This window comes from Streptomyces sp. NPDC086080 (genome assembly GCF_044540255.1).
In the GTDB taxonomy this organism is placed as follows: Bacteria; Actinomycetota; Actinomycetes; order Streptomycetales; family Streptomycetaceae; genus Streptomyces.
Map to the genome: position 1 here is coordinate 130085 of NZ_JBITRU010000007.1, position 170877 is coordinate 300961.

The 170877-nt window shown below is 70.1% G+C and carries 146 protein-coding genes, 6 tRNA genes, 1 pseudogene and 1 riboswitch; of the genes and pseudogenes, 67 read left to right on the forward strand and 86 right to left on the reverse strand.

The annotated features are described in order from the left end of the window. Positions 1 to 173: 173 nt before the first annotated feature. Positions 174 to 246 (reverse strand) — tRNA-Ala (locus ACIF9R_RS11445). A gap of 181 nt (positions 247 to 427) precedes the next feature. On the opposite strand from ACIF9R_RS11445, the gene ACIF9R_RS11450 reads away from it, so the two are divergent. Further along, on the forward strand, positions 428 to 976 hold the full coding sequence (locus ACIF9R_RS11450) for a helix-turn-helix domain-containing protein (protein ID WP_399977580.1): 549 nt from the start codon (positions 428 to 430) through the stop codon (positions 974 to 976). Between the two features lie 173 nt (positions 977 to 1149). Further along, on the forward strand, positions 1150 to 2832 hold the full coding sequence (locus ACIF9R_RS11455) for a protein kinase (protein ID WP_399977582.1): 1683 nt from the start codon (positions 1150 to 1152) through the stop codon (positions 2830 to 2832). Positions 2833 to 2929: 97 nt separating this feature from the next. Here the strand turns inward: ACIF9R_RS11455 and ACIF9R_RS11460 are convergent, their stop codons facing one another. Further along, on the reverse strand, positions 2930 to 4387 hold the full coding sequence (locus ACIF9R_RS11460; protein WP_399977584.1) for a hypothetical protein: 1458 nt from the start codon (positions 4385 to 4387) through the stop codon (positions 2930 to 2932). Positions 4388 to 4483: 96 nt separating this feature from the next. Continuing rightward, complete coding sequence (locus ACIF9R_RS11465; protein ID WP_003999697.1) at positions 4484 to 4612, reverse strand: DLW-39 family protein; 129 nt, start codon at positions 4610 to 4612, stop codon at positions 4484 to 4486. A gap of 338 nt (positions 4613 to 4950) precedes the next feature. On the opposite strand from ACIF9R_RS11465, the gene ACIF9R_RS11470 reads away from it, so the two are divergent. Further along, positions 4951 to 5313 carry a DUF6344 domain-containing protein gene (locus tag ACIF9R_RS11470; protein WP_399977587.1) on the forward strand — a complete coding sequence of 121 codons (363 nt, stop codon included), beginning with the start codon at positions 4951 to 4953 and terminating at the stop codon, positions 5311 to 5313. A gap of 377 nt (positions 5314 to 5690) precedes the next feature. Here ACIF9R_RS11470 and ACIF9R_RS11475 read toward each other — a convergent pair. The 9 genes from ACIF9R_RS11475 to dnaA form a co-directional block, all read right to left on the reverse strand. Then, a tRNA-Ile gene (locus ACIF9R_RS11475) sits at positions 5691 to 5767 on the reverse strand. Between the two features lie 121 nt (positions 5768 to 5888). Further along, positions 5889 to 6635, reverse strand: coding sequence for a DUF3566 domain-containing protein (locus ACIF9R_RS11480; RefSeq protein WP_399977589.1), 747 nt, complete (start codon positions 6633 to 6635; stop codon positions 5889 to 5891). Between the two features lie 18 nt (positions 6636 to 6653). After that, a complete protein-coding gene (gyrA, locus tag ACIF9R_RS11485) occupies positions 6654 to 9251 on the reverse strand; it encodes a DNA gyrase subunit A (protein ID WP_399977592.1) in 2598 nt (865 codons plus the stop codon). Positions 9252 to 9293: 42 nt separating this feature from the next. Then, complete coding sequence (gene gyrB / locus ACIF9R_RS11490) at positions 9294 to 11354, reverse strand: DNA topoisomerase (ATP-hydrolyzing) subunit B (protein WP_399977594.1); 2061 nt, start codon at positions 11352 to 11354, stop codon at positions 9294 to 9296. Positions 11355 to 11788: 434 nt separating this feature from the next. Beyond that, entirely contained in the window at positions 11789 to 12331 is a 543-nt protein-coding gene (locus ACIF9R_RS11495) for a DUF721 domain-containing protein (RefSeq protein ID WP_399977597.1), read from the reverse strand. Further along, a complete protein-coding gene (gene recF, locus ACIF9R_RS11500; protein ID WP_399977600.1) occupies positions 12328 to 13449 on the reverse strand; it encodes a DNA replication/repair protein RecF in 1122 nt (373 codons plus the stop codon). Before recF ends, ACIF9R_RS11495 begins: the two co-directional genes overlap by 4 nt. Before the next feature lie 69 nt (positions 13450 to 13518). Beyond that, complete coding sequence (gene gnd / locus ACIF9R_RS11505) at positions 13519 to 14394, reverse strand: phosphogluconate dehydrogenase (NAD(+)-dependent, decarboxylating) (RefSeq protein ID WP_399977603.1); 876 nt, start codon at positions 14392 to 14394, stop codon at positions 13519 to 13521. A 142-nt stretch (positions 14395 to 14536) separates the two neighbouring features. Continuing rightward, positions 14537 to 15667 carry a DNA polymerase III subunit beta gene (gene dnaN / locus ACIF9R_RS11510; protein WP_399977912.1) on the reverse strand — a complete coding sequence of 377 codons (1131 nt, stop codon included), beginning with the start codon at positions 15665 to 15667 and terminating at the stop codon, positions 14537 to 14539. A gap of 866 nt (positions 15668 to 16533) precedes the next feature. Then, on the reverse strand, positions 16534 to 18483 hold the full coding sequence (dnaA, locus tag ACIF9R_RS11515) for a chromosomal replication initiator protein DnaA (RefSeq protein WP_399977606.1): 1950 nt from the start codon (positions 18481 to 18483) through the stop codon (positions 16534 to 16536). Positions 18484 to 18858: 375 nt separating this feature from the next. Between dnaA and rpmH the strand changes: the two genes are divergently transcribed. The 9 genes from rpmH to ACIF9R_RS11560 all read left to right on the forward strand — a co-directional run bounded on the left by rpmH (position 18859) and on the right by ACIF9R_RS11560 (position 25861). Then, positions 18859 to 18996 carry a 50S ribosomal protein L34 gene (rpmH, locus tag ACIF9R_RS11520; RefSeq protein ID WP_003975051.1) on the forward strand — a complete coding sequence of 46 codons (138 nt, stop codon included), beginning with the start codon at positions 18859 to 18861 and terminating at the stop codon, positions 18994 to 18996. A 21-nt stretch (positions 18997 to 19017) separates the two neighbouring features. Then, entirely contained in the window at positions 19018 to 19389 is a 372-nt protein-coding gene (gene rnpA / locus ACIF9R_RS11525; protein WP_399977608.1) for a ribonuclease P protein component, read from the forward strand. Then, positions 19386 to 19760, forward strand: a complete 375-nt coding sequence (yidD, locus tag ACIF9R_RS11530; RefSeq protein ID WP_399977611.1) for a membrane protein insertion efficiency factor YidD — start codon at positions 19386 to 19388, stop codon at positions 19758 to 19760. Before rnpA ends, yidD begins: the two co-directional genes overlap by 4 nt. A 3-nt stretch (positions 19761 to 19763) precedes the next feature. Further along, the gene (gene yidC / locus ACIF9R_RS11535; protein WP_399977614.1) at positions 19764 to 21032 is read left to right on the forward strand and encodes a membrane protein insertase YidC; all 1269 of its coding nucleotides are present in this window, start codon (positions 19764 to 19766) and stop codon (positions 21030 to 21032) included. Positions 21033 to 21047: 15 nt separating this feature from the next. Beyond that, positions 21048 to 21560: a protein jag gene (locus ACIF9R_RS11540; RefSeq protein ID WP_399977617.1), complete on the forward strand. Its 513-nt coding sequence runs from the start codon at positions 21048 to 21050 to the stop codon at positions 21558 to 21560. Between the two features lie 121 nt (positions 21561 to 21681). Next, entirely contained in the window at positions 21682 to 22401 is a 720-nt protein-coding gene (gene rsmG, locus ACIF9R_RS11545) for a 16S rRNA (guanine(527)-N(7))-methyltransferase RsmG (protein WP_399977619.1), read from the forward strand. 347 nt (positions 22402 to 22748) lie between these two features. Continuing rightward, positions 22749 to 23825 carry a ParA family protein gene (locus tag ACIF9R_RS11550; RefSeq protein ID WP_399977914.1) on the forward strand — a complete coding sequence of 359 codons (1077 nt, stop codon included), beginning with the start codon at positions 22749 to 22751 and terminating at the stop codon, positions 23823 to 23825. Further along, complete coding sequence (locus ACIF9R_RS11555; RefSeq protein WP_399977622.1) at positions 23822 to 24919, forward strand: ParB/RepB/Spo0J family partition protein; 1098 nt, start codon at positions 23822 to 23824, stop codon at positions 24917 to 24919. Before ACIF9R_RS11550 ends, ACIF9R_RS11555 begins: the two co-directional genes overlap by 4 nt. A gap of 324 nt (positions 24920 to 25243) precedes the next feature. Further along, positions 25244 to 25861, forward strand: coding sequence for a GNAT family N-acetyltransferase (locus tag ACIF9R_RS11560; protein WP_399977625.1), 618 nt, complete (start codon positions 25244 to 25246; stop codon positions 25859 to 25861). A gap of 110 nt (positions 25862 to 25971) precedes the next feature. Here the strand turns inward: ACIF9R_RS11560 and trxA are convergent, their stop codons facing one another. From trxA to ACIF9R_RS11595, 7 genes are all read right to left on the reverse strand, one after another. Next, on the reverse strand, positions 25972 to 26304 hold the full coding sequence (gene trxA, locus ACIF9R_RS11565; RefSeq protein WP_399977627.1) for a thioredoxin: 333 nt from the start codon (positions 26302 to 26304) through the stop codon (positions 25972 to 25974). A 41-nt stretch (positions 26305 to 26345) separates the two neighbouring features. Beyond that, positions 26346 to 27314 carry a thioredoxin-disulfide reductase gene (gene trxB / locus ACIF9R_RS11570; RefSeq protein WP_399977629.1) on the reverse strand — a complete coding sequence of 323 codons (969 nt, stop codon included), beginning with the start codon at positions 27312 to 27314 and terminating at the stop codon, positions 26346 to 26348. 189 nt (positions 27315 to 27503) lie between these two features. Then, a complete protein-coding gene (locus ACIF9R_RS11575; protein ID WP_399977631.1) occupies positions 27504 to 28421 on the reverse strand; it encodes an anti-sigma factor family protein in 918 nt (305 codons plus the stop codon). After that, positions 28418 to 29137: an RNA polymerase sigma factor SigM gene (sigM, locus tag ACIF9R_RS11580; RefSeq protein ID WP_399977633.1), complete on the reverse strand. Its 720-nt coding sequence runs from the start codon at positions 29135 to 29137 to the stop codon at positions 28418 to 28420. Before sigM ends, ACIF9R_RS11575 begins: the two co-directional genes overlap by 4 nt. Positions 29138 to 29165: 28 nt before the next feature. After that, positions 29166 to 30854, reverse strand: coding sequence for a serine/threonine protein kinase (locus ACIF9R_RS11585; protein ID WP_399977635.1), 1689 nt, complete (start codon positions 30852 to 30854; stop codon positions 29166 to 29168). A gap of 142 nt (positions 30855 to 30996) precedes the next feature. Continuing rightward, complete coding sequence (gene murJ, locus ACIF9R_RS11590; RefSeq protein ID WP_399977638.1) at positions 30997 to 33318, reverse strand: murein biosynthesis integral membrane protein MurJ; 2322 nt, start codon at positions 33316 to 33318, stop codon at positions 30997 to 30999. A gap of 44 nt (positions 33319 to 33362) precedes the next feature. After that, complete coding sequence (locus tag ACIF9R_RS11595; RefSeq protein ID WP_399977640.1) at positions 33363 to 35747, reverse strand: DUF6049 family protein; 2385 nt, start codon at positions 35745 to 35747, stop codon at positions 33363 to 33365. Positions 35748 to 35947: 200 nt separating this feature from the next. Between ACIF9R_RS11595 and ACIF9R_RS11600 the strand changes: the two genes are divergently transcribed. Beyond that, positions 35948 to 37414 (forward strand): CCA tRNA nucleotidyltransferase, encoded by a 1467-nt coding sequence (locus ACIF9R_RS11600; RefSeq protein ID WP_399977643.1) that lies wholly within the window; start codon positions 35948 to 35950, stop codon positions 37412 to 37414. 94 nt (positions 37415 to 37508) lie between these two features. Here ACIF9R_RS11600 and ACIF9R_RS11605 read toward each other — a convergent pair whose 3' ends face one another. From ACIF9R_RS11605 to ACIF9R_RS11620, 4 genes are all read right to left on the reverse strand, one after another. Further along, positions 37509 to 38006, reverse strand: a complete 498-nt coding sequence (locus tag ACIF9R_RS11605) for a hypothetical protein (protein ID WP_399977645.1) — start codon at positions 38004 to 38006, stop codon at positions 37509 to 37511. Positions 38007 to 38128: 122 nt separating this feature from the next. Then, complete coding sequence (locus tag ACIF9R_RS11610; protein ID WP_399977647.1) at positions 38129 to 39391, reverse strand: MFS transporter; 1263 nt, start codon at positions 39389 to 39391, stop codon at positions 38129 to 38131. 77 nt (positions 39392 to 39468) lie between these two features. Continuing rightward, positions 39469 to 40551, reverse strand: coding sequence for an inositol-3-phosphate synthase (locus ACIF9R_RS11615; RefSeq protein WP_399977649.1), 1083 nt, complete (start codon positions 40549 to 40551; stop codon positions 39469 to 39471). Between the two features lie 43 nt (positions 40552 to 40594). Then, complete coding sequence (locus ACIF9R_RS11620; protein WP_399977652.1) at positions 40595 to 41278, reverse strand: helix-turn-helix transcriptional regulator; 684 nt, start codon at positions 41276 to 41278, stop codon at positions 40595 to 40597. 396 nt (positions 41279 to 41674) lie between these two features. Here ACIF9R_RS11620 and ACIF9R_RS11625 point away from each other — a divergent pair, with 396 nt between their 5' ends. Then, positions 41675 to 44293 carry a transglycosylase domain-containing protein gene (locus ACIF9R_RS11625; RefSeq protein ID WP_399977654.1) on the forward strand — a complete coding sequence of 873 codons (2619 nt, stop codon included), beginning with the start codon at positions 41675 to 41677 and terminating at the stop codon, positions 44291 to 44293. 99 nt (positions 44294 to 44392) lie between these two features. Further along, on the forward strand, positions 44393 to 45901 hold the full coding sequence (locus ACIF9R_RS11630; RefSeq protein WP_399977917.1) for a glycosyltransferase family 87 protein: 1509 nt from the start codon (positions 44393 to 44395) through the stop codon (positions 45899 to 45901). Between the two features lie 81 nt (positions 45902 to 45982). Here the strand turns inward: ACIF9R_RS11630 and ACIF9R_RS11635 are convergent, their stop codons facing one another. From ACIF9R_RS11635 to ACIF9R_RS11645, 3 genes are all read right to left on the reverse strand, one after another. Continuing rightward, on the reverse strand, positions 45983 to 47014 hold the full coding sequence (locus ACIF9R_RS11635) for an alanine racemase (RefSeq protein ID WP_399977656.1): 1032 nt from the start codon (positions 47012 to 47014) through the stop codon (positions 45983 to 45985). A 101-nt stretch (positions 47015 to 47115) separates the two neighbouring features. Then, positions 47116 to 48237, reverse strand: a complete 1122-nt coding sequence (gene femX / locus ACIF9R_RS11640; protein ID WP_399977659.1) for a peptidoglycan bridge formation glycyltransferase FemX — start codon at positions 48235 to 48237, stop codon at positions 47116 to 47118. A gap of 165 nt (positions 48238 to 48402) precedes the next feature. Beyond that, on the reverse strand, positions 48403 to 48717 hold the full coding sequence (locus ACIF9R_RS11645) for a hypothetical protein (RefSeq protein WP_399977662.1): 315 nt from the start codon (positions 48715 to 48717) through the stop codon (positions 48403 to 48405). Positions 48718 to 49033: 316 nt separating this feature from the next. On the opposite strand from ACIF9R_RS11645, the gene rpsF reads away from it, so the two are divergent. The 4 genes from rpsF (at position 49034) to rplI (ending at position 50743) form a co-directional block, all read left to right on the forward strand. Beyond that, positions 49034 to 49324 (forward strand): 30S ribosomal protein S6, encoded by a 291-nt coding sequence (gene rpsF / locus ACIF9R_RS11650; RefSeq protein ID WP_004985983.1) that lies wholly within the window; start codon positions 49034 to 49036, stop codon positions 49322 to 49324. 77 nt (positions 49325 to 49401) lie between these two features. Beyond that, positions 49402 to 49998, forward strand: coding sequence for a single-stranded DNA-binding protein (locus ACIF9R_RS11655; protein ID WP_399977664.1), 597 nt, complete (start codon positions 49402 to 49404; stop codon positions 49996 to 49998). A 43-nt stretch (positions 49999 to 50041) separates the two neighbouring features. Next, positions 50042 to 50278 carry a 30S ribosomal protein S18 gene (gene rpsR, locus ACIF9R_RS11660; protein WP_003949403.1) on the forward strand — a complete coding sequence of 79 codons (237 nt, stop codon included), beginning with the start codon at positions 50042 to 50044 and terminating at the stop codon, positions 50276 to 50278. Between the two features lie 18 nt (positions 50279 to 50296). After that, positions 50297 to 50743, forward strand: a complete 447-nt coding sequence (rplI, locus tag ACIF9R_RS11665; protein WP_399977667.1) for a 50S ribosomal protein L9 — start codon at positions 50297 to 50299, stop codon at positions 50741 to 50743. Positions 50744 to 50827: 84 nt separating this feature from the next. Here rplI and ACIF9R_RS11670 read toward each other — a convergent pair whose 3' ends face one another. Continuing rightward, a complete protein-coding gene (locus tag ACIF9R_RS11670) occupies positions 50828 to 52165 on the reverse strand; it encodes an MATE family efflux transporter (protein ID WP_399977669.1) in 1338 nt (445 codons plus the stop codon). A 459-nt stretch (positions 52166 to 52624) separates the two neighbouring features. Between ACIF9R_RS11670 and dnaB the strand changes: the two genes are divergently transcribed. Continuing rightward, positions 52625 to 54103 (forward strand): replicative DNA helicase, encoded by a 1479-nt coding sequence (gene dnaB / locus ACIF9R_RS11675; protein WP_399977672.1) that lies wholly within the window; start codon positions 52625 to 52627, stop codon positions 54101 to 54103. A 49-nt stretch (positions 54104 to 54152) separates the two neighbouring features. Then, a complete protein-coding gene (locus tag ACIF9R_RS11680) occupies positions 54153 to 55538 on the forward strand; it encodes a serine hydrolase domain-containing protein (protein ID WP_399977675.1) in 1386 nt (461 codons plus the stop codon). Positions 55539 to 55619: 81 nt separating this feature from the next. Here ACIF9R_RS11680 and ACIF9R_RS11685 read toward each other — a convergent pair whose 3' ends face one another. The 8 genes from ACIF9R_RS11685 to ACIF9R_RS11720 all read right to left on the reverse strand — a co-directional run bounded on the left by ACIF9R_RS11685 (position 55620) and on the right by ACIF9R_RS11720 (position 61397). Beyond that, entirely contained in the window at positions 55620 to 56072 is a 453-nt protein-coding gene (locus ACIF9R_RS11685) for a GNAT family N-acetyltransferase (protein WP_399977677.1), read from the reverse strand. 9 nt (positions 56073 to 56081) lie between these two features. Then, on the reverse strand, positions 56082 to 56549 hold the full coding sequence (locus tag ACIF9R_RS11690; RefSeq protein ID WP_399977680.1) for a MarR family winged helix-turn-helix transcriptional regulator: 468 nt from the start codon (positions 56547 to 56549) through the stop codon (positions 56082 to 56084). A 149-nt stretch (positions 56550 to 56698) separates the two neighbouring features. Next, complete coding sequence (locus tag ACIF9R_RS11695; RefSeq protein ID WP_399977683.1) at positions 56699 to 57565, reverse strand: GNAT family N-acetyltransferase; 867 nt, start codon at positions 57563 to 57565, stop codon at positions 56699 to 56701. A gap of 87 nt (positions 57566 to 57652) precedes the next feature. Then, a complete protein-coding gene (locus ACIF9R_RS11700) occupies positions 57653 to 58135 on the reverse strand; it encodes an NUDIX domain-containing protein (protein WP_399977685.1) in 483 nt (160 codons plus the stop codon). 86 nt (positions 58136 to 58221) lie between these two features. After that, the gene (locus ACIF9R_RS11705) at positions 58222 to 59127 is read right to left on the reverse strand and encodes a LysR family transcriptional regulator (RefSeq protein ID WP_399977688.1); all 906 of its coding nucleotides are present in this window, start codon (positions 59125 to 59127) and stop codon (positions 58222 to 58224) included. Between the two features lie 229 nt (positions 59128 to 59356). Next, positions 59357 to 60526 carry a cystathionine gamma-lyase gene (locus ACIF9R_RS11710; RefSeq protein WP_399977690.1) on the reverse strand — a complete coding sequence of 390 codons (1170 nt, stop codon included), beginning with the start codon at positions 60524 to 60526 and terminating at the stop codon, positions 59357 to 59359. After that, positions 60523 to 61014, reverse strand: coding sequence for a low molecular weight protein-tyrosine-phosphatase (locus ACIF9R_RS11715; protein ID WP_399977692.1), 492 nt, complete (start codon positions 61012 to 61014; stop codon positions 60523 to 60525). Before ACIF9R_RS11715 ends, ACIF9R_RS11710 begins: the two co-directional genes overlap by 4 nt. 5 nt (positions 61015 to 61019) lie before the next feature. After that, positions 61020 to 61397, reverse strand: a complete 378-nt coding sequence (locus ACIF9R_RS11720) for a phage holin family protein (RefSeq protein ID WP_399977694.1) — start codon at positions 61395 to 61397, stop codon at positions 61020 to 61022. A gap of 57 nt (positions 61398 to 61454) precedes the next feature. Here ACIF9R_RS11720 and ACIF9R_RS11725 point away from each other — a divergent pair, with 57 nt between their 5' ends. The 4 genes from ACIF9R_RS11725 to ACIF9R_RS11740 all read left to right on the forward strand — a co-directional run bounded on the left by ACIF9R_RS11725 (position 61455) and on the right by ACIF9R_RS11740 (position 63686). Further along, a complete protein-coding gene (locus ACIF9R_RS11725; RefSeq protein WP_399977696.1) occupies positions 61455 to 61772 on the forward strand; it encodes a cupin domain-containing protein in 318 nt (105 codons plus the stop codon). A gap of 149 nt (positions 61773 to 61921) precedes the next feature. After that, positions 61922 to 62134 carry a DUF5326 family protein gene (locus ACIF9R_RS11730; protein WP_030957557.1) on the forward strand — a complete coding sequence of 71 codons (213 nt, stop codon included), beginning with the start codon at positions 61922 to 61924 and terminating at the stop codon, positions 62132 to 62134. Positions 62135 to 62328: 194 nt separating this feature from the next. Next, entirely contained in the window at positions 62329 to 63153 is an 825-nt protein-coding gene (locus tag ACIF9R_RS11735; RefSeq protein ID WP_399977699.1) for an IclR family transcriptional regulator, read from the forward strand. Between the two features lie 98 nt (positions 63154 to 63251). Then, a complete protein-coding gene (locus ACIF9R_RS11740) occupies positions 63252 to 63686 on the forward strand; it encodes an SsgA family sporulation/cell division regulator (RefSeq protein ID WP_189557243.1) in 435 nt (144 codons plus the stop codon). A 74-nt stretch (positions 63687 to 63760) separates the two neighbouring features. Here the strand turns inward: ACIF9R_RS11740 and ACIF9R_RS11745 are convergent, their stop codons facing one another. Further along, positions 63761 to 65200, reverse strand: a complete 1440-nt coding sequence (locus tag ACIF9R_RS11745) for a YibE/F family protein (RefSeq protein ID WP_399977701.1) — start codon at positions 65198 to 65200, stop codon at positions 63761 to 63763. A 72-nt stretch (positions 65201 to 65272) separates the two neighbouring features. Continuing rightward, a riboswitch (TPP riboswitch) is annotated at positions 65273 to 65460 on the forward strand. On the opposite strand from ACIF9R_RS11745, the gene thiC reads away from it, so the two are divergent. Then, positions 65453 to 67264, forward strand: a complete 1812-nt coding sequence (thiC, locus tag ACIF9R_RS11750) for a phosphomethylpyrimidine synthase ThiC (RefSeq protein WP_399977703.1) — start codon at positions 65453 to 65455, stop codon at positions 67262 to 67264. It overlaps the preceding riboswitch by 8 nt. Before the next feature lie 91 nt (positions 67265 to 67355). Here the strand turns inward: thiC and ACIF9R_RS11755 are convergent, their stop codons facing one another. After that, positions 67356 to 67658, reverse strand: a complete 303-nt coding sequence (locus ACIF9R_RS11755) for a DUF1540 domain-containing protein (RefSeq protein WP_399977705.1) — start codon at positions 67656 to 67658, stop codon at positions 67356 to 67358. Positions 67659 to 67865: 207 nt separating this feature from the next. On the opposite strand from ACIF9R_RS11755, the gene ACIF9R_RS11760 reads away from it, so the two are divergent. After that, positions 67866 to 69251, forward strand: coding sequence for a VWA domain-containing protein (locus tag ACIF9R_RS11760; RefSeq protein ID WP_399977707.1), 1386 nt, complete (start codon positions 67866 to 67868; stop codon positions 69249 to 69251). Between the two features lie 81 nt (positions 69252 to 69332). Here the strand turns inward: ACIF9R_RS11760 and ACIF9R_RS11765 are convergent, their stop codons facing one another. The 3 genes from ACIF9R_RS11765 to ACIF9R_RS11775 form a co-directional block, all read right to left on the reverse strand. Next, positions 69333 to 70193, reverse strand: coding sequence for a hypothetical protein (locus ACIF9R_RS11765; protein WP_399977709.1), 861 nt, complete (start codon positions 70191 to 70193; stop codon positions 69333 to 69335). Positions 70194 to 70376: 183 nt separating this feature from the next. Next, positions 70377 to 71465, reverse strand: a complete 1089-nt coding sequence (locus ACIF9R_RS11770) for a metallophosphoesterase (RefSeq protein WP_399977711.1) — start codon at positions 71463 to 71465, stop codon at positions 70377 to 70379. A 319-nt stretch (positions 71466 to 71784) separates the two neighbouring features. Further along, positions 71785 to 72900, reverse strand: a complete 1116-nt coding sequence (locus ACIF9R_RS11775) for a LacI family DNA-binding transcriptional regulator (protein WP_399977713.1) — start codon at positions 72898 to 72900, stop codon at positions 71785 to 71787. Positions 72901 to 73353: 453 nt separating this feature from the next. Between ACIF9R_RS11775 and hisC the strand changes: the two genes are divergently transcribed. The 5 genes from hisC (at position 73354) to ACIF9R_RS11800 (ending at position 81926) form a co-directional block, all read left to right on the forward strand. Further along, positions 73354 to 74433 carry a histidinol-phosphate transaminase gene (gene hisC / locus ACIF9R_RS11780; RefSeq protein WP_399977715.1) on the forward strand — a complete coding sequence of 360 codons (1080 nt, stop codon included), beginning with the start codon at positions 73354 to 73356 and terminating at the stop codon, positions 74431 to 74433. Positions 74434 to 74677: 244 nt separating this feature from the next. Next, positions 74678 to 76183: a cytochrome ubiquinol oxidase subunit I gene (locus ACIF9R_RS11785; RefSeq protein ID WP_399977717.1), complete on the forward strand. Its 1506-nt coding sequence runs from the start codon at positions 74678 to 74680 to the stop codon at positions 76181 to 76183. A gap of 20 nt (positions 76184 to 76203) precedes the next feature. Next, positions 76204 to 77208, forward strand: coding sequence for a cytochrome d ubiquinol oxidase subunit II (gene cydB / locus ACIF9R_RS11790; protein ID WP_399977719.1), 1005 nt, complete (start codon positions 76204 to 76206; stop codon positions 77206 to 77208). Between the two features lie 12 nt (positions 77209 to 77220). Beyond that, the gene (cydD, locus tag ACIF9R_RS11795) at positions 77221 to 80718 is read left to right on the forward strand and encodes a thiol reductant ABC exporter subunit CydD (protein WP_399977721.1); all 3498 of its coding nucleotides are present in this window, start codon (positions 77221 to 77223) and stop codon (positions 80716 to 80718) included. Between the two features lie 155 nt (positions 80719 to 80873). Continuing rightward, positions 80874 to 81926, forward strand: coding sequence for a peptidoglycan DD-metalloendopeptidase family protein (locus ACIF9R_RS11800; RefSeq protein WP_399977724.1), 1053 nt, complete (start codon positions 80874 to 80876; stop codon positions 81924 to 81926). A gap of 4 nt (positions 81927 to 81930) precedes the next feature. On the opposite strand, the gene ACIF9R_RS11805 is transcribed toward ACIF9R_RS11800, so the two are convergent. The 4 genes from ACIF9R_RS11805 to ACIF9R_RS11820 form a co-directional block, all read right to left on the reverse strand. Next, entirely contained in the window at positions 81931 to 82818 is an 888-nt protein-coding gene (locus ACIF9R_RS11805; protein WP_399977726.1) for an HAD family hydrolase, read from the reverse strand. Positions 82819 to 82906: 88 nt separating this feature from the next. Then, the gene (locus ACIF9R_RS11810) at positions 82907 to 83809 is read right to left on the reverse strand and encodes an LLM class flavin-dependent oxidoreductase (RefSeq protein ID WP_399977728.1); all 903 of its coding nucleotides are present in this window, start codon (positions 83807 to 83809) and stop codon (positions 82907 to 82909) included. A 179-nt stretch (positions 83810 to 83988) separates the two neighbouring features. Then, positions 83989 to 84537 carry an RNA 2'-phosphotransferase gene (locus ACIF9R_RS11815; RefSeq protein WP_399977730.1) on the reverse strand — a complete coding sequence of 183 codons (549 nt, stop codon included), beginning with the start codon at positions 84535 to 84537 and terminating at the stop codon, positions 83989 to 83991. Positions 84538 to 84699: 162 nt separating this feature from the next. Further along, a complete protein-coding gene (locus tag ACIF9R_RS11820; RefSeq protein WP_399977732.1) occupies positions 84700 to 86457 on the reverse strand; it encodes an SDR family oxidoreductase in 1758 nt (585 codons plus the stop codon). 159 nt (positions 86458 to 86616) lie between these two features. On the opposite strand from ACIF9R_RS11820, the gene ACIF9R_RS11825 reads away from it, so the two are divergent. From ACIF9R_RS11825 to ACIF9R_RS11840, 4 genes are read left to right on the forward strand one after another with little or no spacing between them, the layout of a single operon-like run. Beyond that, the gene (locus ACIF9R_RS11825; protein WP_399977734.1) at positions 86617 to 87663 is read left to right on the forward strand and encodes an ABC transporter ATP-binding protein; all 1047 of its coding nucleotides are present in this window, start codon (positions 86617 to 86619) and stop codon (positions 87661 to 87663) included. Next, the gene (locus tag ACIF9R_RS11830; RefSeq protein ID WP_399977737.1) at positions 87653 to 88567 is read left to right on the forward strand and encodes an ABC transporter permease; all 915 of its coding nucleotides are present in this window, start codon (positions 87653 to 87655) and stop codon (positions 88565 to 88567) included. Before ACIF9R_RS11825 ends, ACIF9R_RS11830 begins: the two co-directional genes overlap by 11 nt. Next, positions 88564 to 89475 carry an ABC transporter ATP-binding protein gene (locus ACIF9R_RS11835; protein ID WP_399977739.1) on the forward strand — a complete coding sequence of 304 codons (912 nt, stop codon included), beginning with the start codon at positions 88564 to 88566 and terminating at the stop codon, positions 89473 to 89475. The genes ACIF9R_RS11830 and ACIF9R_RS11835 overlap by 4 nt, the downstream gene beginning before the upstream one ends. A gap of 10 nt (positions 89476 to 89485) precedes the next feature. After that, a complete protein-coding gene (locus tag ACIF9R_RS11840) occupies positions 89486 to 90205 on the forward strand; it encodes an ABC transporter permease subunit (protein ID WP_399977741.1) in 720 nt (239 codons plus the stop codon). A 622-nt stretch (positions 90206 to 90827) separates the two neighbouring features. Here ACIF9R_RS11840 and ACIF9R_RS11845 read toward each other — a convergent pair. From ACIF9R_RS11845 to ACIF9R_RS11885, 9 genes are all read right to left on the reverse strand, one after another. Then, positions 90828 to 91631, reverse strand: coding sequence for an HAD family hydrolase (locus ACIF9R_RS11845; RefSeq protein ID WP_399977743.1), 804 nt, complete (start codon positions 91629 to 91631; stop codon positions 90828 to 90830). Then, positions 91628 to 92905: a serine--tRNA ligase gene (gene serS, locus ACIF9R_RS11850; RefSeq protein WP_399977746.1), complete on the reverse strand. Its 1278-nt coding sequence runs from the start codon at positions 92903 to 92905 to the stop codon at positions 91628 to 91630. The genes ACIF9R_RS11845 and serS overlap by 4 nt, the downstream gene beginning before the upstream one ends. Positions 92906 to 93455: 550 nt before the next feature. Continuing rightward, a complete protein-coding gene (gene pheA, locus ACIF9R_RS11855) occupies positions 93456 to 94388 on the reverse strand; it encodes a prephenate dehydratase (RefSeq protein WP_399977749.1) in 933 nt (310 codons plus the stop codon). A 70-nt stretch (positions 94389 to 94458) separates the two neighbouring features. Then, positions 94459 to 95745 (reverse strand): iron uptake transporter deferrochelatase/peroxidase subunit, encoded by a 1287-nt coding sequence (gene efeB, locus ACIF9R_RS11860; protein WP_399977753.1) that lies wholly within the window; start codon positions 95743 to 95745, stop codon positions 94459 to 94461. A gap of 6 nt (positions 95746 to 95751) precedes the next feature. After that, positions 95752 to 97800 (reverse strand): copper resistance CopC/CopD family protein, encoded by a 2049-nt coding sequence (locus tag ACIF9R_RS11865; RefSeq protein ID WP_399977756.1) that lies wholly within the window; start codon positions 97798 to 97800, stop codon positions 95752 to 95754. 13 nt (positions 97801 to 97813) lie between these two features. Beyond that, on the reverse strand, positions 97814 to 98281 hold the full coding sequence (locus ACIF9R_RS11870) for a copper chaperone PCu(A)C (protein ID WP_399977757.1): 468 nt from the start codon (positions 98279 to 98281) through the stop codon (positions 97814 to 97816). Next, positions 98278 to 98925 (reverse strand): SCO family protein, encoded by a 648-nt coding sequence (locus ACIF9R_RS11875; RefSeq protein ID WP_399977759.1) that lies wholly within the window; start codon positions 98923 to 98925, stop codon positions 98278 to 98280. The genes ACIF9R_RS11870 and ACIF9R_RS11875 overlap by 4 nt, the downstream gene beginning before the upstream one ends. Positions 98926 to 99020: 95 nt before the next feature. Further along, entirely contained in the window at positions 99021 to 99770 is a 750-nt protein-coding gene (locus tag ACIF9R_RS11880) for a YcnI family protein (RefSeq protein WP_399977761.1), read from the reverse strand. A gap of 213 nt (positions 99771 to 99983) precedes the next feature. Beyond that, a complete protein-coding gene (locus ACIF9R_RS11885; RefSeq protein WP_399977764.1) occupies positions 99984 to 100796 on the reverse strand; it encodes a hypothetical protein in 813 nt (270 codons plus the stop codon). 220 nt (positions 100797 to 101016) lie between these two features. Between ACIF9R_RS11885 and ACIF9R_RS11890 the strand changes: the two genes are divergently transcribed. Next, positions 101017 to 101484 carry an ATP-binding protein gene (locus tag ACIF9R_RS11890; RefSeq protein ID WP_399977766.1) on the forward strand — a complete coding sequence of 156 codons (468 nt, stop codon included), beginning with the start codon at positions 101017 to 101019 and terminating at the stop codon, positions 101482 to 101484. A 54-nt stretch (positions 101485 to 101538) separates the two neighbouring features. Here the strand turns inward: ACIF9R_RS11890 and ACIF9R_RS11895 are convergent, their stop codons facing one another. Both ACIF9R_RS11895 and ACIF9R_RS11900 read right to left on the reverse strand, forming a co-directional pair. Beyond that, on the reverse strand, positions 101539 to 103002 hold the full coding sequence (locus tag ACIF9R_RS11895) for an aminopeptidase P family protein (protein WP_399977769.1): 1464 nt from the start codon (positions 103000 to 103002) through the stop codon (positions 101539 to 101541). A 179-nt stretch (positions 103003 to 103181) separates the two neighbouring features. Beyond that, complete coding sequence (locus ACIF9R_RS11900; protein WP_399977772.1) at positions 103182 to 104693, reverse strand: PP2C family protein-serine/threonine phosphatase; 1512 nt, start codon at positions 104691 to 104693, stop codon at positions 103182 to 103184. 505 nt (positions 104694 to 105198) lie between these two features. On the opposite strand from ACIF9R_RS11900, the gene ACIF9R_RS11905 reads away from it, so the two are divergent. Together ACIF9R_RS11905 and ACIF9R_RS11910 are read left to right on the forward strand one after the other, a co-directional pair. Beyond that, positions 105199 to 105864, forward strand: coding sequence for a bifunctional DNA primase/polymerase (locus ACIF9R_RS11905; RefSeq protein ID WP_399977774.1), 666 nt, complete (start codon positions 105199 to 105201; stop codon positions 105862 to 105864). Between the two features lie 481 nt (positions 105865 to 106345). Beyond that, positions 106346 to 106504, forward strand: coding sequence for a hypothetical protein (locus ACIF9R_RS11910; RefSeq protein ID WP_399977777.1), 159 nt, complete (start codon positions 106346 to 106348; stop codon positions 106502 to 106504). Between the two features lie 453 nt (positions 106505 to 106957). On the opposite strand, the gene ACIF9R_RS11915 is transcribed toward ACIF9R_RS11910, so the two are convergent. From ACIF9R_RS11915 to ACIF9R_RS11925, 3 genes are all read right to left on the reverse strand, one after another. Then, on the reverse strand, positions 106958 to 107923 hold the full coding sequence (locus tag ACIF9R_RS11915) for a DUF5926 family protein (protein WP_399977779.1): 966 nt from the start codon (positions 107921 to 107923) through the stop codon (positions 106958 to 106960). 255 nt (positions 107924 to 108178) lie between these two features. Then, positions 108179 to 108823: an ATP-binding protein gene (locus ACIF9R_RS11920; RefSeq protein WP_399977781.1), complete on the reverse strand. Its 645-nt coding sequence runs from the start codon at positions 108821 to 108823 to the stop codon at positions 108179 to 108181. Between the two features lie 176 nt (positions 108824 to 108999). Continuing rightward, the gene (locus tag ACIF9R_RS11925; RefSeq protein WP_399977784.1) at positions 109000 to 109830 is read right to left on the reverse strand and encodes a glycerophosphodiester phosphodiesterase; all 831 of its coding nucleotides are present in this window, start codon (positions 109828 to 109830) and stop codon (positions 109000 to 109002) included. A gap of 288 nt (positions 109831 to 110118) precedes the next feature. Here ACIF9R_RS11925 and ACIF9R_RS11930 point away from each other — a divergent pair, with 288 nt between their 5' ends. From ACIF9R_RS11930 to ACIF9R_RS11950, 5 genes are all read left to right on the forward strand, one after another. Further along, a complete protein-coding gene (locus ACIF9R_RS11930) occupies positions 110119 to 111630 on the forward strand; it encodes a S1C family serine protease (RefSeq protein WP_399977787.1) in 1512 nt (503 codons plus the stop codon). A gap of 64 nt (positions 111631 to 111694) precedes the next feature. After that, a tRNA-Ser gene (locus ACIF9R_RS11935) sits at positions 111695 to 111781 on the forward strand. Positions 111782 to 112029: 248 nt separating this feature from the next. Beyond that, positions 112030 to 112407, forward strand: coding sequence for a nuclear transport factor 2 family protein (locus tag ACIF9R_RS11940; RefSeq protein WP_399977789.1), 378 nt, complete (start codon positions 112030 to 112032; stop codon positions 112405 to 112407). Positions 112408 to 112935: 528 nt separating this feature from the next. Beyond that, positions 112936 to 114030 (forward strand): FUSC family protein, encoded by a 1095-nt coding sequence (locus tag ACIF9R_RS11945; protein WP_399977792.1) that lies wholly within the window; start codon positions 112936 to 112938, stop codon positions 114028 to 114030. Positions 114031 to 114097: 67 nt separating this feature from the next. After that, a complete protein-coding gene (locus ACIF9R_RS11950; RefSeq protein ID WP_399977795.1) occupies positions 114098 to 114958 on the forward strand; it encodes a GNAT family N-acetyltransferase in 861 nt (286 codons plus the stop codon). Between the two features lie 96 nt (positions 114959 to 115054). On the opposite strand, the gene ACIF9R_RS11955 is transcribed toward ACIF9R_RS11950, so the two are convergent. Continuing rightward, complete coding sequence (locus ACIF9R_RS11955) at positions 115055 to 115921, reverse strand: bifunctional DNA primase/polymerase (protein ID WP_399977797.1); 867 nt, start codon at positions 115919 to 115921, stop codon at positions 115055 to 115057. Positions 115922 to 116280: 359 nt separating this feature from the next. Between ACIF9R_RS11955 and ACIF9R_RS11960 the strand changes: the two genes are divergently transcribed. The 3 genes from ACIF9R_RS11960 to ACIF9R_RS11970 all read left to right on the forward strand — a co-directional run bounded on the left by ACIF9R_RS11960 (position 116281) and on the right by ACIF9R_RS11970 (position 119239). Then, positions 116281 to 116607: a hypothetical protein gene (locus ACIF9R_RS11960; protein ID WP_399977800.1), complete on the forward strand. Its 327-nt coding sequence runs from the start codon at positions 116281 to 116283 to the stop codon at positions 116605 to 116607. 291 nt (positions 116608 to 116898) lie between these two features. Beyond that, entirely contained in the window at positions 116899 to 117459 is a 561-nt protein-coding gene (locus tag ACIF9R_RS11965) for a SigE family RNA polymerase sigma factor (RefSeq protein ID WP_399977802.1), read from the forward strand. Positions 117460 to 117595: 136 nt separating this feature from the next. Next, positions 117596 to 119239 (forward strand): long-chain fatty acid--CoA ligase, encoded by a 1644-nt coding sequence (locus ACIF9R_RS11970; protein ID WP_399977920.1) that lies wholly within the window; start codon positions 117596 to 117598, stop codon positions 119237 to 119239. Positions 119240 to 119386: 147 nt separating this feature from the next. Here ACIF9R_RS11970 and ACIF9R_RS11975 read toward each other — a convergent pair whose 3' ends face one another. Together ACIF9R_RS11975 and ACIF9R_RS11980 are read right to left on the reverse strand one after the other, a co-directional pair. Further along, the gene (locus tag ACIF9R_RS11975) at positions 119387 to 123727 is read right to left on the reverse strand and encodes a PAS domain-containing protein (RefSeq protein WP_399977805.1); all 4341 of its coding nucleotides are present in this window, start codon (positions 123725 to 123727) and stop codon (positions 119387 to 119389) included. A gap of 218 nt (positions 123728 to 123945) precedes the next feature. Further along, complete coding sequence (locus ACIF9R_RS11980) at positions 123946 to 124449, reverse strand: SSI family serine proteinase inhibitor (protein WP_399977806.1); 504 nt, start codon at positions 124447 to 124449, stop codon at positions 123946 to 123948. A gap of 193 nt (positions 124450 to 124642) precedes the next feature. Between ACIF9R_RS11980 and ACIF9R_RS11985 the strand changes: the two genes are divergently transcribed. Both ACIF9R_RS11985 and ACIF9R_RS11990 read left to right on the forward strand, forming a co-directional pair. Further along, positions 124643 to 124733, forward strand: a tRNA-Ser gene (locus ACIF9R_RS11985). Positions 124734 to 124921: 188 nt separating this feature from the next. Further along, a tRNA-Arg gene (locus ACIF9R_RS11990) sits at positions 124922 to 124994 on the forward strand. An 80-nt stretch (positions 124995 to 125074) separates the two neighbouring features. On the opposite strand, the gene ACIF9R_RS11995 is transcribed toward ACIF9R_RS11990, so the two are convergent. The 3 genes from ACIF9R_RS11995 to ACIF9R_RS12005 all read right to left on the reverse strand — a co-directional run bounded on the left by ACIF9R_RS11995 (position 125075) and on the right by ACIF9R_RS12005 (position 127581). After that, the gene (locus ACIF9R_RS11995) at positions 125075 to 126463 is read right to left on the reverse strand and encodes an FAD-binding oxidoreductase (protein ID WP_399977808.1); all 1389 of its coding nucleotides are present in this window, start codon (positions 126461 to 126463) and stop codon (positions 125075 to 125077) included. A 159-nt stretch (positions 126464 to 126622) separates the two neighbouring features. Further along, positions 126623 to 127084 (reverse strand): potassium channel family protein, encoded by a 462-nt coding sequence (locus ACIF9R_RS12000; RefSeq protein ID WP_399977923.1) that lies wholly within the window; start codon positions 127082 to 127084, stop codon positions 126623 to 126625. A gap of 65 nt (positions 127085 to 127149) precedes the next feature. Continuing rightward, positions 127150 to 127581, reverse strand: coding sequence for a hypothetical protein (locus ACIF9R_RS12005; RefSeq protein ID WP_399977810.1), 432 nt, complete (start codon positions 127579 to 127581; stop codon positions 127150 to 127152). A 162-nt stretch (positions 127582 to 127743) separates the two neighbouring features. On the opposite strand from ACIF9R_RS12005, the gene ACIF9R_RS12010 reads away from it, so the two are divergent. From ACIF9R_RS12010 to ACIF9R_RS12035, 6 genes are all read left to right on the forward strand, one after another. After that, positions 127744 to 128619, forward strand: coding sequence for a DUF2797 domain-containing protein (locus tag ACIF9R_RS12010; RefSeq protein ID WP_399977812.1), 876 nt, complete (start codon positions 127744 to 127746; stop codon positions 128617 to 128619). Positions 128620 to 128684: 65 nt separating this feature from the next. Continuing rightward, positions 128685 to 129590, forward strand: coding sequence for an amidohydrolase family protein (locus ACIF9R_RS12015; protein WP_399977815.1), 906 nt, complete (start codon positions 128685 to 128687; stop codon positions 129588 to 129590). Positions 129591 to 130081: 491 nt separating this feature from the next. After that, the gene (locus ACIF9R_RS12020; protein ID WP_399977818.1) at positions 130082 to 130822 is read left to right on the forward strand and encodes a response regulator transcription factor; all 741 of its coding nucleotides are present in this window, start codon (positions 130082 to 130084) and stop codon (positions 130820 to 130822) included. Then, entirely contained in the window at positions 130819 to 132375 is a 1557-nt protein-coding gene (locus tag ACIF9R_RS12025; RefSeq protein WP_399977820.1) for a sensor histidine kinase, read from the forward strand. Before ACIF9R_RS12020 ends, ACIF9R_RS12025 begins: the two co-directional genes overlap by 4 nt. Positions 132376 to 132390: 15 nt before the next feature. Beyond that, complete coding sequence (locus ACIF9R_RS12030; protein ID WP_399977823.1) at positions 132391 to 133779, forward strand: glycosyltransferase; 1389 nt, start codon at positions 132391 to 132393, stop codon at positions 133777 to 133779. Beyond that, positions 133776 to 136058 carry an ArnT family glycosyltransferase gene (locus ACIF9R_RS12035; RefSeq protein ID WP_399977825.1) on the forward strand — a complete coding sequence of 761 codons (2283 nt, stop codon included), beginning with the start codon at positions 133776 to 133778 and terminating at the stop codon, positions 136056 to 136058. Before ACIF9R_RS12030 ends, ACIF9R_RS12035 begins: the two co-directional genes overlap by 4 nt. A 541-nt stretch (positions 136059 to 136599) precedes the next feature. Here ACIF9R_RS12035 and ACIF9R_RS12040 read toward each other — a convergent pair. Continuing rightward, entirely contained in the window at positions 136600 to 137070 is a 471-nt protein-coding gene (locus ACIF9R_RS12040; RefSeq protein ID WP_399977827.1) for a PPOX class F420-dependent oxidoreductase, read from the reverse strand. 15 nt (positions 137071 to 137085) lie between these two features. Beyond that, the gene (locus ACIF9R_RS12045) at positions 137086 to 137442 is read right to left on the reverse strand and encodes an STAS domain-containing protein (RefSeq protein WP_399977830.1); all 357 of its coding nucleotides are present in this window, start codon (positions 137440 to 137442) and stop codon (positions 137086 to 137088) included. Between the two features lie 214 nt (positions 137443 to 137656). Between ACIF9R_RS12045 and ACIF9R_RS12050 the strand changes: the two genes are divergently transcribed. Continuing rightward, positions 137657 to 138337 carry an ANTAR domain-containing protein gene (locus ACIF9R_RS12050; RefSeq protein WP_399977833.1) on the forward strand — a complete coding sequence of 227 codons (681 nt, stop codon included), beginning with the start codon at positions 137657 to 137659 and terminating at the stop codon, positions 138335 to 138337. A 484-nt stretch (positions 138338 to 138821) separates the two neighbouring features. Here ACIF9R_RS12050 and ACIF9R_RS12055 read toward each other — a convergent pair whose 3' ends face one another. Together ACIF9R_RS12055 and ACIF9R_RS12060 are read right to left on the reverse strand one after the other, a co-directional pair. Continuing rightward, positions 138822 to 140480: an MDR family MFS transporter gene (locus ACIF9R_RS12055; protein WP_399977836.1), complete on the reverse strand. Its 1659-nt coding sequence runs from the start codon at positions 140478 to 140480 to the stop codon at positions 138822 to 138824. A 13-nt stretch (positions 140481 to 140493) separates the two neighbouring features. Then, positions 140494 to 140985, reverse strand: coding sequence for a MarR family winged helix-turn-helix transcriptional regulator (locus ACIF9R_RS12060; protein ID WP_399977839.1), 492 nt, complete (start codon positions 140983 to 140985; stop codon positions 140494 to 140496). A 233-nt stretch (positions 140986 to 141218) separates the two neighbouring features. Between ACIF9R_RS12060 and ACIF9R_RS12065 the strand changes: the two genes are divergently transcribed. Next, positions 141219 to 141413 carry a hypothetical protein gene (locus tag ACIF9R_RS12065; protein ID WP_399977841.1) on the forward strand — a complete coding sequence of 65 codons (195 nt, stop codon included), beginning with the start codon at positions 141219 to 141221 and terminating at the stop codon, positions 141411 to 141413. Positions 141414 to 141537: 124 nt separating this feature from the next. On the opposite strand, the gene ACIF9R_RS12070 is transcribed toward ACIF9R_RS12065, so the two are convergent. From ACIF9R_RS12070 to ACIF9R_RS12105, 8 genes are all read right to left on the reverse strand, one after another. Further along, the gene (locus ACIF9R_RS12070) at positions 141538 to 142521 is read right to left on the reverse strand and encodes an RNA polymerase sigma factor SigF (protein WP_399977844.1); all 984 of its coding nucleotides are present in this window, start codon (positions 142519 to 142521) and stop codon (positions 141538 to 141540) included. A gap of 247 nt (positions 142522 to 142768) precedes the next feature. Then, entirely contained in the window at positions 142769 to 143638 is an 870-nt protein-coding gene (locus tag ACIF9R_RS12075; RefSeq protein ID WP_399977847.1) for an RNA polymerase sigma factor SigF, read from the reverse strand. Positions 143639 to 143833: 195 nt separating this feature from the next. Next, positions 143834 to 144127 carry a Dabb family protein gene (locus ACIF9R_RS12080; RefSeq protein WP_399977849.1) on the reverse strand — a complete coding sequence of 98 codons (294 nt, stop codon included), beginning with the start codon at positions 144125 to 144127 and terminating at the stop codon, positions 143834 to 143836. Continuing rightward, positions 144127 to 144303: a hypothetical protein gene (locus ACIF9R_RS12085; protein ID WP_399977851.1), complete on the reverse strand. Its 177-nt coding sequence runs from the start codon at positions 144301 to 144303 to the stop codon at positions 144127 to 144129. Before ACIF9R_RS12085 ends, ACIF9R_RS12080 begins: the two co-directional genes overlap by 1 nt. A gap of 100 nt (positions 144304 to 144403) precedes the next feature. Further along, positions 144404 to 144488 (reverse strand) — tRNA-Ser (locus tag ACIF9R_RS12090). Between the two features lie 45 nt (positions 144489 to 144533). Further along, on the reverse strand, positions 144534 to 144965 hold the full coding sequence (tadA, locus tag ACIF9R_RS12095; protein ID WP_399977925.1) for a tRNA adenosine(34) deaminase TadA: 432 nt from the start codon (positions 144963 to 144965) through the stop codon (positions 144534 to 144536). A 65-nt stretch (positions 144966 to 145030) separates the two neighbouring features. Next, positions 145031 to 145576, reverse strand: a complete 546-nt coding sequence (locus tag ACIF9R_RS12100) for a hypothetical protein (RefSeq protein WP_399977854.1) — start codon at positions 145574 to 145576, stop codon at positions 145031 to 145033. A 306-nt stretch (positions 145577 to 145882) separates the two neighbouring features. Next, positions 145883 to 146110 carry a hypothetical protein gene (locus tag ACIF9R_RS12105; RefSeq protein ID WP_399977857.1) on the reverse strand — a complete coding sequence of 76 codons (228 nt, stop codon included), beginning with the start codon at positions 146108 to 146110 and terminating at the stop codon, positions 145883 to 145885. 137 nt (positions 146111 to 146247) lie between these two features. Here ACIF9R_RS12105 and upp point away from each other — a divergent pair, with 137 nt between their 5' ends. Further along, a complete protein-coding gene (upp, locus tag ACIF9R_RS12110) occupies positions 146248 to 146883 on the forward strand; it encodes a uracil phosphoribosyltransferase (protein ID WP_399977859.1) in 636 nt (211 codons plus the stop codon). A gap of 339 nt (positions 146884 to 147222) precedes the next feature. Here the strand turns inward: upp and ACIF9R_RS12115 are convergent, their stop codons facing one another. The 3 genes from ACIF9R_RS12115 to ACIF9R_RS12125 form a co-directional block, all read right to left on the reverse strand. Then, a complete protein-coding gene (locus tag ACIF9R_RS12115) occupies positions 147223 to 147834 on the reverse strand; it encodes a LytR C-terminal domain-containing protein (protein ID WP_399977927.1) in 612 nt (203 codons plus the stop codon). Positions 147835 to 147982: 148 nt separating this feature from the next. Then, on the reverse strand, positions 147983 to 148279 hold the full coding sequence (locus tag ACIF9R_RS12120) for a type II toxin-antitoxin system VapB family antitoxin (RefSeq protein ID WP_004943146.1): 297 nt from the start codon (positions 148277 to 148279) through the stop codon (positions 147983 to 147985). Positions 148280 to 148529: 250 nt separating this feature from the next. Further along, positions 148530 to 149132 carry an HhH-GPD-type base excision DNA repair protein gene (locus tag ACIF9R_RS12125; protein WP_399977861.1) on the reverse strand — a complete coding sequence of 201 codons (603 nt, stop codon included), beginning with the start codon at positions 149130 to 149132 and terminating at the stop codon, positions 148530 to 148532. Positions 149133 to 149238: 106 nt separating this feature from the next. Here ACIF9R_RS12125 and ACIF9R_RS12130 point away from each other — a divergent pair, with 106 nt between their 5' ends. The 5 genes from ACIF9R_RS12130 to ACIF9R_RS12150 all read left to right on the forward strand — a co-directional run bounded on the left by ACIF9R_RS12130 (position 149239) and on the right by ACIF9R_RS12150 (position 155879). Beyond that, entirely contained in the window at positions 149239 to 151785 is a 2547-nt protein-coding gene (locus tag ACIF9R_RS12130; protein WP_399977863.1) for a penicillin acylase family protein, read from the forward strand. Then, entirely contained in the window at positions 151778 to 152386 is a 609-nt protein-coding gene (locus ACIF9R_RS12135) for a GNAT family N-acetyltransferase (protein WP_399977865.1), read from the forward strand. The genes ACIF9R_RS12130 and ACIF9R_RS12135 overlap by 8 nt, the downstream gene beginning before the upstream one ends. Continuing rightward, positions 152383 to 152862, forward strand: a complete 480-nt coding sequence (locus tag ACIF9R_RS12140; protein ID WP_399977868.1) for a cupin domain-containing protein — start codon at positions 152383 to 152385, stop codon at positions 152860 to 152862. Before ACIF9R_RS12135 ends, ACIF9R_RS12140 begins: the two co-directional genes overlap by 4 nt. Positions 152863 to 153288: 426 nt before the next feature. Next, positions 153289 to 155172 (forward strand): copper resistance protein CopC, encoded by a 1884-nt coding sequence (locus ACIF9R_RS12145; protein WP_399977930.1) that lies wholly within the window; start codon positions 153289 to 153291, stop codon positions 155170 to 155172. Between the two features lie 122 nt (positions 155173 to 155294). Beyond that, complete coding sequence (locus ACIF9R_RS12150; RefSeq protein WP_399977871.1) at positions 155295 to 155879, forward strand: DM13 domain-containing protein; 585 nt, start codon at positions 155295 to 155297, stop codon at positions 155877 to 155879. 28 nt (positions 155880 to 155907) lie between these two features. Here the strand turns inward: ACIF9R_RS12150 and ACIF9R_RS12155 are convergent, their stop codons facing one another. From ACIF9R_RS12155 to ACIF9R_RS12165, 3 genes are all read right to left on the reverse strand, one after another. After that, on the reverse strand, positions 155908 to 156573 hold the full coding sequence (locus ACIF9R_RS12155) for a maleylpyruvate isomerase family mycothiol-dependent enzyme (RefSeq protein ID WP_399977874.1): 666 nt from the start codon (positions 156571 to 156573) through the stop codon (positions 155908 to 155910). A 249-nt stretch (positions 156574 to 156822) separates the two neighbouring features. Next, positions 156823 to 159228: a helicase C-terminal domain-containing protein gene (locus ACIF9R_RS12160; RefSeq protein ID WP_399977877.1), complete on the reverse strand. Its 2406-nt coding sequence runs from the start codon at positions 159226 to 159228 to the stop codon at positions 156823 to 156825. A 263-nt stretch (positions 159229 to 159491) separates the two neighbouring features. Then, positions 159492 to 160727, reverse strand: coding sequence for an alkaline phosphatase PhoX (locus ACIF9R_RS12165; RefSeq protein WP_399977879.1), 1236 nt, complete (start codon positions 160725 to 160727; stop codon positions 159492 to 159494). A 219-nt stretch (positions 160728 to 160946) separates the two neighbouring features. On the opposite strand from ACIF9R_RS12165, the pseudogene ACIF9R_RS12170 reads away from it, so the two are divergent. After that, positions 160947 to 161129: pseudogene (locus ACIF9R_RS12170) on the forward strand (site-specific integrase); the annotation flags it as partial. A 257-nt stretch (positions 161130 to 161386) separates the two neighbouring features. Here ACIF9R_RS12170 and ACIF9R_RS12175 read toward each other — a convergent pair. The 4 genes from ACIF9R_RS12175 to ACIF9R_RS12190 form a co-directional block, all read right to left on the reverse strand. Next, complete coding sequence (locus tag ACIF9R_RS12175) at positions 161387 to 162304, reverse strand: exonuclease domain-containing protein (RefSeq protein ID WP_399977882.1); 918 nt, start codon at positions 162302 to 162304, stop codon at positions 161387 to 161389. Positions 162305 to 162728: 424 nt separating this feature from the next. Continuing rightward, the gene (locus ACIF9R_RS12180; RefSeq protein WP_399977885.1) at positions 162729 to 164150 is read right to left on the reverse strand and encodes an ATP-binding protein; all 1422 of its coding nucleotides are present in this window, start codon (positions 164148 to 164150) and stop codon (positions 162729 to 162731) included. A 255-nt stretch (positions 164151 to 164405) separates the two neighbouring features. Further along, positions 164406 to 165722 (reverse strand): helicase-associated domain-containing protein, encoded by a 1317-nt coding sequence (locus ACIF9R_RS12185; protein ID WP_399977887.1) that lies wholly within the window; start codon positions 165720 to 165722, stop codon positions 164406 to 164408. Beyond that, on the reverse strand, positions 165719 to 166447 hold the full coding sequence (locus ACIF9R_RS12190) for a hypothetical protein (RefSeq protein ID WP_399977890.1): 729 nt from the start codon (positions 166445 to 166447) through the stop codon (positions 165719 to 165721). Before ACIF9R_RS12190 ends, ACIF9R_RS12185 begins: the two co-directional genes overlap by 4 nt. A 233-nt stretch (positions 166448 to 166680) precedes the next feature. Between ACIF9R_RS12190 and ACIF9R_RS12195 the strand changes: the two genes are divergently transcribed. The 3 genes from ACIF9R_RS12195 to ACIF9R_RS12205 all read left to right on the forward strand — a co-directional run bounded on the left by ACIF9R_RS12195 (position 166681) and on the right by ACIF9R_RS12205 (position 170705). Beyond that, positions 166681 to 169020, forward strand: coding sequence for a 2OG-Fe(II) oxygenase (locus tag ACIF9R_RS12195; protein WP_399977892.1), 2340 nt, complete (start codon positions 166681 to 166683; stop codon positions 169018 to 169020). A gap of 53 nt (positions 169021 to 169073) precedes the next feature. Beyond that, a complete protein-coding gene (locus ACIF9R_RS12200; RefSeq protein ID WP_399977894.1) occupies positions 169074 to 169283 on the forward strand; it encodes a hypothetical protein in 210 nt (69 codons plus the stop codon). 723 nt (positions 169284 to 170006) lie between these two features. After that, on the forward strand, positions 170007 to 170705 hold the full coding sequence (locus tag ACIF9R_RS12205) for a 2-phosphosulfolactate phosphatase (RefSeq protein ID WP_399977896.1): 699 nt from the start codon (positions 170007 to 170009) through the stop codon (positions 170703 to 170705). Positions 170706 to 170877 lie beyond the last annotated feature (172 nt).

Here is a 170877-nt window from a genome sequence, read left to right on the forward strand (position 1 = left end):
GGCGGGCGAGCAGGGGTCTGCCGCTCTTGCCCCTGCGGGGGGCGCCGTTCCCTGCGGTCTAGTGCAGCCACGGCGGGGGGTGGCGCCACTGGGGTGTGGCCCCCCCCACCGCGCCGTTTCACGTGAAACAGATCCCCTCCCACCACGTTTCCGCAGGTGAGAGGGGATCCTTGTGGAGCCTAGGGGAGTCGAACCCCTGACATCTGCCATGCAAAGACAGCGCTCTACCAACTGAGCTAAGGCCCCGAAGGGAAACGTCCACCGGGAAGAACACTTCTCGGCGGGCGCCCGGGACCAGAGTACCGGGTCTCCCGGGGGGTTCCGCAAAAAGGATTGGGGGTCCCCGTGACCGACCACTCTCCGTAAGATGCTCGGCGTGGTTCGCTACAGCGAACCGCGGTTCATGGGGAAGCGATGGGGAGACGCAATGGACGCCGCACAGCAGGAAGCCACCGCCAGAGCGCGGGAACTGCAGCGGAATTGGTATGGGGAGCCGCTGGGGGCGCTCTTCCGTAGGCTCATAGACGACCTGGGCCTCAACCAGGCTCGTCTGGCGGGGGTTTTGGGACTGTCCGCGCCGATGCTGTCGCAGTTGATGAGCGGCCAGCGGGCAAAGATCGGAAATCCGGCGGTGGTCCAGCGGGTGCAGCTGCTGCAGGACCTGGCGGGGCAGGTCGCCGACGGCAGCGTCAGCGCGGCCGAGGCGACCGAACGCATGGAGGAGATCAAGAAGTCGCAGGGAGGTTCGGTGCTCAGCAACACCACCCAGACGACGAGCAGTTCGGGGGCTCCCACGGTCAAGCGGGTGGTCCGCGAGATCCAGTCCCTGCTGCGCTCGGTGGCGGCCGCGGGAGACATCATCGAGGCCGCGGACACCCTCGCTCCCACCCACCCCGAACTGGCGGAGTTCCTCCGGGTCTACGGCGCGGGCCGCACCTCCGACGCGGTCACGCACTACCAGGCCCACCAGAACTGACCTCTCTGTCCGGCGGCCGCAGGGGGATTGGCCGCCGGCAACGAGCGGAAGGTCCGGGACACGGGGGAGGCCCGGGCACCGTGGGGGAGAGACAGGGGGCACCGGGGGAGTCGTGCCGCCCGTCAACGGGCAGGGACGGGGGGACCCCACAGGGGGAGGAGCGCCGTACAGCCATGGGTGAGGTCTTCGCCGGCCGGTACGAACTGGTCGATCCGATCGGACGCGGGGGTGTCGGCGCCGTCTGGCGCGCCTGGGACCACCGCCGCCGCCGTTATGTGGCCGCCAAGGTCCTGCTGCAGAGCGATGCCCATTCCCTGCTCCGCTTCGTCCGCGAGCAGGCTCTGCGGATCGATCACCCTCATGTCCTCGCTCCCACCAGCTGGGCCGCCGACGACGACAAGGTCCTGTTCACCATGGACCTGGTCACAGGTGGCTCCCTGGTGCATCTGGTCGGCGACTACGGCCCTCTGCCACCGGCGTTCGTCTGCACCCTGCTCGACCAGTTACTGGCAGGTCTGGCCGCGGTGCACGCGGAAGACGTGGTGCACCGCGACATCAAACCCGCCAATGTCCTCCTGGAGGCCACCGGTACCGGCAGACCGCGGCTGCGGTTGTCCGACTTCGGCATCGCGATGCGGCTGGGTGAGCCACGGCTGACGGAGACCAATCTGGTGGTGGGCACGCCGGGTTATCTCGCGCCGGAACAGCTGATGGGCGCCGAACCGGACTTCCCCTCCGACCTGTTCGCCGTGGGCCTGGTCGCGCTGTATCTGCTGGAGGGCGCCAAGCCGGACGCCAAGGCCCTCATCCAGTACTTCGCCGACCATGGCACACCCGGCGCGCCCCGGGGCATCCCGGAGCCGCTGTGGCAGATCGTGGCCACACTGCTCCAGCCGGATCCGCAGGCGCGGTTCCGCACCGCCACAGGGGCACGCAAGGCGCTCTCCGCAGCCGCGGAGCTGCTTCCGGAATCCGGCCCCGACGACGAACTGATCGAGATCTTCGACCAACTGGGCCCGCTGCCCCCGGGCTTCGCCGCGGGCGGCCCGCTGACCAGGGCCTCGGGTCTGCGGCCGGGCGGCGGTACGTCCCGGCTCCAGGGCCCCGGGGCAGGCGTCCTGCCCGGTGCCGGCGACGGCGAGCCCTCGCGAGGAGGCGAGCCCTCGCGAGGAGCGGCCCCCGCCCCCGGCGTGGACGACGACGAGTTCGTCTCCGGCCGGGACACGGGCCCCGCGAATGCCGAGGGCCCGGCCGGCCCGGTGCCCGCCCGAACGGCCCCGGCAGCCGGCGCCGGAACCGGCCCGGCAACCAGCCACGGGGCTTCCGGTCCGGGCAGTGAAACGGGCCCGGGCGACAGCGCCGTGCCCAGCGATCCACGCCACAACACCGTCTCTCCCACCACGCCGTCCGGATCCTGGCCGCCGCGGCCCCCGGGTATGTCCGAGACGGGCAGCTACCCTCTCCCGTCGCCCCGGGCCGCGGCCACCTCCTCCCCCACGCCCGCTCCGCCGCCCCCCGCCCACGCTCCTCAGAGCCCGGAGCAGGCCCAGTACGGCGCACCGCACCAGGCGCCCGATGCGGCCCCCTACGTCTCCCCCCACGACGCCACTCATCCGCTGCGCACCCCCCTTCCACGGCCGACCGCACATCCCGACGCCTCTACTGCTGAATACACCGCACAGCCCTCACGGGTTCCGCCTCCGGTCGGGGCGATCTCACAGCACGGTGCCACCGCCCCTCGGTCCCATCGCCGGCGCGGCCGCCGGCCCGGCCCTCCGCCGAAGGTGGCCGTCCCCGTCCTGCTGCTCGCCCTGGCCTGCTACGCCGTGGGCTTCTGGGCCCTCACCCGGATCTGAACCGTCGCCACCCGCCGGACGCCCGAACCCCGGTACGGGGTACGGGCAGCGCCACGCGCCGACCGCGGAAGGAGCGCCCTCTCCGGGACGGCACGGCCTACGGAACGGCCCTCCGCCGGGCCACCAGAGTCCACACGCCGAGCCCCACCAGCAACGCGCTTCCCGTGCCGATGCCGCCCACCGCGAGCGCCCGGTACGCGGTGCCGTCGCCCGCTGTCCCGCCGTCGGCCGCCGCCTCCCGGTCCTTCCCCGTGACCGTGAAGACGTCCGCCGGCACGGTCCGGCCCGCATACCCGGGACCCTCCTGTGCCGCGCCGCTCAGCCGTACCCTCAGGGTCAGCGGAACGGGCCCGTCGCCGAATACGTCCGCGACCGCCTCCGTGAGGTGCGCGACGAGGTAGTACGAGCCGGCGAACCGCATCGCCGCGACCTGACGGCCGGAGGCGTGCCGGTTGGCGTACGCGACCTGCGGCAGGGGCGCAAGGCTCTTCGACTTGTGGCCGCCGTCGTACCCCATGCCCAGGTCCTCGACGCGGCCGCGTGCGGGGTTGTAGAGGTCCAGGTCCAGCGCGGCGGCGACGAAGCCTGTGCCGTCCGAGTCCGTACTGCCCAGTTCGGCCGTGGCGGAGAGCTGCTGTCCCCAGTCGACGGGAACTTTGTAGAAGAGAGTCTGGCCGGGCCGTATGTCGTCCCGCCACACTCCGTCCCCGACGGACGTGGCCCGGCCGAAACCGGCACCGCCCGCACGCCGCTCCGGCTTCCCCGTGGCGGGCGGGGGCGGGGCGGAGTTCCATTCCTCGGGCGCGGACGGACCGGTCTTCTCCAGCGCCGGCTCCGACACCGTGGTGAGCTCCATGGCCCAGGGGCCGGGCAAGGATCCCGTTCCGTCCGGGGCGGCGCGTTCGACGGTCAGGTAGTACGTCCCCGCGTCCTTGCACACGGACCTCCTGGGGGAGATCTCCCGCATGGCCCATGCGGCGACCGGGTGCGGGCTGCCACCGGCGCCGAAGCTCGCCGTGCCCGCGTCGCAGGAGCGGCCGTCGCTGTTCTGCACGGACACCCTGACGCCGTCGATGACGGAGGCGTCACCGCCGGGCGGGGGGACCACGGTGGCGGAGGCGTAGACGTTCGTGGTGTCGTCGAGTTCCAGGCGGTAGTAGACCGTGCCGGTCGCCGGAAGGGTGCTGCGGTAGGACCGGCCGGGCGCCAGTTCCACGGCGTCCGTGGTGCTCACGGCGCCGTCGACACGTCGCGCTTCCTCGGCGAAGGCATAGTCTCCGGGGTCGTCCGAGCTTCGCGCCGGGCCGGACCAACGTGTTCCGGTGGCGCTGACGGACCCGGTGACATCAGTGGTGGCCACGCCGCCGGTGCTCCCGGCGGCGGAGGCGTCCTGCCCGGGAAGAACGCCCCCCAGCCCCAGGAGGACCGCCACGCCGGTGCTTCCGGCGATCAGGCGCGGGCCACGACCGGACCCCGCCCGCCCTCGCGCCGTACTCTGCCGTCCCCTCACGCGCCACCCCTCGTCGCTGCCCGGACGTCGCACCGTGTCGCCCATCCTGCCCCGTGGACGCGGCCGGACGACAAGGCCCCGCACACACAAAACCCCGACCGCGAGGGCGGCCGGGGTCTGTTCAGCGTCGGATAGCGGTACTCACGAACCCGTGGGCACGGAGTCAGTCGCCTCCGTCCACAGATCCTGCTCGGCGCGATCCGCCTGGATCTGGCGGTACACGAGGAGCCCGCCGATGGCGGCCAGTGCGACCAGGAGAAGCTTCTTCACCGCGCGACCTCGTCCTTCGTTGACGTAGGGGACCTCTGTCGCCCGACTATACACACCGGCCGATACCGATCGGTGACCTGCGTCGGTGCCTCGAATCGCCCCTGATCGCGGCGTGGCAGAAGCGGAGTACGGCCATCCGACCGGAGGGTGATGCCGCCTCCACGGAGGGTCACTCGGCCTCCTTCCTGCCACTTCTCCATCTTTTCATCCGCTATGCGCCCATACGAGTGGTGTTCATCTGAACATCCACGCGCCACGGGCGTCGGTCCACCACTTCCCGCCCCTCATACACATCATGAGGAAAGTACGCAAATCGCCCAACCCGAAAGTGAGGGGCCATGGCCCGGAACAAGGTCATGAAGCTGTGGAACGCCATCGTCACCGCCTTCCTCGCGCTGTGCACGGCGCTCGGACTCATCACCACGACCGCCTCCGCGGCCGTACCGCAGACCGAGAAGCCGCGCAACAGCGACAGCGCGCCCAGGACGACGGAACCGTCGACGCCCCACTGGTCCTGGTCACTGAACAGGGCCCTGCCCCCCACGATGAAACAGCGCATCCACGCCGAGGCCCACGGCAAGTCCCCCGGCTGCCGTCACCGTCCCCTCTCGGACACGGAGTCCGACTCCGCGGACTGCTCGGACGACACGACATCCGCCCGGCCGGAACCCGTCACCGGCCGCATCCCGCTCCAACGCTGAGCACGGCCGGCCCCTTCCGAGCCCTCCTCGTGCCGTCGCTGCTTCCCGAAGTCCTGGCGAACTCGCGTACAGCACCACGGCACGACGACGACTCCCGGCCGCTATCGGCCACGGCTCCAGAAGACCCCTGGCCGATACCGGCCGGGGGTTCTTCTCGGTGGCGCCCCGGCGTTGCAGCATCTACGGTTCCTCCCCCTGCTGCTCCGATCCCTTCCGGTACGGCCGGTGAGCCTGTCGCGCGGTCGGCGACGGCCCCGGACCCACCGCCCCCCACCCCGGCTCCCCGCGCACGCCCCTACGGACCCGCGCGCTCGTCGGCCGATGTCGGCCATGGACGGCAAAGACCCCCAGCCGGTATCGACTGGGGGTCTTCTCGCTGGTGGGGCTAACAGGATTTGAACCTGTGGCCTCATCCTTATCAGGGATGCGCTCTAACCAACTGAGCTATAGCCCCGCCGCGCTCTGCGGTGTACGTCCCGCGCGCTGACTCCTGAAGATTAGCGCACGACCGGGGCAGTCCCAAAATCGGTTCTCGAGGGGCTTTCAGGGAAGCCCGGGAAAGCCCTGTGAGCAGCTCACTCGTCCTCGGCCAGCGTCAGCTCGACGCCACCCACGAAACCGGCGGAGAGGTTGTAGATGAACGCGCCGAGCGTCGCGAGAGCCGTCGCCAGGACGACGTCGATGACCGCGATGACCGCCGTGAACATCAGCACGTTGGGCAGCGACAGGAACGACTGGAGGTCGAAGCCGTTCGACTCGTTGGAGCCGGTCGCCTCCGCGATCGTGCCGCCGACCGTGGAGAACACGCCCATGGCGTCCATGACCATCCACAGCACCGCGGACGCGACGATCGTGCAGATGCCGAGGGCGATGGAGAGCAGGAAGCTGACCTTCATCACCGACCAGGGGTCGGCCTTGGCCACCCGCAGGCGTGCCTTGCGCACGCGCGGGGTGGTACGCGCCCCCGTGCGCGGGCGTCGTACCGCGCCGGTCTGGCCGGCCGCCGTACCGGCCTGCGCCACGTAGGCCTGTGGCGGGTGGTACGGGCCCGCCTGCTGCTGTGGCTGCCGTTCCCCCGGCAGCGGTGAGGCCGTGTGAGCGGCGGCGCCCTGGTCCGGCGCGGCCTGCTGCGGGCCTCGGGTGTCCGTCACGGTTCCCCCCTGGGATCCCTGTCTGTCGGACGCGGAAGCGTCCTTGATGGGCGACTTGATCGCTTTGAGATTGGTCGTGTGCGGATCTGTCGCCCGCGCGGCGGAGCCACGGCCACCGCCGTCCGTTCCCGTACTGGTTCCGGTCGGTCCGGCGCCCGTGGCTCCGCTCACGCTGACTCACTCCTCGTGCTACTCGGCCGAGGGCGCCTCACCCTCGTCCGTCCCGGTGGCCGCGTCCCCGTCGGTGGTCTCGTCGACGGCCACGTCGCCGTCGACTTCCTCCGCCTCGCGTCCCGCCTCGGCGTTACGGGCGATGCCGACCACGGCATCGCGCTTGCCCAGATTGATCAGTTGGACGCCCATGGTGTCACGGCCGGTTTCCCTGATCTCATTGACTCGCGTACGAATCACACCGCCCGACAGCGTGATGGCGAGGATCTCGTCCGTCTCCTCGACCACCAGCGCGCCGACGAGGGTTCCGCGGTCCTCGACGATCTTGGCGGCCTTGATACCGAGGCCGCCGCGCCCCTGAACGCGGTACTCGTCGACAGCGGTCCGCTTCGCGTACCCGCCGTCTGTGGCAGTGAACACGAACGTACCGGGTCGAACAACATTCATCGAGAGCAGTTCGTCTCCCGCCCGGAAACTCATGCCCTTGACACCCGAGGTCGCACGGCCCATGGGACGCAGTGTGTCGTCCGTCGCCGTGAATCTGATCGACTGCGCCTTCTTGCTGATCAGCAGCAGATCGTCGTCGGACGAGACGAGCTCGGCACCGATCAGTTCGTCGTCGGAACCGTCCTCCTGCTCACGCAGGTTGATGGCGATCACACCGCCCGAACGCGGCGAGTCGTAGTCCTTCAGCGGCGTCTTCTTCACCAGGCCGGCCTTGGTGGCCAGAACCAGGTAGGGCATCGCCTCGTAGTCGCGGATCGCGCGGATCTGGGCGATCGTCTCGTCCGGCTGGAAGGCCAGCAGGTTCGCCACGTGCTGCCCGCGCGCGTCCCGGCCCGCGTCGGGCAGCTCGTAGGCCTTCACCCGGTAGACCCGGCCCTTGTTCGTGAAGAACAGCAGCCAGTGGTGGGTGGTGGACACGAAGAAGTGGTTGACGATGTCGTCTTCCTTGAGCTTCGTGCCGCGAACGCCCTTGCCGCCGCGCTTCTGGGCCCGGTAGTCGTCGGTCTTGGTGCGCTTGATGTAGCCCCCGCGCGTGACCGTGACGACGATGTCCTCCTCGGCGATCAGGTCCTCGATGGACATGTCGCCCTCGTACGGGATCAGCTTCGTCTTGCGGTCGTCGCCGAACTTGTCGACGATCGCCGCCAGCTCCTGGCTGACGATCGCACGCTGACGGCCCGGGGAGGCGAGGATCTCGTTGTACTCGTTGATCTTCGCCTGGAGTTCGTCGTGCTCCTGGACGATCTTCTGGCGCTCCAGCGCGGCGAGCCGGCGCAACTGCATCTCGAGGATGGCGTTGGCCTGGATCTCGTCGATGTCCAGCAGGTCCCGCAGCCCCCCGCGCGCGATCTCGACGGTGTCACTGCGCCGGATCAGCGCGATGACCTCGTCGATGGCGTCCAGGGCCTTCAGCAGACCACGCAGGATGTGCGCCCGCTCCTCGGCCTTGCGCAGCCGGAAGCGCGTACGGCGGACGATGACCTCGATCTGGTGCGTCACCCAGTGCCGGATGAACGCGTCCAGCGACAGCGTGCGCGGCACACCGTCGACCAGGGCCAGCATGTTGGCGCCGAAGTTGTTCTGCAGGTCGGTGTGCTTGTACAGGTTGTTCAGGACGACCTTGGCGACCGCGTCCCGCTTCAGCACGATCACCAGACGCTGCCCCGTACGCGAGGAGGTCTCGTCGCGCACGTCGGCGATGCCGCCGATCTTGCCGTCCTTCACCAGGTCGGCGATCTTCTGCGCCAGGTTGTCGGGGTTGGTCTGGTAGGGCAGCTCCGTGACCACCAGGCACTGGCGGTTCTGGATCTCCTCGACCTCGACCACCGCGCGCATGGTGATCGAGCCGCGGCCCGTGCGGTACGCCTCCTCGATGCCCTTGCGGCCGACCACGAGCGCGCCGGTCGGGAAGTCGGGGCCCTTGATGCGCTCGATCAGCGCGTCCAGGAGCTCCTCGTGGGAGGCTTCCGGGTTGTCCAGGTACCACTGGGCGCCGGACGCGACCTCGCGCAGGTTGTGCGGCGGGATGTTGGTCGCCATACCGACCGCGATCCCGGCGGAACCGTTGATCAGCAGGTTCGGGAAGCGGGCCGGCAGGACGGTCGGCTCCTGGGAACGGCCGTCGTAGTTGTCCGTGAAGTCGACGGTCTCCTCGTCGATGTCACGGACCATCTCCATCGACAGCGGAGCCATCTTGCACTCGGTGTAGCGCATCGCCGCCGCCGGGTCGTTGCCCGGGGAGCCGAAGTTGCCGTTGGAGTCCACCAGCGGCATCCGCATCGACCACGGCTGCGCCAGGCGGACCAGCGCGTCGTAGATCGAGGAGTCGCCGTGCGGGTGGTAGTTGCCCATGACGTCGCCGACCACGCGGGCGCACTTGTAGAAGCCGCGCTCCGGACGGTAGCCGCCGTCGTACATGGCGTACAGCACGCGGCGGTGGACGGGCTTGAGGCCGTCCCGGACGTCGGGCAGCGCGCGCGAGACGATGACGGACATCGCGTAGTCGAGGTACGAGCGCTGCATCTCCGTCTCGAGCCCGACGGGCTCGACGCGCATGGCGGCCGCGTCCACGTCCTCAAGAGGTGTGACGGGAGTGTTCTCGTCGGTCATTGCTGGTGAAAGTCCTTCCTGGTGCGGTCAGCTGAGACCGACTCAGATGTCGAGGAAGCGGACGTCCTTGGCGTTGCGCTGGATGAACGCGCGGCGTGCCTCGACGTCCTCGCCCATCAGGACCGAGAAGAGGTCGTCGGCCTGGGCCGCGTCGTCCAGGGTGACCTGGCCGAGGACGCGGTGCTCCTGGTCCATCGTGGTGATGCGCAGTTCCTCGGCGTTCATCTCACCGAGGCCCTTGAAGCGCTGCACGGAGTCTTCCCGGATGCGCTTGCCGGCGTTGCGGCCCATCTCGATCAGCGCGTCGCGTTCACGGTCGGAGTACGCGTACTCGAAGTCGTCCTTGCCCCACTTGATCTTGTAGAGCGGGGGACGGGAGAGGAACACGTGCCCGGCCTCGACCAGCGGCCGCATGAAGCGGAACAGGAACGTCAGCAGCAGCGTGTTGATGTGCTGCCCGTCGACGTCGGCGTCCGCCATGAGGATGATCTTGTGATACCGGAGCTTCTCGATGTCGAAGTCCTCGTGCACACCGGTACCGAACGCGGAGATCATCGCCTGGATCTCCTGGTTCTGCAGGATCCGGTCGATGCGCGCCTTCTCGACGTTGAGGATCTTGCCGCGGATCGGGAGGATCGCCTGGTACTGCGGGTTCCGGCCGGACTTGGCCGAGCCGCCGGCGGAGTCACCCTCGACGATGAAGATCTCGCACTTGATGGGATCGTTGGACTGGCAGTCCGACAGCTTGCCCGGCAGTGACGCCGACTCCAGCAGACCCTTGCGCCGGGTGAGGTCGCGTGCCTTGCGTGCCGCCACCCGCGCGGTGGCCGCCGCGATGCCCTTGCGGATGATGTCCGCGGCCTCGTTGGGGTTGCGGTCCAGCCAGTCGTTGAGGTGCTCGTAGACGACCTTCTGAACGAAGGTCTTCACCTCGGTGTTGCCCAGCTTGGTCTTGGTCTGGCCCTCGAACTGCGGCTCGCTCAGCTTGACCGAGATGATCGCGGTCAGACCCTCGCGGATGTCGTCACCCGTGAGGTTGTCGTCCTTGTCGCGCAGCAGCCTCTTGTCCCGCGCGTACTTGTTGATGAGCGAGGTGAGCGCCGCGCGGAAGCCCTCTTCGTGCGTACCGCCCTCATGGGTGTGGATGATGTTGGCGAAGGAGTACACGCCCTCGGTGTAGCCACCGTTCCACTGCATCGCGACCTCGAGGGACAGGTGCCTGTCCTTGTCCTCGGCCTCGAGGTCGATCACGGTGGGGTGCACCACCTCTCCCTTGCGGGAGTTGAGGTACTTCACGAAGTCGACGATGCCGCCCTCGTAGCGGTACGAGACGGCCTTGACCTCGTGCTTCTCGTCCTCGCCCGCCTCGTCCGCACCAGCTGTGGCCTTCGCCGACTCGCGCTCGTCGGTCAGGTTGATCCGCAGGCCCTTGTTGAGGAACGCCATCTCCTGGAAGCGCCGGGAGAGCGTCTCGAAGGAGTACTCGGTGGTCTCGAAGACGTCCGGGTCGGCCCAGAAGGTGACCGTCGTACCGGAGTCCTCGACCGCCTCGTGCCTGACCAGCGGGGCGGTCGGCACGCCCAGCTTGTAGTCCTGCGTCCAGCGGTAGCCGTCCCGCTTGATGTCGACGGACACCCTGCTCGACAGCGCGTTCACGACGGAGACACCGACGCCGTGCAGACCACCGGAGACCGCGTAGCCGCCGCCGCCGAACTTGCCGCCCGCGTGCAGCACCGTCAGCACGACCTCGACGGCGGGCTTCTTCTCGACGGGGTGCATGTCCACCGGGATGCCACGGCCGTTGTCGACGACCCGGACGCCGCCGTCGGCGAGGATCGTGACGTCGATCGTGTCCGCGTGACCGGCCAGCGCCTCGTCGACGGAGTTGTCGACGACCTCCTGCACCAGGTGGTGCAGCCCTCGCTCACCGGTCGAACCGATGTACATACCGGGTCGCTTGCGGACCGCGTCCAGACCCTCGAGGACGGTGATGGCACTGGCGTCGTACGAGGAGGAGACCTCGCTGCCCGAGGTGGTCGCCTCGCTGTTCACGCCGGTGTCGGTGGACGGGATGTTCTCGTTGGGGTTGCCGGAATCGGCCACGAAGCGCCCTTTCTGGCACAGCACGAGCCGGGCTCGTCGGCAGGTTGCCGGAGCGGCTGCGGCATGTTGCGTTGGTAAGCCTTGATCAGCGTTGCTCAGCTTTTCCCGGGCGGTCCCCACAGTCGGGGCGGGATTGGCTCCCAGTCTACCGGTAGCGCCGACATCAATGGGGGTTTGCGGGGACCTGAGTCCGCATGTGCCGCCCTCAATCGGTCTCGTCCGACTCCCGATATGCGGAAGGGGGCTCCAGGAGCCCCACGAGGGCACTCAGCGCTTCCGGCCGTCAACCCTTTGCTACTTAGGAGTCAGGTAGGGGTGAGCGGCCGCGCACGGCTCTACGGCGAGACCGCCGCCCACGGCCCCGGACGTCCCACCGGAGAGCCCTGATGTGATGTCAGTCACGTGTGGCCGAGGGGGCGGAAATGACCGTCCGATCACCCGTACGTGTCACCGGGACCGGTGCTCCCCGGGGCCCGCAGCGGCCCGAAGCGACGGGCGGGGCCGGTGGGACCCACGACCTTGATCAGCCGCACCGCGCCATGGCCCAGGTCCTCGTTCAGACGCGCCACCAGGGTCGGCGCGAGCAGCCGTAGATTCGTCGCCCAGGCCGTGGAGTCGCAACGCACCACCAGCACCCGCTCGTCCTCGTCGTACCGCTCCGGCTCGCAGTGCTTGGCCACGTCCTCACCGACGATCTCCGGCCAGCGACCCATCACCCCTCCCACCGCGGCAGGGGCCTCCCAGCCGCGCTCGGTGAGCAGCCGGTTGATCGCCGCACCGAGCGCCATCGGGTCGCGCCGGTCGGCGCGGGCGCCCGAGCGCAGGCCGCCGCGCCGCGCCTGCCGCTTCTGCTGCGCCGCGTCCCCACGCGCGCGCGCCGCCTCCTTGGCCGCACGCAGCGCCACCCGCGCGAGATCGACACCGGAGGGTTCGGGAGCGCTTCCGGCACCGCTGCCGCGGGGGTCCTGCTCGCTCATGCGCGCTCCACCGTCCCCTCGGCCACGATGAACCGCGTACCCGCCAGCACATCAGGCACGTCGTCGTCCACGGCCGCGGTCACCAGCACCTGCTCACCGGGCGCGACCAGCTCGGCCAGCCGCTCACGGCGGCGCGTGTCCAGCTCGGCGAAGACGTCGTCGAGCACCAGCACCGGCTCATTGCCCTCGGCGCGCAGCAGATCGTACGAGGCCAGCCGCAGCGCCAGCGCGTAGGACCAGGACTCGCCGTGCGAGGCGTACCCCTTGGCCGGCAGCCGACCCAGCTTGAGCAGCAGGTCGTCCCGGTGCGGGCCGACCAGCGTGACACCCCGCTCGATCTCCTGCTTACGGGCCTGGGCGAGCGCGGCCGTCATCTGCTCGAACAGGTCCTCCCGCGTGTGTGCCTCACCGGGCGCGGACGGCTTGTACTCCAGGGCGACCGGTCCGCCGCCGGGCGCGAGCTGTTCGTACGCCTTGTCCGCCAGCGGCTGGAGCACCCCGATCAGGTCCAGGCGCTGCGCCAGGAGCTCGGCGCCCGCACGCGCCAGGTGCTGGTCCCAGACGTCGAGCGTGGACAGGTCCAGCGTGCGCCCGCCGTGCCGGCGGGCCAGCGCGGCCGACTTCAGCAGGGTGTTGCGCTGCTTGAGCACCCGGTCGTAATCGGAGCGGACCGCGGCCATGCGCGGGGAGCGCGCGGTGATGAGTTCGTCGAGGAAACGGCGCCGCTCCCCGGGATCCCCCTTGACCAGGGACAGGTCCTCCGGCGCGAACAGCACGGTGCGTACGATCCCCAGCACGTCCCGGGGCCTGACCTGCGAGGACCTGTTGATGCGGGCACGGTTGGCACGGCCCGGGTTCAGCTCCAGTTCGACCAGCTGCTGCCGCTCGCCCTGACGTACCTGTGCACGGATGATCGCGCGCTCGGCGCCCATGCGGACCAGCGGGGCGTCGGAGGAGACACGGTGGCTGCCCAGGGTGGCGAGATAGCCGACCGCCTCGACCAGATTCGTCTTGCCCTGCCCGTTGGGGCCGACAAAGGCCGTCACCCCCGGGTCGAGCGGGACCTCGACCCGGGGATAGGAACGAAAGTCGGCCAGCGACAGATGCGTGACATGCATGGTCGTACCGCCGACCTCCCCGGCGTTGTGGACCGCCGAACGGTCCTGTGGACAATGGAGCGGCCTGGGCTACTTCTTCTCGACCGCGTGGCCGCCGAACTGGTTCCGCAGCGCCGCGATCATCTTCATCTGCGGCGAGTCCTCCTGACGCGAGGTGAACCGCGCGAAGAGCGAGGCCGTGATCGCCGGCAGCGGGACCGCGTGGTCGATCGCCGCCTCCACGGTCCAGCGTCCCTCACCGGAGTCCTGTGCATAACCCCGGAGCCCGTCCAGGTGCTCGTCCTCGTCGAGAGCGTCGACCGCGAGGTCCAGCAGCCAGGAGCGGATGACGGTGCCCTCCTGCCAGGAGCGGAACACCTCCCGGACATCGGTCACCGAGTCGGCCTTCTCCAGCAGTTCCCAGCCCTCGGCGTAGGCCTGCATCATGGCGTACTCGATGCCGTTGTGGACCATCTTCGCGAAGTGCCCCGCGCCCACCCTGCCGGCGTGCACCGAACCGAAGTCGCCCTCCGGCTTGAGGGCGTCGAATATGGGCTGCACCTTGGCGACGTTCTCCTTGTCGCCGCCGTACATCAGCGCGTAACCGTTCTCCAGCCCCCAGACGCCGCCGGAGACGCCGCAGTCGACGAAGCCGATGCCCTTGGCCGCCAGCTCCTCGGCGTGCTTCTCGTCATCCGTCCAGCGGGAGTTGCCGCCGTCCACGACGACGTCACCCGGCTCGAGCAGCCCGGCGAGCTCGTCGATGGTGGACTGGGTCGGCGCCCCGGCCGGGACCATGACCCACACCACTCGCGGTCCGCTGAGCTTGCCCACAAGCTCCTGCAGGCTGTGGACATCGGCGACGTCCGGGTTGCGGTCGTATCCATGGACGGTGTGGCCCGCGCGGCGGATCCGCTCGCGCATGTTGCCGCCCATCTTGCCGAGGCCGACGAGACCGAGCTCCATCAGTTGTGTTCCTTAGGTATGCGACGTGGCATGACGGCACCTGTGTGCCGACGTCCGAGCCTAAACCCGGACGCCCACGCACATCTGTGGGCATACGCGCTCACACGCACGCCCTCACCTGCGGCTTTCCGCGCGCAGATGATCAGCCGCTGAGCCGAACCGGCATGATCAGGTACTTGTAGGCCTCATCCGCCTCCGCGTCCACCGCCGCACGGCCGCTGAGCAGCGCGGGCTTGGTGGACGTGGTGAACGACAGCTGTGCCACCGGGGAGTCGATGGCACTCAGGCCGTCCAGCAGGAACGTCGGGTTGAAGGCGATCGAGATGTCATCGCCCTCGAGCTGGGCGTCGACCCTTTCCACAGCCTGTGCGTCGTCGCTGGAACCGGCTTCCAGGATGAGCACGCCCTGCTCGAAGCTCAGCCGCACCGGGGTGTTCCGCTCGGCGACCAGGGCCACACGCTTGACGGCCTCCACGAAGGGGGCGGTCTCGATCACGGCGACGCTGTTGAACTCGGTCGGGAACAGCGTGCGGTACTTCGGGAGGTCGCCCTCCAGCAGCCGCGTGGTGGTGCGGCGGCCGGCGCCCTCGAATCCGATCAGGCCCTCGCCCGCCCCTGAGCCGGACAGCGCAAGGATGACCTGGTCACCGCTGGTCAGGGCCTTGGCGGTGTCCTGGAGCGTCTTGGCGGGCACCAGGGCGACCGCGGAGACGTCCGGGTTCTCCGGCTTCCACAGGAACTCGCGGACCGCGAAGCGGTAGCGGTCGGTGGAGGCGAGCGTGACGGTGTCGCCCTCGATCTCGATGCGCACACCCGTGAGGACGGGCAGCGTGTCGTCACGGCCGGCTGCGATGGCCACCTGCTGCACGGCGGACGCGAAGACCTCGCCGGGGACCGTGCCCGTCGCGTTCGGCATCTGCGGCAGTGCCGGGTACTCCTCCACGGGCAGCGTGTGGAGGGTGAACCGTGAGGAACCGCACACCACCGTCGCCCGTACACCGTCTGTGGAAATCTCCACGGGCCGGTTGGGCAGGGCCCGGGAGATGTCGGCCAGCAGCCGGCCGGAGACCAGGACCGTGCCTTCCTCCTCGACCTCCGCCTCCACCGACACCCGAGCGGAGACCTCGTAGTCGAAGCTGGACAGGCTCAGCTGGCCTTCCTCGGCCTTCAGGAGCAGGCCGGCGAGGACAGGGGCCGGCGGACGGGCCGGGAGGCTGCGCGCCGCCCAGGCCACTGCCTCCGCGAGTACGTCGCGTTCCACCCGGATCTTCACTGTTGCCGCCTCCTGCTGTTGCCGGCGCTTCTCGCCCTGCCTGGCTTCGTCGTCTGACTCGGTGTCGTCGGCCCCTGGGCCGGGAAGAACACCGGGACCAGTCTGACGCACCGCACTGACAGTAGGTGCCCGTCGGGGTCAAGTCGTGACGAGGGGCAGCCGGGGCCGCAACAGCGAGTTGTGCACAGGGCCCTCTTCGAAACGGATTCCTCGCTCTCTCTAGTTGGGAGTAGTAGTAGGGCCTGTGGATACCGTGGATAACCTCGTTTGCCCAGCTCAGCCCGGCTTTTTTGTCCACGGGCCCTGTGGGCGGAGCCGGTGGACAACCAGGGGTTTCTGTGGAGAACCGAAAGTTCTGCACACACCGTGCACAGGGAGGGCCGAGTTCTCCCCAGCCCCGTCCCCAGGTTTTCGGCGCTTTCCCACAGGCCCCTGCGGCAGCCTGGTGTGACGCCTTTCACTCGCCCCGGTGAGAGAGCGCGTCGCGTTGCCGAACAGTGGACAGGCATGTGGAGAAGCCGGCGATCGCTGGGGACAACCGGCCGCTGCCTGTGGGTTGTCCGTGGAAAACCTTGTGCACAGGTTGTGGATCATCGCTCCGTCCACAGTCTGTGGAGATCGTTCGTCCACGAATCCACAGGCAGTTGACCTGGATCGATCCTCCCTCGACCGGCCGAGCTGTGGACACGATCGGGACAACTTCCCGGTCCCCAGCATGTGGACGGGAGAAAGTCACCGAATCTGTGGAGGACGGCCGTAACCCGGTCCTGAAATCGAACAGCGCGGGGCGGCAGACGCGCGAGCAGACGCACGAAGAAGGGCGCCTCCGGATCCTTCCGGAGGCGCCCTGGTCGGATCAGGGACCCTCAGCCGGCCTTGATGCGGTTGGTGAGCTCGGTGACCTGGTTGTAGATCGAGCGCCGCTCGGCCATCAGATTGCGGATCTTCCGGTCCGCGTGCATCACCGTCGTGTGGTCACGGCCACCGAACAGTGCGCCGATCTTCGGCAGCGACAGGTCCGTCAGTTCCCTGCACAGGTACATGGCGATCTGCCGGGCGGTCACCAGCGCGCGTCCGCGTGAGGTGCCGCACAGGTCCTCCACCGTGAGGCCGAAGTAGTCGGCGGTGGCGCCCATGATGGCCGTCGAGGTGATCTCCGGCGCCGAGTCGTCGCCCCCGGGCATCAGATCCTTCAGGACGATCTCCGTCAGCCCCAGATCCACCGGCTGCCGGTTGAGTGAGGCGAACGCCGTCACCCGGATCAGCGCCCCCTCCAGCTCACGGATGTTCCGCGAGATTCGGGAGGCGATGAACTCCAGTACCTCCGGCGGGGCGTTGAGCTGCTCCTGCACCGCCTTCTTGCGCAGGATCGCGATGCGGGTCTCCAGCTCGGGTGGCTGGACGTCGGTGATCAGTCCCCACTCGAAACGGTTCCGCAGCCGGTCCTCCAGTGTGACCAGCTGTTTGGGCGGCCGGTCGCTGGAGAGCACGATCTGTTTGTTGGCGTTGTGCAGCGTGTTGAAGGTGTGGAAGAACTCCTCCTGCGTCGACTCCTTGTCCGCCAGGAACTGGATGTCGTCGACGAGGAGGATGTCCATCTCGCGGTAGCGCTTGCGGAAGCTGTCGCCCTTGCCGTCGCGGATGGAGTTGATGAACTCGTTGGTGAACTCCTCCGAGCTCACGTACCGCACCCGCGTGCCCGGGTAGAGGCTCCGCGCGTAGTGACCGATCGCGTGCAGCAGATGTGTCTTGCCGAGTCCCGACTCCCCATAGATGAACAAGGGGTTGTACGCCTTGGCCGGTGCCTCGGCGACCGCGACCGCCGCCGCGTGCGCGAAGCGGTTGGACGCGCCGATGACGAACGTGTCGAAGAGGTACTTCGGGTTCAGCCGCGCGGTGGGCTCACCGGGGCCGGTCGCAGGTGCCGGCTGCGCCGCCAGTGGGCCCGGTGCCCCAGTGGTGGGCAGGTTCGGGCCCATGGGGCCGCCGCGGTGGACGTGCCCCGAGCCGGAGGACGGTTCGGGCCGTTCACGGTGCCGGGCGTCGCGCTGGTCGTACTCGCCGCGCGAGGAGTCGTAGTCGGAGCGCTGCTGTTCGTAGGACGACGGCCGCTCCACCGACTGCGGGCGGTAGTCGTGCGAGGGTGAGCCGCCGTAGCCGTCCTGCGGGCCGTAGCCGTCCTGGGGGCGGTACGAGTCCTGCGAGCCGTAGGTGTCCTGGGACGGCGAGGCGTACGGGTCCCGTTCGGGGAAGCCGAGGCGCTGCTGCTGCCAGCCGTACTCCTCCTGCGGCGGCCGAGGCCAGGAACCCGGCTCGGGCCGCTGGTACTCCGAAGGGTAGGTGGGGCGGGCCGTGGGGAGCTGGTCCCCGGACGGGCCCGGCTGCTGATCGTTGCGGCGGCGGCCGTAGCCCTCGTATCCCTCGTACGACTCGCGCTCCGGCCGGTCCGGCCGCTCGCGGTGGTCGGGGCGGACGGTGGGGAGCTCCGGCTCCTCGTAGCGCGGCTGCGGCCGGGGCGCCGGCGGGGTCGGTGGTTCGCCGACGGTGTCGTCGACCGTGATCGCGATCCGGATCGGGCGGCCGCACTCGCGGCTCAGGCTCTCGCTGACGACGGGTGCGAGGCGTCCCTCGAGCACACCCTTGGCGAACTCGTTCGGTACGGCGAGCAGTGCGGTGTCGGCGACCAGGGCCAGTGGCTGACAGCGCCGGATCCAGTGCTCGTCCTTGCCCTCGACCCCTTGCCCGCGACCCTCACCGAGCAGATGTTCCAGAACGCGTGGCCACACTGCGGCAAGATCGGCAGGTACGTCAGCCACAGGGCACGCTCTCTCACAGGTCCCTCGATCGTGTGATGCGGAGGACGGGTCGGGATGTAAATCGGGTGGTGGAGGGTCAAGGGAACGAATCGGAGTCCAGTCACGGTAGTCAGCGCGGCCGGTATGGTTCAAGTTGTTGTCCCCAGGCTGTGGACAAGTGTCTCCCGGCGACCGCTGGTTTGACCGAATGGCGCAGCCGCGCGTACCGTAAACAGGTCGAGTTGTCGATGGCTGCTGCCGCCTGCCTCCGATGGGCACAGATCGCGCACAATGATCGGTCAGCGGTGCACTCGGGCGTAACGCGAGCTACTCGTGGGCGCACGGTGACAGCCAGGACGGCACCCCGCAAACATCGATTTCTTCTGGAGCCCCCGAGTGAGCAAGCGCACCTTCCAGCCGAACAACCGCCGTCGCGCCAAGACCCACGGCTTCCGGTTGCGTATGCGCACCCGTGCCGGCCGCGCGATTCTCGCGACTCGCCGCAGCAAGGGTCGCGCCCGTCTGTCCGCCTGATCCCGGTCAGGTCATGACGTCGTGCTGCCCACCGACAACCGGCTGAGGCGGCGCGAGGACTTCGCGACCGCGGTACGACGAGGGCGCCGGGCCGGGCGCCAGCACCTCGTCGTCCACCTTCGTAGCGGTGCAACGGACCCGCATGCGCCTGGGGAGAGCGCTCCCCCGGTGCGTGCGGGTTTCGTCGTGAGCAAGGCGGTGGGTGGCGCGGTGGTGCGCAACAAGGTGAAGCGCAGGCTTCGCCACCTGATGCGCGAGCGAGTCGACCAGCTGCCCCCCGGTAGCCTGGTAGTCGTACGAGCGCTGCCCGGTGCGGGCGACGCCGACCATGCACAACTGGCCCGAGACCTGGACGCCGCCCTGCGGCGGTTGCTGGGAGGGGGCGCGCGATGAAGTATCCGCTGCTGGCTCTGATCAAGATCTACCAGTGGACGATCAGTCCACTGCTGGGACCGGTGTGCAAGTACTACCCGTCGTGTTCCCACTACGGCTACACGGCCATTGACCGGCACGGTGCCCTCAAGGGCACTGCACTCACGGCCTGGCGCATCCTGCGGTGCAATCCGTGGTCGCTGGGCGGTGTGGACCATGTCCCGCCGCGCAAGCGTCCGCGGTGGCACGAAATGCTGCGTAACGCCTGGCGTGCACGCAAGGGCGGGACCTCCGCCGCCGAACCGGCCACCGAAGGACAGACTTCTCCCACGAGTCGGACGAGTCCTTCGAGCCCGGCCGCAGAGACCTCGTCCCATGCCCAAGGAGCATGATTAGTGGACACGATTGCCAGCCTCTTCAGCTTCATCACAACCCCTGTCTCCTGGGTCATCGTCCAGTTCCACAGCGTGTACGGCGCCATCTTCGGCCCTGACACCGGGTGGGCCTGGGGCCTGTCCATCGTGTCCCTGGTGATTCTGATCCGTATCTGCCTGATTCCGCTCTTCGTGAAGCAGATCAAGGCGACGCGCGCGATGCAGACGCTCCAGCCGGAGATGAAGAAGATCCAGGAGCGGTACAAGAACGACCGCCAGCGCCAGTCCGAAGAGATGATGAAGCTCTACAAGGAGACGGGTACCAACCCGCTCTCCTCGTGTCTTCCCATCCTGGCTCAGTCGCCGTTCTTCTTCGCCCTCTACCACGTGCTCAACAGCATCGCCTCGAACGACACCGTCGGCGTGATCAACGAGCGTCTGCTTGAGAGCGCGCAGAAGGCCCACATCTTCGGTGCCCCGCTTGCGGCGAAGTTCACGGACAGCTCGGACAAGCTCGAGGCTCTGAACTCCTCGCTGACCGATGTCCGTGTCGTCACCGCGATCATGATCGTCCTGATGTCGGCGTCGCAGTTCTACACGCAGCGTCAGCTGATGACGAAGAACGTCGACACCTCGGTGAAGACGCCGTTCATGCAGCAGCAGAAGATGCTGATGTACGTCTTCCCCATCATGTTCGCCGTCTTCGGTATCAACTTCCCGGTCGGTGTCCTCGTCTACTGGCTGACCACCAACGTGTGGACCATGGGCCAGCAGATGTACGTGATCCACAACAACCCCACGCCGGGTTCCAAGGCCCAGGCCGCATACCTGGAGCGCCTTTCCAAGCACGTCACCCGGCACAGCAGGACCCGCAATCGCCGTGAACGTGCCATCGTCAAGGCCATCGTCGCCAAGGGCCGAGACCGCAACGAGTACGAGCGTAAGTTCATCAACGGTCTGAACAAGGCAGGTCTCGCGGCTCAGCCCGACGGCATGGTGATCAAGAGCGAAAGCACCGCCGTGGCCCAGGCGGAAGACGGTACGGCCACGGGAGCCGCCCCCAAGCGGCAGCAGCCCAAGCGGCAGAGCAAGTCCCAGCGCCAGTCCGGTCCGGCCAAGGCGGCGGAGGAGTCCACCACCTCGCTGACCAAGTCCGGCGGGCCCGAGGACACCAAGCCCGCCTCCGCTGCCAAGAAGGGCAATGCCAAGCCTGCCGGCAGTACCCGCAGCAAGGCCCAGTCCGGACAGCGCAAGGGCCCGCAGCGGCCCAAGTCCCCGTCCAAGAAGTAAGAAGGAGTCCATCCCGTGACGGAAGGCACCACCTCCGCCGCTGCCGAGGGCGCAGACACCCTGACCCGCCTGGAGCAGGAGGGCGAGATCGCGGCGGACTACCTGGAGGGTCTGCTCGACATCGCCGACCTTGACGGCGACATCGACATGGACGTCGAGGCCGACCGCGCCTCTGTCTCGATCATCAGCGACTCGGGCGGCCGTGATCTGCAGAAGCTGGTGGGCCGCGACGGGGAGGTGCTGGAGGCGCTCCAGGAGCTCACGCGTCTGGCCGTGCACCGGGAGACCGGGGATCGCAGCCGCCTCATGCTCGACATCGACGGCTTCCGGGCCAGGAAGCGCGCCGAGCTGTCCGAGATCGGTGCGAAGGCGGCCGCCGAGGCCAGGAGCAGCGGCAGCCCCGTGAGGCTCGACCCGATGACGCCGTTCGAGCGCAAGGTCGTGCATGACGCGGTCAAGGCGGCCGGCCTGCGCAGCGAGTCCGAGGGCGAGGAGCCGCAGCGCTTCGTCGTCGTGCTTCCCGCCTGATCGGCTTCACGTTCCACCGGCCCCGTCTGTTGCGCAGACGGGGCCGAATTTTGTCAGCCTGTTAGTGCTGGTTCTGGTGCCGGCGTACCGTGTCGGCACCGTACGGAAGGACGGTTCCCCAGTGACGGAGGCAGCGGAGCTTCCCCCTGCGCCTGAGCAGGCACGTGAGGTGTTCGGTGATCGCTTCGCGGATGTGGTCCGGTACGCCGAGTTGCTCGCCGAGGCGGGCGTGCAGCGAGGCCTGATCGGTCCGCGGGAGGTGCCCCGCCTGTGGGAGAGGCATCTGCTGAACTGCGCGGTACTCGCGGAAGTCGTTCCCGAGGGGGTGACCGTGTGCGATGTCGGCTCGGGAGCCGGCCTGCCGGGCATTCCCCTGGCTCTGGTCCGGGAAGACCTCAAGATCACTTTGTTGGAGCCGTTGCTTCGGCGTACCAACTTCCTCACTGAGGTCGTGGAGCTGCTGGGTCTTGACCATGTCACGGTCGTGCGCGGCCGGGCGGAAGAGGTCATGGGGAAGCTGCCGCCGGTGCACGTGGTGACTGCCCGCGCCGTGGCCCCGCTCGACCGTCTTGCCGCATGGGGTATCCCACTGCTGCGGCCGTACGGGGAGATGCTCGCACTCAAGGGCGACACCGCCGAGGAGGAGCTGAAGAGTGCCGCCACGGCATTGAGCAAGCTGGGAGCCGTGGCGACGTCGATCGTGCATGTGGGTGAGGGTGTCGTGGATCCGATGTCCACCGTGGTGAAGGTCGAGGTCGGGGAGAGCCCTGGAGGGGTTCGGTTCGCGGCCAAGCGGGCGAAGGCGGCCCGCACGGGCCGGGTTCGTCGCCGACGCGGATAGCGAACGCTGACGCCCTCCCGCGGTGGAGGGTTCGAGGGGCGCATGGCCCGTTCTGAGGATGGGGCGTACTCCACACAAGCTCCCAAACCCATGCATGCCGGAGTGTCGCGGCATCGCGGGCCCGGCTGCTGTGCATCGTGTTTCACGTGAAACGTCGCTCACTGCTGCACGGCATCATCAGTCGGGGCCGCGCCGCGGCCGAACCCCGTGAACGGAAGCCCCTCGGTTCGCTCGGACAGGGGCCTGTTTCCGACGAAACGCCACCCCCTTCGCGGGGTGTGGAGTTGTCCACAGAGGTGGATTTCTCCACAGAACGTCAAGCCTCACTGGTTCACGACCCCGAAGGCATGGGAGGCTCTGTTCATTGCGAGCCTGAAGTCGAGGAGAGTGAATCCTTGCGGTCCGACGCCAACATCGCGGGACCGATGACCGATCCGGTCCCCGGTCCCCGTACCGAATCGATGGGGGCGGATGTTTCACGTGAAACACCGCCTCCGATGGACGACACTCCCATCGGTCGTGCTGCCCAACTGGCAGTGGAGGCTCTGGGGCGTGCCGGTGAGGGCCTGCCACGGCCTGAGCAGACACGCGTCATCGTGGTCGCCAACCAGAAGGGGGGCGTCGGCAAGACGACGACCACGGTCAACCTTGCGGCGTCGCTGGCTCTGCACGGTGCGCGTGTGCTGGTGATCGATCTCGACCCTCAGGGCAATGCGTCCACGGCCCTGGGTATCGACCACCACGCCGAAGTGCCCTCCATCTACGACGTGCTGGTGGAGAGCAAACCGCTTGCGGAGGTTGTCCAACCGGTCCCCGATGTCGAAGGGCTGTTCTGCGCTCCGGCCACCATCGATCTCGCCGGTGCGGAGATCGAGCTGGTGTCCTTGGTGGCGCGTGAGAGTCGGCTGCAGCGGGCCATCCAGGCCTACGAGCAGCCGCTGGACTACATCCTCATCGACTGTCCGCCCTCCCTCGGCCTGCTCACGGTCAACGCCCTGGTGGCCGGCCAGGAGGTTTTGATCCCGATCCAGTGCGAGTACTACGCACTGGAAGGGCTGGGCCAGTTGCTCCGCAATGTCGACCTGGTACGGGGACACCTTAATCCCGCCCTGCATGTATCGACGATCCTGCTCACCATGTATGACGGCCGTACGCGACTCGCGTCGCAGGTCGCGGACGAGGTGCGCACCCACTTCGGAGACGAGGTCCTGCGGACGAGTATCCCTCGCTCCGTCCGGATCTCGGAGGCGCCGAGCTATGGCCAGACGGTACTGACCTACGATCCTGGATCGAGTGGTGCCCTCTCCTACTTCGAGGCGGCACGGGAGATTGCGCTGAGAGGTGTCGGGGTCAGCTACGACGCATCGCAGGCGCACATCGGCGCACAGCAGAATGATCCGAGCATGGTGGAGGGCGTTCAGTGAGTGATCGACGGAGGGGGCTGGGCCGGGGTCTCGGTGCATTGATCCCTGGCCCCGCAGAGAAGACGGTTCCGCCGGCCGCGGTGGGAGGTGCCGCCTCCACGTCGCCCGGATCGGTTCCGGTGCTGTCGAACGAGCGTGGGGTCGCGGCGGCGAAGGTGGCCACGCTGCCGCCTGTTCCACGTGAAACGGAGGAGCACTCGGAGGCGGGCTCTGCGGTCGTGCCCGCGCCGCCCATGGGCGCCTACTTCGCTGAGATCCCTCTCGACGCCATCACGCCGAACCCTCGGCAGCCGCGTGAGGTCTTCGACGAAGACGCACTGTCCGAGCTGATCACCTCCATCAAGGAGGTCGGCCTCCTCCAGCCGGTCGTGGTACGCCAGGTCGAGCCTGGGCGGTATGAGCTCATCATGGGCGAACGCCGGTGGCGGGCGTGCCACGAGGCGGGTCTCGAGGCCATCCCGGCGATCGTGCGGGCCACGGACGACGAGAAGCTTCTCCTGGACGCGCTGTTGGAGAACCTGCACCGTGCTCAGCTGAATCCGCTGGAAGAGGCTGCCGCCTATGACCAGTTGCTGAAGGACTTCAACTGCACGCACGACCAGCTGGCGGACCGCATCGGCCGGTCCCGCCCCCAGGTGTCCAACACACTGCGTCTGCTGAAGCTCTCGCCCACGGTTCAGCGCCGGGTTGCCGCCGGTGTGCTGTCCGCCGGACACGCACGCGCACTGCTGTCCGTCGAGGACTCCGAGGAGCAGGACCGGCTGGCCCACCGGATCGTGGCCGAGGGCCTCTCGGTGCGGGCCGTCGAGGAGATCGTGACCCTGATGGGGTCGCGGCCGCAGAAGGCCCAGCGTTCCAGAGGGCCGCGTGCCGGGGCTCTCGTGTCGCCGGCCCTGACGGGCTTGGCGACGCGCCTCTCGGATCGGTTCGAGACCCGGGTGAAGGTCGACCTGGGGCAGAAGAAGGGCAAGATCACCGTCGAGTTCGCCTCCATGGAAGACCTGGAGCGCATCCTCGGCACCCTTGCCCCGGGGGAAGGTCCCGTACTGCAGAGGAGTCTGGTGGAGGACGACTCCGCGGAGACCGAGTCCTGAGCCGTCGGCTGTGCCGGCCGAGCCGATCAGTCGCGCAGGGTGGACCGTGTCCGGTGTGCTACCGGGGACACGGTCCACCCTTTGCTTTTCGCCGGTATCGATGGAATCTCTTCATGGATACGATGCGTGGGGACAGGGCGCATCCACCCGGCAGTACCTCTCAGAGCAAGGCAGGAGCCATGCGAATGATGAGCCGTACCGGCTGGTGAGCGCGGGGCTGGGGGTGGGCGCCGTCAGCGGCTTCATCGGGAGCCTGCTCAGGGAACGGAGTGCTCTGACAGCCGCCTGTGAGGCAGCGCGCGAAGGAAGCGAGGAACAGCCTTTATGGGCCGTCGGCTCGTACCGCTCACGCTGGACAACCTTCAGGATCTCCCCCAGCGTTGCCGTTCGTGCGTCTTCTGGGAGCGGGATCCCGTCAGCGGCGAGGCGGCGGTAAAGGCCGGAACGTCCGTGCTCGAGAAGGAGTCGTGGCTCTCTGCGGTCCTCCTGGACTGGGGATCCTGTGGCCGAGTCGTCTACGTTGACGATGCCCCTGTGGGTTTCGTCCTCTACGCTCCGCCCGCCTATGTGGCTCGGTCCACGGCTTTTCCCACAAGCCCGGTGGCGCCTGACGCCGTGCAGCTGATCACCGCGTTCATCCTGCCCAGCCATCAGGGGCAGGGACTGGGCCGGGTGATGGTGCAGACGGTGGCCAAGGACCTGCTCCGCCGAGGCTTCAAGGCGATCGAGGCCTTCGGTGACGCCCGCTGGAAGGAACCTGCCTGCGTCCTGCCCGCAGACCATCTGCTGGCTGTGGGCTTCAAGACCGTCCGGCCACACCCCACGTACCCCCGGCTGAGGCTGGAGTTGAGGACGGCGCTCTCCTGGAAGGAAGACGTGGAAATGGCGTTGGACCGACTGCTCGGAGCCGTGCAGAAGGAGCCGGCCCTACGGCCGCTCTGACGGGCGACCTGTGCTGTCCCTTCATGGACTTCATGCGAATGGGCCGGCCCTGAGGGCCGGCCCATTCGTGTTTCACGTGAAACACGCACCGCCGGAGAGGCGGTCTGCCCTTAGTCGGCGATGAAGTCCTCGAGGTCGCGAACGATCGCGGCCTTCGGCTTCGCACCGACGATGGTCCTGGCGACCTCGCCGCCCTGGTAGACGTTCAGGGTCGGAATGGACATGACGCCGTACTTGGCGGCCGTACCCGGGTTCTCGTCGATGTTCAGCTTGACGACCTCGATCTTGTCCCCGTACTCGGAGGCGATCGCCTCGAGGGACGGAGCGATCTGACGGCAGGGGCCGCACCAGGCGGCCCAGAAGTCCACCAGAACAGGCTTGTCGCTCTTGAGGACATCCTGCTCGAAGGAATCGTCGGTCACGTTCTTCAGGGTGCCTGCCACTGCGGGCTCCTTAACTGGTTGATGCACGGGGCGGGTGAGAGTCAGACAGCGGTCTTCTCGGGCTCGGGCTTCTCCCCGTCCGCGAGTGCCGCGAGGAAGCGCTCGGAGTCAAGGGCCGCGGAGCAGCCCGTACCGGCCGCGGTGATCGCCTGACGGTAGGTGTGGTCGACCACGTCACCGGCCGCGAAGACACCGGTGATGTTGGTGCGGGTCGAGGGTGCGTCGACCTTCAGGTAGCCCTCCTCGTCCAGCTCCAGCTGGCCCTTGAAGAGCTCGGTGCGCGGGTCGTGACCGATCGCGATGAACAGCCCGGTCACCGCCAGGTCGGAGAGCTCGCCCGTCTTCACGTTGCGCAGCTTCAGACCCGAGAGCTTCTGGTCACCCTGGACCTCGGCGACCTCGCTGTCCCAGATGAACGAGATCTTCGGGTCGGCGAAGGCACGCTCCTGCATCGCCTTGGAGGCACGGAGCGTGTCACGACGGTGGACGATCGTCACGGACTTGGCGAAGCGGGAGAGGAAGGTGGCCTCCTCCATCGCGGTGTCGCCACCACCGATCACGGCGATGTCCTGGTCCTTGAAGAAGAAGCCGTCACAGGTGGCGCACCACGAGACTCCCCGGCCGGAGAGGGCGTCCTCGTTCGGCAGGCCCAGCTTGCGGTGCTGCGAGCCGGTGGTGACGATGACGGCCTTCGCCTGGTGGACGGTGCCGGCCGTGTCCGTCACCTTCTTGATCTCCCCTGTCAGATCGACGGAGACCACGTCGTCCGGGACGAGCTCGGCACCGAAGCGCTCCGCCTGGGCGCGCATGTTGTCCATCAGCTCGGGGCCCATGATGCCGTCCCGGAAACCGGGGAAGTTCTCGACATCGGTGGTGTTCATCAGCGCACCGCCGGCGGTGACGGCGCCCTCGAACACCAAGGGCTTCAGCGACGCACGGGCGGTGTAGAGCGCCGCCGTGTAGCCGGCGGGCCCTGAGCCGATGATGATCACGTTACGGACGTCGCTCACGGCTGGATTCCTCGTCTCTGGTCTGCTTCGTTCGACCGGGGAAGCTTCTCTCGGGACTCTCATCCCACCCAACGGATCCTAAGGGGCGCGCATTCCCGCTGTGTCCACGCACACGCGCTGAGCCCGTGATGGCAGAGAAGGCATGCACTGGAGGGGGATCCCACGCGGGCGGATACCAAGCGCGGATCGTCAGCGTGTGTAGGAATGCTTCAGCAGTATCTCTGCCGCTGTGGCCGAGGGCTGACTCCCTACACACGTCGTTTCGACGACGTAAGCGGTGACACGGGTCTCGTCCGATGTATCGGGAAGCACGACGAGCAGTGCTTGCTTCCCTTTGTATATGCCCTGCTCGGTGGCGAGAGCGGGGTCGTTGCGCCCGATGCCTTCGCGGATGCACTCCGGGACCATGGGCTGTTTGAGAACCTTCAGTTTCGCGGCGCCGCCGGACTCCGATTCCAGTCCGAAGGTCTGCGGAGATCCGGAGCCCTTCCGATGGCCCTGCCCTTGGCTCCGCGCCAGGAGATCGGTGACCTGCTTCTCCAGTTCGTCTTCGGAGAAGGTGTCCGCCGCGGTCGCCCGGTCCCCCGTTTCGGACCCTGTGTCGTTGTTCAGGGACGACAGCACTGCAGAACCGAGACCCAGGGCGGCTACGGCGAAGACGGTCCCCAGGACGGCGACCCGTCGGCGCCCAGCCCGCAAGCGCCCCTTACGCCCCGGCCCTGTCGTGGAGGGATGGGAGTGCCCGGCCGGTCGGTCAGCAGGCACCGATGTTTCACGTGAAACATGCGGTTGGTCGTCGCCTGGCGATGAAGACGCGGTGACGAGATTTTCCTCGGCAGCCCCGGGTGCCGTGGCGTGCAGCAGGGCTTCCGCGGCGAGCGCCGCGTCGATACGTCCCGCGACCTCGGCGGGCATAGGGGCAGGACCCGGTACCGTGCCCAGGAGATCCCGGATCTGCTCGAGTGAGGCCTGGACGTCCGCGCAGAGGGCGCACGCATCCAGATGCCGGCGTACGTCAGCGCTTCGGGCCGAAGGGAGGAGCCCTTCGGTGAGGTCGGAGATCTCCGCGACGTCCGGGTGTTCCGCCATGTCCTTCGCCGACGTCACGCTCGCCCACCTCCGCCCTTCGATGCAGCCGGGTCAATCGTTCCAGTGTCCGACGGGTCCGGCTGTCGGTGACCCGCTGCGGGTGGGACGGACGTCACCTGGGTCCGGTTCCGTGCCGCGCCCCTCGCGTCCTCACCGCTGCCGTCCGGCCGCAGGTGCGTGAGCAGGGGCAGGAGTCTGGCTCTGCCACGAGCACACCGGCTCTTCACCGTGCCGGTGGGCACATCGAGGATCCGGGCGGCTTCGGCGACCGGATAGCCCTGCATGTCCACGAGGACCAGTGCGGCCCGCTGATCGGGCGGAAGCGTACCCATCGCGTCGATGACCTGGCGATGCAGATCATTCCGCTCCGCGGGCGCCGAGGCGGACTCGTGTGGCTCCAGCAACTGCTCCAGGCGCTCCGTGTCGTCGACCGGTGCGGTCTTCCGGGAGGCCGCCTTGCGGGCACGGTCCAGGCAGGCGTTCACCGTGATCCGGTGCAGCCACGTCGTGACGGCGGACTGGCCGCGGAAGGTGTGGGCGGCCCGGTAGGCGGAGACCAGGGCGTCCTGGACGGCGTCAGCGGCTTCCTCACGATCGCCCAGTGTCCGCAGAGCCACGGCCCAGAGCCGGTTCCGGTGCCGCCGTACGAGCTCACCGAAGGCGTCCGCGTCGCCGTCCACGTGACGAGTGAGGAGTTCCCGGTCACTCGTCCCTTCATCGGCGCCGTCCGCCATTGGCCCTCCTCCCCTTGTCGCAGAAGGCTTAGCTGCTCACCTTGACGTCCACGACACGGCCACGGAAGTTGCCGTCACTGGTCTGCGGCAGTTCTGTCAGCCATACCAGAAGGTACCGGGACTCGACCGACTTCTGAGGCTTGAGTGTCACCGTGGAACCGGACCCCTCGGCGAGCTTGGAGAAACCGTCGAAGGAGGTGGGCTGCGTGTCGCCGGAAGCGGCGCGCAACTCGACCGACGTGTCTCCGACGAAGGTGACGGTGACCTTCCCCACCTGCTGGACCTTGCCGAGGTCGAGGATCACTCCGACGCCCGACTTCAGCCGGCCGAAGTCCGAGCTCAGGTAGTAGTCCGTCTGCCAGTACGTGTCGGGCGCGTTGTCGTACACCTTGCCCACGTCACCCGGCTTCTCGGAGCCGTCGCTGCCGAACGGGTCGAAGTCCTGTGCGTCCTGAATCCCTATCGGCTTGCTGACCGGCCTCTTGGGACTCTTGTCGTCGCCGTCCGTCGTCTGGGTCTTATTGGTCTCGTCCGCCTTGCCGCCCTGTTCCATGAGGGCATCCGCCAACTGCCAACTGCCCAGGCCCAGTGCCGCGATCAGCAGCGCCGAGACGGCCCACTTCAGGGCCTTGCCCGTGCGGCTCTGGAGCGGGGGAGGCGGGACCGGTGCCTGCTGGGTGACACCGGGGTGCGGCGCGGGACGGCCGTAGGTGCCCTGCTGGTACGTGGTGCGCTGGTAGTCGGGCGGGGTGGTGAACGCGGGCTCCGGCGGACGGATCCGGGGCATCTCGCCGATCGCCTTCACCAACTCCTCCGGGGTGGTGCATGGCGACTCGTGGCGCGAGGCGGTCGCGCCGTCGTTGGCGAGCGCGCGCATCGCCAGCTCGGACAGGCCACGGTGGACACCGGCCCGTACCTGGTCGGGCGGGATCAGCCCGATGTCCTTCGGCAGGCCGGACATGCCGTAGGCGTCGCTCTCGTAGGGCCAGCGCTGGGTGAGCGCCGCGTAGAGCAGGGCACCGATGGACTCGGTGTCGGTCCGCTGCGGGGTGTCGGAGCTGGCACCGCGCAGCGCCGCGTTGACGGCGAGACCGCGGATGCGCCACTGGCCGGTCGAGGTGCGCAGGACGGCATTGGGGTTCAGACGCAGATGGGCGAGGCCCTCGCGGTGTGCCGCGGCCATGGCGGCCGAGACCTGACTGACCATCTGGTAGGCGTCGTACACCTCCAGCGGTCCCGCCGCCAGGAGCGCGGTCAGCTCGGTGGCATCGGGAAGCCACTCGTGCACGACGTAGACGACGTCGTTCTCCTCGACGGCATCCAGTACCTGAACGAAACGGGGGTCGCCCAGCAGGGCGGAGGACCGGGCCGCGGCCAGCACGGACCGGGCACGTGAGTGATCGGCGGGCAGGATGTGCACGCCCACGGCGCGGCGGAGCTTCTCGTCCACGGCACGCCAACTGCTGAATCCGTCCAGTCGGGTGACGCACTCCTCGAGGCGGTAGCGTCTGGCGAGTTTGTGGCCGCTGTGCAGTTCGGGCGGCGAGATCTTCCCGGAACCGTCGGCCCCGGCGTTCTCCTGTGCCTCGTCGCTGTCCGTGTCCCGCTCCCGGTTCTTGGCCACCCCGTCGGCCGTGGACTGGTCCGCCTGTGCGGTCAGCGGCTGCTCGCCGCTGTTGTCTGCCACGTCGACGGCAGCTGTGCTCCGTTCCGCCACCGTCGTTCCCTGCCTCCCCATCCATAGCGCCATAGGCCGACGTCCGTCGCGCGCCGGCCGGCGCCGAGACCAATTGTGCCCACAGTCCGCCGCTATGCACGACACACGGGGGCGGGTGATGGTTGTGCGCCTACCCCCTGCCTCAGCGTCCCAGGCGTCCGCGCACCATACCGACCAGCGAGTTGACTTCTTCGATCCGCATCCGCCGGGCCGCCACGTAGAAGGTCCCGAGCAGAACCGCCCCACCGCCCAGCAGCGCGGCGAACGAGCCCACGACCCCCTGGCCCAGCGCCTGGCTGATGCCGTAGCAGGCCGCTCCGCTGACCAGTGCGGCGGGAACGGAGGCGATGCACAGCCGGGCGTAGGTCCGCAGCACCCGGGCGCCGTCCAGGTCCCCGCCCAGCCGGTCGCGCAGCCGGCGCCAGGCGACGCCGACACCGATTACGTACGCCAGACCGTAGGAGGCGGCCATGCCGACCACGGCCCAGCGGGCAGGGAGTACGAGGAAGCAGACCGCCGACGCGATCGCGTTGCCCGCGGCCACGATGACCGTGTTGTAGAAGGGGGTTCGGGTGTCCTCGTACGCGTAGAAGGCCCGCAGGACGACGTACTGCACGGAGTAGGGGATCAGGCCGAGGCCGAAGGCCATCAGCATGTAGCCCATGTTGGTGGCCGCGCCGGTACCTGAGGAGCCGAACATCAGCGTGCACATCGGGATGCCGAGTGCCACGAAGCCGAAGGCGATCGGCACGATCGCGACGGCCGTCGTGCGTAGGCCCTGGGAGATGTCGTCGCGGACGGCACCAGCGTCGTCGTCGGCCGCCGAGCGCGAGATACGGGGCAGGAGCGCGGCCATCAGGGAGACGGTGATGATGGCCTGGGGCAGGCCCCAGATCAGCTGGGCGTTGGCGTAGGAAGTGATACCCGTGCCGGCGATCTTCGTCTCGACAAAGGATGCCGTGGCCAGCTGGGTGACGACCAGCGCGCCCGCCTGGTTGGCGAGGACGAACAGGATGGTCCACTTGGCGAGCATCGCCGCCTTGCCGAGACCATGTCCCTTCCAGTCGAACCGCGGGCGGATCCGGAAGCCGGTCTCGCGCAGGTACGGGATCATCGCCAGTGCCTGGACGACGAGTCCGAGCAGCACGCCGACGCCGAGCAGCCGCACACCTTCCGGCGGGATGTTGGTGACCTTCATCTGGGAGTCCCCGGCGGTGCCGTAGACCCAGATGAAGGTGCCCAGGGTGACGATGATGACGATGTTGTTGAGAACGGGGGTCCACATCATCGCGCCGAACCGGCCGCGCGCGTTGAGGATCTGACCCATCACCACGTGGACGCCCATGAAGAAGATCGAGGGCAGGAAGAAGCGGGTGAAGGTGACGGCCACCTCGTTGGCCGCGGGGTCGCTCGCGACGGGGTTCGACAGCGCGCGCACCAGCAGAGGGGCGGCCAGCCAGGCCAGGGCGGTGAGCGCGGCCAGGGCCACCATCACCAGCGTCAGCAGGCGGTTGGCATACGCCTCGCCGCCGTCCTCGTCGTCCTTCATCGCCCGGACCAGCTGCGGTACGAAGACGGAGTTGAGGCCACCGCCGACGGTCAGGATGTAGATCATGGTCGGCAGCTGGTACGCGATCTGGAAGGAGTCACCCAGGAGAGCGAGACCGAGCGCCGAGACGATCATCGCGGACCGGATGAAGCCCGTGAGGCGTGACACCATCGTGCCCGCCGCCATCACGGCGCTCGACTTCAGCAGTCCCCCGGCCCGGCCGCCTTTCTTCGGTGCGGGGGCGGAAACGGGTTCCGGGACCGGTGCCTCGGCGGCGGGAGGCGGAGTGGCACCGGCGTAGTGGCCGGGTGCCGGGGTCGAGGGGCCCGGCACAGGCGCGGACGCGTAGTGCTGCGCGCCGTTCACCGGCGGGGGCCCGGTGGGTCCATCGCCGTGCCGGGGATGGCCACCGCCCTGCTGCTGGTCCGGAAAGGCACCGCCCTGCTGCTGATCACGGAAGAGATGAGCGAAGGCGTCCGGTTCGTGGCGCTGGTCCCTGGCCTGGCCGACCAGGTCGTCCACGCCCACGAACTGGGTCGTGTGCGGGTCGTCGCCGTAGGGCAGGTACTGCGTCGGGCCGTCCGGCTCCGGTGCCGGGGGCCGGGCCCACACCCGGGGATCGGGAGTGTACGGGGACTGCGGTGGCTGCCCGTACAGCGGCTGCTGAGGTGGGTAGGCGCCCGGAGGGGGCGGCGGGTGCGCGGCACGGTCGTAGAGCGCTTCCGCGACCGGGTCCTGGGCGGCGATGTCCCGCGCCTGGTAGGGATCCTGGGCGTAGGCGTCCTGGAGGTACGGGTCCGCGGCTGGCTGCGGTACCTGGTCGTGCCCGGGCGGCGGACCCTCGGGGGGGTCCGACTCGGGATGGCCCGAGTTGCCCGCGGCATGGCCGCGGTCACCGTCGTACGGCGCGTTCATGGTTACCCCACCTCATCGTCCCGGGCCGACCGGCCACGACATCCTCAACGGTCCACTCTCTCACCCGTGCCGGACGGGTCGGCGTTCTCCGGTGCGGTGTCCGGTGCCGGGTCACTCGGCTGCTCGGGGTCGTCCTCCCGCGAGCCCGTCGCGGGCTCCTGGGAGAGACGTGTCCGGGAGGCTCCGGGGTTCTGCGGGTCGTCGGCGTTCTCATCCGTCTGGCGTTCCTGCTCCTCGGCCTCGCGGGCCGCGGCGCGCTTGCGCTGGGTGTACATCCTGAAGCCGGCGAGGACGAGTAGCAGTACACCACCTCCGATGACCAGCATCACCGTGGCGGTGATCTCGGTGACCTTCACGTCGAACGTGACGGGGGAGCCGTACTTGTCGCCGTCCTGCGTGTACAACTGGGCGATCACCGTCGCCCTGCCGTTGGCATTGGCGGACGTGGTGAACTTCACCGACTGGCTGTGCCCGCCGGAGACGGTGACGGGCTGCTCCTCGTAGGCGGCCCCGCCGATCTCCAGACGGGTGGGGTTGGTCGAGGTGAGCCGGAGTACCAGATGCTCGACGCCCTGCACCAGATTGTTCTGGACCGTCACGGGGATCGTGGCACTGCGGCCGGAGAGTTTGGTCTCCGACTTCTCGATCAGCCTCACCTGGCTGATCAGCCCGTCCAGATAGGACTCGACGCCGCTCCGGTAGATCGCGGCCTCGGACTGCCGGCCCCGCCAGGACACGGACATGCCCCGGTTCAGGGCGCGTCCGAACGGGGTCACCACGCGGGACTGGGCGGAGAGGATCACCTTGAACCTGTTGAGCTTGGCCTGGGTCCTGGCGATCTGCTCGAACGTCGACTTCGGGAGCTCCTGCTTGCGCAGGGAGGACGGGTACGACGAGGCCCGGGGGACCTCGGTGGCGGCGGCGGGGTCCGGTTCCGCCCCGGCGGCGGCTGTGAGGGCCTGGGGCTCGGACCAGGTGGCGTCTTGGAGGATCTCGATGGCCTCGGCCATCGCCCGGGCCTGACTCGCGGACGGTGTGCGCTGCGGTGCGACGACGACGCTGCGCTGCCGGTCCGTCTGGAGGCCGAGGGTCAGGCTCTGGGCCAGGAACCGTTGCACCGCGAGCGTCGATGTCGAGGCCTTGGTCATGTCGCCCTGGAACGACGTGGACAGTCGTGCGTCCGCGACGACGGCCGTGGTGCCGCCGCCGATGGGGCGGGGCGCGGAGGTCGTGTACGTCAGGCCGGTCTCCTCGAAGGTGTCGCTGCGAGCGATCACCTTGTCGGCCCCGGCGGATGTGGCGACCCGGACGACGGAGGGGTCGATGGCGCCGTTGACGGGCCAGGCGAAGTCCGTGGTGGGCGTCACGTGGAGGATCGACTCCACGGTGTCGGAGGCGACATCGGTGGCCTCCTTGAGATGGCTCAGCGATCCGGTGACCGACGTCCCGTTGTGAGCGAGGGAAGCCAGGTCGGGATCGCCGAACGGGAGCGCGACGACCTCCTTGTCCGCCACCGCCTGCTGCACCTCGGTGAGCCATCGCTTGGCGACCGACTGGTGGGTACCGACGATGGTGTCGTCACCCTCGCCGGGAATCTCGTACCGCTCGGCCATCGCCCCCACGGAAGCCAGCAGGTCCGGATCGATCACCCAGGTGACGCCGAGGTTCTTGCCCAGCGCCACCATCCGGTCCAGTCGGCCGCCCGGGGAGATCTCCTTGGCGAGCTCGTCGTCGTGGAACACCGGCGTCTGCTGTTCGTCCGAACCCGTCTGCGCCGTCATGTGCACCGTGGAGATCAGTGGCCACATGAACGTCGTCTTCGTCTTGGTGCCGGATCTCTCGGGCTTCCAGGGCAGAAACGTCCGCTGGACGCCGAGGGTCTGCTTCCAGGGCTGCTTGGCGGTCTCTCCGGAGAGGGAGACCGCCAGCTGGTAGACGCCGTCCCGTCCGAGGTCCAGCTCGTCCGCCGGTACCGAGAGGGTGAAGGGCCGCGAGACACCCGGAGTGAGCGGGGGAAGATCCTGTGCGTACTTGTCGTCGATCTCCGAGCCGACGGCACTCTGGAGGTCGTCGCTGTTCTTCGCGGCGGTGTCGATGCCCGAGCGCGTGTCCAGCAGTGGCCCCACCCGTAGGCCGACGTGGGCGTCGGTGACGGTCTGCTTGCCCTTGTTGGTCACCGTCCCGGTCACGGTCACGGTGTCGCCCTCGGCGGGCGCACCGGGAGTGAGGGAGTCGACCGACACGGAGACCGACCCCGCTTCGGTGGGGGCCTGTGCCGCGGCCGGTGCGACGGCGTCCGCGGGTGACGCGGCCGGCAACTGGAGAAGTCCCGCCAGCAGGGGCGCTCCGGCGAGCAGCGTTCCGGTGCGCCGCAGCCAGCGGCGGGCAGGTGAGGGACGTGTCCCCTGGAAGTCTGCCGCCTCGGCCACGCGCTCGCCCGTCCCTCGTCGTCGTCAGTGGTCGTCGGAAATGTGCGTCCACGCATGGTAACGAGGTGCGCTGAGAGGAAGTGCCACGGACCGGTGCGCACGTGAGGCGGACGCGGCCCTTGTCCGTGTATCGGCGGGGGTGTCCGCGCACACCAAATGGAGGAGCTTTCCGTCGTTCGGGCCACGTACCCTCTTCTGTTGTGCCGAATGCCAATGAAGAGACCAGTGCCCTGAGCCAGGCGCAGGACCGCGCCGTGAGTGAACTGCTGCGGGTCGCCCCTGTCGCCGACGACCTCGCCCGCCGCTTCCGGGAGGCCGGGTTCTCACTCGCCCTGGTCGGCGGTTCGGTGCGGGACGCGCTGCTCGGCCGCCTGGGAAACGATCTGGACTTCACTACGGACGCCCGTCCACAGGACGTACTGAAGATCGTGCGTCCCTGGGCTGACGCCGTCTGGGAGGTGGGAATCGCCTTCGGCACGGTCGGCGTGCAGAAGGACGCCCGCGTCGAAGGCGTCGACCGGAGCTTCCAGATCGAGGTGACCACCTATCGGTCGGAGGCGTATGACCGCACCTCACGCAAGCCGGAGGTGTCGTACGGCGACTCCATCGAGGAGGATCTCGTCCGTCGTGATTTCACCGTGAACGCGATGGCCGTCGCGTTGCCGGAGAAGCGGTTCATCGATCCGCACGGGGGTCTCGGCGACCTTGCGGCACGGGTGCTGCGTACCCCGGGCACGCCGGAGGAGTCCTTCTCGGACGATCCGCTGCGGATGATGCGGGCGGCCCGTTTCGCCGCCCAGCTCGACTTCGAGGTGGCACCCGATGTGGTCACGGCGATGAAGGACATGGCCGACCGGATCGAGATCGTGTCCGCCGAGCGCGTGCGGGACGAACTCAACAAGCTGATCGTGTCCTCGCACCCCCGTAAGGGCCTGTCCCTGCTCGTGGACACCGGGATCGCGGATCGCGTGCTGCCCGAGCTGCCGGCGCTCCACCTGGAGAGGGACGAACACCACCGGCACAAGGATGTCTACGAGCACACGTTGATCGTTCTGGAGCAGGCGATGGCCCTGGAGGAAGAGGGCCCCGACCTGACCCTTCGGCTGGCGGCCCTGCTGCATGACATCGGCAAGCCCCGCACGCGCCGGTTCGAGAAGGACGGCCGTGTCTCGTTCCACCATCACGAAGTGGTCGGGGCGAAGATGACGAAGAAGCGTCTGACGGGGCTGAAGTACTCCAATGAGCTGGTGAAGGACGTATCGCGTCTCGTCGAGCTGCATCTGCGTTTTCACGGCTACGGCACGGGAGAATGGACGGACTCCGCCGTCCGTCGCTATGTCCGCGACGCCGGACCTCTCCTTGGGCGGCTCCACAAGCTGACCCGCTCGGACTGCACCACGCGCAACCGGCGCAAGGCCGCCGCGCTCTCCCGTGCCTACGACGGTCTGGAGGAGCGGATCGCTCAGCTGCAGGAGCAGGAGGAGCTGGACGCCATCCGTCCGGACCTCGACGGCAACCAGATCATGGAGATCCTCGGCGTCAAGCCGGGTCCGGCGGTCGGTGAGGCGTACAAGCACATGCTGGAGCTCAGGCTGGAGAACGGTCCGATGGAGCATGACGCGGCGGTGGCGGCACTCAAGGAATGGTGGGCGAAGCAGTCCGGGTGAGACCGTGAAACGGGGTCATGTTTCACGTGAAACATGACCCCGCTGACGTGACAAGGGTGGTGTTTCACGTGAAACACCACCCTTGGTGTCTGTCCTACTTGTCCTTCAGGCAGAGGAGGAAGCTCTTGCTGCCCGCGGTCTCCGTGTAGGAGTACTGGAAGTCCTTGGCCTCCGCCTCGCACTTCGTCTGGGCGGTGAGACCGGTGAAGCTACCCTCGACCTTGGCGAGGACCTTGAACTGGGCCTTCGCGTCACCGCAGTCGACGACCTCGAGGTCGGGATTGTTGTCGTCCGTGCTGCCCCGGTGCATGCAGTCGCCGACCGCGGCGGTGTCGGCGTCGTCCCGGCTGCTGACGTAGGCTCCGACAGCCACGCCGGCGACGATCAGGACGATGACGATGTTCTTGATTGTTTTGAAGCTGAGCTTGCGACCCTGCTGCGGCGGCGGAACGGGAGTGCCCGGCTGGGGGAACCCCGGCTGACCTGCCTGCTGCGGGAAGCCTCCCTGGGCCGGGTACTGGCCCTGGGGCTGGCCGGTGGGCTGCTGCTGGCCCTGGGCGAACGGGTTGCCCTGAGGCGGCGGAGTGGTCACTTGGGGTCCCCCTAGAACATAGGTGCGTGGCGCGAAAGATGCGTTGATAAGACGCACGTAAGCTACCGGTCCGCACTGACAATCCGGCCGCCGGATCAGGCAATGTGGCATTGATGTGACACTTACCGGCGTTCAAACCGGGCCATAAACACAGCTACCGCCCCGTAGATAACGGCGACTGTTACGACCAGCGGAACCGATCGGCCGTCCGGGGGCAGCATCAGGGCGGCCACAGCCGCGGCGCCGACGAAGGCCACGTTGAACAGGACGTCGTACAGGGAGAAGACCCGGCCGCGAAAGCCGTCCTCCACGGCGGACTGGACGATGGTGTCCGTGGCGATCTTGGCGCCTTGCGTGGTCAGTCCCAGGACGAACGCCCCCGCGAGGAGTGGGCCGGTGGCGAACGGCAGGCCCAACGCGGGTACCAGCAAGGCCGCCGACGCGGCGCACACCACGATCCAGCGGCCCGGCCCGAGCCGCCCGGCGGCCCAGGGCGTCATGACGGCCGCTACAAAGAAGCCGGCACCGGAGGTACCCAACGCCAGGCCCAGCAGGGCGAGTCCCTCTTCCGAGGTCGAGGTCAGCGCGTACCGGCACAGCATCAGCAGCAGGACGAGCATGGCGCCGTAGCAGAACCGCATCAGCGACATCGCCGTGAGGGCACAGGCCGCTTCCCTGCGTGGAGGTGCGGCGAGGTGACGTACCCCCGCCCTGAGATCGCGGGCGGCGCCGCCGAGCGCCGTGCTCAGCCGAGGGCGTAGCAAGGCCGGTTCGGGGCCAAGCAGTTCCTTCGCCATGCGCAGCGATGCCAGGGCCGCGCACAGGTACAGCACGGCGCCGACGAGCACCACGGCCTCGTCGGAGTCGGCGACGACCAGACGGACGACGAAGGCGAGGCCGCCGCCCGCGGTGGCGGCGAGTGTTCCGGCGGTCGGGGAAAGGGAGTTGGCGACGACCAGCCGTTCGGGGTCCACCACGCGCGGCAGCGCCGCGGACAGGCCCGCGAGGACGAATCGGTTGACACCGGTGACGCACAGCGCGGAGACGAAGAGCAGCCAGTCGGGCACCCGGCCGATGATGAGGAGGGCGGTCACCGAAGCCATCAGGGCGCGCAGCAGATTGCCGTACAGAAAGACCTGGCGGCGGCGCCATCGGTCCAGCTGAACCCCGGCGAAGGGGCCGACCACGGAGTACGGGAGGAGCAGCACGGCCATCGCGGCGGCGATCGCCGCGGCCGATGTCTGCCTCTCCGGAGAAAAGACCACATAGGAGGCGAGCGCGACCTGGAAGACGCCGTCGGCACCCTGGGAGAGCAGGCGGACGGCGAGCAGGCGTCTGAAGCCCTGAAATCGCAGCAGAACGCGCAGGTCACCGACGACGGCCATGGGGCACAGCCTCACATACGTCGAGGGTCTCCGGGCCATACGACCCGGAGACCCTCAATGGCTCACAGCGGGAGGTCCTAGCGCTCGACCTCGCCCTTGATGAACTTCTCGACGTTCTCCCGGGCCTCGTCGTCGAAGTACTGCACCGGCGGGGACTTCATGAAGTACGAGGAAGCCGAGAGGATCGGGCCACCGATGCCCCGGTCCTTGGCGATCTTCGCGGCGCGCAGGGCGTCGATGATGACACCGGCGGAGTTCGGGGAGTCCCAGACCTCGAGCTTGTACTCCAGGTTCAGCGGGACATCACCGAAGGCACGGCCCTCGAGGCGGACGTAGGCCCACTTGCGGTCGTCCAGCCAGGCGACGTAGTCGGACGGGCCGATGTGGACGTTCTTCTCACCGAGCTCCCGGTCGGGGATCTGCGAGGTGACGGCCTGCGTCTTGGAGATCTTCTTGGACTCGAGGCGGTCACGCTCGAGCATGTTCTTGAAGTCCATGTTGCCGCCGACGTTCAGCTGCATGGTGCGGTCCAGGATCACGCCCCGGTCCTCGAACAGCTTCGCCATGACCCGGTGCGTGATGGTGGCGCCGACCTGGGACTTGATGTCGTCACCGACGATCGGGACGCCCGCCTCGGTGAACTTGTCCGCCCACTCCTTGGTGCCGGCGATGAAGACCGGAAGAGCGTTGACGAAGGCGACCTTGGCGTCGATGGCGCACTGGGCGTAGAACTTCGCCGCGTCGTCGGAGCCGACGGGCAGGTAGCAGACGAGGACGTCGACCTGCTTGTCCTTGAGGACCTGGACGATGTCGGCCGGCTCCTCGGCGGACTCCTCGATGGTTTCGCGGTAGTACTTGCCGAGACCGTCGAGGGTGTGGCCGCGCTGGACCGTCACGCCGCTGCTGGGGACGTCGCAGATCTTGATGGTGTTGTTCTCGGAGGCTCCGATGGCGTCCGCGAGGTCGAGACCGACCTTCTTGGCGTCCACATCGAACGCGGCGACGAACTCGACGTCACGGACGTGGTACTCGCCGAACTGGACGTGCATCAGGCCCGGCACCTTGGCCGCCGGGTCGGCGTCCTTGTAGTACTCGACTCCCTGTACCAGCGACGCGGCGCAGTTGCCCACGCCGACGATGGCTACGCGAACCGAACCCATTCCGGTTGCTCCCTGTGTGTACGAGTGAGGCCCTGAACGGGTCTCACGTGGCGGTGTCGTCGGGCGTATCCGGACGGGGGCTGTCCCCCGGCCGGGGCAGGCCGCCCGTCGTTCCAGATGTGGTGTCCTGCTGAGCGGATCCGCCGGACGCGGGCCTCTTCAGGTCCCGTCCCGCTCGCTCGCTCTCGATGAGCTCGTTCAGCCAGCGCACTTCGCGCTCCACGGATTCCATCCCGTGGCGCTGGAGCTCAAGGGTGTAGTCGTCGAGGCGCTCACGGGTCCGCGACAGGGAGGCGCGCATCTTCTCGAGACGTTCCTCCAGCCGGCTGCGGCGTCCCTCGAGCACGCGCATCCGTACGTCGCGCGATGTCTGCCCGAAGAAGGCGAACCGCGCTGCGAAGGTCTCGTCCTCATACGCGTCCGGTCCCGTCTGGGAGAGCAACTGCTCGAAGTGCTCTTTGCCCTCTGCCGTCAAGCGGTAGACGATCTTGGCACGTCGCCCCGTGAGCGGAGCGGCGAGAGCGTCCTCGGTGGTGTTCCCCGGCTCCTCGATCAACCAGCCGTTGGCGACCAGCGTCTTGAGGCAGGGGTAGAGCGTCCCGTAGCTGAACGCACGGAACACACCCAGTGAGGTATTGAGTCGTTTGCGCAGCTCATAGCCATGCATCGGGGATTCGCGGAGCAGGCCGAGTACGGCGAACTCGAGGATCCCGGAACGCCGGCTCATCGTCGCCTCCCCTCTGCCGCGGTCACCCGTGCTGGCCTCGTGTACGGCTCGAACGCCGTCCTTATGCCGTGCTGATGTATCGACTCGATACATCACGACGATAGAACGGTGTTCCGGATGCGACAAGAGGGGGGAGGGTGAACGGGATCACATCACGGATTCATTGCGGGCAAGTTGCCTGATTTGAGGTGAACTTCTGTGCTCGGCGGGTTTTGACGGTGCGTAGTCTGTGCGCCATGCACAGCACCGGGAACCGAGTGACGCCCGGGGACGTCTTGGTCCCCGGTGCGGTACGGGTGAATGCGCACAGCGCCGCATCCGTACTTCGGGGGGACCGGAAACCAGCCGCCGTTTCCAGGCGCGCAAGGGTGCGCCTGCCCGAGGAGTAGTCGTTCGATGAGCGAGCACCGTCGCAAACCGCCGCAGCCGCAGGGAGGCGGACGTGCCGCGGCCCGACGCGGCCAGTCCGGCTCGTCCTCCGGCCGCCGCGCGGCACCGCGAGGCGCCACCGGGTCTCCGTCCGATGCCTATGGGTCGGGTTCCCGTGGGGGTGAGGACCAGGCATACGGCAGCCGCGCCGAGGCGCGACGCGCCGCGCAGCGAGGCGGGGCCCGCCGCACCGGTTCCGCCGCGCCCGGGCGCGGCAGAGGTCGTGCGGCCCCTCCCGGCAAGAAGCGGATCATCGACTATCCGCGCCATGACAAGGACGGCTGGCGCCGCTGGACGCCGTCCTGGAAGCTTGTCGCCGGCCTGTTCATCGCGTTCCTCGGAAGCCTGGTCGCTGTGGCGGGCATCGGGTACGCGATGGTGAGCGTGCCGGACGAGGGACACGCTGCCGCGACGTCCGAGAACAACGTCTACTACTGGGCCGACGAGACGCAGATGGTCGCCACGGGCAGCGGCCAGAACCGGCAGAACGTCACGATCGACCGTATCCCCGAGGCCATGCAGTGGGCGGTGATCTCGGCGGAGAACAAGACCTTCTTCGACGACTCGGGTGTCGACCCCATGGGTATCGCCCGGGCGCTCGGCAACATGGCCACGGGTGGTGACACCCAGGGTGGCTCGACGATCACCCAGCAGTTCGTCAAGAACACCTACCTGAGCCAGGAGCAGACGATCTCCCGGAAGTTCAAGGAGATGTTCATCTCGATCAAGGTGGGCACGAAGCTCACCAAGGACGAGATTCTCCAGGGCTACCTGAACACCTCGTACTACGGCCGCGGCGCCTATGGCATCCAGGCCGCCGCCCAGACGTATTACGGCAAGGACGCCGTCAAGCTCACGCCGAGCGAGTGCGCCTTCCTCGCCGCCCTGCTCAAGGGCCCGACGTACTACGACCCGGCGGGCAACCCGAGCATCGACTCCTCGGCCGACGCCAAGTCCAACCGTAAGCGTTCCGAGGTGCGCTGGAGCTGGATCCTCGAGCAGATGCACGCCGACGACCACCTCACGGACGCCGAGTACCAGAAGGCGACCGCGAAGTACCCCGAGCCTCAGGGCCGCAAGGCGACCAAGGGCATGACCGGCCAGATCAGCTATCTCGTCGACACGGCCAAGCGGTACGTCCTGAAGAACTCCGACATCACGGAGGCACAGTTCGACCAGGGCGGCTACCAGATCTACACGACCTTCGAGAAGGACAAGGTCGACGCACTGGCCAAGGCCGTCAAGAAGGTCGAGAAGAAGAACATCGACCCGAAACGCAAACTGGACCAGCACGTGCAGTTCGGTGCGGCGACCGTGAAGCCCAATGACGGTGCGATCGTCGCGCTCTACGGCGGTGCCGGCTTCGAGAACGGCCACTTCAACAACAACGCGGACACCTCGGGTATCCCCGTCGGCTCGACGTGGAAGCCGTTCGTGATGGCCGCCGCGATGCAGCACGGCACCTATGAGTCCGATGGTGAGGGCGTCTCGCCGCTCAGCAAGTACAACGGCGACGATCACCTGAAGGTCAGGAACAACGACGGCTCCTTCGTCCTCAAGAAGGACAACACACCCTTCTTCCAGGAGAACGAGAGCGACTTCCCGTGGGGCTACATCACCCTGCGCAAGGCGATGGAGCAGTCCGTCAACACCCCGTTCGTGCAGCTCGGCATGGACGTGGGGATGAAGAACGTGGCGGACGTCGCCGAGAGGTCCGGCATCCTCAAGGACAGCTTCGCCGGGCTGAACGCGTCGTTCGCGCTCGGTACCTCGACGCCCAGCGCGATCCGCATGGCCGATGCCTATGCGACCTTCGCGGCATCCGGGAAGCAGGCCGACCCGTACTCGGTGACCGCCGTCAAGCACAAGGGGACGGAGCTCCCCGGCTTCGAGAAGCCGCGGATCAAGCAGGCCATGCCCGAGAACGTGGCGAACAACATCACCGACATGCTCGAGAACGTGATCGAGAACGGTACGGCCAAGCACGCACTGGAGCTGGGACGTGCGGCGGCCGGCAAGACGGGTACGACCGACGAGAACAAGTCCGCCTGGTTCGTCGGCTACACCAAGCAGTTGTCGACCGCGGTCACGATGTTCCGCGAGGACCCCAAGAGCCACAAACTGCTCTCGATGAACGGTACGGCGGGCAAGGACTCGATCCACGGTGGTGACATCCCCACCGAGGTGTGGACCGAGTTCATGAAGGCCGCGCTGAAGGGCGAGCCGGACGTCGAGTTCCCCAAGGCCGAGAAGATCGGTGAGATCGCGGACGGGTTCGGCGCGCCGTCCCCGACTCCGAGCGCCACGGAGACCGAGGAGTCGACTCCTTCGGCGCCGCCCTCGCCCACGAAGCCCGAGACACCCACCACCCCGCCGCAGCCCTCGCAGACGGAAACCTGCGGTCCCTTCGACTTCCGCTGTGGAAACGGCGGGGAGGAGACGGGCGGCACCGGTCCGGGCGGAACAGACAGCGGTGGCACGGACGGCGGCGCGAGCTCCTCACCCGATCCCACGGAAAGCGGTGATCCCGGGAGCACCAAGGGAGGCAACAACGGAGGCGGTTTCCTCGGCGGTTCCGCCGGTTAGCCACCCTCTCGCCCGACATGGGTGTTTCACGTGAAACACGGGCCGTCGTACCCACCCGGTACGGCGGCCCTCGGCGTATCCCCGTTCGCGTACGGCAGGATGTGCGCCATGCCCAGTGGAGAATCGACGCAAGCGAGGGTCCATGAGCCGGAACTGGTGCGGCCGACCCAGGAGGACCGGGTCGCCGCGGCCGGCAGCGAGCTGATCGGTGGTCCGCTCGGGCGACGTGCCCTGACCGGAAGGTCCTGGTGGACTCCGGTGCGGGTGATCGCGCTCGTGGCGATCGGCATGTTCGCGCTCGGCCTGGTCCAGAAGGCACCCTGTTACAACGGTGCCTGGTTCTTCGGCGCCAGCTCCCAGTACACCCATGCCTGCTACTCGGACATCCCGCACCTCTACCAGGGGCGCGGCTTCGCCGACGGGCTCGTGCCGTACTTCGACAAGCTCCCCGGGGACATGCAGTACCTCGAGTACCCGGTGCTCACCGGCGTCTTCATGGAGGTCGCGGCCTGGCTCACTCCGGGCAGTGGCAGCATCCAGGACCAGGAGCAGTGGTACTGGATGGTCAACGCCGGGATGCTCATGGCCTGCGCGGCGGTCATCGTCGTCTGTGTGACGCGTACGCATGCGCGACGTCCCTGGGACGGCCTGCTGGTCGCGCTGGCACCGGCATTCGCGTTGACCGCGACCATCAACTGGGACCTGTTGGCGGTCGCACTGACGGCCGCCGCGATGCTGATGTGGTCGCGGGGGCGTTCCCTCGCCTTCGGTGTCCTCCTGGGGCTCGCCACGGCCGCCAAGCTCTATCCCGTGCTGCTGCTCGGGCCGCTGCTGGTGCTGTGCTGGCGGGCGGGCCGATGGCGGCAGTACGGCACGGCCCTCGCCGGAGCGGCGGTCGCCTGGCTCGTCGTGAACGGGCCCGTGATGCTGTTCGCTTTCGACGGCTGGTCGAAGTTCTACACGTTCAGCCAGGAACGGGGAGTCGACTTCGGGTCCTTCTGGCTGATCCTGGCGCACAACTCGGACGACCCGCTGAGCACCGATACGGTCAACACGCTTGCCACGCTGTTGATGCTGCTGTGTTGCGGGGGCATCGCGGCACTCGCGCTCACGGCTCCCCGCCGGCCGCGCTTCGCCCAGCTCGCCTTCCTGGTCGTCGCGGCGTTCGTCCTCACCAACAAGGTCTATTCGCCGCAGTACGTCCTGTGGCTGGTGCCGCTGGCGGCCCTCGCCCGGCCGAAATGGCGGGACTTCCTCATCTGGCAGGCGTGTGAGGTGGGGTACTTCGTGGGCATCTGGATGTACCTCGCGTACACGACCAGCGGGGACGCTCACAAGGGCCTGCCCGCCGATGGTTACCACTGGGCCATCGGCATGCATCTGCTGGGGACGCTCTACCTGTGTGCCATGGTCGTGCGCGACGTCCTGAAGCCGGAGCGGGACCCGGTGCGCCGGTCAGGTGACGACGATCCTTCGGGCGGTGTGCTCGACCGAGCGGAGGATGTCTTCGTGCTCGGCCCCGTGCACCGTCCCGCCCGGCACGCGACGCATTTCGAAGGACCCAGGGTCGAATGGGGCGGGAGGGGAGCCACAGGGGGTTCGCTCTGAGCGAACACCGCAGGGGCGAGCGCCCTCACGGGGGCACAGAAAGGCCGGGCACGGGAAATCCGTGCCCGGCCTTTCTCGCTCTCAGCGGTCGACGAGGCGGTCGAACTGCGTGGTCGTGTGCCGGAGATGGGCCACCAGCTCCTCGCCCACCTGAGGCTCCGGTGCGTCTGAGGGCACGAAGAGGATCGACACCTGCATGTGCGGCGGCTCGGCGAACCAGCGCTGCTTGCCGGCCCAGACGAACGGCGCGAGGTTCCGGTTGACCGTGGCGAGGCCGGCCCGGGCGACGCCCTTGGCGCGCGGCATGACCCCGTGCAGGGCCTTGGGGGCTTCCAGGCCCACTCCGTGCGACGTACCGCCCGCCACGACCACCAGGTAGCCGTCGGAGGCGGCCTTCTGCTGCCGGTAGCCGAACCGGTCTCCCTTGGCGACGCGTGTGACGTCCAGGACCGCACCCCGGTACTCGGTCGCCTCGTGGTCGCCCAGCCACAGCCGTGTGCCGATCCGGGCGCGGAACCGGGTCTGCGGGAACTGCTGCTGCAGCCGGACGAGCTCGTCGGCCTTGAGATGGCTCACGAACATCGTGTGCAGGGGCAGGCGGGCCGCCCGGAGGCGGTCCATCCAGCCGATGACCTCCTCGACGGCGTCCGAGCCGTCCGTGCGGTCCAGCGGCAGATGGATGGCGAAGCCCTCCAGCCGGACGTTCTCTATGGCCTGGTGCAGCTGGGCCAGGTCCTGCTCGCTGATGCCGTGCCGCTTCATCGAGGACATCACCTCGATGACCACACGGGCCCCGACCAGGCCGTACACGCCGTCGACCGAGGACACCGAGCGGATGACCCGGTCGGGCAGCGGCACCGGTTCCTCACCTCGCCGGTACGGCGTCAGTACCAGCAGGTCACCACCGAACCAGTCCTTGATCCGGGCGGCCTCGTACGTCGTGCCGACGGCGAGGATGTCCGAACCCATCCGGGTCGCCTCCTCGGCGAGGCGCTCGTGGCCGAAGCCGTAGCCGTTGCCCTTGCAGACCGGGACCAGCCCCGGGAACTGCTCCTGCACGTGCTTGTGATGCGCCCGCCAGCGCGCGGTGTCGACGTAGAGCGTGAGCGCCATGGCCGGACCTGGAACCTTTCTCGTGGCTGCGGTGTATCAAAGGTATGGGAGCCAACGAAGCCGTCGGGGCTACGAAGACGAAGACCGTGACGAAGAACCGGTCAGCGGCGCGACATGTAGATGTCGAGTGCCTTGTGGAGCAGCTTGTTGAGAGGGAAGTCCCACTCGCCGAGGTACTCGGCGGCCTGGCCGCCCGTGCCCACCTTGAACTGGATCAACCCGAAGAGGTGGTCCGTCTCGTCCAGCGAGTCGGAGATGCCCCGCAGGTCGTAGACGGTGGCACCGAGCGCATAAGCGTCTCGCAGCATCCGCCACTGCATCGCGTTCGAGGGCCGGACCTCACGGCCGATGTTGTCGGAGGCACCGTAGGAGTACCAGACATGCCCGCCGACGATCAGCATCGTCGCAGCGGAGAGGTTCACGCCGTTGTGCCGGGCGAAGTACAGCCGCATACGGTTGGGGTCCTCGGTGTTGAGGGCCGTCCACATGCGCTGGAAGTACGACAGCGGGCGGGGCCGGAAGTGGTCGCGCACGGCCGTGATCTCGTACAGCCGCTGCCACTCGGGCAGGTCGTCGTAGCCGCCCTGGACGACCTCGACGCCGGCCTTCTCCGCCTTCTTGATGTTGCGGCGCCACAACTGGTTGAAGTTCCTGTGGACCTCTTCGAGGGAGCGGTTGGCCAGGGGCACCTGGTAGACGTAGCGGGGCTGGACGTCACCGAAGCCGGCGCCGCCGTCTTCGCCCTGCTGCCAACCCATGCGGCGCAGTTTGTCGGCGACCTCGAAGGCGCGGGGCTCGATGAAGTCGGCCTCCAGATCGCGCAGACGCTTGACGTCCTGATCCTGGATGCCTCTCTTGATGGTCGCGGCCTCCCAGCGCCGGATGATCACCGGCGGGCCCATCTTCACGGAGAAGGCGCCCTGCTGCTTCAGGTGCGCGAGCATGGGCTCGATCCACTCCTGAAGATTCGGCGAGAACCAGTTGATGACCGGGCCCTCGGGCAGATAGGCGAGATACCGCTTGATCTTGGGCAGCTGTCGGTAGAGAACAAGGCCAGCACCGACCAGCTCACCGGTCCGGTCGTCGAACCAGCCGAGGTTCTCCGAGCGCCATTCCGCCTTGACATCAGCCCAGGAGGGGACCTGCATGTGACTCGCCGACGGCAGGCTCTGGATGTAGGCCAGATGCTGCTCTCGGCTGATGGTCCTCAGGGTCAGGCTCATTCAGGGCGCTCCTCGGGCTGGTGTGTCCCCATGGGTTCAGGGGCTCCGGCTCTCGCGCGAAGCCTACTGCGCCCGGGGGGCGCCCCGGTTGGGCGCACGGACCTTCGCCCCGGCCTGTCGCCGGCCGGGGCGTTCGATGGTGTTCGGGAAGGGTGGTGCCCGGTGTCAGTCGACGAGCCCGCCGAAGAGGCCGCCGTGTGCCATGCCCAGGAAGAACCCGACCGCCGCGGCACCGAGGCCCAGGACCAGGCCGAAGCGCTCGCGCGTCGTCACCGAGATCCACTGGCCGTACGCGCCGGTGAGGATTCCCACCAGACCGGTCCAGGAGCTGAGCAGGTGCAGATGGTGGAACATCGCCGTGATGAAGGACGTGATGCCCAGCACCAGGGTCACCGCGAGCAGGGTGTCCTGGAGTGGGTGGGACTTGCCGTCCGTGGCGAAAAGGCCTCCGGCGGTGTTGGGTCGCAATGCCTGTGCCATGGGCACCTCCTGCGAAAGGCGGCGGATCGTAGCGCCGTACACACCCGATGTGTACAGATTGACGCTCCTCACGGCCGGATTTCAACCGGAAGGCGCTGTGCGGGTACTCTGTAGCGTCTGCACCGGTGTCTGTCCGGACAGAGCCGGACAAGAGCAGGGCTGGGCCATGGTCCGTCCCCGCCGGTCCGGGAAGCCGCCGCCCGGTCTCGATTGTCAGTGGCGGCTGTTTTACTGACAGGCATCGTTGCGCAACGCATCACGACCCTCCTGCCACGGAACGACCGTGGCCGCTGAGTCCAAAGGAGGTGGGTTCCACATGCGTCACTACGAGGTGATGGTCATCCTCGACCCCGATCTCGAGGAGCGTGCTGTCTCCCCGCTGATCGAGAACTTCCTTTCTGTCGTCCGTGACGGCGGCGGAAAGGTCGAGAAGGTCGACACCTGGGGCCGTCGTCGTCTCTCGTACGAGATCAAGAAGAAGCCCGAGGGCATCTACTCGGTCATCGACCTGCAGGCCGAGCCTGCGGTCGTCAAGGAGCTCGACCGCCAGATGAACCTGAACGAGTCGGTCCTCCGGACCAAGGTCCTCCGTCCCGAGACCCACTGAGCTCTTCCGCTCAGCTGATTTCGGGTTCCGAGTAGCAGCACAAGCAGCCAGCAGCAAACCCGCCGAGAGGTTCCCCCATGGCAGGCGAGACCGTCATCACGGTCGTCGGCAATCTTGTCGACGACCCCGAGCTGCGCTTCACCCCGTCCGGTGCGGCCGTCGCGAAGTTCCGTGTCGCGTCGACCCCCCGCACCTTCGACCGTCAGACGAACGAGTGGAAGGACGGCGAGAGCCTGTTCCTGACCTGCTCGGTCTGGCGTCAGGCGGCGGAGAACGTCGCCGAGTCGCTCCAGCGAGGCATGCGCGTCATTGTGCAGGGCCGGCTGAAGCAGCGGTCCTACGAGGACCGTGAGGGCGTCAAGCGCACGGTCTACGAGCTGGACGTCGAGGAAGTCGGCGCCAGCCTGCGCAACGCCACGGCCAAGGTCACCAAGACCACCGGCCGCGGCCAGGGCGGCTACGGCGGTGGCCAGGGCGGCGGTGGTGGTGGCGCCCAGGGTGGCGGCGGCTGGGGCGGCGGCTCCGGCGGCGGCCAGCAGGGCGGCGGCGCTCCCGCGGACGACCCGTGGGCGACCGGTGCTCCCGCCGGTGGCCAGCAGGGTGGTGGCGGCTGGGGCGGCGGCTCCGGCGGCAGCGGCAGTGGCGGCGGCTACTCGGACGAGCCCCCCTTCTAGGTGGGCCGTACCCCACACTTCTTGATCACACAGGAGAAACATCATGGCGAAGCCGCCTGTGCGCAAGCCTAAGAAGAAGGTCTGCGCATTCTGCAAGGACAAGGTCACGTACGTGGACTACAAGGACACGAACATGCTGCGGAAGTTCATTTCCGACCGCGGCAAGATCCGTGCCCGCCGCGTGACCGGCAACTGCACGCAGCACCAGCGTGACGTCGCCACGGCCGTCAAGAACAGCCGTGAGATGGCGCTGCTGCCCTACACCTCCACCGCGCGATAAGGGAAGGGTGACAGACACATGAAGATCATCCTCACCCACGAGGTCTCCGGCCTCGGTGCCGCGGGCGACGTCGTCGACGTCAAGGACGGTTACGCTCGCAACTACCTGGTTCCGCGGAAGCTCGCGATCCGCTGGACCAAGGGAGGCGCGAAGGACGTCGAGCAGATCCGTCGTGCTCGCAAGATCCACGAGATCCAGACCATCGAGCAGGCCAACCAGGTGAAGGCCCAGCTCGAGGGGGTCAAGGTCCGTCTGGCTGTTCGCTCCGGCCAGGCCGGTCGTCTCTTCGGTTCCGTCACCCCGGCCGACATCGCTTCCGCGATCAAGGCTGCCGGCGGTCCCGAGGTCGACAAGCGCCGCATCGAGCTGGGCGCGCCGATCAAGACGCTGGGCGCCCACGAGACGTCCGTGCGTCTGCACCCCGAGGTTGCCGCCAAGGTCAGCCTCGAGGTCGTCGCCGGCTGAAAGCCGCGCTCGCTGACGCAGTGAGCACATGGGGGCCGCACCCTTCCGGGTGCGGCCCCCATGGCCTTGTTTCACGTGAAACGGTCAGCGTGCGGCGCCTGTGACGATCCAGCGGCCCGAGCGGGTACGGAACCACAGGGTCAGCATGCGCACGCTCATCATGAGCCCCATCGTCGCCCACAGTGCGGTGAGCCCACCGCCGAGGGAGGGGACCAGCAGGGCGACCGGAGCGAATACCGCGAGGGTCAGCAGCATCGCCCAGGCCAGATACGGTCCGTCGCCGGCCCCCATCAGCACCCCGTCCAGCACGAAGACGATGCCGCAGATCGGCTGGGACAGCGCGACGAGCACCAGTGCGGGCAGTGCCGCCTCCTTGACCGTGGTGTCGCTGGTGAACAAGGGCAACAACACCGGCCGGGCGAGTAGCACCAGCACACCGAGGACGACACCCACGGCTGTCCCCCACTGGACCATGCGGCGGCACACCTCACGGGCCCCTTGGGCGTCGCCGGCTCCCAGATAGCGCCCGATGATGGCTTGCCCGGCGATGGCGATGGCGTCCAGCGCGAATGCGAGCAGACTCCACAGGGAGAGGATGATCTGGTGGGCCGCGATGTCGGAGTCGCCGAGGCGGGCGGCCACGGCTGTCGCGATCATCAGGATGGCCCGGAGGGACAGGGTGCGCACCAGCAGAGGAACGCCTGCCTGGGCCGAGGCCCTGATCCCGGCGGCGTCCGGGCGCAGGGAGGCCCCGTGTCTGCGCGCTCCGCGGAGCACCACGGCCAGGTAGACCGCGGCCATGCCCCACTGCGCGATGACAGTGCCCCAGGCGGAGCCGGCGATGCCGAAGCCGACGCCGTAGACCAGCACGACATTGAGCACAGCGTTGGCGACGAACCCGGCGATGGCGACGTACAGAGGCGTTCTGGTGTCCTGAAGGCCGCGCAGAACACCGGTTGCGGCGAGCACGACGAGCATCGCCGGTATGCCGAGCGTGGAAATCCGCAGATATGTGACCGCGTAGGGTGCCGCTGTGTCGGAGGCACCGAAGAGGTCCACGAGGGCGGGTGCCGTGGGCAGGACGACCGCCACGACGGCGGCACCGAGGAACAGCGCCAGCCATATGCCGTCCATGCCCTGGCGGATGGCGGAGGGCAGGTCGCCAGCCCCGACACGGCGGGCGACGGCTGCCGTGGTGGCATAGGCCAGAAAGACGAAGACGCTGACGGCGGTCATCAGCAGGGCCGAGGCGACGCCGAGGCCGGCGAGTTGTGCCGTGCCGAGATGGCCGACGATGGCGCTGTCGGCCATGACGAACAAGGGCTCGGCAACAAGGGCACCGAAGGCCGGGAAGGCCAGCATGACGATCTCTCGGTCATGCTGTCGGCGAGCGGCTCGGGGGCGCGCGGGGGCCTGTGTCATGCGCACCAATCTAATCGTCCACAGGTAAGAGATGCAAAGGCTATAGGACCCTTACTTCGTGGCGCAGGGTGTGTGCTTGCGTACACCGCATGAACCGATCTTGATCCGACTGGGGAAGTTTTTCTTCTGCACAGACGGTGGATGGTGAATGTGCAGGTCAGAGGGATTCCCGGTGGGGGTTTCCGGGCTTGTTCACAGGGCTGTCCACCGGCTCGTGCACAGGTTTTGCCGAGTTCTCCACAGCATTGGGCTGGTCGTCCACATGGCCTGTGGATAACCAGATTGGCTGACGGTGCCGACGGGCCTACGGTGGTCCGGCGCCCGCTCCGTCCGCCGGTTTCACAAAGACCACAAAACCGGCGCGCGACAAACGGAGTTGGGCTCCTTATTTGTCAGTGCCGTGCCGTAGAACAGAGGGGCACGGCGAGGTCCGCTCGGCGGACGGGAGGAGGTGGCTCGGTGAGCATTTCCGAGCCCTTGGACGACCCGTGGGCCGACAGCGGCCCCAGTGATCGTCTGCCCGCCTCCCGCCGTCGCGACGATCGGGGCCGGGGCCGCGACGAGCAGCACGACCGCGGCCGGGACAGCGACGGGTGGGACGGCGGCGGCTCCGCCTTCGAAAGAGTGCCGCCACAGGACCTCGAGGCCGAGCAGTCCGTCCTGGGCGGCATGCTGCTGTCCAAGGACGCCATTGCCGATGTGGTCGAGATCCTCAAGGGCCATGATTTCTACAAGCCGGCCCATGAAACCGTCTACACCGCCATCCTCGACGTCTACGCCAAGGGTGAGCCGGCCGACCCCATCACGATCGCGGCGGAGCTGACCAAGCGCGGCGAGATCAACAAGGTCGGCGGGGCCTCGTATCTGCACACCCTCGTCCAGACCGTCCCCACGGCGGCGAACGCGGCGTACTACGCGGAGATCGTGCACGAGCGCGCCGTACTGCGCCGTCTGGTCGAGGCAGGCACGCGCATCACCCAGATGGGATACGCGGCCGACGACGACGTGGACGAGATCGTCAACCGCGCGCAGGCGGAGATCTACGCCGTCACCGAACAGCGCACCAGCGAGGACTATCTGCCGCTCGGCGACATCATGGAGGGCGCCCTCGACGAGATCGAGGCGATCGGATCGCGCAGCGGTGAGATGACCGGAGTGCCCACCGGATTCACCGACTTCGACTCGCTCACCAACGGTCTGCACCCCGGGCAGATGATCGTCATCGCCGCGCGTCCCGCGATGGGCAAGTCGACGCTCGCTCTGGACTTCGCCCGGGCCGCGTCCATCAAGAACAACCTGCCCAGCGTCATCTTCTCGCTCGAGATGGGGCGCAACGAGATCGCGATGCGTCTGCTGTCCGCCGAGGCCCGCGTCGCCCTGCACCACATGCGTTCCGGCACGATGACGGACGAGGACTGGACGCGCCTGGCGCGCCGGATGCCGGATGTGTCGGCGGCACCGCTCTACATCGACGACTCCCCGAACCTGTCGATGATGGAGATCCGCGCCAAGTGCCGTCGTCTGAAGCAGCGCAATGATCTGAAGCTGGTCGTCATCGACTACCTGCAGTTGATGCAGTCCGGCGGTTCCAAGCGGGCCGAGAGCCGTCAGCAGGAGGTCTCGGACATGTCTCGTAACCTCAAGCTGCTCGCCAAGGAGCTCGAGGTCCCGGTGATCGCGCTTTCCCAGCTCAACCGTGGCCCCGAGCAACGCACCGACAAGAAGCCGATGGTTTCCGACCTGCGTGAGTCGGGCTCCATCGAGCAGGACGCCGACATGGTCATCCTGCTGCACCGGGAGGACGCCTACGAGAAGGAGTCCCCTCGCGCGGGTGAGGCCGACCTGATCGTGGCGAAGCACCGAAACGGCCCGACGGCGACGATCACGGTCGCCTTCCAGGGCCACTACTCGCGCTTCGTCGACATGGCACAGACCTGACCTGTCGTCACCACCGCTCTCCGTCCGGCAACCGTGCTGGACTGGGGGCATGACGACATCTGAGGAAGCACTGCTGCCCGGCACGCGACGCGCTCTGCTGCACCGGATCGCCGTCGCCCAGAGCGAGGGGCGGACGCCCTCATTGGTCGCGGCCGTGGTGCGGGGCGGCAGGGCGGTGTGGACAGGGGCGCGGACCTCGGTGGACGGCCACGCCTCGGCCGTAAACGTGCAGTACCGGATCGGTTCGATCACCAAGACCTTTACCGCGGTCTTGGTGCTCCGGCTGCGCGATGCGGGAGTGCTCGACCTGTCCGATCCGCTCGACAAGCATCTGCCGGGCACAAGGGTGGGTGAGGCAACGATCGCCGAGCTGCTCTCGCACAGTGGTGGGCTGGCCGCCGAGACTCCGGGCCCCTGGTGGGAGCGGACTCCGGGGTCCCTGCGGCCCGGCCTGGTCGATGTGCTGGGTGAACGGCCACTGGTACATCCCAGGGGACGGCGGTTCCACTACTCGAACCCCGGATACGCGTTGCTGGGCGCCTTGGTCGAGAAGCTCCGCGGTGCCCCGTGGGAAGCAGTGCTTCGGCGGGAGGTGCTCGAACCGCTGGGCCTGCACCGCACGAGCGTGCAACCGGAGGCGCCGTATGCGGGTGGCTGGGCGGTGCACCCGTGGGCGGATGTGATGCTGCCCGAGCCTCTGGAGCATCTCGGCCCGATGGCACCCGCCGGGCAACTATGGTCCACTGCCGCCGACCTGGTGCGCTTCGCGGCCTTCCTGACCCGGGGTGACGAGCGCGTGCTGAGTGCTGAGTCCCTGCGGGAGATGAGCACCCCGGCCGCACCGGTCGGTGCGGCGGACGTGGCCGACGGCTATGCGTACTGCCTGGGCCTTGAGCTCCGTCACCAGCACGGGCGTGCTCTTGTCGGGCACACCGGTTCGCTTCCGGGTTTCCTTGCCTGTCTCACGATCAGCGTGGCCGACGACGTGAGTGCGGTGGTCCTCACCAATTGCACGTCCGGGCCGGCGCCGTTCACGGTTGCCGCCGATCTCGTCCGGATCGTCGCTCAGGCGGAACCGCGTATCCCTGCTCTCTGGCGGCCCTTGCGGGAGGCTGATCCATCGGTGCTGGAGCTGGTGGGCCCGTGGTACTGGGGGACGTACGCCTTCGCGCTGCGGCATTCGGCGGACGGGATCGTCTCGTTGGAGCCACTGGCCGGCACCGGTCGGCGCTCCCGCTTCTGCTCGAACGGAGACGGGACATGGGTAGGGCTGGAGGGCTACTACGCAGGAGAACTCCTGACGCCCGTACGGCGGCCGGACGGAACAGTGAGCCATCTCGACCTGGGATCGTTCGTGTTCACTCGTCGGCCGTACGAGGAGGAGGCTCCCGTCCCCGGCGGAGTGGACCCCGAGGGGTGGCGGGGTATCGGCTAGTTCTTGGTCGCCGGAGAGCCGGGGCAGGGTGGATCATGTTTCACGTGAAACATGAAACCAGGCACCCTCGGAGCGCCTACATCACAACGGCAGCTTGAAGCCCACATGGGAGGCCGTGAATCCGAGCCGTTCGTAAAAACGGTGGGCATCGATACGGGTGTTGTCAGAGGTCAGCTGAACCAGTCGGCACCCCTCCCGGCGCGATGTGTCCACGGCCCACTCGATCAGCCGGGTGCCCAGGCCGCTGCCGCGCTCGTCCGCATGGATGCGGACCCCTTCGATGATCGACCTGGTGGAGCCGCGGCGGGACAGTCCCGGAACGATCGTGAGCTGCAGCGTGCCCACGACACGTCCCTCGCGGACCGCCACGACCAGGTGCTGGTTCGGATCGGCGCTGAGCCGCTCCAGAGCGGTGAGGTACGGGCCTACGTCGTCTGGTGACTCACGCTGCGCACCCAGGGGATCGTCGGCAAGCATGCCGACGATCGCGGGGATGTCGTCGGCGACTGCGGCTCGTATCTCAAGATCTCCCATGTCCGCACCCTATGCGGACACCCGCGGCGCCTTCAGCGTCTCCACGGCCCGGACCAGCGGGGCCAGCTCCGGGTCCCTCGCCGCCTCGTCGAGGGCCTCGCGCAAGGCGGTGTCATGGGTCGGCCGTGCCTCTGCCAGGAGTTCGAGGCCGGCGTCGGTGACATTGGTGTAGATGCCGCGCCGGTCGGTGGGACACAGGTAACGCTCCAGCAGGCCACGGTCCTCGAGCCGGCTGACCAGGCGCGTGGTGGCGCTCTGGCTAAGTACGACTGCGTCGGCAACCTGCTTCATCTGCAGATGGCCCCCCTCGTCGTCGTGCTGGCGGCTCAGTACGTCGAGCAGGGAGTACTCCCGCACGCTCAGATCGTGCCGGGACTGAAGGGCGCGCTCGATAAAGGCCTCGATCCTCCCGTGCAGCAGGGAGAGCGCGCACCACCCCTGAGCGGCGGCGGTGAGCGCGGGATCCGTGGCTGTCATGGGCGTTTCCTCCGATCAGGAACTCCTGAGCACCAGGGTAGGGTACGACCGCAATAGACCGCGCCTGCGCGTAACCCGCGTGCGCAATGATTACTGCCTGAAAGGTCCTGCGGGTCTTCTCCCCGCCCTGGTCGCGGCCGCCCTGAGTGTCAGCCCGCCGCGACCGTCACCGGGGCGAACCGCCGCCTCCAGTCCCCGGGCAGCTCTGTGACCCCGTACGCCATGACGGCGTTGAACGCCACGGATGCCAGCCCGTGTTCCTTCGCCCAGCCGAGCAGTTCCTCGTGCCGTACATCGATGTCGGTGCGCAGAGGCCGCTCGGTGTGTTCGGCGAGGGACGCGAGAAGCGCCGTGGCCGTCGCGGTGTCACGGGCGATCAGCGGGCCTACGACATGGGTGTCCATGTTGGGCCAGGCCGCCGCGTAACCGATGAGCCGGCCGTCTTCCTCGGCGACGCGCAACTGATCGGCGAAGGCGGGCAGCCGGGTGACGATATGCGTCCGGTCCGCCCCGAACACTTCCTCGTCGAGCCGGAGGATCGCAGGGAGGTCCCCTGCGGTCGCGGGACGGGTGGCGATCGCCTGCCGAGAGCCCGTGGGGAGCAGATGCCCCCGCAGCATCTCGGCCCGGCCAATGACCTTGAAGCCGAGCTCCTCGTACAGCGGTCTGCCGGACGGGGTGGCATGCAGGGTGAGCGGTGTGGTTCCCACCGCCGAGACGACATGACGCATCAACCGGCGTCCTATGCCCCGGCGCGCATACCGTTCGGCGACCAGGACCATGCCGACGGCCGCCAGAGCGGGCTGCCGTTGTGGTCCGTACTCGGTGACGACACAGGCGGTCACCAGGCCACCGTCGGGGTGGTCGATGCCATAGCCCTTCCCGGCCGCGAGGAGGAGAGCCCACTTGTGCTCCTCGCGTGGCCACCCCCGGTCCTCGGACAGGTCGGCGCATGCGGTGAGATCGCGGAGCGTCAGACGGCGGATGGGCGATGACTCGGGGGAAGGTGTCGGCACGCTGGTCAGGCTGTCCGAGAGACGGCTTCGGCGTCCACCTGTTTGGGCAGACCTGTGAGAGCTTTCGGCCATGCGTGAGTGTCGAGGTCAGCCCAGGTCGGGAGCGTGCATGGCGCGCACGCCCTCGATGTTGCCGTCCAGATAGTGCCGCAGCGACAGGGGCACGAGGTGGACAGAGGCGATGCCGACCCGGGTGAACGGAACGCGGACGATCTCGTACTCACCGATGGGTTCGTCGACCTCCGGGCCGTGCCGCAGGGATGGGTCCATGGATTCCAGACGGCATACGAAGAAGTGCTGCACCTTGACTCCGGTGGCGCCGCCGTCCTCGCCGATGTGCTCCACGGTGTCGACGAAACAGGGCACCACGTCGGTGATCTTGGCGCCGAGTTCCTCGTACACCTCGCGGTGCAGAGCGTCGACGACGGTCGAGTCCTCCGGCTCCACACCGCCGCCCGGGGTGAGCCAGTAGGGATCCATGCCAGGTTTGGTGCGCTTGATGAGAATCAGGTTCTCGCCGTCCAGCAGAACGGCTCGGGCGGTGCGCTTGACCACGGGTCGGACGGTCATGGGGGAAATCTGGCCCGGCTGGTTCCACGTGAAACATCACGCGATCATGTGGGCCTGTTTCGGGCGATGTGACCCGACTCGCAGGGTCAGCACCAGTCGGTCGCCGCCCGCTCCAGCCACTCGTGGGCCCGCGCGATGTGCGGCATCGCCAGCGTGCCCGTGCGGATCACCAGGAAGTAGGTGCGCAGTGGGGGCACCGTCGGTTCATGCAGGGTGACCACCTCCCTCCGTTCGAGCGCTGCCGCGCACAGGTAGCGAGGCAGTACCGCCAGCCCCGCACCCGCGGTGGCGCAGGCCAGCACCGCGCGTAGATCCGGGACGACGACAGTCCCCGGGACGATCGGGTGGGAGTCGAAGACGGACGCCCAGTAGCGTGCGACGAACGGCAGCGACTCGTGCACCTCGACCACCGGGACCCGCTCCAGGGCGGACGGACCGGTCCCGTGGAGCGTGCCGGAGCCGATCCGCTCGGCCCAGTGCGGGGCGGCGACCAGAACGTGCTCCTCGTCGCAGAGCGCAGTCGCGGAGAGCAGGGTGCCACGGGGGCGGGCCGTGCTGATGGCCAGATCATGATGTCCGGCGGCAAGCCCTTCCAGTGTTTCCTCGGCGGTTCCGAAGGAGGCGCGCAGGGCGAAGCTCTGGCCGTCCTCCCGGGTCAGCTCCGTGAGCGAGGGCAGAGCCCGCTCGGCGGTGAACTCCGGAGGGCCGGCCAGATGCAGCGTTCGTGAGGAGGAGTCCTCCTCCAGACCGGTCTCGGCTATCTCCACCAGGGCGTCGAGATGCGGTGCGGCCTTGTGCGCGAGTTCGTCCCCGATGGTCGTCGGTGTCACACCGCGGGCCCGGCGCAGGAACAGAGGGCGTCCCAGCTGTCGTTCCAGCGTCCGTATCTGGGAGGTCACGGCCGGCTGGGAAAGGCCGAGCAGAGCGGCGGCACGGGTGAAGGAGCCGGCCCGGTGCACGGTCACGAAGGTCCGCAGCAAGGCCAGATCCATGGCACACCCTTCTCGGTCGGCCCGCGCGACGGGCCGTAGGCGGCCAACTATAAATATGTCGATAGGTCGCTGTCGCTACTGTGATTGGACACTGACACTCAGTCAACTAGCCTTGGTCGCGCGGTTCTTCGCGCGCAGAACCGAGGGCGGTCCGAGCCACGAGGGGGGAGGCTCGGACCGCCCGCCGCGATGCGCCGGGCGATGTCCCGACACACTCGGACATGGCTGGTCAGACGTCTGAATCGGCCAGAGCACGCAGCACGTCGGCGACCAGGTCCTCCGGGTCCTCGGCGCCGACGGAGAAGCGGACGAAGCCTTCCGGTACCGCGTCCCCGCCCCAGCGCCCGCGCCGTTCCGCCGTGGACCGCACGCCGCCGAAGCTGGTCGCGTCGTCCACGAGCCGCAGCGCGTCGAGGAAACGGTCCGCACGCGCGCGCGAGGGCAAGGTGAAGGAGACCACGCACCCGTAACGCCGCATCTGCCGCGAGGCGGTCTTGTGCGAGGGATCGTCGGGCAGCCCGGGGTAGCGCAGTCCCGTCACCTCCGGCCGCTCCCGCAGCGCCTGGGCGAGTGCCAGCGCGGTGGCGTTCTGCCGGTCGACACGCAGCTGGAGCGTGGCGATCGAACGGTGCGCGAGCCAGGCCTCCATGGGCCCGGGAATCGCCCCGACGATCTTGCGCCAGCGCCGGACGGCGGTCATGGCGTCGGCATCGCGGCCGGTGACGTACCCCAGGAGCACATCGCCGTGCCCGGTGAGCTGCTTGGTGCCGCTCGCCACCGAGAAGTCGGCGCCCAGCTCGAGCGGGCGCTGGCCGAGCGGCGTCGCGAGGGTGTTGTCGACGGCGACCAGAGTGCCCTGGGCGTGCGCCGCCTCGGCGAGCCGTCGTACGTCGCACACGTCAAGACCCGGGTTCGAGGGTGTCTCGATCCACAGCAGCTTCGCGCCATCGAGGACCGCGAGCTGGGCGTCGCCGCCCGTGGGCGCGGTGCGCACCTCGATGCCGAACGCCTCCAGCTGGGCGCGCGCCAGGGGCAGTGCCTGGTAGCCGTCGTCCGGCAGGACGACCGCGTCCCCGGCGCGCAGCTGGGAGAAGAGCACCGAGGAGATCGCGGCCATGCCCGAGGCGAACACCAGAGTCTCGACATCGCTCCGGCCGGGGGCCTCCAGTTCACCGATGGCCCGTTCCAGCAGCGTCCAGGTCGGGTTCTCGTCCCGGCCGTAGGTGTACGGGCCGGTGGGGTCGCCCGGCAGGTGGAAGTGGGCCGCGAACACGGGACCGGGCAGGGTCGGCTCGTGCTTGACCGGCTCGGGCAGCCCGGCCCGCACGGCGCGGGTGCCGTCACCCGCCCCGCCGGGCAGCGCGGGACCGTGGTCCGCGCCCGTCGTCGCATCGTTCATGCCGCCTGTCCTTCCACGTGCGTGCGTACCGCGGCGAGCAGCCCCGTGCTCGCCGTCTCCACCATCTCAAGGCACTGCTCGAAGCCGTCCGCCTCCCCGTAGTACGGGTCCGGTACGTCGAGGTCGTCACCGGCGGTGGGGTCGTACGAACGCAGCAGGCGTACCTTGTCCGCGTCCTGCCGCGTGGGGGCGAGGCGACGCAGGGCCTTGAGGTGACCGGAATCGAGCGCGACGACGAGATCGAGGCGGGCGAACCAGGAGGGATCGAACCGCCGGGCCGCGTGGTCGGAGTCGTATCCGTTCTCCCGCAGCACGGTACGCGCGCGGGGGTCGGCGCCCTTGCCCTCGTGCCAGCCGCCCGTACCGGCACTGTCCACCTTGATCAGCCCGTCGAGCCCGGCCGCCGCCACCCGCGCGCGGAAGACGGACTCGGCCATGGGCGAGCGGCAGATGTTGCCGGTACAGACGAAGCAGACGCGGTAGGTCATCGGGCTCAGTCCCCGTCGGGCAGGACGACGTTGAGTGCCCAGGAGACAACGGAGATGATCAGACCGCCCAGCACGGCCGTCCAGAAGCCCTCCACATGGAAGCTCAGGTCCACCTGGTCGGCGAGCCAGGAGGTGAGCAGCAGCATCAGGGCGTTCACCACCAGGGTGAACAGTCCGAGCGTCAGAATGAGCAGCGGCAGACTCAGGAGCTGTACGAGCGGCTTGACCAGGACATTCACCAGGCCGAAGATCAGGGCGACCAGGAGCAGGGTGCCGATCTCCTTGCCCGTGCTGTCACCGGTCAGGGTGATGTTGTCGAGTAGCCACACCGCCACCGCCAGGGCACCCGCGTTGGCGATCGTCTTGACTAGGAAATTCGTCATGTGTCTGATCGTGACAGACACGATCGGACTTGAGCAGGGTAGGGGCGGCACCAGGAAATGAAGGCATTCCGGCTGGACGAACTGGAGGCGGAACGCGCCGCCAACGACGGGGCCTACCTGCAGTTCTTGCGGGAGCGGAACATGTCGGTCGGTCTCTACGCCCTGGACGCCGGCGTCCAGGATCCTCAGCGGCCGCACCGCCAGGACGAGGTGTACTTCGTCGTCAGCGGCCGGGCATCGATCACCGTCGGTACGGAGACCACGCAGGTGGCACGGGGCAGCGTCGTGTACGTACCGGCCGGTGTGGCCCACAAGTTCCATCACATCAGCGAGGATCTGCGGGTCCTTGTGGTGTTCTCTCCCCCCGAGAGCTGAGCCGGACACTCCGGGTTCCCTAGGGGACCGGTCAGGGGAGGACAAGGGATCCGAGGCCCCCGGCGGACCACCTGGCGCCCTAGCATCGGGTGCAGGACATCATTGACGCGACCCGGCACTCTGCGGGCGGAGAGACAAGGACAAGGGCGATGCGAGAGATCTTCGCGGGACTGCCGTGGTGGGTGAAGTGGATCGCGGTGCCGGTCATCGCTCTGGTGGTGTTCGGCGGGCTGATAGCCAGCGTGGTCGGATTCGTGATCGGACTCCTCTTCAAGCTGCTGGTGTTTGTGGCGCTGGTCGGCGGACTGATCTACGTCGTCCGCAAGTTCATGTCGAGTTCCTCGTCGCGCAGCGACTGGTGAGTCGGGAGGGACCGGTGAGGCGGTAACAGGAATCACCGGTTCCCTCGGGCGGGGGAAGTTTTACCGGCGGGCCGTCTGCGTATGGTGACAGCCGGTTAGAGTCCGGAACTCGACGCGGGGACGATCCCCGCGAGCGGCGTCCCCCCACCCGTGTTCTCCGCACGGGCTGCCCCCTCGCGTTTCGGGAGTGACCCTTGGCCACGACTGGCACCGCCTCAGCCCCTCTGGCCGCGGTCCCCCCGCAGCCCCGATCACCGGCGCCCACGGCGCCCACCGCGACCCTCATCGGCTCCGTGCAGCGGGCGATGCGCCTGCTGGAGACCGTCGCCGGGCACGCGTACGGGGCGCCCGCCAAACAACTGGCCCGCGAGACCGGGCTGGCGCTGCCCACCACGTACCACCTGCTGCGCACCCTGGTGCACGAGGGCTATCTGCGCCGCGACAAGGGCTTGTTCTTCCTCGGGGAGGCGGCCGAGCGGCTGAGCGGCAGCGGAGCACAGCAGAAACGTCGCAGCAAGGTCGTCGACACCCTGGCCCGCTGGCGGGACGCGATCGGGGCCCCCGTGTACTACGCGGTGTACCGCGAGGGCGAGATCGACGTCATCTGTGTCTCCGACACCCCGGGCAATCCTGCGGTCGAGGAATGGGCCGACTTCCGGGAGACCGGCCATGCTCACGCCATCGGGCAGTCCCTGCTCTCCCAGCTCGACGGAGAGGCCCGCCGTGACCATCTGAGCCGCCATCCGGTGTGTCCGGTCACGCCGTACACCGTGCGCGACGATCACAGCCTGCTTCGGCGGCTGGACCGTAACCGGCGCATGGAGCTGGTGGTGGAGCGTCAGGAATACGTTCTCGGGACGGTGTGTGCGGCCATCCCCATCACCGTCGGCGCCACAGCGGCGTCGGTGGCCATCTCCCTGCCCGCACATCAGGCCGACCGGCTCGCTCCCGCGGCCCAGCTTCTGCAGGCCGAACTGGGGCGTCTGCTCGGCTCGCTCACGCTGTCTATCAGTATCTGAAAACTCACTCCTTGTGATCTGCCGTGTACGTTCAGCAAGATTCCATCTGGTGTCAGGTTCCATGCCCGGCCAGTCCGCGGCGAATGACGGGGTAGGCGATGCGCGAATCCGTACAGGCAGAGGTCATGATGAGCTTTCTCGTGTCGGAGGAGCTTTCCTTCCGTATCCCGGTGGAGCTGCGCTACGACACCTGTGATCCCTACGCCGTGCGGCTGACCTTTCACTTGCCCGGGGACGCGCCGGTGACCTGGGCCTTCGGCCGGGAGTTGCTGATCGACGGCGTCGGCCGGCCGTGCGGTGAGGGGGATGTACGGGTCTCACCGGTCGACCCCGACATGCTGGGGGAGGTGCTGATCCGGCTTCAGGTCGGGAGCGACCAGGCACTGTTCCGTTCGTCGACCGCACCGCTCGTGGCCTTCCTCGACCGCACCGACAAGCTGGTGCCGCTGGGCCAGGAGGGGGCGCTCGCGGACTTCGACGCCCACCTCGACGACGCGCTGGACCGGATCCTGGCGGAGCAGAGCGCCGGCTGAGGCGTCGCGCCAGTCGGTCGACGGTGTGGCGGAACGCTTCAGCACGTCCCGCTCCCCGCTCCACTCCGAGCACCTCACCGCTTGCGGCGCCGGCCCCTTCCGCCGCGTCCTGCGGCCGACCTGGCATCCGGTACCTGCCCGCGCCCCTGGGCGGGCCCCTGAGCCCGACCCGGTGCCCGTCCCTCCTGAGCCCCTGCCGCCGGACGGTCGGCCGAGACCACCAGTGCGGCCAGCACCGTCGTGACCGGCACCGAGGCGACCAGACCGATCGAGCCGATCAGGGTACGCACGATCTCCTCCGCGACCAGCTCGCTGTTGGCGACCGTCCCCACACTGCTCTGAGCGATGGAGAACAGCAGCAGCAGGGGCAGCGCGGCGCCCGCATAAGCGAGGACCAGGGTATTGACCACGGACGCGATGTGATCGCGGCCGATACGGATACCCGCGCGGTACAGCCCGCGACGGCCCAGCGACGGATTGGCCTCGTGCAGCTCCCAGACCGCGGACGTCTGCGTGACCGTCACGTCGTCGAGGACACCGAGTGAACCGATGATCACGCCGGCCAGCAGCAGTCCGCTCATGTCGATGTCGGGATACAGCCCGTGAATCAGACCGGTGTTGTCATCCGTGTTGCCGGTGAGCGCGGCCCAGTCGATGAACACCGAACCCAGGAGGCCGATCAGCAGCAACGAGATGAGGGTGCCGAGCACCGCCACCGATGTACGTGCCGAGAGTCCATGACAGAGATACAGGGCCAGCAACATGATCGCGCTTGCTCCCACCACGGCCACGAGCAGTGGGTTCGACCCCTGCAGGATGGCCGGCAGGATGAAGAAGTTCAGCACCAGGAAGCTGACCGCCAAGGCGACGAGCGCCATGACACCGCGCAGCCGTCCCACGGCCACGACGGCGAGTGCGAAGATGCCCGCGAGCAGCGCCAGAGGGAGGCGCCGGTTCACATCGGTGACCGAGTACTGCAGGTCTTCGGGAGCGGAGGGCTCGTAGGCGACCACGACCTTCTGACCCTGCTCCAACTGACGGCTCTGGTCCGGCTGCACGATCTCGTTGAACGTACGGCCCTTGTCGTCGCCGGTATCGACCCGGATTGTCGCCTTCTTGCAGGTACCGTCCTCCTGCTGCTGGGCGGAGGACCCCTCGGCCGTGGACGTGTCACCCGTCGGCACGCTTCCGGAAGCGTTCACGGACTGGCAGCTCACCTCGACCACCTTGGTGACCGTGGCGTCCTGTGTCTGCCGGTCGAAACCGACGCCGGTGCGTTCGTGCGCCGGGGCGCCGCCCGGCCACAGCACGGCGAGTCCGATCAGCACCGCCGCGGCGAACGGGACCAGGATGGCCGCGATGACCTTGCGCAGATGCCGGGAGACGGGCGCCGCCGGGCCGTGGCTGTGGCTGTGGCCGTGCCCCTGTCCGGGCCCGTGCCCGTGTCCGCTCCCGGCGTCGGCGCCGTGGGGTGGTTCGGGCGGTGGAAACGGGGGAGGCTGAGTCGGGGTCACCGCCCGATCATCGCAAGAAGCGAGGGGGCCCTCTGTTCACCGCGCCAGAAGTGACGCTAGCGTGGTGACACCTTTTGTACACGCGGGAGCTCGGAGCACCGGGCTGAGAGGGCGCTGACCTCCGTATCAGCGACGTTTCACATGAAACATCACGGCAGTCCCAGTGATGTGTCACACGGAACGTCAGACGGAAGCCGCTGCGTCGACCGCCGAACCTGTTACCGGGTAATGCCGGCGTAGGGAGTAGGTCTCATGACCAACAAGGACGCACGCACGCCTGCCTCCACGCAGAACCCGACGGAGACGTCGGCGAACGGGGAGAACGGGACGTCCGTCGGCTGGCACAAGGCGTACGTCAGGGGCACTCGCCCCGACCTGCGGGTGCCGGTCCGCCAGGTGCATCTCACCAACGGGCAGTCGGTCACCCTGTACGACACATCCGGCCCGTACACCGATCCGCTCGTGGACACTGACGTGCGCAGGGGCCTGGCCCCGTTGCGGGAGAACTGGATCGTGGCCCGCGGTGACGCGGAGGAGTACGCGGGCCGTCCCGTCCGCCCCGAGGACGACGGAGTCAAGCACACCTCCCCGCGTGGGGGCCTGCGCAACCTGGACGCCGTCTTTCCGGGGCGGCCACGCCTGCCGCGCCGTGGCCGTCCGGGCCGGGCGGTCACGCAGCTGGCGTACGCGCGCCGCGGAGAGATCACGCCTGAGATGGAGTTCGTGGCGATCCGGGAGAATGTCTCTCCCGAGGTGGTCCGCGAGGAGATCGCGGCGGGACGGGCGGTGCTGCCGGCCAACGTCAACCACCCCGAGACCGAACCGATGATCATCGGCAAGCGGTTCCTGGTGAAGGTCAACGCGAATATCGGCAACTCGGCGGTGACGTCCTCCATCGAGGAGGAAGTGGAGAAGATGACCTGGGCGACCCGCTGGGGCGCGGACACGGTCATGGACCTCTCCACCGGCCGCAACATCCACACCACGCGCGAGTGGGTGCTGCGCAACTCCCCCGTCCCCATCGGCACCGTGCCGCTCTATCAGGCCCTGGAGAAGGTCGACGGCCGGGCCGAGGAGCTGACCTGGGACATCTACAAGGACACGGTCATCGAACAGGCCGAGCAGGGCGTGGACTACATGACGGTCCACGCGGGTGTGCGTCTCGCGTATGTACCGCTCACCGCCCACCGCAAGACAGGGATCGTCTCGCGCGGCGGCTCGATCATGGCCGCCTGGTGCCTGGCGCACCACAAGGAATCGTTCCTGTACGAGAACTTCGAGGAGCTCTGCGAGATCCTCGCCGCGTACGACGTCACCTACTCGCTCGGCGACGGCCTGCGGCCCGGCTCCATCGCGGACGCCAACGACGAGGCGCAGTTCGCGGAGCTGCGCACGCTCGGGGAACTCAACAGGGTCGCGAAGCGTTTCCACGTACAGACCATGATCGAAGGGCCGGGCCACGTCCCGATGCACAAGATCAAGGAGAACATCGACCTTCAGCAGGAGATCTGCGATGAAGCCCCGTTCTATACGCTCGGCCCGCTGACCACCGACGTCGCGCCGGCGTACGACCACATCACCTCCGGCATAGGTGCCGCGATGATCGCCTGGTGGGGCACGGCCATGCTCTGCTACGTCACGCCCAAGGAACACCTGGGCCTGCCCAACCGTGACGACGTCAAGACCGGCGTCATCACCTACAAGATCGCCGCCCATGCGGCCGACCTGGCCAAGGGGCACCCCGGGGCGCAGGAATGGGACGACGCGCTTTCCGACGCCCGCTTCGAGTTCCGGTGGGAGGACCAGTTCAACCTCGCCCTCGACCCGGACACGGCCCGCGCGTTCCACGACGAGACCCTCCCGGCGGAACCCGCCAAGACGGCCCACTTCTGCTCGATGTGCGGTCCGAAATTCTGTTCGATGAAGATCAGCAGAAGCATCACGGAGCAGTTCGGCGGTGACGATCCGCAGGCCGGTGACGATGAGGTTCGGGCGGGGATGCTGGCCAAGTCCGCCGAGTTCGCCGCCCGGGGGAACAGGCTCTACCTGCCGATCGCGGACTGATGTTCCGGCGTCTCAGTGGCCCCCGGCACAGCTGTCGGGGACCACTGAGACCTCGGCACCGACTCGCGTTCCCGAGGGCCGCGCCCGTCGCTCAGGCCCGAGCGTAGGTGAGGCAGTCAACCCGCTCGCGCTCGTAGCCGACGGTGATGGCCGGGGCGTGGCACTCCAGCGCGGTGTTGTGGCGGCAGTCGGCCATCTTGCACGCGCCGACCCGTCCGGTGACGGAGGGCTCTCCGCCCTCCATGTCCGCGCTCATGAACGTGTCGCAGACGGGTTTGCCGACATCGCCCACAGTGATCGCCGCGGCGTGACAGGTGTGGTCGTTGTTGTATGCGCATCCCTCGGCCGCGCACTGGCTGATGACCGGGAGCTGCATGACGGGCGTGGCTGCCATGAGGGAACCCACTTTCTGGAGGTGACGACCACCGCGTTCTTCCTTTCCACCTTCTGCGACATCCGGTGTCGGCGCATGTCGACGCATCCAGGCCGAGGGCCCCTGAGCCGTGTGTCTGCGGCGGCCCGCTCCTCGACCTGTTGTCGTCCTCATGGACGAGGGAATGCGCCGACCCGTGTCTTCGCCGGGCGGGGGCAGACTGGCCCCATGACAGCGAGTTCGATGAGCAAGGGGTCCAATCTTCCCGTCGATGCGTCCGTGGTGCGTGCCGAGCTGGCCTGGGAGGCCGGGGCCGGGGTACCGGACGTCGATGCCTCCGCGTTGCTCCTGACGGAGTCGGGGCGGGTGCGGGACGACCGGGACTTCGTCTTCTACAACCAGCCACGGCACACCTCGGGTGCCGTGAGACACCTCGGCAAGCAGCGTGGCTCCGGCACCGCGACCGACACGGTCGAGGTGGATCTGGGCGCGGTCGAACCGGCCGTCGACCGGATCGCGCTGTGCGCGTCGGCCGACGGCGGGACCTTCGGGCAGGTACCGGGGCTGATGCTCCGGCTGCTCGACGCGGGGACGGGAGCCGAGGTCGCCCGGTTCGTGATGGCCGCGGGGAGCGAGACCGCGTTCATCGGCGGTGAGCTGTACCGGCGGCAGGGGGCGTGGAAGTTCCGCGCGGTGGGTCAGGGGTACGCCGCCGGGCTGGCCGGGCTCGCCACGGACTTCGGCATCACCGTGGACGATCCCGCACCGGCGGCTGCCCCGGTCGCGGCCCCGGCGGCTCCGCCGCCCCCTCCGGCACCCTCGCCCACCACCCCGGCACCGATGGCCGCCCCCCGGCTCACCAAGGGTGAGGAACGGCTTCCCGTCGACATGCGCAAGCGGTTGTCGCTGCGCAAGGAACAGGTGGCGGTCAGTCTGCGCAAGCACGGGGCTTCCGGGGTCACGGCGCGCGTCATCCTCGTACTGGACGCCTCCGGGTCCATGTCCTTCCTGTACTCCAAAGGCATCGTGGCCGATGTCGTCGAACGGATGGCCGCGGTGGCGGCGCAACTGGACGACGACGGAGAGATGCAGGCCTGGACCTTCGCCTCGAACCCGGCCCGGTTGCCGGATCTGCGGCTCGGCGAGCTTCCCGAGTGGCTGCGGCTGCATGTGCGGGTGGGGGAGGTGGGCCTCTTCCGGCGAGGGCGGAAGAAGGGACTGGAGCCCAGCCAGGTCGACATGCGGGACGTCGGCATCCAGAACGAGGAGCAGAAGGTGATCGCCGAGGTGCGCGCGTTCGTACGGGCTCACCCGGCATCCGCTCCGACGCTCGTGCTGTTCTTCTCCGACGGCGGTGTCTACCGGAACAAGGAGATCGAACGCGAGCTGCACGAGGCAGTGGAGGAGCCCGTCTTCTGGCAGTTCGTGGGGCTGGGCAAGTCCAACTACGGCGTGCTGGAGCGGTTGGACACGTTGCCGGGACGCCGCGTCGACAACGTCGGCTTCTTCGCCGTGGACGACATCAGCACCGTCCCCGACCCCGAGCTGTACGACCGTCTCCTGTCCGAGTTCCCGCTGTGGATCACGGCCGCGGGGCGTGCGGGCATTCTCTGAGAGTGGTGTTTCACCCATCCATCCGGCTCGCGCCCCCGAGCGCGGAGCGCAAGCCGACGGACGGGCCACCGGCCGTCCGGGCTACTCCGGTGGGTGTTCCGGGCCACCGAAGTCCGGACTCGAGTAGTCCGGACTCGAGTAGCTCGGCCGGGTGCCGCGGGCCCTGCCCTCACCGGGGCTGGAGAAGCCCGGCCGGTCGTACCCGAGGCTGGGCATCCGGCCGGCCGGTGCGGGCGGTGCCGTGTGCTGCAGCGTGGCGGCCGCCGGGTCGGTGAGGGCGTCCCGCAGGAACGGCAGGATCCCCCGCTCCAGCAGTGCTTCCCGCCAGACGTCCCTGGCCAGGGACACCTCCTCGTCGAGTTCGCGGTACGCACCCCCGAGCGCCGAGGGCTTGTTGCGCAGCGCGGTGAGCAGCAGACCCACGGCGGCCACCAGGATGGCGACCGCCGTCACCGCGCCGAACACCCATCCCGTGGTGAGCATGGTCCGGGCGAATGCGGCCTCGGAGTCGATCATCCGCAGGAGGGCACCGAACAGCAGGAAGATGGCGGCGGCGGTGCCGGCCAGAACGGGGGCCAGGACGGCGACCACGGCCACCGCGCCCGCCCCGGCCGTCTCCACGGCCTCGCCCATGGTGGCGGCGAGCCCCGTCGCGCCCGTGCCCTGCTCGGTGGAGCCGGGGACGGCCGGGGTGGACGACGCCGGTGGCCGGCGCAGTTCCTCGCGGATCTTCACATAGTGCTGGTACTCGGTCGCCGCGGCCGCGGTGATGATCGCGGTGGCGTTGAGTGCCATCGTGCGCAGTTGTTCCGAGTTGAGCCGCTGTCCCACAGCGGCCAGTTCCGGGTTGTGTGGTGCGGAGCGCAGCGCCTCATCGAGAACCCGCTCGTATTCCTGGCGGTCCTCGCTCAGCAGGTGCTGCGGAACGCTGTTCATGTGCATCCCCCGATGCTCCGTAGGGCTTGGGGCTCGGCATGCTGACGAGCCGTCGGGCAGAAACGGAGGGGAGCCTGCTACGGATAAGCCGATGGTAGAGCGGTGACGGCGCGCGGTGACAGGGGGTTTACCGAAATTGCCGTCCGCGCCGTGCGGTCGCGGGCCGCCGGAACACGGCCCGTGGAACGCTCAGCCGTTCAGCGGCAGCTGCTGGACCAGCAGTTTTCCGGCCATGGTGACCCCGCCGTCCATCGCGATGGCGAGTCCGTCGGCGTAGACATGTGGTCCGGTGACCACGGGACCCCCGTTGTCCTCGCCGTCCTCCGAGCCGACTTCACCCAGCAGGTACGGAATCGGGCTGTGTCCGTGAACGACCCGGGTGCCGCCGTACGTATCCAGAAGGGAGCGCACAGCGTCGGCGCCGCCCTCGTCACGGAAGGAGAACCGCTTGGTGAACTTGCGGAACAGGTCCCAGACCTCGTCGGCGTCGTTGCGGGCGATCGTCTCGCGGACGGTGTCGTTGACCTCCTCGATGGAGCGGCCGTAGTCGAGGTAGGCGGTGGTGTCGGAGTGGAGCAGCAGATGGCCGTCGACCGCCTCGACGGCGTCGAGGCGGGCCATCCACTGCAGGTGGTGGTCCTGGAGGCGGTCCATGTCGGTCTTCTGGCCGCCGTTGAGCAGCCAGGCCGCCTGGAAGGTGGCGGTGCCGGCCCCGGAGTTGACGGGGGTGTCGTTGAACCGTTTGGCGCCGAGCAGCAGCAGTTCGTGGTTGCCCAGGAGGGCTTTGCAGTAGCCGCCGGCCGCGGCGGCCTCGGCGGACAGCCGCATCACGAGGTCGATGACGCCGATGCCGTCCGGTCCGCGGTCGGTGAAGTCACCGAGGAACCACAGGCGCGCGGTGCCGGCGCACCACTGGCCCGCCGCGTCGACGAGGCCCTGCTCCTGGAGGGCGGCCAGCAGTTCGTCGAGGTAGCCGTGGACGTCGCCGACCACGTAGAGCGGTCCCGGGCCGGTGGCGGGTGGCGCGGTGACGGGAGCGGGGTCGACGGTCACCTGGACGGTGTCGCCCCGGTTGATGACGGGGAGGTCCCGTTGGGTGGGCGTGTAGCCCTCCGGGTAGGCCTCCTCGCAGGGCGGGGCGACATCGCCGGGGTGCGTGCTCTGGGCGTACGGACCGGTCTCGTGGACGTAAGCGGGCACCCGGAAGTCGCGCAACGTCGCTGTCCGCTCCACCTCGGGTCCCTGACCGGCCCCCTGAGTCATCGACCCCTCCACCATCGCGCCGCATCTGCACCGCGTCGGACTGCCTGGTCGCAGCGGCCCGCGGTGTCGTGGGCCCATCATAGGAATGCGGATCGCGCTGTGTGATGACCCAGGGGTGGTGAATCGGAGCAAGACTCCGACTCGCCGTGACGTTCGCCCCTTTTGGGCCGTTCTGTGACCGCTTGGTGGCGGTCCGGTGTCCGCCGTCGGAACGCGCCATCCGCCGGTCCGGTTGTCCGCCGTCGGCACGCGCCCGCGCCGGTCGGACCGCCGTTGTCGTGCTCCCGTCGTCGCCCTCCCCCGCATGGCGTCCCCGGCACGGCGTCCCCGGTACTCATGTCCCGTTCGCCGGCGACCTCGGCGGGCTGACCGTCGTACGGGGCGGACGCCGTTGCGAAGAGGTACGGACGATAAGTTCGGTCGGTATGACCTGCTCCACCGGGCGGTCCGAATCGACCCCTTCGATGGCGTCGATGAGCAGCTGGACCACCGCCGTGCCGATGCGGCGCGGCTTCAGGGAGAGCGTGGTGACCGGCGGTTCCGTGCTGGCGTAGACGGTGGACTCGCTGCAGCAGACCAGCAGCAGGTCGTCCGGCACGCGCAGGCCGTAGCGGCGGGCGGCGGCGAGCAGATCGGTGCCGTTCGGGTCGAACAGGCCGTACACGGCATCGGGCCGGTCGGGGCGGGCGAGCAGCCGGTCGGCGGCGACGGCTCCGGCGCACGGATCATGTGCCGGGTAGGCCTCGTACACCGGATCCTGGCCCACTCGCTCGCACCAGCGCAGATACGCGGTGGTCGACAGGCGGGTGTAGGTGTCGGTGGTCGTGCCGGTGAGCAGGCCGATCCGGCGGGCGCCCGCGTCGGCGAGGTGGTCGAGGATGCCCAGGACGGCGGCCTCGTGGTCGTTGTCGACCCAGGCCGTGACCGGCAGCGAGCCGACCGGACGGCCGTCGGAAACGACCGGTAAGCCCTGCCGGACCAGCTCGCTGACCACCGGGTCCTGGTCGGAGGGGTCGATGACGACCGTGCCGTCCAGGGCGACGTTGGACCACACGTCGTGGCGGGAGGTCGCGGGCAGGATGACGAGGGCATAGCCGCGGTCGAGCGCGGCGGAGGTGGCGGCGCGCGCCATCTCGGCGAAGTAGGCGAACTCGGTGAAGGTGAAAGGTTCATCCCCGTATGTCGTCACGGTCAGGCCGATGAGTCCGGATTTCCCGGTGCGGAGCGTACGGGCGGCGGCCGAGGGGCGATACCCCAGTCTGTCGGCCACCTCGCGGACGTGGCGCCGGGTGGCGTCCGGGAGCCGGCCCTTGCCGTTGAGGGCGTCGGAGACGGTCGTGATGGAGACTCCGGCGGCGGCGGCCACGTCCCTGATGCCCGCTCGATCCGGCCGGCTGCCTCGGCGTGAGGTTTCCGCGCGGCTCACCTGGTGCTTCCCTGCTGCTGTCATGGCGAGCCGATAGTAGGGCTCATGCGGTGGGGTAGGGCGGACGCATATGCACGCATTGACAGGCACGTTTCTGCATGATCATTAAGGCTTGAACTCCTTGAAAACAAAGACTGTTGAACGTTCCAATGACAAGACCTGTCGTATCGACGCACGCGGGCCTGCCGAGGGTGCGATGTTGCGAAGAGGTCTCAACTCACCTGCACGGGGGATGCGCGCCACGGCGCGAACCACGGGCGCGTAGATATATGTGCGGCGCGCCCCCGGTCCGTGCGCCGTTCCTACCCCTTCGGGTGTGTTGCCCCTGTTGGGTGTGACCGATGAGGGAGGCATGCGTCCGGGGCGTCCGGCGTGTGCCTGCGCCGTCCCTATACGCAGCGGCGTCGAATCCTCATAGGGTGAGCAGCATTGGATGTCGGCGGCGGTCATGGGCCGCCGGTCACGAGGAGGACTGCGGTGAGCGAGACGAGCCCCAAGCTGCGCGCCGAGCTGGAGGGGGTCCCCGCGTACACGCCGGGCAAACCGGCTGCGGCCGGCGGTCCGGCGGCGTACAAACTGTCCTCCAACGAGAACCCCTATCCGCCGCTGCCGGGCGTGATGGAGGCCGTGGCGGCCTCGGCCTCCTCCTTCAACCGCTACCCGGACATGGCTTGTACGGCCCTGATGGCCGAGCTCTCCGAGCGTTTCGGTGTCCCGGCGTCCCACGTGGCCACCGGTACCGGTTCGGTCGGTGTCGCCCAGCAGCTGCTGCAGGCCACCTCCGGGCCCGGCGACGAGGTGATGTATGCCTGGCGTTCCTTCGAGGCCTATCCGATCATCACGCGGATCAGCGGTGCCACGCCGGTGCAGGTGCCGCTGACGCCGGGCGATGTGCACGACCTGGACGCGATGGCCGACGCGGTCACCGACCGGACCCGGCTCATCTTCGTCTGCAACCCGAACAACCCCACCGGCACGGTGGTGCGGCGGGCCGAGCTGGAGCGCTTCCTCGACCGGGTGCCGAGCGATGTCCTGGTGGTGCTCGACGAGGCCTACCGTGAGTTCATCCGGGACACCGAGGTGCCGGACGGCGTCGAGATCTACCGCGAGCGGCCCAATGTCTGCGTCCTGCGGACCTTCTCCAAGGCGTACGGCCTGGCGGGGCTGCGCGTCGGTTTCGCCATCGCCCACGAGCCGGTGGCCGCGGCGTTGCGCAAGACGGCGGTGCCGTTCGGGGTGAGTCAGATCGCGCAGGACGCGGCGGTCGCCTCGCTGCGCGCCGAGGACGAGCTGATCGGCAGGGTCGGGTCGCTGGTGTGTGAGCGCAACCGGGTGATGGACGCGTTGCGGGCCCAGGGCTGGAACGTGCCGGAGACCCAGGCCAACTTCGTGTGGCTGCGGCTGGGGGAGCGCACGATGCCGTTCGCGCAGGCGTGCGAGCAGGCGGGTGTGGTCGTCCGGCCGTTCGCCGGGGAGGGCGTGCGGGTCACGGTCGGGGAGACCGAGGCCAACGACATCTTCCTGAAGGTGACAGAGGACTTCCGCAAGGACGTCTGACCAGCGGGTACAGCGCAGGCGCGGAGGCGGCCGACGGATGACGTCCGGCCGCCTCCGTGTACCCCGGACGTGTGGGAAAAGGGGCTGACGTCACAGGGGACCCCCCTTCCTGGGTGAAAAAGCAGTAGGACATAATTGCTTGTGAATGTGAACGCGTTCACAAGCGCTTCCGTTTTGCCTGAATACGGCAGGCCGAACGGGACCAAGCGGTCGCTGTGACCACCGCTGAGTAAGGAGCGACGACGTGGATCTGGCTCTGGCGCCGGAGACCCTGGCGCGATGGCAGTTCGGTATCACCACCGTCTACCACTTCCTCTTCGTTCCCCTGACGATCTCGTTGGCCGCCCTTGTCGCCGGGCTGCAGACCGCCTGGGTGCGCACGGACAAGGAGAAGTACCTCAAGGCGACGAAGTTCTGGGGCAAGCTCTTTCTGATCAACATCGCGATGGGTGTCGTCACCGGCATCGTGCAGGAGTTCCAGTTCGGTATGAACTGGTCCGACTACTCGCGGTTCGTCGGTGACGTGTTCGGTGCCCCGCTCGCGTTCGAGGCCCTGATCGCCTTCTTCTTCGAGTCCACCTTCATCGGTCTGTGGATCTTCGGCTGGGACAGGCTGCCCAAGAAGATCCACCTGGCCTGTATGTGGATGGTCTCGTTCGGCACGCTGCTGTCGGCCTGGTTCATTCTCGCCGCCAACTCCTGGATGCAGCACCCGGTCGGCTACCGGTTCAACGAGGACAAGGGCCGCGCCGAGCTCACCGATTTCTGGCTGGTGCTCACCCAGAACACCACGCTCAACCAGGTCTTCCACACCCTCTCGGCGGCCTTCCTGACCGGTGGTGCCTTCATGGTGGGCATCGCCGCCTTCCACCTCATGCGCAAGAAGCACATCCCGGTGATGCGGACCTCGCTCCGGCTCGGCCTGGTCACCCTGGCGGTCGGCGGTCTGTTCACCGCGGTCAGCGGCGACACCCTCGGCAAGATCATGTACGAGCAGCAGCCGATGAAGATGGCCGCCGCCGAGGCCCTGTGGGACGGCGAGAAGCCGGCGCCCTTCTCCGTGTTCGCCTACGGGGACGTCGACGAGGGGCACAACAAGGTCGCCCTGGAGATTCCCGGACTGCTGTCCTTCCTCGCGCACAACGACTTCGATTCGTACGTGCCCGGCATCAACGACACCAACGAGGCCCTGCAGGAGAAGTACGGCCCCGGTGACTACAAGCCCATCGTGCCGGTCGCGTACTGGGGCTTCCGCTGGATGATCGGCTTCGGCATGGTGTCCTTCTCGCTCGGCCTCCTCGGACTCTGGCTCACCCGGAAGAAGTTCCTGCTGCCGGCCGCTCACCGCACCGGGGAGGACGAGGTACCGCGCCTGGTGCTGCTGAAGAATCCCTTCGGTTCCCGTCTCACCCGGCTGTACTGGCTGCTGGCGCTGTGGACCATGGCGTTCCCGCTGATCGCCAACTCCTGGGGCTGGATCTTCACCGAGATGGGCCGGCAGCCCTGGGTGGTCTACGGCCTGATGCGCACCGAGGACGCCGTCTCCCCCGGTGTGTCCCAGGCCGAGGTCATCGCCTCGATGTCGGTCTTCACCCTGCTCTACGCCGCCCTGGCGGTCATCGAGGTCAAGTTGCTCGCCAAGTACGTCAAGGCCGGTCCGCCCGAGCTCAGCGAGTCCGACCTCACCCCGCCCACGAAGGTCGGCGGCGACACCCGTGACGCCGACAAGCCGATGGCCTTCTCGTACTAGGCCGAGGGAGCCGCACCGTCATGGAACTGCACAATGTCTGGTTCGTTCTCATCGCCGTCCTGTGGATCGGCTACTTCTTCCTGGAGGGCTTCGACTTCGGAGTGGGCATCCTCACCCGGCTGCTCGCCCGGGACCGCACCGAGAAGCGGGTGCTGATCAACACCATCGGACCCGTCTGGGACGGCAACGAGGTGTGGCTGCTCACGGCCGGCGGCGCGACCTTCGCCGCCTTCCCCGAGTGGTACGCCACGCTCTTCTCCGGCTTCTACCTCCCCCTGCTGCTCATCCTGATCTGCCTGATCGTTCGCGGTGTCGCCTTCGAGTACCGGGCGAAGCGGCCGGAGGAGAACTGGCAGCGCAACTGGGAGACAGCGATCTTCTGGACCTCGTTGATCCCGGCGTTCCTGTGGGGCGTGGCCTTCGGGAACATCGTGCGCGGCGTGAAGATCGACGCCGATTTCGAGTACGTGGGTGACTTCTGGGACCTGCTGAACCCGTACGCCCTGCTGGGCGGTCTGGTCACCCTGACGCTGTTCACCTTCCACGGCACGGTGTTCACGGCCCTCAAGACGGTGGGTGAGATCCGGGAACGGGCACGGAAGCTGGCCCTGCGCGTGGGTCTCGTCACCGCCGTGCTGGCGTTGGCCTTCCTGCTCTGGACCCAGGCCGACAACGGGGACGGCACCAGCCTGGTCGCGCTGGCCGTGGCGGTCGCCGCGCTGGTCACCGCCCTGCTGGCGAACCAGGCGGGGCGCGAAGGATGGTCGTTCGCCCTGTCCGGCGTCACCATCGTGGCCGCTGTGGCGATGCTCTTCCTGACGCTCTTCCCGAACGTCATGCCGTCCACGCTCGACGCGGACTGGAGCCTCACCGTCACCAACGCCTCGTCCAGCCCGTACACCCTGAAGATCATGACCTGGCTCGCGGTGATCGCCACTCCGATGGTGCTGCTCTACCAGGGTTGGACGTACTGGGTGTTCCGCAAGCGGATCGGCACCCAGCACATCGCCGATCCCGTGCACTGAGGTGTGTTTCACGTGAAACCAATCGACCCACGGCTGCTCCGGTACGCCCGTGCCACCCGGGGCTTCCTGGTGGCGGTCGTCGGCCTGGGGGCCCTCGGCGCGGTGCTGGTCATCGCCCAGGCCATGCTCATCGCCGAAATCGTGGTGGGCGCGTTCGAGGACGGCCTGTCCGTCGGCGAGCTCGGCACTCCCCTGCTGCTGCTCGCTGTCGTCGCGCTCGGCCGCGGGCTGGTCGGCTGGCTCACCGAGCTGGCCGCCCACCGGGCGAGCGCCGCGGTGAAGTCGGAGCTGCGGGACCGCCTGATGGAGCGGGCGACGGCACTGGGGCCGGGTTGGCTGGGCGGGCAGCGCACCGGATCGCTGGTCGCCCTGGCCACGCGGGGAGTCGACGCCCTCGACGGCTACTTCTCGCGTTACCTCCCCCAGCTGGGGCTCGCCGTGGTCGTGCCGGTGGCGGTGCTGGCACGGATCGTCACCGAGGAGTGGGTCTCGGCGGCGATCATCGTCGGCACCCTGCCGCTCATCCCGGTCTTCATGGTGCTGATCGGCTGGGCCACCCAGTCCCGGATGGACCGTCAGTGGCTGATGCTGTCCCGGCTGTCCGGGCACTTCCTGGACGTCGTCGCCGGACTGCCGACGCTGAAGGTGTTCGGACGCGCCAAGGCCCAGGCGGAGTCGATCCGGCGAATCACCGCCGAGTACCGGCGGGCGACCATGCGTACGCTGCGCATCGCCTTCATCTCCTCCTTCGCGCTGGAACTGCTGGCCACGCTCTCGGTGGCGCTGGTCGCCGTGACGATCGGCATGCGGCTCGTGTACGGCGAGATGGACCTCTACACCGGCCTGCTCATCCTGATCCTTGCGCCGGAGGCCTATCTGCCGCTGCGACAGGCCGGCGCCCAGTACCACGCGGCCGCGGAGGGCCTCGGAGCGGCCGAGGAGATCTTCTCCGTGCTGGAGACGCCCGTGCCCGCTTCCGGCAGGGGCGCGGTGCCCGCGGGAGCGGTCTTCTTCGAGGGGGTCACGGTCCGCTACGACGGCCGGTCCGCGGACGCCGTGACGGATGTGTCCTTCACCGTCGCGCCCGGCGAGACGGTCGCTCTCGTCGGCCCGAGCGGGGCGGGCAAGTCCACCCTGCTGAACGTACTGCTGGGCTTCGTCCGGCCCACCGAGGGGCGGGTACGGGTCGGGGGAGCCGATCTCGCCGGACTCGACCTCGACGCATGGCACAGCCGCATCGCCTGGGTGCCGCAGCGGCCGCATCTGTACGCCGGGACGATCGCGGAGAACGTACGGCTGGCCCGGCCCGACGCGGACGACGAGGCCGTACGGCGCGCACTGCGCGACGCGGGGGCGCTGGAGTTCGTGGACGCGCTGGCGCAGGGCGCCGGCACCGTGCTGGGGGAGGACGGCGCAGGGCTGTCGGCCGGGCAGCGGCAGCGGCTTGCGCTGGCCCGGGCGTTCCTGGCGGACCGGCCCGTCCTCCTGCTCGACGAGCCGACGGCCGCGCTGGACGGCGCCACCGAGGCCGAGATTGTGGCGGCGGTACGACGGCTGGCGGCAGGCCGGACGGTGCTGCTCGTGGTGCACCGTCCGGCTCTGCTGGCCGTCGCGGACCGGGTGGTACGGCTCGCGGAACCGGCTTCCACCGGCGACCGGGGGACGTCCGTGACCCGGGCCGCCGGCGCCGCCCCGGCCGTCGCCGTCGGCCCCGTTCCGGACAGCGGGACCGCAGTGCCCGAGAACACGGCACCGGTCGCGGGCGGTGTCCTCGCACGCGTCCGTCGTCTCTCCGGCGCCCGGCGGGGGAGGATCACCCTCGCTCTGCTGCTGGGCACCCTCGCGCTGGGCAGCGCGGTCGGGCTCATGGCGACCTCCGGGTGGCTCATCTCCCGGGCCTCCCAGCAGCCGCCCGTGCTGTACCTGATGGTGGCCGTGACGGCGACCCGGGCCTTCGGCATCGGCCGGGCCGTGTTCCGCTATGCCGAGCGGCTCGTGTCGCACGACGCCGTCCTGCGCATGCTGGCGGACACCCGGGTCGCGGTGTACCGGCGTCTTGAGCGGCTGTCGCCCGCCGGACTGCGCGGCGCCCGCCGGGGTGACCTGCTCTCCCGGCTGGTCTCCGACGTGGACGCGCTCCAGGACTACTGGCTGCGCTGGCTGCTGCCGGCCGGTGCCGCCACCGTCGTCTCCGTCCTGTCCGTCGGCTTCACGGCCTGGCTGCTGCCCGAGGCGGGTGCCGTGCTCGCGGCCGGGCTGCTGGCGGCGGGCGTCGGTGTGCCCGTGCTCACCGGTGCCGTGGCCCGCCGTGCGGAACACAGGCTGGCACCGGCACGGGGCGTCCTCGCGGCCCGGGTGGCCGATCTGCTCACCGGAACCGCGGAGCTGACCGTCGCCGGTGCCCTGCCCGCGCGGGTCGCCGAGGCGCGCCGGGCCGATGGCACCCTCACCCGGATCGCCTCGCGGACCGCGACCGCCACCGCACTAGGTGACGGGCTCACCGCACTGATCTCCGGTCTGACGGCCGCGGCCGCCGCGCTCGTCGGCGTCCAGGCCGTGGCCACCGGCCGGCTCGACGGAGTGCTGCTGGCCGTCGTCGTCCTCACCCCCTTGGCCGCTTTCGAGGCTGTCCTGGGCATGCCGCTCGCCGTGCAGTACCGGCAGCGGGTGCGCCGCAGCGCCGAGCGCGTGTACGAGGTGCTGGACGCTCCGCTGCCCGTGCGGGAGCCCGAGTCGCCCCGGCAGCCACCCGTCTCACCCTTCCCGCTCGTGGCCAAGGGGCTGACCGCCCGGTACGCCGGACAGGACCGGGACGCCCTCGCAGGGCTGGACCTCACCCTGGAACGGGGCCGCCGGATCGCGGTCGTCGGTCCCTCGGGATCGGGCAAGACGACCCTCGCCCAGACCCTGCTGCGCTTCCTGGACCCGGAGGCGGGCTCGTACACGCTGGCCGGCGTGGACGCCTGCGCCCTGGACGGCGACGACGTACGGCGGCTGGTCGGGCTGTGCGCCCAGGACGCGCACCTCTTCAACAGTTCGATACGGGAGAACCTGCTGCTCGCCAGGAAGGACGCGACCGAGGACGACCTGCGTGACGCGCTCGGCCGGGCCCGGCTGCTGGACTGGTCCGACGGTCTGCCGGACGGGCTCGACACGCTCGTCGGTGAGCACGGGGCACGGCTGTCCGGCGGGCAGCGCCAGCGGCTGGCACTGGCCCGGGCGCTGCTCGCGGACTTCCCCGTCCTGGTGCTGGACGAACCGACGGAACACCTCGACCTGGCGACTGCCGACGCGCTCACCGCCGATCTGCTGACCGCCACCGAGGGCCGTACGACGCTGCTCATCACCCATCGGCTCGCCGGTCTGGAGGCGGTGGACGAGGTGGTCGTGCTGGACGCGGGACGAGTGGTGCAGCGCGGACCGTACATGGAACTCGTCGCTGTGGACGGTCCGTTGCGCGCGATGGCCCGGCGGGAGGAGGAGGCGGAACTCCTGGTGACGTCCCGTTAGCGCCCGGCGGCGACTCCGCCGTGCATGACTCGATGTCAGGCGGGATCGGAAGCACCGCTGTTCGGTCGTATCAATGGTCCGTCCGGGGCCCGTGCTCCCCCATGTGCACGACCTGAACAGGACCGGGTGCCGGGGCGGGGGCCAGGATCGCGTTCATGCGCTTCACCCGCCGCCATCCGCTGCTCGCCGCCGTGCCGCTGTGCGCGCTCGCCGTGCTCGCCGCCCGGCCCGCCGACGGCTCCCACGCCCCCGGCCATGGCTCCGCCTCCGGCATCAGCGCGGAGGTGGCACGGCTGTACGAGGAAGCGGCCACGGCGACCGAACAATACGAGGCCGGCCGCCGCGAGGCGGACAGGCAGCGTGCCAGGGCACACAAACTGGAGGAACGGCTGAACCTGGAGCGGCGGGAGATGGCCGGCCTGCGCGAGGACCTCGGCCGGATCGCCAGCTCGCAGTACCGGGACGGCGGCGGACTGCCGCTCACCGCACACATGCTGCTCGCGGACGACCCCGAGGAACTGATGCGCGGTCAGCGGGCGGTGCAACAGGCGGAGGTGTCGCTGGACAAGGCGATCGACAGGAGTGAGCGGGCCGAGGCCCGTCTGAACCGGGACGAGGCGAGGGCCGCGGCGGCGTGGAAGAAGCTGGAGCGGCGGAACACGGAACTCGCCGTCCTGAAGGACGGTATCGAGGCGAAGCTCGAATCGGCGCGGTGGAAGCTCCAGGGACAGGCGGACGCCTCGGTCGCGGCCGGATCCTGCCGGGGCGCGGTCCGGCTGGACCAGCCGGAGACGCGGTTCACCGTCCGCTGGGTGTCGCCGGTCGAGACGTACGAGCTGTCCGCGTCGTACGGCAGCGGGGGTGCGCGGTGGGCGAACCGGCACACCGGGCAGGACTTCGCGGTGCCGATCGGCACACCGGTACGGGCGGTGGGCGCCGGCACGGTGGTGAAGGTGTCCTGCGGCGGGGCCTTCGGTGTCGAGATCGTCATTCGGCACGCGGGTGGGTACTACACCCAGTACGCCCATCTCGCCGCCGTCGCCGTCGACCAGGGCGACCGGGTCGCACCCGGGCAGTGGATCGGTCAGTCCGGCACGAGCGGCAACTCCACCGGGCCGCATCTGCACTTCGAGGTGCGGGTCACGCCGGAGATGGGATCGGCGGTGAACCCCGCGCCGTGGCTGGCCCGGCACGGGGTGTCGTTGTGAGCGGCTACAGCCGTCCGTTCAGCAACTGCTCGATCACCACGGCCACCCCGTCGTCGTTGTTGGCGACCGTGCTGCCCGAGGCGGCGGCGAGCACGTCCGGGTGGGCGTTGCCCATGGCGTAGGAGCGGCCCGCCCAGGTCAGCATCTCGACGTCGTTCGGCATGTCACCGAACGCGACGACCTCCTCGTGCGAGATGCCGCGCTCGGCGCAGCACAGGGCGAGGGTGCTGGCCTTGGACACCTCGGGTCCACTGATCTCCAGCAGGGCGCTGGGGCTGGAGCGGGTGACGTTGGCGCGGTCGCCGATGGCGAGCCGGGCCACGGTGAGGAAGGCGTCGGGATCGAGCTCGGGGTGGTAGGCGAGGATCTTGAGTACCGGCTCGGCGAGGGTACGGGAGTCCGGAGACAGCAGTTCCTCGGCGGGAGCGAGCGTGTCCGGGATCTCCATGTGCAGCTTCGGGTACGCGGGCTCCTGGTTGAAGCCGTAGGTCTGCTCGACGGCGTACACCGTGCCGGGTGCGGCATCGCGCAGCAGCTGTACCGCGGCCAGCGCGTTCTTGTGGGGCAGTTCGCGCACTTTCACGAAGCGGTGTGAGCCGGGGCCGCCGTGGAGGTCGACGACGGCCGCGCCGTTGCCGCAGATGGCGAGGCCGTGGCCGTGGACGTGGTCGCTGACCACGTCCATCCAGCGGGCCGGGCGGCCGGTGACGAAGAAGACCTCGATGCCCGCCTCCTCGGCGGCGGCCAGCGCGGCGACGGTGCGGGGGGACAGCGACTTGTCATCACGCAGCAGGGTGCCGTCGAGGTCGGTGGCGATGAGCCGCGGTGGAGTGGCGGCTGCCGGGGTCTCGGGCTGTTGGGTGGCTGAGGTCACCGGACCATTGTCCCGCATATGCCCGCACGACCGTGCGGGACTCCGCACATCTGAGTGGTTACCACCGTCACCACCGGTCTCGACCCCACTTCTGGCGGCGCCGGGGTCAGCGCAGCTGCGCCGGAGCCTCCATGGCGATCCGTTCGAAGACCTTCTGGTCCGCGGCGAAGTCCGAGTCCGGGACGGGCCAGTGGATCACGATCTCGGTGAACCCGAGTTCGGCATGGCGGCCCGCGAAGTCGACGAAAGCGTCCAGGGATGCCAGCGGACGGCTCCGGTCCGGGGTGAATCCGGTGAGCAGGATTTTGTCCAGTCCGGTCACGTCCCGGCCGAGCTCGGCACAGGCGTCGGCCAGCTTCTCCGCCTGGCCGCGAATGGCCTGAACCGACTGCTCGGGCGTGCCGTTCTCGTACAGCCTGGGGTCACCCGTGGTCACCCATGCCTGACCGTGACGTGCCGCGAGCCGCAGTCCGCGGGGTCCGGTCGCCGCCACCGCGAACGGCAGCCGGGGCCGCTGGACGCAGCCCGGGATGTTGCGCGCCTCGTGCGCGGCGTAGAAGTCGCCGTCGTACGACACCGAGTCCTCGCTGAGCAGCCGGTCGAGCAGCGGCACGAACTCGGCGAAGCGATCGGCGCGCTCCCGCGGGGTCCACGGCTCCTGGCCGAGCGCGGTGGCGTCGAAGCCGGTGCCGCCCGCGCCGATCCCCAGCGTGACCCGGCCGCCGGAGATGTCGTCGAGGGTGACCAGTTCCTTGGCGAGGGTGACCGGATGACGGAAGTTCGGCGAGGTCACGAGGGTTCCCAGCCGCATCCGTTCGGTGACCCCCGCGGCGGCGGTGAGGGTCGGGACGGCGCCGAACCACGGGCCGTCCCGGAAGCTGCGCCAGGACAGGTGGTCGTAGGTGTACCCCGTGTGGAAGCCGAGTTCCTCGGCGCGCATCCAGGCCGAACGGCTTCCCTCGTGCCAGCGGCGATAGGGGAGGATCACGGTACTCAGACGCAGGCTCATGGCCCCGAGCCTATGCGGCACCGCAGGTTTCACGTGAAACGTCGTCCCTCGCGCGTCATCGCACCTGTGCGCTCAGCCAGGGGACGAGGACGAGCAGGGGAATGAACGACGAGCCCCCGGAGAGCGGTGACAGCGGCCTCGGTGCTGGGGAGGTGGTCCCTAGAGCTGATCATGCGGCCTCAGTGGCCGCCGGGGAAACGCAGATACCGGCTCGGTACGGTCTGGGTCAGCCACACGCCGTTCGCGCTGATGTGGAAGACGTGTCCGTCGCGGTGCATCGCGCCCGCGTCCACGGACAGCACGACCGGCCGGCCCCGGCGGGCACCGACGCGGGTCGCGGTCTCACGGTCCTCGGAGAGGTGCACGGCGTGGCGGTTCATGGGCCGCAGTCCTTCGGCCCGGATCGCCTCCAGGTTCCGGGCGACGGTGCCGTGGTACAGATACGGCGGTGGCGTGGCCGTCGGCAGGCCGAGGTCGATGTCGACGCTGTGCCCCTGGCTGGCACGGATCCGGGTGCCCTCGACGGTGAAACGCCGCTTGTCGTTGGTGGCGACGGCATGGTCCAGTTCCTCCCGGGTCAGCCGGAAGCCGTGTGCGGTCGCCGCGGCGATCAGCTCCTCGATCTCGACCCAGCCGCCCTCGTCCAGCGTGAGCCCGATCCTCCCGGGCTGATGGCGCAGATGCTTGGCGATGTACTTCGACACCTTGACGGTGCGTCTCTCATCCATCCGTTCAGACTGCCGGGCGAGGCGCGTATCACGCGATCGATTATGCCGAACAGGTTTGATCCACAGCCAAGTGCGGTTATCCACAGGGAAATTGGCGCCCGCTGTGGATAATGGGCCCGCCTCGAGCAGCTCCTCACCGCCTCGGCCCGCATCGCACCCCCCTCACACCGGCGGCCTCACCCGCGCGATCCTGCGCAGCACACCCGGCATCCACCGGGAGAGCGCATACGCCGTGCGTGCCTCCGGGGTGACCGGTACCACCGCCTCGTCGCGCACCACCGCCCGCAGGATCGCGGCAGCGACCTTCTCCGGCGGGTAGTCGCGCAACTCGTACAGGCGCGCCGTCCGCTTCCGCAGGCGCCGCTCCTCCTCGGCGTCCGCGCCGGCGAAGCGCGCGGTGGACGTGATGGCGGTGTTGACGAATCCCGGGCAGATCGCCGTCACCCCGATCCCCTGTCCCGCCAGCTCCGCGCGCAGGCACTCGCTCAGCATCAGCACCGCGGCCTTCGACGTGCTGTAGGCGGGCAGCGCCCGGGACGGCTGGAACGCGGCCGCCGAGGCGACGTTCACGATGTGGCCGCCCTGTCGGCGGTCGGCCATCCGCCTCCCGAAGAGCCGGCACCCGTGGATCACGCCCCACAGGTTGACGTCGAGGACCCTCCTCCAGTCCTCCGTCGTGGTGTCGAAGAAGGAGCCGCCGAGTCCGACGCCCGCGTTGTTCACCAGGATGTCCACCACCCCGTGCTCGGTGGTGACCCGCTCCGCCAGTTTCTCCATGGCCTGCTCGTCGGACACGTCCACGGTCTCCGCCCAGGCCGCCGCCGCACCGCCACGGCGTGCCTCCTCGGCGGTGCGGGCCGCGGCCTCCGCGTCCCGGTCGACCACCAGCACACGCGCGCCCGCCTCGGCGAAGGCGAGCGAGGTGGCCCGGCCGATGCCGCTGCCCGCTCCCGTGACCAGGACCAGCCGACCGCTCAACCGGTCGGCGTACCGGCCCCGGCCCGGCACCTGCGCCCGGCCGGCCTCCACGGACGTCACGAAGTCGGAGATCCACGTCGCCAGCCGGTCCGGGCGGCTGCGCGGCACCCAGTGCTTCGCCGGCAGCGTCCGCCGGGTCAGCCGCGGCGCCCACCGCTCCAGATCCTCGTAGAGCCGCTCCGAGAGGAACACGTCCCGCAGCGGAGTGATGAGCTGCACGGGCGCGTGCGCGTAGGCGTCGGCGCGCGGGGCGCGCAGCCGGCGGCGCACATTGTCCCGGTAGAGCCAGGCCCCGTGCGCCGCGTCCGACGGCAGGGACGGGGTCGGGTAGCCGTCGCCGGGCACCTTCTCGAGGTGTTCGAGGATCCGCGGCCACGTCCTGCCGAGCGGTCCGCGCCAGGCCAGCTCCGGCAGTACGGGTGTGTGCAGCAGGTAGATGTACCAGGACTTGGCGCCCTGCCCCAGCAACTGGCCCACCCGGCGCGGGGTCGGCCGCCTCACCCGGCGGTCGATCCAGTGCCCGAAGTGGTCGAGCGAGGGTCCCGATATCGAGGTGAAGGACGCGATCCGCCCCTCGGTGTGCCGGACCGTCACGAACTCCCAGGACTGCACCGAGCCCCAGTCGTGCCCCACCAGATGCACCGGCCGGTCAGGGCTCACCGCGTCCACGACGGCCAGGAAGTCCCCGGTCAGCTTCTCCAGGGTGAACCCGCCGCGCAGCGGACGCGGCGCCGTGGACCGGCCATGGCCCCGGACGTCGTACGCCACGACGTGGAACCGCTCCGCGAGCCGCGGCGCGACCTCGGACCACACCTCCTTGCTGTCCGGATAGCCGTGCACCAGCACGACCGTCGGCCGTGCGGGGTCCCCGAGCTCGGCCACACACAGCTCGACCCCGTCCGTACGCACCCGGCGCTCCCGCGCACCACTCCATCGCGTCACACCGGCGAATGTGGCAGTCGCCGAAGGGCCCGTCAACGGCGCCCCGAGCCCTGTGCATAACTCTCAGGCAGGGCTTCCCTTACGGGACCGTACGACTCCAGGGGGATCCCGGAACGGCTCTCCGGTCTGACGACCGCAGTGGTCCGGGTCACTACCGTCATGGATGTGACTGTGATCGCGACCGAAAGCCTGAGCAAGCGGTTCCCCCGGGTGACCGCTCTTGACCGGCTCTCCGTGGACGTCGGGCCCGGTGTGACCGGACTCGTCGGAGCCAATGGAGCCGGCAAGTCCACACTGATCAAGATCCTTCTGGGTCTGTCCCCCGCCACCGAGGGCCGAGCCGAGGTGCTCGGACTCGATGTCGTCACCAAGGGCCCCGCCATCCGCGAGCGGGTCGGCTACATGCCGGAGCACGACTGTCTGCCGCCGGACGTCTCGGCCACCGAGTTCGTCGTCCACATGGCGCGCATGTCCGGTCTGCCGCCCACCGCCGCGCGGGAGCGCACCGCGGACACGCTGCGTCACGTCGGCCTGTACGAGGAGCGCTACCGCCCCATCGGGGGCTACTCGACCGGCATGAAGCAGCGCGTGAAACTCGCGCAGGCCCTGGTGCACGACCCCCAGCTGGTCTTCCTGGACGAGCCGACCAACGGCCTCGACCCGGTCGGCCGCGACGAGATGCTCGGCCTGATCCGCCGGATCCACACCGACTTCGGCATCTCCGTCCTGGTCACCTCCCACCTGCTGGGCGAACTCGAACGCACCTGCGACCACGTCGTCGTCATCGACGGCGGAAAGCTGCTGCGCTCCAGCTCCACCACCGACTTCACCCAGACCACCACGACCCTCGCCATCGAGGTCACCGACACCGACGAGCACCCGGACGGCACCCGCGCGGTGCGCGAGGCGCTCCGCGGGCGCGGGGTGAGCGTCGAGGACGGCAGCGGACTGCCGGGCGCCGGACACGTCCTGCTGCTCACCACACAGGGCGAGGAGACGTACGACGTGGTGCGCGACGTCATCGCGGATCTCGGCCTCGGCCTGGTGCGCATGGAACAGCGCCGGCACCACATCTCCGAGGTCTTCACCGACAACGAACACGACAACGAACACGACAACGAACACGACAACGAACACGACAACGCACACGACACCGAAGCGAACAGCGACGAGCAGCGGAAGGAGGCGGTCGGCCGTGGCAACTGAGCAGTCCCTCCAGACACCCGCCACTGCGCCGGGTGACACCCGTATCCACAACATCGGCTACCGCTCCTACGACGGCCCCCGCCTGGGCCGCGGTTACGCGCGGCTGTCGCTGTACTCGCAGTCCCTGCGCGGCTCCTACGGCCTCGGCCGCTCGGTGAAGTCCAAGGTGCTGCCGATGCTGTTGTTCGTGGTCATGTGCGTGCCCGCCGCCATCATGGTGGCCGTCGCGGTCGCCACCAAGGCCAAGGACCTTCCCCTGGACTACACGCGGTACGCGATCGTCATGCAGGCCGTCATCAGCCTGTACGTCGCCTCGCAGGCGCCCCAGTCGGTCTCGCGCGACCTGCGCTTCAAGACCGTACCCCTGTATTTCTCGCGGCCCATCGAGACCGCCGACTACGTGCGCGCCAAGTTCGCCGCCCTGGCCTCGGCCCTGTTCATTCTCACCGCCGCCCCCCTCCTGGTGCTCTACGTCGGCGCGCTGCTGGCCAAGCTCGACTTCACCGACCAGACCAAGGGATTCGCACAGGGACTCGTCTCCGTGGCACTGCTCTCGCTGCTCTTCGCCGGTATCGGCCTGGTCATCGCGTCGGTCACCCCGCGCCGGGGCTTCGGCATCGCGGCCGTGATCGCCGTACTCACCATCTCCTACGGCGCCGTCTCCACCCTCCAGGCTATCGCGGACGTCCAGGGCAACGGCGACGCCGCCACCTGGATCGGCCTGTTCTCGCCGATCACCCTCATCGACGGCGTGCAGTCCGCCTTCCTGGGCGCGACGTCCGCCTTCCCCGGCGGGGTGGGCCCGGGCAACGCCGAGGGCGTCGTCTACGTCCTGTTCACGCTCGGCCTGATCGCCGCCTGCTACGGCCTTCTGGTGCGCCGCTACAAGAAGGTGGGCCTGTGACCACGCTCAGCATCGACCACGTCTCCCGCTGGTTCGGCAACGTGGTCGCCGTCAACGACATCACGATGACCATCGGCCCCGGCGTCACCGGCCTCCTCGGCCCCAACGGTGCCGGGAAGTCCACCCTCATCAACATGATGGGCGGCTTCCTCGCCCCCTCCACCGGATCCGTCACCCTCGACGGACAGCAGGTGTGGCGCAACGAGGCCATCTACCGGCACATCGGCATCGTCCCCGAGCGCGAGGCGATGTACGACTTCCTGACCGGCCGCGAATTCGTCGTCGCCAACGCCGAACTGCACGGCCTGGGCGCCAAGGCCGCCCAGAAGGCGCTGGCCACGGTCGAGATGGAGTACGCGCAGGACCGGAAGATCGCCACGTACTCCAAGGGCATGCGACAGCGCGTGAAGATGGCCTCCGCGCTGGTCCACGAGCCGTCGCTGCTGCTGCTGGACGAGCCCTTCAACGGCATGGACCCGCGCCAGCGCATGCAGTTGATGGACCTGCTGCGGCGCATGGGCGACGACGGCCGCACCGTGCTGTTCTCGTCCCACATCCTCGAAGAGGTCGAGCAGCTCGCCTGGCACATCGAGGTCGTCGTCGCCGGCCGGCACGCGGCCAGTGGTGACTTCCGCAGGATCCGCCGCCTGATGACGGACCGGCCGCACCGCTATCTGGTGCGTTCCAGCGACGACCGCGCGCTCGCGGCCGCGCTGATCGCCGACCCGTCGACGTCCGGCATCGAGGTGGACGTGGCGGAGGGCGCCCTGCGCATCCAGGCCGTCGACTTCGGCCGCTTCACCTCCCTGCTGCCGAAGGTCGCGCGCGAGCACGGCATCCGGCTGCTCACGGTCTCGCCGTCCGACGAGTCCCTCGAGTCCGTCTTCTCGTATCTCGTCGCGGCGTAGGAGGCCCCTGATGTACGACCCCACAGTCGCCCGGCTCACCTACCGGGCCCTGCTCGGCCGGCGCCGGGCCCTCATCCTGGGGGCGCTGCCCCTGCTGCTGATCGCGATCTCCCTGGCGGTGCGCGGCCTCGCCGGCGCCGAAGACCAGACCGCTGCCGATGTCCTGGGCGGGCTCGCGCTGGCCACCATGGTGCCCATCATCGGTGTCATCGCGGGCACCGGCGCGATCGGTCCCGAGATCGACGACGGCTCGGTGGTGTACCTGCTGTCCAAGCCGATCAAGCGGCCCACGATCATCTACACCAAACTGATCGTCGCGGTCGCCGTCACGATGGTGTTCTCCGCGGTGCCGACGCTGATCGCGGGCTTCATCCTGAACGGCAACGGCCAGCAGGTCGCCGTCGCCTACACGGTGGCCGCGCTGGTCGCCTCCATCGCCTACGCGGCCCTCTTCCTGCTGCTCGGCACGGTCTCGCGGCACGCGGTGGTGTTCGGGCTGGTCTACGCGCTGATCTGGGAGGCGCTGTTCGGCTCCCTGGTGCCCGGCGCGCGCACGCTGAGCGTCCAGCAGTGGTCGCTGGCCGTGGCCCAGAAGGTCTCCGGCAATGACCTGGTCACCTCGGACGTGGGTCTGACGACCGCGACGGTGCTGCTCGCCGTCGTGACGGTGCTGGCCACCTGGTACGCCGGTCAGAAGCTGCGCTCCCTGACGCTCGCCGGCGAGGAGTGAGAACCGGCGAGGGGTGAGAACCCCTCGCCCCTGACGGGGACGTCGCAGCATATGAGGGCGACCGGGACGACATGGTGCGGGTCGGCGGCCCGGTACGCGCCGCCGGCCCGGCCGTAGTCTCGGGCCGGTTCTTGGGAACGTCCCGCCGACGCGGGTGGCGGCGCCGCTGACAGCGACAGCGGCGCCGCCCGCCGGTTTAATCGGTGGCGTCCTGTTCGTCCCGCGGGCAGAGTGGTGGTGTCCGCATCGCCGGGAACGTCCGGCGTCCAAGTGCCGGGAGAGGAGCGGGACGACGCCCATGCACGGCAGTACGTCCAGCTCCCGTCAGGGCAGCCCGCGGCGCACTCCGGAGTGATCCCTACCGCTCCGTCGAGTCCGCCCCGCACGGGGAACTGCCCGGGGCGGCCGCTTCGAGCACGCGCACTGCGCCGCGTGGGCCGCCCTTCCCTTCTTCGCCTCGTCGGAGGCGGTCGTCCGAGGTGAGGCGGCCGGGTGGTGCGGTGGACGTCGGCGCCGGGAGGTGCCGCTCCGCCGCTGCCCACTCGCGCAGCCGAGCCACTGCTGCCCGCAGCCGAGCCACCGCTGCCCCTGCCGAGCCACCGCTGCCCGCAGCCGCGGCACGCTACGCGAGCAGCCGCTCCACGACCACCGCGATGCCGTCCTCATCATTGGAGGTCGTCACCTCGTCGGCCACCGCCTTCACTTCGTGGTGGGCGTTGGCCATGGCCACGCCCTGCGCGGACCAGGCGAACATCGGGAGGTCGTTGGGCATGTCGCCGAAGGCGATCGTCTCCGCCGCCTTCGCGCCCAGCCGGCGTGCCGCCAGTGACAGCCCCGTCGCCTTCGACAGGCCGAGCGGAAGCAGCTCGACGATGCCCTCGCCCGCCATGGTGACCGTGACGAAACCGCCTGCGGTACGGGCGGCGGCCTCGGCGAGCTCGTCTGAGGTCAGGTCCGGATGCTGGATGTACAGCTTGTTCAGGGGCGCCGACCACACATCGGAGGCGTCCGTGAACGGGATCGCGGGCAGTGCGCCCTGGACCTCGTACCCGGGGCCGACCAGCACCTCGCCGTCCAGGCCGTCGCGGCTGGCCGCGAGGTACAGCGGGCCGACCTCCGCCTCGATCTTGGCCAGCGCCAGCCCGGCCAGCTGCCGGTCCAGCGTCACCGACGTCAGCAGGCGGTGCGCGCCCGCGTCGTACACCTGTGCGCCCTGGCCGCAGACGGCGAGCCCGGTGTAACCGAGGTCGTCGAGTATGGGGCGCGTCCAGGGCACCGCGCGGCCGGTGACGACGATGTGCGCGGCGCCCGCCGCGGTGGCCGCGGCGAGCGCGTCACGGGTGCGCCGCGAGACCGAGTGGTCGTCGCGCAGCAGCGTGCCGTCGAGATCGGTGGCGATGAGCCGGTAGGGGAAGGCCGCGCTCACTTGGCGACCGGTTCCAGGAGCTCCCGGCCGCCCAGGTACGGACGCAGCACCTCCGGCACGCGGACCGAGCCGTCGGCCTGCTGGTGGTTCTCCAGGACGGCCACGATGGTACGGGGTACGGCGCACAGCGTGCCGTTGAGCGTGGCCAGCGGGCGCACCTTCTTGTCCTCGCGGACCCGGATCGACAGCCGGCGCGACTGGAACTCGGTGCAGTCCGAGGTCGAGGTCAGCTCGCGGTACTTCCCCTGGGTCGGGATCCACGCCTCGCAGTCGTACTTACGCGCCGCCGAGGAGCCCAGGTCACCCGAGGCGACGTCGATCACGCGGAACGGCAGCTCCAGCGAGGTCAGCCACTGCTTCTCCCACTCCAGCAGCCGCTGGTGCTCCGCCTGCGAGTCCTCCGGGGCGACGTACGAGAACATCTCGACCTTGTCGAACTGGTGTACGCGGAAGATGCCCCGGGTGTCCTTGCCGTGCGAACCGGCCTCGCGGCGGAAGCAGGGCGAGAAGCCCGCGTACCGCAGCGGCAGCCGGTCGGCGTCGATGATCTCGTCCATGTGGTACGCGGCGAGCGGCACCTCGGACGTGCCGACCAGGTAGAGGTCGTCCTTGTCCAGGTGGTAGACGTCCTGCGCGGCCTGACCGAGGAAGCCCGTACCCGCCATGGACTGGGGACGGACCAGCGCCGGGGTCAGCATCGGAGTGAAGCCGGCTGCGGTGGCCTGGGCGATCGCCGCGTTCACCAGGGCGAGCTCCAGGAGGGCGCCGACACCGGTGAGGAAATAGAAGCGCGAGCCGGAGACCTTGGCACCGCGTTCGACGTCGATGGCGCCGAGGATCTGGCCGAGTTCGAGGTGGTCCTTGGGGGCGAAGCCCTCGGCGCCGAAGTCGCGGATGCTGCCGTGCGTCTCCAGTGTGGTGAAGTCCTCCTCGCCGCCGACGGGAACGTCGGGGTGGACGAGGTTGCTCAGCCGGAGCAGGAGCTCCTGTGTCTCGGTGGCGGCGGCGTCCCGGTCGGCGTCGGCGGCCTTGACGTCGGCCTTGAGCTGTTCCGCCTTGCTCAGCAGCTCGGCCTTCTCGTCGCCGGACGCCTTGGGGATGAGCTTGCCGAGTGCCTTCTGCTCGGCGCGCAGTTCGTCGAAGCGGACGCCGGACGACCTGCGCCGCTCGTCGGCAGACAGGAGGGCGTCGACGAGCGCGACGTCCTCTCCACGGGCGCGCTGCGAAGCGCGCACACGGTCGGGGTCCTCACGAAGCAGGCGAAGGTCAATCACGTGGTCAAGGCTACCGGTGCGGGACGACGGCTCACGACTGACTATTGCGCGAGTTGCTTACGTCCCGTTATGAGGGAAATGCGCATTGTGTTCAATGAGGTCAATTAATGAGACCCTGCCCCTGGAATGGGTCAGTCCATGGGCTGCCGGTTGACCGGAACCCCTTGCCCGCGGCGGGACTTGAAGATCGGTTGTCCACAGGGATCCCCCTCTGTGCGGAAGTTATCCACAGGTTGTGGGGAAAGTCTGTGGACTTCGGAATGGATCACTCCGAAACGCGCGGCCGGTGCCGGGGATTCCCCGCACAAATCCCCTCTAGCGCCACTTTTGAGTGGAAAGAGTTCGCCCCAAAGGGTGGGGCAACGGAAAAGAGTGGACGAAGGCCGACGTGCGGAACGGTGAACACGATCATGCCGGGAAGGGTGATTTGTCGACCGGATGAGGCTTCGGTGTCGACTTGTCCCCAGGTCGAGAAGCGGACCTGTGGATAACTTCTGTGGATAACGACAATCAGCAGGTAGGACCGGGCCGACCGATGCGGACGCCCCTCTCAGAACCGGCCGTCCTGGCACCGCGCCACCCAGTCCGCCGCTCCCACGAACTCTTCGTCCGACGTGCCGGGGAGCAGCGGCCGCACCTCTCCCGGCCGCACATCCGCGCGCGGGTACGAACCGAGGTAGCGCACCTGAAGGCAGATCCGCTTGAGCCCCATCAACGCCTCGGCCATCCGGCGGTCCGAGATATGCCCCTCGGCGTCGATGCAGAAGCAGTAGTTGCCGATTCCGGCACCGGTGGGGCGGGACTGGAGCAGCATCAGGTTGATGCCCCGTGTGGCGAACTCGCCCAGCAGGTCGCGCAGACCACCGGGGTGGTCGTCGCGCTGCCACAGCACGACGGAGGTCTTGTCGGCTCCCGTGGGCGCCGCAGGCCGGGCAGGGCGGCCCACCAGCACGAACCTGGTCTGCGCGTTCTCCGCGTCGTGGATCTCCCGCTCCAGGATCTCCAGGCCGTACCGCGCCGCAGCGAACTCACCGGCGAAGGCGGCGTCGTACCGGCCTTCCTGGACCAGGCGGGCGCCGTCCGCGTTGGAGGCGGCCGACTCCCAGACGGCGTCCGGGAGATGCGTCTTCAGCCAGTTGCGCACCTGCGGCTGGGCGGCCGGATGGGCGGTGACCGTCTTGACGTCCGACAGCTTGGTGCCCGGACGCACGAGCAGCGCGAAGGTGATCGACAGCAGCACCTCGCGGTAGATCATCAGCGGGGCGCCGGCGACGAGCTCGTCGAGGGTGGTGGTGATCCCGCCCTCGACCGAGTTCTCGATGGGGACGAAAGCGGCCTCGGCCTCGCCCACCCGGACGGCGTCGAGCGCGGACTGCACGGACACGTAAGGGATCAGCTCACGGGTCGCCGCCTCGGGAAGCGTGCGGAGGGCGACTTCCGTGAAGGTGCCCTCTGGGCCGAGATACGCATAGCTCGCTGGCATGTCCTCACCCTAATGGGCCCGCCCCGACGGCGGCGCCCTGAGAGCTCCCAGGGGTGACGTCGGGCCCTTCTCATCCCTCCAGCAGCGCCTGCCCCACATACTCTCCGTCCGCCGCGCCGCCCGGGACCGCGAACAGTCCGCTCGCCTCGTGACGGACGAACGGCGTCAGCGCGTCGCCCCGGTCCAGCTTGCGCTGCACCGGAACGAAGCCCCGCAGGGGATCCGCCTGCCAGCAGATGAACAGCAGGCCCGCGTCCGGCACCCCGTCCGTGCCGATGCCGTCGTGGTACGAGAACGGGCGGCGGAGCATCGCCGCCCCGCCGTTCTGGTCGGGGCGGGTGATCCTCGCGTGGGCGTTGAAGGGGACCACTAGATCGCCCCGGGCGTCGGTCTTCTCCAGGTCCATCTCGGAGGTCTCGCTGCCCCCGGACAGCGGCGCCCCGTCGGACTTGCGGCGCCCGATCACCTGCTCCTGCTCCTTGACCGACAGGTTCTCCCAGTCGTCCAGCAGCATGCGGATACGGCGCACGACGGCGTAGGAGCCGTTCGCCATCCAGGCGGGCTCCCCCTGTTCCGGTACGAAGATCCGCTGGTCGAAGTCGGAGTCGGCGGGCCTGGGGTTGCGGGTGCCGTCGATCTGGCCCATGAGGTTACGGGCGGTCATGGGGTGGGAGGTGGCGCCCGGCGAACGGTTGAAGCCGTTCATCTGCCAGCGCACCCTGGCCGCCGAACCCGCGTCCTTCTGGACGGCACGCAGGGCGTGAAAGGCCACGAGGGCGTCGTCGGCGCCGATCTGCACCCACAGGTCGCCGTTGCTGCGTGTCCTGTCCAGGCGGTCGGAGGAGAAGTCGGGCAGCGGGTCCAGGGCGACCGGGCGCTGCTTCGCCAGCCCCGTGCGCCCGAAGAAGCTGTGGCCGAAGCCGAAGGTGAGGGTCAGCGAGGAGGGGCCGGCGTCGCGGGCCACATCGGTGTCGCCGTGTGCGCTCGGCTCGCCCGCCATCAGGCGGCGGGCCGTGTCCGACCAGCGGCGCAACAGGGCGGCCGCCTCCTTGCGGCCGGCGCCGGGTCCGAGATCGAAGGCGACGAGATGCCCCCGGGACTGGAGCGGTTGCGTGATGCCGGGCTGATGTTTCACGTGAAACTGCACCCGGTTGTCGCCCACCGATGTCAGCGGAGTGGCACCGGCGGGCGCCGACGCGTATCCGACGGCTCCGCCCGCCGCTCCGAGGGCGAGCCCGGTGGCGCCCGCTGTGCCGAGCAGCCGACGGCGGGAGATGCCTTCCCCGGCGTCCCGTCCGGCGGGTGTGTCCTGAGGTCGATCCGGGGTGCGGACCTGTGAGAGGGAATGGTCAGCCATGGTGGTTCAGCCGATCTGCGCGTTCTTCGAAACGGTCACCTGGTCGACGTCGGAGGTGCGCACGGTCACCTCGATCTTCCAGTCGCCGGCGATGGGGAGCTGTACTCCGCTCGCCGACCAGTGGCCGGTGGTGATGCGGTCGGGGACGACGGGCAGTGGCCCGATGCCCTGGGCGGTGAGGGTGAAGGCGACCTTCACCTCAGGGATGTCGACGGCCCGGCCGTCCGGGCCCTCCACATAGACGTGCATGACGTTGTCGCCGACGCGGGCGGGATCGAGGTCGATGGTGACGACACCCTTGCCGCTCTCGCCGCCTCCGGTGTCGAAGGGCATGTTCAGCGTCACCGCCCCGGTGCCCTGACCGGTGGACGCCGATGCCGAGGACGAGGAGGCACCGGCCGCCTTGGCCTCCTGTTCCGTGCGTCCCGGTTCGGTCTGGGTCAGCACGGTGGTGACGGCAAGCAGGACGACGGCGATGCCCGTCTCGGCGAGTACGGAGCGGCGCAGACCCGAACGGTGGGGGTCGGCGTCCCGCAGGCGCTTCTGCCGCGCGGTCTCCATCGCGGTCCGCTGCCGGGCGAGCTGAGCGGCCCGGGCGGATCCCGCACCGGCCGTCTCCGCGGCGCTGGACGCCGCCTTCGTGTCCTTCGAGTCCCTGGCCGGTGGGGTCTGCCCGACGGGGACGGCGTCCTTCCGGGCACCGGACCTCCCGGTGTCCGCCGTCGACGTGCCGGACGTGCCCGCTCCGGCCTCCTGCACGGGCATCTCCGCCAGCCGCGCCGTCCAGCGCCGTGAGACGGTGGCGACTCCGACCAGCGCCACCACGAGCGCGATCTTGACGAGCAGGAGCTGCCCGTACCGGGTGTCGGTGAAGGCCGACCAGGAGCCGAGCTGCCGCCAGCTCTGGTAGATCCCCGTGACGACCAGCGCGATCACGCTCCCGAAGGCGAGCCGTGAGAAGCGCCGGACGGCGTCCTGGCCGACCGGCGTCTCCGCGGGCGCCCGGAAGAGCGCGACGAGCAGCGCGGTGAGCCCGCCGAGCCAGGCGGCGACGGCCAGCAGATGCACCACGTCGACCGGCATGGCGATACCCCGCTGGAGCCCTTGGGAGGCGTGCTCGGACATCGCCCAGCTCGCGGCGATCCCGGCTGCCACGACCGTTCCGCCGATCGCGAGCCCAAAGGTCAGATCCCGCTTCTCCTCCGCCTCGTCCGCTTCTTCCGCGTCGTTCCGGCGGCGCGCGGCGCCGTCGTCCGGGGCGGTGGCGGACGCCGGGCGGGCGTAGGCACCGAACAGCACGGCGATGAACAGGGCCGCCGCGGCGAGCAGCAGCAGCCGGGACACCAGCGCCGCGCCCGTCTTGGTCTGGAGCACGTCCCCGAGCAGCGAGAGGTCGAAGATGTCGCCGGGCTTGCCCGAGGTGGTGTAGGAGCCCCGCAGAAGCAGCAGCCCGAGCGTGGCGGCGGTGAGCGCCAGCCAACCGGACACGATCAGCCGCTGCACCGCCCGTACCCCGGCGCCGCGATTCCAGCAGGCGAGCACGAAGGCGGCACCACCGGCCAGGACGACGAAGCCGGCGTACGACACGTACCTGCCGAAGCCGTACAGCCATCCGACCAGGCCGTCGTCGGAGCCCTGCGCGGAGACCGAGACGGATGTCTCGGAGGGGGAGCCGATGGAGAAGGTGAAGGCCCCGGCGACGGGATGGCTGTCCGCCGACACCACCTGGTAGGCCACGGTGTACGTGCCGTCGGGCAGTCCGCTGAGCAGCCGCACGCTGTACGTCGTGCCGCTCGGATTGGCCGGGTCCCCCTTGTCCACCCGCTGTCCCTGCGGATCGAGCACCCGCACGGCGTCGTCGCTCACCGCGATCTGTTCGGAGAAGGTGAGTGAGACCTGGGTGGGTGCCGTGTCGACCACCGCCCCCCGTTCGGGGTCACTGCCGGTCAGCGCGGCGTGCGCGGATGCGGGCGCGGCACCGGCGAGGAGTGCGCCGGTGACGGCCAGGAACAGCAGCACCAGGGTCCGCGCCCGGGGGGCGATGGTCTGGGTCACAGGGGTGTCTCCCTCAGTGTCCGGTCTTCGGGTGGTAGGTGGCCGGTTTGACCGGAATCTCGACCGTGACGGTGCCGGACCGGTCGAAGTGCAGCTCGACGGAGACGCTCTGACCCTGCTTCGGCCGCTGCTTCAGCCGCTCGAACATCAGATGGTTGCCGCCGCTCTCCAGCACCAGGCTGCCGTGGGCCGGGATCTCCAGGCCCTCGACCTCCTGCATGGCACCGTCGACGGTCTCGTGGACGGTGACCTGTCCGGCGGCATCGCTGCTGACCGAGGTCAGCCGGTCCGCGGTGCCGCCGTCGTTGGTGATGGTGAGGAAGCCGGCCGCCATGTCGGATACCGGCTGCGGCATGTACGCGGACTCCACGGACAGTTCCGCCGTGCCGTCGCCGGAACCCGAGCCGTCCGCGCCGCCGCATCCGGTGAGGGTCAGCGCCCCGGCGACGACCACCGCTGCCGCGGCCGCCAGGCGCCTCACGGCTTCTCCCCCTTGATGATCTTGGGAAGGTCCTTGGTGTAGTCCTCGACCGTGGCGTCCTCGCCGTAGAGGACGTAACCGCCGTCGGTCTTCGGGGAGAAGGCGATGACCTGGGTGCCGTGGTCGGAGACGGTCCTGCCGTTGTCGTCCTTGCGCGGCGGATCGATGGAGATGCCGAGGGTGCGGGCCCCGGCCTGGATGGTGTCGAAGTCGCCGGTCAGACCGACGACCTGGGAGTCGATGCCCTTGAGCCACGTGCCGAGGGCGGCGGAGGTGTCACGTTCGGGGTCGGTGGTGACGAACACGATCCGCAGTTGGTCCTGCTGGTCCTGCGGCAGCTGCTTCTTCGCCACGGCGAGGTTGTTCATCGTCAGCGGACAGACATCGGGGCAGTGCGTGTAGCCGAAGTAGATGAGGGTGGGCCGGCCGGCGGTCGCCGCACGGAAGTCGTACGGCTTGCCCTGGGTGTCGGTCAGGACGAGATCCGGCTTCTCGAAGGGCTTGTCCAGAACGGTGGCCGCCTTCTGTGAGCCGGCCTCCTCGGACACCACGGCGACGGGATCGCCGCTGTCGCCGCTGCCGCAGGCGGAAAGGGTGAGGGAGGCGGCGGCGAGCAGAGCCGCCGCGAAGGTCTTCTTGCGCATGGATGGTTCCTGAAAGTGAGTGCCCCGGCGGCGCACATCGGGCCGTCACGGGACCGCGGACGGTTCCGGTGCGCGCCGTGGAGAAGGGTGAGGGCTCAGGCGGTGGTGCGCCGACGCCCGGCGAGTACGCCGTAGGCGACGCCCGCCGCGCCGACCACGATGCCGACGACGCCCAGGACACGGGCGGTGGTGTCGGTACCGCCGGAGTCGCTTTCTTCGGACGCGGCGCTGGTCCGGGTGGAGGCGTTCTCGGCCGCCCCGGCGTCGTCGGACGCCTTGTCGTCGGCCGCGGCGCCGTGGTGGTCCCCGGAGGCCTCGGAGAGGGCGAGGACGGGGGCCGGGTTGGCGGGCTCGTCCTGGCCCTTCTGCGGCACCTCGATCCAGCGGACGACCTCCTTGTTGGAGTACGTCTGCAGGGCCTTGAAGACGAGTTCGTCGGCGTCCTCGGGCAGCGTGCCGATGGAGACCGGGAACTTCTGGAAGAAGCCGGGCCGGATGCCGCCGCCCGTGGCGGTCCAGGTGACCTTGGAGACGGCCTCGTTGATCTTCGTGCCGTGCATCTCGAGCGGCTTGTCGAGCTTGGACTTGGTGACCGTGATGTCCCAGCCCTCGACCGGCTGCGGCATCACGGACGCCAGCGGGTGGTCCGTGGGGAAGGTGACCTCGACCTTGGTGGTCGAGGCGTTGTCCCGCTCGTTGGGGACCTTGAAGCCGACGACCGCGTAGCCGCCCTTCGCCGCCTCGCCCTCGGGCTGCACACCGACGTGCGCGAGGGCGGGGGAGGACAGGGCGAGGACGGTGACACCGGCGACGGCACCGGCGGCGGCGATACGGGAAGCCTTCATGGCAGAAGCACTCCGCTTCGATTGAGGTTTCACTGACGGTGAGGGATACGCCGCGCGGGCGACCGGACGGGCCTTCCTGGTGAATTCCCTGGTCGCACACGGACAGAGGGCGCACACGCGCGTGCCGCTCGCAGGCGCCCTCTCCTCACCGGAGACCCGGGAAGCCGGAGGATCCCGAAGACCCGGCAGTGGCGGAGTGGTGGTCGCCTCGCGTCAGGCGGCGAGCACGAGTGCGGTCGGGGCCGCGACGGGCGGGCCCCGGCGGATCACCGTGTGATGGAGCGCGGGAGTGCCGGGTTCCGGAGGCGTGAGCAGTGCGGTACGCGCCGCCGGACGTGGGGTCAGCGGTGCTCCCGGGAGCCCGGTGCGCAGGGCGCGCACCAGTGTGAGGGCCGCGCGGAGGGACCGCATGAGGGCGCCCTCGGCGACACCGTGCGCCGACAGTTCGGCCAGCCGCAGCAGTGCCAGGTCGCCGCGGCGCAGCAGCCACCCCGCGGCCGTCGCCGCGAGGACGTGGCCGAGCAGCATCGGCAGCGACGGCAGCAGGACCGCCGGGGAGCCCCCGGCGTCCGACAGGGCGGCCGCCGCGTGGGGGTGCGCCTCGCCGGGGTGGAGCCGCGCGTCGGTGAGGATGCGCTCGGCCCGCGCGGGGCTGATCCCCGCCGCGGCGGTTCCGCACAGCAGCCGCGCGGCCTGCTCGACCAGCGCGGCATCGGACAGGCCGGACGGCCGGCCGGCGGGGGGTGCGCCGTGCAGCCCCAGGCCAAACAGTGTGTGCAGCGCGGTCTGGCCGAGCGCTAGCGCCGCCGCGATTCCCGGCAGGGAGCGCGCGCGTCCGGCGAGGGGCGCGGCAACCGCGAGCGCGCCGAGGAATCCCGCGCCCAGCGTCCACAGCGGGACGGCGTCGCGGGCGGCGATGGTGTGACCTGCCCCGGCCAGCACGACGCAGACCGCGGCGAAGACCGCGGCCCGCAGAACCCGGAGTCCTCGTCCGGAGCGCGTCGTGCGCGGGTGGGGGGCAGACATGGCGGCCTCATCATCGCACCGGCCCCCCGGTCGCCGTACGGCAGGTCCGCAAGATGAGGTAGGACCGTTGGATCGCCTATGGCATGTGATGCCCGACATACACCGTTCGGGTCCACGACACACCCGCCATATGGGCAGCGTCACGACGACTTCACGCTTACCGCCCAGCACTCAGGGCAATACGTAACGGTATGTCGAGCCGCAGCCAGGAGGCTGGAGCATGAGCATCTGGTGGTCACTCCATCTGCGGCGCGATGCCGCCAGTGTGCCGCTCGCCCGGCGCCTGCTGCTCGGCACCATGGAGACCGCGGGCGTCGATCCCGACATCTCCTACGACCTCTCCGTCGCCCTCAGCGAGGCCTGCGCGAACGCCGTCGAGCACGGTGGGGACACCGCGCGGGGCGGCACCTCGGAGGCGTTCCGGGTGACGGCCTATCTCGACGGGGAGAAGTGCCGTATCGAGGTCACCGACGCGGGACCCGGCTTTCCCGGTACGACCGCGGGCGGTCGCTTACGTCCGCCGGTCCGTCCCGCGCCGCCCGAGGCGGAGCACGGCCGGGGCCTGGGGCTCATCCGGGAGCTGGCCGACCATGTCCACATCGGCAACAAGCCGGGCCGGGGCGGTGCGGTGGTGAGCTTCGACAAGATCCTCAAGTGGCGTGAGGACGCTCCGCTCGTCGCGGTGTAGTGACGGCCGAGGCCGGGCACGCGCGTGCCCGGCCTCGGTTCGGTGCGTCAGCGGTCAGCCCTTGAGGCTCGCCATCCATGCCTCGACCTCGCCCGACCGCCGGGGCAGTGCGGCGGAGAGGTTCCGGTTGCCGTCCTCGGTGACGAGGATGTCGTCCTCGATGCGCACGCCGATGCCCCGGTACTCCTCGGGCACGGTCAGGTCGTCGGCCTGGAAGTACAGGCCCGGCTCGACGGTGAGCACCATGCCGGGCTCCAGGGTGCCCTCGACGTACGTCTCGGTCCGTGCGGCGGCGCAGTCGTGGACGTCCATGCCGAGCATGTGGCCCGTGCCGTGCAGCGTCCAGCGGCGCTGCAGACCCAGCTCCAGCACCCGCTCCACGGGCCCCTCGACCAGGCCCCACTCGACGAGCCGCTCGGCGAGGACGCGCTGGGCGGCGTGGTGGAAGTCCCGGTACTTGGCTCCCGGCTTCACCGCCGCGATACCGGCCTCCTGGGCGTCGTACACGGCGTCGTAGATCTTCTTCTGCAGCTCGCTGTACGTGCCGTTGACCGGCAGAGTGCGGGTGACGTCCGCCGTGTAGTACGTGTGCGTCTCCACGCCCGCGTCGAGCAGCAGCAGGTCGCCGGAGCGGACCGGGCCGTCGTTGCGCACCCAGTGCAGGGTGCAGGCATGCGGGCCCGCGGCGCAGATGGAGCCGTAGCCGACGTCGTTGCCCTCCACCCGGGCGCGCAGGAAGAACGTTCCCTCGATGTAGCGCTCGCTGGTGGCCTCGGCCTTGTCGAGGACCTTCACCACGTCCTCGAAGCCGCGCACGGTGGAGTCGACGGCCTTCTGCAGCTCGCCGATCTCGAAGTCGTCCTTGACCAGCCGCATCTCGGAGAGGAAGACCCGCAGCTCCTCGTCGCGCTCGGCGGTGACCTTGTCCGTCAGCGCCGCCTCGATGCCGGCGTCGTGACCGCGTACGACCCGCACCGGGCCGGTGGCCTCGCGCAGGGCCCCGGCCAGCTCGCGCACGTCGGAGGCGGGGATGCCGTACAGCTGCTCGGATTCGGTGAGGGAGTGCCGGCGGCCGACCCACAGCTCACCCTGGCCGTCCAGCCAGAACTCGCCGTTCTCGCGGTCGGAGCGGGGCAGCAGGTAGATCGTCGCCTTGTGGCCGTCCGCCGTGGGCTCCAGGACGAGGACGCCGTCCTCCGTCTGGTTGCCCGTGAGGTACGCGTACTCGACCGACGCGCGGAAGGGGTACTCGGTGTCGTTGGAACGGGTCTTCAGGTTGCCCGCGGGGACGACCAGACGCTCACCCGGGAAGCGGGCGGACAGCGCCGCGCGGCGGGCGGCGGCCTCGGCGGCCTGCGCGATCGGTTCCAGGCCGTGCAGTTCGGTGTCGGCCCAGCCGCTCTTCATGCTCTCGGCCAGCTCGTCGGACACGCCCGGGTACAGGCCGTTCTTGCGCTGCTTGACGGGCTCCTCTTCGGCAGTCTCCGGGGTCTCCGGCAGCTCGTCCGCCACGGTCATCCTCCTCGATACGGCACTGGACCGCCTCCCATCGTACGGTCGTGCGGAAACGGACGAACCGGGGAAGGACCTGTTACCGGAGGCACGGACGAGAGCACCGGACCCCGGTCCGTGACGGCCACGTGCACCGGCGGCTCCCCCTCTCCCGCGACCGCTGCTCCGGTTGCCCGGCCCGGCCGCTACTCGAACCGCGCCGCCAGCAGCACCACGTCCTCCGCGGAGTCCGCGGCGCCGGCGCCCGCCGGCAGGACCGCGCGCAGGACGTGGTCGGCGACGGCGCCGGGGTCCCGGCGCAGCGCCGTGGGTACTCCGGCCGCGGCGGCGTGCAGCCGCGCGAAGGCGCGGTCGGTGGGATCGCCGGTGCGGTGCAGCAGCCCGTCGGTGTAGAGCAGGACCGTCTCCCCCGGCTCCGCCTGGACCTCGACGCTCGGTGCCTCCCAGCAGGTGAGCATGCCCAGCGGCGCGGAGACCGAGGTCTCGACGAACTCCGTGCGGTGGTCCCCGATCAGCAGCGGCGGACTGTGCCCGGCACCGGCGAGGGTGATGCGGCGCAGCGCGGGCTCGCAGTAGCCGAACAGGGCGGTGGCCGACCGGGCCGGCTCGGTGAGGCGCAGCAGCAACTCCAGGTCGGACAGGACGGCGACGGGGTCCTCGCCCTCCATCACGGCGTAGGCGCGCAGCGACGCCCGCAGCCGGCCCATCGCGGCGACCGCGCTGGGCCCCGATCCGGTGACGGATCCGACGGCGAGACCGAGCGCCGCGTCCGGCAACGGCAGCGCGTCGTACCAGTCACCGCCCCCGCGCGGGGAGGTGCGGTGCCGCGCGGCGAGCTGGACGCCGGCGACCCGGGGGAGGCGGGAGGGCAGCAATTCCTCCGCCATGGTCGCCATGCGCGCGCGTGTGCGCTCGAGTTCGAGCAGGCGGGCCAGGTGCTCGGCGGCCTGGCGGACGTAGAGGCCGATGAGGTGGCGCTGTCGCTTCGACGGTTCGGCCGGCTCGTCGTAGAGCCATACCGCGGCGCCCAGGCGTCCGGTGGCCCCGGTGGCGAGGGGGAGGGCGAAACTCGCGGCGTAACCGAGGCGCGCGGCGACCTCGCGGTGCCGGGGGTCGAGCCCTTTCTCGGCGAACAGATCGGGCTCGGAGATGCCGTCGTCGGCGCCGGGCAGGCCGTCCAGGATCCTGGCGTACGACAGGGCACTGCGCGGCACCGTCTCGATGTGGCCGAGGTCCGAGCGGGCCAGCCCCAGGCCGATGGTGGTGACCGGGCCGAGTCCGTCGGCGGGTTCCAGGGCGACGAGACCGCGCTGCGCGCCGACCAGTGCGGCTCCCGCGCGCAGCAGTTCCTGGAGCGCGTCGTCGAGCGTGCTCGCGCCGAGCAGGCGTTCGGTGAGCTCATGAAGGGTCGTGAGGTCGGAGACCCAGCCGGCGAGACGGTCCTGCAGCAGCGCGCCCGGTGCGTTCTGGGGGTTTGCCGCAGGGGCGGGAGAGGCACTCGTGACGGACGCGACAGTGTGTGCGGGTGCGGGAACCGTTGAATCGATTCCGGCCACTTTCGGAGGGTGCGGGGCGTTCATGGCGTCCGGCTTTCCGACCGGTACGTACTGCTCGAAAGCATCGCAAACCCCCATGTCATTCTGCGTCGCCGGCAGTGTCTCCACATGTACACGTACTCGTAAGGAGATGTCCAGCATTGTCCTGCTGGGATTCCTGGTGTCCGTGAGGATGAAGGGAACTCTCCGCAGACCTCTTGCCGAAAAGTGAAGTTGGCTTGAAACTGCCTCAGGGGGAGGCATATTGCGGTCGACTGGCCTTGCTCGACGGAAGCGTCACAGCGGTCGTGTTGGGTACGTACTCGGTGAAGGCCAGGGGTGGTTGCGAACCGCTCGGGAACCTGGCGACGGACCCGGGCGTCTTAACCACCGACGACCGTGCCCCATCCTCCCGTGGCGGAGGCGGAGAGAACCACGCGCGACGGTAAACGCCAGACTTCGCCACCCCCACGCCAGGCCCGTACTTCTGATAGACGCAGTATGGGTGGAATGGCCGCGGAGGCTGCCCCGTGTTCGGCCCATAGGGGTTCCCCCTGCCCTGTGCGGGGGTGTGATGCGCCAACAGGTACGCACAGTGAAGTGATCGACACATGACGTGATGTGGTCCACGGTGTTGCCGGCGTGCAACGGAAAGGAACGAGCGCTCATGCGCGAGATCCTCGGAAGGCGACGCAGGCTCCTGTCCCGACGCGGCGACGGAGGACCTGAGCTGATCGGCGCGGCCCTGACCTACGCCGCGCAATGGCGGTGGCCCGTACTCCCCGGGGTGGCGGCCGACCCGCAGGGCCGGTCCCGCTGCGGCTGCCCCGACCCCGAATGCACAGTGCCGGGCGCCCACCCGTTCGACCCCGGTCTCCTCGCCGCCACCACCGACCCGCGGATGGTGCGCTGGTGGTGGGGCAACCGGCCGACGGCGCCCATCATCCTCGCCACCGGTGGCAGGGCCCCGTGCGCGGTCTCCCTGCCCGCCCAGCCGGCTGCCCGTGCCCTCGCCGCGCTCGATCAGCGGGGCATGCGGCTCGGCCCGGTCGTCGCCGGGCCCTCCCGCTGGTCGATCCTGGTGCAGCCGTACTCCATGGAGCAGCTGGGCGAGCTGCTGTACGCCAAGGACTTTGTTCCCGGCTCGCTCCGTTTCCACGGCGAGGGCGGTTACCTCGCCCTGCCTCCGTCCGAGACCGCACAGGGGGGAGTCCGCTGGGAGCGCGCGCCGCTGCCCGGCTCGGCCTCGCCCTGGGTGCCCGGTGTCGAAGCCGTGGTGGACGCCGTGGTCGAGGCCCTCACCCGTACGGGTGTGAGCGCGCCCGAGATGTAGCGGGCCCCGGCGCCCGGCTGGCTGCCCCGGGGCGCTGTCTTCCCGGGCATGCCGCGTCATGCCGGGGGTCGCGCCCGGGCCGGCCGAGGAGTCTGCCTGCTCGCCCTCGCGGGCGTGGTGGTGGTCTGCTCGACCGCGCTGCCGCCGGGAAGCGTCTCGGACTCCGCGGGCCCGGACGGTCGGCACCGGGCCCGCGGAGCCCTCCGTGCCGGACGGCCCCGCCGCTGCCGGTCGCCCCGCCGTGCGTGGCGACCGCCAAGGCGTGGACCTCGGCCGCCGGGGACCCGCCGCCGTGCGGTCCCCACCTGTCCACCGCGGTGCGCTGCGGTCCCGCGCCGTTCTCCGCCGGCGGCATCGAGGCGCAGACCTGCGGGGTGGCGCGGGGCGAGGACAATCTGGGCGTGGATCTGCGGATCTACTGCCGCAACACCACCGCTGAGGGGCGGACCGCCGCGCTGAGCCTCATGCGGACGGCCGGACCGTGCCGACGCACTGCGCCGGGGACGCCGGGGACGAGCCCGCCCTGTGCGAGACCACGCGGGAGCACGGACCCGGAGGACTCGCGCGGTACGCGGCGGTCGCGGAGTTCACGGACCGTCCCGAGGAAGGGCGGCTCCTGTTGCGCTCCGGGAGCAACTGACCGTCCGAGGGGGGTAGTTGACCGGTAGAGGCGCTCGATGCGCCCACGCGGCGTTCTGTCGTCCCCTACGCGGCGTCCACCGCCCCCGCGCGGTGTGGGGTGGCCTTTGTGCGGTGCCTGTCGCCCTCGCAGGGCGGTCGGCAGGCAGACGCGGACGTACAGCGAACCCGCTGAGACGAGCGAGCGTGTGACCGGCCCGGACGAGCAGTAGCCCGGTGGTCGCACTGTGTCAGCGGCGACCGGCACGCAAAGACCCGGTTGCTGGCGACGGGGGATGCACCAGCAACCGGGCTAATGAAACGGTAACAAGAGATCGGCGGTTCGCAAATTCGAACTCGGCTTTTCCGGTCACCGATTCGCTTGTCCGCGCCGGGAGTTGCGTATGAGGCGGGTGGTGCCCGACGGGCGGTTCCGCCGGCCCGCGCCGACGGAACCCGACGGTGCGGACGTCTGTCAGCTGAGCGTGACCTGGCGGTTCGTCAGACCGCCGCGCGCGCGGCGCTCGTCGGCACTGAGCGGTGCGTCCGTGTCCAGGGCGGCGGCCAGCCGCTCGGCGAACTCGGCGGCCGGCTTCTCCACGTCCTCGGCGCCGACCTCGCTGGGCAGGTCCCAGACCGGCACGGTGAGCCCGTGAGCGCGGAAGGAGCCCACCAGGCGGGTGCCCTCGCCGAGGGAGGACCGGCCCGCCGCGTGCAGTCGCGCGAGAGCGTCCAGAAGCTGCTCCTCGGGATACGGCATGACCCACCGCAGATGGTTCTTCTCGGGCGTCTCGCACCAGTACGCGGAGTCCACGCCCGACAGTTTGACGGTCGGGATGGCCGCGGCGTTGGCCCGCTCCAGGGAGGCGGTGACGTCCGGCGTGGCGTTCTCCGGGTCCGGGACCCAGAACTCGAATCCGCTGTGCACCACCGGCTCGAACGCGCTCTCGGGGGCCAGCAGGTCCTGGAGCCGGGGGCCGTCGGCGGGAGCACGCCGCGCCTGCACGGGGGTGCCCGGGGCCGCGGCGAGCGCGCGCCGCAGGGTGTCGGCGAGATCGCGGCTGATGTCTCCGGAGGAGGTGTCGTTCTGCAGGCCGAGCAGGACCGAGCCGTCGTCACGGCGCAGGGCCGGCCAGGCCATCGGCAGCACCGTGGCCAGGGTGACCGACGGGACGCCCTCGGGCAGGCTGTCCTTCAGTGTCAGCTCGACGGTGGCAGCGGGCACCAGCTCGCGCAGCGCCACCCAGTCGCACTCGCCGGGCAGGCCCTCGAACGGGCGGTGCACCAACTCGGTTACGGCGTGAGCGGCGGCGCGGCCGTGGCACGCCTTGTAGCGGCGGCCGCTGCCGCAGGGGCAGGGTTCGCGGGCGCCGACGACCGGGATCTGCCCGTCCGTGAGCTGCGGGCGCTTGGCCTTCGTCTGAGGTCGCTTCTTGGCCATCGTGGGTGTCTCCCGGTTACGGCTCGTCTCGTACGGGCGCGAGCCTAGCCGTTCGGACCACAGCCGACGGGAACCTGTGGACAACGTGCCGGACTGTGGACCCCGGGCGTCCCGAGCCCCGGCCACCCGAGCCCCGGCCACCCGAGCCCCGGCCGCCCGAGCCCAGGCGGTCCCGAGCCCAGGCGGTCCCGAGCCCCAAGCGCTCCCGAGCCCCAAGCGCTCCCGAGCCTTGGGCCGTCCTCGGTCCAGGCTGTCTCAGTCCAGGTCGTCGAAGACGTCCGCGAAGTCCAGCCCCGTGATGCGGGCGACCGACGGGGCCGCCACTCGTGTGGCGAAGTCCTCGCGCCGGCGTCCGGATCCCGCGTCCGGGTCGTACACGTCGTCGTGGACGACGACCCACACCGTGACCTCGCCCGGCACCTCGTCGCGTACGCCCCAGTCGTCGGCCAGCGCCGTGATGATGTTCAGCCCCCGACCGCCGTGCGCCGTGACCGACGGGGTGGCCGGCGCCGGACGGGTCGGACCGCCGCCGTCCGTGACCTCCACGACGAGCCGACCGCACGGATCCACCCGCCAGGAGGCGCGCACATCACCGTCCCCGGCCAGTGCCTCGCCGAGGGGCCGGCCGTGCTTGCACGCATTGCTCAGCAGTTCCGAAAGGATCAGTACGGCATCGTCGACAACCGCGTCCGCCACGCCCCCGTCGCGCAGCTGCGTGCGCATACGGTGCCTCGCCTTCCCCACGCCCGCAGGGCCATGGGGTACGGCCATGCTCGACGACGTGGGCACCTCCTGTGCCACCACCAACGCCACCCCCGAGACCTCCTTCGCCCCACGCCACGGTGTGAATGCCCCATTGGCCTGAACCGGAAACCGGCCAATCCATGAGGGGTGACGCACTCGAAACGATCGAATACGCACCGAACGCGCCGGAGCACTCCTTGTAGTGGAGTGGCTGAAAATCTTCGGTGTGGCCGAGATGTGAGGATGCGCCCGGACGGAGTGCGAGGTCAAGACGGCGGCGTGGATTTCTTGGGGCGGATGGGGCGGAAGTGACAAGAAGTGATCATCTGCGGTCAGCGCCCGAGCCGGTCGAGCACCGCGCGGGGACGGTTGGTGATGATGGCGTCCACGCCGAGGCTCACACAGAGGTCGACGTCCCGTGCTTCGTTCACCGTCCACACGTGTACCTGGTGGCCGGACTGCTTGAGGCGCTCGATGTGCGCGGGGTAGCTGCGCACGATGCGGAGGGAAGGCCCCGCGATCCTCACTCCGGCGGGCAGCCGGCCGTCACGCAGCCGGGGTGTGACGAACTGGGTGAGGTGGACCGTGGGCAGCGTCGGTGACGCGGCATGCACGCGGTGCAGTGACCGGGCGGAGAAGCTCATCACCCGCACCGGTGAGTCCTCGGGCGTGGCGGGGGCGTCGAGCCCGAACCGCTTGAGCAGGAGCAGCAGGCGCTCCTCCACCTGTCCCGCCCACCGTGTGGGGTGCTTGGTCTCGATCGCCAGCTCGACCCCGCGTCCGGAGTCGGAGACGAGCTCCAGCAGACGCTCCAGCGTGAGCACGGAGGTGGCCTCCCGGTCCTCCGGGCGGTGCTCCCAGTCGGGCTCCTCGAGGCGCGGCCCCCCGGAGGGATCGCGGCTCTTCCAGGAACCGAAGTCCAGGGTGGCGAGATCGGAGAGCTCGAGTGCCGAGACCGCACCGCGCCCGTTCGACGTACGGTTGACCCGACGGTCGTGAACGCACACGAGGTGGCCGTCGGCGGTCAGGCGTACATCACATTCGAGCGCGTCCGCACCGTCCTCGATCGCCTTGCGATACGCGGCCAGGGTGTGCTCGGGAGCGTCCTCGGAGGCTCCGCGGTGCGCGACGACTTGGGTCGGGGGCTGTCCTGCGTGGGTCACCGCGTCATGGTGCCACCGCGTACGGGTAGACGAGTGCCCGGAGCGGTGTGATGGGTGTCGAGGTCCGGTCGGAGGCATCGAGTAGCGCACCTTCTGTGAGTAATGCCCTATATAAAGAATGGCCCCGGACCCACAGGAACGACTTATGGTGCCCTGACGGCTCGTGGGAAAAGCTGACGTCATACAAAGAGACATGCACAGCTGCATCGCGCCGGACTCGTGGACGTGCGTGCACGAGCGGGACCGAGTGCGACCGAGAACAACAGCCGTGGATCTAGGAGAGAAGCTGTGAGCACCGAGAACGAGGGCACCGCGGTACCACCGGCCCCGTCCGCACCGCCGCCCGCACCGGTGGACGCTCCCGCTCCTCCGGCGCACCAGGGCCACCAGGCCCCGGGAGCGGCTCCGGACCCGTCCGTGCCGCCGGCCGGCGCCCAGCACGCGGAGGGCCAGGGACACGGCACCGCCCCGCAGGGCCTTCCGGCCGCCGCCGACCCCTACGGGTACGGCCCGCAGGGCGCCCAGGCCGGCCCTCCCGCCGGCACCGGGGCACCCTCCCCCTCCGCCCCCGACGCCTCCTGGCCTCCGCCCCCGCCGCCGTCCACCCCGTCGTACGGCGACGGCGGTGCCGGACGCGGTGCCGGCGGCTGGGGCTCCTCCTACCAGCCGCCGGCACCGAAGAACGGCGGCGGGCGCGGCCGCACGGTCGCCGCGGTCCTGGTGGCCGCGCTGGTCGCCGGCGGCTTGGGCGGCGGCCTCGGCTACACGTTGGCCAGGGAGAACGACAGCAGTGGCTCGACGACCGTCTCGTCGTCCACCAGCGGCGGCAATGTGAAGCGCGACCCGGGCACGGTCGCCTCCGTGGCCGCCAAGGCGCTGCCCAGCACCGTCACCATCGAGGCCGAGAGCAGCAGCGGCGAGGGCGGCACCGGCACCGGCTTCGTCTTCGACACCCAGGGCCACATCGTCACCAACAACCACGTGGTGGCGGACGCCGTCGACGGCGGCAAGGTCTCGGCGACCTTCCCGAACGGCAAGAAGTACGACGCCGAGGTCGTCGGCCACGCCCAGGGCTACGACGTCGCGGTCATCAAGCTGAACGACGCCCCCTCCGACCTGAAGCCGCTCACCCTCGGCAATTCCGACGACGTGGCCGTCGGCGACTCGACGATCGCCATCGGCGCGCCCTTCGGCCTGTCCAACACGGTGACGACGGGCATCATCAGTGCGAAGAACCGGCCCGTGGCCTCCAGCGACGGCGCCGGCAGCCAGGCCTCGTACATGAGCGCGCTGCAGACCGACGCGTCCATCAACCCGGGCAACTCCGGCGGCCCGCTGCTGGACGCGCAGGGCAACGTCATCGGCATCAACTCCGCGATCCAGTCCACCAGCAACGGCGGCTTCGGCACGGGACAGGCCGGCTCCATCGGCCTGGGCTTCGCCATCCCGATCAACCAGGCCAAGTACGTCGCCCAGGAGCTGATCAGGACCGGCAAGCCGGTGTACGCCAAGATCGGCGCGTCGGTCTCCCTGGAGGACACCACGGGCGGCGCGAAGATCACCGAGCAGGGTGCGGGCGGCTCCGACCCCGTCGACCCGGGCGGCCCCGCCGACAAGGCCGGCCTGAGGCCCGGCGACGTCATCACCAAGCTCGACGACCGCGTCATCGACTCCGGCCCGACCCTGATCGGCGAGATCTGGACCCACAAGCCGGGCGACAAGGTCACGATCACCTACGAGCGCGGCGGCAAGGAGCGCACCACGGAACTCACCCTGGGCTCCCGCGTGGGCGACAGCTGATCACACCCGAGCATCCCGAACCCGTTACCCTGGTCCCCGCGCCGTCGATCACCGACAGGCGCGGGGAGGCGTGCCCGAGCGGCCGAAGGGAACGGTCTTGAAAACCGTCGTGGCAGCGATGTCACCGTGGGTTCAAATCCCACCGCCTCCGCACAGGTCATAGATGTTGCGGGTCAGAAGGGGTGCCCCAGGTTCCGGGGCACCCCTTCTGCGTGCGCCTTGTCTCACCCTGATCCGCCGGGACCCCGCTTCTGACCAGTGCGTGTGGCCAATCTGCGGCCAGGATTCGCTTATCCGACAGGGCCGACTCGCCACTGCGGGCCGGACCTCCTCGGAGTTTGGTGACCGTGCCTCTGCAAGAGCGGAGTCACCGGCGATGGTGCGGTGCAGGATGTGGTCATGGAACCTTCCAAGACCGTTCGGCTGCTCTGGGACCGCATGCAGGATCGAGATTGGGCAGGTGTCGGCGAACTGCTGGCTCACGATGTAGTCGTCGAGTGGCCGGTCAGCGGTGAACGCATCCTCGGTCGCGAGAACTACGTGCGCATCAATGCGGAGTATCCGGAAGGATGGTCGATCAAGGTCCTCCGCATCGTGCCGTCCGGAAATGAAGTCGTCTCCGAGGTCGAGGTCCCTCACGACACGATGGGCGTCCATCGGGTGGTGTCCTTCTGGACCGTTCACCATGACCTGATCACCAGCGGCCGTGAGTACTGGACAGAACTCGGCGCGGACCCCTCGCCTGCCTGGCGGGCTGCATACGTCGAGCGCATCTGAGGTCCCTTCGGACCGCTCTCGTGCTCCGCCGAACCTTGCTCAAGTAGACGCACGCGAAGAGCGCGACCACGTGGGCCCCTCGGGGTCCTGTGCGCGGACGGCGTCCAACAGGGCCCGTGCCTGCGCCGGCGTGGCCACGCTGGGCACGTCCAGCTCTTCCACTGCCGTGGGCGTATTTCGGTGGACGCGGTGCAACGGTTTGCCGGGCAGCAGCTCATGCTCCACGGCGAGCCGCAGGCAGTTGCTCAGCACCGCGCGGCGGCGGTCCCGCGTTGAACCCCCCGCTGGTGGAGCGCTAGTTGGTCAGGGACCATTCTCATGCCCGGTCCCTGACTACCCGGTGTTCCCGCCGAGCCGCTCCGGGTGACCTCTTGTTGTCGGCCACGGCGGGTCGCTGCGCGGCAAACTCGGCGAAATTGCACAATTCCTAATGGAGGATGCATATTCGTTGAATTGCGCTTATTCGAGAGAGTGGTCGTGACCACCGAAAGCAGACCCGCAGGGCAGCCCGTTCGCCGGGGAAAGGTCATGACCTGGCTGTCGAAGGTGTTCGAACTCAACCCGGCGGGGCTGAACTGGCCACGAGCGGTGGCGTTCCTTGACGCCGCGTTGGTGCCGATGTTCGTCTTCTGGGTGCTGGGGCACGAGGTGTACCTGCTCAGCGCGTTGTTCGGTCTGCTGTTCGCGGCGCTGGCCGACCCCGGAGGCGGCTTTGGACATCGTGCGCTCTCCATCTCCGTCTTCGCGCTGACCGGCGCCGGGGTGACCGCGCTGGCCTTCGGTGTCGGATCGGAGGACTGGGGCCGGCTGGTGCTCACGTCCTTCGCGGTGACGCTGGCGGCCGGGCTGGCGGTCGGGTTCGGGGTGCGCGGATTCGTCAACGCGCTGCTTCTCAATATCTGGTTCGTCGTCGCCGTCGGATTCGAGTCCGGCATTCACACACAGGCCCTCGTCACCAGCCACGTCTGGGCTCAGGTCCTGTCCTGGACCGGCGGGGCGGCGCTGTGGATCACGGTGACTTTCCTCTGGTGGCTCGTCCGGGGGCGTACGGACCAGGACCGGCCCTTCTCGGAGCTCCCGGGTGACACATCGCGAAGAAGGCTGACCCGGCCGCTGATCCTGTTCGCGGTGATCCGCGCCGGGGTCATCGCCGGAACCGTCGCGCTGGCGTTCGGACTGGATCTCTCGTACGGCTCCTGGATCCCGATCGCGGCCATGATCGCGATGAAGCCCAGCCTGAAGCAGGCCGCGCTTGTCAGCGCTCAGCGTGTCGCCGGTGCGCTGATCGGTGCCTTCGTGGCCGTGCTGCTGCTGTGGGTGCCCGCGAACGAAAGCGGACTGAGGCTGTTCGTGGTGCATCGCGGACTCGAAGTGGTCGCACTCGTCCTGCTGATGCACGGAGCGCTGATCCGCTTCTGGAACTACGCGCTCTACAGTGCGGCCATCGCCGCCGGAGCACTCATCCTGGTGAACCTGCCGCAGCCCTCCGACCATGCGGCCGAGCGCTACCGGGTGCTGTGGACGCTGTGTGGTGTGGGTATCGGTCTGTCAGGCCTGCTGCTGGCCGGGCTGATCGGCAAACGCACCGTCAGGACAGCATCACAGCGAGCCCAGCGAGCCTGATGTCACACCGCGGGCGGAAACGAACCGCGCCGCTGGACCCCGCCGGACAGGGCGTTCATGCTGAGGCATGCGATCGGACGACTGGTATCTCACCGAAGACGTCGACGACTTCCTGGCCCGGGCCGGAGGCTTCCTGCGCTCGCGGCCCGGCGCGCATGTCATGCAGTTGACGTGGGCGGAGAGAGTGCGCAAGCGCGGGCCGGGTGCGTTCGGTGCCGGGGCACCCCTCTTCGGCGTGCTGGAGCGAGGGGGCGAGGCGCATGCCGCCTTCCATCGTCTTCCGGCGCGCGGTGTGTGCCCTACTCCGCTGACGTCCGGGCAGGCCGAAACCCTCGCCGCCCGCTTGGCCGTTGATCTGCCCTCCTTGCCCTCCGTCAGCGCCGACCATGACACCGCCGTCGCCTTCGCCGAGGCCTGGCGGCGTCGGACCGGTGCGACGCCGACGGAGCGGGACACGCGGCTGCGTCTGTACCGGCTCGGCACGCTCACTCCGCCGGATCCGCTGCCGGCGGGCCGGGGGCGTGTGCTGGGCGAGCGGGATCTGGAGGACGTCATGTTCTGGTGCGGGGAGTTCGCCAAGGCTGTGGGGGAGGACGTCGACCTGGACGCCGGTACGTGGGCCGGGAGCCGTTTCGCCGACAAGCGGTACACGCTCTGGGAGACCCCGGACGGCACGCCCGTCGCCGTCGCGGGGATGAATCCGCTGATCGGGGGTCAGGTGCAGGTGGACGTCGTCTACACGCCGGCCCACCTGCGCGGCAGGGGCTACGCGGGCGCCGTCACGGCGGAGGTGAGCCGGGCCGCGCTGGACGCGGGGGCGCGGGACGTCGTGCTGTTCGCGGATCTGTCCAATCCCGCGAGCAACGCCCTGTACCAGGGGCTCGGTTACCGCACGCTCAGCGACTGGTCGGTGTACGACTTCGGGTGAGGGAGCTCAGGAGGCGGCTCGCAGCAGGCGGAGCCGGGCGAACTCCGCGGGTGAGGGGGTGAGAGGTGGGGGGATGAGGGGGAGGGGCGGGGGGTGTCAGTGGCCTGTCATGCGCGCGGCTGACGCGATGGTCGCGCGGGCCTCGCGTTCGGACAGGCCGGTGGTGCGGGCCGCGTCGACCAGGGGGTCCACCAGGGCGGGGCCGATGCCGTCCTCGTACGCGCGGCAGGCCGCCCAGAACAGACGCGTGTTGCGCTGGCCCTCGTGCGCCGCGAGGACGAACTGGACCAGGCCCCGGCCGTGGCCGCCGGTGGACGGGGGTGTCGGATGGTGGGCGCGGGGCGGTGGGAGGAGCAGGCGCAGGAGGGCGGGTGGGCAGGCCGCCGGGGGCAGATGCGCGGTGCCGGGTGCGGCCATGTACACGCCCCGGTCGGTACGGGAGCCGGGGCCGACGAGATAGCCGCCGGCGCCCCGGATGTCGATGCCGGGGGCGAGGCGCCCGGCGGAGTTGGGGACGACGGCGTCCGGCGGGCCGCTGAGCCACAGGTGGCGGCCGCCGCTCGGGGTCAGGACGACCACCGTGGCGGGGATCGTGAACAGGTGACGCAGGGCGAGTTCGCGTTGGGCGACGGAGGAGTCCGCGCCGGCCTTCGTGTCCAGGTCGACGCCGATGAGGTGGTGCGGGGGGAGTCCGCAGGCGATGCCGTACCCGGTGGCGCGGAGCGCGGCGGCGAACAGGGCGCGGATCCGGGCGGGGTCGGTGGAGGCGTCGTGGACGCCGTGGCCGAAGCGGCCGCACTCGCCGTGGCAGGGCGGTCCCGCGGGATGCGGATCGTCGCGGTGCGGGGAGCGCAGGGCCGGGAGTTTCGTCCGGGACAGCGGGATGACGGCCAGCCCGCGTTCGGCGGCTGACAGGGCGTGGGCGAGGGCCAGCGTCGTGGCCTGCCGATCGGTGGTGGCCATGCGTCTATTTTCGTACGAATGTTCGAAGAAAGGAAGGGGGGATGCGCGTCGCTTCGGTGCGGCGAGGGCGGTGAGAGCAAGTGCCGGAACGGTTCGCCTCCTGTGGTGCCCGGGGTGGCGCTGACCCTGAGGGGGTGCCTCGCCGCATGGGGGCGAGATGGGGGTTTATCGGCTGCTCGTCACGCTTGCGTGCGAAGAGTGGCTTCAGGGGTGGTTCGGCATGATCCGGTGGGTGATCCTGATCTCGCGACGTCGTGCACAGCGCCGGGGTGGGGGTCGACTTTCCCTGGTGACAGCCGTACTTCACGCACTCATGGCCATGAGCCGGTGCGTCCTGTGGGTTCTGGAGGGAACACAACATGGCAAGTATCCGTACCGTCCGCGTCCTCGCCGCCGTCTCCGCGCTTCCGCTCGCGGCCGCCCTGTTCGCCGGCGTCGCGACGGCGGACAGCGGCGCCCTCGCGGACAACGGATCGAACGCGACGGCCACCAGCGGCTCGGCCGACGCCCTCGGCAACGGTGTCGGCGGCGACAACTTCGGCAATTCGGCCACCACACAGCAGCAGGCCAGTGGCCCCGGCGCCGCGAACCAGAGCAACACCGCCCAGGTCAACGGGTCCGCGTTCACGGCCGTCAACCAGGGCAACGACAACGTGGCCATCAGCTTCTCCCCTCTGTGGTGGTGATGCCGGCCGTCTGACCGTGGGGGGGTGTGTTTCGCGGGGGGTGCGAGGCGCCCGGGCAGCGGTGCTCCGGTACCGTCGCCCGGGCGTTCCCGGGCCGCCACCGCGCCGTACCGTCTCGCCCGAGTGCGGCCGCGCCCGCGCGGACCGCCTCAGGGGCCGACCCGCAGTCCCCCTCATCCGCTCGTCCACCTGGAGGAGGTGCGGCAGGCCCCACCCCTACAACCTGAGGGGGACGCGGCTTCGGGACCTGGGGCCGATCCGCCGGACGGGGACCGCTCATAGCGTGGAGACATGACCACACTCGTCTGCTCCAGCGCATCGCACGCCGCTGTTCCACCGACGCAGGCCGTGCCGTACCCGTCGTTCTCGTCGTACATGAAGGCCCGCCAGCCGGTGCTCCTGCGTACCGCGCGGTCGCTGACCGGGAATCCGAGTGACGCGGAGGACCTTCTGCAGACCGCGCTCGCCAAGACGTATGTCGCCTGGGAGCGCATAGAGGACCACCGCGCGCTCGACGGCTATGTGCGCAGGGCGCTGCTCAACACACGCACCTCGCAGTGGCGCAAGCGCAAGGTCGACGAGTTCGCCTGCGACGAGCTGCCCGAGCCCGATCCGGTGCCCGGCGGCGACGACCCGGCCGAGCGGCAGGCGCTGCGCGACGCGATGTGGCGGGCGATCATGCGGCTGCCCGCGCGGCAGCGGGCGATGGTCGTCCTTCGGTACTACGAGGACCTCAGCGAGGTGCAGACGGCAGAGGTGCTCGGCGTCTCGGTGGGCACGGTGAAGTCCGCCGTGTCGAGAGCGCTCAGCAAGCTCCGCGACGACGCTGAGCTGGGGATTGTTCGAAACTGACGGAAAAAGTCCTCTGGTGGGGCGTGATCGATCATCTGCTCCCCTAGTGACATACCGCGCGGTATGTGCGCAGAATCAGCGCAACCCGTACCGACGCGTAGGCAATGTCGCCCAGGAGGACGCCGTGCTGAGCACCATGCAGGACGTACCGCTGCTGATCTCGAGGATTCTGACCCATGGGTCGACGATCCACGGCACATCGCAGGTCATCAGCTGGACCGGCGAGGGCGAGCCGCAGCGCCGTTCCTACGCGGAGATCGGCGCCCGCGCGGCCCAGCTGGCCCATGCCCTGCGCGAGGACCTCGGCGTCACCGGCGACGAACGGGTCGCCACCCTCATGTGGAACAACGCCGAGCACGTCGAGGCGTACTTCGCCATCCCTTCCATGGGAGCCGTCCTCCACACCCTGAACCTCCGCCTGCCGCCCGAGCAGCTGGCGTGGATCGTCAACCACGCCGCCGACCGGGTGATCCTCGTCAACGGTTCGCTGATCCCCCTGCTCGCCCCACTGCTGCCGCACCTGAAGACCGTCGAGCACGTGGTCGTCTCCGGTCCCGGTGACCGTTCCGCGCTCGCGGACGCCACCGCGCGGGTGCACGAGTACGAGGAGCTGATCGCCGGACAGCCCGTCGCCTACGACTGGCCGGAGCTGGACGAGCGGTCCGCCGCCGCCATGTGCTACACCTCCGGCACCACCGGCGACCCCAAGGGCGTGGTCTACAGCCACCGTTCGATCTACCTGCACTCCATGCAGGTCAACATGGCGCAGTCGATGGGCCTGACCGACCAGGACACCTCACTGGTCGTCGTTCCGCAGTTCCACGTCAACGCGTGGGGCCTGCCGCACGCCACCTTCATGACCGGCGTCAACATGCTGATGCCCGACCGTTTCCTGCAGCCGGCCCCGCTCGCCGAGATGATCGAGAGCGAGAAGCCAACTCACGCCGCCGCCGTCCCGACCATCTGGCAGGGACTGCTCGCCGAGCTGACCGCCAAGCCCCGGGACGTCTCCTCCCTCACCCAGGTCACCATCGGCGGCTCCGCCTGTCCGCCCTCCCTGATGAAGGCGTTCGACCAGCTGGGCATGCGGGTCTGCCACGCCTGGGGCATGACGGAGACCTCTCCCCTCGGCACCATCGCCCGCCCGCCGGCGAGCGCCGTCGGCACCGAGTCCGAGTTCGCCTACCGGCTGACCCAGGGCCGCTTCCCGGCCGGCGTCGAGGCCCGCCTCACCGGCCCCGGCGGCGAACGCCTCCCCTGGGACGGCGAGTCGGCCGGTGAGCTGGAGGTCCGCGGCGCGTGGATCGCGGGCGCCTACTACAACGGTCCCGACGCCGAACCGCTGCGCCCCGCCGACAAGTTCAGCGAGGACGGCTGGCTCAAGACCGGCGACGTCGGCACCATCAGCCCCGACGGCTTCCTGACCCTCACCGACCGCGCCAAGGACGTCATCAAGTCCGGCGGCGAGTGGATCTCCTCCGTCGATCTGGAGAACGCGCTGATGGCTCACCCGGACGTCGCCGAGGCCGCCGTGGTCGCCGTCCCGGACGACAAGTGGGGCGAGCGTCCGCTGGCCACGGTCGTCCTGAAGGAGGGCTCCACCATCGAGTTCGCCGACCTGCGCGCCTTCCTCCAGGAGGAGGGCAGGATCGCGAAGTGGCAGCTCCCGGAGCGCTGGACGGTGATCGAGTCGGTGCCGAAGACGAGCGTCGGCAAGTTCGACAAGAAGGTGCTGCGCAGGCAGTACGCGGAGGGAACGCTGGACGTCACGCGCCTCTGACGCGCCGGACCTCACGGGCTTCGACGCGCTGGACGTCGCCGGCCAGGACGGATCGGATCCGACGCACGTACGACACCGCGCCGGCCGGTGAGCAGCGAACACCCTGCTCACCGCCCGGCGCGGTGTCGTGTGCGGGACCGACGTCGTTCAGTTGGTCCCGATCCGCGAGAGCAGTTCGACGATCCGCTCCTGCACCTCGGCACTGGTGGACCGCTCCGCGAGGAACAGCACCGTCTCGCCGGAGGCCAGCCGCGGCAGCTCGGCCTGATCGACGGCGGCCGTGTAGACCACCAGGGGGGTGCGGGTGAGCCGGCCGTTCGCCCGCAGCCAGTCCACGATCCCGGACGGGCGGCGCTGCACCTGCATCAGGTCCATCACCACCAGGTTCGGCCGGAACTGCCCCGCGAGTGACACCGCGTCGGCGTCGCTCGCGGCCCGCGCGACCTGCATCCCGCGCCGTTCCAGCGTCCCGGTCAGCGCCAGCGCGATCTCCGCGTGTTCCTCGATCAGCAGCACGCGCGGAGGGTGCTGTTCGCTGTCGCGCGGCGCGAGCGCCTTCAGCAGCACGGCGGGATCGGCGCCGTACGCGGCATCGCGCGAGGCCTGTCCGAGTCCGGCCGTGACCAGCACCGGCACCTCGGCCGCCACCGCCGCCTGGCGCAGCGACTGCAGCGCCGTACGGGTGATCGGTCCGGTCAGCGGGTCCACGAACAGCGCGGCGGGGAAGGCCGCGATCTGCGCGTCGACCTCCTCGCGCGAGTGCACGATCACCGGACGGTAGCCGCGGTCGCTCAGCGCCTGCTGCGTCGAGATGTCCGGCGCGGGCCACACCAGCAGCCGGCGCGGGTTGTCCAACGGCTCCGGCGGCAGCTCGTCGTCCATCGGCTGGTGACGCGGGGTGTCCGACACCTCGACGGCACCGCCCGGCCCGTCCAGCGGCTCGGGTCCCTCCGCGGCGTCCGCGTCGGGCGCCCCTATGGCGTACGAACGGCCGGTGCCCTCGGTGCCCGGCGCGAGCCGGGACTGACCGGCGAGTGAGGGCTGCGGCTGAGGTTGTGCCGGTGCCGAGGGCTGGGCGAGCGCCGGTGCCGGGGTCCGGTCCCGCTGCGGGGACGGTGCCTGTGCGGTGGCGGGCGCGGGCCCGGTTCCCGGGTGCGGGCGCCCGTTCTGCTCGGTGCCCGCAGCCGCGTCCGGACGCGTACCGAGCTTGCGCCGGCGTCCGGATCCGCCCGGCTGGTGCGGGGGAGGCGTGGCCGACGGCAGCGGCTGCTGGACCTGGGCGGCCTGCCGGTTGAACGGCACTCCCTGCCCCAGCGTCCGTACGCTGAACGCCCGCCCCTGCGTCGAGTTCGGGTCCACCGGTACCGCGGCCTCCTCGGGCAGCGGCTGAGCGGCACGCGGCGCCGGGGCGGACGCCGGCGCGCCCTCGGGCGGCAGCGGTGTGCCGGTGGCGGGCGTCGGCTGCGGCGTACGCGGGGTCTGCGGGGTCTGCGGTACGGGCGTACCGGCGCCGGAGCCGTCACCCGCGGCGGGCCACGGCTGCGGGGCCGGCACGCCCTGCGCCGGCGCGCCTTGCGCGGGTGCGGCCTGCGCGGGTGCGCCTTGCGCGGGTGCGGCCTCGGCGGGAAGCGGCTGCGCGGCGGGAAGCGGTGCCGATGCCTCGGAGGGTGCCTGCGCGGGCGCGGGCGCGGGTGCGGGCATCCCCTGTACGGGCACGGGCATTCCCTGCGCGGGTGCGGGCATCCCCTGCGGAGGCACCGTCCCCCACTGCGCCGGAGCCCCGGCAGCCGGAACGGCCTGAGCCCCCGGAACGGCCTGAGCCCTCGGAGCGGCCTCCGCCGGCTGGGCGGCGGCCCGGCGCCGTCGGCCCGTCGGCGCGCTGGTGGGATGCGGCTGCGGCGGGGTGTGGTCGTTGGCCTGGTCGTGCGGTACGGCGTCATGGCGGCCGTGGTCGGCCGACGCCTCACCGGGCACGGCGGCTACGTCCCCGCCCGGCGCCGCGACCCGGCCGACCGCCTCGGCCTGTGCGGCCTGCCCGGCCTGCCCGGCCTGCCCGGCCTGTGCGGCCTGCCCGGCCTGTGCGAGCTGTGCGGCCTGCTCCTCTCGCTCTCCCTGGTCCGCCTCGGCCGGCGGCAGCGCGAACACCGTGCGGGGCGCGGCCTCCTGCGCGGCCGCCCGCTCGGTGGCGGCGGCCAGCGCACGCCGGCGCCTGCCCGTCGCCCGCTGCTGCGGCTGCCCGGACGCCTGAGCCGGAACATGCACGGCCACCTCGGCCTGGGGCGCCTCGCCGGACCCGCTCCGGCCGCCGGCCGGCGCGGGCAGGGCCGCGGGCAGCGCATGCTGTTCACCGGACCCGTGCCGGGCACGCCCGCCGGAGGGGTCGGGCACCCCCTGCGGCGGTACGGTCCCGCCCAGCCCCGTGTTCGACGCGGCGGCCCCCGCCGCATGCTCGGCGGCGGTGACGACGGCTCCCTCGGACACCCCGGCTCCGGCGACCTCGAGCTCGGCGCCGGCCGACGCGCCCTCGGCGGGCCGGCCGCGTCGGCGCCCGGTACCGCCGGACACCACGGCGCCCTCACCGGACGCCTGGGCCGGAAGCTGCGCCGGCGCGGGCTCGGCGGCGGCCGCCCGGCGCCTGCGCCGCCCGGTCGGCGCGGCGGGCGCGGTCCCGTCGGCGGCAGCGTCGTCCGCGCCGGGCACCTCGCTGTCCAGGAAGGCGTCCACGGAGGAACGCCGCGCCCGTCGCCGCCCGCCACCAGTGGCAGCCGGCGCGGCGGGAGCGGCCTCCAGCGCCGGGACCGGAGCCGCCACGGCCGCCACGGCCCCCGCCCCACCTCCGATCGGCACCTCGAGGACGAACGCGCTGCCGCTCATCCCGGGCACCTCGTGCGTCTGCAGCACACCGCCGTGCGCCCGCACGATCCCGCGCACGATCGGCTCGTGCACCGGGTCCCCGCCGCTGTACGGTCCGCGCACCTCGATGCGTACGACCTCACCGCGCTGGGCCGCCGCGACCACGACGGTGTTGTCCAGATAGCCGCCCGCCGACAGGGGGGTGTTGCCGGTCGCGTCGACACCCGCGACGTCCGCGACGAGATGCGCGAGGGCGGTGGCGAGCAGCCGCGGGTCGACCTCGGCCTCGATGGGTGGCGCGTGCACGGCGAACTGCACCCGCCCGGGACCGATCAGCTCCACGGCACCGTCGACACCGGCGGCGACGACGGCGTCGAGCATCACCTTCGTACGGGCGATCTGCTCGGCGCCGACGTCGAGGCGCTGATAGCCGAGCACGTTGTCGATGAGGGTGGTGATCCGGGCGTAGCCGGCCGACAGGTGGTGGAGCACCTGGTTGGCCTCGGGCCACAGCTGTCCGGCGTCGTCGGCGGCCAGCGCGGACAGCTCACGGCGCAGTTCGTTCAGCGGGCCGCGCAGGGACTGCCCGAGCAGGATGAGCAACTGCTCGTGCCGGGCGGCGAGGGCCTCGTAACGGTCCTTCTCCCGCTCACCGAGGGCGGCGTAGCGCTCCTCGTTCGCGGCGAGCTCCTCCGTGTGCTTCTCGCTCAGCCGCTCCAGCTCGGTGACGTGGCTCTGGCGCAGTGCGGTGAGTTCGGAACCGTGCTCCTCGGCGAGCCGCTCCAGCTCCTCCGCGTGCCGGCTCTCGGCCGCTTCCTTCTCCTGGGCGAGCGCGTCGTAGGGGCGGCGGTCGAGGAAGGTCATGACGGCGCCGACGAGCTGGTCGCCGTCGCGCACCGGCGCGGTGGTCAGGTCGACCGGCAGCTTGTCGCCGCTCTTGGAGTACAGCACCTGTCCGCGCACCCGGTGCTTGCGCCCGGAGCGCAGGGTGTCGGCGAGCGGAGACTCGTCGTACGGGAAGGGGGAGCCGTCGGCGCGCGAGTGCAGGACGAGGGTGTGCAGTTCGCGTCCGCCGAGTTCGCCGGCCCGGTAGCCCAGGATCTGGGCGGCGGCCGGGTTGACCAGGACGATCCGCCCGTCGGTGTCGGTGCCGACGACGCCCTCGGAGGCGGCGCGCAGGATCATCTCGGTCTGCCGCTGCGAACGCGCCAGTTCGGCCTCGGTGTCCACGGTGCCGGACAGGTCGCGGACGACGAGCATCAGCAGTTCGTCACCGCTGTAGCCGTAGTTGTCGTACGCCTGCTGGCCGGTCTCCAGGTTGGCGCTGGTGACCTCGACGGGAAACTCGGTGCCGTCGGTCCGCCGGGCGGTCATCCGGGTCGGCTTGGTACGCGCGCGGGGGTCGATGTGGTCGGGCCGCCGCATGGACCCCGGGATGAGCTTGCTGTCGAACTGCGGCAGGAGATCGAGCAGGCCCCGGCCCACCAGCGCCGTGCCCGGGGTCTCGAAGGCCTCCAGGGCGATGGTGTTGGCGTTGACGACGGTCCCGTTGGCGTTGACCAGCACCAGCGCGTCGGGAAGCGCGTCCAGTATGGCTGCGAGGCGAGCAGCGCCTCGGGATGGCCTGCTGCTCACGAGACCCGTTCCTCCCTGTTACCGCGACGTGCCGACCGCTCCGGCCATCTTGCCAACCTGCCCGCAGCGTGTCACGCGAGGGAGTCTAAGGGCTGGGGTCGCGCTCGGGGCGCCGGATGGGACGCACATCGCATCAGGAAGTGACGACGATGTGACGCCGGGTACGCCCAGGGCCCGCGATTGCCTGCACCGACGCGCCCTCGACTTTCGCGGGACCTTTACGTCCCCTGTGCCCCGACTCGCCTCCCCGCCTCGGGCAGCAGCGGCACGAGCCGGTCCCACCGGGCGATCGCGCATCCATTCGTACGGTCGTACGTCGCGTCGACCGGGTGGCCGGCCCAGGTGCCGGTGACCCGGGCGGTGGCGGGGCCGCCGTACTGCATGGTGCAGAGGGCGTCACGCGGTACCGGGGCGAAGGCGTCCTGTCCCCACCGGGTATTCCGCTCGACGGCCGCGCAGGCCCCGGCGGCGTCGGGATGGCTGCCGCCACTCGGCCGGCAGCGCACCTCGTACGTCCCGTCCGCCCCGTCGCCCACGCCCTGCACGGTGACGGTGAGACGGTCGCCGGGCGGAGACGGCTCCGGCGCGGACACCGCGTGCGCCGCGGACGGCGAGGTGTGCGCGGCGAGGAGGACGGCGGCGCCGACGGCGGCGAACCGCCGTGCCCGCGCCACCACCCGCACCGCGACGGGAAGGGCGACCTGAGAGACGAGCCGAGACATGACCTGAGGCATGACCTGCTCAACGCGTCACCGCTCGGGACGTTGCGCCACGACCGGCGCGACGGCCGGAAGTGCTTTGCCCTGCGGGCTCCCCGCCTAGTACCGTGGGCGTCGATTGGTGACACCCCGCGTGGTTGTGTCATCATCGGCACGCACCGACCCGCTCGCGCTCACGCGCGGGAGGCCGGTGCGAGGAGGCGTCGCCTAGTCCGGTCTATGGCGCCGCACTGCTAATGCGGTTTGGGTCTTAAAGCCCATCGAGGGTTCAAATCCCTCCGCCTCCGCTCTCGTCACGAAGCCCCGGCCCCTGCGGCCGGGGCTTCGTCGTGCTCCCCCCTTGATCCCGTGTTTGCGCAGGTCACAAGGGGTAGGCCAAACGGATTTCACATGGCGGCGGCAGTCATGTAATGTTCTTCCTGTCGCCGCGAGCGGGCCTGAAGGGCCGGGAGCGGCGAGAAAAATGAAGAGACAAGCACTCGTAGCTTAACGGATAGAGCATCTGACTACGGATCAGAAGGTTGCAGGTTCGAATCCTGCCGAGTGCACACAGATCAAAGGCCCCGCCGGTAATCCGGCGGGGCCTTTGACGTCAGTGGTTGACATCAACGTCCGCGCGCGGCGCCGGTCAGGCCGCGGACGGGGGGATGTTCTGGTTGGCGTGGAAGAAGTTGTCGGGGTCGTAGGCGCGTTTGACGCTGGTCAGGCGGTCGTAGTTGTCGCGGTACGTGGAGCGGACGCGCTCGGAGCTCTCCGACTCGCCGAGGAAATTGACGTACGAGCCGCCCATGGAGTGGGGGTGGAGGTCGGTCCAGTAGTCGACGCACCACTGCCGGACCGCGTCGGCGTTGGCCGGGTCGGGGTCGATGCCGGCGATGACGCCGGACCACACGGCGTCCCGGTAGGCCCAGGCCGATTCGCCGGGGGCGGCCCGGTGGGCGGCTCCGTCCACGGGGTACAGGTGCATGGTCGACAGCTCGGTGGGCAGGGCCCGGCCGTAGCGCTCATGGACCGCGACGGCGTCGTCGGGGACGCCGTCGAAGAAGTCGCCGCGCCAGTACCACTGCAGGCCCTTGGGGACCAGTTCGTCGAACATGGTCTGCAGGGCGGGGTAGGGCATCGGTGTGGCGAAGTGGAAGGCCGGCGGGGCCGGATCGTTGACGACGGACAGCGTGTCCTCCAGCCGGCCGTCCGCGAGATCCCCGGTGTAGCACCAGACCACGGCGCACATCTTCTGGCCGTGGATCGGCTCCGGGAAGGGCGGGCCGGGCGGGACGGTCATGACCGCGAAGAACCCGTTGAGGTCCTCCGGCGCGGCCGGCAGGAACTCCCGGTACCAGCACAGCACCTCCGGCGTGCGCTCGACGGGCCACACGGTCACCGCGACCCCGACGGTGTCCACCGGGTGCAGCCGGAAGAGGAACGAGGTGACCACCCCGAAGTTGCCGCCACCGCCACGCAGCGCCCACAGCAGATCCGGGTGCTCCTTCTCGGAGGTGGTGACGACGCTGCCGTCGGCGAGGACCACGTCCGCGCCGATCAGGCTGTCGATCGTCAGCCCGTACTTGCGGGTGAGGTGGCCGTGCCCGCCGCCCAGCGTGAGGCCGCCGACCCCCGTCGTCGAGTTGATGCCGGCCGGGATGCCGAGGCCGAAGGAGTGGGTCTCGTGGTCCAGGTCGCCCAGCTGACTTCCCCCGCCCACCCGCACGGTCTCGGTCTCCGGGTCGACCCGTACCCAGCGCATGGGGGAGAGGTCGAGGGTGATCCCGCCGTCGACCAGGCACAGGCCCGGCCCGCTGTGACCGCCTCCGCGCACGGCGAGATCGGTCCCCGTCTCCTGGGCGAAGGCGAGGGTGGCCCGGACGTCCGCCGCGCCCACGCACTGGGCGATGGCGGCCGGACGCCGGTCGATCATGGCGTTGTAGATGCTGCGGGCCTCGTCGTAGTCCGCGTCCTGCGGTGTGACGACACGTCCCCTCAAGGTCGTGCGCAGGCTGTCGAGAGCAGTTGCGTCCATGCCGCTCATGAGCGGACACCCCTTGGAGCGATGGCGGAACGGGACGGCCGCGGGCGGACGGAACCGGCGGATCGGCCAGGGTCCGTCCCGGGCCCCGGGGAACGAATCCCCCGCCATTTCAGTGTGACGCAGCACACATTGCGGCGCGACATGGGCGGGTCACTTCGGCCGCTGCGGGCTCTCGCGGTGGCTGACCGTGTCGCGGAGGGAGCGGGACAGCGCGGTGGCCGCCGCGGTGAGGAAGATGAAGCTGTAGAGGATCTGCAGGACGGCCACCAGCCGGGCGGCCTGGCCATGGGGCGTGATGTCCCCGTAGCCGATGGTGGCGAGGGTGACCAGGGTGAAGTAGAGGGCGTCCAGGCGGGTGGCGATGCCGTCGACCTGGCCGGGGTCCTGGGCCAGGGCCTGGTAGGCGGTCGCGAAGACCAGGATGGACAGGCACATCAGCGGCGGAATGACCAGCCCGGGGCGGGCGCCCGGCGCGGACATCAGTACCTGGACGACCTGCTGCAGCAGCAGGAGGGCGATCAGCCCCAGCGCGAGGCCGAAGAGCAGCCAGCTGAGCAGCGGGAGGCGCGGACCCAGCCCGTCCAGGGGCAGCAGGAAGTAGGCGGTGACCATCGCCGTCACCCCGGCCGCCTGGACCAGCCAGGGCCACAGGGCGCCCCGGACCGTGGACGGCCGCCTTATGCCTGGTACTCGCGGCGTGGTGCGCACAGGGCCCAGATGATGAAGCCGTCGACGATGATGAGGACGATCGACCACACCGGGAAGTACGGCAGCCACACGAAGTTGGCGACCATGCTGAGCCCGGCCACCACCACGCCCACCGCCCTGGCCCAGGTGGCCCCCGACAGCAGGGCGATACCGGCGGCGGCCACCAGCGCGCCGAGGATCAGATGGACCCAGCCCCATCCGGTCAGGCTGAACTCGTAGGTGAAGTTGCGGGTGGAGACGAAGACGTCGTCCTCGGCGATGGCGGCGATCCCCTGGAAGACCGCCATGATGCCGCCGAAGGCCATCAGGACCGCGGCGGCGGCCGTCCAGCCCGACGCCCAGGGGCTTTCCGCTTCCCACCTGGCCCCGTATTGGCCCGTACCGCTGACATTGCTCGCCATGTTCTCGGCCTTTCGACGTCCCCGAGCGGTGCGATACCTCAGTACAGGTTGGCACTCCGGATCGCACCCGGCACCTCGGCGTACGTCCGTCCGCCCGTCGGCGCGGCAGAGCTGAGCCGCCGGGGGAGGCGTTGTCAGTGGTGCCGTCTAGTCTCGGCGGAGATGGCACAGGCATGGCACTGCTCGGGGCTGCGGTGGTCGGCGGACGGTCCCGTGCTGAGGTGGGACGGCGGTCGGCAGTCGGCGCTGACCTGGGGAAAACGGGTGGCCTTCGGGATCGTGGAAGGGGGTGTGCGGACATGCGTGGGGGCGCGGGGGAATGCGTGTCCGCTCGGTGCGGTCGTGCCGGGGCGCGGTACGGGGGCTCGCTGCGAGGAGTGCGCCCGGCTGGACCGGGCGCACTCGGTGGCCGCCGACACCCTCGCGGACGATCCGCGTCCCTACCGCGTCTACCTGGCGTGGTTCGGACCGGGGATGGCCAAGGTCGGGATTACCGCGGTCCGGCGGGGGCGGGCGCGGCTGCTCGAGCAGGGGGCGGTCTGCTTCACCTGGCTGGGCAGCGGGCCGCTGATGGCGGCCCGGCGCACCGAGGAACTGCTGCGCGCCGCGTCCCGGGTGCCCGACCGGATCCCCTACGCCGACAAGCGGGCGGCGAGGGCGGCTCTCCCGGCGACGCGCGAAGAACGGGCGGCGGAGATCGCCGGGCTGCACGCGCGGGCGGTCGCCCTGAGCGGATGGCCGGAGTCGCTCGCTCCCGCGCCGTTCGAACCGGTCGATCATGTCGAGATGTTCGGGCTGGCGGAGGTTCCGGCCGCCGTGGGGGAGGTTCGCGAACTGGTCGCCGGGGGTGCGGTGTGCGGTGAGCTGGTGGCCGCCGCCGGTCCCGATCTGCATCTGCTGACGGACCGGGGAGTCGTGGTGCTGGACACCCGGCTGCTGGCCGGGTGGGGGCTGGTACCGGCCGCCGCCGGACGGGAGTTCGAGGTGCCGGTCAGGGCGTTGAAGGGGACGGCGGCGGCACAGGACGGGCTGTTCTGACCTCTGACCTCTGACCTCTGACCCGGCCCTGGACCCGAGGGGCGCTCCCGGGTGATCGTTGCGGCATGAGCGACGATCCTTCGACCCGTCCCGAAGCCGGCGATGTGCGGCGCTTCTGGGAAGGGCTCGGGCTGCCCGGGCTCATCGATGTGCACACGCACTTCATGCCGGAGCGGGTGCTCCACAAGGTGTGGGCGTACTTCGACGCGCTCGGGCCGCTGACCGGAGGGGTCGAGTGGCCGATCACGTACCGGGAGGAGGAGGGTGAACGGGCGGCGTTGTTGCGGGCGTTCGGTGTGCGAGCCTTCACCGCGATGCTCTACCCGCACAAGCCGGGCATGGCGCGCTGGCTGAACGACTGGGCGGCCGGCTTCGCCCGGCGCACACCCGACTGTCTGCACACCTCGACGCTGTTCCCCGAGCCGGGAGTCGAGGACTACGTCCGGGACGCGGTGGAGGCGGGGACGCGCGTCTTCAAGGCACATGTGCAGGTGGGCGCGTACGACCCGGCCGACGAGGCGTTGGACGCCGCCTGGGGTCTGCTCGCCGAGGCGGGCGTGCCCGTGGTGATCCACTGCGGGTCCGGGCCCGCGCCCGGCAAGTACACAGGTCCCGAGCCGGTCGCCCGGGTGCTGGCACGCCACCCCCGGCTGCGGCTGGTGGTGGCGCACCTCGGGATGCCCGAGTACGAGGACTTCCTGGACCTCGCCGAGCGGTACGGCGAGCTGCGGCTGGACACCACGATGGCGTTCACCGACTTCAGTGAGCGCATGGCCCCGTTTCCGGGGCGGGCCCTGCCGCGGCTGGCCGCGGTCGGCGACCGGATCCTGCTCGGCTCGGACTTCCCCAACATCCCCTATCCGTACGTCCATCAGTTGCGCGCGCTGGAGCGGTTGGGGCTCGGGGAGCGGTGGTTGCGGGGGGTGTGCCACGACAATGCGGCGCGGCTGTTCGGTTTGGGCGGGTGGTGAGGGGGTGAGGGCGTGAGGGCCGGGCTCGCGTCCGGCTGGTTGCGGTGCTGTTGGACGGGGCTGTGCCGCTGGGGGCTGCGTCGCGGGGGTGCGTCCGTGTCGGTGTCGGCCGGGGGGTGTTCGCGCAGCCCGGCGCCGACGGGGTGCCGTCGCGCCCACCCGTGCCGCCCTGCGGCACGTCTGCCCGCGGAGGGCGGGGGGCGTGCCGCAGTGCAGCCCGTGCGGCGCCAGCGTGATGACTGTTTGCGGAGGGTGGCGGCGGGGCGCCGTGGGGCGTCTTGTGCGGCGGTGGCGTTGCGGCTGCCCGCGGAGGGCGGGGGCGGGGTGCCGTGGGGCTGGTGGTGCTGCGCCGGGGTGGTGACTGCCCGCGGAGGGTGGCGTCGGGTCCGCGTTCCGGCCGGCCGGGGAGAGCGGCGGCGACTGGGTGTTTCTCAGGGAAAACACAGGTTGCCGCAAGAGTGTTCTCAGAGGGCGCGCACATTGTGTGCCGTATGACCACGATCTCGCCCCAGGGGCGCACCGAACTGCTCAGGCCGGACGGGAGCCCGGTCCGCGTGCTGGTGGTGGACGACGAGCAGTCGATCACCGAACTGCTGTCCATGGCCCTGCGGTACGAGGGCTGGCAGATCCGCAGCGCGGGGGATGGTCAGGGTGCCCTGAGCACCGCGCGCGAGTTCCGGCCCGACGCCGTCGTCCTGGACATGATGCTGCCGGACATGGACGGGCTGTCCGTTCTCGGGAGGCTGCGCCGCGACCTGCCGGACGTGCCCGTCCTGTTCCTGACCGCCAAGGACGCCATCGAGGACCGTATCGCCGGACTGACCGCGGGCGGGGACGACTACGTCATCAAGCCGTTCAGCCTGGAGGAGGTCGTCGCCCGGCTGCGCGGCCTGATCCGGCGTTCCGGCGCCGCCGACCGCCGCGCGGAGTCGGTGCTGGTCGTCGGCGATCTCACCCTCGACGAGGACAGCCACGAGGTCAGCCGGGGCGGGCAGGGCATCCACCTCACCGCCACCGAGTTCGAGCTGCTGCGCTTCCTCATGCGCAACCCGCGGCGCGTGCTCAGCAAGGCCCAGATCCTCGACCGGGTCTGGTCGTACGACTTCGGCGGGCAGGCGAACGTCGTCGAGCTGTACATCTCGTATCTGCGCCGGAAGATCGACGCCGGCCGGGAGCCGATGATCCACACCCGGCGCGGTGCCGGGTACATGATCAAGCCCGCGGTGTCGTGACCGAGGGGCGACGACCGCGTCCGCGGACCCTGCGGACGCGGCTCGTCGTCGTGTCCGTGGCGCTGATCGCGGTGGTGTGCGCGGTGATCGGCACGGTGACGGCGCTGGCCCTGCGGTCCCATCTGTACGAGCAACTGGACGATCAGGTGCGCGAGGTGGCCATGCGGGCGGCGGGCGGCCCGGTGAACGGCCCGCCGCTGCCGGAGCCGTTGCGGCACGAGGACCCCCTCGACTTCGTCACCAAGGGCCCGCAGGGCTTCGGCGCGATCGGCGCGACCGTCGAGAACGGCCGGGTGACCGACGGGGTCGTGAGCAACAAGAGGGTCGTGAACGGGTTCACGGCGCCCGAGGCCGGTGAGCTCACCGACGCCCAGCTGGCGGCCCTCGGAGCCGTGCCGCGCGCCATCGGGGCCGAGCACACCGTGGACATCCCCGGCCTGGGCAGGTACCGCGTCACCTACCGGGCCGGCCCCAATGGCGCCTTCTACGTCGCCCTCCCCACCGCCGACGTCGACAGCACGGTCACCACCCTGATCCTCGTCGAGATCAGTGTCACCGTCGCCGGTCTCGTCGCCGCCTCCCTCGCCGGAGCCGTCATCGTCGGCGTGGCCACCCGCCCGCTGCGCAAGGTCGCCGCCACCGCCACCCGTGTCTCCGAACTCCCCCTGCACAGCGGCGAGGTCACCCTGGAGGAGCGCGTCCCGGAGTCCGAGTGCGATCCGCACACCGAGGTCGGCCGGGTCGGCGCCGCGCTGAACCGGCTGCTCGACCACATCCACGGGGCCCTGCGCGCCCGCCAGGAGAGCGAGACCCGGGTACGGCGGTTCGTCGCCGACGCCAGCCATGAACTGCGCACGCCCCTCGCCTCCATCCGCGGGTACGCCGAACTCACCCGCCGCGGCCGCGAGGAGGTCGGCCCCGACACCCGGCACGCGCTCGGACGCATCGAGTCCGAGGCGGACCGGATGACCCTGCTCGTCGAGGACCTGCTGCTGCTCGCCCGCCTGGACGCCGGGCGGCCCCTGCGTCTCGAGCGGACCGACCTCGTACCGCTCGTCGTGGACGCCGTCAGCGACGCCCGCGCCGCCGGCCCGGATCACGACTGGCGCCTCGACCTGCCCGACGAACCCGCCCTGGTGACCGGTGACCCCGACCGGCTCCAGCAGGTCCTCGTCAATCTGCTGGGCAACGCCCGCACCCACACCCCGCCGGGCACCACCGTCACCGCCCGCGTCCGGGGCAACGGTCCCGGGCTGTGCGTGGACGTGACGGACGACGGCCCCGGCATTCCGCCCGCCGTGCTCCCGCATGTCTTCGAACGGTTCGCGCGCGGTGACGCGGCACGCACCCGGGCGACCGGATCGACCGGTCTCGGCCTGGCCATCGTGCAGGCCGTCGCGGTCGCGCACGGCGGCGTGGTGACCGTCGACAGCGTGCCCGGACGGACCGTGTTCACCCTCCACCTGCCCACGGCGCCACCACCCGGGACGGCACCCGTGCCGTACTCAAAGCCACGGCACAGCTCCACCACACGGGCACGACAGGGTGCTTGATCAGAGTCGGTTCCCATGCGAACCGATTCCTCTCCCGGCACCCTGCCGGCGCGGGAGCATCTCCCGGCCACCGGAGCCGGCACACCGGTCCTGGACGTAGTGATCCCCGTCTACAACGAGGAGAAGGACCTCCAGCCGTGCGTCCGCCGGCTGCACGAGCATCTCACCCGCACCTTCCCCTACGCGTTCCGCATCACGATCGCCGACAACGCCTCCACGGACAGCACCCCGCACGTGGCCGGGCGGCTGGCGGCGCGGATCGCGGAGGTCAGGTCCGTCCGCCTGGAGGAGAAGGGACGCGGCCGGGCGCTGCGGACCGTCTGGGCGGCCTCCGACGCCCCCGTCCTCGCCTACATGGACGTCGACCTCTCCACCGATCTCAACGCCCTGCTGCCGCTGGTCGCCCCGCTGATCTCCGGCCACTCGGACCTCGCGATCGGCTCCCGGCTGAGCCGCAGCGCGCGGGTGGTGCGGGGCGCGAAGCGGGAACTCATCAGCCGCGGCTACAACCTGATCCTGCGCGGCTCCCTCCAGGCACGTTTCTCCGACGCGCAGTGCGGTTTCAAGGCGATCCGCCGTGACGTCGCCCGGGTGCTGCTGCCCCTGGTCGAGGACAGCGGCTGGTTCTTCGACACCGAGCTGCTGGTGCTCGCCGAGCGCGCGGGGCTGCGGATCCACGAGGTGCCGGTCGACTGGGTCGACGACCCCGACTCCACCGTGCACATCGTGCGCACGGCGACCGACGACCTCAAGGGCGTCTGGCGGGTCGGCAGGGCCCTGGCCACCGGTTCGCTGCCGCTGGACCGGCTCGCCCGGCCCTTCGGCGACGACCCGCGCGACCGGGACATCGAGGACGTACCGCACGGGCTGGCCCGGCAGTTGCTCGGCTTCTGCGTCGTCGGTGGCCTCTCCACGCTCTTCTACCTGCTGCTCTACAGCGGATTCCGGACCGTCACCGGCTCCCAGACGGCCAACGGCCTGGCCCTGCTGGTGTCGGCGGTCGCCAACACCGCCGCCAACCGGCGGCTGACGTTCGGGGTGCGCGGGCGCGCCGGTGCCGTACGGCACCAGGCGCAGGGGCTGGTCGTCTTCGGCATCGGTCTCGCTCTGACCAGCGGCTCGCTCGTGGCCCTGAACACGGCGAGCAGCGACCCCGCCCACTCCACCGAACTCGCGGTGCTCGTCGCCGCGAACCTCGCGGCGACCGTGCTGCGGTTCCTGCTCTTCCGGGCGTGGGTGTTCCCGGACGGTGCCTCTGCCGCGGCGGTGCCGTCCGCCGCGGCCCCGTGCCCGGCCACCCACACCGACCCTGCCGCGGCCCGGCTCCCGGGCGCCTCCGCCGACCCTGCCGCGGCCCCGTCCCACGCCACTCCCACCGACCACGACCCGAGGGACCTCCGATGACCACGCAGTACGACCGGACGAACCCGCCGGCCGATCCCGCCGATCCCACGGGCGGTCCGGCCGACCTCGCGGCCGATCAGGCCGATACTCCGGCCGGATCCGTCGGCAACCCGGCCGGCCCTCCCACGTCGGGATCCTCACCCGCGAAGCCCACGCCCGTGCCCGCGCAACACCCCGACCCCGCCGCGCCCCCCTCCTCCCCCACAACCCGCTGGGAGCGCCCCGCCCTCCTCGCGCTGCTCCTGGCGACCGGCCTGCTCTACCTCTGGAACCTGAGCGCCTCCGGATACGCCAACTCCTTCTACTCGGCGGCCGTGCAGGCGGGCAGCGAGTCCTGGAAGGCGTTCTTCTTCGGCTCGCTGGACGCGGCCAACGCCATCACCGTGGACAAGCCCCCGGCCTCGCTGTGGCCGATGGAACTCTCGGTGCGTGTCTTCGGCCTGAACACCTGGGCGATCCTCGTGCCCGAGGTACTGATGGGCGTCGGCACGGTCGCCGTCGTGCACGCCTCCGTACGCCGCCGATTCGGCGCGGCGGCCGGCCTGATCGCGGGCGCGGTCCTCGCCCTCACCCCGGTCGCGGCGCTGATGTTCCGGTTCAACAACCCGGACGCGATGCTGGCGCTGCTGATGGCCGTCGCCTGCTACCTCGTCGTCCGGGGTGTCGAGGACGGCCGTACGAAATGGCTGGTGTGGGCCGGGGTCGCCGTCGGCGTCGCGTTCCTCACCAAGAGCCTCCAGGCCTTCCTCGTCCTCCCGGCCCTCGCCCTCGTCCACGGCGTCTGCGCCCCGGTGCGGCTGAGGAAGCGGCTGGCCCAGCTGGCCCTGGCGACCGCCGCGCTGGTCGTCTCCGGCGGCTGGTGGGTCGCGCTCGTCGAACTGTGGCCCGCGTCGTCGCGCCCGTACATCGGCGGCTCGCAGAACAACAGCTTCCTGGAGCTGACCTTCGGCTACAACGGCCTCGGCCGGCTCAACGGCGAGGAGGCGGGCAGCGTCGGGGGCGGCGGTGGCGGTCCGGCCGGGGGCGGCCGGTGGGGGGAGACCGGCTGGGACCGGATGTTCAACTCCGAGGTCGGGGGCCAGATCTCCTGGCTGCTGCCCGCCGCCCTGATCCTGCTCGCCGGAGGGCTGGTCCTCACCCGGAAGGCCGCGCGGACGGACCTCGCCCGGGCATCCTTCCTGGTGTGGGGCGGTTCCCTGCTGATGACCATGGCGGTCTTCAGCTACATGGCCGGCATCTTCCACCAGTACTACACGGTGGCCCTGGCCCCCTACCTCGCGGCCGTGATCGGCATGGGCGCGGTGGCCCTGTGGGAACGGCGACAGGCGCTCTGGGTGTCGCTCACGCTCGCGGCGGCGGTCACGGCCACGGCGGCCTGGGGGTACGTACTGCTCCACCGCACGCCGGACTATGTGCCGTGGCTGAAGTGGCTGGTCCTGGTCGGCGGGCTGGTCGCCGCGCTCGGCCTGGTCCTCGCGGGCCGGGTGGGCCGGGTGGGGCGCCGGGTGGCGCTCGGGGCGGCGGGGCTCGGCCTGGTGGCGGCGCTGGCCGCTCCGACGGCGTACACGCTGAGCACCGTGCAGCAGGGGCACGCCGGTTCGATCGTCACGGCCGGTCCGGCGGGGGCCGCCATGGGCGGTGGCGGGCGGCCCGGGGGCGGCGGATTCCCCGGCGGGGGTCGGAACGCGCCGGGCCCGCAGGGGCAGACACCGCCCGGTGACGGCGCGGGCGGCACCGGCACCGGCGGCTTCCCCGGCGGCGGCCCGACGGGCCAGGACGGCCAGGGCGGCCAGGGCGGCCGGAGTGCCCCGGGCCGGAACGGCCGGACCGGCCAAGCCCCCGGTGGAACCCTGCCGAACGCCCCCGGAGGCACCCCGGAGGCCGGTGGCATGAGCGGCCTCCTCGGCGGCGCGAACGTCGACGCCGAGGCGAAGGAACTGCTGGAGACCGACGCCAACGACCATGTCTGGGCCGCCGCGGCCATCGGCGCCCAGAACGCGGCGAGTTACCAGCTCGCCACCGGTGAGCCCGTCATGGCGATCGGCGGCTTCAACGGCACCGACCCGTCCCCGACGCTCGCGCGGTTCAAGGAGTACGTGGCGGAAGGGAAGATCCACTACTTCGTCGCAGGCGGCGGAATGGGTGGCGGTGCGGGCGGCGGCGGCCGCGACTCCGGCACCTCGGCGCAGATCGCGTCCTGGGTGGAGGAGAACTTCGAGGAGGTGACGACGGGTTCGGCGACCTTCTACGACCTCACCCGGCGGACGACCGACAACTGACCGCCGAGCACTCCCCGGCCGGTCCCTTCTCGGGGCGGATACGGCGCGGTCGGCAGCCCGGTGATGGCGCACGCGGTGACGAGTTCCGTACCCCGGGAGAAGGCCGGTGTCGGCGTCGGGCTGGGGGCGGCCGTGCGGGGCGCGGTGCTGGGCGCGGTGCTGGGCGCGCGGTTCGCCGCCGTGGAAGGGGTCGAGCGCTCCGGTGGCGGCGACCTCGCTTCCGGTGGCGAGGGCCGCGGCCCCGGCCCGGACGGCGAACGGGACGGGATCACCGACGTGTTCTCCGCCGGGCTGGGGACGAGCCTGCTGGTGGGGTCTGTGGCCGTCACCTCGGCGGACCGATCGCGGCCGCGTTGCCGCGCCGGGCGGACCGGGCAGACTCGCGGGAGAAGGCCCGAGAGCCGGACCGTCCGCGCACCCGGACCCGGGTGCCGGCCTGACCGGCGTCGGCACGTCGAGGAAGGTGCGCCATGGTGAGGGCAGCCCAGCGGTCCCGGGAGGTGCCGCGGACCAGTGTCTGGCTGCCCGGTGCCCCGGGGCCCTACGTGTCCTGGGCGAGCCGCGCCGGGAACCCGCCGGTCGCCACCGGACCCCAGCGCTCCGGAGTGACCCGGATGATCGACTTGCCCTGCTCGACCATCGCCGTCCGGTACTCGTCCCAGTCGGGGTGCTCACCGGCGATGTTCCGGTAGTACTCCACCAGCGGCTCCACCGACTCGGGCGAGTCCACGACCTCGGCGCTGCCGTCGACCTGCACCCAGGGCCCGTCCCACTCGTCGCTCAGGACGATCAGGCTCACCCGGGCGTCCCGCTTGGCGTTCCGCGTCTTCGCCCGCTCGGGATAGGTGGACATCACGATCCGCCCCGAGTCGTCGACCCCGCAGGTCAGCGGCGAGCCCTGAGGGCTGCCGTCGGACCGCCGGGTCAACAGGACGGCCCGGTGCCGGGGTCGTACGAAGTCCAGCAACTCGTCGAGGGAGACACGGGTGTTCGTCGCGATGTTCGGTGCCATGGCGTCAGACTAGTTCTAGGCCGCCATCGCCTCGGGAAGGTTGTCGTACACGGGGATGTCGCGGCGCAGGCCGGTCACTTCCAGGACGCGGCTCGCCAGACTCTCCGGGAGGGCCGCCACGTACACCCGGGTTCCGGGGTGCAGCCGTCGGCGTACGTCGTTGATGAGGCGGACGCCCTGGGAGTCCATGAACCGCGTCGCGGTGAGGTCGAGGACCACGAGCCGGGGCGGCCGGCCGGGGTGGGGGCGGGCCTGGGCCATGATCAGCGGCAGCAGCCGGTCCGCGTTGGAGAAGTCGATCTCCGTCGGGAACGGGAGCAGCAGACGCTCGGACGGGTCATGTCTTTCGGGGGGATACGGAAGGAAGGTCATGACAGTCACCTGGCAGACGTGCGTCCGGAATTCCGGTAAGGCCGCTTCCTGACCCGCTCCCATTGCACCACGGCGGAGAGCGTCACCGGAAGCGGCTAAAATTCTGTACGTCCTGTGCTCGCAGTCGGGAATGTGCTGCGGAGCTCTCCTGCGCACGGCCGTTTGGCCGTGCTCGCCGAAGAGGTTCGTGGTGGCTTCGTCCCGGTTTTCCGATGTGACCCGTTTCCCTGCCGATTCCGATCTGGCGGAAGCGCTGACGGCTGCGGCGTGCCGACTGCACGAGACGTCCACCCTGGACAGCACGCTGGACACCGCCGTCCGGCTGGCCGTGGATCTGATGCCCGGCGCCGACCATGCGGGCATCTGCGTCTTGGAGCGCGACAACCGCCGCCAGACGCTCGCCTGGACCGACGAGGTGGTGCGCGCCGCCGAGGACGGTCATCTCGTGGCGGGCGAGCAGCCGTACTGGCACCGGTTGTGGACCGCCCCGGTCGCCGAGGTGGAGGACAGCGAGGGCGAAGAGGGCACGGACGCGCTCTCCGTGCTGGGCCTGAAGTCCGTGCTGTCGCTGCGGCTGCGTGCCGACCGGCGCCGGCTGACCGTGCTTACCGCGTACGCCCGCAAGCCGCGCGCCTTCGACGAGGCGGCGCTGCGGATAGGGCGGCTGTTCACCGCGCATGTCGGTATCGCCCTGGACTCGGCCACCGTGCGCGAGCAGCTCACCGAGGCCATGCGCACCCGCGACCTGATCGGTCAGGCCACCGGCATCCTCATGGAGCGCATGGACATCGACGCGGCCGGTGCCTTCGACAGCCTGGTACGGGCCTCGCAGCGGGAGAACGTGAAACTGCGTGACCTCGCCCGCCGCATCGTCGCCGCCCACAGCAAACCCTGACGGTCGCGCCGCCCCTGACCGGATCTCACCCGGCGGGCAGCGCTCCCCCGCGCCACCTGGGTGTCCGGTTCACCATGTGGTTCCACCAGGTGTTGTGCCCGGTGGCCGTGAGCCCGCCCGGACGACCGGGTCGCAGTTCACCGCGCGGTCCTCGCGCCGCCCGGCGGCCGGGGCGCGGCGGCCCGGGAACACGCGCCGAACGGCCGTCATGGGACCGGCCCGTGGCGGGGCGCGTCTCCGCTACAGGACGCGCGGCCCGCCACGGGCCGGGGTTGCTCCTCGCCCGGGTGGGCGAGCCCGATGCCGGGGTGCCGCCGGAGTGCCGGGCGCTTCCCGCCCTCCCCCTCCGGAGGATGCCGTCCCGGCGACGGCGAAGGCGACGGCGAAGGCGACGGCGACGGCGGCGAGCCGCTGGGCCGGGTGCCGGCTACCGCGGTGTCCGCGTCGGCCGACGGGCTCCCACGGCCGCCGGGGCCCGCACCGGCTAGCCGGCGACGCGGGCCGCCTCGGCCGGGGCCGGTGCCACCGGCGGGGTGGTCCCGGCCGAGGACTCCGCCGCCTGGGCCGGCGCGCCCGTGGTCCGCAGCGGGACCTCCTTGATGAACAGCGTCACCAGGAAGGCGAGCAGGGCGACGGGGGCGACGTACAGGAAGATGTCGGCGATGCCGTGCCCGTAGGCGCTCTCCAGCCAGGTGCGGATGGACGGGGGCAGCAGGTCCATGTCGGGGAGGGCGCCGCTGCCGGAGGTGCGGGCCGCCGCAGCCTGCTCCCGCGGGCTCAGCGAGCCGATGGTGTCCTCGGCGTAGTGGCTGATCCGGGTCGACATGAGGGAGCCGAGCACGGAGACGCCGACCGCGCCGCCGAGGGACCGGAAGAACGTCACGACGGAGGAGGCCGCGCCCAGGTCGCCGGCATCCACCTGGTTCTGCGTGCACAGGACCAGGTTCTGCATCATCATGCCGACGCCGAGACCCATGAGCGCCATGAAGACGCCGAGGTGCCAGTAGGGGGTGTCGTGGCGCATGGTGCCGAGCAGACCCAGGCCCGCCGTCAGCAGGACGCCACCGGCCAGCAGCCAGTTCTTCCACTTGCCGGTCCGGGTGATGACGATGCCGGAGACGGTGGACGACAGGAACAGTCCGCCGATCATCGGAATGGTCATCACGCCCGACATCGTCGGGGACTTGCCCCGGGCCAGCTGGAAGTACTGGCTGAAGTAGACGGTGCCCGCGAACATCGCGATCCCGACGAACAGCGACGCCAGCGAGGCCAGGGTGATGGTGCGGTTCCTGAACAGGCGCAGCGGGATGATCGGCTCGCTCGCCCTCGACTCGACGAGGAGGAAGACCAGCGTCAGGGCGATCGCGCCGCCGACCATGACGCCGGTCTGCCACGACATCCAGGAGTACTTGTCGTCGGCGAAGGTGACCCAGACGAGCAGCAGGCAGACGGCCGCGGTGACGAAGAAGGCGCCGGCCCAGTCGACCTTGGCCTGCCGCTTGACCACGGGCAGGTTCAGCGTCTTCTGCAGCACGATCAGGGCGATGACCGCGAAGGGTACGCCGACGTAGAGGCACCAGCGCCAGCCGAGCCAGCTGGTGTCGGTGATGACGCCGCCGAGCAGCGGGCCGCCGACGGTCGCGACGGCGAAGGTCGCGCCCAGGTAGCCGGAGTACCGCCCGCGCTCACGCGGGGAGATCATCGCGGCCATGATGATCTGCGCCAGGGCGGACAGACCGCCGCCGCCGAGGCCCTGGATGGCACGGGCGGTGATCAGCATGGCCGGGTTCTGCGACAGGCCGGCCACGACGGAGCCGATGACAAAGATCACCAGGGCGGCCTGGACCAGGACCTTCTTGCTGGTCAGGTCCGCGAGCTTGCCCCACAGGGGGGTGGAGGCGGTCATCGTCAGCAGCGAGGCGGTGACGACCCAGGTGTAGGCGCTCTGGCCGCCGTCGAGGTCGGCGACGATCTCGGGGAGGGCGTTGGTGACGATGGTCGACGACAGGATGGCGCAGAACATGCCGAGCAGCAGCCCGGACAGTGCTTTCATGATCTGCGGATGCGTCATCGGAGCGTCTGCGGAGGGGCCTCCCCCGTGCTTGGCATGAGCCCGCACACCGTTCGGTGTGGTTGTTGCCATGGGCGTCCTTCTCTTATGTGCTCGCGGGTGTACGGGTGGTCTCTTCGCGTACGGGGGCGGTCGGCCGGGGCACGCCGCGGCCGTCGCCGAAGCTGTCCCTGAGCCGGGCCATCAGGTGGGCGAGGTGGCCGACCTCCTCGTCGGACCAGTCGTCCAGGCGTTCGGCGAGCAACTGGGTGGTCAGCCGGAACAGCTCGTCGAGCCGGGTCCGGCCGGCGGGGGTCAGGCGCAGGATGCGGGAGCGCTTGTCGGCGGGGTCCGGGGAGCGCTCGATCCAGCCGCGCTCGGCCAGATGGGCGGCGTTGCGGCTGGTGACCGACATGTCCACGGAGAGCAGTTCGGCGACCCGGCTCATGCGCATGTCGCCGTGCCGGCCGAGCAGCGTCAGCACGGACGCGGAGCCGCTGGGGCAGTCGGCCGGCATGATCCGGTTCATGTCCCGCTTGACGGCGCCGAAGGCGCTGAACTGTCGGACCAGTTCCTCGTAGCGGGCCCGCCCGGCCATGACGCCCACCCTTTCGTTCGTTGCTTAAAGCAACCGTAGAGTTGATGGTTGCTACAAGCAAACAAAGGGGCGCCCCGGAGGATCAAAAACTTGGCAAAGGCGCGTAATCGTGGCAGTGAACACGCAGGTGGCAGGGTCGGGGCCGGTCCCGGCCGGGCCTGCCGAAGCCACCCGCCGTCCCGGTCCCGGCCCCGCTTGGGCCGCTCGCCGGGGATTCGCTAGGGTCTCGTGGCATGGCTAACACCCCCGGCCCGCAGGGTCATCAGGATCCCGCCGGCAACACCCAGATGTTCCGCGCGTTCGTCGACGAGGCCCCTCAGGGCCGGCAGGCGGAGTCCACCGGCGGTGGGCCGCGCATCGGTCTGATCGTCGGCGTCGTCGTCGCCGTCGCGGTCGTCGCCGCGGTGGCCTGGCTCGCGCTGAAGTAGCTCACGCGGCTGAAGCAGCCGGACACGCGGCGGCCGCCGTCGCGCCCCTGTGGGGCGCCGCGGCGGCCACGAAACCGGTTCCGCGCCCGGGGCGTCCTGCCGGCGCCCCGAGCCGCGCGCTGCCTCAGTCCGAGATGAGGCCCTCCCGCAGCTGGGCGAGCGTCCGCGTGAGCAGCCGCGAGACGTGCATCTGGGAGATGCCGACCTCCTCGCCGATCTGCGACTGGGTCATGTTGGCGAAGAAGCGCAGCATGATGATCCGGCGCTCCCGGGGTGGCAGCTTGGCCAGCAGCGGCTTGAGCGACTCCCGGTACTCCACGCCCTCCAGCGCCGTGTCCTCGTAACCGAGGCGGTCCGCCAGCGAGCCCTCACCGCCGTCGTCCTCCGGCGCGGGGGAGTCCAGCGAGGACGCCGTGTACGCGTTGCCGACCGCGAGGCCGTCGACGACGTCCTCCTCCGACACACCCAGTACGGCGGCGAGTTCGGGAACCGTCGGGGAGCGGTCCAGCTTCTGCGAGAGCTCGTCGCTGGCCTTCGTCAGCGCCAGGCGCAGTTCCTGCAGCCGGCGCGGCACCCGCACCGACCACGACGTGTCGCGGAAGAAGCGCTTGATCTCGCCGACCACCGTCGGCATCGCGAACGTCGGGAACTCAACGCCCCGTTCGCAGTCGAAGCGGTCGATCGCCTTGATCAGGCCGATGGTGCCGACCTGGACGATGTCCTCCATCGGCTCGTTGCGCGAGCGGAACCGCGCCGCCGCGTACCGCACCAGCGGGAGGTTGAGCTCGATCAGCGTGTCCCGGACATAGGCACGCTCCGGGCTGTCCTCGTCGAGAGCGGCGAGCCGCAGGAACAGGGAGCGGGACAGGGTGCGGGTGTCGAGGGCCGCCGTGTCCGGAAGCTCCGCCGTGTCCTGGAGCTCCGCCGTGTCCTGGAGCTCCGCCGTGTCCTGGAGCTTCGCCGTCTCCTGGGGCTGCGTCGTGTCCTGGAGCTCCGGAGCCGGTGTGGCCGGGCCTTCGTCGATGGGGCCGAGTACGTCGAGAGCATGGGGAGCTGTTTCGCTCTCCGCGAGCGTGAGCACCTTTGAGCTGCCCTGTTCTGCGGACATGCCACCCCCTTTGGGTCGCGGGACGGTCGCGGCGGACGCTCCCGATCTGAGGAACGCAGCCTTCACCCTGAATACCGGCGCCGAGGCTCCGGCAAACGCGCTTCCGGCAGAATGTCACATGTCGGCAACGCGCTGTAGTGACATGTCGACATCCGAGATGCGAATCAGCCCTGGAAACAAGGGGTCTGATGGCCTATCGGCCCAGAAGTGAGCAGAAAGGGCCTGATGGGCGATTCGCTCGTTCCAGTTACGCGTCGATCCTGTTTGCGGATCGCAGTCGCTGGAAGCTGCGCGCCAGCAGCCGGGACACGTGCATCTGCGAGACGCCGAGTTCCGCGCTGATCTGCGACTGGGTGAGATTGCTGTAGTAACGCAACAGCAGGATGCGCTGCTCCCGTTCGGGCAGTTGTACGAGCAGATGCCGGACCAGGTCGCGGTGCTCGACACCGTCCAGGGCGGGATCCTCGTAGCCGAGCCGGTCCAGCAGTCCGGGCATCCCGTCGCCCTCCTGCGCGGCCTCCAGCGAGGTGGCGTGGTAGGACCGTCCGGCCTCGATGCAGGACAGCACCTCCTCCTCCGAGATGCGCAGCCGCTCGGCGATCTCGGCGGTCGACGGGGTGCGCCCGAAGGCGGTCGTGAGGTCCTCCGTCGCGCTGTTGACCTGCACCCACAGCTCGTGCAGCCGGCGCGGTACGTGGACGGTGCGGACGTTGTCGCGGAAGTACCGCTTGATCTCGCCGACCACCGTCGGCATCGCGAACGTCGGGAACTGCACGCCGCGCTCCGGGTCGAAGCGGTCGATGGCGTTGATGAGCCCGATGGTGCCGACCTGGATCACGTCCTCCATCGGCTCGTTGCGGGAGCGGAAGCGGGCGGCCGCGTAGCGCACGAGCGGGATGTTGGCCTCGATGAGCGCCGCGCGTACGCGGGTGTGCTCCGGCGTACCCGGCTCGAGCTCCTTGAGCTGACCGAAGAGCAGCTGGGTCAGGGCCCGGGTGTCGGCACCGCGCCGCTTGGCGGGGGTCTGAACCGCGTCGGGGGACACCTCGTCCTGGGGCGGCGCAGTACTGGCCGGCACGGTCAACGCCACCTCGTCATCGCTCTCATCGTCCGTCAACTCATCCGTCAAAAGCGGTCATAGCATCACAAGACTGACTCACTGTGTGCAAGCACCGCATATTCCGTGTTGAGCTCGAACACGGCCGTACGACGCGCGAAGGCCCCTTGCCGTGACGGCAAGGGGCCTTCGGGGGACGGAGGGGGCGGAGGGGGAGCGGGAGGAAAGAGAAGGGGGGTGAAGGAGGACGAAGCGTCAGAACTCGTAGTCGGCGATCACCCACGTGGCGAACTCGCGCCACAGTCCGACGCCCGCCTGGTGCTCCGGGTGCTCCACGTACCGGCGCAGCGCGTCCACGTCCTCGAACGCCGAGTTGATGGCGAAGTCGTAGGCGATGGGGCGGTCGCTGATGTTCCAGGCGCACTCCCAGAAGCGGATCTCCGGGATCTTGCCCTCGAGCGACCGGAAGGCATCCTCACCCCGCACGACCCTCGGGTCGTCGCGCCGGACGCCCTCGTTCAGCCGGAAGAGCACGAGATGGCGGATCATTATTTTCCTCCGTCGGCAAGCCAGGTCATGAAGTCGCCGATGGCCTTCGCGGCGTCCGAGACGCCCCTGAACCCGACCAGGACGTAGTCGGCGGCCGTCTCCGGGTCCGTGATGATCAGATACAGCACGAAGACCACGAGTACATAGACGGCGGCCTTCTTCGCGTTCACCGCCATCGCGGCCCTCCCCTGTAGCAGACGTGCACCGGCGTCACACACGTCGAGCGGGCCCATGATCGCACGAAGGGCCCCGTCTGACGACGGGACCCTTCATCGGCGGTAGCGGAGGGATTTGAACCCTCGGTGACTTGCGCCACACTCGCTTTCGAGGCGAGCTCCTTCGGCCGCTCGGACACGCTACCGAGGGAGACCTTACAGCACGGTGCGACGTGGTTCGAAATCGGTATTCAGCGGTTCCGGAAGAACTCCGTGAGCAGCCGGGAGCACTCCTCGGCGAGCACGCCTTCGATTACTTCGGGCCGGTGGTTGAGCCGCCGGTCGCGGACGAGGTCCCACAGGGAGCCGACCGCGCCGGCCTTCTCGTCCCGGGCGCCGTAGACGATCCGGTCCACCCGGGACTGCTGGAGAGCGCCCGCGCACATCGTGCACGGCTCCAGGGTCACCACCAGGGTGCAGCCGGCCAGCCGCCACTCCCCGAGTTCCGCGGCGGCCCGCCGGACGGCGAGGATCTCCGCGTGGGCCGTGGGGTCGCCGCCGGCCTCGCGCTCGTTGTGGGCGGAGGCCAGCACGGTGGCGCCGTCCGGGGCCAGTACGACGGCGCCGACGGGCACGTCCCCGCCCCGGACGGCCAGTGCGGCCTCGTCCAGGGCGAGTCGCATGGCCGCCCGCCAGCGGTCGCGTACGGGGTCCGGCGGGCCGGACGCGATGGTGGTGGCCGGCACGGTCAGCGGACGGTCTCCAGGACCTCCGAGGCGCCCAGGGCGTCGGCGATCTCGTTGACGGCGTCCCCGGTCATCGCACGCAACTCCTTCTCGCTCACGCCCAGATCCTCCAGGACCTGCGCGTCACCGACCGGTCCGTGCGGCACGGCGTCGGCGGAGCCGGCGGACACGGCGCCGTCGTCGTCGGTGGCGTCCTCGTCCTCCGGTTCACCGTCCTCCGTGCCGTCGAGGTCGAGGGCGTCCAGGTCAGGTCCGTCGGCCCCGGGCTCACGCCCGAGCAGTTCGTCGGTGAGCAGGATCTCCCCGTAGCTGCTGCGGGCGGCCGCGGCGGCGTCGGAGACATAGATCCGGGGGTCCTCCTCGCCGTCCACGCGGACGACGCCGAACCAGCCCTCCTCCTGCTCGATGAGCACGATCACCGTGTCGTCGTCGGACGAGGCATCCCGGGCCAGGTCGGCGAGATCCGACAGGGTTTCCACATCGTCGAGCTCCGTGTCGCTCGCTTCCCACCCGTCTTCGGTGCGCGCGAGCAGTGCGGCGAAGTACACCGTGACTCTCCCACTGTCATAGGCGTGCCGGATGGGAATCCCCCCGGCGGAGGTGTGCGGGCGGGGGCCGGTGTGCCGAGCCCCACCCACTCGGAATCGTGGCAGAAACAAGGCCGTCAGGGGACGTCTTCGGCTCCCTGTTTCCGGCAGTTTTGATCGCGGTGTGCCGAGTGTGCCCCCGAAGGACTCACCGGCGCACCCGTCGCCGCTGTCGCCGCTGTTGCCGCCACGTGCGGATCGTACGCGGCCGGGCCCGCCGTGACCGCACGGCACTCGGGTCCGTCGTATGCCGGTGGAGTGGTGGTGCTACCAGCGGAAGGTGCGCATGCGCATCGCGTGCCGCAGCCGGGCGGCCTTGGCGCGGCGCGGCTGGACCCGCTCGCGCAGTGCGCGGGCCTCGGCGAGTTCCCGCAGGAACCGGGCGCGGCGCCTTCGTCGCTCGGCCTCCGACTCGGCCTCCGTGCCGGTCCTGATCCCGGTGGGGCCGGGCGCTTCGCGCGGCGACGGATCGCGTCGGTCTTCCTGCTCAGGCATGGGTTCATCACTCCCGTCCGTCCCTCCCACCTTCCCCCGGACGGGCGGTTTGACGCCAGCGAACGAGTGACGGGAGCCCGGGAGGCTTGCCGTGCGCGGGGACGCCGGGCCTCTGGAGCCCGGTTAGTGTTGACGCCATGCGTCTCCACGTCGTCGACCACCCGCTGGTCGCCCACAAGCTCACCACCCTGCGCGACCAGCGCACCGACTCCGCGACCTTCCGCCGCCTCGCCGACGAGCTGGTCACCCTGCTCGCCTACGAGGCCACGCGTGACGTGCGCACGGAGCAGGTCGACATCCGGACTCCGGTGGAGCGGACCACGGGCGTCAAGCTCTCCCACCCGCGCCCGCTGGTGGTGCCGATCCTGCGGGCCGGTCTCGGCATGCTGGACGGCATGGTCCGGCTGCTGCCGACCGCCGAGGTGGGCTTCCTCGGCATGATCCGCAACGAGGAGACGCTGCAGGCCTCGACGTACGCGACCCGGATGCCGGAGGACCTCTCCGGGCGCCAGGTCTACGTCCTGGACCCGATGCTCGCCACCGGCGGCACGCTGGTCGCGGCGATCCAGGAGCTGATCCGGCGCGGCGCGGACGACGTGACCGCCGTGGTGCTGCTGGCCGCGCCCGAGGGCGTCGAGGTCATGGAGCGCGAGCTGGCCGGCACCCCGGTGACGGTCGTGACGGCGTCGGTCGACGAGCGGCTCAACGAGCACGGCTACATCGTGCCGGGCCTCGGCGACGCGGGGGACCGGATGTACGGGGCGGCGGAGTAGGTTCCGCGCCGGGCGGGGCGGCGGAGCGGCCCCCGGGTCCCCACGCCCCGTTTCCCGCGTTCCCGGTTCTTGTCTTCCGCGGGCTTCCGCAGGTCAAGCCCGGCGAGATCACCCCGCTCACCGCCGTCCCCGGAGAGGGCACCGCCGACGGGTCGTACCGCTCCTCGACCAGCCGGGATTTCACCGTGCCCCGGGGCCGGCCCAGAGCCTGGGCGGTCTCCCGCTCGTCCAGGGCTCCCCCGGGGCTCCCCCGGGGGAGCCCCGGGTTCTGCGATCTTCCGCAGCCTCCGCGGCGGTTCCTTGGCCGACGGTTCCGCTTCGGTCAGCGGTTCCCGTCGGTCAGCACTTCTTCTTCGAGGCGGGCGTCGGCTCCGGGTTGGCCAGTGCGGTCAGAGCCCGGTCGGCGTCCGCCTTCGTCGTCAGCGCCCGGAATGTGTCGCCGATGATGAGGTCGAGCTCGGCGCCCTTGCGGGCGGGGTCGGTACGGCGTTCGGCGCCTGCGAGCTGGGCGCCGAGCACCGGCAACGAGGTGTCGAGGGCGGTGGCGGGCCCGAGCAGTACGCCGGTGCCCTTCACCTTCTTGTCGTACTCCTTGGTCGCGTTGGCGACCTCGCCGATCTTGAAGCCGCGCTTCTTCAACTCGTCGGCGGTCTTCTGCGCCAGACCGCCGCGGGTCGTGGCATTGAGGACGTTGACCGTGATCGTCCCGGGCGCCGGGAGTGCCCTCGGGGCGGCCGCGGGGGTCGCCTTGTCGGTGCAGGCCGCCTTGGTGCCGACCGCGGAGGCGGAGTCGCCGCCACCGGTGAACACGTCGATGAGCTGCAGCGTGCCCCAGCCGCCGACGCCGAGCACGGCCATGGATACGACGGTCAGCGCGACGAGCCTCCCGCGCCGTCGGGGCCGGCGCATGCGCGGGTACCGGTCACCCGTGATGCGGTACTGGCCGCCCATGCCAGGGGGAGTGAGCATGCTCATGAGCGCAGCGTAGTGCGCCCGGGCTGCAATGCCTACCGGATGATCATCCGACTGGGTGCAGTCCTTGTGCAGTCCGACCCGAAAGGGTCAAAACGGTCCCCGGGGAAGGGTTCCGGAGGGGCCGTCAGTCGAGTTCGAGCACGCGTGCGTGCAGCACCTGGCGCTGCTGGAGCGCAGCCCGCACGGCTCGGTGCAGCCCGTCCTCCAGATACAGGTCGCCCTGCCACTTCACGACATGCGCGAAGAGGTCGCCGTAGAACGTCGAGTCCTCGGCGAGGAGGGTCTCGAGGTCGAGCTGCTGCTTCGTCGTCACGAGCTGATCGAGGCGGACCGGGCGCGGCGCGACGTCCGCCCACTGCCGGGTGCTTTCCCGGCCGTGGTCGGGGTACGGCCGGCCGTTTCCGATGCGCTTGAAGATCACACGGAAAGCCTACCGGCCAAGGCGATCCGGGCGCAGCCATGGCGGCGCAGTACGACACCGGAAAAAGTGTGGTGAACCGGGAGGGAACGGTCGTCCGTCGCAGGCGCGTCCCCTGTTCGGTGATGCGTGCGCGGTGTTCAGGGCAGGGTCGGGTCACCCCGGCCGTGCGGCTGATTCCCCCGAAAGGGTCGGTTGCGTTCGCGTGGCGCGGCGGCCCGGGCGTTCCCGGCGTGCCGGGCCGCGTACCCGATCACGCGCCCGGTTTCCTGGCGGCCTTCGCCGCCTTCGCCGCCGCTTTCATCTCCTGCTTGTGCGCCCGCACCTTCGACAGCGACTCGGGGCCGGTGATGTCCGCGACGGAACGGAACGACTCCTCCTCGCCGTAGGCGCCGGCGGCCTCCCGCCAGCCGGTGGGCCCGACCCCCAGCTGCTTGCCGAGCAGGGCGAGGAAGATCTGGGCCTTCTGCTTGCCGAAACCGGGCAGGTCCTGCAGTCGCCTCAGCAGTTCCCTGCCGTCCTGGACACCCCGCCAGACGGCCTCGGCGTCACCGTCGTAGTGCTCGACGAGGTACTGGCACAGCTGCTGGATTCGGCCTGCCATCGAGCCCGGATAGCGGTGCACGGCCGGCTTGTCGGAGAGCAGCGCCGCGAACGCGTCGGGGTCGTACGCGGCGATCTCGTGCGCGTCCAGATCGTCCGCGCCGAGCCGCTGGGCGATCGTCGCCGGGCCCTTGAACGCCCATTCCATCGGGATCTGCTGGTCCAGCAGCATCCCGGTCAGCGCGGCGAGCGGGCTGCGGCCCAGCAGCCGGTCGGCATCGGGGTCCTGGGCGAGGTGCAGGGTGACGTCCATGCCCCGATGATCGCGCGTCGCGGCTCAGCTCGCGCGCCAGTACCCCAGCGCCCGCATCCACCCGGTTAACTTAGGGGAGGCTAACCTAAAGTAAAGTGAGGGCACAGTGACCGGCGAGATCTTTCGGGACCCCTGGGGCATCCCGCACCTGCGCGCGGACGGCGTGCACGAACTCGCGCGCGCCCAGGGCCGGGTCACCGCCCTCGACCGAGCCTGGCAGCTCGAGGTCGAACGCCACCGCGCCCAGGGCACCTCGGCCTCCTTCCTGGGCCCCGAGGCCCTCCCCTGGGACCGCTTCGTCCGCCGTGCCCGCCTGACCGACACGGCCCGCCGCTGCTTCGCCGAACTGGAGCGCCGGGACCCGGAGACGGCGGAATGGGTACGGGCGTACGTGGCCGGAGTCAACGAGGTCCTGGCGTCGGGCACGGCGGCGGGGGCACCGGCACCGGCCGCGGATCCCGGCTCACCGCACGACGGTTCCTTCGCCGTCGCGGGCCCCTCCGCGCAGGTGACCGGTGCCGGTCCGGTACCCGCCGGGAACGCGGGGGGACGGGGCCGGCCGAGGACTCCCGGCCGGGGGCCCGAAGCGCCCACTGCCAGGGCGGCCGACGGTACGGGTACGGGGGACGGTGGTGCGGCTGGTCGGGACGGTGGTGCGGCTGGTCGGGACGGTGGTGCGGCTGGTCGGGACGGTGGTGCGGCTGGTCGGGACGGCGGCTCGGTGGGGAGCGGGGAGGCCGCCGGGAGTCCCGCCGAAACCCCGGTCGGCCGGGCGGGCAGGTCTGCCGGGGGTGAGGCCGGTGGGGCGGGCAGGTCTGCCCGGAGCGAAACCGGCACGGCAGAGATCCCCGGTGAGGGACCGGCCCGCGGCCTCGCCCCCGAGTTCAACCGGGTCGGTCTCGTCCCCGGCCGTTGGGAGCCCTGGACACCGCTGGCGGTCTGGCTCTCCACGCACATCCTCTTCGCAGGCTTCCCCGCCAAGCTCTGGCGCGAGCACATCACCACGCACCTCGGTGCCGACGCCGCCGGCCTGTTCGCCGCCGACGGGCCCGGCACCTCCGGCAGCAACGGCTGGCTGGTCGCCGGGGAGCGCACGGTCACCGGGCACGCGGTCATCGCCGGGGACCCGCACCGGTTCATCGAGGACCCGGGCGTGTACCAGCAGATCCGCCTGTCCTGCCCGGAGTTCGACGTCGTCGGCCTCGCCGTGCCCGGCGTCCCCGGCATCGCCCACTTCGGTCACACCGGCACCGTCGCCTGGGCCATCACCAACGCCATGGCCGACTACCAGGACCTCTACCGCGAGCGGCTGCGCCGCACCGGCGCCGGTGCGGAGGCGCTCGGCCCGGACGGCACCTGGCGCCGGGCCGCCCGGCACACCGAGACCATCGAGGTGGCGGGCGGGGAGCCGGTCGAGGTCGAGATCATCGAGACCGAACGGGGCCCCGTCGTGATCGGCGGCCCCGAAGGCCTCGACGACGGCGTGCCCGCCCCCGCCGGGCCCCCGCCGGCCCTGGCCCTCCGCTACCCGCCCCGCGTCACCGGCGACCTCGGCTTCGGCGCGCTGCTGCCCCTGCTGCGGGCCCGCCGGGTCGCCGACATCGACCGGGCCGCCGACCTGTGGGCCGAACCGGTCAACGTGATCATGGCCGCCGACACCGACGGCGGCACCCTGCACCGCGTGGCCGGCTGCGTCCCGGTCCGCGCCGAGGAGAACCGCGTCCGGCCGGTCCCCGCGTGGGAACCGGGCCACGCCTGGCAGGGCTGGCACGAGCCCCCGCGCGACGGACTGACCGACGGTGTCGCCGTCATGGCGAACCAGCGCGGCCCGGCCGCCCCCCTCGGCGTCGAGTTCGCCCCGCCGCACCGCGCGGAGCGCATCGCCACCCTGCTGGGCCGGCGGTCCCGCTGGGCCGCCGCCGACATGTCCGCGATCCACACGGACACCCACCTCGCCTCCGCCGCCCCCCTCCTGGACCACCTCGCCGCGCTCGACACCGACACCCTCACCGAGCCCGCCGCCGCCCTGCGCGACCGTCTGCTGCACTGGAACCGGCACATGGACGCGCACAGCGCCGACGCGGCCGCCTTCGCCGCGCTGCGCACCGCGCTCGTACGCCGCCTCGCCGCCCACCCCGCCTTCGCGGCGGCGGCCACGCCACCCCCGTACCCCGAGGTCTTCCGGCCCTGGCTCGCGCTGCTCCCGCGCGTCGGGTACGCCCTCGAACACCTGCTCTCCGCCACGGACCTGTTCGGCATCGACCGCCCGGCCGCCGTCCGCGCGGCGCTCGAAGAGGTGGCCGCCGAACCACCCACCGGCGCCTGGGGCGACACCCACCGCCTCGCCCCCTGGCGGGCCCTGCCGCCGTCCGGGACGCCGTACGACGACGAACCGGGACTCTCCGGCGACCACGACTGCGTGCTGTGCACCTCCCCCGTGCCCGGTCTCACCGACCTCGCCGCGCGCGGTCCCGCCGCCCGCTACGTCTGGGACCTGGCCCGGCGCGAGGACAGCCGCTGGGTGGTGCCGCACGGCGCCTCGGGCGTGCCCGGCTCACCCCACCACCGCGACCAGCAGCCCCTGTGGCTCGCCGGCGACCTGGCCCCGGTCCTCACCGACTGGGCGCGACTGACGAAGGAGACCGATGTCTGACCCGTACGCCTCCCGCACGGCCGTCCACGAGCAGGAGGCCGACGGCTTCGGCACCGTACGCGTCCTGCCGCTGGACCCGGCCGCCGACGCGCCCCTGCTGCACCGCTGGGTGAGCGAGGAACGCGCCGCCTTCTGGGGCATGAACGGCCTGACCGAACAGCGGGTCGCCGAGATCTACGCCCACATGGACACCCTCGACACCCACCACGCGTACCTCGTCCTCAAGGACGGCACTCCGGCCGCGCTGCTCCAGACCTACGAGCCGGAGGCCGACCGCGTCGGCGCGTGCTACCCCGTCGAACCGGGCGACATCGGCATCCACCTGCTCCTCGCCCCCGCCGCGCCCGGCGGCACCCGGCCCGGCTGGACCGGCCGGCTGCTGACCGCCGTCTTCACGTACGTGCTGCTGGCGCTGGACCGCGACCGGGTGGTGGTCGACCCGGACGTCGCCAACGAGAAGGCGGTCGCCCGCTTCCTGAGGCACGGCTTCTCCGCCGGACCCGTGGTCGTCCTGCCGGAGATCGTCCTGCCGGACGTGTACCTCCCGGAGAAGCAGGCGCGGCTCGCGTTCCTCACGCGCGAGGTAGCGTTTCGCGGGTGACCCCCGACGAACTCGTCGCCCTCTACGGTCTGGAGCCGCTCCCGCAGGAGGGCGGCCGTTTCCGGCAGACCTGGGCCGGCCCCGCACGTCCCGACGGCCGGCCCGAGGGCACCGCCATCGTCGCCCTGCTCACCGACGCGTTCGGCGACTTCTCCGCCCTGCACCGGCTGCCCGCCGCCGAGACCTGGCACCACTACCTCGGCGACCCGCTCCAGCTTCTCCTCCTCGCCCCCGACGGCACCTCCCGCGCCCCCGTCCTGGGCCCGGACGTCCTCGGCGGCCAGCACGTCCAGCTCACCGTCCCCGCCGGCACCTGGATGGGCGCACGCGTGGCGGCCGGCGGCACCTGGACGTTCTTCGGCTGCACGATGGCGCCCGGCTTCACCTACGAGGGCTACGAACACGGCGAGGCGACGGACCTGACGGCGCGCTACCCCGACCGGGCGGCGCACATCAGGCAACTGTGCCGTCCCTGAGCGCGTGGAGGCTGTGCTTGCCTTCGGGCGGGACGTGCTGCGGACGACGTGCCGTCCCTGAGCGTGCGGAGGCTGTGCTCGCCTTCGGGCGGGACGTGCTGCGGACGACGTGCCGTCCCTGAGCGTGCGGAGGCTGTGCTCGCCTTCGGGCGGGACATGCTGCGGACAATGCGCCGTCCCTGAGCGCGCCGGGCCTGCCGCCCGGCCCGGCCGCCCCGGCCGCCGGTCCCCGGCCGCTCGGATGGGCCCGCCCGGCCGCCGGTGCACCGCTCCGATGAGCACATCGGGCCCGCCGTCCGTACGTAACCCGGAGCCGGATTGCCGGGAGGCGGGTACGACGTGGAGCGACGGCGCAGCGAGGTGGCGGGCGATGACGGACGAAGCGGAGCCCCGGGCCCCCGCGGAACCCGGCGACTTCAAGGGCTGGTGCTGCTGGGCACCGTGCTGGTCCTGCTCGTCCTCGGCAGCGCCGCCCCGGCAAGCGCCCACGCCGCCCTCCGGGACAGCGACCCCGGCGACGGAAGCGTCGTCAAGAGCGCCCCGCGGCACATCACCCTGACCTTCACGGAGTCCGTCGGCCTGCTCGACGACTCCTTCCGCGTCTACAGCCCCGACAACCACCGGGTCCACCTGGAGGAACCGCGGCACGCGGACGGCGCCTCCGACACCGCGCGCGCCGAACTGCCCGGCGGCCTCGCGGACGGCACGTACACGGTGGCCTGGCGGGTGGTCTCCGCCGACAGCCACCCGGTCTCCGGCGCCTTCACCTTCTCCATCGGCAAGCCCTCGCCCACCCCGCCCGCCGCACCCGCGGACCACGCCGAAGACCCGGTCACCAAGAGCCTGTACGACACCGGCCGCTACCTCGCCTACGTCGCCGCCGCCCTGATGATCGGCGCGGCGGCGTTCGCCGGGCTGTGCCGTCCGGCCGACACGGCCCCGCTGCGGCCGGCGCTGCTCACCGGCTGGTGGACGCTGCTGACGGCCACGCTCGCCCTGCTCGTCCTGCGCGCCCCGTACGAGAACGGCACGTCCCCCGCGACCGCCCTCGACCTCGAGGCGTTCACCGGCGCCCTCACCGGCCGCCCGGGGCTCGCCCTGCTGACCCGGCTGGCGCTGCTCCTGCTGACGGCGGCGGTCCTGGTACCGCTCGCCCGGCGCAGCGGCCCCCGGGCCCGCCTGGCCATCGGCGCCGCCGTCTCCGTCACCCTCGCCCTGACCTGGGCGGCGGCCGAACACGCCTCCGCCGGCATCCAGGTTCCGGCGGCGATGACGTCGTCCGTCCTCCACCTGTTGGCGATGGCCTGCTGGCTCGGCGGCCTCACGGCCCTGCTTCTCACCCTGTACCGCGCCAAGACCCCGCCCCCGCCGGCCACGGTCGCCCGCTTCTCCCGCCTGGCCTTCCTCTCCGTGACCGTCCTCGTCGTCACCGGCCTCTACCAGTCCTGGCGCGGCCTCGGCTCCTGGAGCGCCCTCACGGAGACGTCGTACGGCCGCACCCTGACGGCCAAACTCGCGGCGACCGTCTTCCTGCTGGCGGCGGCGGCCCTCTCCCGCCGCTGGACGACCCTCCTCGTGAGGCGGGCGGCGCAGGCACCGGCACCGGCAAAGACCCGGGTGCCGGAGCTGGTGGGCGCGGCGGGCGGGACACCGAGCCCGGGGACCGGCGGGCCGGACGTACCCCCCGCGGTGTCCGGAGACGGGCCGGAGGGACCTCCCGCGGCGTCCGAGGACGGGCACGGGCCGGAGGGACCTCCCGCGGTGTCCGGGGACGAGCCAGACCCGGCCGGCACACCCCCGCCGCCGACCTCCGGCCACTACCGCCGTGCCCTGCGCCGCTCCGTGCTGGCCGAGGTGCTCATCGCCGTCGTCGTCCTGCTGATCACCTCCGTACTGACCGGTACCCTCCCCGCCCGCGCGGAGGCCGAGGCGGCCGAGGCACCCCGCCCGCAGGTGGCCGGGCTGCCCGGGGCGGAGGCGTTCACCATCCCCTTCGACGTCGGCACACCCGACGGCCGTGGCACGGTACAGATCCAGATGGACCCGGGCCGGGTGGGCGAGAACGGCCTCCAAGCGGTGGTCTTCGGCCCCCGCGGCGCCCTGACCTTCGTCCCCGAGATCGGCATCACCTTCACCCTCGACGCCAAGGACGTCGGCCCCATCGACGCGAGGATGACCGACCGCGGCGGCTACTGGGCCACCAGCGACCTCACCCTCCCCCTCGAAGGCACCTGGACGATGAAGCTGACCGTCCGCGTCTCCGAACTGGACCAGGTGACCGAGACCCGGCAGGTGGAGATCACCCGTTGAGGACGTGACAGGCCTCGACGCCGCGCGGACGTAAGGGTTTCGTCATCCGCCACGCCGCCCCGGACGGGCGATCCGCCCGTTGAATGGACCCGGTACTGCTGATTCCCGGAAAGGCGAACGACATGGGACGGGTGCGGAGCGCACTGTTCAGGCCCTGGACGGCCGGAGTGCTGATGGTGGCGGTCGTCGGAGTCGCCTTCGGGCTGTACTGGTTCCAGCCGTGGAAGCTGTGGCAGGACGAGACGGTCCAGGAGGCGCTGCCCCAGGTCACGGCAGTCGCCCCGGCACCGTCCGCCGGGTCCCCCTCCGGGGCGACGGCCACCCCGCCCCCGGCCACCCCGCCCCCGGCCGGCCCGACGACGCTGGCGAGCGGCGAGCTGATCAGCCACGAGCACGCCACGTCCGGCACGGTGAGGTTCGTGCGGCTGGCCGACGGCAGTCACGTGGTGCGCCTGGAAGGGCTCGACACCAGCAACGGCCCCGATCTGCACGTGTGGCTGACCGACGCGCCGGTCAAGGAGGGCCGCGCGGGCTGGCACGTCTTCGACGACGGCGAGTACGTGAGCCTCGGCAAGCTCAAGGGCAACAAGGGCAGCCAGAACTACACCGTGCCCGAGGACATCGACCCCTCCCGCTACACCAGCGTCAGCATCTGGTGCGACCGCTTCGACGTCTCCTTCGGCGCGGCGGAACTCGCCCGCGCCTGACGGCCGGGCCGGCCGTCACGCCACCGGGTCACACCGTCCCGCAGCGGCTGCGCAGAAGCTCCACACCGTCGCCCTCCAGGTCGTCGCAGTACGCCGCGCGCCCCGTCATCGCCATCACCAGGGCCACCGTGCGGCCGGACACGAGGGAACCCGAACCGGTCCTGAACGGCCCGTCGTCCGCCACGAGTTCCAGGCCGTCGATGCGTCCCTTGGCGACGACCACGAGGTCCGAGCCCCGGTAGTACTCGGCCGTCGCCGTGACCACGTCGATCGGAGGGTCGCGGCGGATGCCCAGCGGGCGCCGGATGTCCTCACCGTGCACGATCGTCTCGCCCAGCATGGCGAGGGCGGGCAGGGGAGGCTTGGTCCTGCTCAAGGCGATGCGCCGGAAGCGTCCGAGGGTCTCGCCCGGGGTCGCGCCGAGCTGCTCGGCCAGCCGCACGGCCACCTGCCGGTCGAAGTCGAACCGGCAGCGGATCACCCCCGCCAGCCAGCGCACGGCATCGAGGCTCGCGCCCGCGGTCAGGTGCGCCAGCACCTCACGCACCGTCAGACCGGCGCAGAGCGAGGGGGTCTCCCACTGCTCGTCCGTCAGTCCCGCGAGATCGGCCGCCAGCGCCGCCCGTTCGGCGTGGATCAAGGGCCATATCGCGGTAGCGCAAGGGCGGCCTGAGGTCAGTGCCGGATCAGTCATGCGAACGGGACTCCTGTCGAGGGCCGTGGTCTGCGGTGCCCCGGCCCGAACAGGGGACGTCCGGCGAGGGCGGTCCTGAAGGAGACTTCCGCTGCGGAACGAAGTCATCGCCGGCGGGCGGTCTTTCACCGCACGGCTGTGATCTGTCTCCGACCGCGGGCGGCGAGAACGGCCTCGCGGACGAGGGCGGCGGGGCTCGGTGCGAACGGGCACCAGCGAAGGGGCCCCTTCGAACCGGCCGCCCCCTCTTCACCCGGCCGGGACGCTCATCACGCCGTGGATGCGGGAGAGGGTGAAGACGCGCTCGTCGTCGCGCAGGTGGCACCAGGCGTCGAGGTAGGGCGGGTCGAGGACGATGTCGCTGACGGTGCGTACCGTCCGGTTCCCCGAGGTGGCGACGTACTCGATGGTGAGGGGTTCACCGGTGTCGATGGCATGGGCGAGCTGACGGACGTCGGCGTACGTCAGGTGTTTCGCGTACCCCGCGAGGATCTCCTCGGTGTCCGTGGAGAAGGGCGGTCCTCCGGCGAGCGGCGCGGGGTCGGGCAGCGTGGGCGGGGCCTTCAGCAGCCGGGCCGCCAGGACGCTCGTGTCGGCCGGGGCGGGTGTCCTCGCCACGTCGGAGCGGCGCGGAGCCGGCACGGGAGCGGCGGCGGCCCGCTGATGCGGCACCTGCTCGATCCGTACCGTGCCGTCGGCGGTCTCGGCGACGGGGGCATATCCCTCGGCCCGGAGCGCGGCGAGGGTCGTGTCCAGCGGGCCCCGGCTGATCAGCACCGTCGGCGCCAACTGCCGCAGTCCGAGCTTCGCGAGCCTTCGGTGGGCGGCGAGTTCGGCGAGAAGGGCGGGGTCGTCGCCGTGGATGACGCAGGCGGCGGGTGAGACGCGCACGCGCCCGTGGCCGCGCGCGGTGTCGGTGATCAGGTACGTCAGCGGCTGCGGCAGCGGCCCTGCGGCGACAGCGGCCAGGTCGGCCGTGATGTCCTCGGGGAGACGGCCGGAGTCCAGTGCCCGGCGGATGCTGCCGGTGCCGAACCGCCACACGGATGCCGTGCCGCTGGTCTCCCGGTCGGCGACGGAGTCCAGGAGCCGGGCCAGCCGTGCGGACGGTGTGCCGGTGACGACGGCGGTGAGGTCGGCGCCGATCCGTGCCGTCGAGGTGGCCGAGGGAAGCAGCCGGCGGCACTCCCGGTCCAGCAGCTCCGTGTCGCCGTCGTACAGAGGGATGCCGAGGGCGGACAGGGCGCCGCGAGCGAGTACGCCCAGGATCTCGGCCTCACGGATCACGGTGGCGAACGGTGCTCCGTCCGGGTCCGCCGGGTGGGCGAGCGGGCGGTGCCAGGCGATCTGGGGCCCCAGATCCGCGGGGACCACCGCGCCCTGCCCGGCCGGGAGCCGTGCGGCCGCGGCCAGCAGCCCGTGGCGGGCCTGCGCGCAGCCGTCGCAGGGCGGTGCTCCCGCGACAGCGGGAAGTGCCTTGTTGTCCTCGTCGCGGGCCCGGGTGGGGGTGAGCGGCAGGTTCCGCCACGCCTGGAGCAGTACCGCGAACTGCTCCGGGGGTTCCTGTTCCGCCCAGGCGTCGTACTCCTCCGTGGGCGCCACGCGGTCGCCGTCCCGGGCCAGGAGCCCGGCGGCGTACGCGGTCTCGAGAGTGAGGCGTACGACGGCGTCGTCGGCCTGTGCGGCCTTGCCGACGCGGGCCAGTTCCCGCGCACCGATCCCGCCGGACTTCAGCCGGGCCGGCGGGGTCGCCGAGCAGGCCGACAGGACCGAGACGGCCTGGGACGCGAACGCCGTGGCCGCGGCCGACGCCTCGCTGTCCACCTCCCTCGCGGTGACCGGCGTCAGCCGCGCGGCGGGCGGGACGGGCTCGAACGGGGCATGCCAGCCGGGTCCGCGCAGTGCGCGGGCCACCTCGGCAGGCATGCGGGCCGGGCCGTAGCGGTGACGGTCCTGGACCAGGAGCCCTCGGTCCAGCGCCCATCGCTCGCCCGGTTCGAGGCCGGAGCCGGACGGGGCGAACACGATGAACCGAGGCTGCCCCGGCATGCCCTCCGCCCGGCGTTCGAGCAGTTCCCGGGCCGCCGCAGGGGCTTTCGCGACCATTGGGACGACCCGTTCCGGGTCGCTGTGGTGCTCCACCAGCGCGGCCAGCCGCTGCGGTTTGGTGCCCGGTGGCTTGACGCCCAGGGCCGCCAGCATGCGGCGCAGCTCCTCGGACGTCACGCCCGCGAGCAGCTGTTCCAGCGGGGCGTCCAGCCCCAGGGGCGCGTCCCATGCCCGGCGCAGCGATCCGGCCATGCGGAGCTCCCCCGCGCGGTCCGGCCAGACCAGAGCGTGATCGGCCAGCACGTCCAGTACGGCGTCCAGTGCGCGCGCGGTCTCCTCGTCCGCCGCGCCCAGCAGTTCCGCCAGGGCGTCACGGGAGGCGGGCACCCCCAGGGCCGCCAGCGCCTCGGCGACCTGGAGTTGCGGCAGCGCGAGCCGACGCAGCGCCAACGCCACCGATCCCGGGCGCTGCAGACGGTCCGCCAGCTCGCCCACCGAGCGCGGCTCCGGAGGGGACGCGGCGTCCTTCCGCGCTTCGAGCACGCGCGCCAGACGAGAACCGTCGAGGCCGCGCAGCCAGGTCGTCAGCGGTGAAGGGGATGTCATGCGGGTGTACCTCGTCGGCCCTGGATGTCGTAGCGGGGCCGGAGTCCCGGCCCCGGGACCAAGAATGGCGCAGGCGCGGGGCCGGCGGGTGCCGTATGAGGGCAGCTTCCCCCCGGCGAGTGGCCCACCGGGGCGTGCCGGGCCCGCCGCTCCGGCACCCGCCGGGTCACTCCTGGCCGTAGAGCGCGGCCGGGCTCACCCTTTCATCAAGCCGCAAGAGGCCCCGCCGCATGGGCGGGGCCTCGGTGGGCCGGCTCGTCAGCTCAACGCCGAGTGATCGTCCACGTGCCGTCCGCGTACGGTTTGGCGGGGTGCTGGACGTTGAAGAAGAGGGTCTTCGGGTCCTTGCCGAAGTAGATGCCGCTGATCTCCGCACCGGGGTCCTTCAGCGAGGCGAACAGTTCGACCTTGGCGGCCGCTGCGCCCTTGCGGTGTTTCGCGCCGGCGACCCAGATGTCGCTGGCGTAGTTGTCCTCGACGATCCACAGGCGGCCGTCGGGGCCCTGGGCGAGGTTGTCCGGGTTGTTGAAGCCGGTGACGCCGGCACTCCGGTCCTCGACGGCGACGTTCACGCCGGCCTGGACGAAGGTGGAGAGGACGTCCTTGCGCAGGTCGATCGCGACGACGCGGTCCTCGCTGGTGTTGGCCACGTACAGCGTGTTGCCGATGACCTCGACGTCCTCCGGGCGGCCGAACTCGGTGGCGTTCACCGCGTTGGCGGCGGCATCGGCGTCGATGACGACCTGGTCCATGTCGAGTGGGACCCATGTGAAGGCCCCGGTCTTGGCGCTGAAGGTCGCCGAGTCCCACTTCTGCTCGGCAGCGGAGAGACCGTTGAGCTTGAGCGCGTAGAGCCGGCCGTCGGACAGGTCTCCGCGGGTGGTCGGCACGAACTTGTAGATCGAGCCGCCGTTGAGCTCGTCGATGACGAAGACGGTGCCGTCGGCGCGCGCCTCGATGCCCTCGTGACGCAGGATGCCGACCTCGCGGCGCTCCTCGACCCGGGTGATCTTCGTGCGGTCCTCCGGGTCGAGGAACGCCTCGAAGAGACGGCCGCCGGTGGTCTCCTCGGCGAAGAGCAGGGTGCCCCAGGGGGTCCAGCGAATGCCGTCGAGCCGACTCCAGTCGGCACGCTGGGCGATGACCTTCGCCTTGCCGGTCCTGAGGTCGACGACGCTCAGGGCGCCGTTGGAGCCGACCTCGTGGGTGCGGTACAGGTACCGGCCGGCCTGCGGGCCGGTCTCGTTGACGGTGTTCATGTCAGCGAGGTCGTCCGTGGTGCCGCCGTAGATGTCGAGAACGGTCTCGTCGGCGACGAGCTTCTGGGTGAAGTCCTTGGGAGCAACGAGTGGCTCGATCCAGTCGGTGGACATCTGGTTGTAGGCCGAGCTCTCGATCGGCTCGAAGGCCATCGGCCCGGAACCGGCGAAGGCCGGACCGGCGGCCGTCAGGCCGAGACCGAGTGCGAGAGCAGCGGTGACGAGTCGGGTACGGCGCATGTGAGCGTCTTTCTGTGGGTGGGCCGGGGGTATGGCGGCCTGCCCGACGCTATGGACGCTTCATGAACATCAGGCCCCTTTGTCGATGGCCAATCGGCATATCGGATGGTAAACATTGCGCCACGTATGGCAGCGCCCCCGTGGAGCCGGACCAGCAGACTCTGCCGGCCTTCCGCCCCGTCTCCTCCTCGCCGTGCGGGATCACTCCCCTGGCTGCCCGGCGGACCGCTGAGTCCCGACACCGACTTCCACGTCTGGAAGCGGCTCCTGTGGGACGCCGGCGTGCGGGACGGCCGTCTCCATGACGCTCGCTGCACCGCCACGACCGTTCTGCTGGGCCTCGACGGGTGGGAGCCTGAGGAAGCGGCCCGGGATCTAAGATTTCGAGACCGACCTCTACACGGACCTACCAGTGCTGGCACACCGTTCGCCGGCCCGGCCAGGAGGTGCGAGGCCCAGGTGCGGGGCACGGACCGCGAAGCCGTCGCTGCCGCGCTCGCCGAGGCTTGTGCACAGGCTGTGGATCGGGCGAAGAATTCCGGCGCCACGGCGACACCGAAGCCTGAGAGTGACGACACAGCCAGCATCGATCAGGTGCCTGACAGGCTGAGGGGCGCTGGCCAGGGAAGCTGGCGTCTCTCAGCGTGACGGCGTGTGCATCAGCCGTGCAGGCGTCGCAGGAACTCGTCCTCGTCAAGGACCTCGATGTCCTGGCTGGCTTCCAGCAGTGCCTGCGCCTTCTTGGCCTTGCCGCTCAGCGTGTCGCCGGGCTTGAGCCGGGTCTGGGAGGCGGAAACGAGGATGTCGGTCTTCTTGGTGACGTTCCCCGTCGGCTGTGCGCCGACCTCAGCGAGCTTGTGGAATGCCTCGTCCCTGGTCATGGACGTCAGCTTCCCGGTCAGACAGACCGTCGCTCCGTACAGCGCGCCGTCCGGATCGGCGTCGGGGTTGGCCCCGGGCAGAGGCTTGCGTGCTCCGTGTCCCCGGTAGTGACTGCCCGACCACTCACCTGCCGACGTCATCCAGCCCCAGTGGATCTGGTGACCTCTGAGAAGGCCGTCGAGCGAGGTGCTCCCGGCAGACTGCATGGCCGAGAGCATGACCTGGGCGGCCGCAGTGGCATCCGCGCCAGCGTCATGGTGGTCGGCAAAGGCGATCCCGGCGGCGTCCGCACAGTAAGGGAGGCTGTAGGAGAGCAGCTTCCAGGTCCGGCGGGCCACGACCTGTGAGCAGGTGTAGCGCAGTTCGGGCCATGGCATGCCCTCGGCCTCGGAGGCGGCACGTACGACGCTCATGTCGAAGCCTGCGTTGTGGGCCACCAGCGGAAGTCCGTCAGCGAACACGATGATGTCAGCGAGGACTGCTCTCCAGCCCGGGGCGCTCGCCACGTCGGCGGGCGTGATGCCGTGAACAGAGACGTTGAACGGGCTGAAGCGGCTCAGCCCGGTGGGTGGCTGGATCAACGTGCCCCAAGTGTCGGCTACGCGGCCGTCGACGACCTTGGTCATACCGACAGCGCAGGGGCTCCCCCTGTGCTCGTTCGCGGTCTCGAAGTCGATGGCCACCCAAGAAGACATGACGTCAGGCTCACTGACAGTTGATCTTAGGTCAAGGGCACAGCCACTACCGATGGTCGTCGCCTCCACGGGGAGACGGCCATCGGAAGGAGATCGGCAGTAGACGTGGCTGAGCTCTTCCTCCGCGGCCAGGTTGTCGAGCCCGTTCACGGGACTGCAACCAGAACTGCAGCCATGCATGTCGAAGGGCCCCACCGCGAACGGTGGGGCCCTTCGACATCGTGCCCGGTGAGGCACTGGCGGAGGATACGAGATTCGAACTCGTGAGGGGTTGCCCCCAACACGCTTTCCAAATGTTCGTCTGGGGGTTCGGGATTGATCAGCGGCGTCCTGACCTGCGACGGAATGCGGCTGAGGGCAGGCGGTGGACGGTGCTGAACGGCAGTGAATGCAACCAGAACTGCAACTAGAGATCAGTTCCTGCTCACACTCTGCGCCAAGCGCTGAGCAGTTCCTCGGGGCCGTATACCGCCTGAAGGCCGGAACAACCGATCCCGCTGCGGGAGACCGCCACGAGCGGTACCGGCTCGTCGGTGATCGCTGCCCGGTGCTTCTGCAGCGCGGCCAGGTCGTGGCTGTCGAACGGAGAGTTCTCCAGCCACTTGACCGAGCCGAGAAAGACCAACTGCTTGGCCACCGGCTGTCGGTCGGCGCCCACCAAGTCGATTTCGACGTCGTTGCTGCGGGTCCAGTACCCGCCGATCGCCGGGGCAGTCGGCAGGAGCCCGTCCGGCAGGAGGCGGGCGAGGGATTCCCGGACCAGGGGCTCGATCGCGCGGCCGCGCCAGCTCGTCCACTGCTCCTTGATCCGGCTCAATGTGAGATCTCCCCGCATCCGCTCGATCTCCGCCATGTGCGGATCCAGAAACGCGAGCCAGAACCGCAGGTAGGGGTCGGCCACGCGATAGCGGCGTTCCTTCGACGGCCGCAGTGAGAGTGGCAGCTCGGCGGCTACGACCCGTTTCCCGGTCAGGACGTCAGTGGCTCGGGTGAGAGTGGTGTGGGCGATGCCGCCGGCCGCGCGCGCGATGTTGGTGAAGGTTCGCTCCCCGGATCCGATGGCACGCAGGACCTCCCTGCTCATCGCCTGCGGTGGGAACTCCGCGGCCAGAGAGCGCTCGGCGGAGACCAGCAGTGCCGAGATCGGGTTGTCCAGCGAGTCGCGGAGAAACCCCCAGACATCCGCTCCCGTCCGCCACTCGGCGCAGATCAGGGGGAGACCCCCCGTGATCAGGGCGGCGTCGAACGCGGCCGCCGGAGACAGGCCGAGCATCTCGCCGATGTCGGCCGGGTTCAGGGGCCCCACGACCATTTCCCGGCCCCGCTGGTGAAAGGGGCGGTCGTAGCTGTTCAGCGCCTCCATCATCGACAGATCGGACCCGACCAGGAGGAGAAGCGCTGGCTTGCGGCTGAGCAGGCGGTCCCATGCCCGCTGGAGCATGCCCTCGAAGGCGTCGATGCGGTCCATGAGATAGGGAACTTCGTCGATGACGATCACGCTCGGCCTGTCGTCGGGAAGGATCTCCGCAAGCAGCCTGAACGCCGCGTTCCACTGTTCTGGAGCCTCCTCCGTGAACAGTTCCCGTCCCGGGAGGGTGGATCTGGCGGCGGCGTCGAGCAGTTCCGTCAGCTCGTTCTCCGCGGTGCCGCCCGCCGCGGTGAAGAAGAGGTACGGCACCTCGGTGCGCCGAAGGAACTCTTCGACGAGGCTGGACTTGCCGACTCGCCGTCTTCCCCGCATGAGGACGCACTGCCCCGGTTTCGTCGTCCCGACGGCATCGTGGACCACCTGCAAGGCGTTGCCGAGCACGTTCAGCTCGCGGTCCCGCCCGATGAAGCGATGCATGGCAAGCCTCCCGATGGTAATAGTCTCGGCAGGGATACTATCCCCATCGATACCATTTATCCTCCTTATTGGTGCAGTTCGCTCATGACGCTGTGGATGCGGGAGAGAGTGAGACGCGCTCGGCGTCCCGACGATGGCACCAGGCTCCGAGGCAGGGCAGGTCGAGCACGAGGCGGCTGAGGCTGCGTACGGGCCGGTTGCCGGAGGCGGCGATGTACTCGACCGTGATGGCCGCACCGGCGGCGATGGCGTGTGTCAGCCGACGGGGTAGCCCTGGGCAAGGGCGGACTTGCGGAAGGCGGAGAGCTTGTCGAGGGGGATGGCGAGGTGTCGTTCGCCGAGACGGGTGCAGTGGGTACGGGTGCGGCGGTCGGTGGCGAGGAGGGCCGCGACGGCGGGGTCCGCGCACTCGACGAGGTGTACCGGCCCGGTGTCACGGACCTGGCCGACGCGGCGGGCGGCGTCGTCCAGCAGGGTGGTGACCGTCTGCGGGAGCGGAGCGGCGCCGGCCTCCAGATGGTGACGGAGTTCGGAGAGGTCGCGGCCCGAGCCGACGGCGGCGAGCAGCGAGGCGGAGGTCAGAGCCCACACGCGGTCGCCGGTGCGCTCGGCGAAGGCGTCGAGGAGGAGGCTCTCGGCGGGGGTGAGTCCGTCGAGGGCCACCACGTCGTGGTTGGGGAGCACCTTCAGACCGCCAGAACTCTTCGGGACGGTGTCGGCCGGTGCGGGGGCGGGGAGGTAGGTGGCGGCCTGCCCGGTGGCGTAGGCGCCGAGCGGGTTGAGGCGGAGGGCGAGGAGGCCGTCGTAGCGGCTGATGCAGTCGGTCCAGTCGGCGCCCCAGTTGTCGCGGTAGTCGTCGCGGGCGCCCACTGGCGGCCGGTAGTCCACATCGATCAGGCCGAGGACGGCGGCGTACTCGAAGAGCACGGCGAGGGTGTAGCGGCCCTGGAGGAGTTCCCAGTTGTGGAACCCGTCGTAGCCGAGGCTGCCGTACTCGGGGTCCTCCAGGTAGAGCTTCCACAGGGCGCGCTCGGTGCGGGCGATCCCGGGATCGTGACCAGCCTTGCGCATGGTGCGGAAGAGTGTGTCGACATCGGTCCACTCACCGGATGCGCAGGCGGCCAGGGCCTTGCCGACCTGGGCCCGGCGCGGCTTGACGGCGGTGAGGACGTTCGCCGCGCGCTGGCCCTTGATCGCTTCGACGCGAGAGAACTCGTTGATCACACCGTGGCTGAGCCAGCGCCGCCACAGCAGGGCGAGCGTGTCGTGGGCCGGTTTGGTCAGCGCCGCCCTGCCGCGTGCGGTCAGTGCGAGTTTGCCGGAAGCGAGTTCGGCGAGCCCGCCGGCCTGGAGCAGCAGCGGCCAGGCGAAGGAGGCGATGGGTTCCTCGGCGTAGAAGTCGCCGCTGCTGAGCGCTTCCGCGACCGTCTTGACTGTCGCCGCGGACGGCCGGAGTGTCTTCTCGCTGCAGCGCAGTCGGCCCACCGCGCACAACTGGAGCACCGCCCGCAGATTGGCCTGTGCCTCGTGCTCGGTCGTGCGCACCTGACGCTCGTCGTGGTCGCCGGTCACAGCGGCCCCGTACCCACGACGTAGTCGTAGTTCCCGGCGCCGCAGGTGCGCTCCAGCGTCCGTACGATCTTCCGGGCGTCGTCGCGTGGGCCGTTGATGTAGAAGGGCTTGCCCTGGCGGCCGAAGCCGACCTGCGGGGCCGCCGGGCCGGGCTCACCGAGGTGTACGGAGACCTGCGCGAAGTCCGGCGCGGGCTCGAAGCCGAGGGCGCGCGCGTAGGCCACCCCACCGTGCACGATGCTCTGCGCCTGCTCCAGGCCGATCCGCAGCGGAGGTCGGTCGAACGCCCGGTAGTAGTCGCGTACGTAGGCGTCCAGTGATCCTCCGCCCATCACCTGCGGGCCGACGGTGTCCTTGACGCCGAGGCAGTAGACGTCGACGAGGAACCCGCAGACGGTGACCCGGCTGGCCCGCTCCTGGCGGGCGATCAGGACCTGGGCGAAACCGGCGACCCCGGGATCCCCGGCGACCTCGTCGTCCGCGCGCGCCCAGTCGGGGGCCGCGGACAGCTCCAGGTCCGTGCTCCAGCCGCCGCTCACCCAGCAGCCCACCACCGGGCGCGCGGCCGGTGCGGCCGTGCTCTGCTGTTCGTGGGCCACCTGGCGTACCAGCGCGCCGGCCCGGGCCGGCTTCAGCCCGAGGGCCCGTGCGATCTGCTTCGGTCCGCTCCCCTTCTCCCGCAGCGACCGTACCTGGGACAGCAGTTGAGCATCGTCGTCGTTCACGGGGCCATTGTTCCGCAGCGCCGGGGCGCTAGGTGCGGGAGTCGGCTGTTCCCGTTGTCCCCGGATGGGGGACGTACATGGGCACGTAGGTCCGAGCCGGCGTATCCCGACCCCGTCCGTCCGTCCTTGCAGGGCAAGGCGTTCCCGTACGGGTGAGACGGCCACCCGCGGTCCCGATGCTCCGTAGAGTCGGGGCGAGGCGGCACGGCCGTGGGAAAAGGGAGGGCGGAGTGATGACCAAGAGCGCGAGGGAGCGGCTGGGCGCGCTCCTCGGCGGTGCGAAGGCGACGGAGTTCAGCGCCCGGCTCGAAGCACCGGCGGACGGCGTCCGCCTTGAGGTGGCCGGGGTCGGACCGGTGCGTCTGCCGCTGCGCGCGCCGCAGGTGAAGAAGCTGATCGCGGTGGCGCGTCCGGCGCTGTTCGGCCGGGGGGAGGACACCCTGAGCGACAGCAGTGTGCGCGACACCTGGCAGATCCCGCCGGACCAGGTCACGCTGGGCGGCCCGGCCTGGCCGACGCTGCTCGACGGCGCGCTGGAGTACTTCCGGGACGAGCTCGGGCTGCCCGCGTCGACCCGGCTGAGGGCCGAGCCGCACGCGCTCCTCGTATACGGCAAGGGGCAGTTCTTCCTCCCTCACCAGGACTCGGAGAAGGACGACGCCATGGTGGGCACGCTGGTGCTGTCGCTGCCCTCGGCCCATACCGGCGGCGAGCTGGTCATCGGGCACGCCGGGCAGAGCCGGACCTACCGTGCGTCGAGGACGGAGCTGAGCCTGGTGGCCTTCTACGCCGACTGCCCGCACGAGGTGACACCGGTCAGGACCGGCTACCGGGTGACCCTCACGCTCAACCTGCTGGCCGAGCGAGCCGCCCCGGAGCAGGAGTCCGGCCCGCTCGACGACCTGGCGCACTGCCTGGAACAGCACTTCGACACACCGGCCAGGCCGCGCTACGGCGGCCCGTACTCCGATCCGCCCCGTCGTCTCGTCTACCTGCTCGATCACGAGTACACGCAGCGGGGTCTCGGCTGGGGCCGGCTCAAGGGCGCCGACGCGGAGCGTGCCGCGCTGCTGCGCGCCGCGGCGGCCCAGGCGGGGTGCGAGACGGTACTCGCCCTCGCCGAGGTGAAGGAGACCTGGGACGCCACTCCGGCCGGATACGACCCCTGGGACGACTACGGCTACGACGAGGAGGAGGACGGAGAGGAAGAGGGGGAGGAAGCAGCGGCGGTCGACGGCGCGGGTGCCGACGAGGGCTACGAGCTGGGCGAGCTGATCGACGACGAGATCACCCTCGGCTGGTGGACCGGTCCGGACGGCGCCGACGGCGAGGAGGTCTCGCTCTACGTCCGCGACCACGAGAGCTGCGCCAGTACCCCGAGTACGGACCTGAAGCCCTATGACTCCCAGTACGAGGGCTACATGGGCAACTACGGCAACACACTGGACCGCTGGTACCGGCGGGCCGCGGTCGTGGTGTGGCCACGGGAGCGGGCCTTCGCGGCGCGCGGCGAGGCCGGATCACGGTGGGCACTCGAGGAACTGCAGGCCCGTATCACCACGGGTGACCGGGACGGCGCACGTGCCGCGGCCGAGTCCCTCGCGCCGTTCTGGAAGGGCAATGGTGTAAAGCCCGGGCAGCTGGGGAGCGCGCTGCGGGTGGCCGAAAGCCTTCGGGCGCCCGGGACCGCCGCGATGCTCCTTGAGCCGTTCCGGATCGACGCGCTCACTCCGGAACACGCGGACGACCTGGCCGCGGTGGCGAAGCGGTACGGCGTCCCGTGGCTGGGCCAGGTCACCGAGGGCTGGTTCGGCGGCGCGCGGAACCGCTTCGAGGAACACCGGTACGACTGGACCGGGCGGCTTCCCCAGCTGTGCGCGGCGCTGTGCTCCGCCCGGAGTCCGGCGGTGGCCCAGCTGCTGTTGACCGGCGCCTGGACCCAGGTGGACGGTGAGCTGCGGCTGTGGGCCGCAACCGGGCCGGCCGAGATCCGCCGCGCGCGGTTGGACCGGCTGAGCCTGCCGCTGCTGCGCATCCTGGAAGCGGCTGATGCTCAGCTGCGCGGCCGGATCATGGCGGCGTTGCGTTCCTGCCAGGACACGGTCCTGGAGTGCCTGCTGCCGATGCTGCGTCACGCGGCGCGGGAACAGACGGAGGGCGAGCTTCGGTCGGCGGGGCTCGGAGCGGTGGCGCGGGAGTGCGGGGACCGGCTCGGCGCGCTCGCGCGACGGGCGCCGCGCTCCGCGGACGACTGGTCGGTGGCGTGGACCGGGTGCGGCTGTGAGTTGTGCGGCGGCCTGGGCGAGTTTCTCGGCTCCCGGTCGCGGCGGACGCTGGAGTGGCCGCTGGCGAAGGACGGGCGGCGGCACGTGCACAGCAGGATCGACACGGCCGAGCTGCCCGTAAGCCATGTGACCAGGAGGCAGGGACGCCCGTACACGCTGGTGCTGACGAAGACCGAGGAGCTGTTCACGCGCGAGCGGGCGACCCGCCGTCAGGCCGGAGCCGACCTGGCCTGGCTGGCCTCGACATGGGACCTTTCCGGCGAGGCCGGAGTCGACACGAGGCCGTGACACGAGACGCGGGCGCGACGTCGGCGAAGGCCGCAAGGAACTCCCCGCCCAGGGTGGCGCCGATGCCGGGGACGCCCTGGACTGTCAGCGAGTTCGTGTTCGCGAAACTGGCCTTCGACGAGTTCGTCCAAATCGGCGATCTGCTCGTTGAGGGCCATCACGTCCCTGACCGGGGCGTTGTCTGCCCTGCTGAGGATCGTCAGTTGATCGTGTTGGTCCTGACCGTCGGCAATCGCCGGGACGTCCACAGCCAAGTTCCATAGGACCTCTGCAGCGCAAGTCGGTGCCGACCGCCCGCCGGGAGTCGCGGGACGTACGCCCGCCTGTCGGTCGATATGTTCCGAATGTCGCCTATAAATGCAACCAGAACTGCAACCAGCGTATGACGAGGAGCCGAGCCGCGATTGCGGCTCGGCTCCTCGTTTCGCCTGGTCAGGCGGCTGCGGAGGATACGAGATTCGAACTCGTGAAGGGTTGCCCCCAACACGCTTTCCAAATGTTCGTTCGGGTGTTCGGGACGGCCCGTCAACGTCCTGACCTGGGCCGAGAGGGCCCGATGGAAGTCATCCGGACGCCCCTGAACAGAGGCGAATGCAACCCAAACTGCAACCCTCGGGGTGCCAGCGGATCGGTCGTGTCCCGCGACGTGGTGTAGGGGATCAAGCGTTCCGCGTTCCGGTTCGAGGCGCAGGACGATCTGCGTGGAGACGGCAGTCCACGAGACCTCCTGGCAGGGCGAGTTGGACACCCGATCGCACCGAGCCACCGCCCCTGGCCTGCGGATTCCGGCGCCTTGATCCCCTACACCACTTGGCGGGACGCCACCAGCGGATCCGCCCTTCTGGCACCTGCGCCACCTGGCCGAACACCATAACCCCGCCGATACCGGCTCCCTCGGCACGCCGCGTCACCACCGAACGTGAGACAGGGCCGATGACCGTACAGACCCTGCTCTTCGGATGATCCAGGGGCGTCAGAATGGTGCGATGGACCATCACTTCGTTGGCATCCCAGAGTTGACCGACGTTCCCCGTGTTGCTGTCGTCATCGACGTCATGCGCGCCTTCACCGTGGCTGCCTGGGCCTTCTCGCGTGGCGTCGAGAGGATCGTCCTGGCCTCGACGGAGAGTGAGGCACTTGCCTTGAAGGAGAGCCGCCCGGGTTGGCTGGCTTTGAAGGACGGAGCTCCAGCAGCGGGCTTCGACGCGGTGAACTCACCCGGCTTGCTCAGGTCATGCGATTTCGCTGGGCGCACGCTGGTGCAGAAGACGACGGCAGGCACCGTGGGCGCGCTGGCCGTCGCGAACGCGCCGCTGGTCTTGTGCGCGAGCTTCGTGGTGGCCGGCCCGACCGCGCGGTTCCTGCAGACCAAGGATTCCGGTCCGGTGACGTTCGTTGTCACCGGCGAGGGAGGCCAGGCCGATGAGGACCTGGCCTGCGCTGAATACATTGGTCAATGTATGGCCGGAGGTGATGTCGAGGCGGCCCCGTATCTCCACCGCGCGAGGACTTCTCGTGCCGCGGCAGACCTCGCCGGTGGCCTGCGGAGCGGATATCACCCAGACGATGTCGATCTCTGCTTGGAAATCGACAGGTTCTCCTTTGCGATGATGGCTCGCCAGGAAGAGTCCCTAACGGTGCTCCGTCCCGTTGCGGTGCCTGACATCCCGTCCAGTATCCGCTGACCTGCTGGAACTTTGGACTTTCAAGCGGCGGAGCTCACTCGATCAGGGCGGGCTCTGCCGCCCGCGCCACTCGCTAGTACTCCAGCCGTAGATCGTGATCTTGCCGGTGGGGTCGGCTGAGAGACAGGTACAGCCACCGCTGATCATCGGTGTGTGAAGACTGAAGATCGTG

Bases quoted from the DNA above. Each gene is read 5' to 3' on its own strand.
- ACIF9R_RS11655 (WP_399977664.1), top strand. From the start codon at position 49,402: ATGGCAGGCGAGACCGTCATCACGGTCGTCGGCAATCTTGTCGACGAC.
- ACIF9R_RS11615 (WP_399977649.1), bottom strand. From the start codon at position 40,551: ATGGGTTCGGTTCGCGTAGCCATCGTCGGCGTGGGCAACTGCGCCGCG.
- ACIF9R_RS12035 (WP_399977825.1), top strand. From the start codon at position 133,776: ATGACCACGCAGTACGACCGGACGAACCCGCCGGCCGATCCCGCCGAT.
- thiC (WP_399977703.1), top strand. From the start codon at position 65,453: ATGACCAACAAGGACGCACGCACGCCTGCCTCCACGCAGAACCCGACG.
- ACIF9R_RS11980 (WP_399977806.1), bottom strand. From the start codon at position 124,449: ATGTCTCGGCTCGTCTCTCAGGTCGCCCTTCCCGTCGCGGTGCGGGTG.
- ACIF9R_RS11705 (WP_399977688.1), bottom strand. From the start codon at position 59,127: ATGGATCTGGCCTTGCTGCGGACCTTCGTGACCGTGCACCGGGCCGGC.
- sigM (WP_399977633.1), bottom strand. From the start codon at position 29,137: ATGGCGGACGGCGCCGATGAAGGGACGAGTGACCGGGAACTCCTCACT.
- ACIF9R_RS12005 (WP_399977810.1), bottom strand. From the start codon at position 127,581: ATGGCGAGCAATGTCAGCGGTACGGGCCAATACGGGGCCAGGTGGGAA.
- ACIF9R_RS11455 (WP_399977582.1), top strand. From the start codon at position 1,150: ATGGGTGAGGTCTTCGCCGGCCGGTACGAACTGGTCGATCCGATCGGA.
- ACIF9R_RS11740 (WP_189557243.1), top strand. From the start codon at position 63,252: ATGCGCGAATCCGTACAGGCAGAGGTCATGATGAGCTTTCTCGTGTCG.
- ACIF9R_RS11950 (WP_399977795.1), top strand. From the start codon at position 114,098: ATGCGATCGGACGACTGGTATCTCACCGAAGACGTCGACGACTTCCTG.
- upp (WP_399977859.1), top strand. From the start codon at position 146,248: ATGCGTCTCCACGTCGTCGACCACCCGCTGGTCGCCCACAAGCTCACC.
- ACIF9R_RS11900 (WP_399977772.1), bottom strand. From the start codon at position 104,693: ATGCTGGACATCTCCTTACGAGTACGTGTACATGTGGAGACACTGCCG.
- ACIF9R_RS12180 (WP_399977885.1), bottom strand. From the start codon at position 164,150: ATGCATCGCTTCATCGGGCGGGACCGCGAGCTGAACGTGCTCGGCAAC.
- ACIF9R_RS12030 (WP_399977823.1), top strand. From the start codon at position 132,391: ATGCGAACCGATTCCTCTCCCGGCACCCTGCCGGCGCGGGAGCATCTC.
- ACIF9R_RS11685 (WP_399977677.1), bottom strand. From the start codon at position 56,072: ATGGGAGATCTTGAGATACGAGCCGCAGTCGCCGACGACATCCCCGCG.
- ACIF9R_RS11550 (WP_399977914.1), top strand. From the start codon at position 22,749: ATGGGAGGCTCTGTTCATTGCGAGCCTGAAGTCGAGGAGAGTGAATCC.
- ACIF9R_RS12045 (WP_399977830.1), bottom strand. From the start codon at position 137,442: ATGACCTTCCTTCCGTATCCCCCCGAAAGACATGACCCGTCCGAGCGT.
- ACIF9R_RS11670 (WP_399977669.1), bottom strand. From the start codon at position 52,165: ATGACACAGGCCCCCGCGCGCCCCCGAGCCGCTCGCCGACAGCATGAC.
- ACIF9R_RS11680 (WP_399977675.1), top strand. From the start codon at position 54,153: ATGACGACATCTGAGGAAGCACTGCTGCCCGGCACGCGACGCGCTCTG.
- ACIF9R_RS12065 (WP_399977841.1), top strand. From the start codon at position 141,219: ATGGCTAACACCCCCGGCCCGCAGGGTCATCAGGATCCCGCCGGCAAC.
- ACIF9R_RS12115 (WP_399977927.1), bottom strand. From the start codon at position 147,834: ATGGGCGGCCAGTACCGCATCACGGGTGACCGGTACCCGCGCATGCGC.
- ACIF9R_RS11995 (WP_399977808.1), bottom strand. From the start codon at position 126,463: ATGGACGCAACTGCTCTCGACAGCCTGCGCACGACCTTGAGGGGACGT.
- ACIF9R_RS11945 (WP_399977792.1), top strand. From the start codon at position 112,936: ATGACCTGGCTGTCGAAGGTGTTCGAACTCAACCCGGCGGGGCTGAAC.
- ACIF9R_RS12015 (WP_399977815.1), top strand. From the start codon at position 128,685: ATGAGCGACGATCCTTCGACCCGTCCCGAAGCCGGCGATGTGCGGCGC.
- ACIF9R_RS11940 (WP_399977789.1), top strand. From the start codon at position 112,030: ATGGAACCTTCCAAGACCGTTCGGCTGCTCTGGGACCGCATGCAGGAT.
- ACIF9R_RS12205 (WP_399977896.1), top strand. From the start codon at position 170,007: ATGGACCATCACTTCGTTGGCATCCCAGAGTTGACCGACGTTCCCCGT.
- ACIF9R_RS12105 (WP_399977857.1), bottom strand. From the start codon at position 146,110: ATGCCTGAGCAGGAAGACCGACGCGATCCGTCGCCGCGCGAAGCGCCC.
- gnd (WP_399977603.1), bottom strand. From the start codon at position 14,394: ATGGAGCTCGGTCTCGTCGGCCTCGGCAAGATGGGCGGCAACATGCGC.
- ACIF9R_RS11625 (WP_399977654.1), top strand. From the start codon at position 41,675: ATGAGCGAGCACCGTCGCAAACCGCCGCAGCCGCAGGGAGGCGGACGT.
- ACIF9R_RS12000 (WP_399977923.1), bottom strand. From the start codon at position 127,084: ATGGTCACCGCCTACTTCCTGCTGCCCCTGGACGGGCTGGGTCCGCGC.
- ACIF9R_RS12195 (WP_399977892.1), top strand. From the start codon at position 166,681: ATGACCAAGAGCGCGAGGGAGCGGCTGGGCGCGCTCCTCGGCGGTGCG.
- cydB (WP_399977719.1), top strand. From the start codon at position 76,204: ATGGAACTGCACAATGTCTGGTTCGTTCTCATCGCCGTCCTGTGGATC.
- ACIF9R_RS11825 (WP_399977734.1), top strand. From the start codon at position 86,617: ATGGATGTGACTGTGATCGCGACCGAAAGCCTGAGCAAGCGGTTCCCC.
- rpsR (WP_003949403.1), top strand. From the start codon at position 50,042: ATGGCGAAGCCGCCTGTGCGCAAGCCTAAGAAGAAGGTCTGCGCATTC.
- rpsF (WP_004985983.1), top strand. From the start codon at position 49,034: ATGCGTCACTACGAGGTGATGGTCATCCTCGACCCCGATCTCGAGGAG.
- ACIF9R_RS11725 (WP_399977696.1), top strand. From the start codon at position 61,455: ATGAAGGCATTCCGGCTGGACGAACTGGAGGCGGAACGCGCCGCCAAC.
- ACIF9R_RS11645 (WP_399977662.1), bottom strand. From the start codon at position 48,717: ATGGCACAGGCATTGCGACCCAACACCGCCGGAGGCCTTTTCGCCACG.
- gyrA (WP_399977592.1), bottom strand. From the start codon at position 9,251: ATGACCGACGAGAACACTCCCGTCACACCTCTTGAGGACGTGGACGCG.
- ACIF9R_RS11690 (WP_399977680.1), bottom strand. From the start codon at position 56,549: ATGACAGCCACGGATCCCGCGCTCACCGCCGCCGCTCAGGGGTGGTGC.
- ACIF9R_RS11730 (WP_030957557.1), top strand. From the start codon at position 61,922: ATGCGAGAGATCTTCGCGGGACTGCCGTGGTGGGTGAAGTGGATCGCG.
- ACIF9R_RS11770 (WP_399977711.1), bottom strand. From the start codon at position 71,465: ATGGTGGAGGGGTCGATGACTCAGGGGGCCGGTCAGGGACCCGAGGTG.
- ACIF9R_RS11460 (WP_399977584.1), bottom strand. From the start codon at position 4,387: ATGGGCGACACGGTGCGACGTCCGGGCAGCGACGAGGGGTGGCGCGTG.
- ACIF9R_RS11610 (WP_399977647.1), bottom strand. From the start codon at position 39,391: ATGGCCGTCGTCGGTGACCTGCGCGTTCTGCTGCGATTTCAGGGCTTC.
- ACIF9R_RS12165 (WP_399977879.1), bottom strand. From the start codon at position 160,727: ATGCGCCGTACCCGACTCGTCACCGCTGCTCTCGCACTCGGTCTCGGC.
- ACIF9R_RS12085 (WP_399977851.1), bottom strand. From the start codon at position 144,303: ATGGCGGTGAACGCGAAGAAGGCCGCCGTCTATGTACTCGTGGTCTTC.
- ACIF9R_RS11915 (WP_399977779.1), bottom strand. From the start codon at position 107,923: ATGGCCAAGAAGCGACCTCAGACGAAGGCCAAGCGCCCGCAGCTCACG.
- ACIF9R_RS12010 (WP_399977812.1), top strand. From the start codon at position 127,744: ATGGCACAGGCATGGCACTGCTCGGGGCTGCGGTGGTCGGCGGACGGT.
- ACIF9R_RS11955 (WP_399977797.1), bottom strand. From the start codon at position 115,921: ATGGCCACCACCGATCGGCAGGCCACGACGCTGGCCCTCGCCCACGCC.
- femX (WP_399977659.1), bottom strand. From the start codon at position 48,237: ATGAGCCTGACCCTGAGGACCATCAGCCGAGAGCAGCATCTGGCCTAC.
- pheA (WP_399977749.1), bottom strand. From the start codon at position 94,388: ATGCCAGCGAGCTATGCGTATCTCGGCCCAGAGGGCACCTTCACGGAA.
- ACIF9R_RS11560 (WP_399977625.1), top strand. From the start codon at position 25,244: ATGGGCCGTCGGCTCGTACCGCTCACGCTGGACAACCTTCAGGATCTC.
- efeB (WP_399977753.1), bottom strand. From the start codon at position 95,745: ATGGCTGACCATTCCCTCTCACAGGTCCGCACCCCGGATCGACCTCAG.
- ACIF9R_RS11805 (WP_399977726.1), bottom strand. From the start codon at position 82,818: ATGCGGGACAATGGTCCGGTGACCTCAGCCACCCAACAGCCCGAGACC.
- ACIF9R_RS11890 (WP_399977766.1), top strand. From the start codon at position 101,017: ATGAGCATCTGGTGGTCACTCCATCTGCGGCGCGATGCCGCCAGTGTG.
- ACIF9R_RS11885 (WP_399977764.1), bottom strand. From the start codon at position 100,796: ATGTCTGCCCCCCACCCGCGCACGACGCGCTCCGGACGAGGACTCCGG.
- recF (WP_399977600.1), bottom strand. From the start codon at position 13,449: ATGCATGTCACGCATCTGTCGCTGGCCGACTTTCGTTCCTATCCCCGG.
- ACIF9R_RS11960 (WP_399977800.1), top strand. From the start codon at position 116,281: ATGGCAAGTATCCGTACCGTCCGCGTCCTCGCCGCCGTCTCCGCGCTT.
- ACIF9R_RS11880 (WP_399977761.1), bottom strand. From the start codon at position 99,770: ATGAAGGCTTCCCGTATCGCCGCCGCCGGTGCCGTCGCCGGTGTCACC.
- ACIF9R_RS12150 (WP_399977871.1), top strand. From the start codon at position 155,295: ATGGGACGGGTGCGGAGCGCACTGTTCAGGCCCTGGACGGCCGGAGTG.
- tadA (WP_399977925.1), bottom strand. From the start codon at position 144,965: ATGCGACTCGCCCTGGACGAGGCCGCACTGGCCGTCCGGGGCGGGGAC.
- ACIF9R_RS11495 (WP_399977597.1), bottom strand. From the start codon at position 12,331: ATGAGCGAGCAGGACCCCCGCGGCAGCGGTGCCGGAAGCGCTCCCGAA.
- ACIF9R_RS11970 (WP_399977920.1), top strand. From the start codon at position 117,596: ATGCAGGACGTACCGCTGCTGATCTCGAGGATTCTGACCCATGGGTCG.
- ACIF9R_RS11815 (WP_399977730.1), bottom strand. From the start codon at position 84,537: ATGGATGAGAGACGCACCGTCAAGGTGTCGAAGTACATCGCCAAGCAT.
- ACIF9R_RS12175 (WP_399977882.1), bottom strand. From the start codon at position 162,304: ATGTCTTCTTGGGTGGCCATCGACTTCGAGACCGCGAACGAGCACAGG.
- ACIF9R_RS12155 (WP_399977874.1), bottom strand. From the start codon at position 156,573: ATGACTGATCCGGCACTGACCTCAGGCCGCCCTTGCGCTACCGCGATA.
- murJ (WP_399977638.1), bottom strand. From the start codon at position 33,318: ATGAACGCGCCGTACGACGGTGACCGCGGCCATGCCGCGGGCAACTCG.
- ACIF9R_RS12160 (WP_399977877.1), bottom strand. From the start codon at position 159,228: ATGACATCCCCTTCACCGCTGACGACCTGGCTGCGCGGCCTCGACGGT.
- ACIF9R_RS11800 (WP_399977724.1), top strand. From the start codon at position 80,874: ATGCGCTTCACCCGCCGCCATCCGCTGCTCGCCGCCGTGCCGCTGTGC.
- ACIF9R_RS11710 (WP_399977690.1), bottom strand. From the start codon at position 60,526: ATGAACGATGCGACGACGGGCGCGGACCACGGTCCCGCGCTGCCCGGC.
- ACIF9R_RS11630 (WP_399977917.1), top strand. From the start codon at position 44,393: ATGTGCGCCATGCCCAGTGGAGAATCGACGCAAGCGAGGGTCCATGAG.
- ACIF9R_RS12020 (WP_399977818.1), top strand. From the start codon at position 130,082: ATGACCACGATCTCGCCCCAGGGGCGCACCGAACTGCTCAGGCCGGAC.
- ACIF9R_RS12055 (WP_399977836.1), bottom strand. From the start codon at position 140,480: ATGGCAACAACCACACCGAACGGTGTGCGGGCTCATGCCAAGCACGGG.
- ACIF9R_RS11720 (WP_399977694.1), bottom strand. From the start codon at position 61,397: ATGACGAATTTCCTAGTCAAGACGATCGCCAACGCGGGTGCCCTGGCG.
- ACIF9R_RS12125 (WP_399977861.1), bottom strand. From the start codon at position 149,132: ATGGACGTCACCCTGCACCTCGCCCAGGACCCCGATGCCGACCGGCTG.
- ACIF9R_RS11715 (WP_399977692.1), bottom strand. From the start codon at position 61,014: ATGACCTACCGCGTCTGCTTCGTCTGTACCGGCAACATCTGCCGCTCG.
- ACIF9R_RS11450 (WP_399977580.1), top strand. From the start codon at position 428: ATGGACGCCGCACAGCAGGAAGCCACCGCCAGAGCGCGGGAACTGCAG.
- ACIF9R_RS11755 (WP_399977705.1), bottom strand. From the start codon at position 67,658: ATGGCAGCCACGCCCGTCATGCAGCTCCCGGTCATCAGCCAGTGCGCG.
- ACIF9R_RS11765 (WP_399977709.1), bottom strand. From the start codon at position 70,193: ATGCACATGAACAGCGTTCCGCAGCACCTGCTGAGCGAGGACCGCCAG.
- ACIF9R_RS11810 (WP_399977728.1), bottom strand. From the start codon at position 83,809: ATGAGCCTGCGTCTGAGTACCGTGATCCTCCCCTATCGCCGCTGGCAC.
- ACIF9R_RS11470 (WP_399977587.1), top strand. From the start codon at position 4,951: ATGGCCCGGAACAAGGTCATGAAGCTGTGGAACGCCATCGTCACCGCC.
- ACIF9R_RS11895 (WP_399977769.1), bottom strand. From the start codon at position 103,002: ATGACCGTGGCGGACGAGCTGCCGGAGACCCCGGAGACTGCCGAAGAG.
- ACIF9R_RS11775 (WP_399977713.1), bottom strand. From the start codon at position 72,900: ATGACAGCAGCAGGGAAGCACCAGGTGAGCCGCGCGGAAACCTCACGC.
- rplI (WP_399977667.1), top strand. From the start codon at position 50,297: ATGAAGATCATCCTCACCCACGAGGTCTCCGGCCTCGGTGCCGCGGGC.
- ACIF9R_RS11620 (WP_399977652.1), bottom strand. From the start codon at position 41,278: ATGAGCCGGCGTTCCGGGATCCTCGAGTTCGCCGTACTCGGCCTGCTC.
- ACIF9R_RS12135 (WP_399977865.1), top strand. From the start codon at position 151,778: ATGTCTGACCCGTACGCCTCCCGCACGGCCGTCCACGAGCAGGAGGCC.
- ACIF9R_RS12060 (WP_399977839.1), bottom strand. From the start codon at position 140,985: ATGGCCGGGCGGGCCCGCTACGAGGAACTGGTCCGACAGTTCAGCGCC.
- ACIF9R_RS12040 (WP_399977827.1), bottom strand. From the start codon at position 137,070: ATGGCACCGAACATCGCGACGAACACCCGTGTCTCCCTCGACGAGTTG.
- ACIF9R_RS12070 (WP_399977844.1), bottom strand. From the start codon at position 142,521: ATGTCCGCAGAACAGGGCAGCTCAAAGGTGCTCACGCTCGCGGAGAGC.
- ACIF9R_RS11875 (WP_399977759.1), bottom strand. From the start codon at position 98,925: ATGCGCAAGAAGACCTTCGCGGCGGCTCTGCTCGCCGCCGCCTCCCTC.
- ACIF9R_RS11700 (WP_399977685.1), bottom strand. From the start codon at position 58,135: ATGACCGTCCGACCCGTGGTCAAGCGCACCGCCCGAGCCGTTCTGCTG.
- ACIF9R_RS12080 (WP_399977849.1), bottom strand. From the start codon at position 144,127: ATGATCCGCCATCTCGTGCTCTTCCGGCTGAACGAGGGCGTCCGGCGC.
- ACIF9R_RS11905 (WP_399977774.1), top strand. From the start codon at position 105,199: ATGCGCGAGATCCTCGGAAGGCGACGCAGGCTCCTGTCCCGACGCGGC.
- yidD (WP_399977611.1), top strand. From the start codon at position 19,386: ATGAAGTATCCGCTGCTGGCTCTGATCAAGATCTACCAGTGGACGATC.
- ACIF9R_RS11760 (WP_399977707.1), top strand. From the start codon at position 67,866: ATGACAGCGAGTTCGATGAGCAAGGGGTCCAATCTTCCCGTCGATGCG.
- ACIF9R_RS11840 (WP_399977741.1), top strand. From the start codon at position 89,486: ATGTACGACCCCACAGTCGCCCGGCTCACCTACCGGGCCCTGCTCGGC.
- ACIF9R_RS11965 (WP_399977802.1), top strand. From the start codon at position 116,899: ATGACCACACTCGTCTGCTCCAGCGCATCGCACGCCGCTGTTCCACCG.
- ACIF9R_RS11635 (WP_399977656.1), bottom strand. From the start codon at position 47,014: ATGGCGCTCACGCTCTACGTCGACACCGCGCGCTGGCGGGCGCATCAC.